193 protein-coding genes and 1 tRNA gene (2 of these 194 only partly in view) are annotated in these 230,686 nt (G+C 53.4%); 77 read left to right on the forward strand and 117 right to left on the reverse strand.

The annotated features are described in order from the left end of the window. Positions 1-858, forward strand: partial view of a deoxyribonuclease IV gene (gene nfo / locus EX31_RS19060; protein ID WP_013574665.1) — the 3' portion only. 9 nt of this gene lie to the left of the window's left edge; only the last 858 of its 867 coding nucleotides appear in the window; the start codon falls outside the window, past its left edge; it ends in the stop codon at positions 856-858. Between the two features lie 106 nt (positions 859-964). Here the strand turns inward: nfo and fruA are convergent, their stop codons facing one another. The 3 genes from fruA to fruB are packed head-to-tail and all read right to left on the reverse strand — an operon-like array spanning position 965 to position 4,743. Next, on the reverse strand, positions 965-2,665 hold the full coding sequence (gene fruA, locus EX31_RS19065; RefSeq protein WP_013574664.1) for a PTS fructose transporter subunit IIBC: 1,701 nt from the start codon (positions 2,663-2,665) through the stop codon (positions 965-967). 15 nt (positions 2,666-2,680) lie between these two features. After that, entirely contained in the window at positions 2,681-3,616 is a 936-nt protein-coding gene (gene fruK / locus EX31_RS19070) for a 1-phosphofructokinase (protein WP_013574663.1), read from the reverse strand. Beyond that, positions 3,613-4,743, reverse strand: a complete 1,131-nt coding sequence (gene fruB, locus EX31_RS19075) for a fused PTS fructose transporter subunit IIA/HPr protein (RefSeq protein ID WP_037036140.1) — start codon at positions 4,741-4,743, stop codon at positions 3,613-3,615. The genes fruK and fruB overlap by 4 nt, the downstream gene beginning before the upstream one ends. A 463-nt stretch (positions 4,744-5,206) precedes the next feature. Between fruB and EX31_RS19080 the strand changes: the two genes are divergently transcribed. Then, complete coding sequence (locus tag EX31_RS19080) at positions 5,207-6,421, forward strand: sugar efflux transporter (RefSeq protein ID WP_013574661.1); 1,215 nt, start codon at positions 5,207-5,209, stop codon at positions 6,419-6,421. Here the strand turns inward: EX31_RS19080 and EX31_RS19085 are convergent. Further along, positions 6,418-6,672, reverse strand: a complete 255-nt coding sequence (locus EX31_RS19085) for a YkgJ family cysteine cluster protein (protein WP_013574660.1) — start codon at positions 6,670-6,672, stop codon at positions 6,418-6,420. The genes EX31_RS19080 and EX31_RS19085 overlap by 4 nt on opposite strands. A gap of 244 nt (positions 6,673-6,916) precedes the next feature. Here EX31_RS19085 and yeiP point away from each other — a divergent pair, with 244 nt between their 5' ends. Together yeiP and EX31_RS19095 are read left to right on the forward strand one after the other, a co-directional pair. Then, entirely contained in the window at positions 6,917-7,489 is a 573-nt protein-coding gene (gene yeiP, locus EX31_RS19090; protein WP_015696520.1) for an elongation factor P-like protein YeiP, read from the forward strand. Positions 7,490-7,759: 270 nt separating this feature from the next. Then, positions 7,760-9,229, forward strand: a complete 1,470-nt coding sequence (locus tag EX31_RS19095; RefSeq protein ID WP_037036142.1) for a mannitol dehydrogenase family protein — start codon at positions 7,760-7,762, stop codon at positions 9,227-9,229. A 60-nt stretch (positions 9,230-9,289) separates the two neighbouring features. Here the strand turns inward: EX31_RS19095 and EX31_RS19100 are convergent, their stop codons facing one another. Then, on the reverse strand, positions 9,290-10,021 hold the full coding sequence (locus EX31_RS19100; protein WP_013574656.1) for an FCD domain-containing protein: 732 nt from the start codon (positions 10,019-10,021) through the stop codon (positions 9,290-9,292). A gap of 249 nt (positions 10,022-10,270) precedes the next feature. Next, positions 10,271-10,582, reverse strand: a complete 312-nt coding sequence (locus EX31_RS19105; RefSeq protein WP_013574655.1) for a hypothetical protein — start codon at positions 10,580-10,582, stop codon at positions 10,271-10,273. A 214-nt stretch (positions 10,583-10,796) separates the two neighbouring features. Between EX31_RS19105 and EX31_RS19110 the strand changes: the two genes are divergently transcribed. The 8 genes from EX31_RS19110 (at position 10,797) to yejF (ending at position 21,069) form a co-directional block, all read left to right on the forward strand. Further along, positions 10,797-11,771: a CobW family GTP-binding protein gene (locus tag EX31_RS19110; protein WP_037036145.1), complete on the forward strand. Its 975-nt coding sequence runs from the start codon at positions 10,797-10,799 to the stop codon at positions 11,769-11,771. Positions 11,772-11,831: 60 nt separating this feature from the next. Then, positions 11,832-12,545: a phosphatase PAP2 family protein gene (locus EX31_RS19115; RefSeq protein ID WP_013574653.1), complete on the forward strand. Its 714-nt coding sequence runs from the start codon at positions 11,832-11,834 to the stop codon at positions 12,543-12,545. A gap of 427 nt (positions 12,546-12,972) precedes the next feature. Beyond that, a complete protein-coding gene (gene mepS, locus EX31_RS19120) occupies positions 12,973-13,548 on the forward strand; it encodes a bifunctional murein DD-endopeptidase/murein LD-carboxypeptidase (RefSeq protein WP_013574652.1) in 576 nt (191 codons plus the stop codon). Positions 13,549-13,713: 165 nt separating this feature from the next. Next, positions 13,714-15,297 (forward strand): cyclic di-GMP phosphodiesterase, encoded by a 1,584-nt coding sequence (locus EX31_RS19125; protein ID WP_231576085.1) that lies wholly within the window; start codon positions 13,714-13,716, stop codon positions 15,295-15,297. Positions 15,298-15,491: 194 nt separating this feature from the next. Beyond that, positions 15,492-17,297, forward strand: a complete 1,806-nt coding sequence (locus EX31_RS19130) for an extracellular solute-binding protein (protein WP_037036150.1) — start codon at positions 15,492-15,494, stop codon at positions 17,295-17,297. 10 nt (positions 17,298-17,307) lie between these two features. After that, positions 17,308-18,402 (forward strand): microcin C ABC transporter permease YejB, encoded by a 1,095-nt coding sequence (yejB, locus tag EX31_RS19135; protein ID WP_013574649.1) that lies wholly within the window; start codon positions 17,308-17,310, stop codon positions 18,400-18,402. Further along, entirely contained in the window at positions 18,402-19,445 is a 1,044-nt protein-coding gene (locus EX31_RS19140) for an ABC transporter permease (RefSeq protein ID WP_013574648.1), read from the forward strand. The genes yejB and EX31_RS19140 overlap by 1 nt, the downstream gene beginning before the upstream one ends. Before the next feature lies 1 nt (position 19,446). Next, the gene (gene yejF, locus EX31_RS19145) at positions 19,447-21,069 is read left to right on the forward strand and encodes a microcin C ABC transporter ATP-binding protein YejF (protein WP_037036151.1); all 1,623 of its coding nucleotides are present in this window, start codon (positions 19,447-19,449) and stop codon (positions 21,067-21,069) included. 43 nt (positions 21,070-21,112) lie between these two features. Here the strand turns inward: yejF and EX31_RS19150 are convergent, their stop codons facing one another. Then, complete coding sequence (locus tag EX31_RS19150; protein WP_015689537.1) at positions 21,113-21,457, reverse strand: YejG family protein; 345 nt, start codon at positions 21,455-21,457, stop codon at positions 21,113-21,115. Positions 21,458-22,132: 675 nt separating this feature from the next. Between EX31_RS19150 and EX31_RS19155 the strand changes: the two genes are divergently transcribed. Genes EX31_RS19155 through EX31_RS19165 form a run of 3 tightly spaced genes read left to right on the forward strand, consistent with a single transcriptional unit; the run spans position 22,133 to position 25,805 of the window. Beyond that, positions 22,133-22,750: a sorbitol dehydrogenase family protein gene (locus EX31_RS19155; protein WP_037036152.1), complete on the forward strand. Its 618-nt coding sequence runs from the start codon at positions 22,133-22,135 to the stop codon at positions 22,748-22,750. Beyond that, complete coding sequence (locus EX31_RS19160; RefSeq protein WP_037036154.1) at positions 22,750-24,405, forward strand: GMC family oxidoreductase; 1,656 nt, start codon at positions 22,750-22,752, stop codon at positions 24,403-24,405. The genes EX31_RS19155 and EX31_RS19160 overlap by 1 nt, the downstream gene beginning before the upstream one ends. Beyond that, positions 24,402-25,805, forward strand: a complete 1,404-nt coding sequence (locus EX31_RS19165; protein ID WP_037036155.1) for a cytochrome c — start codon at positions 24,402-24,404, stop codon at positions 25,803-25,805. The genes EX31_RS19160 and EX31_RS19165 overlap by 4 nt, the downstream gene beginning before the upstream one ends. 61 nt (positions 25,806-25,866) lie before the next feature. Here EX31_RS19165 and EX31_RS19170 read toward each other — a convergent pair whose 3' ends face one another. Next, positions 25,867-26,610 carry an SDR family oxidoreductase gene (locus EX31_RS19170; RefSeq protein ID WP_037036157.1) on the reverse strand — a complete coding sequence of 248 codons (744 nt, stop codon included), beginning with the start codon at positions 26,608-26,610 and terminating at the stop codon, positions 25,867-25,869. 8 nt (positions 26,611-26,618) lie between these two features. Further along, positions 26,619-27,383: a gluconate 5-dehydrogenase gene (gene idnO, locus EX31_RS19175; protein ID WP_037036159.1), complete on the reverse strand. Its 765-nt coding sequence runs from the start codon at positions 27,381-27,383 to the stop codon at positions 26,619-26,621. A gap of 205 nt (positions 27,384-27,588) precedes the next feature. On the opposite strand from idnO, the gene EX31_RS19180 reads away from it, so the two are divergent. Together EX31_RS19180 and EX31_RS19185 are read left to right on the forward strand one after the other, a co-directional pair. Beyond that, a complete protein-coding gene (locus EX31_RS19180; RefSeq protein WP_013574640.1) occupies positions 27,589-28,572 on the forward strand; it encodes a LacI family DNA-binding transcriptional regulator in 984 nt (327 codons plus the stop codon). A 175-nt stretch (positions 28,573-28,747) separates the two neighbouring features. Then, complete coding sequence (locus tag EX31_RS19185; RefSeq protein ID WP_037036162.1) at positions 28,748-30,100, forward strand: MFS transporter; 1,353 nt, start codon at positions 28,748-28,750, stop codon at positions 30,098-30,100. Between the two features lie 45 nt (positions 30,101-30,145). On the opposite strand, the gene EX31_RS19190 is transcribed toward EX31_RS19185, so the two are convergent. Beyond that, positions 30,146-31,351 carry a Bcr/CflA family multidrug efflux MFS transporter gene (locus EX31_RS19190; RefSeq protein WP_013574638.1) on the reverse strand — a complete coding sequence of 402 codons (1,206 nt, stop codon included), beginning with the start codon at positions 31,349-31,351 and terminating at the stop codon, positions 30,146-30,148. A 27-nt stretch (positions 31,352-31,378) separates the two neighbouring features. After that, entirely contained in the window at positions 31,379-32,086 is a 708-nt protein-coding gene (gene rsuA / locus EX31_RS19195; protein WP_013574637.1) for a 16S rRNA pseudouridine(516) synthase RsuA, read from the reverse strand. Between the two features lie 332 nt (positions 32,087-32,418). Here rsuA and EX31_RS19200 point away from each other — a divergent pair, with 332 nt between their 5' ends. Both EX31_RS19200 and rplY read left to right on the forward strand, forming a co-directional pair. Then, entirely contained in the window at positions 32,419-34,182 is a 1,764-nt protein-coding gene (locus tag EX31_RS19200; RefSeq protein ID WP_037036163.1) for a DEAD/DEAH box helicase, read from the forward strand. A 160-nt stretch (positions 34,183-34,342) separates the two neighbouring features. Continuing rightward, on the forward strand, positions 34,343-34,633 hold the full coding sequence (gene rplY, locus EX31_RS19205) for a 50S ribosomal protein L25 (RefSeq protein WP_013574635.1): 291 nt from the start codon (positions 34,343-34,345) through the stop codon (positions 34,631-34,633). A 216-nt stretch (positions 34,634-34,849) separates the two neighbouring features. Here rplY and yejK read toward each other — a convergent pair whose 3' ends face one another. Continuing rightward, complete coding sequence (gene yejK / locus EX31_RS19210) at positions 34,850-35,854, reverse strand: nucleoid-associated protein YejK (protein ID WP_013574634.1); 1,005 nt, start codon at positions 35,852-35,854, stop codon at positions 34,850-34,852. 322 nt (positions 35,855-36,176) lie between these two features. Between yejK and EX31_RS19215 the strand changes: the two genes are divergently transcribed. The 6 genes from EX31_RS19215 to EX31_RS19240 all read left to right on the forward strand — a co-directional run bounded on the left by EX31_RS19215 (position 36,177) and on the right by EX31_RS19240 (position 42,594). Further along, positions 36,177-36,404 (forward strand): YejL family protein, encoded by a 228-nt coding sequence (locus EX31_RS19215; protein ID WP_015696497.1) that lies wholly within the window; start codon positions 36,177-36,179, stop codon positions 36,402-36,404. 24 nt (positions 36,405-36,428) lie between these two features. Continuing rightward, entirely contained in the window at positions 36,429-38,210 is a 1,782-nt protein-coding gene (gene yejM / locus EX31_RS19220; protein WP_037036165.1) for an LPS biosynthesis-modulating metalloenzyme YejM, read from the forward strand. 193 nt (positions 38,211-38,403) lie between these two features. Beyond that, positions 38,404-39,369: a glutathione S-transferase family protein gene (locus tag EX31_RS19225; protein WP_037036167.1), complete on the forward strand. Its 966-nt coding sequence runs from the start codon at positions 38,404-38,406 to the stop codon at positions 39,367-39,369. Positions 39,370-39,443: 74 nt separating this feature from the next. Beyond that, complete coding sequence (locus EX31_RS19230; RefSeq protein ID WP_013574630.1) at positions 39,444-39,686, forward strand: DinI family protein; 243 nt, start codon at positions 39,444-39,446, stop codon at positions 39,684-39,686. Positions 39,687-39,905: 219 nt separating this feature from the next. Continuing rightward, on the forward strand, positions 39,906-41,678 hold the full coding sequence (locus tag EX31_RS19235; protein ID WP_013574629.1) for a penicillin-binding transpeptidase domain-containing protein: 1,773 nt from the start codon (positions 39,906-39,908) through the stop codon (positions 41,676-41,678). Between the two features lie 529 nt (positions 41,679-42,207). Further along, entirely contained in the window at positions 42,208-42,594 is a 387-nt protein-coding gene (locus EX31_RS19240; protein ID WP_013574628.1) for a helix-turn-helix domain-containing protein, read from the forward strand. A gap of 101 nt (positions 42,595-42,695) precedes the next feature. On the opposite strand, the gene ompC is transcribed toward EX31_RS19240, so the two are convergent. Beyond that, positions 42,696-43,823, reverse strand: a complete 1,128-nt coding sequence (gene ompC, locus EX31_RS19245) for a porin OmpC (protein ID WP_013574627.1) — start codon at positions 43,821-43,823, stop codon at positions 42,696-42,698. 774 nt (positions 43,824-44,597) lie between these two features. Between ompC and EX31_RS19250 the strand changes: the two genes are divergently transcribed. After that, complete coding sequence (locus EX31_RS19250; RefSeq protein WP_037036169.1) at positions 44,598-46,586, forward strand: DUF4034 domain-containing protein; 1,989 nt, start codon at positions 44,598-44,600, stop codon at positions 46,584-46,586. 638 nt (positions 46,587-47,224) lie between these two features. Here the strand turns inward: EX31_RS19250 and EX31_RS19255 are convergent. The 4 genes from EX31_RS19255 to EX31_RS19270 all read right to left on the reverse strand — a co-directional run bounded on the left by EX31_RS19255 (position 47,225) and on the right by EX31_RS19270 (position 65,936). After that, positions 47,225-48,394: an HlyD family efflux transporter periplasmic adaptor subunit gene (locus tag EX31_RS19255; RefSeq protein ID WP_013574625.1), complete on the reverse strand. Its 1,170-nt coding sequence runs from the start codon at positions 48,392-48,394 to the stop codon at positions 47,225-47,227. A gap of 17 nt (positions 48,395-48,411) precedes the next feature. Then, complete coding sequence (locus tag EX31_RS19260; RefSeq protein WP_072012293.1) at positions 48,412-50,589, reverse strand: type I secretion system permease/ATPase; 2,178 nt, start codon at positions 50,587-50,589, stop codon at positions 48,412-48,414. A 50-nt stretch (positions 50,590-50,639) separates the two neighbouring features. After that, positions 50,640-52,016: a TolC family outer membrane protein gene (locus EX31_RS19265; protein WP_037036172.1), complete on the reverse strand. Its 1,377-nt coding sequence runs from the start codon at positions 52,014-52,016 to the stop codon at positions 50,640-50,642. A gap of 135 nt (positions 52,017-52,151) precedes the next feature. After that, complete coding sequence (locus EX31_RS19270; RefSeq protein WP_037036174.1) at positions 52,152-65,936, reverse strand: Ig-like domain-containing protein; 13,785 nt, start codon at positions 65,934-65,936, stop codon at positions 52,152-52,154. Between the two features lie 869 nt (positions 65,937-66,805). On the opposite strand from EX31_RS19270, the gene rcsD reads away from it, so the two are divergent. After that, positions 66,806-69,499 carry a phosphotransferase RcsD gene (gene rcsD, locus EX31_RS19275; protein WP_037036176.1) on the forward strand — a complete coding sequence of 898 codons (2,694 nt, stop codon included), beginning with the start codon at positions 66,806-66,808 and terminating at the stop codon, positions 69,497-69,499. A 4-nt stretch (positions 69,500-69,503) separates the two neighbouring features. Next, complete coding sequence (rcsB, locus tag EX31_RS19280) at positions 69,504-70,154, forward strand: response regulator transcription factor RcsB (RefSeq protein ID WP_013574620.1); 651 nt, start codon at positions 69,504-69,506, stop codon at positions 70,152-70,154. 76 nt (positions 70,155-70,230) lie between these two features. On the opposite strand, the gene rcsC is transcribed toward rcsB, so the two are convergent. Together rcsC and gyrA are read right to left on the reverse strand one after the other, a co-directional pair. Next, on the reverse strand, positions 70,231-73,092 hold the full coding sequence (rcsC, locus tag EX31_RS19285) for a two-component system sensor histidine kinase RcsC (RefSeq protein ID WP_037036178.1): 2,862 nt from the start codon (positions 73,090-73,092) through the stop codon (positions 70,231-70,233). Between the two features lie 176 nt (positions 73,093-73,268). Then, the gene (gyrA, locus tag EX31_RS19290) at positions 73,269-75,920 is read right to left on the reverse strand and encodes a DNA topoisomerase (ATP-hydrolyzing) subunit A (RefSeq protein ID WP_013574618.1); all 2,652 of its coding nucleotides are present in this window, start codon (positions 75,918-75,920) and stop codon (positions 73,269-73,271) included. Between the two features lie 259 nt (positions 75,921-76,179). Here gyrA and ubiG point away from each other — a divergent pair, with 259 nt between their 5' ends. Continuing rightward, positions 76,180-76,902, forward strand: a complete 723-nt coding sequence (gene ubiG / locus EX31_RS19295; protein ID WP_013574617.1) for a bifunctional 2-polyprenyl-6-hydroxyphenol methylase/3-demethylubiquinol 3-O-methyltransferase UbiG — start codon at positions 76,180-76,182, stop codon at positions 76,900-76,902. A 67-nt stretch (positions 76,903-76,969) separates the two neighbouring features. Here the strand turns inward: ubiG and yfaL are convergent, their stop codons facing one another. Next, positions 76,970-80,749 carry an AIDA-I family autotransporter adhesin YfaL/EhaC gene (yfaL, locus tag EX31_RS19300; RefSeq protein ID WP_231576086.1) on the reverse strand — a complete coding sequence of 1,260 codons (3,780 nt, stop codon included), beginning with the start codon at positions 80,747-80,749 and terminating at the stop codon, positions 76,970-76,972. 743 nt (positions 80,750-81,492) lie between these two features. On the opposite strand from yfaL, the gene nrdA reads away from it, so the two are divergent. The 3 genes from nrdA (at position 81,493) to yfaE (ending at position 85,239) form a co-directional block, all read left to right on the forward strand. After that, positions 81,493-83,775 (forward strand): class 1a ribonucleoside-diphosphate reductase subunit alpha, encoded by a 2,283-nt coding sequence (gene nrdA / locus EX31_RS19305; RefSeq protein WP_037036183.1) that lies wholly within the window; start codon positions 81,493-81,495, stop codon positions 83,773-83,775. A gap of 72 nt (positions 83,776-83,847) precedes the next feature. Then, positions 83,848-84,978: a class Ia ribonucleoside-diphosphate reductase subunit beta gene (nrdB, locus tag EX31_RS19310; RefSeq protein ID WP_013574613.1), complete on the forward strand. Its 1,131-nt coding sequence runs from the start codon at positions 83,848-83,850 to the stop codon at positions 84,976-84,978. Beyond that, a complete protein-coding gene (gene yfaE / locus EX31_RS19315; RefSeq protein ID WP_013574612.1) occupies positions 84,979-85,239 on the forward strand; it encodes a class I ribonucleotide reductase maintenance protein YfaE in 261 nt (86 codons plus the stop codon). A gap of 139 nt (positions 85,240-85,378) precedes the next feature. On the opposite strand, the gene EX31_RS19320 is transcribed toward yfaE, so the two are convergent. Next, positions 85,379-86,584 (reverse strand): nicotinamide mononucleotide deamidase-related protein YfaY, encoded by a 1,206-nt coding sequence (locus tag EX31_RS19320; RefSeq protein ID WP_037036185.1) that lies wholly within the window; start codon positions 86,582-86,584, stop codon positions 85,379-85,381. Positions 86,585-86,710: 126 nt separating this feature from the next. After that, positions 86,711-87,256, reverse strand: coding sequence for a YfaZ family outer membrane protein (locus EX31_RS19325; protein WP_013574610.1), 546 nt, complete (start codon positions 87,254-87,256; stop codon positions 86,711-86,713). Between the two features lie 303 nt (positions 87,257-87,559). Here EX31_RS19325 and EX31_RS19330 point away from each other — a divergent pair, with 303 nt between their 5' ends. Further along, on the forward strand, positions 87,560-88,993 hold the full coding sequence (locus EX31_RS19330) for a catalase (protein ID WP_013574609.1): 1,434 nt from the start codon (positions 87,560-87,562) through the stop codon (positions 88,991-88,993). Positions 88,994-89,060: 67 nt separating this feature from the next. On the opposite strand, the gene menE is transcribed toward EX31_RS19330, so the two are convergent. The 22 genes from menE to lrhA all read right to left on the reverse strand — a co-directional run bounded on the left by menE (position 89,061) and on the right by lrhA (position 114,243). Then, positions 89,061-90,422, reverse strand: a complete 1,362-nt coding sequence (menE, locus tag EX31_RS19335) for an o-succinylbenzoate--CoA ligase (RefSeq protein WP_197060748.1) — start codon at positions 90,420-90,422, stop codon at positions 89,061-89,063. Next, positions 90,419-91,420, reverse strand: a complete 1,002-nt coding sequence (menC, locus tag EX31_RS19340) for an o-succinylbenzoate synthase (RefSeq protein WP_013574607.1) — start codon at positions 91,418-91,420, stop codon at positions 90,419-90,421. Before menC ends, menE begins: the two co-directional genes overlap by 4 nt. Next, the gene (gene menB / locus EX31_RS19345) at positions 91,420-92,277 is read right to left on the reverse strand and encodes a 1,4-dihydroxy-2-naphthoyl-CoA synthase (RefSeq protein ID WP_037036189.1); all 858 of its coding nucleotides are present in this window, start codon (positions 92,275-92,277) and stop codon (positions 91,420-91,422) included. The genes menC and menB overlap by 1 nt, the downstream gene beginning before the upstream one ends. Next, positions 92,264-93,061: a 2-succinyl-6-hydroxy-2,4-cyclohexadiene-1-carboxylate synthase gene (menH, locus tag EX31_RS19350; RefSeq protein ID WP_013574605.1), complete on the reverse strand. Its 798-nt coding sequence runs from the start codon at positions 93,059-93,061 to the stop codon at positions 92,264-92,266. The genes menB and menH overlap by 14 nt, the downstream gene beginning before the upstream one ends. Then, a complete protein-coding gene (menD, locus tag EX31_RS19355) occupies positions 93,058-94,731 on the reverse strand; it encodes a 2-succinyl-5-enolpyruvyl-6-hydroxy-3-cyclohexene-1-carboxylic-acid synthase (RefSeq protein WP_037036192.1) in 1,674 nt (557 codons plus the stop codon). The genes menH and menD overlap by 4 nt, the downstream gene beginning before the upstream one ends. A 23-nt stretch (positions 94,732-94,754) precedes the next feature. Beyond that, the gene (menF, locus tag EX31_RS19360; RefSeq protein WP_037036193.1) at positions 94,755-96,092 is read right to left on the reverse strand and encodes an isochorismate synthase MenF; all 1,338 of its coding nucleotides are present in this window, start codon (positions 96,090-96,092) and stop codon (positions 94,755-94,757) included. A 235-nt stretch (positions 96,093-96,327) separates the two neighbouring features. After that, a complete protein-coding gene (gene elaB, locus EX31_RS19365) occupies positions 96,328-96,636 on the reverse strand; it encodes a stress response protein ElaB (RefSeq protein WP_013574602.1) in 309 nt (102 codons plus the stop codon). A 112-nt stretch (positions 96,637-96,748) separates the two neighbouring features. Then, positions 96,749-97,264 carry a DUF1097 domain-containing protein gene (locus EX31_RS19370; protein ID WP_037036195.1) on the reverse strand — a complete coding sequence of 172 codons (516 nt, stop codon included), beginning with the start codon at positions 97,262-97,264 and terminating at the stop codon, positions 96,749-96,751. A gap of 192 nt (positions 97,265-97,456) precedes the next feature. Continuing rightward, on the reverse strand, positions 97,457-98,917 hold the full coding sequence (nuoN, locus tag EX31_RS19375; protein ID WP_013574600.1) for an NADH-quinone oxidoreductase subunit NuoN: 1,461 nt from the start codon (positions 98,915-98,917) through the stop codon (positions 97,457-97,459). A 6-nt stretch (positions 98,918-98,923) separates the two neighbouring features. Next, on the reverse strand, positions 98,924-100,453 hold the full coding sequence (nuoM, locus tag EX31_RS19380) for an NADH-quinone oxidoreductase subunit M (protein ID WP_013574599.1): 1,530 nt from the start codon (positions 100,451-100,453) through the stop codon (positions 98,924-98,926). Positions 100,454-100,550: 97 nt separating this feature from the next. Further along, complete coding sequence (nuoL, locus tag EX31_RS19385) at positions 100,551-102,398, reverse strand: NADH-quinone oxidoreductase subunit L (protein ID WP_013574598.1); 1,848 nt, start codon at positions 102,396-102,398, stop codon at positions 100,551-100,553. Next, positions 102,395-102,697 (reverse strand): NADH-quinone oxidoreductase subunit NuoK, encoded by a 303-nt coding sequence (gene nuoK / locus EX31_RS19390; protein ID WP_004936014.1) that lies wholly within the window; start codon positions 102,695-102,697, stop codon positions 102,395-102,397. The genes nuoL and nuoK overlap by 4 nt, the downstream gene beginning before the upstream one ends. Then, positions 102,694-103,254, reverse strand: a complete 561-nt coding sequence (gene nuoJ / locus EX31_RS19395; RefSeq protein ID WP_013574597.1) for an NADH-quinone oxidoreductase subunit J — start codon at positions 103,252-103,254, stop codon at positions 102,694-102,696. Before nuoJ ends, nuoK begins: the two co-directional genes overlap by 4 nt. 12 nt (positions 103,255-103,266) lie before the next feature. Beyond that, entirely contained in the window at positions 103,267-103,809 is a 543-nt protein-coding gene (gene nuoI, locus EX31_RS19400; protein ID WP_013574596.1) for an NADH-quinone oxidoreductase subunit NuoI, read from the reverse strand. Between the two features lie 14 nt (positions 103,810-103,823). Beyond that, the gene (gene nuoH, locus EX31_RS19405; protein WP_013574595.1) at positions 103,824-104,801 is read right to left on the reverse strand and encodes an NADH-quinone oxidoreductase subunit NuoH; all 978 of its coding nucleotides are present in this window, start codon (positions 104,799-104,801) and stop codon (positions 103,824-103,826) included. Beyond that, on the reverse strand, positions 104,798-107,524 hold the full coding sequence (gene nuoG, locus EX31_RS19410; RefSeq protein WP_037036585.1) for an NADH-quinone oxidoreductase subunit NuoG: 2,727 nt from the start codon (positions 107,522-107,524) through the stop codon (positions 104,798-104,800). Before nuoG ends, nuoH begins: the two co-directional genes overlap by 4 nt. 143 nt (positions 107,525-107,667) lie before the next feature. After that, complete coding sequence (nuoF, locus tag EX31_RS19415) at positions 107,668-109,029, reverse strand: NADH-quinone oxidoreductase subunit NuoF (RefSeq protein WP_037036198.1); 1,362 nt, start codon at positions 109,027-109,029, stop codon at positions 107,668-107,670. Beyond that, positions 109,026-109,562 carry an NADH-quinone oxidoreductase subunit NuoE gene (gene nuoE / locus EX31_RS19420; protein WP_231576087.1) on the reverse strand — a complete coding sequence of 179 codons (537 nt, stop codon included), beginning with the start codon at positions 109,560-109,562 and terminating at the stop codon, positions 109,026-109,028. Before nuoE ends, nuoF begins: the two co-directional genes overlap by 4 nt. A 2-nt stretch (positions 109,563-109,564) precedes the next feature. Beyond that, a complete protein-coding gene (gene nuoC, locus EX31_RS19425; protein ID WP_037036199.1) occupies positions 109,565-111,364 on the reverse strand; it encodes an NADH-quinone oxidoreductase subunit C/D in 1,800 nt (599 codons plus the stop codon). An 89-nt stretch (positions 111,365-111,453) separates the two neighbouring features. Beyond that, positions 111,454-112,128, reverse strand: a complete 675-nt coding sequence (locus EX31_RS19430; RefSeq protein ID WP_013574590.1) for a NuoB/complex I 20 kDa subunit family protein — start codon at positions 112,126-112,128, stop codon at positions 111,454-111,456. Between the two features lie 22 nt (positions 112,129-112,150). Next, a complete protein-coding gene (locus tag EX31_RS19435; RefSeq protein WP_013574589.1) occupies positions 112,151-112,594 on the reverse strand; it encodes an NADH-quinone oxidoreductase subunit A in 444 nt (147 codons plus the stop codon). Between the two features lie 704 nt (positions 112,595-113,298). Continuing rightward, complete coding sequence (gene lrhA, locus EX31_RS19440; RefSeq protein ID WP_013574588.1) at positions 113,299-114,243, reverse strand: transcriptional regulator LrhA; 945 nt, start codon at positions 114,241-114,243, stop codon at positions 113,299-113,301. Between the two features lie 987 nt (positions 114,244-115,230). Here lrhA and EX31_RS19445 point away from each other — a divergent pair. Next, positions 115,231-116,445 carry a pyridoxal phosphate-dependent aminotransferase gene (locus EX31_RS19445; RefSeq protein ID WP_013574587.1) on the forward strand — a complete coding sequence of 405 codons (1,215 nt, stop codon included), beginning with the start codon at positions 115,231-115,233 and terminating at the stop codon, positions 116,443-116,445. 117 nt (positions 116,446-116,562) lie between these two features. Then, positions 116,563-117,162, forward strand: coding sequence for a 5'-deoxynucleotidase (yfbR, locus tag EX31_RS19450; RefSeq protein WP_013574586.1), 600 nt, complete (start codon positions 116,563-116,565; stop codon positions 117,160-117,162). A gap of 8 nt (positions 117,163-117,170) precedes the next feature. Here yfbR and EX31_RS19455 read toward each other — a convergent pair whose 3' ends face one another. From EX31_RS19455 to EX31_RS19475, 5 genes are all read right to left on the reverse strand, one after another. Continuing rightward, a complete protein-coding gene (locus EX31_RS19455) occupies positions 117,171-119,003 on the reverse strand; it encodes an SLC13 family permease (RefSeq protein WP_156106991.1) in 1,833 nt (610 codons plus the stop codon). A gap of 318 nt (positions 119,004-119,321) precedes the next feature. Continuing rightward, complete coding sequence (locus tag EX31_RS19460) at positions 119,322-119,975, reverse strand: sugar phosphatase (RefSeq protein WP_013574584.1); 654 nt, start codon at positions 119,973-119,975, stop codon at positions 119,322-119,324. Between the two features lie 24 nt (positions 119,976-119,999). After that, the gene (locus EX31_RS19465) at positions 120,000-120,494 is read right to left on the reverse strand and encodes a YfbU family protein (RefSeq protein WP_013574583.1); all 495 of its coding nucleotides are present in this window, start codon (positions 120,492-120,494) and stop codon (positions 120,000-120,002) included. 195 nt (positions 120,495-120,689) lie between these two features. Continuing rightward, the gene (gene yfbV / locus EX31_RS19470) at positions 120,690-121,145 is read right to left on the reverse strand and encodes a terminus macrodomain insulation protein YfbV (protein WP_013574582.1); all 456 of its coding nucleotides are present in this window, start codon (positions 121,143-121,145) and stop codon (positions 120,690-120,692) included. Between the two features lie 228 nt (positions 121,146-121,373). After that, positions 121,374-121,562 (reverse strand): hypothetical protein, encoded by a 189-nt coding sequence (locus EX31_RS19475; RefSeq protein WP_013574581.1) that lies wholly within the window; start codon positions 121,560-121,562, stop codon positions 121,374-121,376. A gap of 103 nt (positions 121,563-121,665) precedes the next feature. Between EX31_RS19475 and ackA the strand changes: the two genes are divergently transcribed. Continuing rightward, complete coding sequence (gene ackA / locus EX31_RS19480; protein ID WP_013574580.1) at positions 121,666-122,868, forward strand: acetate kinase; 1,203 nt, start codon at positions 121,666-121,668, stop codon at positions 122,866-122,868. Between the two features lie 181 nt (positions 122,869-123,049). Further along, the gene (gene pta, locus EX31_RS19485; protein ID WP_197060749.1) at positions 123,050-125,194 is read left to right on the forward strand and encodes a phosphate acetyltransferase; all 2,145 of its coding nucleotides are present in this window, start codon (positions 123,050-123,052) and stop codon (positions 125,192-125,194) included. A gap of 93 nt (positions 125,195-125,287) precedes the next feature. Here pta and EX31_RS19490 read toward each other — a convergent pair whose 3' ends face one another. The 5 genes from EX31_RS19490 to EX31_RS19510 all read right to left on the reverse strand — a co-directional run bounded on the left by EX31_RS19490 (position 125,288) and on the right by EX31_RS19510 (position 129,462). After that, positions 125,288-126,241: a transketolase family protein gene (locus tag EX31_RS19490; protein WP_037036212.1), complete on the reverse strand. Its 954-nt coding sequence runs from the start codon at positions 126,239-126,241 to the stop codon at positions 125,288-125,290. Continuing rightward, a complete protein-coding gene (locus EX31_RS19495) occupies positions 126,234-127,067 on the reverse strand; it encodes a transketolase (protein WP_037036213.1) in 834 nt (277 codons plus the stop codon). Before EX31_RS19495 ends, EX31_RS19490 begins: the two co-directional genes overlap by 8 nt. 104 nt (positions 127,068-127,171) lie before the next feature. After that, a complete protein-coding gene (locus EX31_RS19500; protein ID WP_013574576.1) occupies positions 127,172-128,548 on the reverse strand; it encodes a PTS ascorbate transporter subunit IIC in 1,377 nt (458 codons plus the stop codon). Positions 128,549-128,598: 50 nt separating this feature from the next. After that, the gene (locus EX31_RS19505; protein WP_013574575.1) at positions 128,599-128,880 is read right to left on the reverse strand and encodes a PTS sugar transporter subunit IIB; all 282 of its coding nucleotides are present in this window, start codon (positions 128,878-128,880) and stop codon (positions 128,599-128,601) included. Between the two features lie 138 nt (positions 128,881-129,018). Then, positions 129,019-129,462 carry a PTS sugar transporter subunit IIA gene (locus EX31_RS19510; protein WP_013574574.1) on the reverse strand — a complete coding sequence of 148 codons (444 nt, stop codon included), beginning with the start codon at positions 129,460-129,462 and terminating at the stop codon, positions 129,019-129,021. A 354-nt stretch (positions 129,463-129,816) separates the two neighbouring features. Here EX31_RS19510 and EX31_RS19515 point away from each other — a divergent pair, with 354 nt between their 5' ends. Next, entirely contained in the window at positions 129,817-130,833 is a 1,017-nt protein-coding gene (locus tag EX31_RS19515; RefSeq protein WP_037036215.1) for a LacI family DNA-binding transcriptional regulator, read from the forward strand. A 38-nt stretch (positions 130,834-130,871) separates the two neighbouring features. Here the strand turns inward: EX31_RS19515 and yfcD are convergent, their stop codons facing one another. Beyond that, positions 130,872-131,504: an NUDIX hydrolase YfcD gene (gene yfcD / locus EX31_RS19520; protein WP_081925227.1), complete on the reverse strand. Its 633-nt coding sequence runs from the start codon at positions 131,502-131,504 to the stop codon at positions 130,872-130,874. Between the two features lie 316 nt (positions 131,505-131,820). Between yfcD and yfcG the strand changes: the two genes are divergently transcribed. Both yfcG and EX31_RS19530 read left to right on the forward strand, forming a co-directional pair. Continuing rightward, a complete protein-coding gene (gene yfcG / locus EX31_RS19525) occupies positions 131,821-132,450 on the forward strand; it encodes a GSH-dependent disulfide bond oxidoreductase (protein WP_037036216.1) in 630 nt (209 codons plus the stop codon). A gap of 142 nt (positions 132,451-132,592) precedes the next feature. Beyond that, positions 132,593-133,489 (forward strand): TIGR01777 family oxidoreductase, encoded by an 897-nt coding sequence (locus EX31_RS19530; protein ID WP_037036217.1) that lies wholly within the window; start codon positions 132,593-132,595, stop codon positions 133,487-133,489. Positions 133,490-134,019: 530 nt separating this feature from the next. Here EX31_RS19530 and EX31_RS19535 read toward each other — a convergent pair. After that, positions 134,020-135,615: an ABC transporter substrate-binding protein gene (locus EX31_RS19535; protein WP_037036218.1), complete on the reverse strand. Its 1,596-nt coding sequence runs from the start codon at positions 135,613-135,615 to the stop codon at positions 134,020-134,022. Positions 135,616-135,774: 159 nt separating this feature from the next. On the opposite strand from EX31_RS19535, the gene pepT reads away from it, so the two are divergent. After that, positions 135,775-137,007, forward strand: a complete 1,233-nt coding sequence (gene pepT, locus EX31_RS19540) for a peptidase T (RefSeq protein ID WP_037036219.1) — start codon at positions 135,775-135,777, stop codon at positions 137,005-137,007. 54 nt (positions 137,008-137,061) lie between these two features. Here pepT and hisP read toward each other — a convergent pair whose 3' ends face one another. The 15 genes from hisP to EX31_RS19615 all read right to left on the reverse strand — a co-directional run bounded on the left by hisP (position 137,062) and on the right by EX31_RS19615 (position 151,684). Beyond that, positions 137,062-137,835, reverse strand: coding sequence for a histidine ABC transporter ATP-binding protein HisP (hisP, locus tag EX31_RS19545; RefSeq protein WP_013574567.1), 774 nt, complete (start codon positions 137,833-137,835; stop codon positions 137,062-137,064). A 27-nt stretch (positions 137,836-137,862) separates the two neighbouring features. Beyond that, positions 137,863-138,576, reverse strand: a complete 714-nt coding sequence (locus tag EX31_RS19550) for an ABC transporter permease (protein ID WP_013574566.1) — start codon at positions 138,574-138,576, stop codon at positions 137,863-137,865. Then, on the reverse strand, positions 138,573-139,259 hold the full coding sequence (locus tag EX31_RS19555) for a histidine ABC transporter permease HisQ (protein WP_037036220.1): 687 nt from the start codon (positions 139,257-139,259) through the stop codon (positions 138,573-138,575). Before EX31_RS19555 ends, EX31_RS19550 begins: the two co-directional genes overlap by 4 nt. Before the next feature lie 106 nt (positions 139,260-139,365). Further along, a complete protein-coding gene (gene argT, locus EX31_RS19560; RefSeq protein WP_013574564.1) occupies positions 139,366-140,148 on the reverse strand; it encodes a lysine/arginine/ornithine ABC transporter substrate-binding protein ArgT in 783 nt (260 codons plus the stop codon). Positions 140,149-140,470: 322 nt separating this feature from the next. After that, on the reverse strand, positions 140,471-141,043 hold the full coding sequence (locus EX31_RS19565; RefSeq protein WP_013574563.1) for a UbiX family flavin prenyltransferase: 573 nt from the start codon (positions 141,041-141,043) through the stop codon (positions 140,471-140,473). 130 nt (positions 141,044-141,173) lie between these two features. Next, a complete protein-coding gene (gene purF / locus EX31_RS19570) occupies positions 141,174-142,691 on the reverse strand; it encodes an amidophosphoribosyltransferase (RefSeq protein WP_013574562.1) in 1,518 nt (505 codons plus the stop codon). Between the two features lie 30 nt (positions 142,692-142,721). Beyond that, entirely contained in the window at positions 142,722-143,213 is a 492-nt protein-coding gene (gene cvpA / locus EX31_RS19575; protein WP_013574561.1) for a colicin V production protein, read from the reverse strand. Between the two features lie 347 nt (positions 143,214-143,560). Beyond that, the gene (gene dedD / locus EX31_RS19580; protein WP_037036222.1) at positions 143,561-144,334 is read right to left on the reverse strand and encodes a cell division protein DedD; all 774 of its coding nucleotides are present in this window, start codon (positions 144,332-144,334) and stop codon (positions 143,561-143,563) included. Then, entirely contained in the window at positions 144,324-145,610 is a 1,287-nt protein-coding gene (gene folC, locus EX31_RS19585) for a bifunctional tetrahydrofolate synthase/dihydrofolate synthase (protein ID WP_013574559.1), read from the reverse strand. The genes dedD and folC overlap by 11 nt, the downstream gene beginning before the upstream one ends. Before the next feature lie 188 nt (positions 145,611-145,798). Then, positions 145,799-146,713, reverse strand: a complete 915-nt coding sequence (gene accD / locus EX31_RS19590; protein WP_013574558.1) for an acetyl-CoA carboxylase, carboxyltransferase subunit beta — start codon at positions 146,711-146,713, stop codon at positions 145,799-145,801. Between the two features lie 262 nt (positions 146,714-146,975). Continuing rightward, a complete protein-coding gene (locus EX31_RS19595; protein ID WP_013574557.1) occupies positions 146,976-147,644 on the reverse strand; it encodes a DedA family protein in 669 nt (222 codons plus the stop codon). Positions 147,645-147,703: 59 nt separating this feature from the next. Then, entirely contained in the window at positions 147,704-148,534 is an 831-nt protein-coding gene (gene truA / locus EX31_RS19600; RefSeq protein ID WP_013574556.1) for a tRNA pseudouridine(38-40) synthase TruA, read from the reverse strand. A 2-nt stretch (positions 148,535-148,536) separates the two neighbouring features. Further along, positions 148,537-149,547, reverse strand: coding sequence for an aspartate-semialdehyde dehydrogenase (locus EX31_RS19605; protein ID WP_013574555.1), 1,011 nt, complete (start codon positions 149,545-149,547; stop codon positions 148,537-148,539). 111 nt (positions 149,548-149,658) lie between these two features. Next, positions 149,659-150,792 (reverse strand): 4-phosphoerythronate dehydrogenase PdxB, encoded by a 1,134-nt coding sequence (gene pdxB, locus EX31_RS19610; RefSeq protein ID WP_037036223.1) that lies wholly within the window; start codon positions 150,790-150,792, stop codon positions 149,659-149,661. 100 nt (positions 150,793-150,892) lie between these two features. Continuing rightward, a complete protein-coding gene (locus EX31_RS19615; protein ID WP_037036224.1) occupies positions 150,893-151,684 on the reverse strand; it encodes an AraC family transcriptional regulator in 792 nt (263 codons plus the stop codon). Positions 151,685-151,812: 128 nt separating this feature from the next. Here EX31_RS19615 and EX31_RS19620 point away from each other — a divergent pair, with 128 nt between their 5' ends. Both EX31_RS19620 and flk read left to right on the forward strand, forming a co-directional pair. Continuing rightward, positions 151,813-152,709 (forward strand): DMT family transporter, encoded by an 897-nt coding sequence (locus tag EX31_RS19620; RefSeq protein ID WP_037036226.1) that lies wholly within the window; start codon positions 151,813-151,815, stop codon positions 152,707-152,709. A gap of 254 nt (positions 152,710-152,963) precedes the next feature. Next, positions 152,964-154,013, forward strand: a complete 1,050-nt coding sequence (gene flk / locus EX31_RS19625; RefSeq protein WP_013574551.1) for a flagella biosynthesis regulator Flk — start codon at positions 152,964-152,966, stop codon at positions 154,011-154,013. An 18-nt stretch (positions 154,014-154,031) separates the two neighbouring features. Here the strand turns inward: flk and EX31_RS19630 are convergent, their stop codons facing one another. Further along, the gene (locus tag EX31_RS19630; protein ID WP_037036229.1) at positions 154,032-154,484 is read right to left on the reverse strand and encodes a rhodanese-like domain-containing protein; all 453 of its coding nucleotides are present in this window, start codon (positions 154,482-154,484) and stop codon (positions 154,032-154,034) included. A 100-nt stretch (positions 154,485-154,584) separates the two neighbouring features. On the opposite strand from EX31_RS19630, the gene EX31_RS19635 reads away from it, so the two are divergent. Continuing rightward, entirely contained in the window at positions 154,585-156,072 is a 1,488-nt protein-coding gene (locus EX31_RS19635; protein ID WP_231576088.1) for a MocR-like pyridoxine biosynthesis transcription factor PdxR, read from the forward strand. Here the strand turns inward: EX31_RS19635 and EX31_RS19640 are convergent. The 4 genes from EX31_RS19640 to fabB all read right to left on the reverse strand — a co-directional run bounded on the left by EX31_RS19640 (position 156,065) and on the right by fabB (position 160,705). Then, positions 156,065-157,192, reverse strand: a complete 1,128-nt coding sequence (locus EX31_RS19640; protein WP_037036231.1) for an SLC13 family permease — start codon at positions 157,190-157,192, stop codon at positions 156,065-156,067. The two genes, EX31_RS19635 and EX31_RS19640, sit on opposite strands and share 8 nt — an antisense overlap. Positions 157,193-157,209: 17 nt before the next feature. After that, a complete protein-coding gene (locus EX31_RS19645; RefSeq protein WP_037036232.1) occupies positions 157,210-158,682 on the reverse strand; it encodes a PepSY-associated TM helix domain-containing protein in 1,473 nt (490 codons plus the stop codon). Positions 158,683-158,767: 85 nt separating this feature from the next. Continuing rightward, the gene (locus EX31_RS19650; RefSeq protein WP_037036233.1) at positions 158,768-159,253 is read right to left on the reverse strand and encodes a DUF2946 domain-containing protein; all 486 of its coding nucleotides are present in this window, start codon (positions 159,251-159,253) and stop codon (positions 158,768-158,770) included. Positions 159,254-159,484: 231 nt separating this feature from the next. Continuing rightward, a complete protein-coding gene (gene fabB / locus EX31_RS19655) occupies positions 159,485-160,705 on the reverse strand; it encodes a beta-ketoacyl-ACP synthase I (protein WP_013574545.1) in 1,221 nt (406 codons plus the stop codon). A 169-nt stretch (positions 160,706-160,874) separates the two neighbouring features. Between fabB and mnmC the strand changes: the two genes are divergently transcribed. Beyond that, on the forward strand, positions 160,875-162,905 hold the full coding sequence (gene mnmC, locus EX31_RS19660; protein WP_037036235.1) for a bifunctional tRNA (5-methylaminomethyl-2-thiouridine)(34)-methyltransferase MnmC2/FAD-dependent 5-carboxymethylaminomethyl-2-thiouridine(34) oxidoreductase MnmC1: 2,031 nt from the start codon (positions 160,875-160,877) through the stop codon (positions 162,903-162,905). A 73-nt stretch (positions 162,906-162,978) separates the two neighbouring features. Here mnmC and EX31_RS19665 read toward each other — a convergent pair whose 3' ends face one another. The 6 genes from EX31_RS19665 to prmB form a co-directional block, all read right to left on the reverse strand. Then, complete coding sequence (locus tag EX31_RS19665; protein ID WP_013574543.1) at positions 162,979-163,257, reverse strand: YfcL family protein; 279 nt, start codon at positions 163,255-163,257, stop codon at positions 162,979-162,981. Positions 163,258-163,281: 24 nt separating this feature from the next. After that, on the reverse strand, positions 163,282-163,839 hold the full coding sequence (locus tag EX31_RS19670) for an elongation factor P hydroxylase (protein ID WP_013574542.1): 558 nt from the start codon (positions 163,837-163,839) through the stop codon (positions 163,282-163,284). 102 nt (positions 163,840-163,941) lie between these two features. After that, positions 163,942-164,742 (reverse strand): sulfite exporter TauE/SafE family protein, encoded by an 801-nt coding sequence (locus EX31_RS19675; protein ID WP_037036237.1) that lies wholly within the window; start codon positions 164,740-164,742, stop codon positions 163,942-163,944. 45 nt (positions 164,743-164,787) lie between these two features. Beyond that, positions 164,788-165,639 (reverse strand): penicillin-insensitive murein endopeptidase, encoded by an 852-nt coding sequence (mepA, locus tag EX31_RS19680; RefSeq protein WP_013574540.1) that lies wholly within the window; start codon positions 165,637-165,639, stop codon positions 164,788-164,790. Between the two features lie 8 nt (positions 165,640-165,647). After that, positions 165,648-166,733, reverse strand: coding sequence for a chorismate synthase (gene aroC, locus EX31_RS19685; RefSeq protein WP_037036238.1), 1,086 nt, complete (start codon positions 166,731-166,733; stop codon positions 165,648-165,650). A gap of 82 nt (positions 166,734-166,815) precedes the next feature. Beyond that, positions 166,816-167,748, reverse strand: a complete 933-nt coding sequence (gene prmB / locus EX31_RS19690) for a 50S ribosomal protein L3 N(5)-glutamine methyltransferase (RefSeq protein ID WP_013574538.1) — start codon at positions 167,746-167,748, stop codon at positions 166,816-166,818. Between the two features lie 203 nt (positions 167,749-167,951). On the opposite strand from prmB, the gene smrB reads away from it, so the two are divergent. Continuing rightward, on the forward strand, positions 167,952-168,491 hold the full coding sequence (gene smrB / locus EX31_RS19695) for an endonuclease SmrB (protein ID WP_013574537.1): 540 nt from the start codon (positions 167,952-167,954) through the stop codon (positions 168,489-168,491). An 85-nt stretch (positions 168,492-168,576) separates the two neighbouring features. Here the strand turns inward: smrB and sixA are convergent, their stop codons facing one another. The 4 genes from sixA to EX31_RS19715 form a co-directional block, all read right to left on the reverse strand. Further along, positions 168,577-169,065, reverse strand: a complete 489-nt coding sequence (gene sixA / locus EX31_RS19700; protein WP_013574536.1) for a phosphohistidine phosphatase SixA — start codon at positions 169,063-169,065, stop codon at positions 168,577-168,579. A 421-nt stretch (positions 169,066-169,486) separates the two neighbouring features. Next, on the reverse strand, positions 169,487-171,688 hold the full coding sequence (fadJ, locus tag EX31_RS19705) for a fatty acid oxidation complex subunit alpha FadJ (protein WP_037036240.1): 2,202 nt from the start codon (positions 171,686-171,688) through the stop codon (positions 169,487-169,489). Continuing rightward, complete coding sequence (fadI, locus tag EX31_RS19710; RefSeq protein ID WP_037036242.1) at positions 171,685-172,998, reverse strand: acetyl-CoA C-acyltransferase FadI; 1,314 nt, start codon at positions 172,996-172,998, stop codon at positions 171,685-171,687. Before fadI ends, fadJ begins: the two co-directional genes overlap by 4 nt. 207 nt (positions 172,999-173,205) lie before the next feature. Then, positions 173,206-173,538: a YfcZ/YiiS family protein gene (locus tag EX31_RS19715; protein ID WP_013574533.1), complete on the reverse strand. Its 333-nt coding sequence runs from the start codon at positions 173,536-173,538 to the stop codon at positions 173,206-173,208. Positions 173,539-173,954: 416 nt separating this feature from the next. On the opposite strand from EX31_RS19715, the gene fadL reads away from it, so the two are divergent. Beyond that, positions 173,955-175,232, forward strand: coding sequence for a long-chain fatty acid transporter FadL (fadL, locus tag EX31_RS19720; protein WP_037036244.1), 1,278 nt, complete (start codon positions 173,955-173,957; stop codon positions 175,230-175,232). Between the two features lie 67 nt (positions 175,233-175,299). On the opposite strand, the gene mlaA is transcribed toward fadL, so the two are convergent. The 10 genes from mlaA to ccmA form a co-directional block, all read right to left on the reverse strand. After that, positions 175,300-176,067, reverse strand: coding sequence for a phospholipid-binding lipoprotein MlaA (gene mlaA, locus EX31_RS19725; RefSeq protein ID WP_013574531.1), 768 nt, complete (start codon positions 176,065-176,067; stop codon positions 175,300-175,302). 34 nt (positions 176,068-176,101) lie between these two features. Beyond that, positions 176,102-177,316 carry a c-type cytochrome biogenesis protein CcmI gene (gene ccmI, locus EX31_RS19730; RefSeq protein WP_037036245.1) on the reverse strand — a complete coding sequence of 405 codons (1,215 nt, stop codon included), beginning with the start codon at positions 177,314-177,316 and terminating at the stop codon, positions 176,102-176,104. Further along, entirely contained in the window at positions 177,313-177,798 is a 486-nt protein-coding gene (locus EX31_RS19735; protein WP_037036247.1) for a cytochrome c-type biogenesis protein, read from the reverse strand. The genes ccmI and EX31_RS19735 overlap by 4 nt, the downstream gene beginning before the upstream one ends. Further along, a complete protein-coding gene (locus EX31_RS19740; protein WP_013574528.1) occupies positions 177,795-178,346 on the reverse strand; it encodes a DsbE family thiol:disulfide interchange protein in 552 nt (183 codons plus the stop codon). The genes EX31_RS19735 and EX31_RS19740 overlap by 4 nt, the downstream gene beginning before the upstream one ends. Beyond that, positions 178,343-180,316 (reverse strand): heme lyase CcmF/NrfE family subunit, encoded by a 1,974-nt coding sequence (locus EX31_RS19745; RefSeq protein WP_037036250.1) that lies wholly within the window; start codon positions 180,314-180,316, stop codon positions 178,343-178,345. The genes EX31_RS19740 and EX31_RS19745 overlap by 4 nt, the downstream gene beginning before the upstream one ends. Then, entirely contained in the window at positions 180,313-180,807 is a 495-nt protein-coding gene (ccmE, locus tag EX31_RS19750) for a cytochrome c maturation protein CcmE (protein WP_037036253.1), read from the reverse strand. The genes EX31_RS19745 and ccmE overlap by 4 nt, the downstream gene beginning before the upstream one ends. Further along, a complete protein-coding gene (gene ccmD, locus EX31_RS19755; RefSeq protein ID WP_037036255.1) occupies positions 180,804-181,064 on the reverse strand; it encodes a heme exporter protein CcmD in 261 nt (86 codons plus the stop codon). The genes ccmE and ccmD overlap by 4 nt, the downstream gene beginning before the upstream one ends. Continuing rightward, positions 181,061-181,798 (reverse strand): heme ABC transporter permease, encoded by a 738-nt coding sequence (locus EX31_RS19760; RefSeq protein ID WP_037036257.1) that lies wholly within the window; start codon positions 181,796-181,798, stop codon positions 181,061-181,063. Before EX31_RS19760 ends, ccmD begins: the two co-directional genes overlap by 4 nt. 217 nt (positions 181,799-182,015) lie before the next feature. Beyond that, positions 182,016-182,675: a heme exporter protein CcmB gene (gene ccmB / locus EX31_RS19765; RefSeq protein WP_037036259.1), complete on the reverse strand. Its 660-nt coding sequence runs from the start codon at positions 182,673-182,675 to the stop codon at positions 182,016-182,018. Between the two features lie 21 nt (positions 182,676-182,696). After that, positions 182,697-183,338: a cytochrome c biogenesis heme-transporting ATPase CcmA gene (gene ccmA, locus EX31_RS19770; protein WP_037036261.1), complete on the reverse strand. Its 642-nt coding sequence runs from the start codon at positions 183,336-183,338 to the stop codon at positions 182,697-182,699. A 248-nt stretch (positions 183,339-183,586) separates the two neighbouring features. Between ccmA and EX31_RS19775 the strand changes: the two genes are divergently transcribed. Both EX31_RS19775 and EX31_RS19780 read left to right on the forward strand, forming a co-directional pair. Continuing rightward, on the forward strand, positions 183,587-184,504 hold the full coding sequence (locus EX31_RS19775; protein WP_037036265.1) for a formate/nitrite transporter family protein: 918 nt from the start codon (positions 183,587-183,589) through the stop codon (positions 184,502-184,504). A gap of 90 nt (positions 184,505-184,594) precedes the next feature. Continuing rightward, positions 184,595-184,669: transfer RNA gene (locus EX31_RS19780), tRNA-Arg, on the forward strand. Positions 184,670-184,703: 34 nt separating this feature from the next. Here EX31_RS19780 and nlpA read toward each other — a convergent pair. Beyond that, on the reverse strand, positions 184,704-185,522 hold the full coding sequence (nlpA, locus tag EX31_RS19785; protein WP_037036274.1) for a lipoprotein NlpA: 819 nt from the start codon (positions 185,520-185,522) through the stop codon (positions 184,704-184,706). A 262-nt stretch (positions 185,523-185,784) separates the two neighbouring features. On the opposite strand from nlpA, the gene EX31_RS19790 reads away from it, so the two are divergent. Next, on the forward strand, positions 185,785-186,639 hold the full coding sequence (locus EX31_RS19790; RefSeq protein ID WP_037036277.1) for a DUF4225 domain-containing protein: 855 nt from the start codon (positions 185,785-185,787) through the stop codon (positions 186,637-186,639). 64 nt (positions 186,640-186,703) lie between these two features. On the opposite strand, the gene EX31_RS19795 is transcribed toward EX31_RS19790, so the two are convergent. Next, positions 186,704-187,036 (reverse strand): hypothetical protein, encoded by a 333-nt coding sequence (locus EX31_RS19795; protein ID WP_037036279.1) that lies wholly within the window; start codon positions 187,034-187,036, stop codon positions 186,704-186,706. 250 nt (positions 187,037-187,286) lie between these two features. Here EX31_RS19795 and EX31_RS19800 point away from each other — a divergent pair, with 250 nt between their 5' ends. Further along, positions 187,287-187,814, forward strand: coding sequence for a GNAT family N-acetyltransferase (locus EX31_RS19800; RefSeq protein ID WP_037036282.1), 528 nt, complete (start codon positions 187,287-187,289; stop codon positions 187,812-187,814). Positions 187,815-187,856: 42 nt separating this feature from the next. Here EX31_RS19800 and EX31_RS19805 read toward each other — a convergent pair whose 3' ends face one another. Genes EX31_RS19805 through EX31_RS19820 form a run of 4 tightly spaced genes read right to left on the reverse strand, consistent with a single transcriptional unit; the run spans position 187,857 to position 192,718 of the window. Continuing rightward, positions 187,857-189,395, reverse strand: a complete 1,539-nt coding sequence (locus EX31_RS19805) for an MFS transporter (protein ID WP_013574506.1) — start codon at positions 189,393-189,395, stop codon at positions 187,857-187,859. 41 nt (positions 189,396-189,436) lie between these two features. Then, a complete protein-coding gene (locus EX31_RS19810; RefSeq protein ID WP_013574505.1) occupies positions 189,437-190,459 on the reverse strand; it encodes a Gfo/Idh/MocA family protein in 1,023 nt (340 codons plus the stop codon). 13 nt (positions 190,460-190,472) lie between these two features. Then, positions 190,473-191,540 carry a Gfo/Idh/MocA family protein gene (locus EX31_RS19815; RefSeq protein ID WP_037036284.1) on the reverse strand — a complete coding sequence of 356 codons (1,068 nt, stop codon included), beginning with the start codon at positions 191,538-191,540 and terminating at the stop codon, positions 190,473-190,475. Positions 191,541-191,542: 2 nt separating this feature from the next. After that, positions 191,543-192,718 carry a Gfo/Idh/MocA family protein gene (locus EX31_RS19820; RefSeq protein ID WP_013574503.1) on the reverse strand — a complete coding sequence of 392 codons (1,176 nt, stop codon included), beginning with the start codon at positions 192,716-192,718 and terminating at the stop codon, positions 191,543-191,545. Positions 192,719-193,002: 284 nt separating this feature from the next. On the opposite strand from EX31_RS19820, the gene EX31_RS19825 reads away from it, so the two are divergent. Both EX31_RS19825 and yghU read left to right on the forward strand, forming a co-directional pair. Then, positions 193,003-194,064, forward strand: coding sequence for a LacI family DNA-binding transcriptional regulator (locus tag EX31_RS19825; protein WP_037036286.1), 1,062 nt, complete (start codon positions 193,003-193,005; stop codon positions 194,062-194,064). A gap of 92 nt (positions 194,065-194,156) precedes the next feature. Continuing rightward, positions 194,157-195,002, forward strand: a complete 846-nt coding sequence (gene yghU / locus EX31_RS19830; protein ID WP_037036288.1) for a glutathione-dependent disulfide-bond oxidoreductase — start codon at positions 194,157-194,159, stop codon at positions 195,000-195,002. A gap of 54 nt (positions 195,003-195,056) precedes the next feature. On the opposite strand, the gene yghX is transcribed toward yghU, so the two are convergent. Continuing rightward, complete coding sequence (yghX, locus tag EX31_RS19835; protein WP_037036291.1) at positions 195,057-195,962, reverse strand: YghX family hydrolase; 906 nt, start codon at positions 195,960-195,962, stop codon at positions 195,057-195,059. Positions 195,963-196,113: 151 nt separating this feature from the next. Here yghX and EX31_RS19840 point away from each other — a divergent pair, with 151 nt between their 5' ends. Beyond that, on the forward strand, positions 196,114-197,118 hold the full coding sequence (locus EX31_RS19840; RefSeq protein WP_037036293.1) for a WaaS/CpsH family glycosyltransferase: 1,005 nt from the start codon (positions 196,114-196,116) through the stop codon (positions 197,116-197,118). A gap of 44 nt (positions 197,119-197,162) precedes the next feature. Continuing rightward, positions 197,163-197,363, forward strand: a complete 201-nt coding sequence (locus EX31_RS19845) for a DNA polymerase III subunit theta (protein ID WP_013574498.1) — start codon at positions 197,163-197,165, stop codon at positions 197,361-197,363. A 10-nt stretch (positions 197,364-197,373) separates the two neighbouring features. On the opposite strand, the gene EX31_RS19850 is transcribed toward EX31_RS19845, so the two are convergent. Then, the gene (locus EX31_RS19850; protein ID WP_037036295.1) at positions 197,374-198,255 is read right to left on the reverse strand and encodes a LysR substrate-binding domain-containing protein; all 882 of its coding nucleotides are present in this window, start codon (positions 198,253-198,255) and stop codon (positions 197,374-197,376) included. A gap of 105 nt (positions 198,256-198,360) precedes the next feature. Here EX31_RS19850 and EX31_RS19855 point away from each other — a divergent pair, with 105 nt between their 5' ends. The 3 genes from EX31_RS19855 to EX31_RS19865 are packed head-to-tail and all read left to right on the forward strand — an operon-like array spanning position 198,361 to position 199,660. Next, entirely contained in the window at positions 198,361-198,684 is a 324-nt protein-coding gene (locus EX31_RS19855) for a carboxymuconolactone decarboxylase family protein (protein ID WP_037036297.1), read from the forward strand. 29 nt (positions 198,685-198,713) lie between these two features. Continuing rightward, the gene (locus tag EX31_RS19860) at positions 198,714-199,121 is read left to right on the forward strand and encodes a tautomerase family protein (RefSeq protein WP_013574495.1); all 408 of its coding nucleotides are present in this window, start codon (positions 198,714-198,716) and stop codon (positions 199,119-199,121) included. Next, positions 199,118-199,660 carry a DUF4865 family protein gene (locus tag EX31_RS19865; RefSeq protein WP_037036299.1) on the forward strand — a complete coding sequence of 181 codons (543 nt, stop codon included), beginning with the start codon at positions 199,118-199,120 and terminating at the stop codon, positions 199,658-199,660. The genes EX31_RS19860 and EX31_RS19865 overlap by 4 nt, the downstream gene beginning before the upstream one ends. A gap of 5 nt (positions 199,661-199,665) precedes the next feature. Here the strand turns inward: EX31_RS19865 and flhA are convergent, their stop codons facing one another. The 6 genes from flhA to hypA all read right to left on the reverse strand — a co-directional run bounded on the left by flhA (position 199,666) and on the right by hypA (position 205,469). Continuing rightward, entirely contained in the window at positions 199,666-201,753 is a 2,088-nt protein-coding gene (gene flhA / locus EX31_RS19870) for a formate hydrogenlyase transcriptional activator FlhA (protein ID WP_369794816.1), read from the reverse strand. Positions 201,754-201,858: 105 nt separating this feature from the next. After that, positions 201,859-202,881 carry a hydrogenase expression/formation protein HypE gene (gene hypE / locus EX31_RS19875; RefSeq protein WP_037036304.1) on the reverse strand — a complete coding sequence of 341 codons (1,023 nt, stop codon included), beginning with the start codon at positions 202,879-202,881 and terminating at the stop codon, positions 201,859-201,861. Further along, a complete protein-coding gene (gene hypD, locus EX31_RS19880) occupies positions 202,874-204,046 on the reverse strand; it encodes a hydrogenase formation protein HypD (RefSeq protein ID WP_037036306.1) in 1,173 nt (390 codons plus the stop codon). Before hypD ends, hypE begins: the two co-directional genes overlap by 8 nt. Beyond that, on the reverse strand, positions 204,046-204,324 hold the full coding sequence (gene hypC, locus EX31_RS19885; protein WP_013574490.1) for a HypC/HybG/HupF family hydrogenase formation chaperone: 279 nt from the start codon (positions 204,322-204,324) through the stop codon (positions 204,046-204,048). The genes hypD and hypC overlap by 1 nt, the downstream gene beginning before the upstream one ends. Next, complete coding sequence (hypB, locus tag EX31_RS19890) at positions 204,315-205,094, reverse strand: hydrogenase nickel incorporation protein HypB (protein ID WP_037036308.1); 780 nt, start codon at positions 205,092-205,094, stop codon at positions 204,315-204,317. The genes hypC and hypB overlap by 10 nt, the downstream gene beginning before the upstream one ends. 30 nt (positions 205,095-205,124) lie before the next feature. Then, positions 205,125-205,469: a hydrogenase maturation nickel metallochaperone HypA gene (gene hypA / locus EX31_RS19895; RefSeq protein ID WP_013574488.1), complete on the reverse strand. Its 345-nt coding sequence runs from the start codon at positions 205,467-205,469 to the stop codon at positions 205,125-205,127. Positions 205,470-205,830: 361 nt separating this feature from the next. Here hypA and hycA point away from each other — a divergent pair, with 361 nt between their 5' ends. The 13 genes from hycA (at position 205,831) to EX31_RS19960 (ending at position 220,528) form a co-directional block, all read left to right on the forward strand. Beyond that, a complete protein-coding gene (gene hycA / locus EX31_RS19900; protein ID WP_013574487.1) occupies positions 205,831-206,298 on the forward strand; it encodes a formate hydrogenlyase regulator HycA in 468 nt (155 codons plus the stop codon). 147 nt (positions 206,299-206,445) lie between these two features. After that, on the forward strand, positions 206,446-207,075 hold the full coding sequence (locus EX31_RS19905; RefSeq protein ID WP_037036310.1) for a 4Fe-4S dicluster domain-containing protein: 630 nt from the start codon (positions 206,446-206,448) through the stop codon (positions 207,073-207,075). Then, positions 207,072-208,976, forward strand: coding sequence for a proton-conducting transporter transmembrane domain-containing protein (locus EX31_RS19910; protein ID WP_037036311.1), 1,905 nt, complete (start codon positions 207,072-207,074; stop codon positions 208,974-208,976). The genes EX31_RS19905 and EX31_RS19910 overlap by 4 nt, the downstream gene beginning before the upstream one ends. A gap of 10 nt (positions 208,977-208,986) precedes the next feature. Then, entirely contained in the window at positions 208,987-209,940 is a 954-nt protein-coding gene (locus tag EX31_RS19915; RefSeq protein ID WP_037036313.1) for a respiratory chain complex I subunit 1 family protein, read from the forward strand. A 44-nt stretch (positions 209,941-209,984) separates the two neighbouring features. Beyond that, entirely contained in the window at positions 209,985-211,709 is a 1,725-nt protein-coding gene (locus tag EX31_RS19920) for a hydrogenase large subunit (protein ID WP_013574483.1), read from the forward strand. Between the two features lie 15 nt (positions 211,710-211,724). Beyond that, positions 211,725-212,282: a formate hydrogenlyase complex iron-sulfur subunit gene (locus EX31_RS19925; RefSeq protein WP_013574482.1), complete on the forward strand. Its 558-nt coding sequence runs from the start codon at positions 211,725-211,727 to the stop codon at positions 212,280-212,282. Then, a complete protein-coding gene (locus EX31_RS19930) occupies positions 212,279-213,076 on the forward strand; it encodes an NADH-quinone oxidoreductase subunit B family protein (protein WP_013574481.1) in 798 nt (265 codons plus the stop codon). Before EX31_RS19925 ends, EX31_RS19930 begins: the two co-directional genes overlap by 4 nt. Beyond that, positions 213,076-213,555, forward strand: a complete 480-nt coding sequence (gene hycH / locus EX31_RS19935) for a formate hydrogenlyase maturation protein HycH (protein ID WP_013574480.1) — start codon at positions 213,076-213,078, stop codon at positions 213,553-213,555. Before EX31_RS19930 ends, hycH begins: the two co-directional genes overlap by 1 nt. Next, positions 213,548-214,033, forward strand: coding sequence for a hydrogenase maturation peptidase HycI (gene hycI / locus EX31_RS19940; RefSeq protein WP_037036317.1), 486 nt, complete (start codon positions 213,548-213,550; stop codon positions 214,031-214,033). Before hycH ends, hycI begins: the two co-directional genes overlap by 8 nt. Before the next feature lie 329 nt (positions 214,034-214,362). Then, positions 214,363-214,908, forward strand: a complete 546-nt coding sequence (hydN, locus tag EX31_RS19945; protein ID WP_037036318.1) for an electron transport protein HydN — start codon at positions 214,363-214,365, stop codon at positions 214,906-214,908. Positions 214,909-214,931: 23 nt separating this feature from the next. Next, positions 214,932-217,103 (forward strand): formate dehydrogenase subunit alpha, encoded by a 2,172-nt coding sequence (gene fdhF / locus EX31_RS19950; RefSeq protein ID WP_037036320.1) that lies wholly within the window; start codon positions 214,932-214,934, stop codon positions 217,101-217,103. A 79-nt stretch (positions 217,104-217,182) separates the two neighbouring features. Then, the gene (gene hypF, locus EX31_RS19955) at positions 217,183-219,510 is read left to right on the forward strand and encodes a carbamoyltransferase HypF (RefSeq protein ID WP_037036321.1); all 2,328 of its coding nucleotides are present in this window, start codon (positions 217,183-217,185) and stop codon (positions 219,508-219,510) included. Next, on the forward strand, positions 219,503-220,528 hold the full coding sequence (locus EX31_RS19960; RefSeq protein ID WP_013574475.1) for a HoxN/HupN/NixA family nickel/cobalt transporter: 1,026 nt from the start codon (positions 219,503-219,505) through the stop codon (positions 220,526-220,528). Before hypF ends, EX31_RS19960 begins: the two co-directional genes overlap by 8 nt. Before the next feature lie 11 nt (positions 220,529-220,539). Here the strand turns inward: EX31_RS19960 and csgC are convergent, their stop codons facing one another. The 3 genes from csgC to EX31_RS19975 form a co-directional block, all read right to left on the reverse strand. Continuing rightward, on the reverse strand, positions 220,540-220,869 hold the full coding sequence (csgC, locus tag EX31_RS19965) for a curli assembly chaperone CsgC (protein ID WP_013574474.1): 330 nt from the start codon (positions 220,867-220,869) through the stop codon (positions 220,540-220,542). A 90-nt stretch (positions 220,870-220,959) separates the two neighbouring features. Next, complete coding sequence (gene csgA / locus EX31_RS19970) at positions 220,960-221,436, reverse strand: curli major subunit CsgA (protein ID WP_037036322.1); 477 nt, start codon at positions 221,434-221,436, stop codon at positions 220,960-220,962. A gap of 39 nt (positions 221,437-221,475) precedes the next feature. Next, the gene (locus EX31_RS19975; protein ID WP_013574472.1) at positions 221,476-221,964 is read right to left on the reverse strand and encodes a curlin; all 489 of its coding nucleotides are present in this window, start codon (positions 221,962-221,964) and stop codon (positions 221,476-221,478) included. Between the two features lie 871 nt (positions 221,965-222,835). On the opposite strand from EX31_RS19975, the gene csgD reads away from it, so the two are divergent. From csgD to csgG, 4 genes are read left to right on the forward strand one after another with little or no spacing between them, the layout of a single operon-like run. After that, positions 222,836-223,486, forward strand: a complete 651-nt coding sequence (gene csgD, locus EX31_RS19980; RefSeq protein WP_013574471.1) for a biofilm master transcriptional regulator CsgD — start codon at positions 222,836-222,838, stop codon at positions 223,484-223,486. Further along, positions 223,467-223,886 (forward strand): curli production assembly/transport protein CsgE, encoded by a 420-nt coding sequence (csgE, locus tag EX31_RS19985; RefSeq protein WP_013574470.1) that lies wholly within the window; start codon positions 223,467-223,469, stop codon positions 223,884-223,886. Before csgD ends, csgE begins: the two co-directional genes overlap by 20 nt. A gap of 58 nt (positions 223,887-223,944) precedes the next feature. Further along, on the forward strand, positions 223,945-224,337 hold the full coding sequence (csgF, locus tag EX31_RS19990; protein ID WP_369794818.1) for a curli production assembly/transport protein CsgF: 393 nt from the start codon (positions 223,945-223,947) through the stop codon (positions 224,335-224,337). Between the two features lie 32 nt (positions 224,338-224,369). Beyond that, a complete protein-coding gene (gene csgG, locus EX31_RS19995; protein WP_037036323.1) occupies positions 224,370-225,203 on the forward strand; it encodes a curli production assembly/transport protein CsgG in 834 nt (277 codons plus the stop codon). A 67-nt stretch (positions 225,204-225,270) separates the two neighbouring features. On the opposite strand, the gene EX31_RS20000 is transcribed toward csgG, so the two are convergent. Beyond that, positions 225,271-225,729 (reverse strand): nuclear transport factor 2 family protein, encoded by a 459-nt coding sequence (locus EX31_RS20000; RefSeq protein ID WP_013574467.1) that lies wholly within the window; start codon positions 225,727-225,729, stop codon positions 225,271-225,273. A gap of 188 nt (positions 225,730-225,917) precedes the next feature. Here EX31_RS20000 and EX31_RS20005 point away from each other — a divergent pair, with 188 nt between their 5' ends. Next, the gene (locus EX31_RS20005; RefSeq protein ID WP_037036324.1) at positions 225,918-227,723 is read left to right on the forward strand and encodes a DUF4153 domain-containing protein; all 1,806 of its coding nucleotides are present in this window, start codon (positions 225,918-225,920) and stop codon (positions 227,721-227,723) included. Positions 227,724-227,766: 43 nt separating this feature from the next. Here the strand turns inward: EX31_RS20005 and EX31_RS20010 are convergent, their stop codons facing one another. The 3 genes from EX31_RS20010 to EX31_RS20020 form a co-directional block, all read right to left on the reverse strand. Beyond that, positions 227,767-228,291, reverse strand: a complete 525-nt coding sequence (locus EX31_RS20010) for a cytochrome b (RefSeq protein ID WP_037036325.1) — start codon at positions 228,289-228,291, stop codon at positions 227,767-227,769. Positions 228,292-228,459: 168 nt separating this feature from the next. After that, positions 228,460-229,719 (reverse strand): alanine transaminase, encoded by a 1,260-nt coding sequence (gene alaC, locus EX31_RS20015; protein WP_037036327.1) that lies wholly within the window; start codon positions 229,717-229,719, stop codon positions 228,460-228,462. Between the two features lie 117 nt (positions 229,720-229,836). Further along, positions 229,837-230,376 (reverse strand): GNAT family N-acetyltransferase, encoded by a 540-nt coding sequence (locus EX31_RS20020; protein WP_037036329.1) that lies wholly within the window; start codon positions 230,374-230,376, stop codon positions 229,837-229,839. Between the two features lie 114 nt (positions 230,377-230,490). Between EX31_RS20020 and EX31_RS20025 the strand changes: the two genes are divergently transcribed. Further along, positions 230,491-230,686, forward strand: partial view of a sensor histidine kinase gene (locus EX31_RS20025; RefSeq protein ID WP_013574460.1) — the start only. The gene runs 1,538 nt beyond the window's last position; 196 of the gene's 1,734 nt are visible here — the first part of the coding sequence; its start codon is at positions 230,491-230,493; the stop codon falls past the right edge of the window.

Raw genomic sequence — 230,686 nt, forward strand, 5'->3', positions numbered from 1 at the left:
GTGGGAGCACACGTGAGTGCGGCCGGGGGTGTCGATCAGGCGGTTCTGAGGGCACACGAGCTGGAAGCCACGGCTTTTGCGCTTTTCACCAAGAATCAGCGTCAGTGGAAAGCCGCACCGTTGCCGGAAGACGTCATCGAAAAATTCAAAGTGGCCTGTGAAAAATACGGTTACCAAAGCAATCAGATTTTGCCGCACGACAGCTACCTGATTAACCTCGGGCACCCGGTGACTGAGGCGCTGGAGAAATCCCGCGAGGCGTTTCTTGATGAGTTGCAACGCTGCGAACAGCTGGGCCTTTCGCTGCTGAATTTCCATCCGGGCAGCCACCTGATGCAAATCGAAGAAGATAAATGCCTGGCGCTGATTTCTGAATCCCTGAACATTGCGCTGGATAAAACCAAAGGCGTGACTGCGGTTATCGAAAACACCGCCGGTCAGGGCAGCAATCTTGGCTTCCGCTTCGAGCATCTGGCCAAAATTATTGAAGGCGTGGAAGACAAAAGCCGCGTTGGCGTCTGTATCGATACCTGCCATGCCTTTGCTGCAGGTTATGACCTGCGCACGGCAGAAGAATGCGAGAAAACCTTTAAGCACTTTGAAGAGGTGGTTGGTTTTCAATATCTGCGTGGTATGCACCTCAACGACGCGAAAAGTGAGTTCAACAGCCGCGTCGACCGCCACCACAGCCTTGGCGAAGGCAATATCGGCAATACCGTATTTAGCTGGATCATGAAAGACGCGCGGTTCGACGGCATCCCGATGATCCTCGAAACTGTCAATCCGGATATCTGGAAAGATGAAATCGCCTGGCTGAAAGCGCAGCAGACTGCCGAGAATGACGAAGCCGCGGCGTAGTTTTTACCGTAAATTCCGGTCGGCTCCCTCCCCTGCGAAGGGAAGGCGCAATAAAAAAGGCGCGACATTCACATGTCGCGCCTTTTTGTTTTTTAACGATTTACTGTTATGCAGCAGCTTTCGCGGCTACCGCAGCATCTGAACGTTTCAGAATCGCGTATGCGCCACCCGCCAGAACCGTACCGGCGATAATCGCCACCAGATAACCGAGAACCGGCGTGATTGCACCTGGGATCAGCAGTACGAACAGACCGCCGTGTGGTGCCATCAGTTGTGCGTGGAATGCCATCGACAGCGCACCGGTCAGTGCACCACCTGCGATACAGCATGGCAGAACACGCATCGGGTCACGGGCTGCAAACGGAATCGCACCTTCAGAGATAAAGCACAAGCCCAATACCAGCGCCGCTTTACCGCCTTCACGTTCGCTTTGCTCGAACTTATGACGCGCCAGCAATGTCGCCAGCCCCATCGCCAGAGGTGGCACCATACCGGCAGCCATGATGGCGGCCATTGGTGCATAGACGGAAGAACTCAGCAGTGCCACACCGAACGCGTAAGCAGCTTTGTTCACCGGGCCACCCATGTCGGTACACATCATCGCACCGAGAATTGCGCCCAGCAGTACCGCATTGGCTGTACCCAAAGATTGCAGCCAGGCAGTCAGACCCGCCATGATTTTAGCAACCGGCGTACCGACCACGTAAATCATCACCAGGCCGGTAATCAGACTCGCCACCAGCGGAATAATCAGGATAGGTTTCAGCGCTTCCATACTTTGCGGTAATTTCAGCTTGCCGCTGATGGCTTTCGCCACATAACCCGCCAGGAAACCTGCGATGATACCACCGAGGAAACCAGCACCGGTGCTGACAGCCAGCATGCCGCCGATAAGACCCGGCGTCAGACCCGGACGGTCAGCGATAGAGAAGGCAATGAAACCGGCCAGAACCGGCACCATCAGCGCGAAGGCTGAAGCGCCACCGATTTGCATCAATGCCGCCGCCAGCGTGCCTTTCACTTCAAAGGCTTTGATACCGAAGACAAATGACAGTGCGATACACAGACCACCCGCAACCACCATTGGCAGCATGTAAGACACGCCGGTCAGCAGGTGACGGTATGGGCCTGCGCCGCCCGCTTCTTTCTTCCTGGTGCCCGTCGCTGCGCCCTGAGATTTCGGCTCAAACACTTCAGCTTCAACCAGCGCTTTGTCCAGCTCCTGTTTGGTCTTTTTCAGTGCCAGACCGGTAGACGTGCGGTACATCGGCTTACCGGCAAACTTCGCCAGATCCACTTCGATGTCAGCCGCGACAATCACCAGATCGGCCGCGGCAACTTCTTCCGGTGTAATAGCATTGCCTGCACCTACAGAACCGCGGGTTTCAACTTTTACCCACCAGCCACGTTTTTTGGCTTCAGTTTCAATCGCTTCTGCAGCCATAAAGGTGTGTGCAACACCGGTCGGGCAGGCAGTGATGGCGACGATACGTTTCGGGCCGCTGGCTGCCGGAGCGGCAACGGCTGCCGCAACAGGTGCGACATAAGGTTTAGCTTCAGCCACAGCGCGTTGCAGGAAAGCCTCCGGATCACGGACTGCATCAGCCACATTACCGGTATAAATATTTTTGCCAGCCAGCGCAGGTTCGTTTGGCACGGTTTCACCGGCCACAATCACTACATCAGCGTCAGCGGCCTGTTCGGTCAACGAGTGGCCTGCTTTCGCCGCAGCAGCAGCGAGCAAATTTTTTGCCAGTTGGCTGCGAGCCTGTCCCAGCGAACTGTCTATCATCAGCAGCATTTTCATTCTGACTCCTGCGGATTAAAAGGGTTTCAGATCAACACGGGCCATCATCGCCGCGAGTTGCGGACGATCGGTGACACCGACATTACTCTGGCTGACAGCCAGGGCAGCAACAGCAGTGGCCAGTCGTAGCGTATGTTCACTGGATTCACGCATCAGCAAACCGTAGATCAGACCACCGACCATGGAATCACCAGCACCCACGGTGCTGACGACTTCACAGGCTGGCGGTTTGGCGATCCACGCACCGGAGGCGTTAACCCACAATGCACCTTCAGCACCCAGAGAAATCACCACATGGGCGATCCCCTGATCACGCAGGGCATGCGCGGCTTCTACCACGTCGCTCAGTTCCGGCAATTTACGGCCAGCCCAGATTTCCAGTTCACGGCGGTTAGGTTTCACCAGCCAGGGCGCGGCTTTCAGACCGGCAACCAGCGCTTCACGGCTGCTGTCGAAGATGATGCACGGGCACTGTGCGCGCAGACGTTTCATCCAGTCGGTGAAGGCGTCAGGATCAACACCCGCTGGCAGACTGCCGCTGACGGCAACCATGTCGAACTGGCCCAGCCATGACAGGGAATCCGTTACGAAACGTTCCCAGTCAGCAGGCGTGACGTTGAAGCCGGAGAAATTGAAATCACTGACTTCACCATCTTTTTCAGTCAGTTTGACATTGATACGGGTGCGGCCATTAACCACCTGGAAGCGGTTCGCAATACCCAGATCGCTGAATAACAGCTGGAAGCCATCCTGATTTTCTTTACCGAGGAAACCGCCAACGGTGACATCGATGCCGAGATCTTTCAGCACTTTGGCAACGTTAATCCCTTTACCTGCCGCGTGCAGGCCGGTGGTTTGTACCAGGTTGACTTCACCCCGTTCGATTTCGGGGCAGTATCCGACCAGATCATAGGCCGGGTTTAAGGTAATAGTGGCGACCCGACGGCTCATGCGCCCTCCCCAAGACCTTCAGCAATCGCTTCACCGATGGTTTTTAATGCCAGCTCTGCATCCTCACCACTCGCGGTAAAACGCAGGTGGTGACCTTTTTTCACGCCCAGCGCCACGACTTTCATCAGGCTGCGGCCGTTGGCAGGTTTACCGCTGCCATCAAGATTCGTTACCGTGATTTCGCTGCTGAACTGCTTAATAACGTTCACCAGTGCGGTACCCGGACGGGCGTGCAAGCCGTGTTCGTTACGGATAACGTATTCAGCGGTCAGCACGTTGGCTTGTTCTTCGACTTCGCTGGTCAGCAATGCCAGCACACCGACGGAATCTGCCGTCAGCAAGCGTTCAGCTTTGTTGGCAATCAGCAAATCACTGAGGTAGTTCAGCACATCGAGCGGCTGATCGTCAGCAACAGAAATCGTCAGAAGCATGGAGACTTTTTCGCCATCCAGATCAAATGCCTGCTGTGCACGGCTTACCGTTGCAGCACTTTTCAGGTTGCCTTCGGTGCTGTCGCTCAGCCAGATGCCCTGCCCGAGGTTCAGCGGTTTACGGCTGATCACATCACTGACAAAAGCGGTATCGACAGCGCCAATCTCTTTCAGGCGGCCAGCGTTCAGCGCCTGTAACGTGATCAGGTTTTCTGCGGCCACATCGACTGCGATCAACTGGCTATCAAACAGGAATTCAGCCGCATTTTTTTCGCCCATCAGCAGGCTGCGTAATTCTTCAGCGGAATCTGTTTTTGCCAGGCGATCAGCCACGCTGTCGTCACTTAAGACGTGCGTCAGCTGACGCAGCAAACCGAGGTGTTCATCAGAACGAGCTGCGATGCCGATCACGACATATGCCGTCTGGCCTTCGCCCCAGGTAATCCCTTGCGGAAACTGGAAAACCTGCACACCGGTATCAAGCACCAGATCACGGGTATCTGTGGTGCCATGCGGGATTGCGATGCCGTTGCCAAGGTAAGTAGAGGTTTGCAACTCACGCGCCAGCATGCCGTCTACATAACCTGCGCTGACGCGACCGGCCTGAGTCAGTGCTGCTGCAACCTGGCGAATAGCGTCCTGCTTATCGCTGGCAGCCGCACCGAGATGAATATCTTGCTGTGACAGTTGGAACATAATTCTCCTCTCCTGCTGAAATTGAATCGTTTCAGCTTTACTGAGAAAAAAGGAGCGTCATCAGATTTCAGAAGAAAAACCGACAACGCTGAAACGTTTCAAGAAGTCTCAATCCGGCCTGTATTTAAATCAAGCTTTCCCTGATTTTGCGTAACGATTTTTTGATGTTACGCACAGTTTCCTTTCTGAGAGCTTTCCGAAACGGATAACTTAACGCAAATGCTGAAGTCAGGCTGACGAAAAATGCTGACGCAAGCTGTCCCCTTCTCTGCGGACAATATTGCGGTGAAGAAGCGACGCCTCACCCGGTCATTTTTGACACAAAGTGCGGTTTTATTATTCAGTATGGCAAATTCACTGTGGTTTACATTTTTGATGATCAAAACCTGTTTTTGTTTTTTTTAAACTGTCGTAACATTCGCGCAAATTTCGTCCCCTCCTCTACTTCTGGTTCACTTAGCTAATGCGAATTTCTACAACGTCAGCCCGCCGTTTACCCGACATGACGTCAACTGCTTTTCTGATCATCGCCTTCCTTACCGGCATTGCAGGCGCGTTACAGACCCCGACGCTCAGCCTGTTCCTCACTTCTCAGGTTCACGTCAGCCCGTTTATGGTGGGTATCTTCTTTACCGGCAGTGCCGTGATTGGCATCTTCGTCAGCCAGTTGCTGGCGACCTGGTCTGATCAACGCGGTGACCGCAAAACGCTGATTTTGTATTGCTGCATTCTGGGTGCGCTGGCTTGTGTGCTTTTCGCCTTTAACCGTAATTACTTTATCCTGCTGTTCATCGGCGTTTTGCTGTCGAGCTTTGGTTCCACAGCGAACCCGCAGATGTTCGCGTTAGCACGGGAGCATTCCGAAAAAACTGGTCGCGAAGCCGTGATGTTCAGCTCCATTTTGCGCGCACAGGTTTCGCTGGCATGGGTCGTCGGACCGCCGCTGGCCTTTGCCCTGTCGATGGGCTTTGGTTTTACCTTTATGTACTGCGCTGCCACGCTGGCTTTCTTGCTGTGCGGCGTGATGGTGTGGATGTTCCTGCCTTCGATGCCCAAGGCGCACATCAAGACCACTGCCACGCTGGAAGCACCACGCCGTAACCGCCGTGATACGCTGATGCTGTTCATCGCCTGTTCACTGATGTGGGCAGCAAACAGCATTTATCTGATCAATATGCCGCTGTATGTGGTGCGTGAACTGGGTCTGCCGGAAAAACTGGCAGGGGTACTGATGGGCAGTGCAGCCTGTCTGGAAATTCCGACCATGCTGATCGCCGGATATCTGGCTAAACAGTTGGGGAAACGCTTCCTGATGCGTTTCGCTGTGCTGGCGGGGGTGATTTTCTACGGCGGCATTCTGTTTACTACCGGTGCGGCAATGCTGATTGCTTTACAGTTGCTGAACGCAATTTTCATCGGCATTCTGGCCGGGATCGGCATGCTGTATTTCCAGGATCTGATGCCGGGTCAGGCAGGCGCGGCCACCACGTTATTTACCAATTCAACGCGGGCGGGCTGGATCCTGGCCGGTTCGCTGGCCGGGGTGATCGCCCAGTTCTGGACATACCATGCGGTATTTTATGCCGCACTGGCGATGGTGATTGGTTCGGTGTTATGTATCTGGAATGTGAAAAACGTCGATAAACCGGCGGAAGACGTGCCCGCAGCGGTGGTTTAAGGCGCGGTATCTGCCTCAAGCTGAATCAGATAAGTCAGCGCCTGGTCGCGATGTGTAAAGCACATTTCGCGGCTGGCCTGCAGGCTGGCGCAAACTTTCGGACGCAGTGGTGAGGTGAAAATCTTACACAGAAAGTTATCAGCCAGCTGAACACAGCGCGTATTGGCAGGCTTACCGTCTGGCATTCCCGGGATCGGGCTTGAAATTGAAGGCGCTATGCAACAGGCTCCGCAATCAGTACGACAGTCCATCAACAGCCTCCTCAGGCCTCATTTTGAGCCGCGACAATAGCAGGCAGCGTAATGCGCCACCAGCGAAATATTTACGACTCTTTAACACGATAACCCGAACATTTTTCATACCGGCAGGCGAAGCGCAAAATATGCGTCATAAAGCGGATTTTCGCGACTCTTTTTACGCTATCTGCTTGCCTGAAATCAGCGGCGCGGGTAACGTGTCGCAAATTATTTATCTCTCTCCTGACAGGTTATTTATATGGCACGTGCTAACGAAATTAAACGCGGCTTCGTTGTGAACTACGACGGCAAATTGCTGCTGGTAAAAGATATTGATGTTCAGAGCCCGAGCGCCCGTGGTGCCAGCACCTTGTACAAAATGCGTTTTGCTGACGTTCGTACTGGTGGCAAAGTGGAAGAGCGCTTCAAAGGCGACGATATCCTGGATACCGTTACCCTGACCCGTCGTAAAGTGAACTTCTCTTACGTTGATGGTGACGAATACATCTTTATGGATGACGAAGACTTCACGCCCTACACCTTTAATAAGGCGCAGATTGAAGACGAACTGCTGTTCATCCCTGAAGAAGGTTTGCAGGGTATGCAGGTTCTGACGCTGGACAGCCAGCTGCTGGCGCTTGAAATGCCGCAGACGGTGGATCTGGAAATCGTGGAAACGGCACCGGGCATCAAAGGCGCTTCCGCCAGTTCCCGCACCAAACCTGCGGTAATGAGCACCGGTCTGAACATTCAGGTTCCTGAATACCTGAGTTCTGGCGACAAAATCCGTATTCATATCGCAGAACGTCGTTATATGGGGCGCGCGGATTAATCAGCGCCCCGCTCTCTGCTGAAAGGAACGCTGCGGCGTTCCTTTTTTATTGTCTGCATTTTGCGATTAATCCTTCAGACAGTGGATCTGCATCACAAAATGAGTGGCTATCTGGACTTACCAATTCCCCTTTCTATCATATGACTTTACACTCTAAGCCCTGATTTCGGCTTAAATCGTCGCTTTATCCAGCATAAAATTCAACTGACGGGTAAATAGCCCCAATTTGGCCTGACCAATTATTTATTTCTGACTTGCCTGGAGTATTGCATGAAAACTATTGCCACAGCGTCCCTGCCTGCAGCAGTGTCATTGCCTGCTTATGATCGCGATGCGTTAAAAAGCCGTATTGTTCATCTCGGATTTGGTGCCTTCCATCGCGCTCACCAGGCGCTACTGACCAACCGCGTGCTGAACCTCCAGGGGGGCGACTGGGGCATTTGTGAAATTAGCCTGTTCGGCAATGAAACGCTGATCCAGAGTTTGCGTCAGCAAAATCATCTGTTTACCGTGCTGGAAAAAGGCGCGGACGGCAATCAGGCGATTATCATCGGCTCTGCACATGAATCTGTGCACGGCGGGATTGACGGGCTGGAAGCAGTACTTGAAAAACTCACTGAGCCACAGATCGCGATTGTTTCCCTGACCATCACTGAAAAAGGTTATTGCATTGAGCCGGGCACCGGCGAACTGGATCTGCAAAATCCAAAAATTCAGCAGGATCTGGCGGGCGGTCAGGCGCCGGGTACCGCTCCGGGCGTTTTAGTCGAAGCCCTGCGTTTACGTCATGAGCGCGGCTTACCTGGCTTCACCGTTTTATGCTGCGATAACATTCCTGAAAACGGTCTGGTGGTAAAAAACGCCGTACTGGGCATGGCGAAAGCACGTTCAGCAGAACTGGCGGAATGGATCGCCGGAAACGTCTCTTTCCCAAGCACCATGGTTGACCGTATTGTTCCTGCCGCGACGGAAAATACGCTGGAAGAAATCACCGAAGCCCTCGGAGGTGTGACCGATCCTTGCGGTATCGCCTGTGAACCCTTCATTCAGTGGGTCGTGGAAGACCATTTCGTGGCGGGCCGTCCGGACTGGGAAAAAGCTGGCGCACAGATGGTTGCCGACGTTTTACCTTTCGAACAGATGAAACTGCGCATGCTGAACGGCAGCCACTCTTTCCTCGCCTATCTCGGCTATCTGGCCGGTTATCAGCACATCAACGATTGTATGGAAGATGCCAACTATAAGGCCGCTGCCCATCATCTGATGCTGCATGAACAAGCTCCGACGCTGAGCGTCGAGGGTGTCGATCTCGGTGCGTATGCTGACAGCCTGATTGCACGTTACAGCAACCCGGCGCTGAAACACCGAACCTGGCAAATCGCGATGGACGGCACCCAGAAACTGCCACAACGTATGCTCGATTCCATCCGCTGGCATGTTAAAAATGGTGGTTCCTATGAATTACTGGCGCTGGGCGTGGCAGGCTGGATGCGTTATGTCGGTGGTACTGATGATGCCGGGCAGCCCATTGAGATTAAAGATCCGATGGCTGAAACCGTCGCTAAAATTGTGGCATCAACCGAAGATGGCGAACCGCGGGTGAAAGCCCTGCTGGCCCTGACGGGCGTATTCGGTGAGCAATTGCCTCATGAAGAGAAAGTCGTCGCGGCCATACTGAGCGCGTATGCCGATCTGCAAAGAATTGGCGCGAAGAAAACCGTGGCAAAATACGTAGGTTAAGCCCGGCAACTGAAGCTAAGAACGGCTGCTGCGGCAGCCGTTCTTATTTGTGCGGCGGTATCAGTCGTTCAGTTCTGAGGGGACTGAGGAAAAAAGGAATCCGTCAAAAGACGGATCATCGGCATCCGAAACCTGTAACAGCATATCTTTGACATTTTCCAGATGCTGCCACATCGCCTGCTTGGCGGCTTTCGGATCCCTGCGAAGTACTGCCTGCAAGATTGTCTGATGGTCCTGCAACCAAATCTGACTGTAGTTTTTATCGCCGACATGCTGATGGATCCCCTGCCACATGGAGCTGCGCTGGCGGATCAGCCACAGATCATCCACCAGTTTAACCAGCACACTGTTCTGGGAAGCCTGCGCCAGCAAGGCATGAAACCGCTGATCTTCAGCATCATCGGAGACACCACGTGCAATGCATTCTCGCTGTGCATCAATGGCATCGCGCATTTGCAGAATATCTGTCTTAGTGGCCTGCATCGCCGCAAAAGCTGCGACTTCGCTTTCCAGCAATTGCCGCGCCTGTAATAACTCGAACGGGCCATATCCGCTGTCAGCGCTTTCCGGCTGGCTATCTTCCGGTTGATGCAATACATAGACGCCGGAACCTTTACGCACTTCGACCACTTTTTCCAGCTCCAGCATGATCAGCGCTTCACGCACTACACTTCGGCTGACGGAATAAGACTCCGCAATGTCACGCTCCGGAGGGAGGCGATCGCCAGGGGCATATTTTCCGGCATGGATATCGCGACGTAAATGACCGCCTATCTCCTGATAAAGTCGCATGTTTTTGCCCCTTTCACTGACACAAGCTCAATTGGTCTGACATCTGATTAATCGTTCTGATGCCTGAAATAAGAGAGAAAATTATAACATGTCAGCAAAAAGGGAAAGGACAGGAATAGAAAACTGACGGCCCGATCAAGATTGGGCCAGCCAGTTCATAAAGTTGTCCGGCCACATAACGATACATTGCATTATCGCGCTCAATGACCGAAGCGAAACATATTAACGATACTAACTATTTACGGCTGCTTAGTTATAACTCACCGTCATCACCGCAAGGCGAGGATCATTATTAATATGCCGCGTGGTGACCTGCCCGAGAGACAAAGGCAAGGCGAAAGAAGAAGGATTTTGCGCATTCAGCGTATGAACTTGCCTCACCTGTTTTCCGCCACGATCACAGTCGCTGATCACCGCATTACGTGCGGCACTGACGTGACATCCTCCGTCAACAATTGACCCGGTAATATGAATAATTCCGCCTGTTGCAGCGGCACTGGCAAACTGAATCGTCCCTGAGGCCATGACTCCCAAAAACAGTACACAGGTAATTCTGTTCATGGTGACACCTCATCATAACTATTAATTTTAAAGTTCCCGTAACCACAATTTAACATTAATACATCTAATTGAATTTACACGTCTGGAGGAAAAATAAATCTTGCTTGCCTGCCGGCAAAAATAAGCAATCCATGTCTTACATCGGCGCAACGCTGGATTTTCTTAAGGCGTCGCTGCACATTGGCGGGGAATTTTTCAAAAAGGATGTGCAACCATGACCAAAACCAACCTGATCACCGGCTTTCTGGGAAGCGGAAAAACCACCACGCTGCGCCACCTTCTGGCTCAGAAGCCTGAAGGTGAAAAATGGGCCGTGCTGGTGAATGAATTCGGCGAAGTCGGCATTGATGGTGCATTACTGGCTGACAGTGGTGCGGTTCTGAAGGAAATCCCCGGTGGTTGCATGTGCTGTGTGAACGGATTGCCAATGCAGGTCGGCCTGAATATGTTATTGCAGCAGGCTAAACCTGACCGCTTGCTGATAGAACCCACCGGGCTGGGGCATCCGAAACAGATTCTTTCTTTACTGACGTCTGACGTTTACAGCAACTGGCTGACACTCAATGCCACGCTTTGCCTGCTGGATCCGCGTCAGTTAAGCGATCAGCGGGTGACTGATAATGAAAACTTTCGCGATCAGTTAGCCGCAGCAGACATTATCGTGGCAAATAAGTCTGATGTGACGCAGGCGCAGGACACGCAGAAGCTGGACGAATGGTATCAGCAGAATGGTCACGAGCGACTTCTGGTGACGGCTTCGCAAGGTGAGATCGACCTGACATTACTTGATTTTCCGCGCCAGAATCTGGTTGAGTTACCGCAAGGTAAACATCATCACGCTCACGCCGCTAAACAAGGACTGGCTGCACTGAGCCTGCCGGGAAAACAGCGCTGGCGTCGCGCGCTGAATCAGGCTGACGGTTATACCAGTTGCGGGTGGATATTTGATGGCGAAACGCAGTTTGAGACCGCGGGCATTCTCGACTGGGCGCGCGCGGTGCCGGTTGATCGCGTCAAAGGGGTTATACGCATTAAAGAAGGCACATTACTGATTAACCGTCAGGGCAATGACTTACACATTGAAACGAAACCGGTGGCGCCGTTAGACAGCAGAATTGAGCTTATTACGCAAAATGAAGTGCAGTGGAATGCAATACAATCCTCCTTGTTGAAGATTCGTTTAAGTTGATCAGATTAAGTTAACGCTAACTAAGTTATTCCTTACTTTGCTAAGAATAGGTCTTCCTTTATGTGGCGCCGCAATATTCCCGCAATCCTGATACTCAATGTATTAGGTGTTGCCTTATTTTTATCTTTCTATTTGCCAGCAAACCATGGTTTCTGGTTCCCGATTGATAAATCGATTTTCTTCTTTTTTAATCAACATCTGGCCACTGATGCGTGGTTTCTGCACCTGGTCGCCGTGACCAATAATCGTGCCTTTGATCTGATTTCATTGCTGGCGATGGGAATCCTGTATCTGAGCTATTTCCTGAAGCAGGATAGCGACGGGCGTCGCCGGTACATCATTATTGGTGTCGTGATGTTGCTGACTGCCGTTGTGCTCAACCAGCTCGGACATTTATTGCCTGTCAGCCATAAAAGCCCGTCACTCAGCTTCCCGGGTGTAAACCGCGTGAGCGAACTGACCGGCATTCCCACCAAAGATGCTTCCAGCGACAGCTTCCCCGGCGACCATGGCATGATGCTGATTATTTTTTCATGCTTTATGCTGCGCTACCTGAGTAAGTCAGCATTCGCTGTCGCTTTGATCATCACCCTCATCTTCTCACTCCCACGCGTGATGATTGGTGCACACTGGTTTACTGATATCGCGGTCGGCTCAATGTCCGTCGTGCTGGTCGGTGCCAGCTGGTGGCTGATGACACCAGCCAGCGATACGCTGATTAACTGGCTTGATCAAAAATTACCCGGTAAAAAAAATCCTAAGACACACGCATAATTTTGGATGCATACATAATATTTATGGCCTGGCAGATCTTTATGATTTGCCGGGCCTTTTTAAAGGATGTTTCTCAACGCCTCTGCGCTGTATTATGTCCCCTGAACGCGCTATTGATGCGGTTTTAACCCAAATTCGCGTAAAGATCACACAGCATTTTTAACATGTTTACTTACATCACCTTACATCACAATTTCTTATAAAAAATCTCATAATACCTCTCGCAATCACCTGTTCATTACGGTAATCTCCAATTCGCCTGTATAGAATTGTGTTAAAAACACCCCGGTTCAGGAAAAAAACGTGCTCCGACGCACATTTCCTCCCCCTGGTATTTGTCCCACAGATATATGGCAGGTAATCTCGCTTCGTTTGGCAATTTTAATAACGATTTCATCGTTAAGGACAGCAAGGGATAACAACAATAATGGTCAAGTCTCAACCGTTTCTGAGATATATCACGCGGATAATTCCCGCGATTGGTGCAGCAATTATTCTTTCTGCATGTAGTGGTACACATTCTTCGAACACAGAAAACGCGCAAACTGATATGCGTGCAGTAAATGGCAATGATGGCCTTCTACTGCAAGCCTCTCAGGATGAATTCGAAGCAATGGTTCGCAACGTCAACGTTAAATCCAAAATTATGGATCAGTACGCTGGCTGGAAAGGCGTTCGTTATCGGTTGGGCGGTGACAGCAAGCGTGGTATCGATTGCTCAGCATTCGTTCAGGTAACATTCCGCGAACAATTTGGTATGGATTTACCTCGTTCAACCTATGAACAGGAAGAGAAAGGCAAGAAAATCCAGCGCACGAAACTGCGTCCGGGTGATCTGGTTCTGTTCCGTGCGGGTTCAACAGGCCGTCACGTCGGCATTTATTTAGGTAACGATCAGTTTGTACATGCATCCACCAGCAACGGTGTGATGATTTCAAATCTGAAAGAGTCCTACTGGAATGCACGTTATCGTGAAGCAAGACGAGTTTTAGCTAACGGCTGATCCCGTTACCTTATGATTTAGTTCTTGTTGTCCTATGCCAAGCGAATAAAAAAACGTCATCTTTGGATGGCGTTTTTTTATGCCTGTAATAAAGTATATGAAGTGTCTGTTGATTTTTTGACGACGTTATTCTTTTATTTCCTCTGCGCGAAAAGGGCAAAACATATGGGTTTAAAAACGGCGTTAACACACACCGTATTGCCCAAACATCTGTATTTAAAGAGAAGCCTGCTTTTTTCAGTCCTGTTTTTCATTTTATTTATCGCAGTTACCCTCACCGTTATTAAAACCAACAATCTCCGCGAACAAAATGAAATCGCGCAACGAACGGCACAATTTACTGCTGATTATCTGCGCCAGTTAACCGACACGATGCACAGAATCGGACTGCTCACGACAGAACCCTGCCATTCCATTGCCGGGGAATTAAACCGTGACGTCGCATTCAGCATTGGTGTTCGTGATTTTCAGCTGGTGCGTAATGGCATCGTTTTTTGTTCCTCGGCTTCCGGTAATCAGCACATTCCTGTAAACAGTACCCTGCATGACCTCGAATTTGATAACAACATGAGTATCAGCCTGCAGATGGGCACCCCTGCCGTTCCGAACCGCGCGGTGATCCTTATATGGCAGCGTAACCCCGGAGCAACGGACGATGGCGTGATAGCAACGCTGGAACTGACGTTGTCGCCGTATATGCTTTTTGCGCAGCCAGGTTCCGGCTACCGGGGTTTTGCACTGCTGGTGGGAGAGAGCGCACTGATTTCTTCTCAGGCCGGTCTGATCAAGGTCAGTGATTTGCCCCGCAGCCATTTTACTCAAGTCAAAATAGATAATTATCCTTTCAGCATTCGTCTCTACTCTCCTTCCCTGACCCGCGATAACATACTCTTTACGTTCTCAGGCGGCCTGCTGCTTAGCATGCTGGTTTGCGCGCTGATTTACCACAGCCTGCTGAACCGCCATAACGTTGAGCGTGAGGTTCTGCGCGGGCTGAAAAATAAAGAATTCTTTGTTGAATATCAGCCGGTTATCGACTCAAAAAGCCTGAAGGTAACTGGCGTTGAAGCCCTGCTGCGCTGGCAGCACCCCATTGAGGGGCCCATTCCGCCCGATGTTTTTATCAGCTATGCTGAAAATCAGGGGCTTATCGTCGACCTGACTCAACATATGATGGCTCTGGTGGCGGCGGACGCCCATACCTTGCAGCACGCTTTTCCCGGTCCGGGCAAACTCAGTATCAACATTTCCCCTCACCACATGAACAAAATCAGCTTTCATGACGATGTGATGAATTTTATTGAAGCGTTACCTGAGAATGCTTTCCAGGTGGTATTCGAAATTACAGAACGTGGAATGATTGATACACAAGGCGCATTACGGGAATTTAACTGGCTGCGCCGCCATAAGATTGAAATAGCCATTGACGATTTTGGCACCGGCCATAGCGCGCTGATCTATCTTGAGAAGTTCACGCTGGATTATCTGAAAATTGACCGCGGCTTTGTCATGTCGATTGATCAGAACACCCTGATCGCCCCGGTGCTGGATACCGTCCTTAAACTCACGGAAGAACTGAAGATCAAAACCGTAGCCGAAGGCGTCGAAACCCAGATGCAGGCGGAGTATCTGCGCAATCACGGCGTGACCTATTTACAGGGATATCTGTACAGCAAATCGCTCGGTGTTCCTGAGCTGCTGGACTTTATACGTGATTTCAATGAGAAAGAAGCCACCTGGCAGATTTGACCTGCATCAGTCCCGCATCTTTTGTTCCGTTTTTCTTTTAGGCGTCTGCATCCGGTTGTGATAAAAAGGCCAAAATCAGGGACGAAACCGAAGAGTCGTGCGTGACAAAATCTTTGCTTTCAATTGATTAATATCGAAATAGCCCGCGGCAATGCCGCATTATGCTGTCGTCATCACAGGAGTGCAGATTCAGGATGTTTTCTCGCGTTTTTGCCGGTGTGCTGTGCCTGCTGAGTCTCAGCGCACAAGCTGAAGTCATACAGGACAGTTACGCGTTCGCCATATTAGGCGAGCCCAAGTATGTCTCAAACTTCACCAGTTTTGACTACGTCAATCCTGCCGCCCCGAAAGGCGGTCAGATCACACTGGCGGCCATTGGTACTTACGACAACTTCAACCGCTTCGCGTCTCGCGGCAATCCGGCTGCGCGCAGCGGCTCGCTTTACGACAGCCTGTTTACCACCTCCAGCGATGAGACTGGCAGTTATTATCCGCTGATCGCCGACTCTGCCCGTTATGACAGCCAGTACCGTTGGGTCGAAGTGGATATCAATCCGCGCGCCCGTTTCAACGACAATACCCCGATTACCGCCAGTGATGTGGCCTTCAGCTTCCGAAAATTCATGACCGAAGGCGTACCGCAATTTCGCGTGGTGTATAAAGGTGTGGAAGTAAAAGCCATTTCGCGCCTGACAGTACGCATGGTGTTGCCGAAAGCGGATAAAGACATGATGCTCGGCCTGCTCGGTTTGCCGATTTTGCCGCAGACATTCTGGGAAAAGCATAAATTCAATGAACCGCTGAGTACACCGCCGCCGGGCAGCGGGCCTTACCGCATCAGCGATTACAAACTCGGTCAGTACATCACCTATTCCCGCGTGCCGGATTACTGGGCGGCCAATTTGCCCGTCAACCGGGGCCGCTATAATTTTGACACCATCCGCTACGACTATTACCTCGACGACAATGTGGCGCTGGAGGCGTTTAAGTCCGGCGCGTTTGATTTCCGCATGGAAACCTCGCCGAAACATTGGGCGACGCAATATCAGGGCGGTAATTTCAGCAAAAACTTTATCGTTAAAGCTGATGTGGAAAATCAGGCAGCGCAGGATACCCGCTGGCTGGCATTCAATATCCATCGCCCGCAATTCGCCGACCGCAAGGTGCGCGAAGCCATCACTTTGGCTTTTGATTTTGACTGGATGAACAAGGCGCTGTATTTCGGTGCGTATCAGCGGGTGAACAGTTACTTCCAGAATACCGATTACGCGGCAAAAGATTATCCGAACTCCGCAGAACTGGCGTGGCTGGGGCCGCTGAAAGGCCAGGTGCCGCCTGAAGTCTTTAGCGCGCTGTATCAGCCACCTGGCTCTGACGGCACCGGTAATGACCGCGCAAATCTGCTGAAAGCCACCGCATTACTGAAAGAAGCGGGCTGGGAAGTGAAAAATCAGGTGCTGGTGAATGGCAAAACCGGTAAGCCGTTTACCTTCGAGCTGCTGTTACCCGGCGGCGGGAATTCACAGTACGTCTTGCCGTTCCAGCATAATTTACAGCGACTGGGCATTAAGATGTCGATCCGTGAAGTGGATAATTCGCAGTTCGTGCGCCGTATGCGCCAGCGAGATTACGATATGCTGCCGACGGTTTATCCCGCCACGTCGTATCCGAGCAGCGATTTGCAGATTTACTGGAACAGTAAATATCTCGATTCCACCTATAACAAATCAGGTGTCAGCGATCCGGCCATTGATAAGCTGACCGACGAAATCGCCGCCAATCAGGGCAAGCCTGACGCCCTGTTGTCGCTGGGGCATGCGCTCGACCGCGTGCTGACGTGGAATATGCTGATGATTCCGATGTGGTACACCCATCACGAGCGCTACGCTTACTGGGATAAATTCTCGATGCCAGCCGTCACCCCATCCAACGGAATGGAACTCGACACATGGTGGTACGACGTTAACCGCGCAGCCCGTTTACCTGCGCAACGCCGCTGAGGAGCATACTGTGGCCGCCTATCTTTTAAGACGACTGCTTCTGGTGATCCCCACGTTGTGGGCGATCATCACCATTAACTTTTTTATTGTGCAGATTGCTCCCGGCGGTCCTGTTGATCAGGCGATTGCCGCTATTGAAATGGGGCAGTCAGGCGGTTTACCGGGTGCCAGCGCGGGCAGCGGAAATGGCAAAGCGTCGCCGGGTTTAGCGCAGTTTGGTGAAGGTCAGTATCGCGGCGCACGGGGCCTGGATCCGGAAGTCATTGCCGAAATCACCCACCGCTTCGGCTTCGACAAACCGCTGCATGTGCGTTATTTCGAGATGTTATCCAACTATGTACGCTTTAATTTTGGCGACAGTCTGTTCCGCGGCTCATCCGTTATGGGACTGGTGAAAAGCGCGCTGCCGGTTTCCGTTACCATTGGCCTGTGGAGCACGCTGATTATCTATCTGGTGTCGATCCCGCTCGGGATCCGCAAAGCGGTGCGCAACGGCACGAAATTCGATACCTGGAGCAGCTCCGTCATCATTGTCGGTTATGCCGTTCCCTCTTTCCTGTTTGCCATCTTATTGATTGTGCTATTCACCGGCGGCAGTTATCTCGACTGGTTCCCGCTGCGCGGCCTGACGTCGCCGAATTTCGATACCCTGCCGTGGTACGGCAAAGTAACCGATTACCTCTGGCACATCACATTGCCGGTGCTGGCGACGGTGATTGGCGGGTTTGCGACCCTGACGATGCTGACCAAAAACTCGTTCATGGATGAAGTCGGTAAACAATATGTGGTGACTGCGCGCGCGAAAGGGCTGAACGAAAAACAAATTTTGTACCGGCACGTTTTTCGCAACGCGATGCTGCTGGTGATCGCCGGTTTCCCTGCCACTTTTATCAGCATGTTTTTCACCGGTTCATTACTGATTGAAGTCATGTTTTCATTACAGGGGTTGGGATTGCTGGGCTACGATGCCATTGTGCAGCGCGATTTCCCGGTGATTTTCGGCACGCTGTATGTTTTCACGCTGATTGGATTGCTGCTCAATATCGTCAGCGACATCACTTACACGCTGGTTGACCCGCGTATCGATTTTGAGGGCCGCCAGTAATGAGCCTTTTTAAACTGAACTCCGTCAGTCAGGCGCGCTGGGCGCGTTTTTGCCAGAACCGCCGTGGTTACTGGTCGCTGTGGATTTTCATGGTGATGCTGATTCTGGTGCTGTTATCCAACGTACTGGCAAATGATAAACCGCTGCTGGCACGTTATCAGGGACATCTCTATGTGCCGTTTCTGGTCAATTACAGCGAAACGACGTTTGGCGGAGAGCTGGAAACGCCGGCCGATTATCAGGATCCGTTTGTCCTGCGCCAGATTGAAGATCACGGCTGGGCGCTGTGGGCGCCCATTCGCAACAGTTACAGCTCCATTAATTTTTCCACCACACGTCCCTTCCCTTCTCCCCCGTCCACCCAAAACTGGCTGGGCACCGACAGTAACGGGCATGATGTGCTGGCGCAAATCCTTTACGGGTTGCGGATTTCGCTGTTCTTCGGCGTTCTGCTGACGGCGATGACCTCCGTGATTGGCATGATTGTCGGTGCCACGCAGGGCTATTACGGCGGATTAATCGATTTGCTCGGGCAGCGCTTTATCGAAGTGTGGTCGAGCATTCCGACGCTGTTCCTGATTATTATTCTGGCCAGCGTGGTGCAACCCAACTTCTGGTGGCTGCTGTTGATCACCGTACTTTCCGGCTGGATGATGCTGGTCAGCGTGGTGCGCGCGGAATTCCTGCGCACCCGCAACTTTGATTACATCCGTGCCGCACAGGCGATGGGCGTCAGCGACCGCGCTATCATGTGGCGTCATATGTTGCCCAATGCGATGGTCGCCACGCTGACCTATCTGCCGTTTATACTATGCGGCTCGATCACCACACTGACGTCACTGGATTTTCTCGGTTTCGGCCTGCCGCTGGGCTCGCCATCGCTGGGTACACTGCTGATGGAAGGGAAGAATAATTTGCAGGCGCCGTGGCTTGGGATCAGCGCTTTCGTGGTGCTGGCCGCGCTGCTGTCATTATTGATTTTCATTGGTGAAGCCGTTCGCGATGCCTTCAATCCGTCCGCACACCATAATGAGGTGCTCTGAAATGACAGACGCTGCGTTATCCGCCCCGTTACTGCAAATCAAAAATCTCAGCGTCGCATTCCGTCAGGGAAAACAGCAACGTGAAGTGGTCAGCAATGTGTCGCTCGATATCCGTGCCGGTGAAACCCTGGCGCTGGTGGGTGAATCCGGCTCCGGCAAAAGCGTCACGGCGCTGTCAGTGTTGCGCCTGCTGCCCTCTTCCGTGGTCTATCCGCAAGGCGACATTCTGTTTGCCGGACAATCCTTACTGAACGCAGATGCCAGCACATTGCGCCAGATCCGCGGCAACCAGATTTCGATGATATTTCAGGAACCGATGGTGTCGCTAAATCCGCTGCATACCATCGAAAAACAGCTGACTGAAGTGCTGACGCTGCACCGTAATCTTCACGGTGATGCGGCACGCACTGAAATTCTGCGCTGTCTGGATCGCGTGGGTATTCGTCAGGCCGCCTCACGCCTGCGGGATTTCCCACACCAGCTTTCCGGCGGTGAACGCCAGCGCGTGATGATTGCCATGGCGGTGCTAACCAGGCCAAAGCTGCTGATTGCCGATGAACCGACCACCGCGCTGGACGTCTCCGTGCAGGCACAGATTTTATCGCTGCTCGACGAGCTCAAGCAGGAAATGGGGATGGCGATGCTGTTTATCACCCATAACCTGCGCATAGTGCGCCGTCTGGCAGACACCGTAGCAGTCATGCAACACGGGCGCGTCGTGGAGCAGCAATCACGTACCGCACTTTTCAGCCAGCCTCAGCACCCTTATACCCGCCAGCTGTTACAAGCCGAGCCGCAGGGTCGCCCGCAGCCGCTGACCGGCAAACCGCCTGTTCTGCTGGATGTGAAAAATCTGGATGTCGGTTTTCCCGTCAAACGCGGCCTGCTGCGTCGCACGGTCGGCATCAAACACGCGGTGAACCAGGTCAGTTTCCAGCTTCGCCGGGGAGAAAGTCTCGGTGTGGTGGGCGAGTCCGGTTCAGGCAAAAGCACCACCGGGCTGGCATTGCTGCGTTTGCTCAAGTCGCAAGGGGAAATCTGGTTTGACGGCCAGCCACTGCATGCTTTCTCGCGTAAGAAAATGCTGCCGTTCCGCAGCCGGATTCAGGTGGTGTTTCAGGATCCTTTCTCTGCGTTAAATCCGCGCTTTACCGTCGGGCAAATCATCGCTGAAGGTCTGCTGGTGCATCGCAACGTCAGTGAACAGGCGCGCGATAAAGCAGTGATCCGCGCAATGCAGGAAGTGGGGTTGGATCCGCAATCCCGCCACCGCTACCCGACGGAGTTTTCTGGCGGCCAGCGCCAGCGTATCGCGATCGCCCGTGCGTTAATTTTACAACCGGAAATGCTGATCCTGGATGAACCTACGTCGTCGCTGGATAAATCGGTTCAGGCGCAGATTCTGACCATTTTAAGTGAGTTACAGCAACGTCACGGCCTGACATATCTGTTTATCAGTCACGATTTACACGTGGTGCGGGCTTTGTGCCATCAGCTGATGGTGTTGCGAAACGGAGAAGTGGTCGAACAGGGAGAGTGTGAGCAGATTTTTACTGCACCGCAGCAGGCTTATACCCGCGAATTACTGGCCGCGTCAGAGGCTTTCGACACCCACCAGCGCTGAGACGCAGGCAAAACACGCCGGAATGCCTCGGGATTGCGGCGTGTCAGAAAGGATAAAGTGCGGTTACAGATTCCGCGATCGCTGCACCGATATTTTTCAGGCAACAGAGCGTGGCACTTTCATCTTCACGATGAACGAATAAACACGGCTCACCGTCGATTTCAACAATCGCCGCTTTTACCTGAATATCTTCTAATGCATCAGTGAGCTGATGCATCACCTGCCAGGCGAATTCGCCCTCATGGCTGAGCAGTTTCAGGCCGATCAGATTGTTATCTTCATCATTACCAGGCAGCGGAATCGGTTCAACTTTGATACCCGCAAAACCTGACAACCAGCGATAACTTTGCGGCAAACGATGTACTACCGAAAGTTGGATATTATTCACGTCGTTCCCCAGACAATGATACATGCAAATTATTTACACGCTGTTTTTACAAAATAGCTACAACCACACTGCTTAAGTTATAGCCGACAGGCTGCTCTTTGCCTACTCTTCGCTCAAATTATTAACATTGAATTAACGTAATAGGATACAAATTGACAGCCTGTTGCTAATTTTATGTCTGCTCCCGACCATATTGAGAGGCAGATCTCATTTTGGCTTATTTGTAACCTTTTACGCCTTTATTAACAACCACTTTAATCAATTGTCGCTACCTTTCGATCCTTATTTTTTACATTTAATATACAAATCAAACTACGTAAACATGACTAATTCCGCACTAAAATGATTAATATCAACAGGATAGTTAAGTCAGAGGAGTTAAGAATGATGCGGTATCGGTTAATTTCATTTTGAAATGAACCTGTTGGTTACATTTTTTATCGTCGCGCATCATACGTTAAAATCTGGATCTAATGTTAATAAATCCGCACAATTTGTTTGCACAAATCCCTCTTCTCTGGCTTATCATCCGCATCGTTATAAGTGGTATACCCTATCGGGACAGACATCGGCAAAACTAACCCGCTGATAAATCTCGTATTACGCAAATTATAATAAGAATCAGACAGCGAACTCCCTGCCTTTTGGCAAAAACCCATTCCCAGAGAGAAAGAGATGGAAAACGATCCTTCAATCATTGGAAGCAACACACCCGAAAATGGAACCGGTTTCAGTCGTCGTGAACTCCTCAAAGGCCTGACGTCTGCGATGGTGGCAACTACCCTGCTCGGCTTCCCGTTCCTGAGCCAGGCGGAGAAAGAAACCGCCACGCAGGATCCGGTTATCTTCGGCCAGTTCTACCTGGTATCGCAGGCTATCACTGAACATAAAAATATCAGCGAAGGCTCTTCCGCACAGATTTTCAACGCATTCTATCGCTCACAACCCGACTTCCCTGCGCAGGTCAGCAAACTACACGCGCTGGTGAAACCCGGTCAGGCGGCGAAAGATTTGCAGGAAGTGGCAAAGCAAAACGGTTTGGGTGAACTGGTGACCCGCATCGTCACCGCCTGGTATACTGGCACGGTTGGACATGGAACCGATTCCATTTTAATTGCATACAAAGATGCGCTGATGTATCGCCCGGTCAGTGACGGCCTGATTGTGCCCACTTACTGCGGAAACGGTCCGCTGTACTTCACCGCCGCACCTCCCGCCGCTGCGATGCCTGAATCCATGAATGCTGATCGTTTTACTAATCCTTCTGAAACACATGTTGTGAGCAAAGCCTGATGAAAAAACCAGAATTTACGGCAGACGGCGATGCGTCTGCTGATGTGATTGTTGTCGGTTCCGGTATCGTGGGCGGCATGATTGCCGATCAGCTGGTCAGCCAGGGATATTCCGTTCTGGTGCTGGAAGCAGGTTTGCGCATTGAGCGCGCGCAGGCCGTTGAAAACTGGCGCAACATGCCTTTCGAAAACCGCGCTGGCTCTGACTTCCAGGGGCTTTACCCGCAGTCTGATAAAGCCCCCGCACCGCTGTACTTCCCGGAAAATAACTACGTCCATCTGACCGGGCCGAGCGCAAGCAGCTTCAAACAAGGTTATCTGCGCACCGTCGGCGGCACCACCTGGCACTGGGCAGCATCCTGCTGGCGTCACGTTCCCAACGATTTCAAAATGAAAACGTTGTACGGCGTGGGCCGCGACTGGCCAATTTCCTATGATGAACTCGAACCTTATTACTGCCGTGCTGAAGAAGAAATCGGCGTAGCCGGTCCGAATGACCCTGAGTTGCAGTCGCCTTCTGAGCGCAGCAAACCCTATCCGATGGAACAGGTGCCTTACGGTTACGGCGACACCCGTTTTGCTGAAATCGTTAACCCGCACGGTTACCGTTCCGTGCCAATTCCGCAGGGTCGCAGTACCCGTCCGTGGAATGGCCGCCCGACCTGTTGTGGCAACAACAACTGCCAGCCAATCTGCCCGATTGGTGCGATGTATAACGGAATTGCGCACGTCGAACGCGCTGAGAACAAAGGTGCCGTGGTACTGGCTGAAGCGGTGGTCTACAAAATTGACACGGATGAAAACAACAATGTGACCGCCGTTCACTGGCTGGATAATCAGAAGAAATCGCATAAAGCGACCGGTAAAGTGTTCGCGCTGGCCTGTAACGGCATCGAGACGCCACGTCTGTTGCTGATGGCCGCTAACGAAAAAAATCCAAACGGTATCGCCAACTCGTCTGATCATGTTGGTCGTAACATGATGGATCACTCCGGTTTCCACTGCACGTTTATCGCCAAAGAGCCGCTGTGGATCGGTCGTGGTCCCGCGCAGAGCAGTTGTCTGGTCGGCCCGCGCGATGGCGATTTCCGCAAAGACTATTCTGCCAACAAAATGATCCTCAACAACATCAGCCGCGTGATCCCTGCGACCTCTAAAGCGTTGCAGATGGGGCTGGTGGGCAAAGAGCTGGATGAAGAAATCCGCCGCCGTTCCATCTTTGGCGTGGATTTGTCCATCAGCCTGGAACCGCTGCCGGATCCGAATAACCGCCTGACACTCAGCACCACCCGTAAAGATCCACACGGTTTGCCGTGCCCGGATATTCACTACGATGTCGGGGATTACGTGCGCAAAGGCGCGGAAGCGGCTCACAAGCAGCTTGAGCATATCGGTTCCCTGTTCATGGCAGAAGAATTCAATATCACCACCAGCCTGAACGCCAATAACCACATCATGGGCGGCACCATCATGGGCAGTGATCCGAAAGATTCTGTAGTCAACGGCGAATGCCGCGCACACGACCACGCTAACCTGTGGTTGCCGGGCGGCGGCGCGATCCCGTCCTCCAGCGTGGTGAACAGTACGCTGACCATGGCCGCACTCGGCCTGAAAGCCGCCGATGATATGGCGAAAAAACTGGCAGGTGCCGCATGAAGAAACTTCTCACCGCCTGCCTGCTGAGCGCATCGCTAAGCGGCTTCGCCTTCGCTGCGGACAATCAGGCTGAACTGATCCGTCAGGGGCAAGAAGTGGCGACAGCCGCCGACTGTCAGGCCTGTCATACTGCCCCGGAAGGCGGTAAAGCGTTTGCCGGTGGCTATGAAATCCATTCACCCATGGGCACGATTTACACCACCAACATCACACCGTCGAAACAGTTCGGTATCGGTAATTACACCGAAGCACAGTTCACCCGCGCGGTGCGGGAAGGTGTTCGCCCTGACGGTGCCAATCTGTATCCGGCCATGCCTTACACTTCCTACAGTCATATGAGCGATGCCGACATGCATGCGCTGTATGTCTATTTCAAAGAGGGTGTGAAGCCGGTCGAACAACCGAATGTTGAAACTGCCCTGCCGTTCCCGTTCAACATGCGTATTGCGATGGCGGGCTGGAACATGATGTACCTCGACAGCACGCCGTTTAAGCCGGATCCGTCGAAAAGTGAACAATGGAACCGCGGTGCGTATCTGGTCAACGGTGCCGGCCACTGTGATACCTGTCATACGCCACGTAACCTGATGATGGGTTCTGTGACCGATAAACCGCTGGCAGGCGGCATGGTCGGCCCGTGGTATGCCCCGAATATCAGCTCGGATCCGGTCAGTGGTATTGGTAACTGGTCGCAACCTCAGCTGGTGGAATACCTGAAAACGGGCCGCACCACCGGGAAAAACCAGGCAGCGGGCGGTATGGCGGAAGCGGTTCAAAACAGTCTGCAATACATGTCTGACAGTGACCTGAACGCGATTGCTTTCTACCTGAAAAACAGCACGCCGGTGCGTGACCCGCGTGATACGCAGGCGGCGGACACCTTCGGTAAACCGGTGAACGTGGAAGAAGGTTTACGCGGCGCGCACCCGTTTAATGCGAACAAAACCATCGACAACGGTGCGGCACTGTTCAGCGGTTATTGCGCCAGTTGCCACCAGCCGGACGGTTCTGGCAGCGAAAATCAGGCATATCCGTCGCTGTTCAACAATACCGCCACCGGCATGGGTAATGCGTCTAATCTGATTTCCGCCATTCTTTACGGTGTGGATCGTCAGGTCGGCGACCATCACGTACTGATGCCGAAATTTGGCGTGGGCTCGTATGTCGGTCAGTTAGATGATCAGCAGATTGCTGACATCTCCAACTACGTGCTGAAAAACTACGGCAATGCGACCATTCAGGTCAGCGCACATGATGTCGCGGTGTTACGCGCAGGCGGTCCGGTGACATTACTGGCGAAACTGCAACCGTTTATGGCTCCGGCAATGGTGGCTGGCGTGATTGTTCTGCTGGTGCTGATTTTCTGGCTTGGCCGGAAACGCAAAACCAAAGCAGCGTAATCCGTACACTGAAATGCAAAACGGCCCTGTTTGGGCCGTTTTTTATATGCGGTTCTGAAAACTAACCGCGCCCGACCAGCGGCATGGCGCTCGCCATTACGGTCATGGTCAGCACGTTAGTGTCGAGCGGTAAACCGGCCATAAACGCCACCGCCTCACCGACGCGCTCCACCGGGATCACCGGTTCCTCAGCGATATGTCCGTCCGCCTGCATTCTGCCTGCCAGCGCTTTATTGCCCATATCCGTCGCCGCATTGCCGACATCAATTTGCCCGCAGGCAATGTTGAACGCGCGACCATCGAGCGCGGTGGATTTGGTCAGTCCGGTAATCGCGTGCTTGCTGGCGGTGTACGGCGCAGAATTCGGGCGCGGCGACTGCGCCGAAATCGAACCGTTGTTGATGATACGTCCGCCTTGCGGCGTTTGTTGTTTCATCAGTTTTACCGCCGCCTGCGTACACAAAAAAGCACCGGTCAGGTTGGTATTGATCACCGACAACCAGTCTTCCACCGGCAGTTGTTCGATCGGCACATCCTTCACGTTATTACCGGCGTTATTGAACAGCAAATCCAGCCTCCCGCAGGTTTCCTGAATATCCTGAAACAGCGCGGCCACCGATTGCGGGCTGGTCACATCCAGCTGACGTGCCACCGCCTGCCCCGGTGTAAACAACGCGACCGCCTGGTCGAGTTTTGCCTTATTACGCCCGGCCAGAATCACTTTAAATCCGATCGCTTCCAGCGCTTTCGCGGCGCTCAGGCCGATACCGCTGCCCCCGCCAGTGATTAATGCGATTTTGTTCATTGGGCCTCCTATACCGCAGCTAACATGCCGCCATCGATGAATAAAAGATGACCATTCACAAAATCTGACGCCTTTGAAGATAAGTACACTGCACCGCCCACCAGCTCTTCAGGATTGCCCCAGCGTGCAGCCGGCGTGCGTTTACACAGCCATTCGGAGAACTCTTTGTTATCGACCAGCGCCTGGGTCATGTCAGTTTTGAAATAGCCCGGCGCGATGCCGTTCACCTGAATATTGTAGCGTGCCAGTTCAACGCACATGCCACGGGTCAGCATTTTTACTGCACCCTTTGAGGCGGCATACGGCGTGATGGTGTCGCGGCCCAGCTCGCTTTGCATGGAACCGATATTGATAATTTTGCCGCGCTCGCGCTGGATCATGTAACGCGCCACCGCCTGCGATACCAGGAACACAGATTTCTGGTTTACGGCAATCACGTCGTCCCAGTCTTTTTCCGGAAACTCGGTGAATTTATGACGGCGCTGGATACCGGCGTTGTTTACCAGCACATCAATCGGCCCGATGGTGCTTTCGATATGATCAATCGCCTGATTCACCGCCTGACTGCTGGTGACATCAAACGGCACTGCATGGGCGATAAAGCCTTCAGCACGCAGGGCTTCGGCTGCTTTTTGCGTGGATTCCTGTTGTGTACCGTTAACGATAATTTCCGCGCCATGCTGCGCCAGCCCTTTCGCCAGCAGGAAACCCAGACCGCGCGTCGAGCCGGTAATCAGAATCTTTTTATTGTCCAGTGAGAAGAGATTTGTCATGACGTTGGCCTTATTGAACGCTGATTTAAAAAGTTAGCTTCACTACACCGGTTTACCCCGCGCTAAACTGTGATGCAGATCACCTGACTGAATGTTAAAAAACCCTGTTACTCCGGGTGTGATCATCATCATTTTGATAACAATCTCCGGCGCTTTCTGTTTCAATAACAAGGTATATTTGCAGGCCCAATCAGGAAAACTCCGCATGAGAAACCAGCGCGTGACACTACAGGACATCGCCCAACTGGCGGATGTCACGAAGATGACGGTGAGCCGTTTTCTGCGCACGCCGGAAAAGGTGTCTCCTGAAACCCGCGAACGCATCACGAAGGTGATGGAAGAAGTGGGATATCCGCTGGAAGAAGCCCGCGGACCGGCCAAAGCGCCGCGTATCGGCATTTTAGTGCCGTCATTTAACAACCAGATTTTCTCCGACTTACTGGCGGGCATTGAGTCGGTCACTTCCGCGCAGGGCTTTCAGACACTGGTAGTCAATTACGATTACAGCAAAGAGCGCGAGGAAGAACACATCATTAATCTGCTCGGTTACCAGCTTGCCGGGCTGATCCTCACGGATTCCGTGCATACCCTGAAAGCCGATAAGTATCTGAATGCCGCAGAAATTCCTGTTGCGCAGGTGATGGATCTCGACGATCCGCACGGGCGTATTGCCGTCGGTTTTGATAACCAGCAGGCCGGTTACGATATGGCGAATACGTTGCTCGCCAGCGGCAAAGAACATGTGGTGTATTTCGGTTCGATGTCAGATGCCCGCGACCAGAAGCGTTATCAGGGTTACAGCCGCGCAATGGATGAACGCGGGCTGACGCCGGTGCATATCACGCCTAATAAAGTGTCGTCGGTATCTATCGGTGCGGGCATGCTGGCCATGGCGCGTCAGTTATATCCGCAGACCAACGCTATTTTGTGTACCAATGACGATATTGCCGTCGGCGTGTTACAAGAATGTATCAAACAGGGGATCCGCGTCCCGCAGGATATGGCAATTTCCGGTTTCCACGGGCTGGATATCGGCCTCGCCACCACACCATTATTAGCCAGCGTGATCACTCCGCGCTTTGAGATGGGGAAAGTGGTGGCAGAGATATTGCTCAAAAAAATCAGGAACCTGCCGACGATCGAAAGGGTGGATTTGCATTACCGTATTTCCCTCGGCGGCACCATTTAATCCTCCTTTCCCGTCCATTTCTCCCCCTTCGTCCTGCACGCCAACTCCGGTGCAGGATCACGTAAGTGGTAACACCTTTTCTTAACATAATTCAACGTGACTCCTGTCACGAAATACTTTCCTCAAAATGCTTTTATTAAGCCATCACCGGTTACAGGCACACAGAGGAAAGAATATGGATAATAAGATTCCTAAGGCTCGCTGGCTTCGAGTAATAACGCCAATCCTTATCGCTTGCATTATTTCCTTCATGGACAGGGTCAATATTAGTTTCGCCATGCCCGGCGGGATGGACGCGGAATTAGGGATTACCGCTTCAATGGCCGGTCTGGCCGCCGGTATCTTCTTTATCGGCTATTTATTCCTGCAGGTGCCGGGCGGCAGCCTGGCGGTACACGGCAGCGGACGGAAATTCATTGCCTGCTCATTGATTGCCTGGGCGGTGATCTCCATCCTGACCGGCTTTATCACCAATCAGTATCAGCTGTTGTTCCTGCGCTTTGCACTGGGTGTGGCAGAAGGCGGGATGCTGCCGGTAGTGCTGACGATGGTCAGCAACTGGTTCCCTGATAAAGAACGTGGCCGCGCCAATGCTTACGTGCTGATGTTCGCGCCGCTCGGCGGGATGATCACCGCGCCGTTGTCCGGTTTGATTCTTGATACGCTCGACTGGCGCTGGTTGTTCATCATCGAAGGGGCATTATCTTTCGTGGTGATGATTTTCTGGTGGTTCACCATCAGCGACCGTCCGGAAGAAGCGAAATGGCTGTCAGAGCGTGAACGCGACTATCTGGTGACGGAACTGAACCGCGAACGCGAAGCCCTGAAAGCCCTGGCACCGGTGAATAACGCGCCGCTGAAAGAGGTGTTCCGTAACAAGTCTATCGTCAAACTGATCATCATTAACTTCTTCTATCAGACCGGGATTTACGGCTATACCTTGTGGCTGCCGACCATCCTGAAAAACCTGACCGGCGGTGACATGAGTTCGGTGGGTATGCTGGCGATTATCCCTTACGTCGGCACCATGCTGGGGATCCTGGCGATGTCGGTGCTGTCGGATAAAACCGGTAAGCGTCGTATGTTCATTGCCCTGCCGCTGTGTGGTTTCGCAGCTTGTCTGGCGGCCTCTGTCGCATTTGGCCATAACATCATGGCGGCCTACGGTTTCCTGGTCGGTGCCGGTTTCTTCCTGCAAGCCGCCACCAGCGCCTTCTGGACCATTCCGGGTAAAGTCACCACGCCGGAAGTGGCAGGCAGCGCACGGGGTGTGATCAACGGTCTGGGGAATCTGGGCGGTTTCTGCGGTCCGTATCTGGTCGGCGTGCTGGTCAGTCTGTACGGCCAGAGCACCGCGATTTATGCCCTGGTGGCCTCATTACTGATTGCCGCAGCAGTCACCACGTTGCTGCCAAAAGAGTGCGATATGGCGCTGGTACCGGGGGCGAAGGCCAAAGCCATGGCCGACGAATATGCCCGTGCCAAAGCGGCGCGCCGGGTTCAGGGAGTGAAAGCAGAAGTGATTTAATGCTTAAGCTCTTTCCCCTCTTACGAGGGGAAAGAGCAGTCTGAGTTATGCCGTTTCCGCAGACACTTTCACCGGACGGCTGGCGTAGAGATACAAAAGCGTCGCCGCCAGTATGCAAAACGCCATTGAACCGACCATCGGCCAGGCGCTTTTCGCCGTAAACAGTGACAGCACAGAACCAATCGCCGCACCGGTTCCGAAACGAATCGTCCCCGCCAGTGAAGCGGCTGTACCGGCCATGTGCGGGAAGTCATCCATAATGACGGCCATGGCGTTAGACGTCACCATCGCAATCACACCGACATACCCCGCCACACCGATCACCATCGCCCAGAATGGCAATCCGAAGGTACACACAATCACCAGCCACATCCCCATCGTCAGTTGCACAAACAACCCGAAGCGGAACATTTTCACCGCGCCCGTACGGCGCACGTTACGGCTGTTGATGAGTGTCAGAATGACCAGTGCAACGATGTTCAGCGCAAAGTAAAAGCCGAAGTTCTGCGGCGAAACGCCATTAAGTTCGATGTAAACAAACGGACCGGCGCTGAGGAAAGAGAACATCCCGGCAAATGAGAAACCACTCGCCAGCATATAACTGAGCACACGTTTGTGACGGAACAGGGACGCAAAGTTACCGACGCTGGTACGCAGATGAAATTTCTGCCGTCGTTCCTTGGGCAGTGTCTCTTTGATATAGACGCCCACCAGCGTCGCGGCAATCAGCGCGGCGATGGCCATTGCCCAGAAAATCGCGTGCCAGCTGAATATGGCCATCAGCAAACCACCGAGCATCGGTGCCAGCAGCGGCGCAACCGTCATCACCAGCACCACAAAAGACATCATTCGCGAGAATTCATCTTTGGTGAACATATCGCGCATCAGCGCGTTGATGACCACACTTGCGGCAGCGGCTGCCAGACCGTGCAGGAAACGCATCCAGACCAGTTGCTCGACCGACTGCGCCAGCGCACAGGCACCGGCCGCGACGGCAAAGATCATCACGCCCCAGAAGATAACCGGCTTACGCCCGAGGCTGTCCGCCATCGGTCCGTAAAACAGCTGCCCTATTGCAAAACCCAGCACGTAAGCGCTGAGCGTCATTTGCACGCTGCCCGCCGGAACGCCATATTCCTGTGCGATCACGGGCATACTTGGCAGATACATATCGATGGCCAGAGGCATCAGCATCGATATCAATCCCAGGATGAAAATCAGTCCGACGTGGGAGACCGGTTTTTCTTGCACTTTCAGCTGCTCCAGTTATCGAAAAAACTATCGCGAAGGAACGCCAACGCTGGCCACTTCCTGCTCAGTTAACGGACGGTACTGACCCGGTTCTAAATCTTCATCCATCACAATCTCGCCGATACGTTCACGGTGCAACGCAACCACACGGTTACCGACGGCGGCAAACATGCGTTTTACCTGATGGTAACGGCCTTCGCTGAGGGTGAGACGCACCAGACAGTCTTCGATTTTTTCGAGCTGTGCCGGTTTGGTCAGGGAATCTTCGTTATGCAACTGCACACCGGCCTCAAACTGCGCGGCGGTGTCATCAGCCAGCGGATGTTCGAGCGTCACCAGATAGGTTTTTTCGCAGTGGTGGCGCGGCGAGGTGATGCGGTGTGACCACTGACCGTCGTCGGTCATCAGCACCAGACCGGTGGTGTCGATATCCAGACGCCCCGCGGCATGCAGTTTGTAGGCAACGGGTTCTTCGAGGAAATACAGCACGGTCGGGTGATCCGGATCATCGGTAGAACACACGTATCCCTGCGGTTTGTTGAGCATGAAATAACGCGGGCCGGTAATTTGATCCAGCACATTGCCATCAAACTCGACGCGTTGTTCAGGGCTGATTTTCATTGAGCCGGTTTTGACGATTTCACCGTCTACGGTGACACGTTTGTTACGCAGTTCGCGCAAAACCAGCGCGCGGCTTACGCCTAATTGCTGAGAGAGAAACTTGTCCAGACGCATTGGATCGACTTGCCTTCATGGCGATCTGAGTGATCGCGTTACTGATAAAACACAAGACCCCGCCGTCGCAATACAGCAACTGACAGGGTTCAGGGTTGTTCGGTTCGTAATAATTGCAAAGAGTTATTATTACTTCGGGGGGGCAGAAATACTGCCGCATTGAGCGCATTAGTATAGCCGTGCATCCTGCAAGGAAGAAGGAAAATAAGCAGGCTAAACATTCACAGCGGGCGATTTCTTTGCTCATCGCCATCAGCCGGATTTCTTGGCATACTGCATTACTGTTTTTATAAACAGGTAAGTTAACTCAATAACGAACAGGTGATCATCGCGTGACTGTTTTTACCCTCCGCCCTTACCAGCAAGATGCCGTGGATGCCACGCTGCGTCATTTTCGCCAGCACGACGAACCGGCTGTGATTGTGCTGCCGACCGGCGCGGGAAAAAGTCTGGTGATTGCCGAACTGGCGCGCGTTGCCCGCGGGCGTGTGCTGGTGCTCGCCCACGTCAAAGAACTGGTGGCGCAAAACCACAGCAAATACCTTTCTTACGGGCTGGAAGCCGATATCTTCGCCGCAGGCCTGAATCTCAAGCAAAGCAGCGGCAAAGTGATATTTGGCAGCGTGCAGTCCGTCGCGCCTAACCTGGCGGAGTTCAGCGGTGAGTTTTCCCTGCTGATTGTCGATGAATGCCACCGTATATCCGACGATGACAACAGTCAGTATCAGCAAATCATCGGCCATCTCAAAGCACAAAACCCGCGCCTGCGGCTGCTCGGCCTGACCGCCACGCCCTACCGTTTGGGCAAGGGCTGGATTTATCAGTATCACCATCAGGGCATTGTACGCGGCGATGCCAACAGCCTGTTCCGCGACTGCATCTATGAACTGCCATTGCGTTACATGATTAAAAACGGCTTTCTGGTACCGCCGGAACGGCTCGATATGCCGGTAGTCAGTTACGATTTCAGCCGCCTGCAGGCCAGCAGTAATGGTCTGTTCAGTGAAGCCGATCTGAATGACGAATTGCGCCAGCAAAAGCGCATCACGCCGCACATCATCAGCCAGATTATTGAGTTCGCGCAGGATCGCAAAGGAGTGATGATTTTTGCCTCGACGGTGGAACATGCCGGTGAAATTTTCGGTCTGCTGCCGAAAGGCGAAGCGGCGCTGATCAGCGCACAAACGCACGCGGTGGAACGGGACAGGCTGATTACCGCGTTTAAAGCGCAGCAGTTACGCTATCTGGTGAATGTATCGGTGCTGACCACCGGCTTTGACGCACCGCATGTGGATCTTATCGCCATCCTGCGCCCGACCGAATCCGTCAGTCTGTATCAGCAAATTGTCGGACGCGGGCTGCGGCTCGCACCGGGCAAAACGGATTGCCTGATCCTCGATTACGCCGGAAACCCGCATGACCTGTTTACGCCGGAAGTCGGCAGCCATAAACCGGCAGGCGATAACAAACCGGTGCAGGTGTTCTGCCCGGCCTGCGGTTTCGCCAATATTTTCTGGGGAAAAACCACCGAAGACGGCACAGTCATCGAGCATTTTGGCCGTCGCTGTCAGGGCGTGCTGGAAGATGATGAAGGCAATCGCGAGCAATGTGATTTCCGCTTTCGCTTTAAAAGCTGTCCGCACTGTGGCGCCGAGAACGATATCGCCGCACGGCGTTGTCATCAGTGTCAGGAAATTCTGGTCGATCCCGATGATATGCTGAAAGCCGCGCTGCGCCTGAAAGATGCACTGGTGCTGCGCTGTGGTGGTATGAATCTGCAAAACGGGCGCGACGACAAAGGCGAATGGCTGAAGATTACTTATTACGATGAAGACGGTGCTGACGTTTCCGAGCGCTTTCGCCTGACGACGCCTGCCCAGCGCATGGCGTTTCTGCATAACTTCCTGCGCCCGCACCAGCGCGCGCCGGGCGTACCGCTGGAATGGAATACCGCCGCGGATATCGTCGCGCAGCAGATTTTATTGCGTCATCCGGATTTTGTGGTGGCGCGCATGAAAGGCCAGTTCTGGCAGGTGCGGGAAAAAATGTTTGATTATGAAGGCCGCTACCGGCGCGCTAACGAACTGCGCGGGTAACAGGGATGACCAAATCGGCAATTATTCGTTGTTGCTGCGCGCCGACTCCGGTATCATACCGCCCGCTTTCGCCTTGTGTGAAAGCCGCAGTACTCAACTCGTCACTCGGTCGCAGGTGGCGGGGCACATTTTAGAAGTAGTTCTAATCGAGAAACATACAATGATCACTATCAATGTAGAAGTACGTCCACAGGACGAGCAGGGCAAAGGTGCGAGCCGCCGCCTGCGTACAGCAAACAAATTCCCAGCTATCGTTTACGGTGGCTCAGCTGCTCCGGTTTCTATCAAACTGGACCACGATTCTGTCAAGAATCTGGAAGTTAAAGCGGAGTTCTACTCTGAAGCAATTACTCTGGTTATCGACGGTAAAGAAACCAAAGTTAAAGTTCAGGCTGTACAGCGTCACCCGTTCAAGCCAAAACTGGCTCACATCGACTTCGTTCGCGTTTAATCGCTGACTGAGTTGTTGCGCATCGGGACGCCGTGCGAGAACAAATAAAAAACGCCGCTTATGCGGCGTTTTTTATTGCCTAAAATCCGCTGATACCCTAAATAATTCAGGTTGCAGGAAGGCGGCAAGTTCGTGAATCCCCGGGAGCCTAGATAGCTAAGTGACCGGGGTGAGCGAACGCAGCCAACGCATCTGCAGCCTGAAGTATGACGGGTATTATTTATTACCCGCTTTACGCTGTAACTGATCCCGCAAATTCGGCGGTGTGCCTTTAATGGTCAGCGTATCGGTGGCAGGATCCCAGAAAATGCGTTCGCCCATCAGCATGGCATCAAAGTTGATGCTCAGACCGCCGCCGCTGCCGGCGAATTTGGTCAGCTGACGCAAGGTGCTGCGATCGGCCGGGAAGGTTTCTTCCAGCTGATAGCCCTGCTCCTGGGTAAATTCTTTAAATTTCTTGTCATTCCACGGCGGCAGTTCTTCGGACAGATCATCCAGCGCGATCTCCTCGCCCGCCTGCAGTTGCTCGTTGCAGTAGGTATAAACCTGCTGACGGTAGTTCTGACGCTCGTTTTTATCGAGCTGCGCTTCGGTACAGAAATCGTCAACCGCCTGCAGCAGGCCACGGTTCTGCGCCTTGGTATCCAGACCTTCGGATGCGCCGAGGAAATCCATAAAGAAGTCAGAGACTTTGCGCCCTACCCGGCCTTTCAGGAAGGTGAGGTAACGGGTCGATTCCGGATTGGTTTCCCATTCCGTCAGATCAATACGCGCCACAATATCCGCATGATTGATGTCGAGATAATGAATGCTGCTGACATCCAGCTGTTCATTGACGCGCATACTGCTGCGGCTGTTCAGCACGGCAACCAGTAAATATTCGACTGCCAGGAAGCGGTAATGACAGAAAAGCACCACGCCGCCTTCGGCAAACGGGTATTTCGCCAGTTCGTCACGCAGACGGCCAGTGGCAGCGCGGCTGAATGACAGGAAATCGTCGTCCCCTTTGCGGCAACTGCGTAATGCGACTGCCAGCTCGCTGTCTTCATTGAACAGACCGTACGCTTTGCTTTTTGCACTGTAGACGCGGTGCAGTTCTGCCATCATTTCATCAACGGCAGCATTGGGCGTCAGAAGCGTATCACGCAGCACAACATCCAGCGTTTGCTCATCACGTTTGTTCAACTGGTGCAGAGCGATCTGCTCGAGATCCAGACTCATGGGGATTTTCTCCTGTAAGAATTGCAGCCGTGTAAGAAGGGTTTGTCTGCGGGGCGTATTCAAACACCGAAGCGTCAAAGCCGCAACCGCTCATGCCTTAGAAATAAGAGTTTGATGCGAGAAAAAACCCAAAATAATTCGTGTTGCAGGAAGGCGGCAAACGAAGAAATCCCGATGAGCTTACGCCGGTAAGTGATTCGGGTGACTGAGTGCAGTCAACGCATCTGCAACCCGAAGTGTGAAGGGGTTATAAAAATGCGGAAAACAGAGGCGTGATACGCTAAGATATTGGACTTTGTCGGATCAAGAAGCACAATACTCTATGGCACAATCATCCCGTTACAGTGACGAACACGTTGAACAGCTCCTTTCCGAGCTGGCGACAGTTCTGGAAAAACACCGCGCCCCGACAGACCTGTCTCTGATGGTTCTGGGCAATATGGTGACAAACCTTATTAATACCAGCGTCGCTCCTGCACAGCGCAAAGCCTTGTCGCAGTCCTTTGCGAAAGCGTTGCAAGCGTCGATAAGAGAAGATAAAGCCCATTAATTCACAACTTGCCCAAACCCTCTCATGGTGACAAATCGTCAGCGCTATCGCGAAAAAGTATCCCAGATGATCAGCTGGGGCCACTGGTTCGCCCTGTTTAATATCCTGCTCATTCTTGGGATCGGCAGCCGCTACCTGTTTGTTTCTGACTGGCCTTCTTCATTGCAGGGGCGTATTTACGCGCTGGTCAGCTGGCTTGGGCATTTCAGTTTTATCGGTTTCTCGGCATATTTACTGATCATCTTCCCGCTCACCTTCGTGGTGATGTCGCAACGCCTGCTGCGGTTCTTATCCGCTATCCTGGCTACCGCCGGGCTGACCCTGCTCCTGGTCGATACCGAAGTCTTTACCCGTTTCCACCTGCATATTAATCCGGTTGTGTGGGAACTGGTGGTCAATCCCGTTCAGGGCGAGATGGCACGCGACTGGCAGCTGATGTTTATTGCTGTGCCGGTGATATTCCTGCTCGAAATGCTGTTTGGTACCTGGGCGTGGCAAAAGCTGCGCAGCCTGAACCGCCGTAATTTCGCCAAGCCGATTGTCGTGCTGTTCATTGCCAGCTTCTTTGCTTCGCATCTGATGTATATCTGGGCGGATGCCAACTTCTATCGCCCGATCACCATGCAGCGCGCGAATCTTCCGCTGTCGTATCCGATGACGGCGCGCAAATTCCTTGAAAAACACGGCTTGCTGAATGCCGGTGAATACCAGAAACGGCTGATCGAACAAGGCAACCCTGAAGCGCTGGCCGTGGAATATCCGCTGAATAGCCTCAGCTTCGCGAAAACCGGGTCGAAGTATAATTTGCTGATGGTGGTACTCGACGGTGTCCATACCGCCACGCTGGATAAAGACATGCCAGCACTGAGTGATTTTGCCAAACATAACATTCGTTTTGATCAGCATTTCAGTTCCGGAAACCGTAATGACACCGGGCAGTTCGGCCTGTTCTACGGGATTTCGCCAAGCTATATGCAGGGCATTCTGGCGGCGCGTAAACCTTCTGCGCTGGTGACATCGCTGGAGCAACAAGGTTACGAATTTGGTTTATTTGCCTCAGACGGTTTTAACAGCCCGCTGTACCGCCAGGCATTACTGACCGATTTCACCTTGCCGCCGCCAGTCAAACAGACTGACCAGCAAACCGTTTATCAATGGCAACAATGGCTGAATGGCATTGGCAACGGACCGTGGTTCTCCTACGTGAACCTGAACGGCATCAGCAGTGCATTGCGTCAGGACGGGGCCAGTGTGCCAACCGGTAACACCTTTATTCGTCGCTATCAGAACGGTGCACTGGGCGTGGATGATCAAATCAAGGCCATCCTGCAATCGTTAAAAGACCGCGGAGAGCTGGAGAAAACCGTGGTAGTCATTACCGCCTCACACGGTATTGAATTCAACGAGAATGGCACCTGGGGGTCAGGTAACTCGATGAACCGCCGCCAGTTGCAGGTTCCGCTGATCATTCACTGGCCGGGCACACCGGCGCAGAATATCGATAAGCTGACGGATCATGCCGATGTGATGACCACGCTGATGCAGCGCCTGTTGCACGTCACTACGGCCCCGGCGGATTACTCGCAGGGCGAAGATTTGTTCGCTGCGAAGCGTCGTCATAACTGGGTCACGACCAGCGACGACGGTACGCTGGTGATCACCACCCCGGACCAGACGCTGGAACTGGAAAATAACGGGGATTACCGCGCTTTTGACATTAACGGCAAGCGGATTAAAGATCAGAAACCCGAGCTTGGCTTGCTGCTTCAGGTGCTGACAGATGAAAAACGCTTCCTGGCAAACTGACATTCGCCGTTAGCGCAAAAATGAAAGCCAACCCTGACCGGTTGGCTTTTTTATTGGGGCCACGCCCATTTTCCCCTATCAAATTATTTGACCTTCTTCTTGAAAAGAATGTCGTTTATAGCGCAGCCTGAAACCGTTACGGTGGACCCTATATTCTGATAACTTTCTAAAAAATGAGCGGAGTGCAACCATCGTGGCGGGACTGGTCAACGGAAAATGGGTAAGCGGCGACGTCGCGAAAGAAGAAATAAAAAACGGGGCATTTCATCGTGAGGAAACTTCCTTTCGCCAGACACATCTTGAGCCGGAAGCCGGACGGTATCAGCTTTTCGTCTCTTATTTGTGTCCGTGGGCCTCGCGCACGTTAATTTTCCGCCATCTGAAAGGGCTGGAAAAATTCATTCAGGTATCCGTTGCTCAGCCGGTGATTGGTGAAAATGGCTGGACGTTCGACACGCCGCAGGATGCAGGCGAAAAGATTGAGCAGGTGCGTTACATCCATCAGCTCTATACCGCCAGCGATGCACACTATACCGGCAAAGTATCCGTGCCCGTACTGTGGGACCGTCGCGAAGGACGTATCATCAATAATGAATCGGCTGACATTATCCGCATTCTTAACCATACGTTTGATGCACTGACCGGAAATCGGGATAACTTTTACCCTGCTGCCCTGCGCGAAGACATCGACCGCTGGAATGAAGTGATTTATCACGACGTCAACAACGGTGTGTACAAGACGGGCTTTGCGAAGACTCAGGAAAGTTATAACGCCGCCGTGACCCAACTGTTCGGCACGCTCGATACCCTTGAGGCGCATTTAAACACCCACCGGTACATGGCCGGTGAATATATTACCGAAGCCGACTGGCGTCTGTTCGTCACTCTGGTGCGTTTCGACAGCGCGTATCACGGTGCCTTCAAATGTAATATTCGCCGTATTGAAGACTATCGAAATCTTTCAAATTATTTGCGTGAACTCTATCAGTGGCCGGGGATCAGCGACACGGTAAACCTGGCGCATATCAAACAAGGTTACTACGGTATTTTATGGCTGAACCCGACAGGTATCGTTCCGGCAGGTCCGCAGCTTGATCTGCGCCGCCCTCACGATCGTCAGCGTCTCATCGGGCGCGGCGTTATGCAGAGAACAGACTAAAAATCACTTGGACCCGCACAAATAAGACTGTATATTTCAACAGTTATTTCTCCCTGTCTTTTATGAGGAAAGTTATGCGGGTCGAACTGATTTTTGACAAACGGAATGTCTCCGGCATCCCCAATGCCAGTGAAAAGATTGAAGCGGAACTGGTTAAACGGGTACACCGTCTGTTTCCTGACGCGGAAGTAAAAGTAAAACCGATGCAGGCTAACGGGCTGAATACCCACGGTGCCAGCAAGCAGGAACGTTCGCAGTTAAATCAAATGTTAGAGGAAATGTTCGAAGAAGCCGACGAGTGGCTCGCTGTGGAGTAAAAATCCACCTTGCCGTTGCACTTACTTACAAAGAGCAATTGAAATAAACAATCCATCGCTATGGCTTAATATAAGATGTGCGGGTTATACGAAATTCATTATCAATCAGAGCGATGAGTTGCACATAATGAGGTACAGAACTGGGTGATTTCATCCGGTACATTGTTCCCGCACCTTCGCTTTTCGCTTCACACGCGCCAATGACTTTGCGAAACCGCCATGCCACCGAGCCTAAAAAAATCCAGCGCCCAACCTAATTTCTACACCAAGCGCTTTGCGCTGATTTGTCTCGGTATTGTCTGTTGCCTGGCGCTTCTGCTAGGCCGGGTGGGCTACCTGCAATTGCTCAACCAGCCAATGCTGGAAAAAGAAGCCGACTCCCGCTCGTTGCGTTCCACTGTCATCCCTGCCGGGCGCGGCACTATTGTTGATCGTAACGGCCATCCGCTGGCGCTGAGCGTCGCCTCAAAAGACATTATCGCCGATCCGTTCCGTGTGCTGGAATTGCACAGCGACCTGAACAGTCCGAAGTGGCAATATCTGGCTTCCGCGCTGAATATGCCACTTTCGCAGCTCCAGCAAACCATCACCAGTGATCCTCAACGCCGCTTCGTCTATCTCGGCCGCAAAATAGAAGAAGGCATCGCCGCAGATATCAGCCAGCTGCACCTCGGCGGCATCAGCAGTCAGCTCGATGACAGCCGTTATTACCCGATGAGTGAAGCCGCAGCAAATCTGGTCGGCGTCGTCGGGACAGATAATGAAGGCCTGACAGGCGTTGAAAAAGGCTTTAATGCTCTGCTGCAGGGCAAACCGGGCATGCGCGAATACCGTCAGGATCGCCATGGCAATGTGATCGGCATCCTGAAAGAAGTCGCGCCACAACAGCCGCCAACCATCAACCTGAGTATCGACAGTTTTATGCAGTACGTTTTGTACTCGCGGCTGCGCGATGGCGTCACGCTTAACCAGGCTGAATCCGGTGCTGCTGTTCTGGTGGATGTGAATACCGGTGAGATTTTAGGGATGGCGTCCTATCCGTCCTATAATCCCAATAACTATGCCGGTGTTCAGGCAAAAGACATGCGAAATGTGGCGATCAGCGACAGTTTCGAACCGGGTTCGACGGTCAAACCGCTGGTGGTGATGGCGGGTCTGAACCGCCATATGATCCGTCCGGATTCCGTTCTCGATACCCATCCGTATACCGTTAACGGCCACCTGATCCGCGACGTTGGTCATTGGCCAGCGCTGACCATCACCGGTATCTTGCAAAAATCCAGTGACATTGCGGTGTCGCACATTGCGCTGGCGATGCCTGCCAGTGTACTGGTTCAGCTTTATCAGTCCTTTGGGTTGGGCAAACCGACAGATCTGGGTATCGGTGGCGAAAGCAGTGGTTATTTCCCGCTCCACCGTGACCGCTGGGCTGATATCGAGCGCGCTACCTTCTCCTTTGGCTACGGCCTGCGCGTCACGCCACTGCAAATCGCCCGTGAATACGCCACGATTGGTGCCGAAGGTATTTACCGACCGCTGTCGATAACCAAAGTCACGCCGCCAGTGCTTGGCACCCGTGTGATGTCGGCTGACGTGGTCAGAACCGTGATTCATATGATGGAAAGTGACGCCCTGCCCGGCGGTTCCGGCCTCAGCGCTGCGGTGCCGGGATACCGTCTGGCGATTAAAACCGGTACGGCGGAAAAAATGGGAGCCAGTGGCAAATACGACGGCGGTTACATCAACTACACCGCCGGTGTTGCGCCTGCCAGTAATCCGCGTGTTGCACTGGTGGTGATGGTCAATAATCCGCAAGCGGGCAAGCACTTCGGTGGTTCGGTTGCAGGCCCGATTTTCGGGCAGATTATGGGCGAAATCCTTAACCATATGAACATTGCACCGGATGCGCTGGTGCCGGAAACGCCACCAACGACGGTGATTAATGGCGGGCAGAAAACCGATCTGGTACGTCGCCCGGCCACAGACGGTTAATCAAACGCGAGCAAAAAGATTAAAAATTTCTGACAGACTGGATCTCACAGAAATAAGCGGTTAACGTTCGCAGTGTTTGTGGCTAAAGAAATTGCTGGCTGACTCACTGTGGAGGAAGAGCGCAAGCTCTGTAAAAAAAAGAATGAAACGGCTTCTTATCGTATTTTTGATCTTTGTTGCGGTTTGTCTGGGTGTGATTGCACTGAATATGCAGGGCAGCAGCCCCTGGTAACTGAGTTCCGTTCCCTGAAAAGGGATAAAGGGAGACATCATTTTGCCAACCGGTAAGAACTTTGTGGTTTTGATTGTTCTTATTCTCGTCGGGATAGTCGTGGTGGACGATGGCATCGCCCGTTTGATCCACTGGATCCTGTTGCGTTAAAACATGGCCCGCGCGGCTGTCATTACAGTCCTGCCCACCGGGCCATTATTGTCTGCCCACCCCCTGAACATCTCTGAGCAACAGCTGCCACGCCAACCTGGCGAACTCGTGTATAATAGCGGTATTCAACCTTAATACAGACTGGTTATGGCTCAAGACATTCATATCGCTATCGTCTGCGCACTCAGCAAATGGATTGAAGGCCATCTTGGTCGTGTGATCCATCTTGAAGAACTGGCTGAGTATTCAGGCTATTCGCTCTGGCACATGCAAAAACTGTTCAAAGAATCGACAGGCATTTCTCTGGGGAAGTACATCAGGGAACGCCGTCTGGCGAGTGCTGTTTATCAGCTGAGCAGCAGTGAAACCCCGATTTTTGACATTGCTATGGATTTCGGTTTTGGTTCGCAATCGCATTTCACCTACATGTTCCGCAAGCGTTTCAACATAACACCACATGAATTCCGCCAGAACCCTGACATCAAGCTTGATGTCTCTCCCCCGCTGCATCTCATCCATCAGAAATCTGCCTGAAGCTGTCAGAAATCCACAAAAAACGCGGCCATCAGAGGCCGCGTTCTTTTACTGCTTATTCTTTACTGCTAAGCGCTATTCTGTGTCTGAGAAAGGCACGCTTAGAACTGATACACCAGACCTACCGCCGTCACGTCATCGGTATTGATGCCAGCGTTGTCGGTGAAGGTGCTGCTGTCGATCAGGTTAATTTTATAGTCAACGTAGGCTGACATGTTTTTGTTGAAGTAGTAAGTCGCACCGAGGTCAACAAATTTAACCAGATCCTGATCCTGGTAGTTATTACCCAGACGGTCTGAACCTAAATCTTTACCGCGGGTTTGGTTATAAGCTACGAACGGACGCAGACCGAAATCGAACTGATAACTTGCATAGGCTTCAAATGCCTGGGATTCGTTAGCATAACCGTAAGCTTCTGAATCGGTGGAACCGAAGCGGGAAGCGTTGTAAGCCTGGGTAAACATCGCAGCCAGATAGACGTTATTCGCGTCATATTTCAGACCCCCGGTGTAGCCTTCGGCTTTTTTACCGTCGCCCATGATACCCGGTGCAGAGTTCTGCTCGTCAGTACGGTCAGAGTTGAAGAATGCACCTGCTACGCTGACGCCCGCGCCAATATCGTAGCTCAACGACATACCGTAACCGTCGCCGTTCTGTGTCAGCACATCGCGGGTACCTGGTTCGCCGCCGCCGCTGTCGTTTTTACCCTGATATTGCAGGGCAAAGTGCAGGCCATCGACCAGACCAAAGAAGTTGTCGTTGCGGTAAGTTGCCACGCCGTTGGTACGCTGATAAAGGAACTGGTCAGCACCATAAGTGGAACCATCGAACTCAGGCTGCATGTCGGTCCAGGCGGCAACGTCATACATCACGCCGTTGTTACGACCGTAGTCGAATGAACCCATGTCGCCAAATTTCAGACCTGCAAAACCATAACGGGTAAATGCGCGGTCACCGTCATCAGAGCTTTCAGCCTGATTAGCCTGAACCTGATATTCCCATTGGCCGTAACCCGTCAGTTGATCAGTAATCTGGGTTTCGCCTTTGAAACCAAGGCGGATGTAGCTCTGATCGCCATCAGAACCTTTGTCGTTAGAGAAGTAGTGCAAGCCATCCACTAAACCGTACAGGTCCAGTTTATTACCATCTTTATTATAAACTTCTGCCGCACTTGCTGATCCCGCCACCACTAAAGCAGGGATCATGAGTGAAAGAACACGGATTTTCATTTTTTTGTCCTCGATAGGTGTCGGACCGTGCCACTAAATGTAAAGTACAGTTTTTTTTACCGCTTTAAATCTGCATAACGTTTTTTGTATCTGTATAAATGTTGGCCCGACATGGCAGTTCCATTCTCATGATATAGATTCTTTTAATCCAGAAAGAAAATGATACGAAATTAGTGAAGACATTACTTATATATTAGAATATGTAACAATATATTAATATTGCGTAAATTTACGTCTGTTTATTTTTGTTAAAATAAAGCACGCAAAGCTAATTTAATAAAAAAATGATATATATCAATTAATTAATTAAACCCGTTACCGCACTAAGTGATAAATCATACATTCAGCAATAATATATACTCTCTCTCGCTATCATCATTATTTGTTATTCAATTACCCTCATTCCCCGTTTTGTGGAAACAACAGCCGGCCCTTTGTGGCCGGTTTTTTTTGATTTACAAAGATATAATATCACTCTGTGACATTCATCATTGATTATATCGCGCCCGTTGACTGTATTTCTCCATAATTACTTCACATTATCTCCATCTTTTGAATTTCGATTTTCTTAATATTCGATATCTAATCCATTAAATTAATAAGGTATTTTCGGAAAATTATTAATCGATATTGTGGAGAGGCTTTGTTGGTCAGCGACACTTCAGATCCGTTACTATAGCCAAAGTCAGACCAATCCCGCTGATCACCGCCGGGAAGACCGATAAACTGCGGTGCCACGCAACAGCTTCTTTATTCAACCGTTCAGGGAACCTCATGCCACAACAGGATCAGCTCGACAACATATCCAAAGCCAGAATGCTTCTGGCAACCCGCCGTTTTCTAAAACTCGACGAGTGGCTGTTGTCACTGATGCGTGGCTGGCAGAATCAGGGCGAAGGCCAAAGCGATTACGGCCTGCTGATGCATCCGGCTACTCTGTTTACCGGTACGGAATCGCCTGCACTTAATCCGCTGGAAGTTCTCAGTGACTGGGCGCAGCAATGCCCGCAGAGCTACCACGCTCACGTATTGCTGGGCATGGTCTGGCATGAAAATGCCTGGTTGATCCGCCAGTCTCAGGGCGAAAATGAAATTGAAGATCACCAGTGGCTCGGTGCCCAGTTGTGTTGCGATTACGCCGTGCTGGCGTTTTTACGCGCCATCGAATTACACCCGCGCCCGACTCATGCGTTCCGCCATCTGATGAATCTCAGCGGGGGTTTCGGTGAGCCTTACTGGCTGAAATCTCTTTTCGCTGGCGAAATCCCCAAGCCCCTGCATGAGAAGTTTTCGATTCAGGACAGTGAAATCTGGCAAGCCGGGGTGGCGCATATCCACGCCCTCGGGTTCGAACCTGCCACACACTGGCCGCAAATGTTACCTGCCGCGTTACAGCAAACCCGAAAAACCGGTGAAGAAGCGCTGGATTACTGGTTGCGCATGGCGATGTCCGTGCGTCACGCCGACGTCGGCACGATGGAATCCTACCTGTTATTCCATTCCGCGTTCTGGGGCGGCAGCGACGAGCAACAGATGCTGATTATCGACAGCCCGCTGTGTGCGGAATTCAGCGATGAAGAACGTAACCAGTTTCGTGCGAACGCGCTGTGCGATGCGCTATCCGGCGATATTGCAGAACGGGAATCACCGCGGGCGCAGGAACTCCAGCAGCGTTTGGCGACTTTACTGGCTCAGCCCCTCACGCCTGAAACCCGCGTCCGCCTGCTGGATTTCGCCGGGATTTGTACCGCTTACTGGCAGGATGATGATCAGGCCGGCCTGACCGTTTATGACGCATTGTTCGCCGTTTCACCGCAGGCGATGCCGGGCCATTCTGCCCGCATGTTTATTTCCCGCGCCGTGCTGGCAAACGGTCATGAAGAAGGTTTGCCGGTACTCACTCAGTTACTGACCCGCGGCCTGAGCCAGGCCAATGATCCGGTGCTGGTCGCGTTTGCCGCGACGGCGCTGCAATTCGGATTGTACGGACTGCCAGCCCGGCCAGAGTTAAGTGAAGGGCTGATGGAACACGCGTGGTCGCTTATCCAGCAATCGGGGGATGAACAACCGGTCAGCGATCTGGTCACGCTGGCGCATGATATGGCAATCAATGACGACATCGATGCCGCTCATTTTCTGATGACCGGCATGGCGCGCCACGGCAGTGCCATTCACTGCTACGAGCTGTATTTCTTCTACCGCAACGGCTGGCACCATGATGTGCCTGAGCATTATCACAATGACAGTAATGCGATGGATTGCGTGCTCAGCGCCGCCCGCTCTGGCATGGTTCCGGCTATGTTTACCTGCGCTAACGCGCTGCGCGACGGGCTGAGCGGCGAACCGGATTATGAACAGGCGATGCAGTGGTATCAGCGCGCGATAGACGCCGGGCACCTGTCCGCCGCCTACTATCGCGCCAGTTGCGCGCTGGATAATGGCTCCGATGCCGAGAAACGTCAGGCAGCAGAAGTGTGGCTGCCGGAAATTCTGCATAACGCCGCGCACCCGGATCGCGCCGAAGCCGCTTATACCCTTGGCATGGCCTGGCTGACCGGTACCGGCGTGAAGAAAAACCGTTATATCGCGGATAAATTTATGGAATTCGTGCTCGAGCTGAACCCGGAATCCGAGGCGGCGAAGCAGGTTCACGATGAACTCAGCGGCTCGCTGCGGGCGAGGATGAATCTTTGGCAGGATAAGCGCAAGACTGAGATTGAAGATCCTATCGCCGGGTTTAGATTGCAGGAGCCGCTGCAATAGCGGCTTGAACCCCTTTTATAAAGGTGCAAATTTTGGGTTTTCATGGCCGTGAAGGCTTGAGCGGGAATATTTCGGTTTCTCAATAACTGTTATCGCAGAGCCTTTCGCGCCGAAACCGACCAAGAGGGAAAAGTGCTTTTTACCTCTTGGATCTCCCTTCGCTTTTTCAACAAGCGCTATCGCGTGCTGGCTATGTTTCAGGTACCACAGCGACAGGCTGGAAATCTTGCCGCTGCGCGGTTCCTTCTCTCGGTCTTCGAGCCACAGGTCTCGAAGCCGCTCCGTTCAGCAAGATTTCTGAATCGCCCGCACGATCTTAAATTCAACGACAGAATGTTTTATCTTTCCTCCTCCCCCTGCGAAGGGGGAGGTTGGGAGGGGGTTTTACGGGCTAACACTTAGTCAAAGCTTACTTTAACTCTCTGATTTTTCTTTAATACCCCACCCCAACCCTCCCCTTCGCAGGGGAGGGAGCTTTATGGCTATCACTGCGGCAGCTGAAACATAGTCAGCGAGCAGAGCGCGCAGTTAAAAAAGCGCCGGAGTCCAGAGGGCGCGCGCTTACGCGTCCTCTGGGCTAGTTTGGGCGGCGAGCCCAAGGTGTTGACCTTAAAGCCGCATCAGCAGCGGCCTCCTGCTTACCTCTCCCTCAGGGATTCTTTCACCTTATTCAACGGTTTAATCAGATAATCCAGCACGCTTTTCTGACCGGTTTTGATATCCACATTCGCCACCATCCCCGGCACGATCGGGAACTGGCGCCCGGCTTTGTTGGTCAGGAAAGCTTTATCGGTGCGGACATACACACGGTAATAATACTGGTCGCGCTTCACTTCATCCTGCAACGTATCCGGTGAGACACCTTCAACTTTACCGTCCAGATCGCCATAGATTGATGAATCATATGCAGAGATTTTTACCGTGGCAGGCAGTCCGGGGCGGATATAGGCGATGTCGCGCGGGTTAATGCGGGTTTCGATCAGCAGCTGATCTTCAATCGGCACGATTTCCATCAGCTTGCCACCCGGTTGCAGAACACCGCCGACAGTGGAAACCTGAATGTCTTTAACAATGCCGTGAACCGGCGAATACAGTTCAGAGCGCGTCACCTGATCTTCTTTACCGGCCAACACCTGCAATTCAGCGTCCAGATCGGCGTTATTTTTCACCTGCTCCTCACGCGCGCGCACCGCGTACTGGTTAGTGGCATCGTCGATTTTTCCGCGCAGTTCGCTGGCCTGACGTTTGAGACGAATGACTTCAACCTGCCCCGCCGCACCTTTGGCCACCAGGGGTTGCGTCATGTTGATTTCATCGTTCACCAGTCTGAGCGACTGTTGCAGGTTAGTCACCGTTTCATCACGATTCTGCTTACGCGATAAATATAACTGGCGTTCACGCGCCACCAGTTCCGGCGATTTCATGGTTTCGGGGCTGAATTTCAGCGGTGCGCCGGTCAGTTCGGCGCTCAGACGTTCAGAAGAAGCACGTAATGTCCGCACACGGGAGGCGGCCTCGCCGTAGTTTGACTGAGAACGTGTCGGGTCAAGTTGCGCCAGAAGCTGGCCGCGATTCACCACTGATCCTTCCTGCACCATCAGTTTTAAAATTACGCCACCATCGAGCGAGTCAATTTGCTGTGCTTTGCTCGATGGCGTCACTTTGCCGGTACCGACCGTTACTTCGTCCAGCACAGCAAAACGTGCCCAGACAAAAAACACCAGCAAACTGGCCAGCGTGCCCCAGATAATCCACGAGACTTTGCGGCTTTCGGCTTCCAGTTCATCATGCAATGTCAGATGTGCCATGCGGTGTCCTTAGCAGCTCAGGCTGCGCCTTGTTTTTTATCGTCCATGACCGCCGCTGCCGGAGCGGGCGTGGTGCTGGCTACTTTGGCGAGGATCTGATCCCGCGGTCCGTCAGCCACCACGCGCCCGTTATCCATCACGACGATCCTGTCCACCAGCCTGAGCAGCGCCGGACGGTGCGTCACCACAATCAGCGTCCGCCCCACCAGCCAGCTATGTAACTGACGGATGACGTATTCTTCCAGTTGTTCATCCATCGACGCGGTCGGTTCGTCCATCAGCACCACCTGCGGGTTACGCAGGATCATGCGGCTCAGCATCACCATCTGCCGCTGACCGCCGGACAACCCGCGCCCGCCTTCGTTAATGATTTTATCCAGGCTCGACGCGTCGGCCTGCACCATCGACAACGCGCCACTGATACGTAACGCCTGCAGCATTTCCTGGTCAGTCGCGTGCGGATAACCCAGCATCAGGTTCTGACGCAAGGTGCCGAAAAACAGCCGCGAATCCTGCGACAGATAACCGAGCTGGCGGCGGATATCCGCCGGTTCAACTTTAGTCATGTCGACGCCGTCGATGAGAATTTTCCCCTGCGACGGACTGGCCTGCCCCGCCAGCAGTTTGAGCAATGTGGATTTACCCGCACCGACCTTCCCGAGGATTGCCACGCGTTCGCCCGGCTTGATCTCCAGTTGCCCGATACCGAGCACATTCGGCGCATTTTCTTTGTCGTAGGTGTATTGCAGATTACGCACATTGAAATGACCGCTGAGCGTCGGGCAATGTGACAACTGCGCATCCGCTGGCCGGTCAACAGGTTTTTTCAGCAGTTCATCCAGCCCGCGCATGGCGCTTTTCGCATGCTGCCAGCGGGAAAACACCATCGTCAGTTGCATCAGCGGTGCGATGGTGCGCGATGACAACATGCTGCTGGCGACCAGCGTACCGGTGGTGATGTCGCCGCTGAGCACCAGATACACGCCGAAAACCAGCATGCCGCCGTAAGTCAGTTGCTGCACGGTGGAGGCCCAGCCTGTCAGGCGAGCGCCCCACACGCGTTGATTCATGCCCACCGCCGCGCTCACTTCGTGCGTCTGTTCCCACTGACGCTGGAAATAGGCTTCCGCCTGCAAGGCTTTGATGTCTTCGATGCCTTCGATGGTTTCCACCAACACGGCGTTGCGCAGTGCACTTTCGCGCATACCTTCTTTCGCCAGTTTGGCCATCGGCCACTGGATCAGAATGCCGGGAATGACAATCAGCGGGATCGCCAGCAGCGGGATAATCACCAGCGGGCCGCCGATGAAAAACATGATGCCAAGGAACAGCAACACGAAAGGCATATCCGCCGCCGCGCTGATGGTGGTCGAGGTCAGCAGTTCGCGCACCTGATCGATTTCACGCAACTGAGAGATAAAGGAACCGGTGGATTTCGGCCGGTCGTCGTTTTTGATATTCATCGCCCGCACGAAAAACAGCGAGGAGACTTTCAGATCGACTTTCTTGCCCATCAGATCCGACACCAGCGTACGCATCAGGCGGATGACATATTCCATCCCCGCCGCCAGCACCACGCCGAAAAACAGCACCCACAAGGTCGGGTAAGATTGCGCCGGAATAACGCGGTCATACACCTGCATTGAGAACAAAATTCCCGCCAGCGCCAGCACGTTACCGAGAATAGAGGCCAGCGAGATTTCCGCGATTTTGCGCCCGGAACCCCGGAAGTTATCCCAGAACCAGTGTTTTTTATGCGGCTGAACGAACGGGTCGATACGCTGATCGCGCCCGCGCGGTGCCACACCAACCAGAAAGACCGGGCCGGTGCTTTGCTCAAGCAACACCACCAGTTCAGCCGAACGCACTAAGTTGCCGCCGTCGCTCAGCCAGTAGTCCACCATGCCGTCGTCGTGCAGATTTTCCAGTACCGCAATGCCACCCTGTTGCAGCGTAATGACGGCAGGTAACACTTCCTGACGCCAGCGCACCTGATTCCAGCTGACCATACCCACCTGAAGCCCCATCAGACCGCTGAGCCGGTCGAGCTGACGCCGCAACGGCTGATGTTCGAACCAGCGCATTTGCTGGCGAAGATAAAGCGGATCTGCTGGTTTACCGAATGTTTCGGCCACGCGCCCCATGGCGCTTATCCAGACGTCGATCGACAAAGGTGTTGTTGCTTCATTACTCATTTCAACCTCGATATCGAATGCTTCTGGTTTATTCCCGTCCTGTCCGCGCCTTACAGCATCGGGATGGTGTCACCTGTTTGTTTGTGTCTGTCGATGCCTAACATATCGACCAGATTGTCCACGGCGGCGGCATAGCGCACCGTCGCATCCCAGCCGTCATACAGCGCGCCAATGCGCGACGTATCGGCCTGAAAAACGTCCTGCTCAACGCTGAGCAAATCGTTCAGGCTGCGCTTGCTGAGTTTGTATTCATCCTGATAAACGCTGCGGGTATGCGTCGCGCTGCCGAACTGTTCCTCACCCGCCAGTTGCCGCTGCTGACCGCCGATCATATCGGCATAAGCTGCCGACGCTTTCTGGTTGATGTCCAGCTTGGCTTTTTCGACTTCGGCCTGTGCCGCCTGCCGCTGGCCTTCTGCCGCGCGGACTTTGGCGCTGACCGCCCCGCCCTGATACACCGGCGCATCCACCGCCAGCTGTACCTGATCGTCCCAGTAAGAACCGCCACCGCCGCTGTTTTCATAGCGCGTACGTCCTGCCTGCACTTTCAGGGTCGGCCAGTGCTGAGCTTCGGTCTGATTAACTTCCTCAATCGCCGCCTGCTGTTTAGCCTGTGCGGCACGCACCAGCGTGCTGTTTTCATAAGGGATTTTGTCGAGGGTCACTTTCTGGTCCAGCAGGCTTTGCGGCAGATCCGGCAAATTATCGGACACCACGCCGGTCAGCACCGTCAGTTGTGCCTGCGCAGAACGTTGCTGCGCACGGTATTGCTCAACGGTGGCTCTCATTCCGGCGATACGCGTTTCTGCCTGCAACACGTCAGACTGTGAACTCAGTCCGGCGTCTGCCCGCAGTCTGGCGGTGTCCCGCACACGTTCGAGAGAAGCGATATTGTCGCGCGCCGCCAGGCTCAGCGCCTGATAGCGTTTGACCGAGAGATAGGCCTGCAGGGTACTGAGCGCCACATCAGTCATTGTGCTGTAAAGCGAATAACGATAGGCGTCAGACAGGTATTCCTGCTGACTGATGCTGCCGCCGGTACGACCAAAGTCATACAGCAGCTGGCTGAGCTGGACGCCCGCCGATGCGTTATTACTCAGGCTACCTGCCGAGTCAGTCTGATGTGATTTTCCGGCAGTTCCCTGTAAGGAAATCTGCGGATACCAGGCGCTTTTTGCCTCATCAAGGTTGCCTTTGCCGACGCGAATTTGCGCCGCTGCTTCTGAAATTTGCGGATTACGCGCAAATGCCCGCAGGATGGCATCCTGCAACGTCAGGCTGGCACGCATCTCCTCGGTCGGCGCAGCCTGCCAGTTAAATTCCGGCTGTTTAACCGCCGCCGTCACCCCCGAATTCCCTGTTAAACCGGTCAGGCACAAGGTGCCCAACATCACGGTCAGTGACCGCATCACTCTCTTATTTTTCATTACCGACACCACTTAATTACGCCGATTTATATTTTTGGTACTGCTCCCTCCCCTGCAAAGGGGAGGGTTGGGTGGGCGCAGTCGTTTGCAAAACCCCCTCCCCGCCTCCCCCTTCGCAGGGGGAGGCGCACTGCATCAACTTTGCTGAACGTGCAGACCGTGCTGCACCAGAACGTCTCCCAGCGTATTCGAGGCTTCTATTGAGGTATTGTGGTAAACGTCAAACGTCAGGCCATCCACCGTGCGTTGCCCGGTTTCGTTCCACGCACCGTCGGTGCCGATGTGCAGATTCACCAGACTGCCCTCGCCGCCTTTGATGAGCACTTCATCGGTCGGGTTATCCTTCACGCTCAGCGCCTCATGCAGGTTCAGCGAGATACTGTTGGTGCCGGAATTGCCCAAATCGAAGATGTCGATATGCTCAACTTTCAGCCCGAGCAGGGTCAGATCCAGATGCTGATTGGTGCCCGCCAGCAGCAAGGTATCGACACCGGTTCCGCCGTCGATCAGACCGAAGTCCAGCGTGTGAACTGCAATCACGTCATCGCCGGTGCCACCCAGTGCGACACCGTCCGTTGCCGTCAGATCGATAGTGACTCCGCCAATCGAGAAGGCAGTATCAGCATGCGCGGTGGTTTCTGATGTCGTGCTGGCATTAGACTCCGTAGTCGCCAGCGACGAGACCAGTGTGCTGGTGGCGTGCGTGGTGTCTGTGGGTTCCGATGTGGAAGTGGTCGTAGAATCGGCTACCACACTGGCGGCCAGCGTATGCGTGTCGGTATCTTCGGCAGACAGAGAGGTCGCCATCAGCGTGGCGGTTTCTGGCGGTAATGATGAACCGACGGTCAGCCCGACATGGGCATCAAATCCGTTACCGGCGGCATCAACGGCTTTCAGTTCAACCACCGATCCCAGTAATGCCGACAGCAGGCCCACCAGTCCGTAGCTGCTCAGCAGCGCACTGCTGAATTTCACCGTCCACGAACCGTCTGCCTGCACGGTACCCGCCAGCGTATTCCCCAGCAGGGTTACGCTGACCAGACCGCCCTGCGCGATATTGCGGCTGGTGCCGCTCAGCGTCAGCCCCTGACCCCCGAGGATATTGCTCACCAGGCCGAGCGTCAGCCCGAGAACCGGATTCAGCGCCACCAGCGGCAGATCATGCGTCAGGACGTTCAGCAGGTTGGAAGACGTCGCGGTGTTACCCACACTGTCTCTCACCACCACGGAGACCTGTGTGGAACCGTCCGCCAGTCCTTGCAATTCAGCAGAGGTGAACGGCACGCTCCAGACGCCATTAGTGACAGTACCGGTGTGTGTAACGGTGCCCACCGTGACAGATACCGTGCCGTTGAGCAGATTAGATGTACCGGTAATATTGGTATTCGCACCGGCTTCTGCGGCATTGAGATACTGGTCTCCGCCAAACAGGGTATTAACCAGCAGCGTCGGCAAGGTATGGATCCCCACCGTTGCTGTAGCACTGCCGCTGACGGCGTTACCGGCGGCGTTGGTCACCGAGGCACCGACGTTCAGCGTACCGTCAAGCAAGCCCGCCAGAGTGAGCTGCGGAATCGCCACACTGAAGGTGCCGTCGGCTTTCACCAGCGCCGTCAGGGTATTTCCGCCCACGTTCAGGGTCACCGTTGAGCCCTGCGCGTTAGTCGTGGTACCGCTGATGGTTTGGGTCAGCAACGCATCTGCCGCGTTCAGCAGACCATCGCCAAACAGCGGATTCAGCGTGATGGTTGGCAGTGACTGCGATACCACACTCAGCAAGCCGGTGACCGACGCCGCGTTACCGGATCCGTCCGTCAGGCTGGCGACCACCGACTGCGTGCCGTTGAGGATGGCGGTCAGATCGGTCACCGGCACGGTGACACTGAAGACACCGCCCGCACCGACCGTCGCCAGATAATTTTTGCCATTCAGGGAAACCTGCACCTGCGTGCCCTGCGCCACGTTGGTCGCGACACCGCTGATGGTTTGTCCGGTCAGCAGGTCAACCACATTCAGCACGCCATCGCCAAACAGCGGGTTAAGCACAATCGACGGCAGATTGTTAATACCGACATTCAGGCCCACGGTACTTGAGGTCGTGTTACCCACCGCATCGGTGACTGAGGCGACGAGGGTGAGGTTGCCGTCAAGCAGGCCGGATAATTGCAGCGGCGTCAGCGACGCTGAGAATTTGCCGTCGCTGTCTACGGTAGCGGTCAGGTTAATCAGACCGCCGCCGACATTGATATTGACGATTTGCCCGACCTGGCCGTTGGTGACCGTGCCGCTGATGGTTTGAGTCAGCAGCGCTTCAGCGGCGTTAAGAATACCGTCAGCACCAAAGACCGGATCCAGCACAATTTTCGGCACCGCATTGATAATAGCGTTCAGCGTTCCGCTGGTAGTGGCGGTATTGCCTACACTGTCGGTCACAGAAACCCCGACCGTGAAGGTGCCATCCCCCAGCGCGTTCAGGTCACCCGGTTGCAGGGTGATGCTGAATGCACCGCTGGCATCGGTCGCCCCGAGGAAGGTTTTCCCGCCCAGCGTGACCTGTACCTGCGTACCCGTCGCCACACCGGTGACCGTACCGCCAATCACCTGGGTAGTCAGCGCGTCAGCCGCGTTCAGCAAGCCGTCGCCCAGAACTGAGGTCAGGTTAATGACCGGCCTGACCAGATCCAGCACCGCGTTCACGGCCGCGCTGCCAACGTTACCCGCCGCATCCGTTACCGTCACGCTGACCGCAGCGGTCGTGCCGCTCAGCAAACCAAGAACAGACGGCGGGACGGTAACCAGGAAATGCCCCGTCGCATCGACCACGCCATCAATGGTTTGCGTTCCGACCTGCACTGCGATTGCTGTCCCCGCAGCCACGTTAGAGACCGTGCCGCTGATGGTCTGATTCACCAGCAGATCGGCGATATTCAGCACGCCGTCGCCAAACACGGTGTCGAGCACCACCTGCGGCAGATTGTGGATCGCAATCCCCACCGGAATATTCGTTGTAGATGAGTTGCCTGCCGGGTCAGTCAGGGTGATGCCCAGATTCAGGTTGCCATCCAGCAACGCGCCCAGATCACCCGGCTGGATCTGCAGATCCCAGGTACCCGCCGTCACGGTAGTGTTGTAGGTTTTACCGCCAAGCGTCACGGTCACCAGAGTGCCGTCAACCGCTGTCGCGACGCCGCCAATGGTTTGTGCAAGCAGGGATTCCGCCGCATTCAGCAGACCGTTGCCACCAAACAGAGGATCCAGATCGCCCAGAACCGGAAGCGTTTTAATGACGTCCAGATTCAGCACAGACGCTTTCACGTTCCCTGCCGCATCGGTGAGGTTCAGGTTGAGCACCTGCTGACCTTCACCCAGCGCACCGAGCAAGGCCGCCGGAATGTTCAGTGACCACGCACCGTTAGCCCCGACAATCGCCGAGAGCGGCGTGCCGTTGATAACCGTCGAGACCACTGAACCCACGCCCGCACCAATCGCCGTTCCGCTGAGGGTTTGCGCTACCTGCGATTCCGCCAGATTGAGGAAACCATCTGTCAGCCCCAGCCCGCTGGTGACATTCAGATTAAGCAGTTTGTTAAAGAAGATATCCAGACCGGTGCTGACGCTGGTGGTGTTACCCGCCGCATCGGTCACGGAGGCCGCCAGTGTCAGGGTGCCATCGTTGAGTAAAATCAGTTGTTCAGGTGTCAGGTTGAGCGACCATGCCCCGCCCGGCTGGATAACCGCCGTACCGATTGATGCACCGCCCAGCGTGACGTTGACGGTCTGACCGTCCGCGCCGCTGGAGGTCCCGCCCACCAGTACGTTGAGCAGTGATTCCGCCAGATTGATGACGTTATTACCGGCCACCGCATCCAGCGCCAGCAACGGCGCAGACGTATCGACGTTCACCGTATGCGGAACCGCCGTCCCCACGTTGCCTGCCGCATCCGTCAGGGTGGCGGAGATCACGTTGGTCGTACCATTACCTTGCGGTAATGCCTGCAAATCGGCGGCGGGCACGCTGACAGACCAGGTACCGCCTGCCTGCACGGTGCCGCTGTAAGTTTTGCCATTCAGCGTGACCGTAACCACCCGGCCCACCTCGCTGGTATCCGCCGTCCCTGAAATCAGTTGCGCGGATTTGGACTCGGTATTATTCAGAATATCGTCGCCGGTAAAGGCGCTGATAGTCAGGGTCGGTGCGGTGGTATCCACCAGCACGCTTTGTGTGGCATTGGTCAACGGAATAAGCGTTGATGCGGTCACCGTGGTGGTGGTGCCATTCACAAATTCAGTGGCAGAAACAGCCACAGACCAGGTTCCCGCAGTGACTGTCGCCAGGTGCGGAACGCCTCCCACGGTGATGTTGACCAATGTGCCATCCGGCACATTCACTGTTTTACCGGAAAGGGTAATGTTCGCCGGATTGCCATCCGCCACGTTAATGATGTTGTCACCGGTGACCGGATCAATGGTGATGGCGAATGTTGGCGGCGTCAGGTTGACCGTGATGGCCTGTGGCGCCAGCAGGTTTGCCGTGTTACCCGCCAGATCATTAACAGAAGCGGTGATGGTGTCCGCGCTGTTCAGCGTAGCCAGCTCAGCCGGTGTCAGCGTCACACTCCATGAGCCATCACCCAGCACCGTTGCCTGATGGCTGATGCTGCCGACAGTGACCGTCACCTGCTGTCCCGCCTGTACATTCACCGTTGTACCGGTGATGGTTTGCGTGCTCTGGCTCTCGGCGTAGGTCAGATCAAAACCGGCACCGGCAAAGGACGTTACTGCTACGGCTGGCAGTTGGGTCACAGCAATGCCAACGTCAGCCGAGGCCGAACCGGTGTTGCCGCCGCCGTCCGTGACCGTCACGGAGATTTGCTGTGTGCCCTGCGGCAGATCGGCGATTTCGCCCGCCGTCACAGGCACCGTCCAGTTACCGTCCGCATCCACCGTGACACCCGGAAGAGGTATTCCGGCAATAGTGACCACCACGGTTTGCCCCGCCCCTGTAATCCCCGTCGTCCCGCTCAGGGTTAGCGGTGTGGCGGCTTCCGCAGCGCTCAGATAGCCATCGCCAAACGGCGTGTTGATGGTGACATCCGGCGCGGTGAGATAGCTGGTGAATGGCAACGTCGCAGGCGTACTGTTGCCTGCGGCATCGGTCACGGTGACGTTAATGTCATGCAAACCACTGCCCAGAGAGTTCAGCACGCCTGCAGGGAGACTTACCGACCAGTCGCCGGTCAGCGGATCGACGGTGGCGTTATAGGTGGTGCCGTTCACATCAATGGTCAGTTTAACGTTCTGGTTGTTGCCGGTAATCCCGGTGTTACCCGTGATGACGTTCACACCTGCCGCTTCGGTAATATTCAGGCTACCGTCGCCAAATGGCGTGTCGATAACCGGCACCGGCCCGGACAGATGTGAAGTGAAGCTGATGGTCGTATCGTTATGGTTACTAACAGAATCGGTCGCCGTGACGGTAATGTCGTGGGACGCAGTCAATGGCCCCAGCGTTGCCAGCTGCGCTGGCGTCAAGTTCAGGGTCCAGTTTCCGGTATCCGGATCGACGGCTGCCGCAAACGGACTGCCGGTCATGCCCGCGATCGCCACGCTGACGGTTTGTCCTGCGCCAGTTACGCCGGTGGAACCGGTGAGCGTCTGGCCGCCAACAGCTGCGGATTCCGCAATGTTCAGCGTGCCGTCACCGAATGGCAAATCAATCGTCGGTTGCGGAATGTTATGGATCCGCACATCAACCGATGCCGTCAGCGGCGAGGTGTTGCCCGCACTGTCGGTCACGGTCACGACGACTGGCCATGTGCCATCCTGCAAGCCCAGCAACTGCGCTGGCGTCAGGGTAACCGTCCAGGTTCCGGCAGCAGAATCCACCACCACCGGCACGGCGTTACCATTAATGACCACAGTCACGGTCTGACCCGGCGAGGTGATACCGGTCGTGCCGGTAATGCTGCCGCCCGCGGTCGCTTCATCCAGATTCAGGATGCCATCACCAAACGGCGTATTGATTCCAGCCTGCGGCAGAACCTGCGTTACCGACGTGAAATCAAGGGTACCGGCTGCGCTGCTCGGGTTACCTGCACTGTCGGTTGCCGTCACCGAAATAGTGTGTGTGTCATCCGTCAGCCCCTGCAAGACAGAAGCAGGGACGGTGGCGGTCCAGTTGCCATCCGCGCCGACGGTCGCGGTGACCGCCGTGCCATCTATCGTCACCGTCACGGTCTGACCTGCGCCGGTAATGCCGGTGGTGCCGGTAATCAGCTGCGTTGCGCCCGCTTCAGCGGCATTCAGCACGCCATCGGTAAACGGCGTATTAATGGTTGGCACACCCGGTTGGGTCAGCACCACATTCAGACTGGCACTGGAAGACGCCGGGTTAAGCGCGGTATCCGTCGCGGAGACGCTGACCTGAACCGGCCCGTTGTCCAGCCCGCTGAGCAGACCCGGTGCCACGACGGCTGTCCAGCCTGTTCCGAGGCCGTTCACGGTACCGGTGATCGGATCCGCCAGCCCCGGAATAGTGACCAGCACCGTGGTGCCCGCAACCAGCCCGGTACTGGTACCGCTCAGGGTAAATCCTGCGGCGGCTTCAGCAATATTCAGCACGCCGTCGCCTGCAATAGCACCGACGGTCAGGGTTGGCAGCGAATGGGTTGCCAGCGTGAAACTGCCTGAAGCAGTCACAATGTTACCGGCCGCATCACTGACGCTCACGCCGAGGGTTTTGCTGCCATCGGTGGCGAGTGCCTGCACATCAACGCCCGGTAAGGTCAGCGACCAGACTCCCTGATCGTTGGCCGTGGTCAGGTAATCTTTACCATTGAAGGTCACTTTGACCGTCAGATTAGGATCCGTCGTCCCGCTCACCGGCACACCCAGTGCGGCTTCTGCCAGATTGATGATGCCGTCACCGCCGGTATCCACCACGACAGTCAGCAGCGGAGGAGTTGTATCAACCGTGACATCATGCGTGCTGGTTGCTACGTTTTGCGCCACATCATCCGCTGTTGCTGTGAAGGTATTGTTCCCGGCGGGCATCGCCTGAACCTGCGCAGCCGTCATTGGGAAGCTCCAGCTCCCGTCAGCCTGCACGGTAGCGGTATAGGTCGCCGTGTAGTTTTCGCCGGTAATGACCACGGTCACCGTACCGCCCACGGGCACATGCGTGGAGGTTCCGCTCACGATCATGCCCTGATTGTGTTCAGTGCTATTGATGTAATCATCGCCGGAAATGGCGTTGATGGTCAGGGTTGGCAGGTCGCCCGGCTGGGTGATAACAGTGGCGTTGTGCGATGCGGATGCCGGGTTACCCGCCACATCGCTGGCGGTCGCTGTAACGGTAACCGGTCCGTCAGACAAGGTGCCCAGATCAGCCAGCGGCACGGTTGCCGTCCAGTCGCCATTCGCACCGACGACGGCGTTGTAGGTTTTACCGTTAAAGCTCACCACCACCGTCTGCCCGACTTCAAGATTGGTGGATGTCCCGGTGATCGGAATATCCGCGCCTTTCTCCGCCGCATTAATGTAATCATCGCCGGACACGGCTGTAATCGTCAGCGTCGGCAAATTAGCGACATTCGCATCCACACTGAAGGTCTGCGTGGCTGTCGTGCTGTTGCCTGCCGCATCGGTGATTGTGGCGGTCAGCGTATAAGTGGTATCCGTCAGCGACTGCACGACGGTACTTGGCAGCGTGAAGCTCCAGGTGCCATCGGGCTGCACGGTTGCCGTGTAGCTGACGTTGTTGAAACTCAGCACTACAGACACCGTACGTCCGGTATCGTCCAGACCGGCAGTACCGCTGATCACCACCGGTTGCAGGGACTCAGCCGCGTTGATGATGTTGTCGGTCGCCACGTCATTAATACTGAGAACCGGCACCGTGCGATCAACCGTGATTTGCGAGCTGGTGGTGCCAGTGTTACCGGCGGCGTCCGTGACCGTCACGCTCAGCGGCAGACTGCCATTGTCCAGCGCCCCTAAATCAGCCGCCGGAATCGTGACACTCCAGGTGCCGTTCGGGTTCAGCGTCGCCGGATAGTCTTCACCGCCTAAGGAAACCACGACCGTCTGGCCGTCAGCCGTCGCACCAATGCTGCCGGTGATGGTTTGCGACTGGCCGGACTCGGTCAGGTTGAGATAGGTATCGCCAAACGGTGTATCAATGTCCGGCACAGGGACGTTATTGGTCGCGATCCCGATATTGACCGGTGGCAGCGTGGTGGTATTACCCGCTGCATCCGTCAGTGTGGTGGTCAGCGGATAGCTGCCATCCGCCAGACCGTTGAGGGTATTCGCCGGAATGGTGGTGCTCCAGCTACCGTCTGGCTGCACCTCTGCGGTATAGGTTTGTCCGTTAAAAGTCAGTGTCACTGACTGTCCTGCATCGGCCGGATCACTGATCCCGCTGAGGGTGATCGGTGCCCCAGCTTCGGCAGCGTTAATCACATTGTCCGTCGCCACGTTATCCAGCGTCAGCAGAGGCGGTGTGAAGTCTACATCCACGGAACCCGGTAAGGTTGCGGTGTTACCCGCCGCGTCTGTCACATCAACAGTGATGGTCTTCGTGCCTTCACCGAGGCCCTGCAAATCCGCGGCAGGAATGGTCACGGTCCAGCTACCGTCAGTGGCGACCGTGCCGGTATAAGGGACGCCGTCAAGGGTAACCGTCACCGTCTGACCGTCGCCGGTCAGTCCGGTTTTACCGGTCAGTGTCTGATCGGTGGCGGCTTCCGCGCTGCTCAGCAAACCATCGCCAAACGGGGTGTTGAGCGTTGGCTCCGGCAATGTGGCGTAGATGCCCAAATCCTGGGTGGTGGTCACCGGCCCCTGATCCGTGGTGACAGTCGAGGCAATTACGTGACTGGTGCCATCCGCCAGACTGGCAACGTCAGACGCCGGAACGTTGACTGTCCAGTTACCGTCAGCATCGGTCTGCGTGGTGTAGGTCACCGTACCCAGTTTAACGGTTACCGGCGTTCCTTCCGGCACGTTGGCGGTTTTACCGCTGATATCAAAACCCGCAGCCGCTTCCGTAGCGTCGATTTTGTTATCGCCGGTGATCGGATTGATGGTCACACCGCCCAGCGTGCTGTTAACGGTGAAGTCTTCGCTGTTGTTCGCCGGATTACCGGCTTTATCGGCGACAGAAACCTCAATGGTTGCCGCGCCATTTTGCAGGGTCTGCAAGGTGGCAGCCGGTACGCTGACGCTCCATGCACCGCTGGCCAGCACTGTAGCCTGATAATCAATGCCGCCGATGGTCACGGTGACGATTTGTCCGGCTTCCACATGGGTGGTCGTTCCGCTGACGGTTTGCGGGTTCATACGTTCCGCGCCGTCGAGGGTGCCGTCTCCGGCAAAGAGGTCAATGTCGATTGTCGGCAGCAATGCCGGATCCGCTGTCACAGTGACTGGTGCGGTTGCAGTGCCTGCGTTACCGGCGGCATCGGTCACCGTGGCGGTCAGGGTATAGGTGCCGTTCGCCACGTTTGCCAGCGCATCGGCCGGAATGTTGACTGTCCAGCCGCCGCCTGCTGCCACAGTGCCGGTATAAGTGTGTCCGCCAAGGCTGATGGTGACGGTATCGCCCGCCTCACCCGCTCCTGCCGTGCCGCTGACCGGAATAATCGCCCCGGCTTCTGCGGCATTGATGGTGCCGTCGCCCGCAACCGGCGTGGTGATGGTGACTACTGGCGCGACGGTATCAATAGTTACCGGCGTACTGAGATTGCTGGTATTGCCCGCCGCATCCGTGACAGCCACCAGCACCGCCCCGGGTCCCTGAGGAAGGGTTTGCAAATCTCCGGCAGGGACGGTGGCGCTCCAGTTCCCGCTGGCATCCACCGTGGCGGTGTAATCTGTCCCGCCGACGGTGACGATGACAGTCTGTCCGTCGCCGCTGACCCCGGTGCTGCCGGTCAGCGTCTGGCCTGCTGCCGCTTCACTGGCATTGAGCTGCGTATCGCCAAACGGCGTGTTGAGCGTCGCGTCAGGGAGGGAATGGATGATCACACCGAAGTCACTGCTGCCGGAGACCGGATTGCCTGCCGCATCAGTCGCGCTGACTTTCACGGTGTTAGTGCCGTCACTGAGCAGCGCCAGATCGGCGGCCGGGATCTGCGCACTCCAGGCACCGCCCGTGCCGACGGTTGCCGTATAAATTTTACCGTTCAGCGTGATGGTCACCACGCCATTTACCGGCACGTTGCTGGAGGTGCCGCTGAGGGTAATTCCTGCGGCAGCTTCACCGGCATTGAGCTGGTTATCGCCCGCCACCGGATTCACCGCCAGCCCGCTGAGCAGGTTGTTGACGATCAGGGTTTCGCTGCCTGTCGCCACATTTCCCGCTTTATCCGCCACTGACACGCTAATTTGTGTGGTGCCGTTGGCGATGGTCGCCAGATCCGCCGCCGGAACGCTGACGCTCCAGCTTCCGCTTGGCTGCACCACTGCCGTATAAGAATGGCCATTCAGCAGGATCAGGACTGTCTGACCCGCTTCAACACGGGAGGTTGAACCGCTGAGCTGCTGCGCGGTTTGTTGTTCTGCTCCATCCAGCACATTATTACCCGCAAAGGTATTAACGGTGATGGTCGGGCCGTTCGCCGCATCGGCTGCAAGCTGCACGCCGGAGTTAACCGTTGTGCTGTTGCCCGCCGCATCGGACAACTGGACGCTCACCGGATAGCTGCCGTCTGCCACACCATTGAATGCGGTGGCTGGCACGGCAACATTCCACTGGCCGTTTGGCTGCACAATGCCGGTATAGGTTTCACCGTTGAGGGTGACGGTGACGGTGCGTCCGGCTTCCGAAATCGAGGCAGTTCCGGTGATCGTCACCCCCTCAGCCGCTTCAGAGGCGTTGATGTATCCGTCGCCGGAAACCGGGTTAACAGTCAGAAGCGGCGCGGTGAAATCAGCCGTAGCGTTACTGCTTAACGTGGCGGTATTGCCAGCGCCGTCAGTGGCAGTGACGGCAATCGCCACATTGCCCTGTGGTAACGCCTGCAAATCTGCTGCCGGAACCTGAACTGACCAGTTGCCGTCTGCGGCCACAGTCGCGTTATAGGTTTTCCCGCCTAATGTGACGGTGACGGTTTGACCATCACCCGATTTTCCAGTGGTACCGCTGAGAGTCTGCCCGGCGGCGGCTTCAGTCGCATTGAGCAGACTATCGCCAAACGGGGTATTGAGAGTGGGAAGAGGATTGGTGTTATCGATACCGATATTGATACTGTTCGATAAAATTATTCCACCAGGCCCTTCGACAGTGGCAGAAATGCTGTTGAGATCTGGATTGCTTCCTTGAATGTCCTCGATCTCGCCCGTGCTTAACAGCATGAACCATCTGCCGTTCGCCCCTACCGTGGCTGTTTTAAACAGCGAGCCGAATTGCACGGTGACTATGGCGTTTTCCGCTACCCCCAGGGTGGTACCACTGATTTCAATGCCGTTTGCGGTTTCCACTGCGTTGATGACGTTATCACCCGTTACCGGGTCAATCGCAATACCGTTCTGAGAGGTATCAACCTCGAAAGTATCAGTGCCGGTCGCCGGATTACCGGCTTTATCAGACACGCTGACATTGATGGTTTTTGTGCCGTCGGTCAGCGTGACCATATCGGCTGCCGGAATGATCACACTCCAGCTGCCGCTGGCCTGCACCGTGGCTTCATAGGTATTGCCGTTGAACGTAATGGTGACGATCTGACCCGCTTCGACGCGGGTAGTGGTCCCGCTCAGCACCTGTGCCGTCTGCACTTCCGCGCCGTCAACGGCGTCATCGCCGCCAAATGCATTCACTGAAATGCCCGGCTGAAGAGTGGAATCGGCTGCAACATGCAGCGCACTGGTGCTGGTGGTGGTGTTGCCCGCCGCATCCGTCAGGGTGGCGCTGATCGGGAAATCACCGTTCAGACCAGTCAGCGTGCCAGCCGGGATTTGTGTACTCCATGCGCCGTCATCACCGACAACGGCGGTAAATGTCTGGCCGTCAATGGTGATGGTAACCGTTCTGCCTGCATCTGCTGCCGGGGCGGTACCTGACAGGGTCAGTGCGCCTGCAGCTTCGGCCAGACTGATTTGGCCGTCGCCCGCCAGCGGATTGATAGCAAGGGTTGGGGCGACAGTATCGATGCTGACTGGCGTGGTAATGGTGTTGTGGTTGCCCGCCGGGTCCGTCACGGTGACCACGATATTATTGCTGCCCTGCGGCAGGTTACCGAGTACTGAAGGCGGAACCGTCACGGTGAAGATACCGTCTGGCGTAACCGTGCCGGTAATTTGCTGACCACCAAGGGTGACAGTCACGGTCTGACCATCGCCGGTGAGACCCGTGTTCCCCGTCAATGTCTGGCTGGTGATGGATTCACTGCCATTGAGCGTATTGTCACCGCCGAAAGCCGGATCAAGCGTCGGCGGAACGCCATGGATGGCAACATTCAGATCTGTCGTCTGACTGATGGTATTGCCCTGACTATCGACCAGGCTGACGGTTACGGTCGTCGGGCCATCAGTCAGCGCCTGCAACTGGGCAGGAGAAAGACTCAGGTTCCAGCCCCCCTCCGCTGTTGTTGTGGTCTGATATGCCACGCCGCCGATTGTCACCGTGATCTGCGTGCCCGCAGGGACATTGGACGTCGTACCGGTGATCACCAGCGCGCTTTGCGCTTCACTGGCATTGAGCTGACCATCACCTGAGATCGGGTTGACCATCAAAATACCGGCTCTGTCGCTGATAACGAAACTTTCCGGCGTAGTGGTCGAGTTTCCTGCGGCATCAGTCAGTGACGCGGTCAGCGTATAATTGCCTTCAGCCAGCGCGGAAACCGTGCTGGCGGGTATTGTCACCGACCAGGTGCCATCTGCACTGACCGTCGTGTTGTATTGCGTGCCATTGAGGGTAACGACCAGTGTGCGCCCGGCTTCAGAGACAGAAGCTGTGCCGGTCACCGTCAGCGGTTGCTGATGCTCAACGGCGTCAAGAATGTTGTCACTGGCGACAGGATCGAGCGAGACCACTGGCGGGGTTTTATCGACGACAACGGTGATCCCCTGAGTGACCGATTTGCCATCAGTACCGGTGACAGTGACGGACACCACGTAAGTACCATCTGCCAGATTTTGTAAATCTACCGGCGGCAGATTGATGTTCCATTTGCCGTCAGCGCCTACGGTACTGGTGTAGGTTTTACCGTTGATGGTCAGGGTAATGGTCTCGCCTGCGGCCACGTTGCTTGCGGTGCCTGAAAAGATTTGTGCTAAACGCGATTCCGCGGCGTTAAGGGTGTTGTCACCGGCAAATGCGCCCAGCGATAACGTTGCGGTCTGGCCGGTGTTTCCGCCACCGGTGTTTCCGCCACCGGTATTCCCACCGTCAGTGTTTCCGCCGCCATCGCTGCCACCGTTATTACTGCTGCTGCCACCGCCACCACCACCGCCGCCACCTGCGGCAATGGCAATACCGGCACCCAGCGCAAGCACGCCCAGCACGGCACCTAAAACAGCGGGATCAAAATTAGAGGAGTCGAGTACCAGCGCCCCGGCATCAGGAATGGTTGCATACGCAGGAACGATCGGGGTTGCCCCCGCTGTTGCGCCGGTATCGACAAACGCGGCATGTTCGATCGGGTGTACACCGTCGTCAAAAATCAGTTCGCTGTGGTGCCCTTTGCCATCGGTATCAAAGAAGCTGTGGTAGCGGACTGTGCGGCCATCTTTCATGTGGATGACCAGATCGTTGCCGACACGCTCATAGCTGGTGACGGCGTCGCGCGTCGCGTGGACGCGTACTATGCTGATTTGATTAAGAGTTACGTCCTGACTGGCGTTTGAAACCTGGGAGATTACTGCACCATTAGTACGAGAAAGAATATCAATAACAACGCTACCGTTCTGAGCCATGTTGTACCCCTGTTACGCCAGTTGTTGTCCATACACGCTAAACACCGCTCTTCCTTTTCAGGTAAAAGCGGTTGAGCGGGTAATGAAGACCATTAAGAAAAATGGATAAACTTCCAACTGGTGTGAGGTATTGCCACAGGCTACAAAACAAACAAAAAGAGCTGTTATTAAATTTATATATTTTTTAAGGGCTTTGGTTAACCATCATTTCGGTATTTCTTCCCGAAACTCCATAAGTTATATGCATGATTTGAGTTAATCGCCATAAAAAAACATAATCATTAAGATTGAAATAATTCATTAAAAAAAGTCAAATCATCAGTTTGACAGATGTTAATTTTTGGTTTAACGCTATGCAGATAATTTTATTTTTATAAAAAACAACAAATTAATAAATTATCCACATAATATACATGGTGTTATTGTTAACAAAATTAAGCAACAGACAGTCAGATAATCGATCAAATTAACTTATCAATTGTGTGATCGCCTTGTAGATTTTATGGCAAAAGGGTATTTGGCAAACACATAATTAGGACTATGCGCAATCACAGCACTTATGCTTTCTGATAAAGTGTCCGCCCAGTGCGTCTGTGGGCGGATAAAGGCTTAATTTTTTAAACGCAAAGGGATTTTCACAACATGTCTCACGGCCCGATAACTGCACCGCCCTCGCAGGAAATGTTCGCTGAACATATTTCGCAACCTGGCTTTAGCGGGTCCTGCGCTGACCGGTTTATCGCGCAGGTCAGCAGTTTATCTGTTGCATCAGGTTGCATTGCGGCAACGATGTTGTGTGCCACTGTTTGTGCAAAAACCGTCGTCCGCTAAAAGCGTCATTACAAGAATGAAGGAAAAAACTCATCATCATGGCTGGTAAATATTTATCGCTGACATCAACCAATATCACGCGATTCTTTTGGTTGTTCATTTTGTTGCTGGCTATGGGGCTCGGCCTTTACGGGTATAACTACACCAATGCTTATCTGAACGACAAACTGCGCACGGTGCAAAATACCGCTGACTTGCTGCAAAATCGCATCGATAAGTATCGCTACATGACCTACCAGATTTACGACAATTTCACCGGCCAGCCGATGGCGGCGGATGCCGTCAGTGCGCAGGAAATCCGCCTGCGTCAGGATATGTATTTTGTCTCCAAGCCTCACAAGAAAACTGATGCGCTGATTTTCGGTGCACACGACAGTTCCACGCTGGATTTAACCCTGAAAATTTCATCCTTCCTGGATGACCAGTGGGGCTCAACAACTCACCCTTATTCGCTGTATTACCTGAACGGTCAGGATAACAGCATGTTGTTGATCACCACGGTGCCGCTGCAGTTGCAAGACTCCCGCCTGAAGGAAAACTATTTCACCAGCACGCTGCAATCACGCCGTGCCGAAATGTTGCAGCAGGCGAACACGCTGGACGAACGCGAAAGTTATTCTCCTCTGCGCAAATCGCGCCAGAGCAACGACTATTCCTTCTCCCTGCGCACCACCTTTAATAATCCGGGACATCTGGCGACCGTGATTGCCTTCGATTTACCGATGAGTGATCTCATCCCTTACAGTATGTCGAGAGATAATTTCCAGCTTAATGGCAACACCACGGCGGTCAATGAAGGTGATCCGGCCGATGATAATCCGGCGGCCAGCAGCATTGTGATGCAGGGATGGTCGCTGGTGTTTGATGTGCCGCTGAGAAATTCACCGCTGTCACTCACCTACCACGTTCCGCTGTTCAGCCTTGTGGTTGATCTTTCACGCAATAACTTCTGGCTGATCCTGATTAACCTGTTCCTGATCGGGCTGGCGATGACCAGCATCTATTTCATTCGCCATCAGTACATCCGCCCGAGCGAGAATATGGCGGCACAATTACAGATGCAGCAGGCGCTGAATCAGGAAATCATTTCGGGTCTGCCGCTCGGTTTACTGGTGTATAACTTCAGCAACCACAGCGTGATCCTCAGTAATAAAATTGCTGACCAGTTATTACCGCATCTGAGTCTGAACAAAATTGCCAATATGGCCGAGCAGCATCACGGCACGATACAGGCGACCGTCAATAACGAAGTTTATGAAATCCGCATGATCCGCAGCCAGATTTCGCCGGAAACTTACCTGTTTATGCTCCACGATCAGGATAAAGAAGTGATGGTGAACCGCACGCTGCAACAGGCCAAACGTGAGTTTGAGAAGAACCTGCAGGCACGCAAACTGATGCTGCATAATCTGGGCATTGAGCTGAATCAGCCATTGCAGGAACTGAACGGGCTGGCCGTGGCGTTAGTGGAAGAACAGAAACCGGAAGAACGTCAGGCGCTGGAAAGCAAACTCCTGAGTGAGTCGCGTAACGCGCTAACGCTGGTTGATAACATTACGCTGCTGACCCGTCTGGAAACTCAGGACTGGCAACCGGCGAACGATAAGTACGTGCTTTCAACCCTGGTAGATGAGCTGTTGCTTGAGGCCCTGCCCCGCCTGAATCAGAAAGGCCTCGGGTTGCTGAATCATTTCCAGATTGCCCCTGAAGCGGCCTTTGTCGGCGATATGCAGGCAGTGAAGAAAATTCTGTCCCTGCTGCTCGATTATGCCATTGTTACCACATCGCTGGGCAAGGTGACCCTGACCAGCGAACAGGACGAAGATCGCCCGGATCAGCTGATTTTCCACATAAACGATACGGGTAGCGGAATTTCCAAAGAAGAATTGAGTAATCTGAATTATCCTTTCCTTAGCCAGACGTTAGTCGATCGCTTTAACCACGGTTCCGGGCTGACATTCTTCCTGTGTAATCAGCTGTGCAAAAAACTGGGCGGTCAGCTGGAAATCCGCAGCAAGCTCAACATCGGCACACGCTATACTGTACGTGTTAAACAACGTCAGGAAGCGCAGGAAATCGAAGCGGAAGACGAGAAATTACTCAATGATGTGACGGTATTACTCGATATCACATCAGAGGAAGTTCGCGGTATTGTGACCCGGACCATGAACGCTTACGGCGCGGTGTGCATCGTGGCTGACGATCGTCAGGTCGCGCGGGAATATGATGTTTTACTGACAGATAACCCGCAAAACAGTGACAAATTTACCCTGCTGCTGACTGACGATGAGTCGGGATTCCAGCAGCTTGAAAAGCATTATATTCGCGTCAATTACAACATCAGCAATGCGCTGATAGACGCAACCTTACTGTTAATCGAACAGCAATTTTCTGTATCCGATGACAGTGTTTCACCCGAAGAGCCCGGCGAAGACTCTCTCGACCTTTATGAAAAGCAGCTAAAATCAAGCGATTACTATCAGCTTTTCGTCGAGACAGTACCGGAAGATCTTGAGAAACTGTATAATGAAAACCAACGTCGTGATTTCACATCACTTTCCCAAACAGCACATCGTCTCAAGGGAGTGTTCGCTATGCTGAACCTGACCCCAGGCAAGCAAATGTGTGAATCGTTAGAACAATACATCGCAGATGGCGATGCGTTACAGATTACTGAAACCATCAACCACATTGATTCTTTTGTCTCCAGACTGCTCCAGCAAGGTAGCTAATCACATGAATAATATGAACGTAATTATTGCTGATGACCATCCTATCGTCCTGTTTGGTATTCGTAAGTCCCTTGAACAAATTGAATGGGTGAATGTTGTAGGCGAGTTCGAAGACTCAACTGCACTGGTTAACAGCTTAAGCAAACTTGATGCTCATGTGCTGATCACTGACCTGTCCATGCCGGGCGATAAATTCGGCGATGGCATCACCCTGATCAAATATATCAAGCGCCACTACCCGCAGTTATCCATCATTGTTCTGACCATGAACAATAATCCGGCGATCCTGAGTTCTGTACTGGATCTGGATATCGAGGGGATTGTGCTCAAGCAAGGCGCGCCAACTGACCTGCCAAAAGCGCTGGCCGCATTGCAGAAAGGCAAAAAGTTCACGCCGGACAGCGTGGCAAAACTGCTGGAAAAAATCAGCGCCAACGGTTACGGCGACAAACGCCTGTCTCCGAAAGAAAGCGAAGTGCTGCGTCTGTTCGCAGAAGGTTTCCTGGTGACTGAGATTGCCAAAAAGCTGAACCGCAGCATTAAAACCATCAGCAGCCAGAAGAAATCTGCGATGCTGAAACTGGGCGTGGAAAACGATATCGCCCTGCTGAACTACCTGTCTTCCGTCAGCTCCCAGCCGGTGGATAAAGACTGACGTTTCAGGGTGTTATGTAGGTTAAGACGTGAAAAAGGCACCGGAAGGTGCCTTTTGTATTTTCCGACGTCGTCCGTCAGGATTGTCGCTTTCTGCGAACCAGCGCACTGTAATAACGCAGCGTATCGCGCAGGGTTTCCAGTGTGACTGGCTTGGATAAACAGTTATCCATTCCCGCTTCGAGACAGCGCTGCCGCTGTTCCGCCAGCGCGTTAGCGGTGACGCCGATCACCGGTAAGGTATGGCCGAGTTCGCGCAGTTTTGCCGTCAGCCCGTACCCGTCGAGGCGCGGCATGTTGACGTCGCTGAGCACAATATCAATTTCATGCGCACGCATGGCATCCAGTGCGTCAATCCCGTCGTTCGCCGTCACCACGATATAGCCCATCGTGCCCAGTTGATCCGCCAGGAGACGGCGGTTAATCGGATGATCATCCACCACCAGCAAGGTAATATCGCTGTAATCCTGCGCCACAGCCGCTTCCGGCGTCGCTGAGCCGCCCTCTTCCGCTGTCGTCTCGAGACGGTAAATCCGGTTGAGCAGCGCAGTGATTTCCAGTGGTGTGGACGTACTATGAATCCAGTAACCCGGACGCGTTTCGACTGGCGGCCCGATATGGCCGATGGAAAATTCAATCTGTGCGGCCAGTTCGCCCTTATGGATCAGCGGCGTGTCAGTAATCAGCACATCTTCCCGCTGGCTTTGCAGTTCCGGCTCGCAGCGCTGAACATTCGCGCCGTGATAACGCATCAGTTGCATCAGGTAACTTTCCAGATAAGCATTGCGTACATCCAGCCAGACCGTTTTGTCCTGCCAGTTGTCCAGCGGCTCACCCGACGGGAAAGTGGCGTTGTAGAGCGGAATACGCACCGTAAACGAGCTGCCCAGCCCCGGTTCCGATTCCACCTCAATATCGCCATCCATCAGGTTAATCAGCTTTTCACAGATAGCCAGCCCCAGACCGGTGCCCTGGAAATGGCGCTGCACGCCGGTTCCGACCTGGAAGAACGGATCAAACAGGCGGGTGATTTCGCGCTCAGGGATCCCGACGCCGGTATCGCGCACCTGAAACTCAAGATAGTTTCCGCAGGTTCTGACATTCAGAACAATGCAGCCGGTGTCGGTAAATTTAATCGCATTGTTGAGGATGTTAGAAATGACCTGCTGTAAACGCACCGGATCGCCATTGAATGACAACGGCACGTTGTGTTCGATAAAGCAGTAAAGTCCCAGATGTTTTTTCACCACCAGCGGCAAATAGTTACCGGCAATGTGAGTGATCACTTCGCGACAGGAGAATTCCTGCGGCTCGATTTTCAGCTGCTCGGATTCAATTTTGGAGAAGTCGAGAATGTCGCTGATGATTTTCAGCAGCAGTGCCGACGAGTTATTCATTGCCGTCACCAGACGGTCAACGCCCTGAGGCAACCCTTGCGTTTGCAGTAAATCCAGGTTGCCGATGATACCGTAAAGCGGCGTGCGCAATTCATGGCTGACGGTTGCCAGGAACATTGATTTCGACTGGCTGGCCTGCTCGGCCGCATTAGCCATTTCCTGCAAAGACTCTTCCATTTTCACGCGCGCACTGACGTCGATCAGCACACAAATCGCCACGTCTTCATTACGGTAGCGCGAATGCACGAAACTTAGCTGGATGTTGTTATTGTTCTTGGTGATGACATCGACGAAATTGGTCTGCTGATCGCAGATGATCCGCGTAATACGCTGCCGGTCTTCCTGCGTCAGCATGCTGATATAATTATGCGCCAGTTCATTACTCAGGATGTTAACGCCATCGCTGATACGCAAAATGGAAATGCCGACCGGCGCTGAGGCCACGATTTTATGGTTGAACTGTTCATGTTCTTCAAGCCGGAATGCGTTTTCCTCGGCCGGTAAAAACATTTTGCGCTCAAAAACCCAGGCCAGAATAAACAATAACAGGCCGGAGAATATATTCAGTAAAACCGCATTAAAAATCAGGATCTTAAATCGCTCGATCACCGTATTAAACGGCATGGAATACACCACACTCAGCGAGGACGGTGTCAGCGGCTTTTTGTAGACCAAATCTTTATAACCATTTACATACCCGAAGAATGAACTGGCCTGCGGATAATCGCCCGGCGCGGCGCTGTAGTGCCCGTCCTCGGAAATCCCCAGCAGCGGCTGATCGTCTTCATCCAGCAACGTCACGGCGGTGTGCTGTGAATTCGGATTCAACAAATCTTCGGCGCGCAGATTTTGCTGAATACCCATCAGCGCTTCGAGTTTATTGCCGACATAAATCGGGGTCAGCACATACAAATTTCCGGAGTCTTTACTGCCGGACTGCGACACCCAGTACAGGCTGTTTTCTTTATCTGTGCTCTTACTATTGCGATATTGCATAATTTTTTCATGCAATGATTTCAACTGTTCCTGGCTTTCGCGCTCGAACGGTTCGCTGCTGATACCAAAATCAACCAGACACAAACTCTCGCCACTGATGAGGAACACGCGATTGAGATCGTAGGCATCGGAAAAGTTGTCTTTCCAGTAATGGATCATGTTACCCAGCGAAGCCAGCGAATTACGGTAGCTATCATTAATCTGCGAACAGTCGGACTCAGGGAACAATGAGAGATAAGACGGCGCCGTGTTTTTAGTGCTGATTATGCCGTTGATGATATCCAGCCCGTTCACTGAAGCGCTCAGGCGATTCTCAGCCATAAACTTAATGCTGTGCATCACATCATTGGAATTTTTGATGTAACTCTGCGCCAGATCGTAATTGAGATTATCCTCGTCGCGGATCTCGGATTCTTTGTTATGGAAAATATTCAGCACATAAAAGGTGGTCAGCAGCACACCCAGTGTCCACAACATAAGCGCCAGCACCCGGAAAAGATAACGGGAGATTTTTAGCGTTGTGCGAAACGAAGCAAGATATTTCAAGGATTAACCATTAGCAAAACGGCTCAGCGAGCGGAATGGGGATCAGGATACACTATTGCCAGACTTTCTAAAAAGCGCCGCATAATGCAGTGTAGGTGAAAGATTTGTTTTAAGACGAATCCAATAAAAAAGGGCATAACTATTGTTATGCCCTTTTGTCTGCTGACTAAGAAAACTTATTCTTCTTCGTCATCAGCTGGCTGATCGTCTTCACTTTCCGCGTCGTCTGGCAGATCGGCTGCTTGTGCCGCTTCCAGTTCGCCCGCTTCGGTGGCTACGCCATCCAGTTCTTCGTCTTCAACCGGTTCTGCAACACGCTGCAAGCCAACCACATTCTCATCGTCTGCGGTACGGATAAGCGTCACACCCTGGGTGTTACGGCCAACAGTACTCACTTCGGAAACACGGGTACGCACCAGCGTACCGGCATCGGTGATCATCATGATTTGATCCGCTTCATCAACCTGAATCGCACCAATAACCGGTCCGTTACGCTCACTCACTTTGATTGAGATAACGCCCTGGGTTGCGCGAGATTTAGTTGGGTACTCGGTCGATTCAGTACGTTTACCGAAACCGTTCTGCGTCACAGTCAGGATACAACCGTCACCGCGTGGGATGATAAGCGATACAACGCTGTCGCCTTCGCCCAGACGGATACCGCGAACCCCCGTCGCCGTACGGCCCATTGAGCGGACGGCTTCTTCAGAGAAGCGCACGACTTTACCGGCTGCAGAGAACAGCATGACTTCGTCTTTACCGTCAGTCAGGTCAACACCAATCAGCTCATCACCCTCGTTGAGGTTGATGGCGATAATGCCGGCGCTGCGTGGACGGCTGAAATCGGTCAGCGCAGTTTTCTTCACGGTACCGCTGGCGGTTGCCATGAACACATGACGACCTTCTTCGTACTCGCGTACTGGCAGAATGGCGGTAATACGTTCGTTCGGCTCAAGCGGCAACAGGTTGACGATAGGACGGCCACGGGCACCGCGGCTGGCTTCCGGCAACTGATAGACTTTCATCCAGTACAGACGCCCGCGACTTGAGAACATCAGAATAGTGTCGTGGGTGTTGGCCACCAGCAGACGATCGATAAAGTCTTCTTCTTTAATGCGTGCTGCTGACTTCCCTTTACCGCCGCGACGCTGCGCTTCGTAATCAGTCAGAGGCTGATATTTCACGTAGCCCTGATGCGACAAGGTCACCACAACGTCTTCCTGATTGATCAGGTCTTCGATGTTGATGTCAGAGGTATTTGCCGTAATTTCGGTACGACGCGGATCGTTGTATTGATCACGGATCGCTTCCAGTTCTTCACGAATGACTTCCATCAGACGGTCAGGGTTGGACAGGATGAACAGCAGCTCAGCGATTTGCACCAGCAGCTCTTTGTATTCATCCAGCAGTTTTTCGTGCTCAAGACCGGTCAGTTTCTGCAGACGCAGATCCAGAATGGCCTGGGCTTGTTGCTCAGTCAGGAAGTATTTTCCATCATGAATACCAAACTGCGGCTCCAGCCATTCAGGACGGGCTGCATCGTCACCCGCACTTGCCAGCATTGCTGACACGTTGCCCAGATCCCATGAACGCGCGACCAGGCCAGCTTTCGCTTCAGCCGGCGTCGGTGCCGCACGGATCAGTTCAATGATTGGATCGATGTTCGCCAGCGCGATAGCCAGTGCTTCGAGGATATGAGCACGGTCGCGGGCTTTACGCAGTTCGAAAATGGTACGACGCGTCACCACTTCACGGCGGTGGCGGACGAACGCTGACAGAATTTCTTTCAGACCGAGAATCTTCGGCTGACCCTGGTGCAGTGCCACCATGTTGATGCCGAAAGACGTCTGCAGTTGCGTCAGGGAATACAGGTTGTTCAGAACCACTTCACCGACAGCATCGCGTTTAATTTCAATCACGATACGCATGCCGTCTTTATCAGACTCATCGCGCAGCGCACTGATACCTTCGACGCGTTTTTCTTTCACCAGCTCGGCGATCTTTTCGATCAGACGGGCTTTGTTCACCTGATACGGGATCTCGTGAACAATGATGGTTTCGCGACCAGTTTTCGCATCGGCTTCTACTTCAGCACGGGCACGGATATAAATTTTGCCACGGCCGGTACGGTAAGCTTCTTCGATACCACGGCGACCGTTGATGATCGCAGCCGTCGGGAAGTCTGGCCCCGGGATGTGTTCCATCAGCCCTTCAATGCTGATGTTTTCATCTTCAATATACGCCAGACAGCCGTTGATCACCTCGGTGAGGTTATGCGGCGGAATGTTGGTTGCCATACCGACAGCGATACCCGACGAGCCGTTAACCAGCAGGTTGGGAATGCGCGTTGGCATAACAGAAGGAATTTGTTCTGTGCCGTCATAGTTTGGCACGAAATCGACAGTTTCTTTTTCTAAATCTGCCAGCAATTCGTGTGCAATTTTTGACATGCGGATTTCGGTATAACGCATGGCTGCTGCGGAGTCGCCATCCACTGACCCGAAGTTACCCTGCCCGTCCACCAGCATATAGCGAAGTGAGAAAGGCTGAGCCATACGAACGATGGTGTCATAAACCGCGGTATCACCGTGTGGGTGATATTTACCGATAACGTCACCGACCACACGGGCCGATTTTTTATAGGCTTTATTCCAGTCGTTACCGAGGACATTCATTGCGAAAAGTACGCGGCGGTGCACCGGTTTCAAACCATCGCGCACATCTGGTAACGCACGTCCGACAATAACGGACATCGCATAATCCAAATAAGAGTTTTTAAGCTCTTCTTCGATGTTAATCGGTGTGATTTCTCTGGCAAGGTCGCTCATGGAGCTGCTATCCCTCTACTGATTATTCATGGCCGCTGCCCACGTAGGCATATATAGCGCAAAGGTGTAAAACTATACCACAAACCAGCCAAACGTGGAAAACAACCGCCCCCTTTTGCCGACTATTATCCAACGCGTTTCAAACCTTTGCACGCAGGGCTTCATTTCGTATAAACATTAACCAAAACGACAAAACTGAGCCAAAGCAGATGGAATATGTATAATCCGCTAATCAAGTTATAAGGAGTTCATCACGCTCATGACAACCACACCCTCCGCAACACCGCAAAACATCGACCATGAAGAAATCGCCAAGTTTGAGGCCGTCGCCTCGCGCTGGTGGGATCTGGAAGGCGAATTCAAACCGCTGCATCGCATCAATCCGCTGCGTCTGAACTACATTCTCGAACGCGCCGATGGCCTGTTTGGAAAAAATGTTCTCGATGTCGGCTGCGGTGGCGGCATTTTGAGTGAAAGCATGGCAGTGGCGGGGGCGACAGTCACCGGACTGGACATGGGCGGCGAACCCTTGCAGGTAGCACGTTTGCATGCGCTGGAAAGCGGCGTGAAGGTGGAGTACGTGCAGGAAACCGTGGAAGCGCACGCCGACGCGCATCCGCAGCAATATGACGTGGTGACTTGCATGGAAATGCTGGAACACGTACCGGATCCGGCTTCTGTCGTTGCCGCCTGCGCGCGTCTGGTGAAACCTGGCGGCCATGTGTTCTTTTCCACCATCAACCGCAACAATAAAGCCTGGCTGATGGCTATTTTCGGCGCTGAATATGTGCTGAAAATGGTGCCGAAAGGCACGCACGACATCAAAAAATTCATCAAACCGTCTGAACTGCTGGGCATGATTGACCGCACATCGCTGTTTGAGCGTCACATTATGGGACTGCACTACAACCCGCTGACCGACCATTTCAAACTCGGGCCAAATGTTGATGTGAACTACATGATCCACACCCAGGCGCTGTAATATTCTGACCGCAAAAAAGGGTACAGCCTGCGCTGCACCCTTTTAATTTCACGGCTAACCGACTGACTTACCAGCGAATACTCACCCCAACTGACGCTTCGGTTTGCGAAAAATCATCTGACCCTTCTTGCTGTCCAACCTTGCCCCAGAGCGTGGTATTTTCGCCCAAATTACCACTGATCCCGGTACTCAGTTCCGCACTGTCTTTGGCGGTGTTATCGGTGAAATTCACGCCATCCACATTCAGGGAAGTTTCCGCGCTGTTATGGCGGTAATTCGCCTCTACAAAAGGTCTGAGATGCAGCGTCGGCGACGGATGAATATCCCATTCACTGCGCAAACCTAAGCGCGTCTGAACGTTATTATCCCCCTGTTGTGCCACTTTCGACTGATTCGACGCGGTAAAATCTTTCTGCTTCACGCCCTGATAAATCACCTGCGCCTGGGGTTGCACAGTCCAGTTCCACTGGTTTCCCTGCATCAGGGTAAAACGGTAACCACCTTCCAGTGAGGCGGAAAGGCCGGAAGAGTGATAATTATCATCACCTGTACCGTCTTCACTGACGCTGTTATCAAACCAGGCATATTGCATCCAGCTGTCGAGATACGCGCCCTGATGATCCTGTGCGTTCTGATACCAGGAAGCGGTCAGTCCGACGGCGTATCCCTGACTGTCATTATCTGATTTGCGCCCGGTCAGTACGCTGGTGCTATCGCCGTGGCTGTTACTGTAACCGCCCACCACACCCGCCAGGATTTCCCCGTCACCTGCGTTATTGCGCAGGAAATTGCTGCTGATCTGAACCACTGACGTGTCATTGTGACTGTCAATCTGGCTGGCAAAGGTTGAGCTGTCGCGCGATGAATCCACCCGCAGCTTAATATTGTCATGACCGGCACCGGCATGATCCTGCGCCGTCATACTGAAAGCATTATTGGCGATGCGCAGGTTGCTCATATAGCCGCCCATTTTAGGGTTCAGCACCGGTGTAAAATCTTCCCCGCCAGAGGCTGGCACAGGTTGCGGCTGCGGTTGAACATCGGGATCCGGCTGAGGGGCAGGTTCGGGATCAGGTTGCGGCTGGACGTCAGGATCGGGCTGAGGTTCCGGTTGAGGCTCCGGCGTCACCACCTGCGAGCGCAGATACCAGTCCTGATTATCCTGCACCAGAGAATAGTCGTAGGCACCCATATTGATATATTGCTGACCACCGGCCAGATGGAAATCTGCCGCGTTCTGGAAGCTTTGCGGGTCGGCAACAAAATCGACAACTTTGATGCCGGTTTGCGTCGCCTGCCCGATGCCGCTGACCGGCACAACCGCCAGAGCGGTATCACCGGAAGTATTGCCGTTAAGAATCAGCTGGTCGGTCGCCGAGGTATCACCATTCATTTCAGTTTCCAGCACCAGCGTGCCGCCGCCGGTGTAATCACCGTTGACCGTCAGCGTATCCCCGGCCTTGCCATTCTCCAGACTGGCGGTTCCTGCGCTGTTATCAAGGCTGCCGTTGACCGTCACACCGGCTAAATAGGTCAATGCATCCAGGGAAAGGTTCGTGTTCAGCGTGCCTTTAAGCGCCATACCGGACGTAGCATTCACCAGCGTGCCGCCCGTGCCGGTAAACAGGCTGGCATCCAGCGCCGAGGAAGTGTCCTGATTTGTCAGGACCAGCTGAGTGTTGTCGGAAATCAACAGTGTACCGGTGGAATCCGCATCGATGCTGCGCACCTGCTGATCCATGCCGGTGGCAAACGTGGCATTTTCGCCGACGTACAATGAAGAGGCGTCTGCGATGATGTTTTCCGCGCCTCCCTGCAAAGTACCCTGTTCGACCCGGACAGCGGAATGGCTGTTGCCCGAATCTTTCAGAATCAACGTACCGTTACCGGTTTTGGTGAACGTGCTGTCAACGTCTGCCTGCCCGCCGGTACTGTCAGCGGTTAAGCCGCCCCATTGCGTGGTCACGCCGTCGTCCACCTGCATCGTCCCTGAGGCCCGCATTTCAATATCTCGTGCCTTACCGGTTTGTGCTGATGTGGTATCAACCTGCCCGCTGGTATCGCCCGGCGCAGAAATCTCCAGCGTACTGGCCTGTGCCGGATCAGTAAAAATGACCTGACGGTTATAGGCTTCATCGCCCAACTGAGAGTTACCGGTGACCTGCAATGTCCCGGAAGCGATCTGCGTCGTGCCCAGATAAGTATTGTTATCCGCCAGCGTGACACGTCCGGCACCGGCATCAATCACCGTATACACGCCGCCATCAACGTGATAGTCGCTGCCCGTCCCCAGCGTCACCAGATCAGCATTACCGATTACCGTACCGCCGGACCCTGTAATCGTCAGGCCGTCGTTAGTCTGATTCGCTTCACCGTTGAAGGTGGACATGTCCGACAAATCCAGCACACCGCCGTCGAGCACAACAGACTGCGGATCGGCCTGCAATATCGCTAAATCTTCAGCATCGCCCTGAACGCTGAGTACAGCGTTTTGTTCCACCACAATGTCGCCATCCAGCCCCATAGACTGCGCGCCGGTCAGGGTGAAACTGCCATTTTCTGCCACGGTCAGGTCGCCTGCTCCGGTGGTTGTCCCCGCCATGTAGCCGCTGTTAACAATGACATTACCGCCAGCATCAATATTCAATGTGCTGTTCTCATGCCCCATAAAGGCATTTTTAAAGGTTTGCTGCGTGCTGCCAACATTCAGTATTGCCGTGTCATTCACATAATTATCGTTACCTAACACAATACCGTGACAGGTATCTGCCGCAGCCTGACAGTTGGTGTCGCCGACATTGATCAGCGTGTCATCACGTCCCAGCGTGACCGTGCCCTCTAAAATGTCGAATACGCCGGTAAAACCGCTGTTATCAGCATTAAGTACCAGTTCACCAGCACCGCGTTTGAAAATCGCGCCATAACCGGCGATCGAGTCATAAGCGCCGTCGTTGGCGGTATTACCGATGATCAGCGTTTTATCTGCAGCAATATCAAAATCGGCTTCGCTGTGGCCGAGATACATGAACCCGCCGCCAGCGGCATCGGGAGCATCGCCATAATTGCCAGCGACGTTATCGTGGTAATAGGCAACACCATCATTTTCTTGATAGTTTTCATCAATGTTGATGTTGATCAGGAATGGCGTAGACGCGCTGCTGGTGTAGATTGCGCCTCCCTGTCCTTCGGCCTGATTGCCGGTGAATTCGCTGTTAGTGATAAACATGCTGCCGTGGGAGTCAGACGTATTGTCCGTGGCATCAATCGCACCACCGCTACCATTACCTGAACTGGCACTTTTGTTGGTTTTTGCCTGATTATCCTCAAATAAAACATTTGTCAGCTGGACTTTATTATTAAGAGAATAAATAGCGCCGCCTTTCCCCTCACTGGAAATATTCCCTGAAAACACGGCATTAGTAATGGCAAGATCAGTATCACCTTCATCATTGGTGCCATTCATATATATTGCGCCGCCGTAATCATGGGCGACGTTATCAATGAACAGGGTATTTTCTAAGTATACCGTCGAGTTTTCTTTCGCAAAGATCGCGCCACCGTTTCCCGAACTGCTGTTTCCGGTAAATACGCTGTAACCGGTGGTGCTCTCAGGAATAATCTCCAGTGTGGTGCTGTTTCCCAGGTGGAAAGCACCGCCCGAGGAGCCTGAACCGTTCAGGCCGGAGAACTGCATCTCAGCGCCATCAGCCACGGTATAGGTATTGAGGGTTTTATTTTCAAGCGTGGTGGCCGTGGCGTTGCAACTTTCAGTAATTTGCAATCCTGAACAGGCCGGGAGAGTTTCTGCGTAAACCATCGCTGAAAAAGGCAATAAATTAAATGCCAAAAACAAACACGCCGTGATTTTATTGAAGACCATTGAAATTCTAATCCCGCACCTGATGAAAGAGGAGCGAAAGTAATATGCACAGTGCCGGGAGACCACTTAATGATAAATTTAGAATATATAAACAACATCATTCATTCATCATATGTATTTATAATAAGGCTCATTTTTCTCAAAAACGCACTTTTCAGAAAGTGAACAAAAACCTGCTAGCAAGGTTGCCCCGGAGCGGCTTAACGGCTGTACGGCGACGCCAAATCGTCATCGGTTGCAAGTCATTTTTTCCGCTAATCCAGTAGAATTTACGTTAAGAGACGGGGTATGCCGGGGTTAAAACCTTAGTTTTTAGGACGTTGGTTGGCGTGAACACCGCAACATGATTTTTTAGAATAGTTATCCAGATCAATATAGCGTTTTTTTCTAACGTTTAATAAACCGGCAGTTGATCACCTTTCATAAAAATATAAGAAAATCGTATCTGAGATATTGACAGGTTTGTCGCGCCAGCAATGACGGACTTCTCAGGCTTGACGTCAAAATTTCTCCCCAACTTATCCACAAATCTGCCCGTTTTGTTCACTTGCAAAAGGGACATTCAATCACTATCTTGTCATCAGAAAATAACAAACCCACAATATATTGTGTTTATATCCTGACCAGCACACTAGGAACCTCTTGTGCTGCCGCGCATGTTTTACGCGGTCAGGTCAGACCCTTTATAAACCTTTAAGGTATCGCACCCAATGAACCAAAGTCTGCTTGTTACTAAACGTGATGGCCGCACAGAACGCATCAACCTTGATAAAATCCACCGTGTCATTGACTGGGCAGCGGAAGGTCTTCAAAACGTATCAGTTTCTCAAGTAGAACTCCGTTCACACATCCAGTTCTATGACGGCATCAAAACCGCTGATATTCACGAAACCATCATCAAAGCGGCGGCTGATCTGATCTCTAAAGATGCACCGGATTACCAATATCTGGCCGCGCGTCTGGCGATCTTCCACCTGCGTAAAAAAGCCTACGGCCAGTTTGAACCACCAAAACTGATCGACCAGGTGACCCGCATGGTTGAAATGGGTAAATACGACAAACATCTGCTGGAAGACTACACGGCTGAAGAGTTCGAGCAGATGGACAGTTTTATTGACCACTGGCGCGACATGAATTTCTCTTACGCTGCGGTTAAGCAACTGGAAGGGAAATATCTGGCACAGAACCGTGTGACCGGCGATATCTACGAAAGCGCTCAGTTCCTCTACATTCTGGTCGCGGCCTGCCTGTTCTCCGGCTACCCGCGCGAAACCCGTCTGGATTACATCAAACGTTTCTACGACGCGATTTCAACCTTCAAAATTTCCCTGCCTACGCCAATTATGTCCGGCGTGCGCACTCCGACCCGTCAGTTCAGCTCATGCGTGCTGATCGAATGTGGCGACAGTCTGGATTCCATTAACGCGACCTCCAGCGCCATCGTGAAATACGTTTCACAACGCGCCGGTATCGGCATCAACGCCGGTCGCATCCGTGCGCTGGGCAGCCCGATCCGTGGCGGCGAAGCGTTCCACACCGGTTGTATCCCGTTCTACAAACATTTCCAGACTGCGGTGAAATCCTGTTCTCAGGGCGGTGTTCGTGGCGGCGCAGCGACACTCTTCTACCCGATGTGGCATCTGGAAGTCGAAAGCCTGCTGGTACTGAAAAACAACCGTGGTGTTGAAGGCAACCGCGTCCGTCATATGGACTACGGCGTGCAGATCAACAAACTGATGTATCAGCGTCTGGTGAAAGGCGGTGACATTACCCTGTTCAGCCCGTCTGACGTACCTGGCCTGTACGATGCATTCTTTGCCGATCAGGACGAGTTCGAGCGTCTGTACGAGAAGTACGAGCAGGATGCCAGCATCCGTAAGCAGAAAGTGAAAGCGGTGGAACTGTTCTCCCTGATGATGCAGGAACGCGCCTCTACAGGCCGTATCTACATTCAGCATGTTGACCACTGCAACACCCACAGCCCGTTTGATCCGGCTATCGCGCCTGTTCGCCAGTCCAACCTGTGTCTGGAAATTGCGCTACCAACCAAACCGCTGGATGACGTTAATGACGAAAACGGCGAAATCGCGCTGTGTACGCTGTCTGCTTTCAACCTCGGTGCGATCGAAAGCCTCGACGATCTGGAAGAACTGGCTGTTCTGGCAGTTCGCGCTCTGGACGCCCTGCTCGATTATCAGGATTACCCGATCAAAGCCGCAAAACGCGGTGCGATGGGCCGACGTACGCTGGGTATCGGCGTGATTAACTACGCGTATTATCTGGCGAAAAACGGTGTGCGTTATTCCGACGGCAGCGCAAACAATCTTACGCACAAAACGTTCGAAGCCATTCAGTATTACCTGCTGAAAGCCTCCAACGAACTGGCGAAAGAACAAGGCGCGTGCCAGTGGTTCAACGAAACCACCTATTCACAAGGCATCATGCCGGTGGATACCTACAAGAAAGATCTGGATGCTATCTGCAACGAACCGCTGCATCTGGACTGGGATACGCTGCGTGAAAACATCAAAACATACGGCCTGCGTAACTCCACGCTGTCCGCGCTGATGCCGTCCGAGACCTCTTCGCAGATCTCCAACGCTACCAACGGTATCGAGCCACCTCGCGGCCACATCAGTATCAAAGCGTCGAAAGACGGGATTCTGCGTCAGGTTGTGCCGGAGTACGAGCGTCTGAAAGATCAGTACGAACTGCTGTGGGATATGCCGAACAACGACGGCTACCTGCAACTGGTTGGCGTAATGCAGAAATTCATCGACCAGGCGATTTCGTCAAACACCAACTACGACCCGTCGCGCTTCCCGAACAGCAAAGTGCCAATGAAACAGTTGTTGAAAGACTTGCTGACCGCCTACAAATTTGGCGTGAAAACGCTGTACTATCAGAACACCCGTGACGGTGCTGATGATGTACAGGAAGACATGAAAGCCGATGTGGCTGATGACTGTGAAAGCGGCGCCTGCAAAATCTAATCTTTTGTTTTAACTAAGAATATTATTCAAAACCCCCGTCAGGGGGTTTTTGCCGAGAATTTCGAGGAAGTTATGGCCTACAGTACTTTTTCCCAGAATAAAAACGATCAGCTTCTTGAGCCAATGTTCTTTGGTCAGTCGGTTAACGTTGCCCGTTTCGACCAGCAGAAGCATGAAATTTTTGAAAAACTGATCGAAAAGCAACTGTCCTTCTTCTGGCGTCCGGAAGAGATTGATGTTTCCCGCGACCGTATCGATTTTCAGGCGTTGCCGGATCACGAGAAACACATTTTCCTGAGCAACCTGAAATACCAGACGCTGCTGGATTCCATTCAGGGCCGCAGCCCGAACGTCGCGCTGTTACCGCTGATTTCTATTCCTGAGCTGGAAACCTGGGTCGAAACCTGGGCGTTTTCGGAAACTATTCACTCGCGCTCTTACACGCATATTATCCGTAACATCGTGAATGATCCGGCGATTGTGTTTGACGATATCGTGACCAATGAAGAAATCCTCAAGCGCGCGAAAGACATCTCCGGTTACTACGACACGCTGATTGAAATGACCAGCTACTACCATCTGCTGGGCGAGGGCACGCATCAGGTCAACGGCAAAACCGTTGTAGTTAACCTGCGTGAACTTAAGAAGAAACTCTACATCTGTCTGATGAGCGTCAACGCGCTGGAAGCCGTACGTTTCTACGTCAGCTTTGCCTGTTCATTTGCCTTCGCTGAACGTGAACTGATGGAAGGCAACGCGAAAATCATCAAGATGATCGCCCGTGACGAAGCGCTGCATCTGACCGGCACTCAGCACGCGCTGAACCTGCTGCGTTCAGGTCAGGACGACCCTGAAATGGCAGAAATCGCGCTGGAATGTCAGCAGGAGTGCCATGACCTGTTCGTGCTGGCGGCACAGCAGGAAAAGGACTGGGCAGAATACCTGTTCAAAGACGGTTCGATGATCGGCCTGAACAAAGACATTCTGTGTCAGTACGTCGAATACATCACCAATATCCGTATGCAGGCTGTCGGGCTGGACGCTCCGTTCAAAACCCGCTCGAACCCGATCCCGTGGATCAACGCCTGGCTGGTGTCTGATAACGTGCAGGTTGCGCCACAGGAAGTGGAAGTCAGCTCCTATCTGGTAGGTCAGATTGATTCTGAAGTTCACGCCGATGACCTGAGTGATTTCGAGCTTTAAATGGCCGACAGAACCATCACACTTTCAGCAAACGGACAGCAACTGGCGTGTAAGTCAGAGCACCGGAATTTGCTGGAGGTGTTTGAACATCATCAGGTTGAAGTGGAATACCAGTGTCGCGAAGGTTATTGCGGATCGTGCCGGATGCGGTTGATTAACGGTGAGGTCGCCTACAGCGAGAAACCCCTGGCCTTTATCTCAGACGGCGAGATTTTACCGTGTTGTTGCATGCCGGTTGGGGATATTGAGATCGCGTTTTAGACTTTACTCCTCCCCCTGCGAAGGGGGAGGACGGGAGGGGGTTTTAAGGGCTAACATCTCATCAAAGCCAACCTCAACTCTTTGATTTCGCTTTAATACCCCACCCCAGCCCTCCCCTTCGCAGGGGAGGGAGCTAAAGCTAAACCTTCTCAACCCGATCCAACCACGGGTAATCCGCCACCGGCTCCCAGCCATTCAGATAGCGCCGCAGCATATCCATCGCCACCATCGCCATGGTCTCCTGACGTAATGCCAGTCCGTGACGCGTGGCGGTATAGCGGATTGTCAGGCCGCTGGTGCCGGTTGGGGTATGCAGTGCCAGACTTAATTCTGCACCTGACAGCGCACCCACAGCCAGCGCCAGTTGTGCGCCGGTGGTTTCGGCCAACGTCTGCGCACGCGCCAGTAAGCCTTCGAGGGATTTTTCAGGTGAAGGTTCGTCGCCTTGCGGCAATAACTCGCCGTTGACCAGCGGAACGCCGGCGCTTTGCAGACGCCAGTTCAGCAGGCCGCCGGTGAAACTTTCACTGACCGCCAGACGTAAATCCTGCGCCAGCAGGCGTTCTGCCAGACGATCCGGCAGGCTACCCAGCCCTTCAAAAATCGTGCTCTCCCCTGCGACTTCACGCACGCGTTCAAACGCTTTGTGCATTGCAGCCTCCTGAGAGCGCGGGCCGGTGACTTTCAGCTCGATAATCGGCGATGACGAACGGTAACCCATCACCACGCCTTCCGGCAGCTCAAGTTGATCCAACTCGGTGGCAAGGTCACTTTCACCACGTCCGAACGTGGTCAGACGTAAACATAACGGGGCTTCCAGCGCCGGAAATTGTTTGTGCAGACGTGGAACGATTTGTTGTTCCACCATCACTTTAAATTCGGACGGTACACCGGGCGTGAAGAAAATCTGACAGCGGTTGAGCTTCACGCTGAAGCCGCAGGCGGTGCCCACCGGATTATCCAGCAGCTCGGCATTGGCCGGGATTTGTGCCTGTTTGCGGTTGGATTCGGCCATCGGACGGCCACGTTCATTGAAGAACGCCTGCATGGTTTCAATCCAGCCAGCATCTTCCACCAGTTCCACATCACAGGCTTTAGCCGCCGCCAGCGCACTTAAATCATCGGTCGTTGGCCCCAGGCCGCCGTTCACGATAAGCACATCAGCGATGTGGCTGCGTTCTTTGAGAACAGCCACCAGCGCGTCCAGACTGTCGCCCACGGTTTCACGACTGGTCATCGGTAAACCTTGCTCAAACAGATAATTCGCCAGCCATGCCGAATTGGTATCCACAATCTGGCCGTGCAGCACTTCATCACCCGTACTCAGCATCTCAACCCTAAGCATCCCGTTCTCCTTCTGTCTTTTTGTTACTCCACTGTAGAAAGGCTGGGACAGAAAAACAATCTCCGTTCGGCAGAAAACAAAAAGGCCCGCACGAATGCGAGCCTTCAGATTTTGCTTCAGACAAAATCAGAAATTAACAGCGCCACCTAAATACGCACCGTCTGCCACCACGTTATCGCGGTTGCCATCTTTGCCATCCATCGCCATGTAACGGTAACCCACGCTCACGGTAACCAGCGGGATGGCCGTCAGACGAATACCTGCGTTCGCTTCTTCATAGTTAGCAATGCCGCTGGACAGGGAATCCGGGGAATAATAATAGTCGCCGTACAGGGTGAACATTTTCGCGATTGGCAGTTGCAGACCACCGCCGACAGCCGCCGCGTAACCTTCGTCACCGTCTTTAGGATTGGTGTACAGGCCCTTACCGCCAACGGTCGCGATGAACGGACCCAACGGAATGTTGTATCCCAAACCCAAGCCTGCCACATCACCGTCGTCATCGTTATGGGTGTAATCACCGCTCAATGCCAGACCCGGAGATGTGGTGCCGAAGCCCACACCCAGATGCGTGTAATGCTCACCGACTTCACCATTGACACTGATTGCGCTGGCAGATGCCGCGACAAACATCAGACTGGCAGCGGCACCAGCGACAAGTAACTTTTTCATTATTTATCCTAAATAACAGTCAAACGACAATAAATCTTCCACGGGAAGTCTAAAGCAATTCACTCAGTCGTAACAACTTTTTGGAAAGTGAATGCATTCACCGGGGTTGTGAAAATTGTAAGAAACATCGTTTTCATTGATGAAATGAACGTTTCCCATCGAAATGATAACTCCCACCTATTTGCCTCTGATCAATATAGGGTTTATTTCTAATCGGTAGAGTTAATTTGACTTAAGTGAGGTTAAAGGACCCCCCCCAACGTTTTTACTTACATACACACGCAATTACCAGAAGGAATTTTTATGACCAAGAAAGGTTTAACCACCGCCGCTGGCGCGCCAGTCGTCGATAATAACAACGTGATTACCGCTGGCCGCCGTGGTCCGTTGCTTTTGCAGGATGTCTGGTTTCTTGAGAAATTAGCGCATTTCGACCGCGAAGTGATCCCGGAGCGTCGTATGCACGCTAAAGGCTCCGGCGCTTATGGTACTTTCACCGTGACGCACGATATTACCGCCTTCACCCGCGCGAAGATCTTCTCCGCAATCGGCAAACAAACTGACATGTTTATCCGTTTCTCGACGGTTGCCGGTGAACGCGGTGCAGCGGATGCCGAACGTGATATTCGCGGTTTCTCGATGAAGTTCTACACCGAAGAAGGAAACTGGGATTTAGTCGGCAATAATACGCCGGTGTTTTATCTGCGTGACCCGCTGAAATTCCCGGATCTGAACCACGTCGTCAAACGTGACCCGCGCACTAACCTGCGTAATCCGGCCTACAAATGGGACTTCTTCTCTCATCTTCCGGAAGCCCTGCATCAGCTGACCATTGATGTCAGCGACCGTGGTCTGCCAACGTCTTACCGTCATATCCACGGTTTCGGCAGCCATACCTTCAGCTTTATCAATACTGAAAATGAACGCTTCTGGGTGAAATTCCACTTCCGCTGCCAGCAGGGTATTGAAAACCTGATGGACGATGAAGCCGAAAAACTGGTGGGCACCGACCGCGAGAGTTCGCAGCGTGATTTGTATGAAGCGATTGAACGCGGCGATTTCCCGCGCTGGAAACTGTTTGTGCAAATCATGCCGGAAGCGGACGCGGCAAAACTGCCGTACAACCCGTTTGACCTGACCAAAGTCTGGCTGCACAGCGATTATCCGCTGATTGAAGTGGGTGAATTCGAACTGAACCGCAATCCGGAAAACTACTTTGCCGAAGTAGAACAAGTCGCCATGAGCCCGGCCAATGTAGTACCTGGCATCGGTTTCTCACCTGACCGTATGCTGCAGGGGCGTCTGTTCTCTTACGGCGATGCGCACCGTTACCGTCTGGGCGTAAATCATCATCAGATCCCGGTCAACGCGCCAAAATGCCCGTTCCATAATTATCACCGTGACGGCGCAATGCGTGTGGACGGTAACAGCGGCAACGGTGTGACTTACGAACCCAACAGCGCGGGCTTGTTCCAGCAACAGCCCGATTTCAGCGAACCGCCACTGAGTATTGAAGGCGCGGCAGACCACTGGAATCACCGGGAAGATGATGATTACTTCACTCAGCCACGATTGCTATTCAACCTGCTGTCTGAGGCTGAGCATCAGCGTATGTTTGCACGCATTGCCGGTGAGCTGAAACATGCTTCGCCGGAAACACAGGCACGCCAACTGGCACTGTTCTATAAAGTCGATCCGGCTTATGGCGCAGGGGTTGAGAAAGCACTGAAAGACTGACTTTTTACCATCAGAAATCATAAAGGCCGCATTATGCGGCCTTTATTGTTTATTCCGGGCTATTGTTTTACGAAAGCATTTCTACCCATTGCCGGACGCTCGCCCGCGAGATTTTAATCCCCCCCTGCGACAAAGCCCCGGGCAGCGGATGATAGGCCACCGGCAACTGGAAACGCGGGATCTTATCGCTCAGCCAGCGATTGAGTTCCTCATACACCAGCCCGGCTTGTGCTTCGAGCACGGCGACCGGACGCTGACCAAATTGCTCATCTTCCACCGGAACCACAAATGCCTGCGAAACCTGCGGGTGGCTGACCAGTACTCTCTCGATATCTTCAGGTTGGATCCCTTCTCCGCCGCTGAAAAACAAATTATCCATCCGCCCGGCCACCTGCAGTTCATCGTCAATCCACGTGCCACGGTCGCGGGTATGCAACCACCCTTGCGCATCAGTCACCGGTGATAGCTGACCGTTTTTCCAGTAACCACTGGCCATACTGTCGGTACGGATCAGGATCTCCTGGTCAACGATTTTGACTTCCTTCCCCGCCAATACCTGACCGACACCGGCGCTGCCATCGGCTCGTTTCGCCGTCACAGTGGACGCAGTTTCCGTCAGCCCATATCCGCACCAGCAGCGTATTCCTGCTCTTTCTGCCTGTTCAGTCAGCGCCAGAGGAATTTGCGCCCCACCAAGCAAAACGTCTGTCAGCTTTTCAGGCACCGGCGTGCCTTGCAGCAGACGCCAGAGTTGCGTCGGTACCAGCGAAGCGTGGCTGCATTCTGCCAGCGCTGCATCGAGCGGTTGGTCTTCGGACAGCATCAGCGTAGCGCCAGCCAGCAGCCAGCGCCAGACGATGCCTTGCCCGGAAACATGAAACAGTGGCAGAGAAAGTAACCAGCTATCATTACGGGTGAAAGGGATCAGGTTCAACACACCCGCAGCACTTGCAAGATGGGCGGCAACCGTATGTGCTGCGGCTTTCGGTAAACCGCTGGAACCCGATGTCAGCGTCAGTGTGGCAATACGCTGCGGTTGCCATCCGGCAGAACTGAGCCAACAGGCATTCTGCATGGTCAGTGCGGGAATATTCAGCGGCAGTTCCGGCTCCGCCAGATCCAGTACAAAAGCGATATCGAGTTGCGAAAGCAGTTCATCACATAATGCCCAAGGCAGTTGCGGATTAAGCGGTAACAGGCGCGCGCCGGTTTGTAATAACGCCAGATAGCTGAGTACGGCATCAAGGGTGTTTTTACTGCGCAAAACCACACCCGCGCCTTCGCCCACACCCTGCGCAATAAAACCGGCTGCCAGCGTGTCGATGCGGTGCTGTAAATCACGCCAGCACCAGGTGATATCTCCCGCTTTCAGCGCTACGGCAAAAGGTGAAAGGTTTGCCCTTTCGCGCCATGGCCAGTCGTTGATCATTTGCTCTGCCACACAATCTCCAGATCAGACACATCCGTTAGCGGTAATTCAGAGCCCGGCCAGCGACGGATCAGCTGCGTCCGCATGAGATCCAGCGTATCCAGCCCCGGAATGGCGTCCGGCGTCAGCCATTGGGCAATGCGCGCCAGTTGTGTCAGCCCGAGACTCGACTCGATGGAGGAACTGATCACAGCTTCCAGCCCTGCGGCATGTGCCTGCGCGATCAGCTGACGGCAACGCATCAGACTGCCGGTCAGCGTGGGTTTGATGATGATCGCCGCCAGCCCGGGCTCGGCCTTCACGGTAAAACCGGTTTCGCGCACGCTTTCATCCCAGGCGATCGCAATACCGGTCAGACGGGCGAAATCGCGGGACTGCTCGCGGGTCAGGCACGGTTCTTCGATAAACGCGATGCGTGAACGCAGTTCGGGCGCCACATGACGGGCAAACCCTTCGGCTTTGACCGGCGTCCAGCTGCGGTTGGCATCAAGGCGCAAATGCAGTTCCGGCAAGGCTTCCAGCAACATACTGACATTCAGACCATCGCCGACGGATTCGTACAATCCCACTTTCACCTTAGCCACTTTCCTGCCGCGAAAATCGCCCGGCAGCGCACCCAGACGCGCATAAAGCTCATTCGGATCGCCATGACACAGCGGCGCACAGCGCGTGCTCAGCACTTCGGGCAATTCGCCGCGTAATTCGGCGTCCGCACAACTCAGCCCGAAAGCCACCGAAGGTAAAGCACTGAACGCAGAGGCAACGGCAGCCAGCGAGGCTCCCTGCACCCACTGGCTCAGGCCATGCTGAACGGCATCCTGCGCCTGAGACACATCTTCCACACTAAAACCGGGCAGCGGCGCAACCTCGCCCCAACCCGTTGCTTCGTCCTGCCACAGTGACACCAAAAAACCGTCGCGGGTTTTCAGGCGCTGATTGCGCAGCACCACCCCAGCCTCCATCGGCACGCTGTACCGGTACACCGTGGCGCGACGCATTATGGATTACGCTTAAATTTGCTGAAGTCCGGCTGGCGTTTTTCATTAAACGCGTTGCGACCTTCCTGACCTTCATCGGTCATGTAGAACAACATTGTGGCGTTCCCCGCCAGTTCCTGAAGCCCTGCCTGACCGTCGCAATCGGCGTTCAGTGCGGCTTTCAGGCAACGCAGTGCCATCGGACTGTTTTCCAGCATTTCACGACACCAGCGCACGGTTTCTTTTTCCAGATCAGCCAGAGGAACTACGGTGTTGACCAGCCCCATATCCAGCGCCGCTTTGGCATCGTACTGACGGCACAGGAACCAGATTTCACGGGCCTTTTTCTGACCGACGATACGCGCCATATAGGATGCGCCCCAGCCGCCGTCGAAAGAACCAACTTTCGGGCCGGTCTGCCCGAAGATGGCGTTATCTGCCGCAATGGTCAGGTCACACATCATATGCAGAACATGACCGCCGCCAATGGAATAACCAGCAACCATCGCCACGACTGGTTTCGGACAGGTACGGATCTGGCGCTGGAAATCCAGCACGTTGAGATGATGCACACCGCTGTCATCCTGATAACCACCGTAATCGCCACGCACTTTCTGATCGCCGCCCGCACAGAAGGCTTTTTCGCCTTCACCGGTCAGCACGATCACGCCGATGCCTTCGTCGTTACGGGCATCGTCGAGTGCGCGGATCATTTCTTTGACGGTCAGCGGACGAAACGCATTGCGAACCTGCGGACGGTTGATGGTGATTTTAGCGATGCCGTCGGTAGATTTGTGGTAACGAATATCTTCAAACTCGCCGGTACAATCACGCCATTCGACTGGCGCGTACAGTTCTTTTTCATCAGGATAAATCATGTTCAACTTCCTTTAAGACAGGTGAAGTAATAAATGCCAGCGCCTGACGGGCAAACTCCGCCGGGTTATCACGGTGGGCGTTATGCCCGGCATTAGCGACAGTGCGTAGCCCGAAACCGGATTGCTGCGCAAGATGAATAAATTTGGCGTCCTGACTGCCACACAACCACACAACCGGCAGGGAAAGCCGCAGCAATTGTGCGCGTAAATCAGGCTGTACCGAAAGCGACGTGGCCGCCAGCATGGCAGAGACAGTGTGCGGGTTGTTGTTCTCACGCAGCACGATCATTTGCTGGCGTTGCGCATCGGTCAGGCTGGAAAACACCGGCTGGCGATACCAGCTTTCCAGCGCCTGTTTCCACGGTACTTGCAAAAAGCGAGCCGCCCATTGTTGATCATGATGGCGGCGTTGTGCGCGTTCAGCCTGACAGGTCAGCCCCGGATGTGCGCCTTCCACCAGCAGCCCCTGCAATCCACTACGATCACCCTGACAAGCGTGATACAGACTGATGCGCCCCCCCAGCGAGTAGCCGATCAGCCAGTACGCAGTGACGTTGTTTTCGTGCAAGGTATCGGTTAACAGCTGGCTGACATCCGCAAATCCGGCAGCGGTCAGCGACGCGGAACGACCATGTCCCGGTAAATCCACAAACAGACAAGGCCAGCCTTCAAGCGCAGGAAGTAAGGGTTGCCAGTCATCTGCACTGCCCAGCAGGCCGTGGAGAAACACCAGCCACGGACGATCTTTAACCTCTGGGTTGAGTGTGTGACAGGCCAGCGTCATGATGCGCTCATCTCCTTCACCAGCGAACGCAGGCATTCTGCCCCTTCTGTCTCACTGACTTTCAACTCGATCAGTTTCACGCCACCATGCTGCCAGCATTGTCTGACGGCATGATGAAGCTCAGACAACGATGCCGGACAGGCATAATCCAGACCAAACATCGCTGCCGCATGGCTGAAGCTGACGTTCTGCGGCATGCAGTAAAAACGCTGCCGCTCGGCTTCGGGCGTTGGCAACAACGAGAAAATTTGTCCACCATTGTTATTCACCACAATAATCACCGTCGGCGCGGAACACTGACGCATCAGCGCCAGCGCGTTTAAATCATAAAGTGCAGAGATATCACCCAGCAGCACCAGCGTCGGTTTGCAGGTCGCACGCTGCACACCTGCGGCGGTGGACAGCAGCCCGTCAATACCGCTTGCCCCGCGATTGGCGAAAACAGGATAACCGGCGGGGAGTTGGGCAAAGGCATCCACCAGACGAACAATCAGACTGTTGCCGAGAAATAACTGGCCGTGCTCAGGTAATAAAGCCGGAAGCTGCCACGCTGCGGCGGCCTCGCCAAATACACCGTCGAGACGGATTTCAACCGCATGTAACGCCCGCTGCGAGCAATGCTCAAGGGCTTCTGCCCAGTCAGGCTGAGGCTGTGCCGGGTGAGCCTGTAACCATTCACTGACGCGGGCCTGTAGACGACGACCGCGATGCTGCGCCGGATCCTGACGGCCTGACAGCGGGTCAACCAGCCAGTATTCATCGGGTTGACAGGTCGCCTGCCATTGCAGCAGGCGCTTACCGGTCAGACCGCCACCGAACTGGATAACCAACTGGACGTGCGCCAGTATCGCCTGCGCCTGCGGCGATGCCAGCCACAAATCTGCGCAGGGAAGCGGATTGCCGGTTGATGCCTGCACATCACTGATCAACGGCCAGCCCAGTTGCGCCGCCCACTGTGCCACCTGTTCACTTTCGCAGGCAGAAAGACGGCCAGCGATAATGACACCGCGCTTTTGCCGCCAGGAAAACCAGTCCGGCTGCGCGATTGCAGGCAAAACCTGAGAATAACTCAGCCACGGCTGATGCCCCTGCCACCAGTCGCCCAGCGCCAGCAACCAGTCCTGATGCTCGCCGTTGTCCTCGCCATACAACGGTTCGGCGAACGGACAGTTAATGTGCACGGCACCGTGCGTCTGCTGCGCCAGCGTATTATCCAGCGCAGAAACCAGCCAGCGCGCACTGATTTCAGGCGCCGGACGCGGTAAATCCAGCGTCCCGACGGGGTGACTGGCAAACATGCCGGTCTGGCGGATAGCCTGATTCGCACCGCAATCGATGAGTTCCGGCGGACGATCAGCCGTGAGCAACACCAGCTTTTCGCCGGTCAGCCCGGCTTCGATCAGCGCCGGATATAAATTTGCCACCGCCGTGCCGGAGGTGACGATGATCGCCACCCGCTGCCCGCTGGCTTTTGCCAGCCCGAGAGCCAGATGGCCAAGGCCGCGTTCATCAAAATGGGTGTGGCAGATAAGGTGCGGATGCGCGGCGGCGGCAAGGGTCAGCGGTGTAGAGCGGGAACCGGGCGCGATGCACACATGCTGCACCTGATGTCGGGTTAACGCTTCGAGGATAAGCGTCGCCCAGCGGCGGTTAAAGACGGCAACAGACATGTTCAATTCACTCCGGCAAGGGGTTATCCGGCCTGAACGGCAGGCGTGTAATGCTCTTCCAACAAAGTGCGTAAACCAGCGGCTTTGTTTTCGATTTCCTGCCATTCCTGTGCAGCGTCAGAACCGGCGACAATCCCCGCGCCTGCGTAGAGTTCAAGATGATGTCCTTTCACCGTCGCCGAACGTAACGCGACGGTAAATTCACTTTGTTCAGCGCTGAGATACCCGGCGGAACCGGCATACCACTCGCGGTCAAAAGGCTCAAATTCGGCGATAAATTCACGCGCGGCCTGACGGGGTAATCCGGCCACTGCCGCGGTCGGTTGCAGACGTTGCAGACAAGCAGCGTCATCGGGGTCGGTCAGCTCACCGTGAATATTGCGGCGTAAATGCTGCACCTTGCGCAGACGTAAAATCTCCGCTGGCGTCACATCCAGCGAATGCGCCCCGCCCTGTAAGCGCTGGCAGATATCGTCGACGACCAGTAAATTTTCGCGTTGGTTTTTGCCATCGCTGAGCAGCCAGTCCCCCAGCGCCCGCGCTTCCCGGTCATCGGGATGATTGGCCACGGTTCCCGCCAGCGCTTCGGTATAGAGTTCGGTGTGATCACGCAGGAATAAACGTTCCGGGCTGGAGCCCAGAAACGCCTGTTGCGGGGTAAAAGCCAGCATGAAATGGTAACAGTGATGATTAACGTCGCGGCTGGCGGCAAGAAATGCGCAGGCATTCAGCGGCTGGCTGAGCGTTAAGGTGGTTTTTCGCGCCAGCACCACTTTGTCGAACTGATGCTGCTCAATACCCGACAGCGCGCGGTCTATCAACTGTTTCCACTGAGGCTCGTCCGGTAAATGATGATGTTGCAATACACGGGAAGCGATCGACGGTAAGGCGCGGCTGACGACCAGTGAACGTAAAAATAAGCGGGTGCGGCGTGCCTCATCGCGTAAAGAATGTGGGCTGAAAACGGTACACCGCAGCCAGTAACTGTTTCCCTGACGGCAAAGTTCGATGCGCGGAAGAAACAGTGCGTTGGCAGCTATTGCAGCTCCGTCAGCCCCGTTAAACGCATTCAACCCCCAGATATGCAAATCGGGTTCATCCTGGTGCTCGCGGATGAACGCCTGTGCCCGGGCGGTATCGCAAAATGAGTAGGCATCACCACAAACAGCGGCTTCTTCATTGCCATCACGATGTTGCCAGTAGAATTTCGGGTAGCAGGGTTGCGCAGACAACCATTCCAGCAGGCCGGTGTCAGGCTGTTTTTGCAGGGAATAACTGAACTGCCGGATCCCCGCTGCATCAGGCCATTCGCCTGCCAGCGTCGTATCAAGCTGCTCAATGATTGCTGATATTTGTTTCACCGCTACCTCAGGCCATACCGGATGTTTAGTGACGGGCAGAAATACCCTTCTGGATCAAAAAACGGGTTGGATCAATTACGGATGAATTATGCGGCGATACGAAAAATGAAAATATGCGACAGATCAAGCTGAAGTGAGTGCCATTAGCTAAGAAGGAGTATAGGCAGGGAGAAAGGAGTAAGCAAACCGGGAGAAACAAAACAGGAGCAGCACACGCTGCCCCTGTTCAGTCAGATTAGCGACGCAGAAGCAGGCCGACAACCAGACCTACGGCAGCACCGACACCCACACCATGCCATGGGTTTTCATGCACATAGTCGTCAGTTCTTTCCGCTACCAGACGGGCTTTCTTGCAGTAAGAGCGTGCAGCCGGGTCAATACGTGATTTGATGTCTTTCAGCGCATTTTCTGCGCGTGCTTTGACCTGAATGTACTTCTCATCCGCTTTGTCACCAGAGGACTTCAGTACTTCTTCCAGCGTTTCAGTCAGCATGCGTAAATCGTCGTCCAGCGAATTTTGCTGTGTCTCAAATTGGTCAGCCATGGTTATCTCCTTATGATGTGTTCGTGTAAAAGCATAGACTGCTTTTAACCCTAGCGTATATCAGGAGTAATTGCCTGAAGGATCCGCCCTAAACTGCAGAAAAACCGAGGAATTAAGAACCTTCTGACCCTTTCGTTTCAGTGAAAACCGCCCCTTTCCTGGCGTCGCTTTGCTGCTTTTCACGCTGTTTTGCCAGCCATAATCCGCTGTTTTTCATTGCATAACCGAATACCAGCCCGACCATCAAAGATACCACCACCTGACGCCAGTCACCTTGTGCGGCGAAGGTCGCGCAGGCACCAATAAAGGTACCCGGTACAAAGGCCAGCCACTGCTGACGCGCCTGAATACACATCAGGAATGCGACGATGCCGGTCAGCAGATAACCAAGAATGCTCCATTCCGGACGCATTGCGCTTCCCGCGATGATCACGACAGCCCAGAATACACCGCTGAGACAGGTCAGCGTGCTGATCAGCAATCCGCGTAATCCGCCCTGCGGACACGCAAAATATGCCGTGCATCCAAGAAAACCCGCCCAGCTTATCAGGCCAAAGCTAATCGCAACCCAGCCCCAGATGCCGGAGAGGATACCGGTGGTAATGGCGATCATCACTAAAACATTCATGGTGTGAACCTGTACTAATCTGAACAAGCGCGCAGTGTACGCATTGGCAGGAATAATGAAATGGGAGAGATCACAAAACCAATGTAATAATTTATTGAACGTACATATAAATGTGATTCATATCACATAAAACAATCAATACGATTAAAAAAGCCGCTCATGTGAGCGGCTTCGTCATGACTTAATGTTTTCTTAAAGCAGCGGTTGCGCCATCTGTACCAGCGAAATCAGCGGTTGTGGGAAGATACCCAGCAACAGCACCAGAATCGCGGAAATCAGTACCACCACACCACCCGCCGTGAGTGCCCAGTTGTTTGGCGTATCACGAACCAGCGTTTCCGGTGCGCTCAGATACAGGCTCACGGTGACACGCAGATAGTAGTAGAGACCAATCGCAGAACCGACAACCACAGCACCGGTCAGCCACCACAAATGCGCGGTCACACCGGTCGCAATCACGTAGAACTTACCGATAAAGCCGAGCGTCATCGGAATACCGGCCAGTGACAGCATCATCACGGTCATCACCGCAGACAGAATTGGCTTATGCCAGAACAGACCACGATAAGAGAACAGTGATTCAGCATCCGGCCCTTTGTACGGGCTGGACATCAGACTGACCACACCGAAAGCGCCGAGGCTACTGAACAGATAACCCGCCAGATATACGCCCACAGTTTCCATCGACAACTGGTGCGTTTGTACCGCAATCAGTGCCACCAGCAGATAACCCAGGTGCGCGATGGAGGAATAACCGAGCAGACGTTTGATGTTGCTCTGACTGATGGCCATCAGGTTACCCACCAGAATCGAGCAGAAGGCAATAATGCCCAGCACGATGCGGATGGATTCGCTGTCAGCTACCGGCGCATACAGGAACAAACGCATGACCACAGCAAAGATCGCGATCTTGCTGGCGGTTGCCAGGAAAGTCGAGACCGGTGCAGGTGCGCCCTGATACACATCTGGCGTCCACAGGTGGAACGGAACCAGCGACAGCTTGAAGCCCAGCCCCACAATCATCATGCCCAGACCGGCCATCAGCAGCGGCTGGTGCAGCATCACGCCGTCGCCCAGGTTTTTGCCCAGTGACGCAAAGGACAAATCACCGGACTGTGCGTACAGCAGCGCCATACCAAACAGCAGGAAGGATGATGCGGCAGCCGACAGCAGCATGTATTTGATGGCAGCTTCCAGCGAGCGTTTCTGGCGGTAGGCGTAACCAATCAGGCCGAACAATGGCAGGGAAATCAGTTCGATCCCGAGGAACATTGACGCCAGATGGTTAGAGCATGCCAGCAGAATGCCGCCCATCGCCGCAATGAGAACTAACAGATAGAACTCTTCGCGGTTGTCCGGATAACCGGCCAGCCAAGGGTAAGCAAACGTGCTGGTAGCCAGGCTCGCCAGCAGCACCAGCCCGATGTAGAACATCGAGTAGCCGTCAACGCGCAGCAGCGGTGTGACGTCCTGCGGGCCGACCTGCCCGACGTAGTAAAGGGAAAGTAAGGCAACGTTCAGCCCGATGACTGTCAGTGTGGCATTAAGAAAATGGTCGCGTCGCCACGCAATGGACAGCATCACCACCACCACCGTCAATCCGACGATCATCAGCGGTAATAGTGCGATCAGATTTTGAAGTGTAAATGTCATGGCGAGTTACGGCCTTGTCGTTGAAATAGTGGAAACTGAAGACCCGAACCAGTGCTGAATGTTGCTCATCGCAGCACTTGAAGTATCCAGAATTGGCTGCGGGTAGAAGCCCAGCGCCACCAGCAATACAACAAGTAACAAGATGATCGACAGTTCGCGTGAGGTCATGCCCGGCAGCGGTTCGTCAGATTTTGCTTTGCCATAGTAAGCGCGCTGCATCATCACCAGTGAGTAAACCGAAGCGAACACCAGACCAAAGGTTGAGATGACAGTGATCACCGGCACAACCGGGTAGCTGCCGAACAGGATCTGGAATTCACCGACGAAGTTACCTGTACCCGGCATCCCCAAAGTAGCGACGGCGAAGAACAGCGACAACGCTGGCAGGTATTTAATCCGGCCCCACAATCCGCCCATCTGGCGCATATCACGGGTATGCAGACGTTCGTATAGCTGACCACAGATGATGAACATACCGGCTGCGGACAGACCGTGTGCAATCATCTGGATAACCGCGCCCTGGTACGCCAGCTGGCTGCCGGTGTAGATGGCAATCAGTACGAAGCCCATGTGCGAAACGGAGGTGTACGCAATCAGACGTTTAATATCGGTCTGGCAGAACGCCATCCACGCACCGTAGAAGATACCAATGACACCCAGCCACATGGCAATCGGTGCGAACTGGTGAGACGCTTCCGGGAACAGAGGCAGACAGAAACGCAACATCCCGTAGGCCGCGGTTTTCAGCAAGATACCGGCTAAGTCAACGGAACCTGCGGTCGGTGCCTGACTGTGTGCATCCGGCAACCAGCCGTGCAATGGCACAACCGGCATTTTCACCGCAAAGGCGATGAAGAAGCCAAGCATCAGCAGATATTCAACACCGTGCGACATTGGCGTTTTCAGCAGGTCGGCATAGTTGAATGTCCATACGCCAGTGGCATTGTAGTGCACAAACACCAGGCCGAGGATAGCAATCAACATCACCAGTCCGCTGGACTGTGTATAGATGAAGAATTTGGTTGCTGCGCTGATACGCGTTTTACCGTCTGACGCTTTGTGACCCCACAAGGCAATCAGGAAGTACATCGGCACCAGCATCATTTCCCAGAAGAAGAAGAACAGGAACATGTCGATGGCAAGGAACACACCGATGACGCCGCCGAGGATCCACAGCAAGTTCAGGTGGAAGAATCCCTGATACTTCTGGATTTCACGCCAGGAACAGAGGATCGCCAGAACACCCAGCAGACCGGTCAGCACCACCATCAGCAGGGACAAACCGTCCAGTGCCAGATGGAAGCTGATGCCAAAACGTGGGATCCATGGCAATGAAAACTCGGATTGCCACTGTGGAATACCCGCAGGCGTCGTTAATGAATATCCTCCCTGCAACCACAATTGCACGGAAAGAGCCAGCGTCAGCCCCATCGCAATCAACGCGATCCAGCGCGGTACTTTGCTCCCAAAGCGCTCAGTCTGCCAGCACAGCAGCCCGCCGATAAAGGGGATAAATATTAGCCAAGGTAATAGCATGGCGTGTCGTTCCCTTCTTTTATGCCCGAAGGCTATTTCACTTGCTGGCCAGTTACGGGAACAAGCCAGCATTGATAACTACACGTGTAATGCAGGCTTAAATCACCAGCAGCAGCGTCAGAACAACGACTGCACCGAGCCCCATTGACGCGACGTACCAACGTACCTGACCGTTTTCGCTGAGAGTCAGACCACGGTTACCCAGACGGGCAAACAGCGCAGGCAGATTCATCATTGAGTTCAGCGGATCACGTTGCAGGAGTTTCGCAACCAGCAGATAAGGTTTGACGAAAATCATGTCGTACAGCCAGTCGAAGCCCCAGGCATGGAACCACCAGGTCGTGAAGAAACGTCCCGGTGCGCTTTTCGCAATACTGTTGACCAGCGAGCGTTTACCCAGATACAGGGCCGCCGCCAGCAGAATGCCAGCAATTGCAATCACGCCTGATGTGATTTCCAGCGTCAGCACGCTGCCGTGCGCCAGCTCAGTGGTATCCGGCAGTACGCCTTTCAGTGGCGGAACAATCATTGCGCCAATGAAGGTGGACAGAACCAGTAACACCAGCAGCGGCAGGTGGTGAGTGATGCCTTTACCCGCATGGGCTTTAATTTTTTCTTCGCCGTGGAAGACGATGAAGATCATGCGGAAGGTGTACAGCGAGGTCATAAACGCACCGACCAGACCGGCAACCATCAGATTCAGGTGGCCGTTAGCCAGCGCACCCGCGAGGATTTCGTCTTTACTGAAGAAGCCCGCAGTGATGATTGGCAAGGCGGACAGCGCCGCGCCACCGACCAGGAAGCAGAGATAGACAAGAGGAATGGATTTACGTAATCCACCCATTTTGAAGATGTTCTGCTCGTGGTGGCAGGCCAAAATGACCGAACCGGAAGAAAGGAACAACAGTGCTTTGAAGAACGCATGCGTCATCAGGTGGAAGATAGCGGCATCCCACGCCTGAACACCCAGCGCCAGGAACATGTAACCAATCTGGCTCATGGTCGAGTACGCGAGAACACGTTTGATATCAGTTTGCACCAGCGCGGCAAAGCCCGCCAGCACCAGCGTGACCGCACCAATAATACCCACCAGATGCAGAATTTCCGGCGCCATCAGGAACAGGCCGTGCGTGCGGGCAATCAGATAAACACCGGCAGTCACCATGGTCGCGGCGTGGATTAGCGCGGAAACCGGCGTCGGACCGGCCATGGCGTCTGCCAGCCAGGTCTGAAGCGGAAGCTGTGCGGATTTACCCACTGCGCCACCCAGTAACATCAGGGTCGCCCAGGTGATCGCCGTATCGCCTACTGCCAGTTTCTGCGGTGCCAGGATCATCAGTTCACGGAAGTTCAGCGTACCCAGCTCGCGGTACAAGATGAACAGCGCGAAAGCCAGGAACACATCACCCACACGGGTCACGATGAACGCTTTCATCGCAGCCGCACCGTTCGCCGGATGGGTGTAGTAGAAACCGATCAACAGGTAACTGCACAGGCCCACACCTTCCCAACCGAGGTACATCAGCAACAGGTTGTCTGCCAGTACCAGAATCACCATGCTGGCGATAAACAGGTTGGTGTACGCGAAGAAGCGTGAATAGCCTTCTTCACCGCGCATGTACCAGGAAGCGAACATGTGGATGAAGAAACCGACACCGGTGACCACAGACAACATGGTCATCGACAAACCGTCGAGCGTGAGTGTGACGGGAATATTGAAATCCCCGACCTGCATCCAGTTCCACAAATGCTGGTTAAAGACTTCAACACCCGCCGCTTTCTGGCTAAGGAAATTGATACCCACATAAATAGTGGTCAGCGCTGCCAGACCAATCGACCCGACACCAATGGTAGCGGAGGTATTTTCAGACCAGCGACCGCGTGAAAAGGCCAGTAACAGGAAGCCAATCAGTGGGAACAGAATTGTTAAATAGAGTAAGTTCATCCGCGCATCTCACTGACAGTATCAATATTGAGAGTGTGGCGACGGCGATACAGTTGCAGCAACAACGCCAGACCAATACTGGCCTCCGCCGCAGCCAGGCTGATAGCCAGAATATACATCACCTGACCGTCCGCCTGACCCCAGTAGCTTCCCGCCACGATGAACGCCAGCGCTGCCGCGTTGATCATCACTTCGAGGCTGATCAGCATAAACAACAGGTTACGACGAACCAGCAGCCCGGTAAGCCCCAACACAAAGAGGATCGCGGCCAGAATAAGACCATGTTGTAGAGGGATCATGCTCTCTCCTCCGTTTTTCTTTTTGTTGCCATTTCGGTCGTCACCGGTGCGTCACCAAAGACTTCACCGGGTTTGTGCTCACGACCAATATGGAATGCCACGACCAGACCGGCCAGCAGCAACATTGATGCCAGTTCAACCGCCAGAACGTAAGGTCCGAACAGTGCGATACCGACGGCTTTCGCATCAACCATGTCACCTTTGATGCCGTGATCGTGTAACCCGAGGATTGACATGATCATCACCACCAGCAGGATGACAGACAGAACCGAAGGCCCGATCCAGGTGGCAGGTTTGAGCCATGCGCGTTCCTGCTCCTGGACGTTGCCAAGGTTGAGCATCATCACTACGAACACGAACAGCACCATAATGGCGCCGGCGTATACGATGATCTCCAGGGCACCGGCGAAATACGCACCGAGCGAGAAGAAGACCGCAGCGATCGCCAGTAAAGAGACGATCAAATACAGCAGTGCGTGTACCGGGTTGGTATGCGTGATCACACGCAATGTCGCCAACACGGCCACCAGGGCTGCAATATAAAATGCAAATTCCATGCTTGCGGCTCCTTAAGGCATCAGACCTTTGACGTTGATCGGTTTGGCTTCGTTTTCAGCTTCGCCTTTCGACTTGCCGTCAATCGCCATACCGGCCATCCGGTAGAAATTGTATTCCGGATATTTACCCGGCCCCGAAATCAACAGATCTTCTTTTTCATACACCAGATCCTGGCGTTTAAATTCGCCCAGCTCAAAGTCCGGCGTCAGCTGAATGGCTGTTGTCGGGCAAGCTTCTTCACACAGACCGCAGAAAATGCAGCGTGAGAAGTTGATGCGGAAGAATTCCGGATACCAGCGGCCATCTTTCATTTCTGCTTTTTGCAGAGAAATACAGCCTACCGGACAAGCTACTGCACACAGGTTACAAGCAACGCAGCGCTCTTCACCATCCGGATCGCGCGTCAGCACGATACGGCCACGGTAACGCGGAGGTGGATTGACCGGAACTTCAGGGTACATCTGGGTTTCGCGCTTGGCGAAGGCGTGCATGCCTATCATCCACAAGCTGCGAACCTGGGTACCGAACCCGACCACTATGTCTTTCAATGTCATGGTTACATCACCCCTTATTGCGCGTTGTACAAAATGACCGCAGCGGTCGCCAGCAGATTAAGTAATGTCAGTGGCAGGCAAACTTTCCAGCCAAATGACATCACCTGGTCGTAGCGGGGACGCGGCAAAGCAGCACGGATCAAAATGAACATCACCATGAAGAAAGCAGTTTTCAACGCAAACCAGATAAACGGCGGCAGGAACGGCCCCTGCCAGCCACCGAAGAACAAGGTGACGATCAGCGCAGAGACCGTCACGATACCGATGTATTCCCCCACGAAGAACAGACCGAATTTCATACCGGAATATTCAATGTGGTAACCATCGGCCAGTTCCTGCTCGGCTTCCGGCTGGTCAAACGGGTGACGGTGGCAAACAGCAACGCCGGCAATCGCAAAGGTCACGAAGCCAAAGAACTGCGGAATGATGTTCCACACATGCGCCTGAGAATTGACGATGTCTTGCAGATTGAAAGATCCCGCCTGCGCCACAACACCCATCAGCGATAAACCGAGGAATACTTCGTAGCTCAGCGTCTGAGCGGATGCACGCATCGCCCCCAACAGCGAGTATTTGTTGTTACTGGACCAGCCAGCGAACAACACCGCATAGACGGTCAGACCGGCCATCATCAGGAAGAACAAAATACCGATGTTCAGATCGGCGGCGAACCAGGTCGGGCTGACCGGAACAATCGCAAAGGAAATCAGCAGGGACGTAAACGCAATCATCGGTGCCAGCGTAAAGATGGCTTTGTCGGTGAATTTAGGTACCCAGTCTTCCTTAAAGAACATCTTGATCATGTCAGCGACCAGTTGCAGGGAACCGCCCCAGCCGACACGGTTTGGCCCGTAACGGTTCTGGAACAGGCCCAGCAAACGGCGCTCGCCGAAGCTCATGAAGGCCCCACAGGTCACCACAACCAGCAGGATCACCACCGCTTTCAGAATGGCGATCAACGAATCGATGACTACAGGTGTAAACCAGCTCATTGTGCTGCCTCCCGCAGATTTTCAACCGTTGCGCCAACCAGCACCGGAGGAATACCCGGTAAGCCCAGCGGCAGGCCAACCTGGCCCTGACTCAATGTTTCGCTCAGACGAACCGGCAATCTGAGGGTCTGACCGGCACAGATGAATTCCACCTGAGAACCTGCGTTCACCCCTAACTGCGCGGCATCTGCCGGGTTAACCATCACGTAGGCTTCTGGCATACGTTGCTGGATAACCTTCGAGCGCTGTGTCATTTCTTCGCTGCCGAACAGGTGATAGTAAGGCGCGACACGCCAGTTATCGCGCTGTGCAGTAAAGGCAGCCGGAATAGTGGTGAAGTAATCGAGTGTCCCCTCACCGGCTTCAATCAGACGCACACCCGGATCACCGTGGCGCAGACTGCCGCCAACTTCGCTCTGGAATTTGTTCCAGGCTTGCGGTGAGTTCCAGCCCGGCGCCCAGGCGAATGGCACCTGATTGCGGTTAGCTGTCGGGCTGTTGTTCCCTTCCATCGAGAAGGCAAACATGGTGTCTTTATCTTGTGGCTGACGCGGTTCATGCACGCTGATGTTCGCGCGCATGGCAGTACGACCACTTGAACGTGCCGGAGAACGAGCCAGTTTCTGACCCCGAATACGGAAGCTGGCGTTTGGCGCAGCTTCTACCATGCCTTTCAGCTGTGGCAGTGCTTCAACACAGGCTTCGATCACGTGATCCAACTGAGTCCAGTCAACATGACGGCTGTTGATGGTGGAATGCAGCGAGTGCATCCAGCGCCAGCTTTCCAGCATGGCAACCGTTGTGTCGTAGTAAGCCGGGTCGTAAACCTGGAAGAAGCGCTGTGCGCGACCTTCCTGATTCACCAGCGTACCGTCGCTTTCAGCAAAACTTGCTGCAGGCAGGATCAGGCTGGCTCTATCCATAATGCGCGTACGCTGATGGTCAACAACCAGCAGATTCTGCACCTTGGCTAATGCCGCATCCACTTTGGCTTCCGGCGCCTGACGGTAAAGGTCATTTTCCATCACGATGGCGCTGTCAGCATCACCACGGGTTAGCAACTCAAGCGCTTCATCCAGCGAACCGCCGCCAATCATCGAAAGACCGATGCTGTTGGCCGCAGAGGCCACGAACGTAATGCCGACATCGCTGCCTGCTACTTTCAGCGCTTTGGCGATATTGGCGGCCGCTTCGATGATGGCGTCAGAACCGGCGCTGGTGCCGGTAATGATCAGCGGCTTGCGCGCACCGCTCAGTGCCTGCACGATCACGTCGATTTTCTTGTTCAGGCCATCAGCCAGATCGCTGACCGCGGGCGCAGAATTATCCAGCGCATGGGCGATAGCAAAGCCGAAACGCGCCTGCTCATCGACCGGTGCACGGTAATTGTATGCCGCAATATCGTCGAGTTTGGTGTTATCCACGTTGGTGATAAACAACGGATGTTTGGCATGCTGACCGATATTCTGGACTGCCGCGATCTGCCAGTCGGCCACACGCTGTGCCGCCGCCATCGCGCGGGCTTTGCCTTTAACGGCCTGACGCACAGACAGTGCGATACGCGCGCCGGTCTGGGTTAAGTCTTCACCCAGCACAAGAACCGCATCGTACTCTTCGATTTCACGCAGCGCCGGTGTGTGAACACCGCTGTTGCGCAGAATGTTCAGCATCAGTTGCAGACGGCCCTGCTCTGCTGCGTTGATACCGGTATAGAAGTTTTCGGCACCGACCAGTTCACGCAAAGCAAAGTTGCTTTCAAGGCTGGCACGTGGAGAACCGATACCGATGGTTTTCTTCGCCTGACGGATAATATCTGCTGCGCCCTGCATCGCCTGTTCAGCGTTAAGTTCGATCCAGTCGTTACCACGCAGCTGCAATGGTTTCTTCGGACGATCTTTCAGGTTCACGTAGCCATAACCGAAACGACCGCGGTCGCACAGGAAGTAATGGTTTACGGTACCGTTATAACGGTTTTCGATACGACGCAATTCGCCGTAACGCTCACCCGGGCTGGTGTTACAACCAACAGAACATTGCTGACAGATGCTTGGCGCAAACTGCATGTCCCATTTACGGTTATAACGTTCAGAGTGCGTTTTATCGGTGAATACGCCGGTCGGACACACTTCGACCAGGTTACCGGAGAACTCGCTTTCCAGCGGACCATCTTCCGGACGGCCGAAATAGACGTTGTCGTGTGCGCCATAAACACCCAGATCGGTGCCGTCCGCGTAATCCTTGTAGTAACGGACACAGCGATAACAGGCGATACAGCGGTTCATTTCGTGTGAGATGAACGGGCCGAGATCCTGGTTGTTGTGGGTACGTTTGGTGAAGCGGTAACGGCGCATACTGTGGCCGGTCATGACTGTCATATCCTGCAGGTGACAGTTACCGCCTTCCTCACATACCGGACAATCGTGCGGGTGGTTGGTCATCAGCCATTCCACGACGCTTTCACGGAATTCTTTCGCTTCTCCGTCGTCGATGGAAATGAAGGTGCCATCAGACGCTGGTGTCATACATGACATCACCAGACGACCGCGCGTGTCTTCCGCATTTTGGTATTGCTTAACCGCACATTGGCGGCAAGCGCCGACGCTTCCCAGCGCCGGATGCCAGCAAAAATAAGGAATATCGAGGCCGAGAGAGAGGCAAGCCTGTAACAGGTTGTCCGCTCCGTCTACATCGTATTCTTTGCCGTCTACATGAATCGTAGCCATAGTCAGCATGCTTCCACGTGGCCCGCCTGACGGCGGGCGTTAATCAAAAATTCTTGCCGGGTTGGCGTATATCACTCGACAGCGCGTCCCTTGTTCCGGGAATTCGCGCACAGCGGGCTCACGTCCGCTGCCTGTTGCCCTCACTACCAACGCTCTTTCAGCAGATTGTTTGGCTGAATGCCTGCAATCGCACGCGCGTTGTTGTAATGCTGTTTGGCGATACCCGCCTCAAACTCTTCCCGGAAATATTTAATCGCACTCTGCAATGGCTCCACAGCACCCGGCGCGTGTGCGCAGAAGGTTTTGCCCGGGCCAAGCTGGCGGCAAAGCTGTTCGAGAGTTTCGATATCCCCTGGCTGGCCTTCACCACGTTCCAGCGCACGCAGGATCTTCACACTCCACGGCAAACCATCGCGGCACGGTGTACACCAGCCACAAGACTCACGGGCGAAGAATTCTTCCAGGTTACGCACCAGCGGAACCATGCCAATTTCATTGTCAACGGCCATCGCCAGTGCAGTCCCCAGACGACTACCAGCTTTACCAATACTGGCAAAGTCCATCGGCAAATCCAGATGTTCGGCGGTCAGGAAGTCTGTCCCCGCCCCGCCCGGCTGCCAGGCTTTGAATTTCAGGCCATCGCGCATGCCACCGGCATACTCTTCAAGAATTTCACGTGCGGTAGTCCCAAACGGCAGTTCCCAGACGCCCGGATTTTTTACCCGGCCGGAGAAACCCATCAGTTTGGTGCCAGCATCTTCGCTTTTGCCCGCAGAAATACCTTTGTACCAGTCCACACCGTGCTCAAGAATCGCTGGCACGTTGCACAGGGTTTCGACGTTGTTGACACACGTCGGTTTACCCCATGCACCGGCAGATGCCGGGAACGGTGGCTTGGAACGCGGGTTAGCACGGCGGCCTTCAAGGGAGTTGATCAGCGCGGTTTCTTCACCACAGATGTAACGCCCTGCCCCGGTGTGAACAATCAGTTCGAAATCAAACCCGGTGCCGAGGATATTTTTACCCAACAGACCTGCTTCAGTCGCTTCAGCAATCGCACGGCGCAGGTTCACCGCAGCTTCGATATATTCGCCACGCAGGAAAATGTAACCACGGTAAGATTTCAGCGCGAATGCGGAGATCAACATGCCTTCCACCAGCAGGTGCGGCATTTGTTCCATCAGCAATCGGTCTTTATACGTACCGGGTTCCATCTCATCGGCGTTACACAGCAGATAGCGGATATTCATGCTTTCGTCTTTCGGCATCAGGCTCCACTTCAGACCCGTGGAGAAACCTGCGCCACCGCGCCCTTTCAGGCCAGCGTCTTTTACCAGATTGACGATTTCTTCCTGGGCCATGCCTTTAAGGGCTTTTTCCGCACCGACGTAACCGTTTTTGCTGCGGTATTCGTCGATCCAGACAGGTTGTTTGTCGTCACGCATACGCCAGGTCAGCGGATGCATCTCCGGTGTGCGTTCAATGTGTCTTGGGGTATATGTCATGCGTAGCGCTCCAGTAGCGAGCCGATCGCTTCCGGCGTCAGATGGCTGTGCGTGTCCTCATCAATCATCATTGACGGGCCTTTGTCACAGTTACCGAGGCAGCAGGTCGGCAGCAGGGTGAAGCGCCCGTCTTCGGTCGTCTCACCCGGCTTGATGTGCAACTGTTGTTCCAGCGCGGCCTGGATCCCCTGATAACCGGTGATGTGGCACACCACGCTGTCACAGTAACGGATCACATGGCGGCCGACCGGCTGACGGAAGATCTGGCTGTAGAATGTCGCCACACCTTCGACGTCGCTGGCAGGAATGCCCAGAACATCGGAGATCGCGTAGATAGCACCGTCCGGCACCCAACCACGCGCTTTCTGCACGATTTTCAACGCTTCGATAGAAGCCGCGCGGGCATCCTCGTAGTGATGTTTTTCGTGCTCAATCGCTTCACGTTCAGCGTCACTCAGCACAAACACCGGCGGCGCAACAGGCTCGCTGATATTGATGTACTGAACTTCAGAGTCTTTATTGATATCTGTCATCGTTAGCGGTCCACATCTGACATTACAAAGTCGATACTGCCCAGATACACGATCAGGTCGGATACCAGGCTGCCACGGATTACGGACGGGATCTGCTGCAAATGCGGGAAGCTTGGTGTACGGACACGGGTACGGTAGCTCATGGTGCTGCCGTCACTGGTCAGGTAGTAGCTGTTGATCCCTTTCGTTGCTTCAACCATCTGGAAAGATTCTTGCGCAGGCATGACCGGCCCCCACGACACTTGCAGGAAGTGCGTGATCAGGGTCTCGATGTGTTGCAATGTGCGCTCTTTCGGTGGCGGCGTGGTCAGTGGGTGATCCGCCTTGAACGGGCCTTCCGGCATATTTTTGTAACACTGTTCCAGAATACGCAGGCTCTGACGCAGTTCTTCTACTTTGAGCATGACGCGGGAATAACAGTCACTGACGCCATCACCGGTCGGCACTTCAAAGTCAAAGTTTTCGTAGCCAGAGTATGGACGCCATTTACGCACATCGAACGGGATCCCCGTGGCACGCAGGCCAGCACCGGTGGTGCCCCAGGCCAGAGCGTCGTCTGCGTTGTAAGCAGCCACGCCTTTGGAACGGCCAATCAGAATGGTGTTTTTCAGCGCCGCTTTGACATAGGAGTCCAGACGAGCTGGCATCCAGTCAAGGAACTCACGCAGGAGACGCTCCCAGCCTTTCGGCAGATCATGCGCTACGCCACCAATACGGAACCAGGCCGGGTGCATACGGAAACCGGTAATCGCTTCCACCAGATCGTAGATTTTCTGACGATCGGTAAAGGCGAAGAACACCGGAGTCATCGCGCCCACGTCCTGAATAAACGTAGAGATGTACAGCAGATGGCTGTTGATACGGAACAATTCGGACAGCATGACGCGAATGGTGTTAACGCGATCCGGCGTTACGATACCGGCGAGTTTTTCAACAGCCAGCACGTATGGCATTTCGTTTACACAACCGCCGAGGTATTCGATACGGTCGGTGTAAGGAATGTAGCTGTGCCAGGACTGGCGCTCGCCCATTTTCTCAGCACCACGGTGGTGGTAACCGACGTCAGGCACGCAGTCGACAATCTCTTCGCCATCAAGCTGCAGAATGATACGGAATGCACCGTGGGCAGACGGATGGTTAGGACCGAGGTTGAGGAACATAAAGTCCTCATTTTCGGTGCCACGCTTCATGCCCCAGTCTTCAGGCTTGAAGGTCAGCGATTCCATCTCGAGTTCTTCTTTCTGCTTAGTCAGCTCGTAAGGATCGAACTCGGTGGCGCGCGCCGGATAGTCTTTACGCAGCGGATGTCCTTCCCAGGTCTGCGGCATCATAATGCGCGTCAGGTGCGGGTGACCGTCGAAGGTAATACCGAACATTTCCCATGTTTCGCGCTCGTACCAGTTAGCATTCGGGAACACTTTGGTGATCGTCGGAACATGAAGATCGTTTTCTGCCAATGCCACTTTGATCATGATGTCGCGGTTACGCTCGACGGAGATCAGGTGGTAGAAAACGGAAAAATCCGCGGCCGGTAAACCGTCGCGGTGTGTACGTAAACGCTCATCAAAGCCATGCAAATCGAAAAGCATGACATAAGGTTTTGGCTGTTTTCGTAAAAAGGTAATCGCTTCCAGTAACTGTTCACGCTTGAACCACACCACGGGAATTCCGGTGCGGGTTGCCTGAACAGTAAAGGCCTCTGGCCCAAAACGGTTACGCAATTCGCCAATAACCGGGTCATCGAGATGATCACGGGTATGCCATGCTGGCAGGGCGGAATCTTGCGTCGTCAAATCTGTCATATTTTTTTCACCACACTAAATGGTCATTTATGCCGTAAGGGGGATATTCATACACACCGCCCCTCAGGGTTGACTCTCAGACCGCAGTGTTAAATCTCGTCCGGCGAACGCAGATTTGTCACGGCAATACGCTCAGCACGTTTACGCTCTTTTTCAGACTGCATATTCGCGCGGTAAACACCCTGGTCGCCAACAACCCATGACAATGGGCGACGTTCTTTACCAATGGACTCCTGCAACAGCAGCAGAGCCTGCATATAGGCTTCCGGACGCGGCGGACATCCCGGGATGTACACGTCGACAGGCAGGAATTTATCCACGCCCTGCACCACAGAATAAATATCGTACATGCCGCCGGAGTTCGCACAGGCGCCCATCGAAATCACCCATTTCGGTTCCAGCATCTGATCGTATAAACGCTGAATAACCGGAGCCATTTTGGTGAAGCAGGTTCCCGCCACCACCATAAAGTCAGCCTGGCGTGGTGAAGCACGCAGAACTTCTGCACCAAAACGCGCAACGTCATGCACCGCAGTGAATGACGTCACCATTTCGACATAACAGCAGGAAAGGCCGAAGTTGTAGGGCCAAAGGGAGTTTTTACGACCCCAGTTCACCATTCCGTGAAGCGACTCCTGGAGATTTCCCATGAAGACGCTGCGTTTAACCTGTTCCTGAAGAGGATCGCCGACGACCTCCTGAGACTGCAGGGGGTAACGGTCGTTCTCACCGTCCGGGTCTATGCGGGTGAGCGTATAGTCCATCTTAATGCCTCGCTTTGACTGCTTACTGAGGGTGACTGTTGGTATTAATCGCCGGGCTTGGTTTAACAGGTCCTTTCGAACGTGTTGGTGTCCAGTCGAGTGCGCCAATTCGCACCAGATAGAACAAACCTGCCAGCAGTACCAAAATGAAAATGGTAGCTTCCACGAATCCGGTCCAGCCGCTTTCGCGAATAGACGTTGACCATGCATAGAGATACAGGGCTTCAACGTCGAAGATGACGAAGAACATGGCGACCAGATAGAACTTGGCGGAAAGACGTAGCCGGGCAGTGCCGACAGAGGCGATACCTGACTCAAAAGGCGTGTTTTTGTAGCGTGCTCTGGCTCTCCCGCCAAGGAACGCGGCGCCCAGTAACATCAGGCAGCAGAGGCCTACTGCAACGACAAGAAAAACGGCGAACGCCCAGTGTTGAGCGATGACTTCAGTGGCTGTTGACATACTCATTGCTTACTCATCAAAAGTGGCACTTTGGCATCTGCTCTGTAAGGTCGGCAGTTTGCGCACCACATCGATTCAAGGGAAGGATTAAAAACCACACAGTTCACGGCTCAACAAGGGATTAAGCCAGTGATTTGTTGTGGGCTTTTTACCCTTTTCTATAACCTTTTGTCAACTTTGACAAAAGTATCTCCACATTAGTTTACATGCTTATCATTTAATTAACATATCATGCGCCGGGACTTAAGCTAAATCGTGTCAGTTAAATTCTGTGATAAAGCATGGGCCTGTGACGGGAGTTATGACATCTTTCGAACTTTACTATTGTCGCAGGAATAGACAGCGCTTCCACTCTCTTAATGGGGTTATTTTTTTGATCCATGTCAGAGTTCTGTCAATTTTGATAGAAAAAAAGGCACACATTTAACAAGTTTTATTGATTTTCAAAAAACGACAAGCGATTTACGGAAAAATTTGATGCTTTTTTTTAACCTGAAAAAAGTCAGCATTTTACGCCATTTACTGTAGTCATTGGTGATAAGGATGGCAGTCATTACTGGGAAGAAGAAAGGCTAACGAACAAAAACAGAGGCTTTAGGAAGGATATTAAACAAAATCACTAAAAGAATGACTTTCCCGCCCCTTAATAGGTAGAAGCCTTTACCCCCGCCTCGTTAGACAGAGGCGGAAGGTAAAGCCGGGGGATTACCTTAACTTTCAGAGTCTGCCAGTAACTCATGATCGTCATCCACTACCGGACGAGGACCATAGGCACTGAGAGAATAGGGATCATTCCCTTGCTCAACTGCATTGAAGATCGCCATTGCAAGTTCATTTTCACAACGGGCATTTTTGTACAACACATACTGCGTATCCGGCAAACGTGGTAAACCGTCCTGTTCACCCAGAACACGCAGCTCCGGACTCATCATTTCGATGGGACGTGCCGTCACACCCAGCCCCGCACGCACTGCCGCACGAATTGCCGATAATGTCGACGCGACATAAGCAATACGCCACGGAATACCTGCCTGACTGAGGTGCTCTATCGCCATCATCCGGTAAGGGCTTGGCTCATCGAGCACTACCAGCGGAACACTGTCGCCGGAGGGATATGCAAAATCAGCCGAGCAATACCAGAGTGTTGGCGACGTGCGCAATACGATGTGCGGGTGATCAGTGTTTGTCATCGTGGTGATGGCCAAATCCACTTCTTCACTTTCGAGCATCGACAACATGAAAGGACTGCGCTTGACGCGGACATCAATAGACAACTTTGGATATACGGATGTCACGCGGCTGAGCAGGAAAGGTAAAATGGTGTCAGCAGTATCATCTGATGCACCAATTGTTATCCCACCTTGAACATTGCTGTACATCAAAGAGGTACAGGCTTCATCATTAAAACGAAGGATTTTGCGTGCGTATCCCAATAACTGAATACCGTGTTCAGTTAATAATTTATTGCGTCCATGTCTGGCAAACAGTTCTTTTCCAACGAGTTGTTCTAGACGTTGCATTTGTTGGCTTACCGCCGACTGAGTACGACACACCGCAGCAGCAGCCGCAGCGAACGTATTAAGATCAGCAACAGCTACAAATGTCCTCAACAGATCAAGATCGAGATTGAGGATTGGACGATTTGCAATTGTCATAGTTTTTCTTCACTTTATAGAATCTAATAACAAGCTACCCTGATGGTGCGTCAAAGTACCCGCAAAAAGCAGAATACCAGATATGTCGGATACTCACTCATTTGATAACCTAAATTGAGAAATATTTGTGCATGAAAGTTTTCATCATTGTGAGCGTTCAGTCATTAAACCTGTGCACAATAATTCCTCACAAAGGCTGAATGATTAGAACCTCTTATTTAATATAGCCTTTCCCCGCAAACCATTCCATATCCCTTACAGTACCGCCTGCCGCAACCATAAAGCTAAGTTTCGGCAATATCATCGTCAGAAAAACATAAGCTAAATTAACTAATAAAGGTGATTATTAAAAATATAATTCAATAAATTCATTGAGTCACCCTAATAACCATTTTATGCCCAAGGTGTTTTGTTTAAGTAACATTAAGATTTTTCTTGTTTCATCAAATTTTGTTTACGCACGCCTGTTGCAATATATCCTTTGAAAGCATTTATCTAATCCTGGAAAATACGTTTAAGACTTTACTTAGAACATGATCATTCATCCAGCATTCGCTATTAATCATTAGATAAATAAAACTAATTCCTGTTAAAATTTTTCAGCGGTAAAACAAAGCCTCCTGAACTTTTTTCAGAATTTGTCGAGCTTTGGTAAGATTTCATGATGTTCACCCCATTAAAGACAACAAACTGGCATCGCCGGGAATAGATGTGACGCAGCAAAAACAGTGAATTTATTGTTCACAAAGCACTCATTTGCAAAATATAAAATCACAAAATGACAATAACGCAGCATAATAAACCATTAAGCTTCTCATCCTTTGAGGTAATAACCCACCATAACCCGCTTTACTGCTGTTTTTCACCAAAACGGTGCGCAGCCCTTCTCATGCCCTCTGCGGGAGAGTAAATTGAGCCCTTCGCACTGTTCTACGGTCGCTCCGCACCAGGGAAGAACAGGCTTTATTGCAAAAGGCTCTCATTTACATGTCCCCGATTGAAAAATCCCGCAAACTGGACAACGTCTGTTATGACATTCGCGGCCCGGTGCTCAAAGAAGCAAAACGTCTTGAAGAAGAAGGTAATAAAGTCCTCAAGCTGAATATCGGCAACCCTGCGCCATTCGGTTTTGATGCACCTGATGAAATCCTGGTCGACGTTATCCGCAACCTTCCTACCGCACAGGGTTATTGTGATTCGAAAGGTCTGTTTTCTGCACGTAAAGCGATCATGCAGCACTATCAGGCACGCGACATGCGCGACATCACGGTCGAAGATATTTATATCGGCAACGGTGTTTCCGAACTGATTGTTCAGTCAATGCAGGCATTACTTAACACCGGCGATGAAATGTTAGTCCCGGCACCTGATTACCCCTTGTGGACAGCGGCGGTTTCGTTATCAGGCGGTAATGCGGTGCATTACCTGTGTGATGAAGGGGCTGACTGGTTCCCGGACATTGCCGATATTCGTGACAAAATCACCCCACGCACCCGCGGCATTGTGATCATCAACCCGAACAACCCGACCGGTGCGGTATACAGCAAAGAATTGCTGATGCAGATTGTGGACATCGCCCGGGAACATAATCTGATTATTTTTGCCGACGAAATTTACGACAAAATCCTGTATGACGAAGCCCAGCACATTTCCATCGCTTCACTGGCGCCGGATTTACTGACCGTCACTTTTAACGGTCTGTCAAAAACCTACCGCGTGGCCGGTTTCCGTCAAGGCTGGATGGTTCTGAACGGACCGAAGAAACATGCGAAAGGTTATATCGAAGGTCTGGAAATGCTGGCCTCGATGCGCCTTTGTGCCAACGTGCCGATGCAACATGCCATTCAGACCGCGCTGGGCGGCTATCAAAGTATCAGCGAGTTTATTCAGCCGGGCGGACGTCTGGTCGAACAGCGTGATCGTGCATGGGAACTGATCAATGAAATCCCGGGCGTTTCCTGCGTGAAACCTAAAGGGGCGCTGTATATGTTCCCGCGCATTGACGCCAAACGTTTCAACATCCATGACGATCAGAAAATGGTGCTCGATTTGCTGTTACAGCAAAAAGTCTTGCTGGTTCAGGGTTCTGCATTCAACTGGCCGTATCCGGACCATGTGCGTATCGTGACGCTGCCACGCGTTGATGAGTTGGAAATGGCCGTTAACAAACTGGGACGTTTCCTCGAAACCTATCGCCAGTAATGCAGTAAGGGCGCTGATAATGGCGCCCTTTTCTTTCTTCCGCCAGTTTCCGCATTTGCATAACTGTTTCGCACTGCTCACAATAGTCACTCATTCACCGTAGTTATTGAGAGTGCTATGAACCAGAGCCATTTTTTCGCCCATCTTTCCCGCCTCAAACTGATCAGCCGCTGGCCGCTGATGCGCAATGTCCGCACCGAAAACGTGTCGGAACACAGTCTGCAAGTCGCTTTTGTCGCCCATGCTTTAGCCGTGATCAAGAACCGCAAATTTAACGGCAATCTGAGCGCAGAACGCGTTGCCCTGCTCGCCATGTATCACGATGCCAGCGAAGTGATTACCGGTGATATGCCAACGCCAATCAAGTATTACAATCCGCAAATCGCGCATGAGTACAAAAAGATTGAGAAAATTGCTCAGCAGAAACTGATTGAAATGCTGCCAAAGGAATTACAGGAAGATTTCCGACCGCTGATTGACGAGCATTATTACACTGAAGAAGAAAAACTGACCGTCAAACAGGCTGATGCGCTGTGTGCTTACCTGAAATGTCTGGAGGAATTGTCGGCAGGCAATAACGAATTCACACTGGCGAAAGCCCGTCTGGAGAAAACGCTGGCAGACAGAAAAAGCCCGGAAATGGACTACTTTATGGAAGTGTTCATTCCGAGCTTCAGTCTGTCATTGGATGAAATCAGCCTGGATTCCCCGCTCTGATCTTAAGGTCAAAACGGGAACAGCACCGGCACCAGAAAAACGCTGACCAGCATCACCAGCAGAGTGAACGGCACACCGATGCGGAGAAAATCGCCAAATTTATAGTTACCCGGTACCATAACCAGCGTGTTTACCGGTGAAGACACCGGTGTCATAAAGGCGGCAGAAGCCGCAATAGCGATAATCATGGTGAACGGGTATGGCGATACCCCCATCTGGTGTGCTGCTGCGATAGCAATCGGTGCCATCAAAACCGCAGTCGCCGTATTGGAAATAAACAGCCCGATACCTGCACAGAGAATGAATAAACTCAGCAGCATCATATATGGCCCATAGCCGCCGCTTACCTCCATTAACCCCTTCACAATCAGCGTCACACCGCCGGTTTTTTGCAGCGCCAGCGCAAAAGGCATCATCCCGACTATCAGCAGCAAACTGGGCCAGTGAATGGCTTTGTAGGCCCCTTCCATCGTGATACAGCGGAATTTACCCATCAGCATGCAGGCGATAATGGCGGCGATAGCATTAGGCACATCATCGGTGAGCATCAGCGCAACCATCAGCGCCAGACAAAACAATGCATGCGGTGCCTGACTCAGGGCTGGCGCGACTTCGTCCACTTCGGCAGGAAGATTAAGCACAATGAAATCATGCATTTGTTGCTGAAGCTGGCGGATCAGCTTCCAGTCGCCAATGACCAGTAGCATATCGCCGAGCTGTAATTCTTCATCCACCAGTTTTCCATCCAGCGCTTCACCCTGACGGCGGATCCCGACGACATTCAGCCCATAGGTCGAACGGAAGGCGACGGCACGCAACGTTTTCCCCAGGAGCTCCGAATCCGGGATCAGCGAGACTTCGGCCATCCCGACATCCCGCGATTGCTCAGAGAAATACTCGCCGCGTAGCACCATAGGCTCGAGCATTTCGTCAGTGCAAAATTGCCTGATGGAAATGTCTGGATCTGACATATCAAGCAGTAACACATCGCGCGCAAACAGTTCGGTATTCCCCGTTGCGCTGACCATCACGCGGCGAAATTTACGCCAGCGTTCAATGCCCACCACGTTCGCGCCGTAGCGGGAACGCAGATGCACATCATCAAGTGTACGCCCGACCAGAGGCGAACCCGGACGGATAGTGACGCGACGCGCCCGGCCGGTCAGGTGATAATCGCGGATCAAATCCCGGAACGTTCGCCGCTTCCAGCGCTGCTGGCCTCGTGACGCATCTTCTGATGACAGCCAGCGACGGGCGATCAACATGTATCCGATACCCATTATCAGCACCACCAGCCCGACAGGGGTGACGCCGAAGAAACCAAAACCGTCGAATCCTTCACGCAACAGTTCGCTGTTGACCACCATGTTCGGCGGTGTGGCGACCAGCGTCATCATGCCACTAATAAGCCCGGCGAAACTTAGTGGCATCATCAGTCGTGCGGGAGAGGTTTTCATTCGCGCCGAAACGCTGATCACGACAGGAATGAAGATCGCGACTACGCCGGTGGAACTCATAAAAGCACCGAGACCGGCAACCGTGAGCATCAGCAAAACCAGCATCCGCGTTTCACTGTTGCCCGCCACCTTCATCAGCCAGTCGCCGACCTGATACGCCACACCGGTTCTGACCAGCCCGTGCCCGACGACAAATAGCGCCGCGATCAAAATGACGTTCGGGTCACTGAATCCGGCCAGCGCTTCATTGATGGTCAGCGTGCCGCTCAGGACGAAAGAAATAATCACCAGCAATGCCACAATATCCATTCGCAGCGTATTGCGCGCGAACAGCACCATAGCAATAACCAGTAACGTGACTACCCAAAGCAATTCACCGGTCAAAACACACTCCATTTGCGTTGAGAGAGGAGGATAAATAGCTATATACCCTAAATAATTCAAATTGTATCAAGGCGGCAACTGCGTGAATCTCCGGGGCTTACATGAGTAAGTGACCGGGGTTCGGGACCAATCTGCCGGGAGCAGACTGGTACGCTGCTTGCAGCGACTCCTTCAGGGGCGAGGCCCATGGATGAGCCGGGTAACGCAGCCAACGCAGAGACAATTTGAAATATGACTGGGTATGAGAATGGCATAAAAAAACCCCGCACAGGCGAGGTTTATATCAATTTATACAGGGAAATTGTATTTTTTCTGTCCTTAACGCAGGCTGACTTTCACACCTTCGTCGGAACTGCTGACCAGCAGAATTTCGAGCGTAGTCAGATCGAAATCAACATTTTCAATCCCGGGTGTATCGTCTGGCGCATTGACTGCAATGACTTTGCAGCCCGCAGCCAGCCCGGCCATCACGCCGGCTGCAGCATCTTCAACCACCACACAATCTTCCGGGGCCAGACCTAAACGTTCTGCCCCCAGCAAATAGGCATCGGGTTGTGGCTTGCCGTGTTTGACCTGTTCAGCAGTGATAAACACTTCGGGTTCAGGCAAATGCGCCGCTTTATGGCGCGCACTGGCAACAGGCATTGATCCGGAAGTCACAATCGCCCAGGGAATATTCTGGCGATTGAGTTCGCTCAACAACAAATGTGCGCCCGGGAGAGCGGCGACACCCTCGGTGTCCGTGGCTTCAATTTGTTCCAGCTTGAGAAACTCTTTTTGAATCGTTTCTTCACTTTCACCCGCCATAAAATGACGCAAAGAAGTGATCGCCTGCTTACCGTGAATAAACGCCAGTACATCCTGCGGGCTGACACCCCAGCTAAGCGCCCAGCTCACCCAGGCACGCTCAACGGCAGGTAATGAATCAACTAACGTTCCATCAAGGTCGAACAAAAAACCCTTACAAAGCACAGGCGACTCCTTTAAGTGTTTACATCAGGCATTGATAATTTGCGCGATCTCTACCGCGCTCAGGTGATACTGACGCGGGCACGACTGCCAGACCGCCAACATACGCTGGTATTTATCCCACATTTTGGTCTGCGAGTTAAACCCATGAGTGCCTGCATCAAAATCAGTGTAACGTCCTTCGGTGTTCACCATAAAGCGGACATAGCTTAAATAACGGGATTCCGTTGCGGCATCAAAACCCAGGAAATCAATTCGGCGGCGATCCAAGTCTTGCGTGTCTTTCAAATTGGTCCACGAAACCTGCATCGCATGATGCATTTCCATAATGTTAATGACTGTGCGACAGGTTTCTTCCGGCAATTCGCCGAAATCTCTGTCCAGCTCGCGCATTTGCAAACCAAAACCCCGTTCGATCACTGTTTGTAACCGGCGATAGCGTTCTGCGTTATCGGGATCCAGCATGGTCATCATCTTGTATTGATTGGACAAAATCAGGCGTTGAGCGTTCGTCATTTCCATCGTGAAAATCCTCATGTCTGCATAATGAGCAAAGCATGGCATAGCGCAAAGTTCTGCGAAATCGCAAGCACACCATTCTTTGATTTGGGTCGGGATCTCATCTGAAATAATAACCGGGGGAGACTTTCCCCCGGTGAAATGCGACTTATGAAAGACTATAGATGATGACAGACGCAGTAAGCGGGGAAATCAGGCTTACAGATCGTCTAAAAAGGTTTTGTCCAGCTGTTTGAACGCGCGCTTAAGGACGTCAGCCAGTGACTGATACGTCGGCGTGCCTTCAACTGGCGCCAGCGCCAGTCCGGATTCAGTGAGTTTATTGCGTACATCGTGGAACCAGCCGAGTAATCCCGGCGGCAGTGGCGTCAGAGAACGGCGACCCAGCCACCACAGTCCCTGCATCGGCAAGCTACAGGCAAAAATTGCCGTGGCGACGGCCAGCCCGAGTTGTCCGCCGAGCGCGATTTGCCACGTCAGGGTAAAGACCGCAACCGGTGGCATGATGCGTACCGCGAAGCGTGTAGCAGTAGAAATCCGGTTCTCCGGAAACATCGGAGCCAGGCGCTTATCTGACGGCCATGTCTTCATATAGTGCTGCCCGCGCTGGAATACCTGGAACCAGCCTACCGAGCCTGTTGGCTTACTCGTCATCTTTGCACCTCAACTTCACGTGTAAAATTTAAAAAATAGTTGTAAAACACAAACTGGAGTTTATCACGATAAAATATATTTTGTTTTTGCTGGCACCTGTCGGTATTCTATCGCAGCCTCGCAACCCTCTCAGGCAACGAGATCAATATAAAATTGGGGCAAACGCGGTGAATTGCAATCTTTCGCCCCCATAATAACCATAGTGCCTCGGTCTGAGAGGATTTGTAATTAATTATTGTATTTTTTGTTAGTGTTTTTGCTGATTAGTAACACCCTGAAGATACGTAAACCGAAATATGCGGCGCAGTAAACCGCTTTATTTCTGTCATCCGGACGCTTAAAAAAACCAAAGCCCGGCAATTCTTCAGCTTTTTCATCGTCATGCCTGTTTTGGCTCTCTGGCATGATGTTAATCATAATTGTCGCCGCCATTATGCGCTACGCTTGATGTCAGACTGACGATTTATTAACCACGTGTATTGTTTTTTTTAAACAGCACCAACAATAAATAGGTACTTCCATGTCGAGTAAGCTTGTACTGGTTCTTAACTGTGGTAGTTCTTCCCTAAAGTTTGCCATCATTGATGCTGCAAATGGCGAAGAACACATTTCAGGTTTAGCCGAATGTTTCCATCTGCCAGAAGCGCGCATTAAATGGAAAATGGACGGTGGCAAAGAAGAAGCCGCTTTAGGTGCGGGCGCCGCACACAGTGAAGCGTTGAAATTCATCGTTAATAACATTCTGAGCAAAAAACCTGAGCTGTCCGCAGAACTGGTTGCAATCGGCCACCGCATCGTTCATGGCGGCGAGAAGCTGACCAAATCCATGCTGATCAACGACGCTGTCATCGAGGGTATCAAAGAGTCTATCCCGTTTGCGCCGCTGCATAACCCGGCTCACCTGATCGGTATTGATGAAGCACTGAAATCTTTCCCTAAACTGGCTGATAAAAACGTTGCCGTTTTCGACACCGCTTTCCATCAGACAATGCCAGAAGAATCATACCTCTACGCCCTGCCGTACAGCCTGTATAAAGATCACCATGTCCGTCGTTATGGCGCACACGGCACCAGTCACTTCTACGTGACTCAGGAAGCCGCAAAAATGCTGAACAAACCCGTGGAAGAAGTGAATCTGATCACTTGCCACCTGGGTAACGGCGGTTCTGTCAGTGCCATCCGTAACGGTAAATGTGTGGATACTTCCATGGGGCTGACCCCGCTGGAAGGTCTGGTGATGGGTACCCGCAGCGGTGACATCGACCCGGCAATTATCTTCCACCTGCACGATTCTCTGGGCATGAGCGTTGATCAAATCAACAAAATGCTGACTAAAGAATCGGGTCTGCTGGGCCTGACTGAAGTCACCAGCGACTGCCGTTATGTTGAAGACAACTACACCACTAAAGCTGATGCCAGACGTGCCATGGACGTCTTCTGCCACCGCCTGGCGAAATACATCGGTGCGTACACTTCACTGATGGAAGGCCGCCTGGACGCCGTCGTATTCACCGGCGGTATCGGTGAAAACGCCGCAATGGTTCGCGAATTGTCTCTGGCTAAATTAGGTCTGCTGGGCTTTGAAGTGGATCACGAACGTAACCTGGCTGCCCGTTTCGGTAAATCCGGGGCGATCAACAAAGAAGGCACTCGCGCCGCTCTGGTTATCCCAACCAACGAAGAGCTGGTGATTGCACAAGACGCCGCGCGTCTGACTGCATAATTCGATTCAAGACTGCCCGCGTAATGCGGGCAATTTTTCACTTATAGGCAAACGCCGCCCGTTTGGACGCACCGCGCAGGATAATCATCGCGCTTATGCTGATCATTATCCCCTCTGCACAAACCTGCGAATGTCCCTGCCTGGCAACCGTTAAAGAGGTTTAGCCGTGTCCCGTACAATTATGTTGATCCCTACAGGCACCAGTGTCGGTCTGACCAGTGTCAGCCTGGGTGTGATCCGTGCCATGGAACAAAAAGGCGTCAGCCTGAGTATCTTCAAACCTATCGCCCAGCCGCGTACTGGCGGAGATGCTCCTGACCAAACCACGACCATTATTCGCGCTAACTCCACTGTGACCGCAGCCGAACCGCTGAAAATGAGCCACGTTGAAACCTTGCTGAGCTCAAACCAGCAAGACGTGCTGATGGAAGAAATCATCGCGCGTTATCACGAAAACACCAAAGATGCAGAAGTGGTGCTGGTTGAAGGTTTAGTGCCTACCCGCAAACACCAGTTCGCCAATGCGCTGAACTACGAAATTGCCAAAACCCTGAACGCAGAAATCGTCTTCGTTCTGGCGCTGGGTAATGATTCTCCTGCGCAGCTCAAAGAACGTATCGAACTGGCCCGTTCCAGCTTCGGTGGCAGCAAAAACAAAAATATCACCGGCGTGATCATTAACAAACTGAATGCACCGGTTGACGAGCAGGGGCGTACACGTCCTGACCTGTCTGAAATCTTTGATGATTCCACCAAAGCCAGCGTGGCAAATATCGACCCGACTCAGCTTTTCGCTAACAGCCCGCTGCCGGTTCTGGGCTGCATTCCGTGGAGCTTCGAGCTGATTGCCACCCGCGCAATCGACATGGCTAAGCACCTGAACGCACGTATCATCAACGAAGGCGACGTCAAAACCCGCCGCGTGAAATCCGTCACTTTCTGCGCACGCAGCATTCCGCATATGCTGGAGCATTTCCGTCCTGGCTCCCTGCTGGTGACTTCTGCTGACCGTCCTGACGTGCTGGTTTCAGCCTGTCTGGCAGCCATGAATGGCGTGGAAATCGGCGCTATCCTGCTGACCGGTGGCTACGAAATCGACGCCCGCATCAACAGCCTGTGCGAACGTGCATTCCAGACAGGCCTGCCAGTGTTCATGGTAGAAACCAACACCTGGCAGACTTCCCTGAGCCTGCAAAGCTTCAATCTGGAAGTGCCTGCAGATGACCATCAGCGCGTAGAGAAACTGCAACAGTACGTGGCTTCTCACATCAATGCTGACTGGATCAACTCCCTGAGCGCACATTCTGAACGCTCACGCCGTCTGTCACCTCCGGCATTCCGCTATCAGCTGACCGAACTGGCCCGTAAAGCCGGTAAACGTATCGTTCTGCCGGAAGGCGACGAGCCACGTACCGTGAAAGCGGCAGCGCTTTGTGCGGAACGTGGTATCGCGGAATGTGTTCTGCTGGGTAACCCTGACGAGATCAAACGCGTTGCAGCAGCTCAGGGCGTGACGCTGGGTAAAGGCATCGAAATCGTTGATCCGGTTGTTGTGCGCGAAGAATACGTGGCACGTCTGGTTGAATTGCGTAAAAGCAAAGGTATGACCGAAGTGGTTGCGCGCGAACAACTGGAAGACAACGTGGTTCTGGGCACGCTGATGCTGGAACAAGGTAACGTTGATGGTCTGGTTTCCGGTGCTGTTCACACCACCGCAAACACCATCCGCCCGCCGTTACAGTTGATCAAAACTGCGCCGGGCAGCTCACTGGTTTCCTCTGTGTTCTTCATGCTGCTGCCTGATCAGGTTCTGGTGTATGGCGACTGTGCGATCAACCCGGATCCTACTGCTGAACAGCTGTCTGAAATCGCGATCCAGTCTGCGGACTCCGCTGCGGCCTTCGGTATCGAACCCCGCGTTGCCATGATCTCCTACTCAACCGGTAACTCCGGCGCCGGTAGCGACGTTGAGAAAGTGCGTGAAGCGACCCGTCTGGCCCAGGAAAAACGTCCGGATCTCATCATCGATGGCCCGCTGCAATATGATGCTGCGATCATGGCTGATGTTGCACAATCTAAAGCGCCAAACTCGCCGGTTGCGGGTAAAGCGACCGTGTTCATCTTCCCTGACCTGAATACCGGTAACACCACGTACAAAGCGGTACAACGTTCTGCGGATCTGGTCTCTATCGGGCCGATGCTGCAGGGTATGCGTAAACCGGTTAATGACCTGTCGCGTGGCGCACTGGTTGACGATATCGTCTACACCGTTGCACTGACTGCGATTCAGTCTGCTCAGGCAGAAGCAGCGGTTGCGGCCAAATAAGCCAAACCCTCTGAACGCAAGACGCCGGGCTTTTTGAGTCCGGCGTTTTTTTGGTCTTTTTTGCGGATCGCTTCATGGCTGATCGATAAAGATTCAGAGCAGTGTTTTTGCTGCTTCCAGAATATGTTCAGCCGTCAGGCCATATTCCTGCTGTAAAAACTCCTGGGTGCCCACCTGTCCGTAACGCTCTTTGACACCAACCCGGCGCATCGGCACCGGCTGGTTTTCCACCAGCACTTCCGCCACCGCTGATCCCAGTCCGTTATGAATACTGTGGTTTTCACAGGTCACAATTTTGCCGGTTTTCGTGGCGTATTTGATGATGACATCTTTATCAATTGGCTTGAGGGTAAACATGTCGATGACTGCCGCACTGACCCCTTCGCGTTCCAGCATTTGCGCCGCTCTCAGCGCTTCCGCCACCATAATCCCGTTCGCAATCAGCGTCACGTCTGTGCCATCGCGCAGCACATTGGCCTTGCCGATGGTAAATGTCGAGCCTTCCTTGTAAACCTGCGTAGCCTGTTTGCGAATGGTACGCACCCAGTAGAAACCTTTTAAATCCATCAGTTGCAGCAAAATATTGCGGAACATCACGGCGTCGGTGACTTCCATCACCACCGAACTCGCCAGCCCGCGCACAATGCCCATATCTTCGAACGACATATGCGTGCCGCCGTTATGACAGGCGCTGACGCCCGCATCTGACGCAATGATTTTGACGTTATTCTTCTGGTAATCCAGAGACATAAACAGCTGATCGAAACAGCGGCGGCTGGCAAAGGCGGTAAAGGTATGCACAAACGGCACGCGACCGGTCAGCGAAAGCCCGGCGGCAACACCGATGACATTCGCTTCCATGATGCCGCAGTTAATCACGTGATCTGGATGATCTTTGTGTACGCCGTCCATCGCCATCGAGCTCATCAGATCGGCTTCCAGCGCGATAATCGGCGTGTTCTCTACAATTTTTTCACGCACGGTATTGGCGTAAACTTTGCGCATTTCCACTGCGTCTTTTTGCAATTCAAGAGAAACTTCAAACATGAGTGGCCTCCAGCTCAGCGATAGCATTTTCGATTTCCAGTTTCACATCCGGCGTTAAACGCAGGTGATGTGAGTTCGCCAGTTGCTCGAGATACTTCACGCCCTGCCCTTTGATGCTGTCGAGGATCACCACCAGAGGACGCTGCTCGGCGTGACGAACCGGTGTGACCGCCTCGCTGATAGCCACAATGTCATCGCCTTTAATGGTCTCTACATCAAACCCGAACGCACTGAATTTTCCGGCCAGATCGAATGGCTTAATCACTTCATCCAGCGTGCCATCGAGTTGCTGTTTGTTGTAATCGATGAACAGTGTCAGGTTATGCAGATTGTGGTGCGCAATAAACTGGAAGGCTTCCCAGCACTGGCCCTCGTTCAACTCACCGTCGCCAAGAATGCAGAAGACGCGGTTGCTGCGACCAGCCAGCTTATGCGAAAGTGCCATGCCCGCCGCAATGGAAACGCCTTGTCCCAGCGAGCCGGTGGTGGCATCCACGCCGGTGGTCCGCAGCCGGTCCGGATGGCTCGGCAGCTTTGTGCCATTCTGGTTGAGTGTGTGTAATTCGCTGACCGGGAAATAACCTTTCAGTGCCAGCGTGGCATACAACGCCGGACCAGCATGGCCTTTGGACAGCACGAAATAATCACGTTCCTGCCAGTCTGGTTTTTTCGGGTCGATGCGCATCACATCGCCATACAACACGGCTAGCGTTTCCACCACGGACATGCTGCCGCCATAGTGCCCGAATCCTAAACCGGTCAGCATTTTTAGCGTCTCGATACGGATATGGTGGGCCAGATCACGAACCTCCTGGACATCTTTCATCTTCATTAGTCCTTATTTTAATGAGCACTTATCCTGGCCTGTTATTTCTAACAGGCAGGACAGTGTTTCCCGGATGGAGTTAAAAAACGTAGTGGTGCAGGGAATTACTTTTCAGTGATTTCTTTCTCAGCCGCCGGTTTTTTGCCGAGATAGTTCCAGGCAACCAGTACCGCGAAGATACCGACAATCAGCGCCATGATGCCTTCCTTCGACATAAAGCGAGCCAGGTTACCCAGCAGGATGCCGATAACGCCGAAGTCCGCATCAGAGAAGGTGGCATTAGCAAAGCCCAGTGCGCCCAGTACTGGCAACAGCAGAACAGGCAGGAAGGTAATCAGCACGCCGTTGGCAAACGCACCGATCATTGCCCCGCGACGCCCGCCGGTCGCATTACCGAATACACCTGCCGTCGCACCAGTGAAGAAGTGTGGCACCACGCCCGGCAGGATCAGCACCAGATGCATTTGCCCTAACAGGAACAGTCCCACCAGACCGCCAAGGAAGCTGAACAGGAAACCGATCAGCACCGCATTCGGCGCGTACGGATACACCACCGGACAATCCAGCGCCGGACGGGCATTAGGCACCAGTTTCTCGGAGAAGCCGACGAATGCCGGAACGATTTCCGCCAGGATCAGACGCACACCCTGCAAAATGATGAACACGCCTGCCGCAAAGGTAATCGCCATGATGATGGCGTACACCAGGTAGTTCTGGCCTGCACTGTAGGTCGCCTCAACAAAGACCTGACCCGCGAACACCGCCATAATCAGATAAATAATAATCATGGTGAGCGAGATAGAAATGGAACTGTCACGCAGGAAACTGAGGTTTTTCGGCAGATTCATTTCTTCCGTAGAACGTGAACCTTTACCGACCTTGCTGCCTATCCAGCCCGATAAGACGTAACCAATGGTGCCGAAATGACCAAATGCCACGTCGTCGCTGCCGGTAATTTTACGCATGTAACGTTGCGCCAGCGCCGGGAAGAACGCCATGATAAGGCCCAGCGTCAGGGAACCGGTGAACACCAGTGAAACACCTTCAAAACCGGCCACCGTCAGAATAACGCTGATCATACAGGCCATATAAAACGTGTGATGACCGGTCAGAAACACATATTTAAGACGGGTGAAACGGGCCACGATCAGGTTTGCCACCATACCAAACGCCATAATTAACGCTGTCGGTGCACCGAATTTCTCCAGCGCGATGGAAACAATCGCTTCGTTATTAGGAATAATACCCTGGATATTAAAGGCGTGTTCAAACATACCGCCTAAAGGATTTAATGAGCCAACTAATACTGTTGCACCACCGCCCAATACTAAAAAGCCAAGTATTGTTTTAACCGTGCCTTTCACCACATCAGAAAAGTTTTTCTTTTGTGCCACCAGACCGATTAATGCGATGAGCCCCACCAGTATGGAAGGCACTTTTAATATATCGACCACAAACTTGAGCGTTTCCTGGATAAACATATCCACCTCGTTTGTCTATTTGTTTTATTTGTAGGGTTATTCAGTGCCGGTCAGGACACTGGATGTTTTTCAAAGTGAGCAATCAGTTTTGTTTCAAGTTCATTAATATCAATGATGTTAGTAATCACCACTAACTGGTTTTCAGGAATGCTGGCACTGGCAGCGATGTCCTTTGCCATCACGAACAGGTCGGCTTCACCCGGAATGGCTGAGGACAAATCGGAGTGCTGAACATCTGCCTGAATATTGAGTTTCTTCAGGACTTTCTTGATGTTCATTTCAACCATAAAGCTGCTGCCTAAACCGGAACCACAAATCGCCATGATTTTCATATTATTCACTTGTCCTTTATCTGTTTTTTAAACGATTAAAATATGTAGAACCGTACTCCATCTGCACATGTTAATGCATCTGAATGGTCAGAATATCCTTAGATTTAAGTCGCACTCCCTTTACAATATTAAGTCAAATTAATAGCGGGATATAACGTCCTGAATTTCTCTGATGGTTTTTGCCTGATGTATTTTCTGCATATCTTCTTCACTGGAAAATAATTCTGCCAGTTCAGAAATCAGTTCAATATGGCTGTGCTTATCTGCTGCCGATAACATCACCACGGTATACACCGGATCGTTATCCTCTGAATTAAACGCCACGCCGTGCGGCAACGTCAGCAACGAGAGTCCCAACCCGTTCGCCCCTTCTTCTGGTCTGGCGTGTGGCATCGCAATGCCCGGCGCCAGAACAAAATACGGCCCCAGTTTTTCCCGTTGAGCAAAAATAGCCGTCAGGTAATCCGGGGTAATTGTCCCTTCTTTCAGCAGTGGCTCAGCGCTCACTTCCACTGCCTGCCGCCAGTCCGTGATATCCGTTCTGATCTGAATTCGTTCAGATGTCAGCCAATCATTCAGCATAGTGATGCTCCGTTTTTATTTTTAAAGATGGCAGGTCAAATTTCCCCCAGACCGCACCAACGATCCAGACTCTACTTCAGCGGTAGCGTTAACATCTGTGATACAGATCTCAAAGATAGCGCTACCAAATTTCTATCATTGAGATCTGTGATAGCGCTATCAAAAATAATCACACAGCGGTATCGCCGTCCCGTGGATCGCATAAATAACGGTATACTTTGTCGGGAAATTGCCGATAATTTACCGAATTCTGCCGTGGTTCCCGATTTACCGGTCCTGCTGCGGCCCGCTTTTTTCGCTATACCTGTGGGTATACATTTTGCGCAAGATGCGCAGTTAAGGTCAGGATCGTGAATGTCCATTAACAAGAAAAGACGCAGTACCGGAAGAGTGACGCTGGCTGATGTCGCGCAACTGGCGGGCGTGGGCAGCATGACTGTTTCCCGTGCGCTGCGCACACCCGAACAGGTCTCCGATAAGCTACGGGAGAAGATCGAAGAAGCGGTCAGTCAGCTGGGATATCTGCCCAACCAGGCCGCCAGTTCCCTGGCTTCCGCCTCCTCAAATACCATTGCGATGATTGTGCCGAGCCTTTCCGAAGCGGGCTGCGCCGAGATGTTTGCCGGGCTACAGAAAGTGCTGCAACCGGCCGGTTATCAGATCATGCTGGCGGAATCTCAACATCGTATTGAGCGGGAAGAAAAACTGCTGGAAACGCTGCTTTCCTACAATCTGGCGGCGGCGATTTTACTGTCCGTTGAACACTCCGCCAATGTACGTCAATGGCTGGATAACCTGACCATCCCGGTGCTGGAAATCGGTGCGCTGACCACTTCGCCAATCGACATGAATATCGGCATTGATTATGTCGAGGCGATGTTTCAGTTGACCCAGACGGTGGTGGCGAAGGGATATCAGAATATCGGCATGCTGTGTGCCAATCAGGAACAGTGGATTTTCCAGCAGCACCTTCAGGGTTGGCGTAAGGCCATGTTGAAAGCACATATGTCCCCGCACCGGGTGATAAACGCCGCCGAGCCTGCCAGCTTTTCCACCGGCGCTCAGCAACTGCCGGAGTTCCTGCTTGCCTGGCCGGAAATTGACGCGCTGGTGTGTGTTTCCGACGATCTCGCCTGTGGCGCACTGTATGAATGCCAGCGCAGACGCATCAAAGTGCCAGATGAACTTGCCGTGGTCGGCTTTGGCAATGCCGATGTCAGTAAAGTATGCCAGCCGCCGCTGACCACTATTGCTATTCCGCATAAAGAAATCGGGGTGCGCGCCGCCCAGGCATTGCTGGCGAGGATTAATGACGAGGAATGGGAAGAAGTGACGATCGCTTCGTCGTTGTGCAAGCGGGAGAGTTGCTAAAAAGAGAACGGGCGATATGAGTTCGCCCGTGATGTGATTCAGATATCATCTTTCGCTGACGATTCTTCTTCATCGTTTTCTTTATTACCCGGGACAGACGCATCCGCCACAGGGGCTGCGGCTTCACGGGTCAGCGGCTTACCGTGTTCTTTCTCATTGTTTCGCGTCATCCACAGAGAAAGTGCTTTCAGGGAGTCCGGCGTAAATTCATCACAACGCGCAGTGATTTCTTCCGGTGTCATCCAGCGGACGGCATCAATTTCTTCTTCCTGCAGGGCAAACGGGCCATGGGATACACAGCTAAACAATGCTCCCCATACGCGACATTTGTTCTCTTCTTCAAAGTAGAACTGACCGTGCTCTGCAAACGGCACACCGGCAATACCCAGCTCTTCCTCGGCTTCACGGCGAGCTGAATCAAGTATATTTTCACCGCTTTGCACCACACCACCGGCCGTTGCATCGAGCCAGCCCGGATAGAAATCTTTGGTTTCAGTCCGACGCTGAACCAAAATATTCCCCATTCCATCATGAACCACAATATAGCTGGCACGATGACGCAGGACCTGAGCACGCATTTGTTGTCGGCTGGCCTGGGCAATGACCTCGTTGTCTTCGTTGACGATATCAACCCACTCATCCGTACTGATGTTTTGCTCTTGTTCTGACATCCGCTGGAACCTTCTCTTTTAAGCGCTGGTCTGTGCGCAATAAGTCTGTGCGCTGTGATTTTGCAACACGTCGATAATGTCCGGAGATTCTATCTGGGTCTGCTGGGTGGCTTCAATAGCTATGGATGCGTTGATGCAACCTAAAAGCTATGTTACCCCGCAAAGTTCGCCATCAGACAAGTCCGACATAGACTTCTAAACATCTGCATTATGATACCCTACTCAATCGGATAAGAAGCTTGTGATTACCCGTTCCAAATTAGCGCATCCCGCCCCGCCATTCGCGGAGAGTGATTAAAACAACGCAGGAGGCAATATGATTGATCTTTATTACGCACCAACACCGAATGGCCATAAAGTTTCTCTTTTTCTTGAAGAGAGTGGCCTGCAATACCGGCTCCACCGTATTGATATCAGCGCAGGGGAGCAATTCAAACCTGAATTCCTCGCCATTTCACCCAACAACAAAATCCCGGCCATTGTCGACAGTCAGCCCGTTGACGGCGGCACACCGGTCAGTATTTTTGAGTCTGGCGCAATTTTGCAATATCTGGCAGAAAAAACCGGAAAATTTCTCAGCAAAGAGTTGCGTGAGCGCACCGTGACACTGGAATGGCTGACCTGGCAGGTTGCCGGATTTGGCCCGATGCTGGGTCAGAACCACCATTTTACGCATTATGCGCCGCAGCCGGTGCCTTACGCCATTGAGCGTTATTTACAGGAAACTCAGCGTCTGTATGGCGTGCTGAACCGCCAGTTAGAGAAAAATGCCTATATCGCCGGGGAGAATTACAGTATCGCCGACATGGCCACTTATCCGTGGGTCGTGGCTCATGAACGCCAGCGTATTGATCTGGCTGGATACCCTGCCGTACGCAACTGGTTCGAACGGGTTAAAAGCCGCCCGGCAACACAAAGAGCCTACGCGCTGGCGCAGGTTCAGTAAGCCCCTTCAGCCTGCCGGAGGCGTTCTGGATATCTCAGAATAAAAAACCCTTAACTGTGCTCCATATCGCGAGTTAATTGCGATGACTCATCTATGATTAAAGACAGTTCATCCGCGTATTCAGACAGTTAAGGATCCCGATATGAAGATCTTGATTACCGGCGCCACCGGCCTCATCGGAAGAAAATTGACCGAACGGCTTCTTGAGCAATCTCATCAGATCACCGCCCTGAGCCGTGCCCCTGAACGCGCGGGGAAAATACTCGGGTCGCAGGTTTCCGTCTGGGAAACGCTGGAAGGAAAAACCTCGCTCGACGGTTTCGATGCCGTAATTAACCTTGCCGGTGAACCCATTGCCGACAAACGCTGGACCAAAGAACACAAAGCATTGTTATGCGAGAGCCGCTGGAAGCTGACAGAAAAGCTGGCAACGCTGATTAACGCCAGTGAAAAGCCCCCTGCCGTGTTTATCTCCGGTTCGGCGGTCGGCTATTACGGCGATCAGGGCCAGGCTCTGGTGCCTGAAGATGAGCCGCCTAACAAGCAGTTTACCTGGCAATTGTGTGCCCGCTGGGAAGCACTGGCGATGTCAGCACAAAGCGCGGCGACGCGTGTTTGTTTGCTGCGCACCGGCATCGTACTGGCTGAAAAAGGCGGTGCGCTGGCCAAAATAGTTCTGCCCTACCGCGCCGGTCTCGGTGGCCCGCTCGGTGATGGTCAGCAATACATGCCGTGGATCCACATCAACGACATGATTGACGGGATTCTGTTCTTGCTGGAACACGAAACACTTTCCGGCCCGTTCAATATGGTGTCGCCGTATCCGGCGCGCAACGAGCAATTCAGTGCCCTGCTCGGCGAAGTATTGCACCGCCCGGCGTTTATGCGGGCACCCGCGCCTGTGGTGCGCTTGCTGATGGGCGAATCAGCTGTATTAGTGCTGGGTGGTCAGCGTGCAGTGCCGCGCCGGCTGGAAGCAGCAGGGTTTATTTTTAAGCATCAGGAGTTAAAGGAAACGCTGGAGGATTTGCTGGGATGAAGGGTCTTGCAGCCCTTCACCCTGCTCAACCAGATTGGGGATGTTTCGGTTTCTCAATAACTGCGCTCACATGGGCTATTTCGCCGAAACCGAGCAGAGGGGAAAAGCTTTTCCCCTCTGCACTCCCCTCGCTTTTTCACTGCGCGCTGTCGCTGGAATGAAGGACATGTTCCGGCGCATTAGTGTGTGGCGCAAAATGCCAATCAACTTATCTAAAAGATAAAAAACGGTCAGCCGTTGAATTTAAGATCTCACGGGCGAATCAGAAATCTTGCTGAACGGAGCGGCTTCGAGACCCGGGGCTCGAAGACCGAGAGAAGGAACCGCAAAGCGGCAAGATTTCCAGCCTGTCACTGTGGTTGCTGAAACATAGCCAGCGAGCGAAGCACTTGTTGAAAAAGCGAGGAGGAATCCAAAGGAGGAAAAGCACTTTCCTCCTTTGGGCGGTTTCGGCGCAGAAAATTATGTGAGCACAATTATTGAGAAACCGAAACTTTCACAGTTTTCATTTTATCCGTTCAAACCCGCTCTTACTCCTTCACATCCACCTGATAAAACACATGTTTCCCAAACGGATCCACTTCATAACCGGTCACTTCTTTGCGTACCGGTTCGAAAATGGTCGAGTGGGCGATCATCACCGCCGGTGCCTGATCGTGCATCATCTGCTGGGCCTGCTCGTAAAGCGCCACGCGTTTCGCATGATCGGTGGTTTCTTTCGCTTCGGTGATCAACTGGTCAAACGGCGCGTAACACCATTTCGCTGAGTTCGAACCGCCCTTCGCGGCATTACAGGTAAACAGCGGACCAAAGAAATTATCCGGGTCACCGTTCGCCGTTGTCCAGCCCATCAGCGCTGCCATATGTTCGCCGTTACGGATACGGGTCTGGTATTCACCCCATTCGTAACTGACGATATGCGCTTTCACGCCAATTTTTGCCCAGTCCGCCTGGATCATTTCCGCCATACGCCGGGCGTTCGGGTTATACGGACGCTGTACCGGCATCGCCCATAAATCGATATCAAAACCGTTCGGCATCCCGGCTTCGGCCAGAAGAGCTTTGGCTTTCTCCGGTGAGTAATCGTAATCCACCAGTTTGTCGTTGTAACTCCAGACACCCGTCGGCAGCAGCGTTTTTGCGACGGTTCCCGTACCGTGGAACACCGCTTCAATGATCTGTGGTTTGTTAATGGCCATGGTCAGCGCCTGACGCACTTTCACATTATCCAGCGGCGCTTTCTGCGTATTGAAAGACAGGAAACCGGTGTTCAGGCCAGCCTTGCTCATCAGGTTGATGTCTTTATTGGCGCGCATACGATCCAGATCAGCCGGATTCGGGAACGGCATCACCTGGCATTCGTTTTTCTCAAGTTTGGCGAGGCGCATTGAGGCGTCAGGCGTAATGGTATACACCAGACGGTCAATTTTGGATTTGCCCTGCCAGTAATCCGGGAACGCCTTGTACAGCAGACGCGTATCTTTCTGGTACTGCACCAGCTCAAACGGCCCGGTCCCAATCGGATCCTGATCCAATTTTTCCGGTGTACCGGCTTTAAGCATCTGATCGGCATATTCTGCCGAGAGGATGGAAGCAAAATACCACGCCAGATCGGCCACGAACGGCGCTTCGGGACGCGTCAGGTTAAAGCGCACCGTGTAATCATCCACCTTATCAATGCTGCCGATAAGATCGCCCATTTTCAGGCTGTCGAAGTTAAGGTAAGTGCCGCCGGAAATTTTATGATAAGGGTTATTCTCGTCTTTCTGGCGCATGAACGAGAAGATCACGTCGTCAGCGTTGAAGTCGCGGGTCGGTTTGAACAACTTGCTGCTCTGGAATTTCACGCCTTTACGCAGGTGGAAGGTATAGGTTTTACCGTCTGCGCTGACCTCCCAGCTTTCCGCCAGACTTGGCACCAGTTCTGTGGTACCGATTTTGAAATCCACCAGACGGTTATAAATTGGCGCAGCGCTGGCATCCACGGAAGTGCCCGATGTATAAAGTTGCGGGTTGAATTGCTCAGGCGAGCCTTCGGAGCAGTAAACCAGCGTTTTAGCACAAACGCCGCTGGTGATGGTTAACGCCAGTAAACCTGTGCTTATTTTTAAGATGTTGTGTTTCATTCTTTTCCCTATTTTCCCTGTCCGGAGAGTGTTTAGATCTTCTTCATCGTGGAACCTAAAGCAAAAACAGATTAACATCTGGATAACACGTAGTAATACTTTGTTATATATGAAAATCTTATAACAGGGAACAATATTTGCGCACATTCAGAGGTTAAGATGTCGACAACAATCGCAACACAGCTTACCGAACGCTTCTACCGCTATCTCTCCGTGACATCACAAAGTGATGCCAGCGCGACGACCTTACCCAGCACGCCGGGCCAGCACGACATGGCGCGGTTGCTGGCTGAAGAACTGCATCAGCTGGGTCTGGAAAATATTCAGATCGATGAACATGCCACCGTGACGGCAGTCAAATCCGGCACCAAAAAAGGCGGCCCGCGTATCGGTTTTATCACGCATATCGATACCGTGGATGTCGGCCTGCGCCCGGATATTCATCCGCAGACATTGCGTTTTACCGGTGAGGATGTGTGTCTGAACAAGGCGCTGGATATCTGGCTGCGCCCTGCGGAACGCCCGGAAATCTTACCTTACAAAGGTGAGGATATTATTTTCAGCGACGGTACCAGCGTGCTGGGCGCGGATAACAAAGCGGCGGTCACTGTCGTGATGACGTTGCTGGAAAACCTGACGGCTGAGCAGGAATACGGCGATATCGTGGTGGCGTTTGTGCCTGACGAAGAAATTGGTCTGCGTGGTGCCAAGGCGTTGGATCTCGCCCGCTTTGATGTCGATTTTGCTTACACCATCGACTGTTGCGAACTCGGCGAAGTGGTATATGAAAACTTCAATGCGGCAGCGGCAGAAATTACCTTCACCGGCGTGACAGCACATCCGATGTCGGCCAAAGGCGTGCTGGTGAATCCGCTGCTGATGGCGCAGGATTTCATCAGTCATTTTGACCGCGCTGAAACCCCTGAAAACACTGAAGGCCGGGAAGGTTATATCTGGTTCAACGGCATGAGCGCTTCGCAGCAAGGCGCGGAACTGAAAGCTTCTATTCGCGATTTCGACAGCGCCAGTTTTGCCGCCCGTAAGCAGAAAATTCAGGATGTGGCGAAAGAGATAGCCGCGCAGTATCCGACCGCAAAAGTCTCAGTTGAGATCAGCGATACCTACAGCAATATCAGCCGCGCCATCGGCGAAGATCGGCGGGCGATCGACCTGATCTTTGCAGGCCTGAAAGAAATTGGCGTGGAGCCGAAAGTGATCCCGATGCGTGGCGGCACCGACGGCGCAGCATTATCGGCCAAAGGATTACTGACGCCGAACTACTTTACCGGCGCGCACAATTTCCACTCGAAGTTTGAGTTCCTGCCGGTGAATTCGTTTGTGAAGTCCTATGAACTGACTGTTCAGCTGTGCCTGCTGGCTGCGAAAGATTAATTCGACTCGCTTTTTATCTTGCTCCTCCCCCTGCGAAGGGGGAGGGAGTTTTTGTTACTTCAATGCACCTGACAGGAACTGTTGCAGACGGGCGCTTTTCGGATTGCCAAAGACTTCAGCAGGATCGCCCTGCTCTTCAATCACACCCTGATGCAGGAAGATGACATGGCTGGAGACATGACGGGCAAACTCCATCTCATGCGTTACCACCACCATGGTTTTCCCCTCTTCCGCCAGCTTTTGCATGATACGCAGCACCTCGCCGACCAGTTCAGGATCCAGCGCGGAAGTCGGCTCATCAAACAGCAGCACTTCCGGTTCCATCGCCAGCGCGCGGGCAATAGACACACGCTGTTGCTGACCGCCTGACAAGTTCACCGGATATTTACCTTGCGCGCGGGCATCAATACCCACTTTATCGAGGTATTTCACCGCACGTTCACGCGCTTCGGCTTTGCTCAACCCCAGCACCTGCACCGGCGCTTCCATGACGTTTTCCAGCACCGTCATGTGGCTCCACAGGTTGAAATGCTGGAACACCATCGTCAGTTTGGTACGCAGCAGTTGCAGTTGCTTCTTATCAAACACTTTCAGCTGACCGTCGGTGTCGCGCACCATGCGGATATCCTGATTATTAACGCTGATCGAGCCTTCGCTTGGTTTCTCGAGGAAGTTAATGCAGCGCAGGAAGGTACTTTTCCCGGAACCTGATGAACCGATAATACTGATCACATCACCCGCATTGGCCGACAACGAAACACCTTTCAGCACTTCGTGGTCGCCATAGCGCTTGTGGAGATCGAGAACCGCTAATTTGTTTTCTGGCATAAAGTTATTCCGCAAAAATAATTCTTATTAATGAGCTTGGGGCTTTACGTGAGCCAGCCAGCGTTTTTCCGCCTTGCGGAACAGCCCGATCAGGACAAAAGAAACACAAAGATAAATCACTGCTGCAATCCCGAAAGCATAAAACGGCTGATACGTCGCCGAGTTGATGTCGCGGGCGATTTTCAGCACGTCCGGTACCGTGGCGGTAAATGCCAGCGCGGTGGAGTGCAACATCAGAATGACTTCATTACTGTAAGCAGGCAGCGCCGTACGTAATGCCGACGGCAAAATAATGCAGGTGTACAGTTTAAAGCGTGAGAAACCGTAGGCATTGGCCGCTTCGATTTCGCCGTGCGGTACTGCGCGGATGGCACCGGCAAAAATCTCGGTGGTGTAGGCACAGGTGTTGAGCGTCAGCGCCAGAATCGTACAGTTAAGCCCGCTGCGGAAGAAGGCATTGAGGAAGTCGGTACCACGCACGATTTCCAGGCTGTACATCCCCGAATAAAACACCAGCAACTGAACATACAGCGGCGTTCCGCGGAAAATATAGGTGTACAGCCAGATCGGATAACGCAGGAATTTGTTAGAAGACACGCGCCCCACCGCCATCGGCACCGCCAGTAATCCGCCTATCACCACAGAGCTGATCAGTAACCACAGGGTGATCGCCAGACCGGTAAAACGGTAGCCATCGCTGTAGAGCAAAGACATACCGTACTGTTGTAAAATTTCGATCATAGATCAGCCCTCTTCACACCCAGCGAATAACGGCGATCAAGCCATACCAGCACGCCGTTCGACAGCGTGGTGAAAACCAGATAAACCACTCCCGCCACAATCGCAAAATAGAACGGCTGATAAGTGCCTTTCCCGGCCAGTTGCGTGGCTTTCACCACATCATTCAGGCCCAGCAATGACACCAGCGCGGTGGCTTTGAGGATAACCTGCCAGTTGTTGGCAATGCCCGGCAGCGCGAAACGCATCATGGCCGGAAATAAAATTCGTCGGAAAATCTGTGAACCGCTGAACCCGAAAGCCGTCGCAGCTTCGATTTGTCCACGCGGGACCGCCATAAACGCACCACGGAACGTCTCAGTGAAATAAGCCCCGTAGATAAAGCCCAGCGTGATAATACCGGCGCTCATCGGATCGATATCAATTTGCGTCAACCCCAGTGATTCGGTGACGCTGTTAAGCGCAATCTGCAACCCGTAGAAAATCAATAACATTAATACCAGATCAGGTACGCCGCGAATAAGCGTGGTGTAGCAACCAAAAAAACCAGACACGATCCGGTTCTTTGACAGTTTCCCGCCCGCGCCGATTAACCCTATCACCAGCGCCAGAATGACTGACGAAATCGCCAGCTCCAGTGTCACTAACGTGCCCTGGATAATTACCTGGGAATACCCATACAGCATGGTTTTTTCCTGTCTTTAGTGGATCCCTGCGCAGACAAAAAGACGGCCAGCGTCAGAACCGCAGGGAGCGGCACACCGCCCCCTTTGGCACATCTCACGACGCGTATCAGCCGCCGTAAACATCAAAGTCGAAGTATTTTTTCGCCAGTTTGTCGTAAGTCCCGTCTTTACGCATGCTGTCAAATGCCTTATTCAGTGCGTCTTTCAGGTCAGTATCCGTCTTACGCAGCCCCATGCCGGTGCCCACGCCGAAGAATTTATCGTCTTTAACTGACGGGCCAGCAAACGCGTAATCTTTACCTGCAGCTTGTTTCAGGAAGCCTTCGCTGCCTGCTACTTCATCCTGGAATGCCGCGTCAAGACGACCGGAAGCCAGATCCGCATAAATCAGATCCTGGTTCTGGTAAGCGACTACGTTGATGCCTTTTGGCTGCCACATCGCGTTGGCATAAGCTTCCTGAGTGGAACCCTGCAGAACGCCGACATTTTTACCTTTCAGCGCATCCAGAGTAGGCAGAACTTTAGAACCTTTAGGCGCGATCAGACGGGCGTTAGCGGCGTAAAGTTTCTCTGTGAAATCAATTTCCTGCTGGCGTTTTTCAGTGATGGATAATGAGGAAATAATCGCATCAATCTTTTTCGCTTTCAGGGACGGGATCAGCGCATCAAAATCACTTTCAACGTAAGTGCATTTAATGGCTGCACGTTTGCACATCTCGTTGGCCAGGTCGATATCAAAACCAACCAGCTTGCCGCTGGAGTCTTTTGATTCAAATGGGGCGTAAGTCGGATCAGTACCGATATTAATTGCTTTAGGCACGGCAGCAAATGCACTACCTGCACTGGCTAAGACCAGAACCAGCGGGAGAACCTTGAACAACTTTTTCATACATTAGCCTCAGTGATTATTCATCTGTTGTGGTTGTGTGTGCGTGAATGAACGTCTTTTTATAGTTTGCTGAACGATGCAAATGGCTTTTTGCCAGATTTTCTCATGCACTTTTCGTGCCGTTTCTCCGCATCGCGACTTTCCGCAGCGAGAGAGTGAAAACCGGTCAAAAAAGCATCGGGATAATGAAAGTTTTCAAAGGTCTGAGGGAAGGATAGCTGAAGGGAGGTTTAACACTGCACCCCAATGAATCAAATTGTGATCATTGTTGGTGCAATGTAACTAAAGTGCGCGAAATGAGTGCGTATTGGGACGTGAAAGTTTAACGACTGCCCTGCCATCGAACAAATAAGTCTTCCGGCAGTTCGATATCAAACTGATCAATCACCCGGTTTACCGTCTGATCGATGATATCTTCCACCGAGGCCGGGCGATGATAAAACGCCGGAACCGGCGGCATAATGACAGCACCCAGTTCAGCGGCCTGGGTCATCAGCCGTAAATGGCCGAGATGCAGCGGCGTTTCACGCACACACAACACCAGACGGCGGCGCTCTTTCAACACCACGTCGGCTGCACGGGTCAGCAGACCGTCGGTGTAACTGTTTACGATGCCGGAAAGCGTTTTGATCGAGCAGGGCAAAATCACCATTCCGGCAGTTTTAAAAGAACCGGAAGAAATGCTGGCCGCGATATCGCGGGAATCATGCACCACATCGGCCAGCGCCTGAACGTCGCGTAGTGTGAGATCGGTTTCCAGTGTCATCGTCTGGCGGGCCGCATTGCTCATCACCAGATGTGTTTCGATATCAGGTACGCTCTGCAATACCTGCAAGAGCCTGACACCATAGATTGCGCCGCTGGCGCCGGAAATACCGACGATAAGTCGTTTCATGAACACTGCCTTAGAAAAATGAACCCGGACCCGATGGTGCCAATACTGACATAAATTCAGGCATAAAAAAACGCGCCCGCCCGGTGTTCACCGGAGGGGCGCGTTTATGCGGATGTCAGCAACCGGCTAATCAGCCTTCGTTGTGCATCTCAAGGTTTTCAGCTTCCTGCTGGCCACGCAACGCCTGAGCGTCGTCATTGCGCAGGGCTTCGAGGTATTCCAGATAGTTCTGGTCAACGTCTTTGGTGACGTAAACACCATCGAAAACTGAACATTCGAATTTCTCGATATCCATATTGTCTTCTTTCACTGCGGCGATCAGGTCGCTCAGATCCTGGAAGATCAAGGCATCAGCACCAATTATCTGGTTGATTTCACTGACTTCACGGCCATGGGCAATCAGCTCGTTCGCGCTTGGCATATCGATACCGTACACGTTCGGGAAACGAATTTCCGGTGCCGCAGAGGCCAGATAAACACGTCGCGCTCCGGCTTCACGCGCCATCTCAACAATCTGTTGAGAGGTGGTGCCACGCACGATGGAGTCATCCACCAGCAACACGTTTTTATCACGGAATTCAGCGCGGTTAGCATTCAGTTTACGGCGTACAGATTTACGGCGTTCCTGCTGGCCCGGCATGATAAAGGTACGGCCGACATAGCGGTTTTTCACAAATCCCTGACGGTACGGTTTATCCAGGATGCGGGCGATTTCCAGCGCGATATCGCAGGAGGTTTCCGGGATCGGGATCACCACGTCAATATCCAGGTCTTCCCATTCACGGGCAATTTTCGCGCCCAGCTTTTCACCCATACGAACTCGGGCGCTGTAGACGGAAATTTTATCGATGAAGGAATCCGGACGCGCGAAATACACGTATTCGAACAGGCACGGATTGTACTGCGGGTTCTCGGCACACATACGGGTGAACAACTGACCTTTTTCGGTGATATACACCGCTTCACCCGGCGCAACGTCGCGCAGGAACTCAAAGCCCAGCGTATCGAGTGCCACACTCTCAGAAGCCACCATGTACTCATTACGGCCATCTTCCAGCGTACGTTTACCAATAACCAGCGGACGGATACCGTGCGGGTCACGGAACGCCAGCATGCCATGACCGATAATCATCGCCACACACGCGTAGGCACCACGGATTTTCAGATTCACTGCGGCAACCGCAGCAAAAATGTTGTCAGCTTCCAGCGGGTAATGCTGGAAACGATCCAGTTCACTCGCCAGGATATTGAGCAGAATCTCAGAATCGGACGTGGTGTTCACATGACGGCGCTGACCTTCAAACAGGTTGCTGCGCAATTCGTGAGCATTGGTCAGGTTGCCGTTATGGGCAAGGGTAATGCCGAACGGAGAGTTGACGTAAAAGGGTTGAGCTTCTGAAGCGCTGGAACTGCCAGCCGTTGGGTAGCGCACATGGCCGATACCCATGTTGCCCTGTAAGCGTTGCATATGGCGGGCTTCGAAAACATCCTTCACCAGGCCATTCGCTTTACGTAAACGGAAGTTATTATTCGCGTCGATGGTGGTGATGCCTGCGGCATCCTGACCACGGTGTTGTAACACCGTTAACGCGTCATAAATCGACTGGTTTACCGGCATGAAACCGGCGATACCGACAATACCGCACATGTTGTCTTTTCCTCTTCAGCGCTGCCAAAACTAAATATGTTTTGGCAAGAAACTCGACGTGCTCTGCAGGTAGTCAAAGAACCACCTGATGATATAACTGAACTGTGGGATCAACTGGGATTGTTTCCAGTCTTCACTTTGCGAAAAACCGGTAAAAGTATCGAGGAAGAACAGCATCGCGGAGACAATTAACACCCCGCGCAGTGCGCCGAAGCACACACCTAACACCCTGTCAGTGCCGGACAACCCGGTTCTTTCAACCAGTGAACCAATCACATAGTTGACAATTGCACCTACGATCAACGTCGCGATGAACAAGATGGCAATTGCGATCCCGTTTCGAACTAACTCATCTTCGAAACGTGTGAAGTAGATGGCGAGGTAAGGGTAATAATGGCTGGCAACAAAAAAGGCGCAAGCCCAGGTTACCAGCGATAAAGCCTCACGAACAAAGCCACGGATCAAACTGACTAAAGCAGAAAATCCGATAACCGCAATAATGACGTAATCAATCCAGACCATTAACTATTCCAGTGTCTAATCCAGTCACATCTGCCCCGGCATCCAGTTCGCGGCGAATTCTAACAGAAAAAGAAAACGTTTGCGTAGGGGAAATCAGCCGGTCAGACAAATTAATAATAGCGATTAAAAAAACCTCAATCGCAGCATAAACCTATAAAAATCCAACCAGAGGATCTTATAGAAAAAGGGCACAAATCGCTTGTGCCCTCCGTGGTATTTTTTATGTTTTAACGACTCCCTCCCCTGCGAAGGGGAGGGTTGGGGTGGGGTATTAATGGCAACGTTGAATCTGGCGTTGCCCGCTAAACCCCCTCCCCGCCTCCCCCTTCGCAGGGGGAGGAGCAAAGTCAGTGTGCGGAGTATGCGCGAACCTGCCCACCCAATCCGCTCAGCTGTTGCAGTTGCGGAAGTGACGCTTCGAGTTTTTGCTTCGAGGCATCCGGGCCGACGTACAGGCGCGTGATCTGCCCCTGTACCGGTGTTGCAGGCACTGTGTAAGCACGGAAACCAGACAACCGCAAATTCGCCACAATCTCATTGGCTTTGGCGGCATTTTTCAATGCGCCAAGCTGCACCACATAAGACTGCCCTGTCGGCGCTTTTTCTGCCGGCGCAGCCTTCGGCTGTTCAACCGGTTTTGGCTGTTCAGCAACGGCCTTCGGTTGCTCAACCGGTTTTGGCTGTTCGACCGGCTTCGGTTTCACCGTTGGCTTCGCTTCCACCATCGGTTTCGGTTCGATCACTTTGGGTTTTTGAGGAGCAGGCTGCACCGTTTTTTTCTGCTCAGGCAGTGTGGTGACCGGCGGCGCTTCTATCGTGGTATTACCCGGCGCCACATTGCCATGATTGGCGGCGTTGGTGTTATTGGCAGGACTTGTATCGTCCTGTTCACCATTCATCATCTGATCGGCACCTTCCGGCGGCTGAGCAGGCAAAGATTGCGTGACCGGTGGCACCGAGTCCTGTTCCTCAACATCACCCGGTTTTGGCACCAATGGAATAGACGCAAATTCGTCTTCGTAATGCTTTTTCTTGCCGTCGAGTAAACCAGGCAAAATGATGACACCCAGTGCCACCAGAATGACCGTCCCGACCAGACGATTTTGAAACTTACTTGCCACTGGTTTTCCCCGTGTCTATAGCATCCATTACGTGAGCTACGGTATGGAACGAGCCGCAGACAATCACAATATCCTGAGGAGCCGCCTCCTGCATAGCCTGTTTCCAGGCAGACTCCACATCATCAAACTGGCGCGCCTGCGGCAGATGGACGGTCAGTTCTTCGACACTGGCCCCGCGCGGGCCTTCCAGCGGCGCGCAATACCATTCATCCACCTGCGGCGACAGGCAAGCCAGCGTACCGGCAATATCTTTGTCTTTCAACATTCCGACGACGGCACGCACTTTGCCACCCTTTCGCGGCTGTTCCGCCAGACGTCCGGCCAGATACGCTGCCGCATGCGGATTGTGCGCGACATCCAGGATCAGCCGCGGCGATTCACTCACCGTCTGGAAACGTCCCGGCAAAGCAGCGCGCTGTAAACCGCTGCGCAACGCGGCTTCAGGAATATCCAGTGTTGAATAATGCAGTGCAGCCAGCGCGGTCGCGGCGTTAGCCAGCGGTACATTCGGCAACGGTAAACCTTCCAGCACGTTAACCTCATTACCTTCTTCCCGCGCTGCCCAGCGCCACTGTCCGGCATCCGCAGAAAAATGCCAGTTCACATCGCGGCGGTGTAAATCCGCATGTTTTTCCTGCGCAACCGCAGCAATGGATTGTGGCATATCCGGCTCACCAACCACGGCCGGTTTACCGGCGCGGAAAATACCGGCTTTTTCGCGGCCAATGCTTTCGCGGTCAGATCCCAGCCAGTCGGTATGATCCAGCGCAATACTGGTGACGACAGCCACGCTGGCATCGACAATATTAGTCGCATCCAGACGACCGCCCAGCCCGACTTCAAGTATCACCACATCCAGCTTAGCCTGTTTAAACAGCTGCAACGCCGACAATGTGCCGTATTCAAAGTAGGTCAGCGAGATATCGCCACGGCCAGCTTCCAGCCCCGCAAAAGATTCGCAATGCGCAGATTCCGCTAATTCTTCCCCCTGAATACGGACACGTTCAGTGTAGCGCACCAGATGCGGGGAGCTGTAAACGCCCACACGGTAACCCGCCGCCATCAGGATGGATTCCAGCGTCGCGCAGGTGGTGCCTTTACCATTGGTTCCGGCCACGGTGAAAACCAGCGGCGCTGGCGTCAGTAAGTCGAGTTTGGCGGCAACCGCTTTGACCCGGTCAAGGCCAAGCTCAATAGCCTGAGAGTGGAGATGTTCAAGATAATAAAGCCACGTGGCCAAAGGCGACGTGGCTTGGGGAATAAGTTGATTTTGCATGAGTCCCGTTCAACCTTGTCAGGTTCACTTCGACACTACATCACCAGACTGTGACAGCAGGCAATGCCCTCTTTGTCAGATCACACCAACAGAGTAAAAGCACGGCTGTCTGTTTTGCAGAAAAACAGTGTGGGCGGCACAACACGCGGTGGCCGCCCGAATAACTGACCGGCGTTTACCCTGTTCGATCAGGCATCCTGGTTGTCAGCGGCAGAACCGTTGACAGCAACATGGACGTCAGCCACTTTCGGCTCCGGTTGCCCGGTCAGTTTCGCCAGAACGCTGCCCAGTTTGGCGCGCATTTCCGGACGACGTACGATCATATCAATCGCACCTTTTTCGATCAGGAATTCACTGCGCTGGAAGCCCGGCGGCAGTTTTTCACGAACGGTTTGCTCGATAACACGTGGACCGGCAAAACCGATCAGCGCCTTCGGCTCCGCGACGTTAATGTCACCCAGCATTGCCAGACTGGCAGAAACACCGCCCATCGTAGGGTCAGTCAGTACAGAAATGTATGGCAGGCCACGTTCCTGTAACTTCGCCAGTGCTGCACTGGTTTTCGCCATCTGCATCAGCGACATCAGCGCTTCCTGCATACGGGCGCCGCCACTGGCAGAGAAACAGACCAGCGGGCAGTTATCTTCCAGTGCCTGCTCAACGGCACGCACAAAACGTGCGCCCACGACGGACGCCATTGAACCGCCCATGAAAGCAAATTCAAACGATGCGACCACGATTGGCATGCCAAACAGCGTACCTTTCATGACGACCATGGCGTCTTTTTCGTTGGTTTCTTTTTGTGCTGCAACCAGACGATCTTTGTATTTCTTGGAATCTTTAAACTTCAGAACATCTTTAGGCTCAAGCTCACTGCCTAACTCAATCTCACTGCCCTCGTCCATGAAAGTGGACAGACGCATACGCGCGGTAAGGCGCATATGGTGGTCGCACTTAGGGCACACCATGAGATTGCGCTCAAGCTCGGCGCGGTAAAGGACCTGCCCGCAGCTGTCACATTTAGTCCAGACGCCCTCAGGAATACTTGCCTTACGGGTTTGCGAGTCAGTGCTCTTACTAAGAATTCGTTCAATCCAGCTCATCGATAACCTTTCTGTTTGAACCCGGCCGAAGCCAGTCCGCTGTTCATGCTGTAACAAGTCCCCTGAAACCTACCCAAAATCGCCTGTGTACGGGGTGATAAAAAACCTCACACACCGCGCCACAGAAGGGTTGTTCGCAGGAACAGACCATAAATTGTCGCTCATTAAACCATAACGGCCAGACACTGTGGATAAAAAACTGGTCCTACCCTCAGGTTTAATGCCTTAAATTTTAAAGCGCTTGCGTAAAAAACGTACGGAATTAATCCTGTTGACGCTTTTCTTTGGCCGCTGCGCGTTTGTGCCGCCAGATTTCAATCACACCCGGCAGGATGGAAACCACAATGATTGCCACGATCAGTAATTTCAGATTTTCCTGAACAATCGGCAGATCGCCGAAAAGGTAGCCAGCATAGGTAAATAACAGCACCCAAACCAGTGCACCAATCACGTTATACGCAGCGAAATGGCGGTAAGACATATGCCCCATACCGGCCACAAACGGTGCAAACGTGCGGACGATCGGCACGAAGCGCGCAAGAATAATCGTTTTGCCGCCATGTTTCTCGTAAAACTTATGCGTCTTGTCCAAATAACTGCGACGGAAAATCTTTGAATCAGGATTACTGAACAGACGTTCACCAAATACCCGTCCGATAGTGTAGTTCACCGCATCGCCGAGTATCGCCGCAATCGCCATCAGGAACGCCATCAGATGAACGTTCATGTCGTTGCCCGGCAACGCCGCCAGCGCACCTGCTACGAACAATAATGAGTCACCCGGCAGGAAAGGTGTCACCACCAGACCGGTTTCGCAGAACAAAATCAGGAATAAAATGCCGTAAACCCAGATGCCATACTGCGCAACCAGCTCCGCTAAATGCACATCAATATGCAAAATGAAATCAATGACAAAGTGAATAAAACCCATTTGATTTTCCACCTCTTTCCGGTTTAACAGCCCATTTAAACAATCGCTTGATCCGTTCCTTAATCTTCGAGGAACAGGGGTCCCATATTCACCTGAGGCAGCGCAAATTTCTCAGGGTAATCCACGCAGACCAGATATAACCCTTCAGGCTTGCCCGTAGCTGCCGCAAGATTGCGATCTTTCGCTGCCAGTAGTTCTCCCATCCAGCCAACAGGCTGATTACCGGCACCGATTTCCACCAGGCTCCCCACGATATTGCGCACCATGTGATGAACAAACGCATTAGCCTTGATATCGACCACCACATAGCTGCCGTGACGGCTCACATTCACATGCATCACATAACGCCACGGCGTACGCGACTGGCACTGTGATGCACGAAAAGACGTGAAATCGTTCTCACCCAGCAACGCCTGACCGGCAAGCTGCATTTTTTCGACGTCGAGCGGCATGTGAACATGGGTCACGCCGGCATGCAAAATCGCTGAACGGTAACGGTTGTTATAAATAACGTATCGATACCGGCGGGCGGTGGCGCTGAAACGGGCATGAAAATCCTCGCCCACATTCGCACACCAGCGCACAGCGATATCTTTGGGCAAATGGGTATTCACCCCCATCGTCCACGCCGCGTCTTTGCGCAGCACCGGCGTGTCAAAATGCACTACCTGCCCCGTTGCGCTGACGCCTGCGTCAGTACGCCCGGCGCAAAACACGACGATCGGGGCATTGGCCACACGGCTCAGTGCTTTTTCCAGACACTCCTGCACGCTGGCGACGCCCTGCTGACGCTGCCAGCCAAAATAGGCACTGCCGTCATATTCAATGCCTAACGCCACACGTCCGGCAACCGGTGCGGTGCTGACGTCAGCGATCACTTCATCGGACATAATCAGTACCAGTACTCGTTAATCAGCTTCTCGGCAGTTTCCACCGCCATCAGTGCGCCGCCAAAACGGACGTTGTCAGCCACTGACCAGAATTGCAGTAACTCAGGAATGCCGTAGTCATTACGGATACAACCGATGCTCAGATTGGCATTACCGGACGCATCGCTGACCTGCGTCGGGAAATCATCTTCATCGCTCAGATTAATATCATCAATGCGTTCGAGTTCAGCGCGCGCTTCTTCCGCTGACAGCGGACGCAAACCTTCCATATGAACCACCTGCGCGTGACCGTAAAACACCGGCGACTGCACACAACTGACAGAAATCGGCAGCCCATCGTCCTGCAACACTTTGCGAACCTGATCCACCAGGCGGCGTTCCTGACGCACACTGCCCTCTTCATCACTGACCAGCGGTAACAGGTTAAACGCCAGTTGTTTGCTGAAAATGCCCTCTTCTGCCGGAATGCCGTTCAGCAGACGGGCGCTTTGCCCGGCCAGATCGTCAACCGCGGCTTTGCCCAGCGCAGAAACGGAAAGCAACGAAGTGACATGCAGACGCGACAAACCGGCCTGTTCGGTCAGTGGTTTGATGGCGGTCAGCAGTTGGCTGGTCAGGCTGTCGGCCACGGCCACGATATTGCGGTTGCGGTAATGAGACAGTGCGTCAGGGTTCACGCCCGGCACCACCAGAGGAATATCGTGTTCAAGAGAGAACAGGCCGCTGCTGTCGATGACCAGACAGCCCTGATTTGCCGCTTCTTCGGCATACAAGGCAGAAGCCTCAGAACCCGCAACAAAGAACGCCAGTTGAACCTGCGACCAGTCGAACTCAGATGCCTGTTGTACGCGCAGACTTTTGCCGTTAAAACGCACGGTCTTACCGGCGCTGCGTTCACTTGCCAGCGGGAAGAGCTCACCAACCGGGAACTGACGATCAGCCAATAATTCCAGTAACGCATCACCGACTGCGCCCGTTGCGCCAAGCAGCGCAATATTCCAGCCATCAGACATGTTGGTATTCTCCAGAAAATAAAAGTACAAAATACAAGGGGCGATGATGATCACCGCCCTGTTTGCAAACGTGTTATCACACCACTCGCGGCGAAAAAACTTAAGGCCGTTTTAAGCAGTGGCTAACTGGCTGTTAAAGCCCAGTTTTTTCAACACACCGGCGGTCGCCGCATCGTCGCAAATCACCCGTAAAGATGACCACTCACGACGTTCTTCATAGAACTTACGCAGCTTGTCGAATTCGCCCGGTTTTCCGGCGACACGGCGCAAAGGCCGGTCATCGCGGCGCACATCATACACTAAGTGAATAAGACGCAGCAGTTTGGCTTCGCTCAGCGCGCCACTCAGCGTCACTTCGGCAAATTCAGGCGCAGGGAGTAATGATTCCGGCGGCACCGTTTGTGGCTGACCGATAAACTGACTGAATGCTTCGAACACCTGTGTGGTGCCGCGTGCTTTCCCTTCCAGGCTGTAACCGGCGATATGTGCCGTGCCGATAGCAACTTTATCCAGCAACGCTAACGACAAATCAGGTTCCGGTTCCCAGACATCCAGCACAGCCGTCAGTTTTTTGCTGCCACTCAGTGCGTCGAGCAGCGCGGCGTTATCCACTACCTCACCACGACAGGCGTTAATGAGGATCCGGTCAGCGGGCAGACGCGCCAGTAAATCCGCATCCACCAGATGATGTGTGGCATAAGGGCCGGACATATTCAGCGGCGTATGGAACGTCAGGATATCGGCTTCAGCGACCAGCTTCTCAAGCGGCCAGAATTCACCGGCATCACCCCGATCGGCTCGCGGCGGATCGCACAATAACGTGCGTACACCCAGCGCTTCAAGGCGGGTATTCAGACGTGAACCGACGTTACCGACACCAATGATCCCGACCGTTTTATCGCGCAGATGGAAACCGTCGCGCTGAGCAAGGATCAGCAAGGATGAGAAAACATATTCCACCACGGCAATGGCATTACAGCCGGGCGCGGCCGAGAAACCAATCCCTGCGCTGGCAAGCCATGCATCATCAACGTGATCGGTGCCCGCCGTGGCGGTACCCACAAATTTCACCGGTTTTCCCGCCAGCAAACTTTCGTTCACTTTGGTCACAGACCGCACCATCAACGCATCGGCATCATTCAGGGCATCTTGCGGGATAGGACGGCCAGGTACGGCCTGCACGTTCCCCAACCGGCTAAAAAGCTCGACGGCATACGGCATATTTTCATCAACCAGGATTTTCACGTTTGTCTCCGGCAGCATGGCCTAAAGAAAGAATAGAAAATAAAGAGGGCATTGATTTTGCCACGATACCGGGCCAGATCCCAACTTTCAGGGCACAGGTTTACCTGTCGTTACGAAAACGCTGCGGCGTGGTGCCGGAAACCTGCTGGAACATGGCGATAAATGCCGAAGACGAGCTGTAGCCCAGATCAAGCGCGACTTCCTGCACCGTTTTCCCCTGCTCCAGCAATGAGACCGAATGCAGGAAACGCAACCGCTGACGCCATTGGGCAAAACTCATCCCCAGTTCCTGCTGGCAACGCCGCGACAACGTTCGTTCGGTGGTATACACCTGCTTCGCCCATTGCGCCAGCGACGTATTATCCGCCGGGTTTTTCTCCAGTGCGCTCAGAACGGGGGCCAGTAATTTATTTTCCGATGTGGGTAAATAAGTGTTCTGACGGGGTGCCAGACTGATTTGATCCAGTAAAACGCGGCACATACGCAGATCCGTTTCACTCTGCGGCTCGGTCATATTCCGTGAGAAACAGTCATCAGCAATGGCGTTAAAAATGGCCGTCGGCGTCAGCAGACAAGGCCCGGCGGGCAGATGGGTATCCAGCTCAGGCGCGATATCAATGACGCAAAAACGCGTGGTTTTACGGTTATAGCTTGAATGCTCAACCCCTGCGGGCACCCAGATAGCGAATTCACGCGGGGCCAGATAACGCTGTCCGGCCACGCGCATGGCAAGAACGCCGGATTTCACGCAGATAATCTGGCTCCACGGATGTGAATGCTCAACATACTCAGAATTCCCCTCCACAATTTCCCCGCGAAAAAGCAGGGTCACCGGCATCTTTTCCGGTAACGGCGGGTAATATCGGGGCAAAGAACTACGGGGCGCGGGCATAAATACCTTTTGTCTGTGAGCAACACGAGGATTGTCTGAATTACGCGATCAGTTGTCTGATTATCGTTATATATAACAAATAAGACAACCGTACACTGACGTGACGATTTACTCAGGAATAATATTCAATGAATGTGCTCTTTCCCCTGCTCGCCGTCCTGATCTGGTCGCTGAATGCTGTTGTCAGCAAAGCCTCGGCCAGCGCGATTGATCCTGCCGCCATTTCGTTCTACCGCTGGCTTCTGGCATTGCTGACGCTGACGCCTTTCGTTCTGCCCGGCATGCTGCGCAACCTTCAGGTGGTGAAACAATACGGGTGGAAACTGCTGATCCTCGGCCTGTTGGGCATGGTGCTGTATCAAAGTCTGGCTTACTACGCCGCACACAGCGTCAGCGCACTGTTTATGGGCATCCTGAATTCACTCATCCCGCTGCTGACCGTGCTGATTGGCCTGTTTGTGCTCAGTGTGGTCCCGACACTAGGTGTGGCGCTGGGCAGTATTATTTCCCTCGGCGGTTTAGTCTGGCTGGTCAGTGCCGGGGATCCGGCGCAGTTGCTGCAACACGGCATCGGCACGGGCGAACTGATGATGTTTGCGGCTTCGGCCTCCTACGCGCTGTATGGCGTGCTCACCAAACGCTGGGCGATCCCGCTGCCGAACTGGCAGTCGTTGTATGTGCAGATCATTTTCGGCGTTTTATTGCTGCTGCCCAACTTCCTGCTCGCGAAGGATGTCAGCCTGACGGCACATAATATTCCGCTGGTGCTTTTCGCCGGGATCCCGGCGTCAATTATTGCGCCATTTTTGTGGATCCAGGGCGTGATCCGTTTGGGTGCCAATAAAGCGTCGATTTTCATGAATCTGTCGCCGATTTTCACTGCGGTCATCGCCGTACTGTTTCTGCACGAACAGTTGCACAGCTACCATCTGATTGGCGGAGGTATCACGCTTGCCGGGGTCATTCTGGCACAGCGTTTGCGAAAGCCGCTGTTCACCCGTAGCGCGTCCGCGAAACAAAAATAAATTATCTCAATCGTATGCCATCTTCACTGAAGAGGGCGGAGCCTTCCCTCCACTTTCTGCTTTCGCGCCCCGCCAGACGTTTTTAGCGGCTGTTTTAGGAAACAATATCCTGAAGAATCTTTCTCAGCCTGCTATTCACTGTGTCGATTAAAACACTTTGCAGGTATGATGAGGCGCTTCCGCGCTCTGCGCCGTGCTTTTTACTTATCATTGAGTTTAAGCGACGTTTTAAATTTCCAGCGAAGGACGGTGATATGCAACCTTTGAGCGGCCCGGGCATGCCGGTTGGCGACAACAGAACACAACCCCAGGGTCAGACCGTTCCGGCTAAAGCAGGTACTGAGCTGCCATTAACGCCGGTACAGCGCACCACGCTGGAAAAACTGATCGTCAAACTGATGGCACTGACGCCAATCAAATCTGCTGAGATCTGGGCCAATTTGCGCCACGATCTTGCGTTGCCTCACGGTGCAGAAATCACCTCGCAGCAGTTCCCGCAGGCCGAAGCGCTGTTGCAGGGAAAACTCTCGCAGGCGCAGGACAGCCATGCCTCGCGCCAGCTGATGCTGCAACTGACTGAGCTGCTGCCGCAGGGTAATAACCGGCAGGCGGTGAGCGACTTTATCCGCCAGAATTTCGGTCATACCGTGCTGAGTCAGCTGACGCATCCGCAGTTGCAACAGGTGCTGGATCTGATCCAGACCCGTCAGATGAATATCCCGCAGCCCCAGCAGACGCCGGTCACCGATCGTCCGTTGCTGCCTGCCGAACACAACAGCCTGCAACAGCTTGTCACCCGCCTCAGTGCAGCCACTGGCGAAGCCCCGGTGAAAGTCTGGCAGGAACTGTTTACGCTGGTTGGCGTGAAAGTGGGCGAACCTATACCGGCGAAGCATTTTCAGGTGCTCAGCCAGTTTATGCAGGTGAAAGCGTCACTGAGCCAGCAGACCACCGCACCAACGCTGACCACATTGCTGAGCGTGCTCAAGCAACCGGCCAGCACCCATGAAATTCATCAGCTAACGGAATACGCCGAAAACCGTTTCAGTGCGACGCTTTCCACGCCGCTGACGCAGGTTCAGGTCAGTGATCTGATTGGTGTGCTGTTCAGCCAGCGGGTTGACCGTTCTCCACGCGCCGATGATACAGACGATACATTCACCACCGTGACACGGACCGATCCTCAACCGATCATGAATCCGTTTATCGCGATGTTGCCGCCGTCCATGCAGGCGATGGGCGGCAAGCCGCTGTTGTTTATCGCGTTCGTGGTGGTCGTACTGCTGTTGTGGTTGCTGTTTTAATCCTGCAATAACGCCTTATCAACAACCGCAATCTGACGGCATTTGTTCCCGTGAATACTGTCCGCGTTCTTCACCTGGCGTAACCGGGTGCTGATCGCGGATCCAGAAATCCAGCCCGCCAATCATTTCCTTTACCCTGAATCCGAGTTTCGCCAGTTTATACGCGCCCTGCGTCGAACCGTTGCAGCCAATTCCGTCGCAATACGTCACGTACACCACGTCTTTGCGAAGTTCGCGGGTGCTTTCTGCTGTCATCAGTTTATGCGGAAAACTGACCGCGCCCGGCACATGGCCGCGTGCATAATGTTCAGCAGAACGGGTATCAATAACCACAATTGCGCTCACACCGTTCTGTAAATCCGCCGCGACATCGGCGGCATCAGTATAAAAACTCAGTTTCGACAACAAATACGCAGCACTGATTTCAGGTGACGGTGGTGCGAATCCCAAAACAAAAGACTCTTGTTGCATAAACGCTTCCTCGTTAAGTGATATGGCTGAAAACAGTTCCATCATCGCTGTTTTTGGTCTTATGATTAATGCCAATTTCAAGCCGATGATAAGACCCATTATGCCAGCACTGTCTCAGCCCTCTGCACTGATTACGCTTTTCGAAAACACAGCGACCAACGGTTCAGGCGCTGCGGCAGGTTTGCGTGACCGGCTGTGTGCTGCGTTGCGGCAGGCCATCAATTCCGGCGCGCTGGCTGGCGGAGAACGCTTGCCCTCTTCCCGCATCCTGGCCTGTGATCTGAAACTCTCACGGGTGACCGTGGAAGCCGCCTACGCGCAGGCAGAAGCGGAGGGCTATCTTCAGCGCCATACCGGCAAAGGCACCTTTGTCAGCCAGTCACTGCCCCGCGCTCCGTCCTCCCGAAACAGTAAAGTCATCCCACCGGGATTGGCGGGATTGTCAGCGCGCGGAGAGAAAATTGTCGCCACCGGCGGTTGTCGTGATCCGCAATCGCCCGTCGCCTTTGCAGCCGGCTCGCCTGATCTGCGCGCCTTCCCGCTGAAAATCTGGAAGCAAATCACCGCCAGACAACTGCGGACTCAGGGCGAACGTCTGCTGGGATATGGCGACCCGCAAGGGTATTTGCCGTTGCGCGAGGCGCTGGCCAGCTATCTTCAGCAGTCACGCGGGGTCATTTGCAGCGCTGAACACATCCTGATCACCACCAGTTCTCAGCAGGCATTACAACTGCTGGCGATGCTGCTGATTGATCCGGCGGATAGGGTTTGGGTTGAGCAGCCGGGATATCCGGGCGCCCGCAACGCGTTTGCCAGTGCCGGAGCCGACATTTGCGCCAATGCGGTGGATGAACAGGGAATGGCACCGGAAGCTGATTCACCCGTGCCACGCCTTATGTACCTGACACCATCACACCATTACCCGACCGGTGTCAGCCTGAGTTTGTCACGCCGTTTACACCTGCTCGAATACGCGAAACGTCACAACAGCTGGATCATCGAAGATGATTATGACAGCGAACTGCATTACGACGGGCGACCGCTTCCGGCCATGCAGGGGCTGGATAAACATCAGCGGGTTATTTATGTGGGGACGTTCTCGAAAGTTTTATTTCCGTCTTTGCGGCTGGCCTATGCCGTATTACCGCCTGCGCTGGTGGCGCCAATGGTGATGATGCGCACCGTGAATGACGGCCATTCTTCGCAACTGATGCAGGCCGTCACGGCGGAATTTATGCAGGCCGGGCATTTCGCTTCACATCTGCGCTTGTCACGTCAGCTTTACCATAGCCGCCGTGATCATCTGCTGGCGCAAATTAAGCAAAAGATTGAATGGCTGACACCTCAGGTGGCAGCCGGAGGGTTACAGCTCGCTGCCCGTCTGCCTGCCGGGCAGGAACCGCATTTCAGCGCCCTTGCCGCACAGGCTGGCGTTGAGACGCCACGGCTTTCACCTTTGTTTACCGCCAGCGCCGGTGTAGTGACACAACATCAGGACGGCTGGCTGCTCGGGTTCTCAGCATTAACCCCCGCTGAAATCACCGCCGCCGTGAACCGTCTGGCTTCGCTGCAGGTGCCTGTCATTTAACAAACAGCGTCAGCAATAGCCAGCCCGTGATGCCGCTGAACAGCAGGAACGGGAAAGAGTAATAGTGAAACCGCAGCCAGATCTTTTTGTCATTCGCCATGCGTAACGAGATGAGATTGGCCAGTGAGCCTATCGCCAGCCCGAAACCGCCGGCATTGACGGCATAAGCCAGCAGCGGCCCGGAAGGTAAATAGTTGATCATCAGGATCGTCGCAGGCACATTGCTGATCACCTGAGAAAGCCCGATGCTCAGCAGATAATGTCCGTAATCTGGCAAGCTATGAATGTGGGTAAACGCAGGCTGCAGGGCATTCAACCCGACCAGTAAACGCACATCGATAAACATCACGATAAACACCAGGATCAGCGGCCAGTCGATACGCAGCAGAACATTCCGCGCCAGCAATAAAAAGCACAGGATCACCGCCAGCAACCCATACAACGCCAGCCCCAGATCGACACAGGCAATAAACACCACGTAAAGGACGACGCAGCTTACCAGCAGACGCTTGCGGAAAGGGTATCCCTGATTGTTTTCAATCTTTTTCAGACTATGCGACGGAAAACAAAACCAGGTCACCAGCAATAATGCAGCCAGGGTTATCAGCGCCAGCGGTGCCATCTGCCCGATAAAATGCAGGAACGACTGACCGGATTTATTCCATAGCAGGATATTTTGCGGATTACCGATCGGCGTAAGCAGCGAACCGGCATTCACCGCCAGCGCTTCAAATATAATCAGCCGCGTCACCGGTAACGACGTCAGTTTCTTCAGCGTGATCGTCAGCGGAATCACGATGAACAGTGCGACGTCATTGGTCATAAACGTGGACAGCAGCGCCGCCGCAGTGACCAGAAACAGCGCCAGCCGCCGCTCATTGTCGATGGCGTTAATCATCTTACGGCCAACAAAATCAAAATAACCGCTGACCTCAACGCCCTTGGTCAGCATCAGCAAACCCAGCAAAGTTACGATCGTGTCCCAGTCCACAAACTGCGGGAACCGGCTGATTTTCTCCGGCTGGAACAGGGTCAGAATGACGCCAAGCAGGATTAACAGATGCAAAAATCTGTCACGTAAAAAAGGCTTCAATACAGAGCCAGATGCCGCCATCAACATGTTTTTTTCTTCTCTGATCAGAATGCGCTGACGTTACCCGAAGAATTTCGCCGCTGCCAGCGGATAACATCGATCAGCATAAAAATAAGTAAACTCGCGCCCATTACTGGCAATGAAATTGCCAGACCGAGCGTGATCACCAAAATCGGGCATTGCAGGCTGAACGGCACCGACTTCCAGGTTTGCAGCAGAGTAACAACCGGATGACTACCGTCATTGCTGACCGTTCTGCGCAGCCACCACAGGCGATATCCCCAGGCAATCATCACGCAAAGTCCGACACCAAAAATCACCAGGATGGCCTGATTCCAGACGCCGAACAGAATCCCCATATGTGCATCCACGCCCCAGCGGGTGAGTTTGGCGAGCAACGGGAAATCAGCAAACCGCACGTGATCGACAATCTGCATGGAGCGGGGATCGACGGACACCGCATCCACCTGCGTCGGCCAGCGGCGATCAACTTCCGTCACCGTCCAGGCTTTCTCCGCATTATACGTCGGACGGATTTCAATCTTGTTCGCCGTAATGCCAGACTCACGCGCCGCCTGTACCACTGCATCAAAAGTCTGTGCAGAAACAGCGACGGCTTGCGGCACAGCAGGCATTTTATGCGCAGACATGTCCATTCCCGGCATATCAGGCATGTCTGCCATCTGCGCATGATGTTCCGCATGTTCATCCGCAGGTGCGGCGACCGCCTGCGGATCCAGACTGGTTTTCACGGCAGGCGTCATCCAGCCCATATACGCGCGCAGCACACCGATATTGTCACCCGCCCATTGCGACCACGTCAGGCCGGTAGCGGAGAAGAACAGTAAGCCAGCCAGTAAACACAGGCCGAGCGTGCTGTGCCAGCGGCGACTGTGCTGCTGTTTTTCCGCTTTCCCGCTGACCTTACGCAACTGGCGGGGTTGACGGCGGCCAGTGAACCAGAGCACCACGCCACCCAATGCCGCTACCCACAACCAGGAGGCGGCGAGTTCGCTGTAAATACGCCCCGCATCACCGAGTAGTAAGCCGCGATGTAAATCATCCAGCCAGGTGCGGAACGGCAAAATGCCACTGGTGCCGTACACCGTCATGTCCCCTTTCACCGCCAGCGTCACCGGATCGATGAAAATCGCCCGGCTTTTGGAGGCGCCCAGTTGCGGATCAGAAAACATGACCCGTGTGGTCTCACCGGCAGACGGAGCCGGCCTGACCGCATAAATCTGTCTATCCTGACCGGTTACGTTTAGCGCCGCATCAATCTGTCGGGAAAGCGGCTGCGGTTCGCCGTGTGAGGAGGTGAAGAGCGCATCAGAATAGAGATAATTTTCGAACTGAGGGGTCAGCACATACAACGTACCGGTGAGTGCCGCGACAAAAATAAACGGTCCGACGAACAGGCCAATGTAAAAATGCACACGGCGCAGCAACGCCAGAAAGGCCGCTTGTGCAGGCATTTTTTTACCCGCGCTGGCAGGCAGGTTTGCAGGTTGATTCATAAATCTGATTTCCTGAATTTCAAATAGCACGCCGTCAACAGCGATAACAATCGCAGTTAACTTGAAAAAATTGATTCAGAGGCAGTTACAGAAAAACAGGCGGTGCGCGGGGTTGGGAATCCGTGAAAAACAGCGAAGGGATAAGACGTTGTATAACAGCACGCGGAGGGGCACGGCTGGAAAAATCCAGCGACCACAGCATCGGCATGGCCTGCAAATCGAGCATCGGTAAATGCACCAGCAGCACGCAATAACCGCAGGCAGCATCGCTCATTTCACCGGAAAGCATAGCTTTCACCGCATCCTGCGGCGCTGATTTACAGGCTTGCTTCTGACAATGTTCCATCGATGATGCGTGATGACCTGACATATTCATGTCAGCCATATCTGCATCCGGCATATCCATGTCCATATCGGACATCATCATGCCGGGCATCATCATATGCTGCGCACCCTCAGCCACCAGCGATTTAGAAATCACCGGCGCAATAAACAACATCAGGATCGCCACTATCCCGAGCCAGGCCGGAACATGCAGATGTCGATGATGGATGTGTCTGAGTGAGAGCATTATGTCAACAAGGTGAAAATAAGAAGCGGAGAAATTGTACCTGAATTGTTGAGAAACATATCCAAAATCATTCGAGTTGCATCAAGGCGGCGAGAGAATGAATCCTCAGGAGCTTACAAAAGTAAGTGACTGAGGTGAATGAACGAAGCCAGCGCAGAGGCGGCCCGAAGGATGATGGATGTAAAAAAGCCCGCTCGGAAGCAGGCTTTTATTGACTGACTCAGCGACAGATTATTTGTCGTTTTTCAGCTTACGCATGACCAGCGTGGCGTTGGTGCCACCGAAGCCGAAGCTGTTGGACATCACAGTCGTCAGCTCGCGCTGAGTGGGTTTAGTGATGATGTCCATGCCTTCTGCCTGCTCATCGAGGTTCTCGATGTTGATGCTTGGCGCGATGAAGCCGTATTCAGCCATCAGCAAGGTATAGATCGCTTCCTGAACGCCTGCGGCACCCAGCGAGTGACCGGTCATGGCTTTGGTAGAAGACAGTGCCGGGGTTTTATCGCCGAACACTTCACGGATAGCACCCAGTTCTTTCACGTCGCCGACCGGGGTAGAAGTCCCATGCACGTTCACGTAATCGATTGGGGTATCCACGCCGTTCATTGCCATTTTCATGCAACGCACTGCGCCTTCACCAGATGGAGCCACCATGTCTGCGCCGTCAGACGTTGCGCCGTAGCCAACGATTTCTGCGTAAATGTGCGCGCCACGTGCCAGAGCGTGTTCCAGCTCTTCGACAACAACCATACCGCCGCCGCCTGCGATAACGAAACCGTCACGCGCTTTGTCGTAGGTACGGGAAGCTTTGTCTGGTGTTTCGTTGTAGCTGGTGGACAGTGCGCCCATCGCGTCGAATTCGCACGCCATTTCCCAGCACAGCTCTTCACCGCCACCGGCAAACACCACGTCCTGTTTGCCCAGCTGAATCATTTCTACCGCGTTACCGATGCAGTGTGCAGAGGTGGCACAGGCAGAACTGATGGAATAGTTAACACCACGAATTTTGAATGGGGTCGCAAGGCAGGCTGAAACGCCGGAAGCCATCGCTTTGGTCACCATGTAAGGGCCAACGCCGCGCAGGCCTTTGGCACGCATACCGTCGGAGCCCGCAACCTGATTGCGCGGAGAACCGCCGCCGGAACCTGCAATCAGGCCGGTACGTTCGTTGGAAACCATTTCAGGGGTCAGACCAGAGTCTTCAATCGCCTGTTGCATGGAAAGGTAAGCGTAGATCGAGGCATCACTCATGAAACGCACAATCTTACGATCGATGAGGCCTGCGGTGTCTAATTTGACATCACCCCAGACGTGACTACGCATCCCGGCATCTTTCAGCTCTTGCGAGAAGGTGATCCCAGAGCGACCTTCCTGCAGAGATGCAAGAACTTCCTGCTTGTTGTTACCGATGCTCGAGATGATACCCAGGCCAGTAATCACTGCACGTTTCATTTAATACCTCTTGTACTATTCACCATTTGGGATTTCGTCACGCACTCTAGCGTACAGTTGTACGCCGAACAAGTCCGATCAGCAATTCCTTGTGTAAATCGTGGTAAATTTGCGCGGGTGCAAACGCAGCGTTAAACTCCGGCATCGCCTTGAACTGAGAGAGTTTCACGTGAGCCATAACCCGATCACGCCCGCTGAATTAAGCTGGAACGAACAGGGTACACCTGTTTCCCGACATTTTGATGACGTCTATTTTTCCAATCAGAACGGCCTGCTGGAAACGCGTCATGTTTTTCTCAATGGCAATCATTTTCCGGCGCGTTTTGCCGCTCACCCCCGCCAGTTGTGCATCATCGCCGAGACCGGTTTTGGCACCGGCCTGAACTTTCTGTCGCTGTGGCAAGCCTTCGATGCGTTCCGCGAGGCGCACCCCGACGCTGTGCTGCAACGCCTGCATTTCATCAGCTACGAGAAATTCCCGCTGTCTGCCCATGATCTGGCGACAGCGCACACACAATGGCCCGAACTCGCCGCGTATTCCGCGCAGCTTTGCGAACAATGGCCGATGGCCTTTTCCGGCTGTCACCGGCTGCTGCTGGCGGACGGGCGCATCACGCTTGATCTGTGGTTCGGCGATGTGACTACCCTGCTTCCGGCATGTGACACCAGTATGAATCAGCAGGTCGACGCCTGGTTTCTCGACGGATTTGCACCTTCCAAAAACCCGGACATGTGGACGGAGGCGTTATTCCGTTCTATGGCGAAAATGACCCGCCCGCAGGGTACATTCGCCACTTTCACCGTGGCCGGTTTTGTCCGCCGCGGATTGCAGGACGCAGGTTTTGACATCAGCAAGGTGCCGGGATTCGGCGAAAAGCGGCATATGTTAGCCGGTGTGCTGCCGGCAAAAATTGATGTACCTCATCCCGCACCATGGTATGTGCGCCCGGCGGCGAAAAATGCCACTGAATTCGCGCTTCTCGGCGGCGGCGTCGCCAGCGCCGTATTGTCGCTGGCGTTACTTCGCCGTGGCTTTGCGGTCACGCTGTATTGCGCCGATGAAAAACCGGCGCTCGGCGCTTCCGGTAACCGCCAGGGCGCGGTTTATCCGTTGCTCAATGGCCGCGGCGACACACTGGAAAACTTCTTTGCCCATGCCTTCACCTTCGCCCGCCGCCAGTATGCACAGCTTGAAAAGCGGGATGTGCCTTTCGATCACGGCTGGAGTGGCGTCACGCAACTGGGTTATGACGAAAAAAGTCAGGGCAAAATTGACGGCATTCTCACAGGCGGCTGGCCGGAAGCACTGGCGAAAGGGCTGAGTGAAGAAGATGTGGAAGCGTTGTGCGGATTGCCATGCGGCAGCGGCGGCGTGACGTATCCGCTCGGCGCGTGGCTGTGTCCGGCAGAACTGACGGCTTCGCTGATTGCGCTGGCCGAAACGCAGGGCTTGACGGTGCATTATCGCCAGCGCGCGACCGCATTAAATTTTGACACAGATTCGCAGTGGGCGCTGACCTTTGCCGATGGCCATGTTGCCCGTCATCAGGCGGTAGTCCTGGCGAACGGTGCGGACATTACAGATTTCAGCCAGACCGAAAAACTGCCGGTTTACGCGGTCAGCGGCCAGGTTTCGCATATTCCGACCACACCGGCGCTGAGCAAGCTTAAACAGGTGCTGTGTTACGACGGCTATATGACGCCGGTCAGCCCGCAGAATCAGCATCATTGTATTGGCGCAAGCTATCACCGCGCCGACAAATGCACGGATTACCGTGAAGACGATCAGCAGGAAAACCGCCAGCGTTTACTCAACTGTTTGCCGGATCAGCAATGGCCGCATGACGTGGATATGAGTGAAGGCGAAGCGCGAAACGGCGTGCGTTGCGCGACACGGGATCATCTGCCGATGATCGGCTCGGTGTCAGATTACGACGCATTGCTGGAAAGCTATAAAAAACTGGATCTGGATATTCAGCGTCATCGCCCGGTTGCAGAAGCGCCGGTGTATGAAAATCTGTTTCTGTTTGGCGCGCTCGGCTCACGCGGTCTGAGTTCAGCGCCGCTGGGTGCGGAAATTCTGGCGGCGCAGATTGCCGGTGAACCGCTGCCGCTCGACAGTGACACGCTGGCGGCACTGAATCCGAACCGGATGTGGGTCAGAAAACTGCTGAAAGGCCGCCCGGTCGAATCGCATTAACCAGCCCCTTCTCAGGCAATAAAAAAGCGCAGCCGGTTAATCCGTCGCTGCGCTTTTTTTTACTGAAAAGAGATTACTGAGGGAGAGATGCCTGATACAGATTTTCCCACATCCCCTGCACCAGAAGCTGATCGCGCGGCGACAGTTCACCGGCTTTGATGGCTTTGTCCAGACCGTCCTGAACACGGAGTTTCAGCGCTTCGGCGGTGTGTTCACCGTTTTCTTCCGCTTCTGCCACGGCAACGGTCAGGTGGCCTCGCAGATAGCCACTGGCAAATAACTCATCGTCGCTGGCGCTTTCGACCATATCGTCGATTAGCGTTAAAATTCGCGTTTCAAATTCTGCGATCATTACTCTTCCTCTCGTGTTCAGTTCTTATTCGATCGGCTGCAATGCAGGGAAATCTGCAGGCGTCAACGGGGCCGTATTGTAAAACGATTGTAACGCTTTAATAAAGCGCGCCGGTCTTTCAGGGATACCCTGCTCCAGCATACGCAGCACTTCTTCGCGTACTTTGTTCTGGAAACCCACGCGGTCCGGCTCGCAATCGCCGCTGAGATTGTCACAGCTAACGTTGAAACGGAAACCTGCCGCCGCACAGAACAACCATTCGTAAGATTGTGGTTTGACTTCCACTTTCTCGAATTCACTTTGTGTTTGCGCATCGCGGCCATCCGGGCAATACCAGTAGCCGAAATCAACCCGTTTACGGCGTTCGGCCCCGGCCACGCACCAGTGGGAAATTTCATGCATGCCACTGGCGTAATAACCGTGTGCGAACACAATGCGGTTAAACGGTTCTTGTTCATCAGCAGGCAGATAGATCGGTTCGTCGTCGCCTTTCACTAAGCGAACATTAAATTCCTCAAAAAAGCAGGAATCAAAAATGTCGATCAGTTGATGATAGTTATGTGTTGCAGTCGAATCAGACATAATTGCAGTGAAACTCGTTAAAGTAAGATCAGGGGCGACAATATACCCCTGTTTAAACGCGTGTTTTCATGACTTCAGGCAAGCATTCTGCTGCTCCGGACATTATAAATGCAGGCTTAACCACTGATGAATTTCGGCACCATGATTGTCGTAAATCAGCTTGCAGCTCATCACCACGGAAACGATAACCACCATCGGGCGGATCATCCTCTGCCCCTTACTGAGCACCATACGTGCGCCCAGTCGTGCGCCGATAAACTGTCCGGCGGCCATGACAAATCCCAGCACCCAGATCACTTTTCCGCCCAGTATAAAGAAGATCAGCCCGCCCAGGTTTGAGGTAAAATTCAGGACTTTCGCATGTGCCGTGGCTTTTGCCAGGTTAAACCCGCATAACGTCACGAAGGCCAGCGCGTAGAAAGACCCTGCACCGGGACCAAAAAATCCATCATAGAAACCCACGCAACCGCCGCCCACCAGCGCATACGGCAGAGCATTTAAGCGCCTTGCCCGGTCACTTTCACCCAGCCGTGGCGTCAGTAAAAAATATAAACCGATGCAGATGATCAGCAGCGGTAGCACCTGGCGCAACATGTCGGCGCGCAGATGCTGGATAAGGATCGCGCCGATCACCGAACCGGTAAAGGTACAGGCGATATTCAGCTTCTGATCGTTAAGGTCCACCACGCCACGCCGCACAAAGTAAAGACTGGCAGAGAAAGATCCGCCGATCGATGACAGCTTATTGGTGGCAATTGCCTGCGCCGGTGACACACCCGCCGCCAGCAGCGCTGGCAGGCTGATCAATCCGCCGCCACCTGCAATGGAATCAATGAAACCGGCAAACAGTGCAACGAAAAATAAAACAACCAAAACCCACGGGGCAACAATCAACCAGTCCATTTTTCTGTCAGCTCGCTATGCGTGGCGAAGGGTGAGTAAAACGTATTAAAGAACGTGTTTATCCAGCAGCGCCTGACACGAAGGCGGCAACGGAGGCGGCTCTTTTTTCACAGGGATTCCGCTGCCCGGCTTGGGTGGCAGGAACCAGCTTTGCAGCTCAGCGCCACAGCCATCACCCGGAGGCGGCGGTGCCTGATTTTCACATTCGAGGTTACCGACCGGACAACGCAGACGAACGTGCATGTGCGCGCGATGACCAAACCACGGACGCACCTTATGCAGCCATTCACGATCCGTTCCGGCATCCAGACAAAGCTGTTGTTTGATGGCCGGATTGACGAAGATCCGTACTACGTCTTTATCTTGCGCTGCCATTTTGATCAGCGTTTCGATCCGTGGCTGCCACTGAGCTGGCACAATGGATTTACCGTTAGCGCTGACCAGATCGATAGGCTGCGGCTTGAGCAACATCTGTTCGCTCCAGCGCTGACGCGGCAGTTGCAGCCAGATGTCCACATCCAGCCCGGACTGATGACTGGCGTGACCACTGCTAAAGCGCCCGCCAGCCGGCATCGCCATATCCCCGACCAGCATGGTGCCCAGCCCTTTTTGCTGAGCCTGTGTGCCCAGACGGGTGATGAACGCCAGTAAATCCGGCTGGCCGAAATAGCGACGCTGATCGGTACGCATTACCTGATAGGCCGGAGAGTTCAGCGGCAGCGGCTGTGCGCCAACCTGACAACCATTGGCATAACTGCCAATCGCTTGCGGCGTGCCGGAAATGGGCTGGGTGATTTTCTGCCACGGCGTCACGGCTATGGCAGGTGCGCAAAGTGCAAGCGCCAGAAAACTGACGCAAACAGCACGAAACGCAGGAAGCGTGCGTAAAGGATTCATCAGATAAATTACCAGCGTGGCACGGTGGAGTGGACGTCGCCGTTCTGAGCACGCTGACGCAGTAAATGATCCATCAGCACAATCGCCATCATTGCTTCGGCAATCGGCACAGCGCGGATACCAACACACGGGTCATGGCGACCTTTGGTAATCATCTCGACCTGCTCGCCTTCGCGGTTAATCGTGCGGCCGGGAACGGTAATGCTGGAAGTCGGTTTCAGCGCCAGATGCGCTACGACCGGCTGGCCGCTGCTGATCCCGCCAAGAATGCCGCCAGCGTGATTGCTTTCGAAACCCTTCGGTGTGATTTCGTCACGATTTTCGCTGCCGCGTTTTGCGACAACCGCAAAACCGTCACCAATTTCCACGCCTTTCACCGCATTAATGCTCATCAGCGCGTGCGCCAGATCGGCATCCAGACGGTCAAACACCGGTTCACCAAGACCGACCGGCACGTGATCCGCCACGACGGTGATTTTGGCACCAATCGAATCGCCTTCTTTTTTCAGCGCACGCATCAGTTCATCCAGCGCTTCCAGCTTGCTTTCATCCGGGCAGAAGAACGGGTTGGTTTCCACCAGTTCCCAGTCTTTCAGTTCGCAGGTGATATCGCCCATTTGCGACATATATCCGCGCACTTTAACGCCGAATTTTTCCAGCAGATATTTCTTGGCAACCGCACCTGCGGCCACGCGCATCGCGGTTTCACGGGCAGACGAACGACCGCCGCCACGGTAATCGCGCACGCCGTATTTTTGCTCGTAGGTGTAATCGGCATGTCCCGGACGGAACACGTCTTTGATCGCGCTGTAATCCTGCGAACGCTGATCGGTATTCTGGATAATCAGACCGATGCTGGTGCCGGTGGTCACGCCTTCAAACACGCCCGAAAGAATTTTCACTTCGTCGGCTTCGCGGCGCTGCGTGGTATAACGCGAGGTGCCCGGACGACGACGGTCGAGATCGTGTTGCAGGTCTGCTTCGGTCAGCGAAATGCCCGGCGGCACGCCGTCAATAATACAGCCCAGTGCCACACCGTGGGATTCGCCAAAAGTAGTGACGCGGAAAAACTGCCCAATACTGTTCCCTGCCATCACGGCTCCTTAACCATTATGTTGATTGTTTTCTGAATGACCGGCACAACACCGGTCATGATTGTCAGCGATGACGGGTATATCAGTCGCGGTATGCGCGGAACTCTTCGGCACAATCGACGAGCTGCTGTTTAGTCAGCATAAAGACACCGTCGCCGCCGTTTTCAAATTCCAGCCAGGTGAACGGGATCTGAGGATACTGTTCCATCAGATGCACCATGCTGTTGCCCACTTCGCAAATCAGTACGCCGTTATCGGTCAGGTAATCCGGCGCGCAGGCCAGAATGCGGCGGGTCAGTTTCAGACCGTCGCTGCCGGAAGCCAGACCCAGAACCGGCTCGTGGCGGTATTCCTGCGGCAAATCTGACATGTCTTCTTCGTCCACATACGGCGGATTGGTGACAATCAGGTCGTATTGCAGCGGCGGCAATTCGCGGAACAGGTCAGAGCGGATTGGCGTGACCCAGTTCTCGATACCGTGCGTGTCGATATTGCGCTCCGCCACGGCCAGCGCGTCGGCAGAAATGTCGACGGCATCGACTTCGGTTTCAGGAAACGCGTAAGCGCAGGCAATGGCAATGCAGCCGCTGCCGGTACACATATCCAGAATGTGTTGAGGCTGTTCGCTCAGAATGCCGGAAAACCGGTTGCTGATCAGCTCACCAATTGGCGAACGGGGTACCAGTACGCGTTCATCGACATAGAATTCCATGTCACAGAACCAGGCTTTGTTAGTCAGATAGGCAACCGGAACACGCTCATTAACGCGGCGGATGACTCGTTCAACAATGCGGTGGCGCTCGCTGGATGTCAGGCGCGCGGTGTGCATATCTTCAGGAATGTCCAGCGGCAAAAACACGCTTGGCAAGACCAGTTGCACTGCTTCGTCCCACGGATTATCGGTGCCGTGACCGTAATAGACATTGGCCGCGTTCAGGCGGCTGACGGTCCAGCGCAGCATATCCTGAATGGTATGCAGTTCACTGACAGCTTCGTCGACGAAAATTTTGTCCAATTTTATTCTCCAGGCAGTACACGGGTTTTTAACAGACGTTTAACCCATTATTTGCCGCATAGTTTGCCACGAAGCCTGCCACAAATCAGCAGCTAGTCAACGCACTTGCGCGATGTCTCGAAGAATTTAACCCTGAGTTTTCTTTAAACCGCAGGGGGACGGAAGGTACACTGTCTGTATTGAACGAAAATGACGATAAAAAAATGAAGAAAAAACACCTGCTCAGCCCCGAGGAAGCGGCGTTATTCCGCGAGGCTGTTCCGGGCATCAAGCGCCTGAAAAACGATACGATTACTCACCGCCCGCTACGGAAAAAGGTATCAGAACTGTCGCCTAAAAAGCTGATTCAGGAACAGGTGGACGCGAGTTATTATTTTTCCGATGAATTCCAGCCGATGTTGCAGGAAGAAGGTCCGGTTCGCCATATCCGGCCTGACGTCAGTCATTTCGAATTGAAAAAATTGCGCCGCGGGGATTATTCGCCCGAACTGTTTCTGGATTTACATGGTTTAACACAGAAAGAAGCTAAGCAGGAACTGGGCGCGCTGATCGCCGCCTGCCGCCGCGAACATGTGCATTGCGCCTGCGTAATGCACGGTCACGGCAAACATATTCTCAAGCAGCAAACTCCGCTGTGGCTGGCACAGCATCCTGATGTCGAAGCCTTCCATCAGGCCCCAAAAGAGTTCGGCGGCAACGCTGCTTTGCTGGTGCTGGTGGAGCTGGACGACAAAATCAGCTAACCGCGAACTCAACACCGATATCCAGAAACGAGAAAGGCACAGCAGAAGCTGTGCCTTTCTTTGTTTAGTTTTCCATCCCGGAAAACTAAACCTTAGCCATCACCTGGCATGGGCTGAACTGCCAGTCGAAAGTCCCCTGCCCGGTTTCACCGTTCAGTTCAACACTTGCCATCGCGGAAGTGGCGAACATCGGGGGGCAAACACCCGGACACAGCTCTGCCACCAGATAACCGACCAGCGGCAGGTGAGATACCACCAGTACCGCGCTGACGCCGGTCAGCGCCAGATGCTGCAGTTCACTGGCGACCACAGCAGGATCTCCGCCCGGTGTCAGTTCTTTCAGAATATCAATCTCAACGTTTTCAGGCAGCGCCAGACACTGGCGCACTTTTTCAAGCGTCTGCTGCGCACGCAGGTACGGACTGACCAGAACGCGGTCAATTTTGACGCCACGGCCATTCAGCCAGGCAGCCATATGTACTGATTCGTCACATCCGCATTCGCTTAAGGGGCGAACTGAATCGCTTGCAGCTTCGAGAACTGCATCACCGTGACGCATGATTACAACTTGCATATTGCACCGCTTTTGTTAACAAAAATAGCGCCATACAGAAACGCCTTGCGTGCTGTATTACCCATTGCCCAGCATTTCAATCACTGTCTGATTGATGTCTCTCATTACAAGATAGCTGTCAGGCAGTACATCCACTTAACGCGCTGTGCCCACATGCTTTGCATGGTAAGCATCAGCGGTCGGGCATTTTGCCTGAAACTTCACGTAAAGAAAACGCTGTTTTTTACACCAACCCTTACCGCTTGTAAACTATTCAGGCGATTTTTTAACCACTCAGGTTATAGATCAATCGCTTGGGATTGTTTCTGTACAAAGTCATTCCCACCATAAAAAAGATCCCGCGGGCATTTGTCTGACTGCAAGCATGAAGCATGATCCGTTCCAGATTCTCGCGAAACTCAGCAATAAGCAGTGACCACAATCACACTTTACTGACCTTATCGCCTGTCCCGCTATCTGAACAGAACCGTTCCCCCTGATGCGCCCGACGTAATAGCCCTTCGCATGGGGTGAAGCGCTCACCATACTGATGTGCCAGTCGCTCCAGTGTTTTCACCACACTGGCGATGCCCAACTGGTCCATGTAACGGAACGGTCCCCCAAGGAATGGCGGGAAGCCAATTCCGAACACGGCACCAAGATCGCCATCCCGCGCACTGCGGATCACGTTTTCATCCAGACAACGTACGGCTTCGTTGAGCATCAGCATCACACAACGCTGGGCGATCTCATCTTCTGATTGCTGCACTTTTGGCGTGACATTCAGCAGACGGTAAATCGCCGGATCGACCTGCTTCTTCTTCGCCGCCCGCCCTTTCTGCCCGTAAAGGTAAAAACCTTTACCGTTCTTACGCCCTTTTCGGTCGTCTTTCAGCACTGCATCAAAACCGGAGGGTGCGGCAAAACGCTCACCAAAAGCGTCCACCAAAATCGGACCAATTTTTGTGCCGACATCAATGCCCACTTCATCCAGCAACTGGATGGGCCCGACCGGGAAACCAAAATTCACCAGCGCTTTGTCGATGTGATCGACCGGTTCACCAGCCAGTAAGCAACGCGCCGCTTCATTGATGTAAGGCGCAAGAATGCGGTTTACGTAGAATCCGGCACTGTCGCCCACCACAATCGCTGTTTTCCCCTGTTTCCTGGCCAGCGAGACCATTGTCGAAATCGTCTGCGCACTGGTGCCCGCATGCGGGATCACTTCCACCAGCGGCATTTTATCCACCGGGCTGAAATAGTGCAGTCCGATCACCTGTTCCGGCCTGTCAGCCTGCTCTGCAATCTTATGAATGGGCAGAGAAGAGGTGTTTGAGGCAAAAATCGTATGGGGGGCAGCATTTTGCTCGATTTCTGCCACCATGGCTTGCTTGAGCGATAAATCCTCAAACACCGCTTCCACCACGATATCAATCTGCGCAAAACCGCTGTAATCCGTGGTGCCGGAAATCAGCATCATCTGCCGTTGCTGCTCGTTGCGGGTCAGCCTGCGGCCTCGCACCTTTTTCTCCAGCAAATCCCAGCTGTATTTCAGCGCATGACGGATGCCTTCGTGATTAATGTCTTTAATACGCACCGGCAAACCGGCTTTGGTGGCAGTCACATTCGCGATACCGCCGCCCATCAGGCCACCACCGAGAATACCTGCACGGCGAACCGGCAAGGGTTCGGCATCGCCACCCTTTTCTTTTTTCAGCGCGGTGGAGGCGAAAAACAGGCCGCGCAATGCCGCAGATTCCGGCGTCATCACCAGCTCGCCAAAGGCTTTAGCTTCCGCCTGATAGCCGCTACCACTGCCCTGATCCAGCCCGGTTTTCACCACATCTATGATTTTTTCGGTGGCAGGATAATTGCCGTGCGTTTTTGCCCGCGTCTGTTTGCGCACAAAATGGAACAGCAAACTTTTGCCCAACGGGCCACCGGCCAGACGCGCCTGCCACGGCAATGGCGGACGTGATTTACGTCCTTTTGCCACACGTTCCAGCGCCGTTTGCAGCAAAATAGAATACGGTACTGCGTCATCCACCAGCCCCATTCTCAGCGCCTGCTTCGCGCGAACACTGCGACCGGTTAACATCAACTCCAGCGCTTTAGGCGCGCCGATAAGCCGCGGAAGCCGCTGCGTCCCCCCGGAACCCGGCAGTAAACCCAGTTGTACTTCCGGCAGGCCGAGTTGCGTTTTTTCATCCAGCGAACACACGCGGGCATGGCACGCCAGCGCCAGTTCCAGACCACCGCCGAGACAGCTACCATGAATGGCCGCCACCACCGGCACGGAAAAGGACGCAATCTGCGACATCACCGTCTGGCCTTTTTGCGCCAGTTCACTGGCTTCGGCAGCGGTCCGGCAACCGGAAATCATCGTGATATCCGCACCGGCAATGAACGAGTCCGGTTTGCCGGAAATCAGCACCAGACCTTTCAGATTGGGATACTGCTGCGCTTTTTGCAAAATGGCACAGATTTGCTGAGCAAATTCAGCCCTTAAGGTATTCACTTTTTCACCGGGAACATCGATGGTGATAATCCCCACGTGTTCAGCAGTAAACATCAGAGAAAAAGCAGAAGCCGGTTCGGCAGCTTCCGTATCTGCCGGATTCAGATTTTCCATATTATCTCTCATTGCGCAGCCTCCAGAATCATTGCCGCACCCAGGCCGCCCGCTGCGCAAGCCGTCGTCAGTCCGTAACGGCCTCCCCGACGGCGTAATTCGTGCAGCGTTTGCGTAATCATGCGTGCGCCAGTGGCCGCAAAAGGATGTCCGTAGGCCAGTGAACCGCCCAGAACATTGAATTTATCCCAGTCTATTTCGCCAACTGCCTGACTGCGGCCGAGTTTTTCGCGGGCGAATTCATCACTGGCTAACATTTTGATATTCGCCAGCGTCTGCGCGGCAAACGCTTCGTGCATATCGATAAGATCCAAATCACCCAGCGTCAGCCCTGCGCGGTCCAGCGCCAGCGGCGTGGCATAAGCAGGCCCGAGAAGCATATCTTCCCAGACGTCGATGGCAGCAAATGCGAAACTTTTCAGGTAGCCGAGAGGTTCAAGGCCCAGTTCACGCGCACGGGATTCGCTCATCATTAATACCGCCGCCGCACCGTCAGTCAGCGGCGTGCTGGTGGCAGCGGTAACGGTGCCATGTTTGCGGTCAAACGCCGGACGTAATTTGGCGTACTGGCTGATTTCAGAATTCAGGCGGATGTTGTTGTCTTTTTGCAGCACTTCGCGGTAAGGCGGAATCTGCGCTGCCATCACCTGCGAGCTTAAATAATCTTGCTCCCACGCCTGCGCAGCCAGCGTATGAGAACGGTGCGCCAGCTCATCCTGCTGCGCACGGCTGATATTGTGGCTTTTCGCCATCTGCTCAGCGGTATCCCCCATGCGCAGACCGGTAGAATATTCGGCTACTGCCGGCGGCACCGGCAATAAATCACGCAGTTTCAGTTTGCTGAAAATGGAAAGGCGCTGCGACAGAGTGCGCGCTTTATTAACATCCACCAGGGCGCGGGCGAGACGTTTGCTGACGCCAATCGGCAGTACTGAAGAAGAATCCGCTCCGCCTGCGATCCCGACCTGCACCATGCCGCTCATAATGCTTTCAGCCACGTTGGCGACCGCCTGAAAACTGGTGGCGCAGGCACGTGAAACGCTGTACGCATCGGTCGACACATTCATGCCGGTGCCGAGCACAATTTCGCGGGCGATATTCGGCGCTTCCGGCATCTGGACTACCTGGCCGAAAACCAGCTGGTCGATGTGCTTCGGGTCTATCCCACTTTTTGCCAGCAGCTCACTGACCACAATTTTGCCGAGATCAACAGCAGGAATGCCGTGATAAGCGGTGGCCTGTTTGGCAAACGGCGTGCGCAAGCCGTCGACAATCGCAATGCGATCGCCCTCACGCGTTACCAGTGGAATAACGTTATTCATACGAGCTCCTGAGAAAAATAGGGTCCTAAGAGGTCAGACCTGATAACTCAGTTTTAACCATGTATTTACATTTGGCAAAGTGAAAGGCAATGAAGTGCGAGCAACAGCAAATTTTTCTGAAATAAGAATGAGAAGAAAGGCGGCAGGCAGAAATAGCAGACAAAAAAATACCGCTTATTTAAGCGGTATTTATTATCCAGACGGGGATTAACGCAGCCCGAGCTGGAAGATCATGGTTTCAGCCTGACAGCTGAAAGTGAAATCGATATTCAGTTCAACACCGCCTGCCACTTTTTCGATACGGCTGGTGATTTCGCACGGCTCAGATTCTACGCCGCGGGCACGTTCGGTCAGGGCTTGCAGGGTTTCTTTCGCCTGGGCTTCGGTTTCGAAAACGCGGCTGTAAGAAGCAGTGCAATCAGTGTTGTCCATGATGGTACCCACATCTACACAACAGCAGGCTGCGGTTTCTTCCGCACCACATTTGTTGATGGAATGCAGAGGTTGAGTGGATTTAGAGGACATGGTTACGTCAGACATAATTTCTCCCCGGCACCAACGGCAACATCCACCGTCTGGCCTGTTTGCGAATAAAGTTTTATTTCCAGCCTGTATTTTACGCCACCTCTCTGACAACACACTAGCACTTACTTATTATGTGCCTTTCAGGTGATCCAGATCACGTATATGTAAGTAATCGATGATTACAGCGTTATTGTTCTCACTTTAACGTTTCTTAATTGAACTTTTATTGTTTGTTTTTTGTTAAGCAGATCCAATTTCTTGCATCAAATAAGAAATATCAACGAAACATTATTGCAACTTCACCACAGGTCAGACCTATACTTCGCTCACTGGTCTGATTTGTCAGACTGATAACGGACCCTACAATCCCGCGCTCATTGTTACTCCATGTAACATTGTTTGATAAAAAACATAAAATTGAGGTTTTGGTCATGAACCAGAAAAACCTGTTTAAAAGATCAGCTCTGGCAGCTGCAGTGGCAATTGTTTCCTCCAACGTATATGCAGCAGGTTTTCAGTTAAATGAATACACCGCTGCGGGTTTAGGTCGCTCTTTCTCCGGTGAAGGTGCCATCGCTGACACCGCGGCATCCGGGAGCCGTAACCCGGCAACCATGACCATGTTTGATCGTCCTTCCTTCTCCGCGGGCGCGATTTATATCGACCCGGATGTCAAAGTGACGGGCAACTCGCCGGTTACAGGTCAGAGCACTGATGCGGATAACATTGCACCGAATCAGTGGGTACCGAACCTGCACTTTATTATGCCGCTCAATGATCAATGGGCCGTCGGTGCATCGGCTACGTCAAACTACGGTCTGGCGACAGAATTCAGCGATAATTATCCGGCAGGCCCGATCGGCGGCGAAACTGACCTCACTACCGTCAACACTAACTTAAGCGTTGCTTACCGTTTGAACCAGCATTTCAGCTTCGGCCTGGGCTTTGATGCCGTTTACGCGAAAGCAAAAATCCGTCGTACTGCCGGTGAACTGGTGCCGATTAAAACCGGCGGCCTGCTGCCAGCCGATACTGAAGCCGCCAAGCTGAAAGGCAACGAGTGGGGCTACGGCTGGAACGCCGGTATCCTTTATGAAGTCGATGACAATAACCGTTACGGCTTTACTTATCGCTCAGAAGTTAAAATCGACTTCGACGGCGAATACCGCAACGGCATTCCAAAAGCCTTAGGCGGGACTGGCGGTCAAACTGTTCCGGGTTCCCTGACCCTGAACCTGCCAGAAATGTGGGAAGTGTCTGGTTATAACCGTGTGGCACCGAAATGGGCGATTCACTACAGCCTGGCTTACACCAGCTGGAGCCAGTTCCAGGAGCTGAAAGCCACCGGTTCTAACGGCCAGACGCTGTTCCAGAAAGATGAAGGCTTTCATGATGCTTACCGCATCGCGTTGGGTACCACCTACTACTACGACGATAACTGGACGTTCCGTACCGGTATCGCCTTTGATGACAGCCCGGTTCCGGCAGATAACCGCACCATTTCTATCCCGGATCAGGATCGCTTCTGGATTTCAGCCGGTACCACTTACGCCTTCAATAAAGACGCATCTGTGGACGTCGGTGTCTCCTATATGCATGGCCAGACGGTGAACATCAGTGAGAAAGTCGCTGATGGTGTACCGAATTACGAATACCAGGCCAAAGGGACCGCCATGCTGTACGGCGCGAACTTTAACTACAGCTTCTGATGAACTGAGTGATACGCCTGATATAAAAAAAGCGCCGGAAGGCGCTTTTTTTGTGTGTCCGGAAAGGTTATTCCGAGTCGATATCTTTCAGGTCGCCCTGAATCAGTGCGGCGTTCGGGTTTTCCTGCGGCATCAGCTGACCGCCTCTTGCCAGGAAATCATGACGCTGGAAGTAAGCCTCACGTATAAACAGATACGGATCAGAAGAGTTACGGATCAGGCCATCAGAATCGAGCAGTTCTGCACGGGTTTCCACCCCTTCCAGTACCCATTTACCGGCTGACATCCAGAATGTCAGATAGCTGAGCATCGGATACAAATCATCAACCAGATCACCACCTTCATCACGAATTGTCGCGCTGCCGTAACCTGGCAGAACCACATACGGGCCGTAACCCACGCCGTAATGGCCAAGCGTGCTGCCAAAGCCCTGCGCCTCTTCACGCGCCAGTTTCGGGTTCGCCATCCCGGCGACGTCGATCAGTCCCCCCATCCCTAAAATGGTGTTCAGGAAGAAGCGGTTAAAGTGGATCGCTGCACGGTACGGATCGCCTTTCAGCAAGGAGTTAACCATGCTGGCCGGTTCATCCAGGTTGCTCAGGAAGTTGCTGGTACCGTTACGCGCCGGTTGCGGCACGTAATCACGCCACGCCACCGCGACAGGGCGCACAAGATACGGATCCATATAGTTATAGTTGAAGTCGAACATCACCCGGTTGAAACCTTCGAGCGGATCAGAACGTCCCTGCTGTTCGCTGTCCGATGATCCGGATGTGCCGGCACAACCGACCAGTAAAACTGTCGCAAACGCCAGCCCAGTCAGGCGTAAGTTCATGGATATCTCCCTGTTTTTGATCGTCGGTTCCTGATTAAGGAACCTGCTGATTAATCTCAATGCTGACCTGACCGTTGCCGGAAAAATCAGTCAGCGGACTGTCGCCGTACCAGTCACCTGAGGCTGGCGTTGCCAGACCATTTTGTGAAATACGAACGCGTACTTTTAATTGATGCAGCGAAGAAAGCAAGCGTTCCGGCATCATTGCGTTGCTGTCATCGACAGTGATCGCCAGCGGGAAGCGGCTCAGCGGCAGCTTTTTCACCGCAACCGGCACCGGACTGCTGCCATCTGTCACCGAAATAAAGACCGTGCCATTCTGCGGAAGTTTCACCTGAGCCTCAGCAGAAAGCGTGACATTGACCGCCAGTTTAACCTGATCCAGCCCCGCTTTTTGTTTTGCCTGCGCAATGCTGGCATTGACCATTTCCAGGCGTTTGTCACCGGCTGGCAGGATTTTCTGCATAACTTCCCACGCGCCAATGGCTTGCGGGTAGTGTCCCTGTTCATATTCATTATAGGCCAGCAGACTTAATACACGCAGATCACCCTGAGATTTTTCCAGCATACTGCGCAAAAGGTTGCCGCCGGTAAGGTTATCCTGCGGATCGGACGAACGGGTTAACACTTCGGCATAACCGAGTTTGACTGACATATCATCCGGCGCGAGCTGATAAGCGTGGGCATAAGCCTGCGTGGCGGTGGCGGCATTATTGAGCGCCATCCCTACACGGCCAAGCATCACCCAGTCCTGGATATTATGCGGATTTGCCTGCAAATCGGTACGCAATCCGAGCCCTAAATCCTGTACGTCGGTGGCGGTCAGCGGCGCGCCGTGATCATCAGCAATGCGATGGCGTAAATCGGGCATACGCTGCATGACCTGATTCCACGCACTCACCTGCCCCAGACCACCGGCGTAGAGATACAAACCCAGCGTGATCATCACCAGCAAAATAGCACCGGGCACCAGCGTCCAGCGACCAATCGGCTGAATGGCGGCGGACACCTGACCCGCCGGAATATCCGTCAGTAAGTTTTCCTGCAATTCCTGAATATGCGCCGGACGTTCGTCCACCACGCCCTGCGCTTCGTCTTCTTCCAGCTCAGTCAAACGGTGATGATAAAACGCTTTATTCAGCGCATCGCGGGACGTGTATTCCGCGCGGTCGCCACGGATAACCGGCACGATAAACAGCGCCAGTGCGATAACCAGCATCGCCAAAATGCACAGCCAAAAAATGCTCATGATCCTTTCCTGTCGCTGTCTTTAAGTAACTGCGCCAGGCGCTGTCTCTCTTGTTCTGACATTGGTGTGGCCGTGTTTTCAGTGCGCGCAGCACCCCGGCGGGAACGCATAAAAATCATGCCTGCGCCGATAACAATGACCAGCACCGGCCCGAGCCACAAAATAAAGGTAGAGGGCGTGACCGGCGGTTCGTAAGTCACGAAATTGCCATAACGCGCCACCATATACGCGACGATTTGCTGTCTGTCATGCCCTTCATTAAGCAACTGAAACACCTTGGTGCGCATATCGGCGGCGATAATCGAATCCGACGCGGCAATATTGGTGTTCTGACATTTCGGGCAACGCAACTGCGCCGTGATGTCCCGGTAAGCCTGTTCCTGTTCCGGCGATTTGAACTGATAGGTGTCGATGGAGGCGAACGCGCTGACACTCAGCAGCATGCCCAGCAACAACGCAGGCAGCGATGAAATCAGTCTCATACATTGCCTCCGTATTTTTTGTACAGCGGCAGAACTTCGGTCTGCCAGACTTTTTCATTTAAGTCACCGGCATGGCGATAGCGGATAATGCCCTGCCCGTCGATCAGGAAGGTTTCCGGCGCGCCATAAACACCCAGATCTAACCCCAGCATGCCGTCGCCGTCGTAAAGACTCAGCATGTAAGGATTGCCCAGCGTGTTCAGCCAGTTGACCGCTTTCTGCCGGTCGTCTTTGTAGTTCAGGCCGACCACACGGACACCTTTTGCCGCCAGCGTATTGAGATAATCATGTTCGGCGCGGCAGGTCGGACACCACGTTGCCCAGACGTTGAGCAGCATCGGTTTGCCATCGCGCAGTACCGACTGATCGTAGGTTTTGCCCGCCTGCGCCAGCGATTCCAGTTTGAACACCGGCACCGGTTTGCCAATCAGGGCTGATTCCAGCAGCGTCGGATCATCGCCGTTGGCATTACGGGTCAGTTGCACCAGAAAAGCCGCGGCCAGCGCCAGGAACAAAATCAGCGGAATAAAGAGGAGTTTACGGTTCATGCTTCTTCAGCCTCCGCCAGACCTTGCTTCTTAAGCTTTTTGCTCATGCGATAACGCGGGTCGAGAATACACAGCACGCCACCGGCCGCCATAAACAGGCCACCGAGCCAGATCCAGCGGACGAACGGTTTGTAGTACAAACGCACTGCCCACGAGCCATCGTCCATCTCTTCGCCGAGCGCCGCATACAGGTCACGCGCCAGATTGCCGTCGATGGCCGCTTCGGTCATCATGCTGCGCGCCACGCTGTAGAAGCGTTTTTCGGCGTGCAGCGTGGTGACTTGCTTGCCGTTCTGCGTCACATCAATATTCGCCTCACCGCCGGTATAGTTCGGGCCGGTGATGTCGCGAACGTCGCGGAAGATAAAGTGATAATCATGAATATCCACGGTATCGCCGGACTTCATGCGCACATCACGTTCAACGCTATAATTCTGGCTAAACGCGATGCCGATCACCGTCACCGCAACACCCAGATGGCCGAGCACCATGCCCCAGTGACTGCGGGAAAGTTTGGTCAGACCGCGCCAGAATGAATGACGATGGGTGGCGCGTTCGTGCAGTTCCATCAACGTCAGCACAATCACCCACACCGACATCAGCATTCCCACCACGGTCATACCGACGATTTTATCCTGCAACAACCACGGCAGAAGAATCGACAGTACCAGCGTGACGACCAGCGCCACGCCCAGACGACGCCACAGTTTACTGGGCTCATCACGACGCCAGCGCACCAGCGGTCCGATGCCTAACAACAGCGCCAGCGGCGCCATCAGCCAGGTAAACATCGTATTAAAGAAGGGTTCACCGATAGAAATACTGCCCAGCCCGAGCTGTTTGTGGATAAGCGGCAGCAGCGTACCGAGCAGCACCACCAGCATCGCCGCCACCAGCAATACGTTATTGCCCAGCAAATAACTTTCGCGGGAATGCAGTTCATGACGGCTTGGTGCGCGCACCGAGTTACCTTTAAAGGCGTACAGCAGCAGCGAACCGCCGATCACAATGACCAGATACGCGAGAATAAACATGCCGCGTGCCGGATCTGAGGCAAACGAGTGAACCGAAACCAGCACGCCGGAGCGCACCAGGAAAGTCCCGAGCAGACACAGCGAAAATGCAGTGATGGCCAGCAGCACCGTCCAGGCTTTGAACGTCCCGCGTTTTTCGGTGACGGCGAGCGAGTGGATCAGCGCCGTACCCGCCAGCCACGGCATAAAGGAGGCGTTTTCAACCGGATCCCAGAACCACCAGCCGCCCCAGCCTAATTCGTAATACGCCCACGCCGATCCAAGCACGATACCGATGGTCAGAAACACCCAGGCGGCTTGTGTCCACGGACGCGACCAGCGCGCCCACGCGGTATCCAGACGCCCTGCCATCAGCGAAGCAATCGCGAAAGCAAAGGCCACAGAGAAACCGACATACCCCATGTACAGCAATGGCGGATGGAATATCAGGCCGATGTCCTGTAACACCGGATTCAGGTCGCTGCCGTCCACCGGGAAATTCGGCAACGAGCGGATGAACGGGTTGGATGTTAGCAGAATAAACAGCAGGAATCCGCCGGTGATCATGCCCATCACCGCCAGCACGCGCGACACCGCATCCTGCGGCATACGGCGGCTGAACAGCGCCACGGCAAGCGTCCAGCAACTGAGTAATAACACCCACAGCAGCAGCGAACCTTCGTGCGCTCCCCACGTCGCCGCCACGCGGTAATACACCGGCAGGTGGGTGTTGGAATTATTAGCAACATAGGCGACGGTGAAATCATTCACCACAAACGCATGCACCAGAATAATGAACGCCAGCGCGATGCAGGCAAACATGCCGTAAGACAACGGGCGCGCCATCGCCATCATCCGCCCGTCCTGACGTGCGGCGCCCCACTGCGGATAAATACTCAGCAATACCGCCAGCCCTAATGCCAGACAGAGTGCAAATGTTCCCAGTTCCGGCATCATGAGCGGTCGTTTCCTTTATCGTTACCCACGTAGGCCGAAGCTGGTCCTTTGTGGTTTTCTTTCATGGCGTCGGCAACTTCCGGCGGCACATATTTTTCGTCGTGTTTTGCCAGAACCTGAATGGCATTCACCACATTCCCCGGTTCCATCACACCCTGCGCCACCACGCCCTGCCCTTCACGGAACAGGTCGGGAAGGATGCCGTTGTAGGTCACGGCAATCGCGCCACGCGCATCATAAATTTTAAAGCTCACCTGCAAACTTTTCGGGTCACGTTTCACGGAGCCGGGCATCACCATGCCGCCGATACGCAGGCGCTGGCCCACCGTCGGCAGTTCGTGGTTTTCGCCTTTACCTTGCAGAATCTCACTGGGTGTATAAAACAAATCAATGTTGGAGCGCAGCGCGTACATCACCAGTGAAATGCTCAGACCAAGACCGATCAGCACCACCAGCGCCAGCGACAGCCGCTTTTTACGACGTGGATTCACAATAACTTCTCCGGGGATGCGTCCGGTTCCAGCGGTGACGTCTGTGCGCCTGGCTGTTTTTTAGACTGAGACTGACTGATGCGTTTTTCGCGTGCCTGACGACGACGGACGTCGCCGAGGATTTGCCGGTGCTGAATCAGGGTATGCGCCACCAGCACAACCAGCGAGAGCAGCGTGGCAGCGACCGACAGCCAGACATAAAAGGCGTAGCCGCCCATCGCAAAGAAATCATGCCAGCTTGAGAATGCAGGACTCATCCGCGACGCTCCTTATTCACAAGACCGGCCACCCACGGACGCAGACGTTCCTGCACCAAAATCAGGTTTCGTAACCGCATCAGCGTCAGGGTAATAAAGAAGAACAGGTAACCGAAAATCGCCCAGCGCAGCGGATAACGCATGCTCGGGTCGATGGTCTGCTGCATATTGGTGGAACCCTGATGCAGCGTATTCCACCACTGCACGGAGTAATGGATGATAGGAATATTCACCACGCCGACCAGCACCAGAATACCGGCGGCACGCCCGGCCAGACGCCGGTCGTCAAAGGCGTTATACAGCGCTATCACACCGAGATACAGAAACAGTAACACCAGTTCGGAGGTCAGACGCGCGTCCCACACCCACCAGGTGCCCCACATCGGTTTGCCCCATGCCGAGCCGGTGACCAGCGCGATAAAGGTGAAAACAGCGCCAACCGGTGCCATTGCCGCTACCGCCAGATCGGACATTTTCATCTGCCACACCAGGCCGATAAATGCCGCAATCGCCATCCCGCTGTAAATCCCCATCGACCAGATGGCCGCCGGGACATGAATATACATAATCCGGTAACTGTTACCTTGCTGGTAATCCGGCGGCGCATAGCCAAAACCCCATACCCAGCCAATCAGCAGGCAGGCAAGCCCCACAATCCCGAGCCAGGGAATGAACCGGTCACAGACGTGGTAAAGCCGTTCAGGCCTGGCGAGTTGATGTAACCATTTCCACATTGTTATCGTTGCTCACTCTAAAATGTCACTGTGTGATATGCCGTGAAACCTCGGTGGGTTCTTGCGCGGTCAGTGTTAAATCACCCGCACTTATTATTGGCAGCTCTATTGTTCACTATAGAGAAGTGTGATGTTAGTCAAAGGTTGCGTTTTTTCTTCTCTATTGTAACGACACGTAAAATAATTCTGTGCTATCGCCTTTTACCGGCAAAAAGTGTCAGTGGATACTCACTCTCAAAGCGGCGGCTGTCGCGAAAGGCGCTAACGTTGCACTGCCTGCCAGCATCGCGCCAAGAATGGCGAGATAACCGCCGATCGGCATCGACATCGATGCGGCATCAATCGCGCCGGTGGCAAAAATCAGCACCGGAATATACAGCGGCAATACCAGCAGACTGAGCAGAACGCCACCTTTGCGCAGCCCGACGGTCAGCGCCACACCAATCGCACCGATAAAACTCAGCGTCGGCGTGCCCAGTAAAATCGTCACTGCGACGGCTTTCCAGGTCTCAAAATCCAGCGAAAGCAGCAGCGCAATCAGCGGTGAAAGGATCAGTAACGGCAACCCCGTCACCACCCAGTGAGCACATACTTTCCCCAGAACCGTGAGTGCCAGCGGCGAAGGCAATAACAGAAGCTGCTCGAGCGTGCCATCGAGATAGTCATCACGGAACAATCTTTCCAGCGCCAGCAGGGAAGATAACAGCGCGGCGACCCAGACAATGCCGGGCGCAATGCGCGCCAGCAGTTCAGGCTCAGGGCCGATCCCTAACGGGAACAGCGTAATCACAATCAGGAAAAACCACAGCGGATTGATAATTTCAGCGCTTTTGCGAAAGGCAATTTTCAGCTCGCGGCGCAGGACTTTCGTAAACATTCCTTTTATATCCCCTTCGCGTCACACCGGCTCTGCGCTGGTCAGACGAAGTTTTCGCACGTCGCGGTTAACACCCTGCAAATCCTGATGCGTTGTCAGCAACACCATTCCACCCCGCTGCGCATGCTGTTCGAACAGCGCAATCAGTGTGGCAACGCCTTGTTTATCAATGGCGGTCAGCGGTTCATCGAGGATCCATAGCGGCGCATCGCTCAGCCACAGACGCGCCAGTGCGACGCGGCGTTGCTGCCCGGCGGACATCTGCGCCACCGTCACATCTTCATAACCCAGCAATCCGACGTTTTCCAGCGCCTGATAAATCGCTTCCGCGCTGGCATTACCTCTGACCATCGGGCCATTCACAGACAGATAAAAGGCAAGGTTTTCAAACGCAGTAAGCACTGACTTTACGCCGGGCTGATGGCCGAGGTACAGAAGCTGCTGATGGAAAATATCGCGCTGACGGCGGGTACTCACGCCCTGCCAGCGGACTTCACCGGCGTCCGGAGAGGACAGCCCGGCAAGAATACGCAGTAAACTGGTTTTACCGGCACCGTTACGGCCTTCGATCTGCACCATTTCGCCCGGTTCGATAGTGAAACTTAAGCCGCTAAACAGGGTTCGTTCATCACGAACACAGCTCAGATCAAGGGCTTCAAACATGGTGATGTCTCTTATTTTTCACAAGTGTGCATCATATCACAGGCGTCAGGCGCGACGCAGCTCAGGGAGGCACAGTTTACCCGGCTGAAAAGCCTGAAATCCGGCAAACATCTTCTGAAATGTTCCATCAGGTTCATGGGTTAACGGTTTGTAACTTTTTTGTATACCTGCTCATAATTCACCTGCCTCGCCTATGCTTACTCATGAACATATCTGCAATCACTTTGCTTTACTTTTGGGGAACAACGATGGCCGGAGAAAAACAGCATCACAATGACAAGGATGTTGACAGTGACGAACATACGCAGGGAAAGGAAATCGAGACCGGTGAAGAGAACTTGCCGTCGAAAGCGGCCGCCGTTCACGAAGTTATCCGCATGGAAGGTGAAAAAGAGCTTGAGCGCGACGGACAGGCGTTGCTGTGGTCGGCAATTGCAGCCGGATTGTCGATCAGCGCCTCGCTGATGGCAAAAGGCATTCTTCACGCCCGCCTGCCCGATACACCGGAACGTTTCTTCATTGAAAATATCGGTTATACCGTCGGGTTCATTATTGTGATCATGGCGCGCCAGCAGTTATTTACCGAAAACACCGTTACTGCCGTGTTACCCATCATGCAAAAACCGACCGGCAGAAACATTCTGTTGTTGCTGCGTTTATGGGGCATCGTGCTGGCGGGTAACGTCATCGGCGGCGGACTGGCGGCGCTGGTGTTTCATCTGGTGCCCTTCTTCGACACGGCAACCGACGAGGCGTTTCGCACCATCAGCATGGATATCATGAAAAAAGACCCCGAAGGTATGTTTGTCGGCGGTATGGTTTCCGGCTGGCTGATTGCCACCATGGTCTGGATGATCCCTTCTGCCGGGACCGCCAAACTGTGGGTGATCATGCTGATGACGTATATGGTGGCGATTGGCGACCTGACGCACATCGTGGTCGGATCGGTAGAAGTGCTGTATCTGGTGTTCTCGGGCGCCATTCCCTGGTACGAATTTATCTGGCCGTTCGCCCTGCCGACACTGGCCGGCAACATCTTCGGCGGCACCTTTATCTTCGCGCTGATCAGCCACGCGCAGATCCGCAACGATATGAGTAATCAGAAGAAAGCTGAAGCGAAGAAAGAGGAGCAGGAAGCAGCGAAAAAAGAGGCCGCGAAGCCCTGAGTGGCGAGGAAACGACCAAACGGCAGCCTGATGCCTTATTATTACGAGAAAAATGGGTATACTACGCGGGCGCTTTCCACAGGCGCCCGTGTCTCCTTAGTTAAACGGATATAACAAGCCCCTCCTAAGGGCTAGTTACAGGTTCGATTCCTGTAGGGGACACCATTTTTAGTGCTCATAATATTCCCCACAAACCCCCTCACCAGCCCGGCACCGCGCCGCCGTTAAAGATTTTTTCTGCCGCTTTCGCCACTTCTGGCGACTGATAGGATTTCAGAAACTCTTGCACATTTTCCGCATCTTTATTGTCCGGGCGCGAAACCAGAATATTCACGTACGGCGAATTTTTATCTTCGATAAACACGCTGTCATGCACCGGTGATAATCCGGTTTGCTGGATATAGGTCGTGCTGATGATCGCCACATCGACTTTCGGGTCGTCCAGTACGCGGGGGAGTTGCGCGCCTTCCAGTTGCATAATATTCAGATGATGCGGGTTTTCGGTGATATCCAGCGCCGTTGGTAGCAGGCCCTTGCCTTCTTTCAGCGTGATCAGTTTCTCTTTTTGCAGCAGCAGAAGCGCACGGCCTAAGTTGGTCGGATCATTTGGGATCGCCACGGTTGCGCCGTCTTTCAGTTGATCCACGGTTTTGATTTTTTTCGAGTAGCCCGCCATCGGGAACACAAAGGTGTTGCCGACCACCACCAGATGGTAGCCGTGGGCTTTGTTATCCTGATCAAGGAACGGACGGTGCTGGAAAACATTCGCATCCAGATCGCCATGTTCGGTCGCGTCATTCGGTAATAATGAGCCGCTGAAACCAACCAGTTCGACGTCCAGACCGTATTTATCCTTCGCGACCTTTTTCGCCACTTCCGCCACATCCTGCTCTGCGCCATTAATCACGCCGACTTTGATATGTTTTGCATCACCACTTTTTTGATCACAACCCGCCAGCAGTAATCCTGCCAGCAAAAATACAACACCCGTGCGTAAATGAGCTATCGTCAGTTTCACTTTTTTTCCTTAAAAAATAACCGCTAATGCGTAATGAAAATGACTATAGCAGGAGGATGGTCGCTGTTTAAAAAACCAATAAAGCATCGCTTATAATATAAAATTATATAGACAATACCATCGATTTCCTCATAACTCATGTGGCGCGCACGTCCTTTGCTTTATTTATGAGATTTGTGACTCAAAGATGTTTCATTCATTTGCAAAAAGATGGGGGTAAACTGTATTTTAATATCAACTTCATAGGAAGTGGAAATATAAAATGGATGAATATATACTACATAGAGATAATGCTCGGGCAAATGATTACTATCAAATAATGGGTAATCTTGAAATCAGAGCATTATTACAAGAAATGCTAATCGCATCGAATTACTTAAAAAATGTCAAAGTTAAACAAGATTTCATCAATAACCTCTCCCTTTTCATTGAGCACCAGAAAGAAATAATCAACAATGAATCAACACCTGACAAAAAACTTCAAGCTATCCGGGTTTTAAAACAGGAAAGAAGATATCTTTCCGATCAGGTTTTTAAGCTAAAATATAAACAAGTCAGACTCATGATTTTACTGTCACTTGATATCATTGACCGTGCTCTGGAAACACCACTTTATTATTTCGTAAAAGGCATCGGCATTGTTTCAGGCGCTCTTCAGATACATACTGGTATTGGATTAATTGGAGGCGGTTATGTTACCGGGCCAGGCGCGGTCATTGGTAATATTGCGGGCATTACATTAGTCATCCATGGACTTGGAGCGATTCAGGAAAACTTTACCGCCATTATTACTGGAAATAGAACCTATAAAGGATATTTAAGGAAAGGTTATGAAAGCGCAGCGCAACACGTTGGCCTAACAAGCGAACAAGGGGATATCATCTATGGCGGCGTTGACTTACTATTATCGACATATACCCTCTCACGATCCGTTCTTAAACCGGAAAAAAACAGGCTCTATTATTATATGTATGATGATACCGTATTTGGATTCAGAAACATGACAAACAGAGCATTGAAAATAGAAATAGGGATAGACGGATTAACAATCAAAGCGATGAGTGATTCGCTGCAACCTGTCACTACAATTATACCCTTCCCATTCCCAACGAAATGAAATAAATAACTCGATCATTAAAAACCCCTACTAATAATAATTACAGGCCACGAATTTTATGATTTCAAAGTTTTTCTTTTCTTAACATTCTAAACGATTTAAAAGATATAATTAAAGGACCAAACATTGTAATGATTAAACAAGCGACAGCATAGGTGAATATCAGAGAGATCAACTCTGGCTCTTCCATATCCTGATAATTCAACACGATTGTGAGCACAAAAATAATAACAATCAGACTATGAGACAGTATCAATTTAAGAAAAACTGCTGATAACTCCGACAGAAGTGCTGAGGGTGTTATGCTTAATTTCTTCGCCCGGTTGCTTACCCACTCGATTTCACTATTGCGAAACCCGGATGTTTTCATTGATACCAACAACGCTTTGTTTTTCATTATTTTCATCCTTAAAAATAACAACCACAGAAAGAGTAAAAGCATAACATAATCAATTTTTAGAAAATGCTTAACTCTATAAATCTGCTACGTTTGTCTCAAAATTGTTTGCTAAAAAGACGACCTTCGTTGTTCAAATTCCGTACTATATCCAGATCTTTTACTTATATCAGTCATAAACAGTTTGCCCTCCCCGCCCCTTTTCGGAAAGAGTAGGCTTATCAGAAATAACCAATGAGAACCTGCAAGAATGGAAATTATTGAAGCCGGAGAGCAGCATATTCCCGCGATACAGAAAATTTATGCCTGGCACGTTCTCCATGGAACCGCCTCGTTCGAGACACAGCCCCCGGATGAACGCGAGATGGCGGGCCGACTGAAGAAGATTAAAGAGGCAGGTTTGCTCTGGCTGGTGGTTTTGCATGAGGATGAAGTGAAGGGATATTGCTATCTGGGTCATTATCGCGAACGCTATGCGTATCGCCACACGCTGGAGGATTCTATCTATATTGATCCTGCTTTTCAGAAACGCGGTGCGGGTAAAGCGCTGCTGCGACGGGCGATAGACTGGGCAGAAACCCACGGCTATCGTCAGTTGATCGGTAACGTCGGTGACAGCGAAAATAAAGCCTCAATTGGCTTACATCTCGCCGCCGGGTTTCAGATGAAAGGCACCCTGCATAGCGTTGGATTTAAGCATGGCCGCTGGCTGGACACCGTGTTTATGCAGCTCGCGCTGGGTGACGGAAACCAGACCCTGCCCGCGCAGGATCACTGACAGAAAATACCTGCGGGCCGGTTGCGGCCCGCAGGTTACGGGTTACTCAATCGCTAACTTTTCCCTCGCGGTTTTACGTGTCGCGCTCCCGCCCCAGACTTCGTTGTATTCGTAACCGGTCAGATCTTTAATCACCTTACGTGACACTTCATCGCAGTCTTCCTGCGCGCCACCCAGTTTCAGACGGGCGGTTTCCTTGATCAGGATTTTATGTGTGTCCCGCGTCAGCTTGAATTTGAAGGTCATGTAGAAGCTGATCGCCAGTAACGCACCGGTGGCGAAGATCATCAGGCCGATGATCGCGTGTAACGCACTGAGCGGCTGAGCACCCTGCCCTTTCACAAATCCACTTTCTTCCAGTACCAGGCCAATCACCATGATGGCAATCGCAACGGTACTTTTACGGGTAAACACCATCACACCGGCAAAAATTCCTTCACGACGTTTTTTGGTGACTATTTCATCGACGTCCGGGATAAAGCTGTAAATATTCCACGGAATATAATAAAGCCCTGAACGTCCAAAGCCTAAAATAACGAAGATGGAAGTAAAGAGAATTAACGGCACCGTTGCATTGGTGATATAAATATAAAACAGAGCAGCCAGCACAAAGAATATACAACCATAGGCGATTCGCAGCGCGGCAGAAGGCGAAAGATTCATTCGTTCCATCACCATCATATAAACAATCGTCGATGGTACAGAAACAAAGGCCGCCACACTTAAATATCCGGAAACCGATCCCACATCCTGATTCAGACCATAAACCACATAGTAGGTAAAGACGGCACCGAATACGTCCATGGCGGTGAAGGAAGCAATATAAATAATAATATGCTGGCGGAACATGCGGATATTAAAGGATGAGATAAAATCTAAAACCAGACTCTTCAGATGATGCCAGAGACTGCCGCCGGTTTCCATTTCCGGTTCCGGCTCATTCGGATCCCGCACGTCTTTGGCTTCCCAGGTACACAGCCATGTGGTGAATACCGCGATACAAAATACCGTGGCGAAGAATATGCCGGTATAGGTATACGTCATCGGATTATCTTTACCGGTAAACATCATGATGACGCCCGGCACAGACACAGCCAGGAAACCGCCGAGCTGCGAGCAAATCATACGTACACCGGCGAGACGGGTACGTTCGCCGAAGCGGTTGGTCATCTCGGCGGCCAGCGTTTCCCACGGCACCAGCACCATCGCCGAAAGTAATTCAATCGACAGATATGTGCCAAGATAATACCAGTAGCCCATGTCCTTTACCCAGACCAGCGCATACAGGAACATCAGTGGCGAACTGATCAGCAGGAAAAACCGGCGGCGACCAAACCGTTTTCCGAGCCAGGTATTTCCGAAGTGATCGGTGATATAACCCATGATCGGACTTAATACGGCATCAATGACACGGGCAATAGCAAAAATAGATCCCGCTTCTAAAACGGTTAATCCGCAATACATGGTATAGAAGAATAAAAGCCAGGTACCGATAACGGCGAATGCACCACCGCCAAATAAATCAGTTACGCCATAGCCTATAGCCGTGCCGTAACCTACTCTGCGTTCAGTAGGTTTCATTATTATTATCCTGTGAATGTAGGGTTATTATTAATAGAGATTTAATCAGCCAACGTGATCCATTTCCCTGATTGTGAGGAGCGGTAAATCGCACCGACAATATTCAGGGAAACTTCGGCTTGTGAAACAGAGATATAATTTTGTTCTTCCGGATGACGTACAGAATGATAGAAATTCGAGACTGCCTGACGATGACTGTCGCCCCAGTAGCTTTTGGCTGTTCCTGACGGGCTGTCATCACTTATCAGCAGCGTTTTATTTTCTCCTTCAATCAGCCACAACACGTTGTGATACAACTGCAACAGTCCTTTTTCACAATGAATTTCCAGCAGCAACGGTGAATCGGTGCTGTGGCAGTTCGTTGCGTAAAACAATCCATGCGCACCGTTGCCCATTTTCAGGCTGACCATCGCTGTGTCTTCATTTTCAGTCAGCTCACTGAGAAAGGTTCTTTCCACCACGCCTTTCAGCGCGTGAACACCGCCGCCAAACCACTGCATTAAATCCAGCGTATGTATCGCCTGATTGATCAGCAGGCTGCCGCCTTCAGTGGCAAAACGCCCGCGCCACAGGCTTTCGCTGTAATAGGCACCACTGCGCGACCAGGTCAGAATAGCTTTGATGCTCAGCATGTTGCCCAGTTGCCCGCTTTCCAGCAGCGTTTTAATTTTCTGACTGGAAGGATTCAGACGGTTCTGGTAACACACGCCTGTCAGCCCCGCAGCCTGTGACGCCGCGAGTTTAATGGCGCTGACTTCTCCGATATTCAGCGCCACCGGTTTCTCGGTAAAAACATGCTTTCCCGCCGCCAGCGCGGCGAGAATAGCCTCCTTGTGCAGATGATGCGGCAGGCAGATATGCACCACGTCAATCTGCGGATCGCACAACATTTCGTGATAATCCGTGTAAAAATCACAGCCATATTCCTGCGCCAGCGCCCGGCCTTTGCCAATATCGCACTCCGCAATCGCCCTTAACTGGCAATCCGGTTCGTGCCGGATCGCTGCCACATGGCAGGTATGGATAGACCCGCAACCGATCACCGCAGCCTGGAGAGTTTTCATCATCTGGTCCCGTTTAGTGGGTTCCGTTTGCCAGCATCTGTGCCCGGATGCACAGCTCGGCAGCTTTAAACGCATGCTCCTGGGTCATGGCGTACTCGGTGCGGTTCAGGCAATCGAGGATCAACTGACCAAAGAACGGGAAGCCGACGTTGCCGGAAACCGGGTAACGGAACTCGCCGTGTTGATTCACCAGATACACCACGTCCTGCTCGCCGAGCGTGAGATCAACATATTTGCGGATCTCGATATAACCTTCGGTGCCGAGCAGCGTCAGACGGCCGTCGCCCCAGGTGCTCAGCCCTTCTGGTGTGAACCAGTCGCAGCGGAAATAACCCCGTGCGCCGTTATCGCCTTTCAGCATCGTGTCGCCAAAGTCTTCGAAACGCGGATACTGCGGGTGATTGAAATTAAGGGCCTGGGCTGCCACAACCTGCGCGTCACTGTTGCCGGTATAAAACAGAAATTGTTCAATCTGATGGCTGCCGATATCACACAGGATGCCGCCAAAACGCGCTCTCTCGTAGAACCAGTCAGGACGCCCTTCACCCTCACGATGCGGGCCGGTACCCAGCGTCTGGATCACGCGTCCGATTGCCCCTTCATGCACCAGCTGGCCCGCGAAGACCGCACTTTCTACGTGCAGGCGTTCGCTGTAATACACGGCATATTTGCGCCCGGTTTCGGCCACTTTGGCCTTCGCTTGCGCCAGTTGTTCCAGCGTGGTCAGCGGCGCTTTGTCGCTGAAATAGTCTTTCCCGGCTGCCATGACTTTCAGCCCCAGCGCGCAGCGTTCAGACGGAATGCCCGCCCCCGCGATCATCTGCACTTCACGGTCATCAAGGAGTATCTGCAATGACTCCGCGACCTTAACCTGCGGATACTGGGCGACAAATTTCTCCACTTTTACCGGATCCGGATCGTAAACCCATTTCAGGCTGGCGCCCGCCTCGATCAGCCCGTTACACATACCGTAGATATGCCCGTGATCCAGGGCCGCAGCAGCAAACACGAATTCACCGGGCTTTACCACAGGTTGCGGTTTCCCTACCGGCGCATAATTCATACCGTCTTTATTGCTCATGTTCAGGCTCCTTTATCCATATTTTTGCCGAGAGGGATCGCATCTTCATTGGCGAAGTTTTCCACCGATGCTGATTTTTCATAAAAGTGCGGCGCCAGCGAAACCAGCCCGCCGGTTTGATAAAACGGATCTTCCGGCGACAACGGCAGTGACACAATGCTGCGGGTAATGGCGGATTTATAAATCGCGGCAATCAGTTCCAGTGAACGCTTGCCCTGAATGCCGTCAATCAGCGGCGCGGTACCGGTTTCCAGTGCGGTCAGGAAATTGTCGATCTGGCCGGTGTGCAGGGTATAAGTGAGTTTGGGAATCGACTGGTAAATGTCTTCAAGCTGGTTTTCACGATCCGTGTCACGCGCATCAATCGGGAAACCGTTCGGCGCAGAAATGCTGGCGTATTTGTCCCACGGGGCTGAAATTCGCGCTTTCTCGCCCTGAATAACAATCTTCTGATCTTCGCCGTGATGCACCACGGAAGCCGTCAGTTGGGTCAGTGCGCCGGAGTCATATTTGAAAATGGCCGCCGAGAGATCTTCCACTTCGGCATTATCATGCGCAGCGTTGGTAATCATCGAGACCACTTCAGAAGGAAAACCGAGCATCCACTGAATCGCGTCAATATGGTGAACGGCGTGATTGAGCGTGCAACCGCCCGCTTCTTTTTCCCAGGTGCCGCGCCACCACAAATCGTAATAGGAATGACCGCGCCACCAGAAAGAATCCACCTGTGCATGACACACTTTGCCGGTCTCACCGGAATCGAGCACTTTTTTCAGCCGCCAGAACGCGTCGGTAAAACGGTTTTGCGCGATGATTGACAGCGTTTTCCCGCTCGCCTGCGCCGCGCTGATCATCGCGTCGCATTCCTGTAATGACGCCGCCATCGGCTTTTCACACAACACGTGTTTGCCTGCGTTCAGCGCATTAATCGAGATTTCGGCGTGGACATACGGCGGCGTGCAGACGTCAAAAATGTCGATATCTGCATCATTGAGGATTTCCTCATGGCTGGCATAGACCCTGGCGTTCGTCAGGCCATAATGCCGTTTTTTCTCTTCCGCTTTTTCAGGATAAATATCTACCAGCGCAACAATCTGGCAACGATCAGCAAACTCTAAATATCCCTGAATATGGTTATGTGAAATATTACCCGTACCAATAATTGCTATTTTCAGCATTCTCTTACTCCTTATATTTAATCGAACAGCTGGCGGATTTAAGCCGCATAAAGGGCGTCACCGTGTTGAATTCTTTATAGATTCAGCACAGATAAATACCTTATTTTTTGTTTATGAGGTTTATATTCTGGAGAGTAATAATGGTTTTTTTTTCCAACAACTGTTATTTGTGACAGGAATTGCAGTGCCGTTTGCGGGATTTGCTATCATGCTGAATAGCCCATGAATTACAACCAGTTAACCATGGCAATAAGTCCATCTCCATTTGAGGCATTGATCACAAAATGACGGGAAAATTAAAAATCAGGCAAATAGCGGAGTTAACCGGGCTTTCTCCGAGTACCGTTTCCCGTGTGCTGGCAGGGAAAGCCAATGTCAGTCTCCAGGCAAAAGAGAAAGTATTTGCCCATGCCAGAACAATGGGTATTTTGCGTGACATTCCGGCCAGCCGTTTGTTAATGAATTGCCTGTTGCTCTGTGCGCCACCCGCCGCCTTCTCTCCCCATGAAGATCGTTATTATTATGAAGTGATTCAGGAAATAACGGCGGAAGTTGCGCGTTTTGATATTCACATACGTAAATGCGCGCTGGCGGTCAATGAACCGGATATCGCTGTTTTTATGCAGGCACTTCATCAGCCGGATGTCGACGGCATTGTCATTATCGGTATTGATGACGTGATGCTGTATCGGCTGGCAGCAGAATCTAACAAACCGGTGATAATGATCAACGCCAAGGACAGCGAGATGCGTCTGGACTGTGTTTCTGCCGATCATTATTCCATCGGTTACAGTGCCGCCAACTATCTGTTTACCAGAGGTCACCGCCCCGTTTTATTGTTCACCGACCTGCGTCGTGAAACCATGATGCAGCGCCTCGATGGCTTTAAACGCGCCTGCCTTGAACACCATGTGGTATTCGACGAAGCCCTGCATTTGCTGGTCAATCATGGCAGCGGAGGGGAACAGGCGAGAGAAAATATTGAGAAGTATCTCCGGAGGCATAAACGGGAAACCATGCCGTCAGCCATCTTATGCGGAGGCGATCAGATTGCACAGGCCACCATTGATGCCCTGAACGAATACGGATTTAAAGTCCCGGAAGATATTTCGGTGATGAGTATCGATTTTGCGCACGACATGAAAACATCAGCGGCACAAAGTTTCACTGCCGTGCATTTGCCGTGCCGCGAGCTGGGTACCGAGGCGGTGTATATTCTGCAAAGCCGCCTGATGCGCGCTACCGGCGCGAAATTCAATTTGCTGTTACAGGGGAGAATTCACAACGGCCAGTCAGTGGCCGATGTGAAATGGAAGCGCAAAGGGTTGTATCCTGCCGCCAGTTAGCCGCGCCCCGAAGGCACATTCTCAGCGTCGCCATTGATTATCTCCTGCTAGACTTTTGAGTCTTAACCTCAAAAAAAGATGCGGAGAATGCAATGTCAGAACAGTATCAGCCCCCTGAAGTCTGGACCTGGAATAAAGATGAAGTCAGCAAGTTCTCGAACATCAACCGCCCGATAGCGGGCCCGACGCACGAAAAAACGCTGCCGGTGGGTAAACACCCGCTTCAGCTCTATTCCCTTGGCACGCCGAACGGCCAGAAAGTGACGATCCTGCTGGAAGAGTTACTGGCGCTGGGTATCAGCGGTGCGGAATACGATGCATTTATTATCCGCATCAATGAAGGCGATCAGTTCTCCAGCGGCTTTGTTAACGTCAATCCAAACTCAAAAATTCCGGCGCTGCTGGATAACTCAACCACACCGCCAATCCGCGTGTTTGAATCCGGCAACATCCTGCTGTATCTGGCGGAAAAATTTGGCCAATTCCTGCCAAAAGATCTCGCCGGTCGCACTGAAACCCTGAACTGGTTGTTCTGGCTGCAAGGTTCCGCGCCGTATCTTGGCGGCGGTTTCGGTCATTTCTACCATTACGCGCCGGTCAAAATCGAATACGCCATTAACCGTTTTACGATGGAAGCCAAACGCCAGCTCGACGTATTAGACCGTCAGCTTGCTGAACACCGTTTTATTGCCGGGGAAGAATACACGATTGCTGATATCGCCATTTTCACCTGGTATGGCAGCCTGGCGCAGGGCGGTCTGTATGAATCAGCTAAATTCCTCGACATCGAATCTTATAAGCACTTCCAGCGCTGGGCGGCTGAAGTGGCGGGCCGTCCGGCGGTGAAACGCGGACGCATTGTGAACCGCACCTGGGGTGATGAACAACTGGAAGAGCGCCATGATGCCTCGGATTTCGATGGCATCCTGAAATCGTAACGGACATCTGAAACGTAAAAAAAGGGCGGGATTTTGCGATCCCGCCCTTTTCTTTTATGCGCTTTCTGTCTGCGGTTCGAGGTACTTTTTAAACCAGGCAATGGTTCTTTCCCACGCTAAATCCGCTGCCGCTTTGTCATAACGCGGCGTCGAATCATTGTGGAAACCGTGGTTCACGCCGGGATAAATATGCGCTTCATAAACTTTGTTATTGGCCTTCAGCGCCGCTTCATACGCCGGCCAGCCTTCGGTAATGGGTTTATCCAGTTCAGCATAATGCAGCAATAACGGCGCTTTGATACGCGGCACATCTTCCGCTTTCGGCTGACGCCCGTAGAACGGCACGGCGGCCGCCAGTTCAGGGTAAGCCACCGCCGCCGCATTCGCCACGCCACCGCCGTAACAGAAACCGGTGATGCCGACTTTGCCGGTGCCAGTCTCGTGGTGCATCAGAAATTCTACTGCCGCAAAAAAGTCGTTCATCAGTTTGGCCGGATCAACGTGTTTTTGCAGTTCGCGCCCTTTCTCATCATTGCCCGGATAACCGCCGACCGAACTCAGCCCGTCCGGCGCCAGCGCGACAAATCCGGCTTTCGCCACCCGCCGCGCGACATCTTCGATATACGGATTCAGCCCGCGATTTTCATGCACCACCACCACACCAGGCACTTTACCGGTCACTTTGGCCGGACGCACCAGATAGCCTTTCACGCTGCCGTGTCCCTGCGGCGACGGATACTGAATGTATTCCGCCACAATATCCGGATCGGTGAATTGCACCTGTTCGGCGTAGGCATAGTTCGGCGTCATCAGCGTCGTCAGCGCAGCCAGCGACAATCCGCCTGCCACAAACTTCGCCGAGAGATCAAGAAACTCACGTTTGGTCATTTTGCCGTGCACGTAAAAATCAAAATATTCGAGGAGTTCAGGCGGGAAATCTTTCGCTGTCATTCGGGTCATTTTTCAGGCTCCGTTCCGGTCAGGGGAAGGATAAATAATGGCCTGTTTTTGGCGATTTTGTAAACCCGTTGTGAGATGGGATGGCTTTCCAGGCCGCATCAACACTTTTATGCACTGAAAATGCTAAACTTTGGTCATAAAGGGAGAAACAATGAAAAACCATCTTTCGCAACCACCGAAAATACATTTCATCGAATGGAACTCAGAGTACGAACGGATGATGACCTCTGCACTGAAAAAAGAATTTAATGTGCATACGATTTATCACGTCAAAAAACACTTTAAATCCGTCCACTCTTTGCTGCCGGGAAAGCGGCTCAAACACTGGCACCGGAAATTTCAGATTGCTATCAAGTTCCGCCACGTGTGTGAAAGCGACATCATCATTTGTAACGGCTACAGCGCATTTCTGATGCTGGATTTACTTTCCCTGCTCAAATGCAAAAAAATATTGGTATTGCGCGACTCAGTGGCCGCGCTTACGTCTAAAAGACGTCGGCTGAAATTACTTTCCCATGACGAAAATTATCTCGACCGGGTCACCGCTGTTTTTGATGTTATTTACAGTTTTGATCCCGAAGATTGCCGGAAATACGGACTTTCTTATGTTGACCAGTTTTTGCCGTTCAGCCGCCATAACATGGCTGCGTGGCAACCGGAACCGGCAAATATGCCGTCATCCTGCTCATGCTTTTATGTCGGCGGGTTTGATGATTATCGGGCAAAACTCATTAACGACCTGACACCGGTATTGCGCCAGAATCACTGCCAGACCGACTTTTATCTGGTGGGCGATTGCAACGGCAACCCGGATTACCCGGACTGTTGTATCAATCAGAAAATCAGTTATCAGCAAAATATTGAAAAGCTGAAACGCGCTTCTGTCGTTCTTGAGATCAACAAGCCTGATCAATGCGGATTAACGCTGCGTGCTCTCGAAGCCATGGCTTTTAATAAGAAACTGATCACCAATAATGCCTCAATAAAAAAACATGCTTTTTATCATCCCGATAAAATCTTTATTTGGGGAGAAGATGATCGCAACGCTATTGCCAAATTTCTTTCATCGGAACATCAGAAAACCGACCCGGCGTTGCTGGAGACGTATTTCGCTGACGGCATGTTAAAGACACTGGCCGGAACCGCAGTAGAATAGAGGCTTTGCCCGACAACCTAACAGAACAATCAAAAGGAGAAACCATGAACAAAGCACTCGCAGGGCTGAGTAAAGAGGAAATGGATAAAGTCAGCGCCGGGCTGGCAGCCGGGACTGTCGTGGTGCGTGAGCGCAACCATCTGCCGGTCAACGCAGAAGAAGTGGAGATGGAGCAGCCGGAACATCTGCGCGCTTATTTTCGCGAACGTCTGGAACATTATCGTCAGCAACCGGCTAAAAAATAGTCACAGCGGCTCAGTGCTGCTGCGTAAAGAAGCCGACAATCGACTCTCTCAGGCTGACGGCCGCCTCGCCCGGTGGCGTCAGGCTCTGATGAAGGCTGATCCCCACCTCACCCGGCGCGGGCAATTCCTGCAAAATCCGTACGGTTGATGGCATACCGAAATCCGTACGAACAGTCACCCCCAGCCCCGCCGACATCGCCGCCCAAATCCCGCTCAGGCTGCGGCTGGTAAAGGCTATCCGCCACGCAATACCGGCGTTATCCAGCGCCGTCGTTGCGGCATTCCGCATCAGGCACGGCGCTTCGAACACCAGCAAGGGCACCGGTTCGCCGGTTTCCTGATAGTGCTTCAGGTCGAAACTTTCAGGGCCAATCCAGCGCAGCGGTATCCGTCCGAGCGAGCGGCTTGACGGGAAAAGTGGCGTTTCATCAGCCTGCCAGCACACCGCCAGATCAAACTCGTTATGCCGGATCCCGTCCAGCAATTGCTGATTACGGGTAATACTGGCGGAAACCTGCACCTGCGGATGTGCGCGGGTGAATGTGCCGAGAATGGCCGGTAACAGGGTTTCGCCGAAATCCTCCTGCATGCCCAGATTCAGGCTGCCACTCAGCGTACTGGCGAGCAGCACAGCGCTGGCCTCATCATTCAGGCTGAGGATCCGCCGCGCATAACTCAGCATCACTTCGCCGCGTCCGGTCAGGATCAGGTGCCGTCCGGATTTCTGTACCAGCTCCGTGCCCGCCTGTTGCTCCAGCTTTTTCAGCTGCGCGCTGACGGCAGATGTGGAGCGTCCCAGCCGGTCGGCGGCCAGCACAAAACTGCCCAGTTCAATGCCGGTAACAAAACTGCGCAAGGCTTCTGAATCAAAAGTGACCGGTCTTTTCGCCATGCTTAATCATCCCGTTTTTATGGACTAATGCTGCTGTTATTTTCGATATTCAGGATAATCATAACGCCTTATGCTCCTTTTCACACCGACAAAAAGGAGCCTGATATGAGCACGACCTCGTCCCAAACACAGACGCTGGATACCATGTCGCGTCTGACGCCCAAATTTGCAGAACTGACGGAACAGGTGCTGTTCGGCGATCTGTGGAAAAGAAATGAATTGTCTGCGCGTGATCGCAGCCTGATCACCGTTGCCGCACTGATTGCCCTCAATCGCGTTGAACAACTGCCTTTTCATCTGAGCCTGGCGGTAAAAAACGGGGTCTCACAGGCCGAACTTTCAGAAGTGATCACCCATCTGGCATTTTATGCCGGCTGGCCCGCAGCGGCATCCGCCCTGAGCCGCTTCGCCGCTCTCAATGACCAGTAACCCGCGCCCCGTAACCGGAGGAACAACCGATGCCTTTTAGCCGAATTTCTTTACCAGCCCACCGCGCGGATGCCTGGCAGGATGCCATTTCAGCCATATTACAGGAAGCGCTGGTTGATCACTTTTCCGTGCCCAAAGATGATTGTTTTCAGTTGTTCGAACCGGTCAGCCGCCACCAGCGGGTAATCAACCCGACCTATTTAGCCGGTGAAAATGACCGGCGTTCAGACGATTTTCTGCTGTTTCACATCACCGCAGGCAAACCGCGTAACGGTTATCAGAAACAGCAACTGTTCCACCATCTGGCCGAAAAATTACACCTCACACTGGGAATTTCTCAGGCTGATGTGATGGTGGTGGTGAGTTTTACTCAGCCGGAAGACTGGTCGTTCAGTCATGGTGAAATGTTCAGAATTGCGCAAGGAGCCCGGTCATGATTGCCATGCAATACAGTTTTACCCTGCCAGCGGACTACGACATGGGCATTATTGAAAAGCGCATTGCGGATAACGGATATCGGACGGACGGTTTTGCAGGGCTTATTTTCAAAACCTATCTCTATGCCCGCCGTAACTGCCTGCAAACCGGCAGCGCAGAAAATATCTACGCGCCGTTTTACCTGTGGCAGGACGCATCAGATATGAACCGTTTTATTTCAGGTGCAGGTTTTCAGGGCGTCGCCGGCGCCTTCGGCTGGCCGCAGATCCGGGTTTATCCGGTGCTGACGGCACATGTCAGCGGAAACGTCGCGGAGGCGGTATATGCGAAAAGAGAGATAACGGATATCGCACCGTTCAGTGACCTTGCGCCATTCAGTGAGCAAACGGTGAGCGACAGACTTATCGACGTCACCGCCTGGGACACGACAAACTGGAAGAAAATCCATTTTACGGCCGGGAGAAATCCGCTGACAGGCGGTGGGCAGCATTACCGCATCGGCCATATTTCATTGTCCGGTGCGGTAAAAGCAGTCTGACCCGGTTAATGCGCGGCAATCCCCAATTTTTTCATTCTCGACAACAACGTCGTACGTTTTAACCCCAGACGTTGTGCCGCACCACGCGGACCGGCGACCACGCCGTTGGTCTCCTTAAGTACCTGAAGAATACGTTCGCGCTCGTCTTCCTCACTCAAATGCGGGACGGGCGCTGTATCAGGCGCGGGCATCACCCTCTCCGGCTGAGATACCGGCAACGGATAATTCAGCTCAGGAAGTTGTAAATCCAGCACCGTTCCGCGGGTCAGCAGCACAGCGCGTTCAATAACATTTTCCAGTTCGCGCACATTGCCCGGCCAGGGCATCCGGCTTAATAAACGCAAGGTCTCGGCGGGAATACTGTCGATGGTGCGTTTCATGCGCTTGGCGATTTTATAGGTCAGGAATTTCACCAGTTGCGGAATGTCTTCAGGGCGCTCACGCAACGGCGGGATGACAATCGGGAACACATTCAGCCGGTAATACAGATCACTGCGGAATTCTTTATCGGCAACCATCTGGCACAGGTCGCGGTTGGTCGCTGCGATCATCCGCACATCCACCGAAATCAGTTTATTGCCGCCGACACGCTCGAACTCCTGCTCCTGCAAAATACGCAGCAACTTCGGTTGCAGTTCAATCGGAATTTCACCCACTTCATCGAGAAATAAGGTGCCTTTATCGGCCAGTTCAAAACGCCCCATCCGCTGAGCGGTAGCCCCGGTAAACGAGCCTTTTTCATGGCCGAATAAATCGCTTTCCATTAATCCGGCAGGCATGGCCGCGCAGTTCATTTTCACCATGCGCTGATCACGACGATCGCCGAGATTATGGATCGCACGGGCGATCAGCTCTTTACCGGTGCCGGTTTCGCCGAGGATCAGCACAGAACAGTCGCTTTTCGCCACGATCTCAACCTGTTTCAGCACCGCCGACATGCTGGAACTGCGTCCGACAATGTCGCTGAAATCCGGGTTATTGCTGTTTATCTGCTCGGTGAGATACAGGTTTTCGTGTTGCAGTTTTTCCTTCAGGCTTTTAATTTCCTGATAGGCCAGTGCGTTATCCACGGCAATCGCAATACGTTCGGCGATCTGCTGCAACACGCGCAGATTAGCGGAATTAAAGTTATCCGGCTGGCACTGTGCCAGTTTCAACACACCCAGCGTTTTATGACCAAAACGTAACGGCAGAATGCACAGGGTTTTGGTCTGATCCCGCCATAACAGCTGGAACAACGTGCTTTCATCGTTGTCCGGTTCTTCGGCGGACCGCACGTTAGTCAGCAGCATTTCGCCATTTTTCATCACCTGCTGTTCCAGCGAACCCTCCAGCGTCATGCGCGACTGTTCACGCTCCGCGACGTGCGTCTGCACATAATGTGTCGCGTAAACACTGGCCTGTTCGCTGTCTTTATCGGCATCACACAACACAATGCTGATGGCATTAATGTGAAAGAAATGGTGAATAGTCTTGGCGATTTCGCCGGTCAGTTCGTCGAGATCCAGCTTGGACAGGACGGCGTTGGTGATATCCACCAGAATGCGGAAATCGTCACGTTCATGGCGCAGCAGGGATTGCTGGAGCGAGGCGTTTTCGCGCAACTGGATTTGTTCGACCGCAATGGCCGCCAGCGTACAAAGCTCATAAAGACCGTTCTTGTCTTCCTCACTGAACGGGGTCGCGTGCTGACGGGTAAACTCACAGCCCCCCAGTAAGCCGGAAGAGGCCAGCAGAGGCACCAGACAATAATCGGTAAACGCCGGATACAGGTTCAGCGCCGCCAGTTGCGGATAGCGCAGATGCAACGCTTCGCTGCGCCAGACCTGCGTTTTAGGATTGCTCAGTAAGGCATGTACCGGCCCGGTCGCCAGCAGCGTTTCATCTTCATAACTGACCGGCTGATGATGCGGATCGATGCCATAAAAACTGACGCGTTCGCTGTTATTGTCGAACAACACCAGCGTCACAGCCTCCGCAATACCGGCGCTCTGAACCACTTGCGTCAGGGTTTCCAGCAGCGATGTCATGTTCTGTTGCAGCAGCAATGTGCGCGTCAGTTCCAGTAATCCTTTGTGTTTTGTGGTGCTCATTGTTGCACTCTGCATACCGTGGGCTCTGGCTTTTGATGTAAAGCGTTTTTGAAGAAACGATTAAGAAAGTTTACGCCTTCGCGGCGGCGCGCTCCCCTGACGAGATCAACAAATGCGGGGTAATGGCTCCGCATGGGGCAACATTAACTGGCGGGAAACACCCAGCGCGCCGCGCAGACACACCTGCGGACTTATCGTCACCTCGCCGATAGTTGCCGCATCAGCGCCCAGCGGATGGCTGCGTAACAGGTTCAGCACCTGCTCTTCAGCCCGGTCGGACACGACGATCACCAGTTTGCCTTCATTGGCAAAATTCAGCGGTTCCAGCCCCAGTAATTCACAGATGCCACGCACAGCCGGTTTCACCGGCAACGCGGTTTCGTCGATACATATCCCAAAACCACTGGTGGCGCTGAACTCATGCAAAATCGCATTCACCCCGCCGCGCGTGGCATCACGTAAGGCATGCACGCCAGCCAGCGGTCGCAGTGGTGCAATCATCGGCGCAAGCACCGCGCAGTCACTTTCCACGCCCAGATCCATCCCCAGCTTTTCACGCAGATTGAGGATCGCCGCACCATGATCGCCGAGCGTCCCGCTGACGATCACTTTATCGCCTGCTTTTATCGTACCGGCGGCCCAGTTAACGGCCGTTGGGATCACGCCGATCCCGGCGGTATTAATAAAGATTTTGTCGGCGGCGCCTCGCTGCACGACCTTGGTGTCGCCGGTCACAATGGCAATGCCCGCAGCGTGTGCGGTCTGCGCCATCGCGCTGACTATTTTTTGTAAGTCATCCAGCGCTAACCCTTCTTCCAGAATAAAACCGCAGGAAAGATAGGCGGGTGTCGCCCCGCAGACCGCCAGATCGTTTGCCGTGCCGCACACCGCCAGCTTGCCGATATTGCCGCCGGGGAAAAAGATGGGATCAATCACGTAACTGTCCGTGGTAAACGCCAGCCGGTCGCCCTGTGCACTCAGGCTGGCAAGTGACAATCGTGCGCCATCTTCCCGTTCGTTAAGCCAGGGATTATCAAATGCGCTGATGAACATCTGTTCGATCATCTGTTGCATGGCGCGGCCGCCGCTGCCATGCGCCATTGTGACGACTTCTTTGCGATCACTCATCCTGACTTACCTTCTGCTGTTGATGCTTTTGCTGCGGTTTATCCGCCATTGCCGTTTCCTGATGCCGGTACTGATACCACGCCGCGCACGCACCTTCAGAAGACACCATCAGCGCACCAAATGCATTATGTGGCGTACAAGCGGTGCCAAACAGCGGGCACTCATGCGGCTTGCAGCGCCCGGTCAGCACTTCACCGCAACGGGAGCGGGGATCGTCCGCTACCGGTTGTGCCTGCGGGTTAAAGCGCCGCTCGGCATCAAACGAGGCATAGGCGGGGGCCAGGGAAATCCCTGAGGCTTCAATCACGCCCAGACCGCGCCACTCGCTGCTACCGGCAAGCGTAAACACTTCGCGCATCGCTTCCTGTGCCAGCAGGTTACCCTCTTCCGGCACCACGCGGCGATACTGGTTTTCCGTTTTACACGATGCCTCGCAAACTTGTTCCACCAGCATCAGCACGCTTTGCAGCATATCGAGTGGCTCAAAGCCGCTGATCACCAGTGGCTTGCCGAATTCTTCATTGATGAAATGATAAGGTGCGGTGCCCGTCACCATGCTGACGTGACCGGGAGCCAGAAAAGCATCAATCCGCACATCATCCTGCGAGAGCAGGCTGCGTAAGGTCGGCATCAGACTGATGTGCTGACAGAACACGCTGAAATTGGGCAGACGTTCGCGCCGTGCCTGTTGCAGCGTGACAGCGGTAACCGGCAGCGTGGTTTCAAAACCGAGGGCGAAAAACACCACCTGATGCGCCGGGTTTGCACGGGCCAGTTTCAGCGTATCCAGCGGGGAATAAACCACACGCACATCGGCACCCCGTTCGCGCGCCTGCAACAGCGAACCTTGCTTGCCGGGCACGCGCAGCGCGTCGCCAAAGGTGCAGAAAATCACGTCGGGATGTGCGGCAATTTCACAGCAGGCATCGATACGCCCCATCGGTAACACGCACACCGGACACCCCGGCCCGTGGATAAATTCCAGTTGCGGGGGCAGCAGTTTATCCAGCCCGAATTTGAAAATGGCATGGGTATGGCCGCCGCACACTTCCATAATCTGCATGGGTTTTTCAGCGGTGTAAGGCAGTAATGCCGCCCGCTGATGCAGCCGTTCAATCAGCGTTTTCGCCAGTTTCGGATCACGGAATTCATCAACAAAACGCATTATCGGGCCTCTCCCGCACCGAGAAACAGGGCGACATCGGCTTCCACTTCTTCCATCGCGTGCAGCGCAGCCAGCGTCTCTTGTGCTTCCTGTTCATCAAGTTTGCTCAATGCAAAACCGACGTGGATTAACACCCAGCCGCCGATCAGTGTTTGTGGCTGGCCGTCGCACACCAGCGCAATATTCACTTCGCGGCGCAGACCGCAGACTTCTGCCCAGGCGTGATCAGGCTGCTGGTCATGCAGCGCGACGATTTGTCCCGGAATGCCTATGCACATCGTTGCTGCTCCAGCCAGGCCAGCCACTGCTCCATACCTTCGCCGGTAGTGGCAGAAAGCCGGATCACTTCAATCTGCGGATTGACCTGGCGCGCATTGGCAATACAGGCTTCGACGTCAAAACTGACATACGGCAACAGGTCGATTTTATTGAGGACCATCAGGCGCGATGCGGCAAACATATGCGGATATTTCAGCGGCTTGTCCTCGCCTTCCGTGACGGACAGCACCGCCACTTTGTGCAATTCACCGAGATCAAAACTGGCCGGACACACCAGATTGCCGACATTTTCGATAAACAACAGGCTGTTATTGTTTGGCGATAGCTGATGCAGCGCATCATGAACCATTTGCGCGTCCAGATGGCAGCCTTTACCGGTATTCACCTGGATCGCCGGGACGCCGGTGGCGCGGATACGATCGGCATCGTGAGTGGTTTGCTGATCGCCTTCTATCACCGCGCAGTCGAAATACGGTGCCAGCCGGGTCAGGGTGCTGGTCAGCAGGGTCGTTTTACCGGAGCCGGGGCTGGACACCAGATTCAGTGCCAGAATGCCCGCCGCCGCAAAATGCTCGCGGTTATGGGCAGCGATATGGTTATTCTTCGCCAGCACGTCCATTTCGATGTCCACCAGGCGTCGCGGTGCAAACGGCAGACCGTGGTGATGATCATGTGAATCATCATGATCATGGGAATGGTGATGAGTGTGTTCAGGGCTGACGCCTTCGATACGAAGTTCGCCGCTGGCACAACCGCAGGTACTGCACATAGCTTTCTCCCCGGGCACATCGGGTGCCCGTTATTCGATTTCGATTCGTTTAATTTTCATGCCGTCATCGGCCACCACCCGCACATCACGTCCGCCACAGTGCGGACACAGCAGCACGCCGGGGCTGAGTAAAGTGATGTCCTGCTGGCACGTGTAGCACCAGCTTTCTGCCGCCGGTGTGTGGAGATGCAATTCACAACCTTCAGCGAGCGTTTCGCGGCACGCCAGTTCGAAGCAAAATTGCACCGCTTCAGGTTCGACGCAGGAAAACGCGCCAATTTCCATCCATACCGCCGTAATTCTCCGGGCATTATTTTGCCGTCCAAACTGTTGCATTATTTCCACGGCGTTCTGGCACAACGTAATCTCGTGCATTATTTCCCTCTCCGTCAGGAGATTAATAAACAGCGCATGGGAAGGTAAGTAGCAATATTGATGCCACAATTTTTCGACACGGAGACACGGAGAAGAAAACCGGATAGCGAAATAATCCCGGCGCAGTCCGTCATATATGTCGAAATACAGTGTCATCGACATGTCATTATGTTTTTCATGCGACCGGACACACAGGCTTTAAATATCTTAACCTTTTAATAATAAAGCAGTTATTAAACAAAACCGGAAACTGGCACGTTTTATGCCAGCAGGGATGTATGCGCCGTATTTTCGTCGTCACTTTCTGCATAAAGACGGACCGGAAAGGCACCTACGCACACCTCAATAACGGGTAATGACAATGAGCACTCTCAGCGAACTGACCAGTAAAGCGGATTATATAGCCAGCAAAAACAGCCATCTGAAATCACAATGGCGCCTGTATCAGAACAGCCTGACACAGGCCATAACCCATTCAAATAAAAAGATAAACCATGAATTCAGTTGCGGCGAAGATCAGGATATCCGCTTCACCCTGTTTAACCATTTTTCCGTCAGTATTCATCTCAGCGACGACTTCTACAGTCAGGATATCGTTTACAGCCTGAACATGGCGCACAGCGGTGAAGAACCCGACTTCAGAGCGTTTGCACACGCCACGCTGAGTGAAGAAGGCCGGGTTGATGGCACCGTGGATATTAAAGATAAGAACGCCGTGCTGGAACATTATCTCAATAAAATATCGGCTATTTATCAGTGTATTTTTGACTCACTGAAAACTAATCAGCCCATTCATTCGCAACTCGATAAATTACTCGACCACGCCTGAGTTACATTCAGAAATACATTATCGCACCGGCATAACAGGAATGTTTTTCATTGCCGTTTTTTTACTGGGATCTATTCCGACATAAATGTCGAAATGTCAATTTAAGTGCCGATTTCGTCACCTTTGACGAAATACCAAGGAGACTTCATGAGCTTTAAAAATGCCATGAATCAATATGTGATAGCTGATCCGAAACTTTGTATTGGCTGCAATACCTGTATGGCCAGTTGTTCGCAGGAACACCAGCGTCACGGTTTACAATCTGCCCCCCGTTTGCAGGTGATGCGAAACCGTCTGGATTCCGCGCCGGTGATGTGTCACCAGTGTGAAGATGCCCCCTGCGCGCAGGTGTGTCCGGTTAATGCTATCACCCGTGAAAACGACGCGATTCATCTCAATGAAAGCCTCTGCGTCAGTTGCAAACTGTGCGGGCTTGCCTGCCCGTTCGGTGCCATCACCTTTTCCGGCAGCACGCCGCTGGACATGCCCGTCGACTGTAACACCTCAAAAGCGCTGCCCGCGCCGCGCCCGCCACGTGCGATCAGCCCTTTCCTGGATTGTGTGCCGGGGGTTCGCGCGGTGGCAGTGAAATGCGATTTATGCAGCTTCAGCCCTGAGGGTCCGGCGTGCATCAAGACCTGTCCCACACAGGCCATCCGGCTTATCACGGCCAGTCTGTCTGACAATGCCAGCCAGCAAAAACGCCTGAATGCGATGAATGTATTCCCGGCCGGGCTGACATCCTTTAGTGCGCCTGACACGGAGGCCAAACAATGACGGCACTATTAGCGTTGGATCCGGCATCACTGTTGACGCTGGCGCTGCTGGTCTGGGTTTTCAGCGGCATTATCTGCGGGTTACTGGCAGGAGCCGCGAAATTAAGCAGCCTGATTTCAGGCGCTGGCAGCATGGTGGCATCCGTCGCGGTTATTATTGCGGCGGTTCAGATGGTAAACAGTGGCGCTCCGGTGACCCTTACACTGCCGGTTCTGCCTTACCGCGCCAGCTTCAGCCCGCTGAATGCATTGTTGTTACTGGCGATGTCGGTAACGGCCTTGTTCAGCAGCCTGTATGCCTGCGCATGGCTGGCGAATGCCCGTCCGCGCCAGCGCGCCCGTACCGGGTTGTTATGCAATCTGCTGCTGGCGGCGCTGACTGCCGCGGCGATTTCCGCCAATGCGGCTGAACTGATCCTGATGATGGAAATGGCCGCGCTGTGTGCGTATTTCATGATCGTACAAGCCGACGATGTGAAAAGCCGCCGTGCCGGTCTGAATCAGTTTTTATCCGGACGCCTCGGCACGCTGTGTCTGATCCTGGCGTTTGCGCTGCTGCATCACGCCAGCGGCAGTCTGGATTTTGAGGTTCTTCGCCACACCACGTTTACGCCAGGCATTAAATCGCTGGCTTTCCTGCTGGCACTGGCCGGTTTCGGACTCTACGCCGGGATTATCCCGCTGCACGCCTGGGTGCCGCAGTCGCATTCCAGCGCCCCCGCCCACGCCGCTGCCCTGTTCTCTTCGGCGCTGATGAAAATCGGCATTATTGGCATCGTAAAAGTCGGTCTGGACTTGCTCGGCGCACCGCCACTCTGGTGGGGCCTGATGGTAGTGCTTCTGGCAATCCTGACCGCATTTATCGGCGGCCTGTACGCGCTGATGGAGCACGATATCCGCCGTCTGCTGGCCTATCACACGCTGGAAAACGTCGGAATTATTTTGCTCGGCATCGGCGGCGCCATGGTGGGCGTGGCGCTGAATCTGCCGCTGCTGGCTTCGCTCGCCCTGCTGGCCGGATTGTTTCACCTGTTCAATCACGGGTTGTTTAAAACCGCGCTGTTCCTCGGTGCCGGTGAAATCGAAATGCAGACCGGCATTAAGGACATGGAAAAACTCGGCGGGATCGCCCGTCTGATGCCGTGGACCGCCGTGTCGATGCTGATTGCCCTGATATCGATGGCTGCCCTGCCGCCGCTGAACGGCTTTGTCAGCGAATGGCTGCTGTATCAGTCGCTGTTCCAGCTGAGTGCGGGTCACGTGTTTATCGCACGTCTGCTCGGGCCGCTGCTGGCGGTCGGTCTGGCCCTGACCGGTGCGCTGGCGCTGATGTGTATTGCCAAAGTTTTCGGCGTCACTTTCTTAGGCACACCACGCAGTCCGGCGGCGGCAGACGCCACGCCTGCCCCGCGACTGATGACACTCAGCAGCGTATTGCTGGCGCTGTTGTGTGTGGTTTTCGGTGTCGCCTCGCCGTGGTTGATTCCGCACTTCTCCGCCGTTGCCGCTTCAGTGCTGAACGTGCCTGTTTTACAGGCCGCCGGACATGGCGCGGCGTTTTCCGCCACGTCTGCGGTATCGGCGCCGATGGTCGCCATTCTGCTGCTGGGCATGCCGCTGCTGCCGTGGATTGCCGCCACGGTATTGCGCGGTTCCCGTCTGCCAAACCGTTCACGCGGCGATGCCTGGGCCTGTGGCTACGGCCATTCCGCTGACATGGTGGTGACAGCGACGGGTTTTGCCCAACCGCTGCGCGTGATGTTTGCCCCGCTTTATCGCCTGCGTCAGCACATGACACCGGCTCCGCTGGTGGCCGCGCTGCACCGTGGCTGGCTGGGTGCCTTCTGCCGTCGTCTGGCTTTCATCGAACTGGCCGTGTTGCTGGTCGTGGCTTTTGCCTGAGGAACTGACTATGAACACTTCATTCTTACTCGCGGGTTCGTTGTGGCCGCTGGCGCTGATTCAGGCGATTGCGTTGCTGGCGCTCGCGCCGCTGTTTGCCGGATTCAGCCGTGTAATGCGCGCACGGATGCACAACCGTCAGGGACCCGGCGTGTTACAGGAATACCGTGATATCACCAAACTGCTGACCCGCCAGAGTGTCGCACCCGCTGCGGCCGGTGCGGCGTTTCGCAGCATGCCGTACCTGCTGACCGGCGGCTTACTGGTGATCGCCACCGCCCTGCCGGTGGTGACGCTGGCGTCGCCAATGGGCGCGGCGGGCGATCTGATCACGGTCATCTATCTGTTTGCCATAGTGCGTTTTGTGTTTGCCATCGCCGGGCTGGATACCGGCAGCACCTTCACCGGCATCGGCGCCAGCCGTGAAGCGGTGCTTGGCGTGCTGGTCGAGCCCATTCTGCTGCTCGGGCTGTGGATTGCGGCGCTGGTCGCCGGTTCCACCTCGCTTGGTGCCATTGCCGCCCGTGTTCTGCACTGGCCGCTGTCGTCTTCCTTAACCCTCGTTCTGGCCGGTCTGGCCTGTGCATTCGCGACCTATATCGAAATGGGCAAGCTGCCGTTCGACATGGCGGAAGCCGAGCAGGAATTACAGGAAGGCCCGCTGACCGAATATTCCGGCGCGGCGCTGGGCGTGCTGAAAATCGGCATCAGCCTGAAACAACTGGTGGTGTTGCAGCTATTCCTTGGTCTGTTTTTCCCGTTCGGACTGGCGGAGCAACTCACGCCGCTGACGTTGCTGACCGCCGTGGTGCTGTGTCTGGTGAAACTGCTGATCGCGGTATTTGTGGTGGCGCTCATCGAGAACAGCGTCGCCCGTCTGCGCTTTCTTAAAACTTCCCGCACCACCTGGGCGGGTTTCGGGCTGGCGTTTCTGGCGCTGGTTTCCTGGCTGGTCGCAGGCTGACCTGACATTTTTCTTGTCCCGCTGCGGCGGGAAGAGGCTTTGTAATGAGTGAGTTCAATACCGCATTAAATCAAAACCCGGTCGGTAAAGAGTATCTGGCCGCGCTGGCGAAGCAGTTTCCGTCGGCGATCTTAGGCAGTGAATGGCAGACCGACACGCAGGCGACCGTCACCATCAGGCTGAACTGGCTGCCGGAAGTGGTCGAATGGCTGTATTACCAGCAGGGTGGCTGGCTTTCCGTGTTATTCGGCAATGACGAACGTACGTTGTGCGGCAACTACGCGCTGTATTACGTGCTGTCGATGGAAAAAGGCGTGAAGTGCTGGATCACCGTGCGCGCCGAAGTGGATCCTGTGTCGCTGGAATTCCCTTCCGTGACACCGCGCGTACCGGCAGCAGTCTGGGGCGAACGTGAAGTGCGTGATATGTACGGGTTGCGCCCGGTCGGGTTGCCGGACGAACGCCGTCTGGTGCTGCCGGATGACTGGCCGGACGATTTATACCCGCTGCGCAAAGATGCGATGGATTACCGCCAGCGCCCGGCACCCACCACGGACGAAGAAACCTATCCGTTTATTTCCGAAGCCAAAGAAGGCAGCAAAATTGTGCCGATTGGTCCGCTGCACGTCACTTCTGACGAACCGGGACACTTTCGTCTGTTCGTTGACGGTGAAGACATTATCGATGCCGATTACCGGCTGTTTTACGTGCACCGTGGCATGGAGAAACTGGCCGAAACCCGCATGGGCTACAACGAAGTCACCTTCCTCTCAGATCGCGTTTGCGGCATCTGCGGCTTCACGCACAGCGTGGCGTACACCTCTTCGGTCGAAAACGCGATGGGTATCGTGGTGCCGGAACGCGCCCAGATGATCCGTTCTATTCTGCTGGAAGTCGAACGTCTGCACAGCCATCTGCTGAACCTCGGGCTTGCCTGTCATTTTGTCGGTTTTGATTCCGGTTTCATGCAGTTTTTCCGCGTCCGTGAACAGTCGATGAAGATGGCAGAAATCCTGACCGGCGCGCGTAAAACCTACGGCATGAACCTGATCGGCGGCATCCGCCGTGACATCCTCAAAGACGACATGATCGCCACCATTGCGCTGGCGGGCAGCATGCGCCGGGATCTTAACGAGCTGGTGGATATCCTGCTCAGTACGCCGAATACCCGGCAGCGCAGCGTCGGCGTCGGTATTCTGGATCCGCAGGTGGCGCGGGATTTCAGTAATGTTGGCCCGATGGTGCGCGGCAGCGGTCACCGCCGCGATATGCGTCAGGATCACCCTTATGCCGGTTACGCCAAACTGCCATTTGAACTGTGCAGCGAAACCGGTAACGACGTTTATTCCCGCCTGAAAGTGCGCATCCACGAAGTGTTTAACGCCCTGAATATGATCGAGTTCGGTCTGCAAAGCCTGCCGGGTGGCCCGCTGGCGGTAGAAGGTTTCAATTATATTCCGCACCGTTTTGCCCTCGGCTTTGCTGAAGCGCCACGCGGTGACGACATTCACTGGAGCATGACCGGCGACAACCAAAAGCTGTTCCGCTGGCGTTGCCGTGCGGCGACTTACGCCAACTGGCCGACGCTGCGTTACATGTTGCGCGGCAATACGGTCTCCGATGCGCCGCTGATTATCGGCAGTCTCGATCCTTGTTATTCCTGCACCGACCGCATGACGGTTGTCGATGTGCGTAAGAAAACGTCCATCGTCGTGCCTTACAAAGAGATCGAACGCTACGGCATCGAACGCAAAAATTCGCCGCTTTGAGGAGCTGCTCCCATCATGCTGAAACTGATTAAAAAAGTGCTTAAAACCGGCACCGCAACCGTGGCTTATCCGTTTAAGCCGCTGGATCTGGCAGCGAATTTTCGCGGCAAACCGCAATACACCGCACAGCAGTGTATTGCCTGCGGTGCGTGTGCCAACGCCTGTCCGTCTAACGCGCTGACCATGACCACGGCAGAAGATGGCGAAACCCTCCGCTGGCAACTGTTCTTAGGCCGCTGCATTTTCTGCGCCCGCTGCGAGGAAGTCTGCCCGACGGCGGCCATCAGACTGTCGCAGGAATTTGAACTGGCAGTCTGGCGTAAAGAAGACCTGTTTGAGACCGCGGATTTCCCTATCTGTCACTGCCGTGCCTGCGGCAAACCTTACGCGGTACAAAAGGAAATCGACTTCGCACTCAGCCTGTTGCAGGAAAGCGCCGCCCTGAGCGACCGGCAAGTTGCTGACCGCCGGGAGCAGTATGAAACCTGCCCCGAATGCAAAAAACTGCACAGCCTTTCTTCCTCCGACCGTATTGATATTGGCCGGCACATGACCACGGAGGCTCATTCATGAGTCATAACCTGATTGCTCCGCGTGACGAAAATGGCCTGCCGGTACCCGTCACGCTGGATGAAAGCATTGCCAAACTGAAATCCACACTGCTTCACAGCATCCGCCGCTCAGCTTACGTTTACCGCGTGGACTGCGGCGGCTGTAACGGCTGTGAAATTGAGATTTTCGCCGCCATTTCTCCGCTGTTCGACGCCGAACGCTTTGGGATTAAAGTGGTCCCGTCGCCGCGCCACGCAGACATTTTGCTGTTCACCGGTGCCGTGACCCGCGCCATGCGTATTCCGGCGCTGCGCGCCTGGGATTCTGCACCGGATCCGAAAATCTGCATTTCCTACGGCGCCTGCGGCAACAGCGGCGGCATCTTCCACGATCTGTATTGCGTGTGGGGCGGCACCGACAAAATCGTGCCGGTGGATGTGTATATTCCGGGTTGCCCGCCGACACCGGCCGCCACCATTTATGGTTTTGCGATGGCGCTGGGTTTGCTGGATCAGAAGATCAAAGGCCAGCAACACGATGAGGCGGCCACCGAACCGGCTCTGCTGCTGCACCCGGATTTACCGCAGCCGCTGCGCGTGTTGCTGGACCGCGAAGCGCGCCGGATGGCCGGTTACCGTTATGGCCGCCAGATTGCCGACACCTTTATGGATATCGTGGCCGCGCCCGGCTTACAACCCGTGGAACAGCGCGTTTCTGCATATCTTGAAGAACAAGGCGATCTGCGTCTCAACGAAATTGTCGGCAACCTGCAGCACATTTATCAGCAGGTTCTGCGTGGCGAGGTACACCTGTGATGACCTCCGTTAACGACCAGCGCTACGCGCGACATCAACCCTACGCCGGTCATCAGCCGGACAAGAACAAAGTGATTTTCTATTCGCTGAGCAGCAAGTTTGTCGATGAGAAAAGCGCCCTGAAACGCAGTTCGCAAAAAGTGCAGGAAGTGGTGTATTACAGCCTGGCGATCGGCCATCACCTCGGGGTGATCGACTGCCTGAAATCCCGTCTCGAATGCCCTCTCGACGGGTATATGCACTGGATTGACTGCCTGCCCGAAAACAGCGAAGCATATCGAAAACTGGCCGGTGTGCAGCGTTTCGGGGAGATCATTATCGACAGCAGCCATACCCACCTGCTGGCGCTGGCGCTGAGCGCTGCCCGCCCGTACATGAGTGATACGCAACAGGGCTGGAGCGATGCGCTGATCACCCTGCTTGCCCAGATTGAAAACGACCCCGCCATGTACCTGATGGTCAGGAGATACGATGCCTGATTTATCCTCCCGCTACGCATTGCTGTGCGTGGGCAACAGCATGATGGGCGACGACGGTGCCGGCCCGCGGCTGGCCGAACTGTGCGCTGAAAAACCGCTGTCCGGCTGGACTGTGGTTGACGGCGGTGCGGCACCAGAAAACGACATCGGTTATTTACGCGAACTGCGGCCTGCGCATCTGGTGATTGTTGATGCCACCGACATGGGGCTGGCGCCCGGTGAAATGCGCATTATCGATGAAGATGACATCGCTGAGATGTTCATGATGACCACCCACAATCTGCCGCTGACGTTCCTTATTCAGCAATTGCGTGAAGACATCCCGCAAATCACCTTTGTCGGCATTCAGCCGGACGTGGTGGCTTTTTACTTCCCGATGAGTGCCGCCGTTGAACAGGCCGTGAACCGCCTGTATCAGCTATTGCCTGCGCTGGAGCAGGGGCTGGGAATCGCCCCTTTCCGGCCCGAAAGCCTCTGACAGCGGCTGTCGACATAACTGTCGATGCGGTGACGAAACAGACATGACATCAGCCCGACATTTCGTCATCGTTACGTCATTTTTATATAACCAACTGAAATACATAGATAAAAACAAGCATCCGAAACTGGCACGTTTTATGTATAGAAGTAGATGAAAACTTTTAACCCCCTGAATTAAAAGCACACTGAAATCCCCTAAGGCATTGGTATGGCAGGAAGGCGGCAAGCGAAGGAGTCCCGATGAGCTGACATGAGTCAGTGATTCGGGCGAGTGAACGCAGCCAACGCACCTGCGATGTCAAGGACGACGGGGATTTGGAGAGAAAAATGAACCGGTTTATCATCGCCGACCCTAAAAAATGCATCGGCTGTCGTACCTGTGAAATTGCCTGCGTGATGGCTCACAGTGAATCGCAGGATATTTCGCTGCTCAACGCCGCGACATTCGCACCGCGTCTGCACGTTATTAAAGGTGTCAATCTCAGTACACCGGTGATGTGTCGCCAGTGTGAAGATGCGCCCTGTGCCAACGTCTGTCCGAACGGCGCCATTCTTCGCACCGGAGATCATGTACAGGTGATGCAGGAACGCTGCATCGGCTGTAAGACCTGCGTTGTCGCCTGCCCGTACGGCGCCATGGAAGTCGTCACCAAACCCGTTTTCCGCCAGAACGGCGCGGCGATGGTCACCACCTCGGATAAAGCCGAGGCGCACAAATGCGACCTGTGCCACAGCCGCGCTGAAGGCCCGGCCTGTATGGAAATCTGCCCGACCAAGGCACTTTTCGCTATCGACCGTAACCACTTACAGGAAATGAACGCAGAAAAACGCCGCCGCGCTGCGCTCGACAGCACCTCCCCGTTGCTGTTTTAACCCCGGATTAAGGAAGCAAGACCATGAAAAAAGTCACCACTGTCTGCCCGTATTGCGGCGCCGGATGTAAATTGAATCTGGTTGTAGATAACGGAAAAATCATCCGTGCGGAAGCCGCGAACGGCGTCACCAATCAGGGCGAACTGTGCCTGAAAGGCTATTACGGCTGGGATTTTCTCAATGACACCAAACTGCTGACCCCGCGCCTGACCCAGCCGCTCATCCGCCGCCAGAAAGGCGGAAAATTCGAAGCCGTCAGCTGGGATGAAGCCATCCGTTACACCGCACAGCGCCTGAAAGACATTAAACAAAAACACGGCCCGCGTTCCATTATGACCACCGGTTCTTCCCGCGGGACCGGCAATGAAACCAACTATGTGATGCAGAAATTTGCCCGTGCAGTGATCGGCACCAATAACGTCGACTGCTGCGCCCGCGTGTGTCACGGCCCGTCGGTGGCCGGTTTGCAGGCCACGCTCGGTAACGGCGCGATGAGTAATTCCATCGGCGATATCGAAAACTCAAAATGTCTGCTGGTGTTCGGCTATAACTGCGCGGATTCCCATCCCATCGTCGCGCGCCGTGTGATCAAAGCGAAAGAAAAAGGCGCGCAGATCATCGTCTGCGACCCGCGCCGCATCGAAACCGCACGTATTGCCGATCAGCATCTGCAAATCAAAAACGGCTGCAACATGGCGCTGGTGAATGCCTTTGCCCACGTGCTGATCGAAGAAGATCTGTATGACCATGACTATGTCGCGAAATACACCGAAGGCTTTGAGGAATACCGCAAAAATGTGGCGGATTACTCACCGGAAGCCGTGGCAGAACAGACCGGTGTTTCCGCGCAGCAAATCCGTCAGGCGATGCGCACTTACGCCGCTGCACCTTCAGCCACCATCATGTGGGGCATGGGCGTCACCCAGTTTGGTCAGGCGGTTGACGTGGTAAAAGGTCTGGCAGGGCTGGCTTTGCTGACCGGTAATCTTGGCCGCGCCAACGTCGGCGTCGGACCGGTACGCGGTCAGAATAATGTGCAGGGTGCCTGTGATATGGGCGTGCTGCCGAATGAATTCCCGGGCTATCAGTCCGTCACCGATCCGAAAGTTCGCGCGAAATTCGCCGATGCCTGGGGCATTGACGTGAATCAGATGGACACCGAAGTCGGTCACCGTATCACGGAAATCCCGCATCTGGCCCTTGAAGGCAAAGTTAAAGCCTATTACATCATGGGTGAAGATCCGTTGCAGACCGAAGCCGATTTAGGTCTGGTGCGCAAAGGTTTTGAAGCACTGGAATTCGTGGTGGTTCAGGACATCTTCATGACCAAAACCGCCGAGCAGGCCGACGTGATTTTACCGGCCACTTCCTGGGGCGAACACGGCGGTGTCTTCTCCTGCGCAGACCGTGGCTTCCAGCGCTTCGAGAAAGCCATCGAACCAAAATATAACGTCAAGCGCGACTGGGACATTATCAGCCTGCTGGCGACCGAAATGGGTTATCCGATGCATTACAACGATAACCAGGAAATCTGGGACGAAATGCGCAGCCTGTGTCCGCTGTTTTACGGCGCCACCTACGAAAAAATGGGCGACCTGGGACACGTGCAGTGGCCTTGTACCACGCTTGAAAGCCCGGGGACGCCATATCTGTATGCCGACAATCACTTCGACACCCCGACCGGTAAAGGCCAGTTGTTTGCCGCACCGTGGCGCGCACCGGCTGAAGTGCCGGACGGCGATTATCCGCTGGTGTTGTGTACCGTGCGTGAAGTCGGTCACTACTCCTGCCGTTCAATGACCGGTAACTGTGCGGCATTGCAGACGCTGGCTGATGAACCGGGCTTCGTGCAGATGCACCCGGTGGACGCCCAGGCGCTGGGTATCCGTGATCAGCAACTGGTCTGGGTGGCATCGCGCCGTGGCAAAGTCATTTCCCGCGCCAACTACAACGAACGTATCAACCCGGGTGCGGTGTACATGACGTATCAGTGGTGGATCGGTGCCTGTAATGAACTGACCCAGGACAATCTCGACCCGATTTCCAAAACGCCGGAAACCAAATACTGCGCGGTGAAAGTCGAGCAGATCGCCGATCAACGCTGGGCAGAGAACTACGCTCATCAGACTTACAGCGACATGAAAGCGCGCCTGCGCAGCGCCGTGGAAGATGTGATCCCGGTGGTTGAGGTTTAGTTTTTAAGCTCCTCCCCCTTCGCAGGAGGAGGAGCTTTAAACCCATTCTTCTCCCTCCCCTGAGATTTAAGAGGTATTTATGTCTGATTCCGGTCTGCTCATTCGCGTCTGCGGCAAAGTCCAGGGCGTCGGTTTCCGACCTTTTATCTGGCAACTGGCCGACCGTCTGCAGCTCCGGGGGGAAGTGTGTAATGACAGCGCGGGTGTGGAAATCAGGCTGCTTCAGCCGGTCAATCTCGAACTTTTTATTGAACAATTACAGCGCGACTGCCCGCCGCTGGCGCGCATCGACAGCATCAGCTTCAATCCTTTCGACTGGCAGACGCTTCCGCAAAATTTCACTATCGCTGACAGCCGTCACAGCCGGATGGATACGCAGGTGGTGCCCGACGCGGCGACCTGCCCGGAATGCCTGAAAGACATCACCCGCCCGGGTGATCGTCGTTTCGGCTACGCCTTCACCAACTGCACACATTGCGGCCCGCGTTTTACGCTGATCCGCGCCATGCCTTATGACCGCCCTTCCACCAGCATGGCGGAATTTACATTGTGTCCGCACTGTCGGCAGGAATATCAGAACCCCGCCGACCGGCGGTTTCACGCGCAGCCGGTCGCCTGCCCGCAGTGCGGGCCGCAGGTCAGCGCGACGTTGCAAAATGGCGACATGCTGGCGCAAGGAGATGCGGCGCTGGAATACGCGGTTGCAGCATTACGCGCGGGTAAAATCGTCGCTATTAAAGGGCTGGGAGGCTTTCATCTGGCCTGCGATGCCACGCAGCAAAATGCGGTGATGCGGCTGCGCGAACGTAAACAGCGTCCGTCAAAACCGCTGGCGGTGATGCTGCCGGACATCGGCTGGCTGGCAGAATGCAGCGATGAAAGCCCGCAATTTGCGCTGCGCGAAATGCTGGAGTCACCGGCCGCGCCCATCGTACTGGCAACGAAAAGCGCGATGTCGCCACTGTGCGCGGCAATCGCGCCGGAACTGGACGAAGTCGGACTGATGCTGCCGTTTACCCCGCTGCATCATTTGCTGATGCAGGCAGCGGATACCCCGCTGGTGATGACCTCCGGAAATGCGAACGGTTGTGCCCCCGTGCTGACTAATGCGGCTGCGCTGTTGCAACTCGATGGCATTGCAGACATGTGGCTGTTGCATAACCGCGATATCGTCCAGCGCGCCGATGATTCGCTGCTGCGTGTGACGCCGCACGGTACTGAAATGCTGCGCCGCGCACGCGGCTATGTGCCCGATGCTTTTACGTTGCCTGACGGATTCGATGCCCAGCCGTCGCTGCTGGCACTGGGCGGTGACCTCAAAAATACCTTCTGTCTGGTGCGCGGTGATCAGGCGATTCTCAGCGCACATTTCGGGTCACTCACCCGCAGCGATATTGCCGGACAGCAGCAGCAGGCGATTGAACATTTTCAGCACCTTTATGACTGTATGCCGCTGGCGGTGGCCCGTGATGCACATCCGGCGTATATCAGTCATGTGCAGGCGGAAAGTCACGGTGTACGCATGATTGATGTTCTTCATCATCACGCTCATATCACCGCGTGTCTGGCGGAACATCACTGGCCGCTGGATGGCAGCAAGGTCATCGGGCTGGCGCTTGACGGGCTGGGTTATGGTATTGCTGACGATAAAACCGGTGCCCTGTGGGGCGGTGAGTGTTTACAGGTGGATTATCTGCACTGTGAACATTTAGGCGGATTGCCTGCCGTTGCGCTGCCGGGTGGCGACCGGGCCGCGCGGGAACCGTGGCGGAATTTGCTGGCGCAGTGGCAGGCGTTTGTGCCGGACTGGCAGACACGCCCGGAGGCAAAGGTGTTGCAGGCATATCCGTGGTTGCCGCTCTCCAGAGCCATCACCGCCGGGATTAATGCCCCGCTGGCGTCTTCCTGCGGGCGCTTGTTTGATGCCGTCGCCGCCGCACTCGGCTGTACGCCTGCGCAACTGAGCTGGGAAGGCGAAGCGGCATGCCGTCTGGAAGCGCTGGCACAACGTGCACAGGGTATTTCGCATCCGGTCACGATGCCACTGCGGCATACGCCGTCGGGCACTTTTCTGGATTTAGCGACGTTCTGGCAGCAATGGCTCGGCTGGAATGCCACGCCTGCCGCACGGGCTTTCGCTTTTCACGACGCGCTGGCGCAAGGCTTTGCCGCCCTCGCCTGCTACCACGCGGTGAGAACCGGCACCCGCACTGTCGCACTGGGTGGTGGCGTGCTGCATAACCGCCTGCTGCGCCAGCTTTTACATCATTATTTAGCACCCCTTCGCGTGCTGATGCCGCAAAACGTGCCCGCCGGAGACGGCGGACTGGCTTTGGGTCAGGCCGTTGTCGCCTGCGCCCGTCTGCAATTTTCTTCTGGTTTTAACAACAAGGACTCCCATGATTAACCGTGATTTTTTTCACACGCACCGTCGTGCTTTCTGGCTGCTGATCGGGCTGCTGGCAATCAATTTACTGGCCTGGGGCTGGGCACTGGTGGTGTTTCGCCACAATGCGGCGCTGGTGGCGGCGGCCTTGCTGGCTTACGGTTACGGGCTGCGTCATGCCGTCGATGCCGATCATATTGCAGCTATCGATAACGTTACCCGCAAGCTGATGCAACAGGGTCAGCGTCCGGTGGCCGTCGGGGCATTTTTCTCCCTCGGACATTCCAGCATTGTGGTACTGGCCTGCGTGGCGATCGCCGCAACGTCACTGATGTTTGGCAACAAAATTGGCTGGTTGCACGATTATGGCAGCACCATCGGCACGATGGTTTCCGCACTGTTTTTACTGATGATGGCCCTGCTGAATGCGCTGATTCTGCGCGATGTTTACCGCCGTTTTCAGAAGATCAAACAGGGCAAAAGCTTTCCCGACGCCGGAGAAACCCACGCGATGCAGGGAGGTGTGATGAGCCGGTTATTCAGCTTTGCATTTAATCTGGTGAATAAAAGCTGGCAGATGTATCTGGTGGGATTTTTGTTCGGGCTGGGTTTTGATACCGCCACGGAAATTGGCCTGTTGGGGATTTCCGCTGCGGGGGCCTCTTCCGGCATGTCCGTATGGAGCATTCTGGTATTTCCGGCGTTGTTCGCCAGCGGCATGGCACTGGTCGATTCGCTGGATAACTTTGTCATGGTCGGCGCTTACGGCTGGGCGTTCGATAAACCGGTGCGAAAACTCTATTACAACATGACGATTACAGCCACCAGCGTGATGATCGCTCTGTTGATCGGCGGCCTGGAAGCACTCGGACTGATGGCCGATAAACTGGATTTACACGGCGGAATATGGGCGGTTGTCGAACGCCTGAATGAGAATATGGGCAGCGTCGGCTATGCGGCTGTGGCGATTTTCGTCGTGTTCTGGGGCATCTCTGTCCTTAATTATCGCCGCAAAGGCTATGACAATCTGGCGGTGTGATCCGCCCGGTATCAGGCGTCATTCGGCAAGGTAAGCTGCTTTTCCAGACGCAGTTTGTCGCCGTCTGTAATGGTTATCATAATTTGTGTTTTCCCGCCGGGCTGGACGGCAAAACGCATCTGTCCCAGAGGCTGCGGCTGATTGGCGGAAAGATTCACATTGTGGCTCTGGCGGCTGGTGCTGGTGCCTGCGGTGCTTTCCTGCAAAACAGAAACCGCCACCTGACAGGAACAGGCTTTGGTGAGACTGACCATCGGGGTAATAACATAATTCTGCGCCTCGTTGTGCGTATCAAACCAAAGCTGGTTGGACATCACGGCGGCGATCAGCAGTAAGTGCATAGCGTTTATCCTCAGGGTTCCGTCGAAAAAAAACAGGGCTAGTGCCCTGTTCTGCTTTACTCCTCCCCTTCGCAGGGGAGGGAACACTAATCAGTTTTGTGACGCGTAGGCCAGGTTCGCGGTACCGACCTGAGTAATGCTGGTCAGAGAGCCATTCGCACCTTGTGAAGCCTGAGCATAGTTACCTGAACCGTTCTGGGACACGAGCACTTTGCTGCCGTTAGCGCTCTGAGAAACGTTAGCGCCGTTGTATTCACCTTTTTGTACCACACTGATCAGGCTGCCATCACCGGTCTGAGTCGTCCCGGCGCTATTTCTGTAGCCATCCTGACTGATTGCGGTCAGCGATTTTTGTGCGCCAGATTGAGTGGCATTCGCCAGGTTTGCCGTGCCCTGCTGGTAAATCTGAATTTCAGAATTCCACTGAGTGGCAGTGAATGTCGGCACAGTTGATGAAGGTGGATTATTACCGTGGTCAGAGCCACCCCCGCCATGACCAGGACTGGTTGCAAATGCACTGCCACTGACGACTAAAGCGGAGACTGCCACAATTTTCCAAAGTTTCATGATGCTACCCCATTGGTTTAATATCGGATGTTTGGTGTGTTAATGCTGTGTCACTCTAATCGCCATTCCTGACGAATTTTGCACGACGCCGCTGCTCTGGTTCGTACCATTCTGGCGAATTTCCGTCACACTCCGGCCTTTTTGCAGAATGTATGCGGTATTGCCAAAATTCTGTTGCGTAATGGATGCATCCCCGCCACCGGTTTGCGATACGTAGGCGAAATTATCGCTGCCGCTCTGGGATATATCCGCGTTATTTCCATTACCTCGCTGATTCACCAGCGCAGTATTCTCTGACCCGGACTGACGGATAACGCCGGAATTTCCAGAACCCGTCTGATAAGTGGTGGCCAGATTGTTATTACCGTTCTGATAAATCACTGACGAATTCCCCGATGAATTCCTTGCGCCAGCAAAGATCTGATCCGGCACCTCAGAATTCATTTCCGGATAGGCCATATCAAATTGCTGTGCATGAATGCCCCAGGAGGCTGAAAGTAACGCCAGGGTCAATAAAGTCTTTTTCATTTCGTCACCCTGTATATACCGGCACCACACTTTGCTTACCGGCTAATTGCTGCTGACGAATTGATTATGGTGTTTGCTCAAAATAAGGAACTCACCCGCTCGTCGTATTTTAATCTCAGACTTCATCAAAAAGCATGAGGCGGTATTTATCATACGGATTGACCAGCGCGTCTCAGTAAAAGGTCAGCACAGCTAATCAACCCATGGCATTAATCCTAAAGTTACAGAGCAAACCGTTTTAAATAATCACACAAATGCAACTATTCTTAATTCCCTCTGAAACTAAAACAGTCCTAAAAGAGATCCCCCGCACATTTCCACCCCTTAACAGTCGCTTAAAAATGCCTTCCCGCTGCCTTGCGGCGCGGTTTAACAGGGTATAAAGAAGCCTGCAGATGTGCTCACCTAAGTAAAATCAATACGAAAAGATAAACCAGTTTGAGTTATTTAAGGCGAAGTATGCAGCCGGCTGGTGTTTGAGCCCCCTTAATCCGCAGCGTTATCTGACAAATATGCTGTCTTAACAAGGCCAAACGTTAAGATAGTGTAAATTTATTACTTAAGCCCTCTTTAATAGGGCGGAATTTAATTTCCCGGAATACATAAGGAAAGCTTTATACATTTTCAGTTACATTTTGAAACATAAATAAGCCTTGCGTAAGGTAAACCAAAAGCTAAATTGAGTCAGTACCGCACATAAACCACCTGAAAATATTATGTGCCTCAGGTTGTGAATATTTGCTACTTTCAGATATGCACAGCAAACATACAGCTATAGATTTAGCAAAATAAAATCTCAGTCTATTCCGTGCCTTTTCAATATTCAGGCAGTGGCAGACTGTGGCTATAAAAATCAGGGCAGGGTTTCATTATGAGTAATGAAGCAGCAATCAATAATAATATTCTTTTATTAGTGACCAAACCATCATTACAAGCCAGTGCTTTATTGCAGCAATTAAAACAGCAACTTTGTGTCAATACCCGGCTGCATAATATCCATAAATCACTTGAGGATCAGGCGCTTCAACAGGCATTAATTCTCTTCGATATGATGGAAGCCGATCGCCGGACAATTGAACTGTGGCAAACGGCTATTAACCGCTATCACGACAACGTGAAGTTATTATTATTAAACACACCTGATAATTATCATTTTCGGGAAATTGAAACCTGGCCGGGGATCAGCGCCGTTTTTTATCTCTCCACTGACGAAGAGCATCTGGTGGAAGGGATCAGAAGCGTGATCCGCGGAGAATGTTACTTCTCTCAGGGCTTCGCCAGTTACCTGATCAATCAGTCCGGTGCTTTCCGTCATCTTCACTCAGAAGAAACCGGCCTGACCCATCGTGAAAAAGAGATCCTCAATAAGTTACGTGTGGGCGCCTCGAACACGGAAATCGCGCGTTTGCTGTTTATCAGCGAGAACACCGTCAAGACGCATCTCTATAATTTATTTAGAAAAATCTCGGTTAAAAACCGTACCCAGGCGGCGTCCTGGGCGAATGACAATCTCAAGCGCTGACATCATGACTATTTGCATAAAGGGCTTCTGGCTCTGGCTGGCGCTGTTATGCGCCACCTGCCTGCATGTTCAGGCTGCGGATATAAAAGACCCGGGGCTTATCACCGACAGAACCGTGACATCGGTCGGCCACGATTTTTACCGTGGCTTTACCGGCAAATGGGAACAGAACTACCCGGAAACCATCACCATTTCAGAAAGGCCCAGCGCCCGCTGGGGGAGCTGGATCACCATAAAAATAGGTCAGGACACCCTGTATCAGACTTTGCTGTTTCCCAACCGTCGCAATTTTAATAAGGACGTCGATACCGCCATTGCCGGTGTAACCGAAGCGTTATCACGGCGGCAATTAGACAAAGCGTTACTGGGCACCGGGGATCTCGCCCATGACGAATTTTAATGCACAGCCTCTTAAGGAGAGCATCGTGAATATTCCAGTCTCAGCTTCGCGTTCAGTCATGCTGCTGGCATTGCTGACGGCGTCCCCGGTTTCCTGGGGCGGCAATATGGTTTTCCAGTTCATCAACCCGAATTTCGGCGGCAACCCGAATAATGGTGCGTTCCTGCTCAACGAAGCTCAGGCGCAAAACTCCTATAAAGACCCCGATGCGTATGACTTCGGGTCCACCTCGACGTCTGCACTGGACAATTTCACCGCCTCAATTCAGTCACAATTGCTGGGCAGCCTGATGGGCAACGTCAATCAGGGAAAACCGGGGCGACTGGTAACACAGGACTTTATCGTGGATATCCAGAATACCGACGGACAGCTGGTGATGAATGTCACTGACCGCAAGACCGGTAAAATTTCCACTATTCAGGTTCAGGGTTTGTCCGCCACCACCAACTGATTCCGACGACCAATAAAAACAGGAACGACATCATGCGCAGCTATTTATTACTCATCGCAGTTTTTGTGTTGAGCGGGTGCCTCACAGCAGCACCGAAAGAAGCCGCAAGACCGACATTATTGCCCCGGGCGCCAAGCTATACCGATCTGACGCATTTGCCTTCGCCGCAGGGCCGGATTTTTGTGTCGGTCTATAACATTCAGGATGAAACGGGCCAGTTCAAACCGTATCCGGCCAGTAACTTCTCCACCGCCGTGCCACAAAGCGCCACGGCGATGCTGGTATCGGCACTCAAAGATTCAAAATGGTTTATCCCGCTGGAACATCAGGGGCTGCAAAACCTGCTGAACGAACGCAAAATTATCCGTGCCGCGCAGGAAAATGGCAGTGTCGCGATCAATAATCAGCGGCCACTTTCCTCGCTGGTAGCAGCGAATATTCTGATTGAAGGCTCGATAATCGGTTACGAAAGTAATGTGAAATCAGGCGGCGTGGGGGCGCGGTATTTCGGTATCGGTGCCAGTACGCAATACCAGCTGGATCAGATAGCCGTGAACCTGCGTGCTGTCGACGTCAATACCGGCGAGGTTTTATCTTCCGTAAATACCAGCAAAACGATTTTGTCGTATGAAGTGCAGGCCGGGGTGTTCCGCTTTATCGATTATCAGCGGTTGCTGGAAGGCGAACTGGGCTACACCACCAATGAGCCTGTGATGTTATGCCTGATGTCGGCGATTGAATCCGGCGTGATTTATCTGGTGAATGACGGTATCGAACGTAACCTGTGGCAGTTGCAGAACCCGTCGGAGATCAACTCACCCATTCTGCAACGCTATAAGAACAACATTGTCCCTGCCGAATCCTGATGAGAGGCAGTTGGCGAAGGGGAACCGTGGGTTGAAACGGTTTCCCTTCTTTTTTTATCCGACAATCTCAGGTTTTGCTTTCCTCGCTTTTCATCACCTGCCGGTAATTATTCACCCGCTTTTTATCCTCAAGATTAAAGTCCGGATCGAGATAAATGCTCAGCCGTTTGATCAGCAAATCTTCAAAGACAAAGACAGTGCAGAAATGATGGCTGCCGACTTCGGACGTCGGCCAGCGGTCACCGTTTTGCATCACGCCGCGCATCTGCCCTTCCAGCACAATGGCATCTCCGTCACTCAGAAAGCGGAAAGCGTTCTGAATATGTTGGATCTTGTCGATTTCAAGCGCAAAGCGTTTACCCAGTTCCCCCAGTGAAGACTTTCCCTGCGCGGTGCCAAATTTTGGAAAAAACAGCACCACATCTTCAGCAAAGAGATCCAGTAATGAGGCATCTGCCTGATCCAGTTTGGCGTAGAAATTCTTAACAATTTCAATACGCTTTTCTTTCAGTTCGTGTTCTGCCATTTTCACCTCGAAATTCTCCATCCAGTCCATAAGCCTAGTGACTGCCGCTGATTTTGCCAGTTATGAAGGGTCGCTCACAAAACGCTGAGGCCGCTCAGGTGAAGAGTTTTCTGCACCGGAAGCCGGAACCCTCTACACTGGCATGCGTTTTTAACAACATGTCCTCTTACACTTTCGGAGAGTCACGGATGTCTCAGTTCAACAGAGCAGGTCGCGCGATGCCGCCTCTGCCCGTTCCCACCCGCTGGTTAATCCTTGCGATTTGCCTGTTGCAGGGGTTCCTGCTGTATTACTTCTTTTCAGATCACGCGGCCATCAGATATGCCGGGTTCTCTCATAATATTTACGGCCAGACTATGGCATTAACATTACCGGTGCTGATTTCTCTGTCAGTAGTACAGCCTGGTGATCGCCGGTTCTGGGGCGGAACGGGGTTGCTCATCCTGTTACTGGCGGGCATGGCAGCCTGGGCGAAAAGCAATATCGCGGCAACGTCCGGGGACAGCGTGATGGCGCCGTTTAACCTGTCGCTGACGCTGCTGGTCTTTTTTGTTTTGCCGTGGCTACAGGTGCAGGCGTTCCCGGCAGACAACCGTTACCGTTACGCCAACCTTTCCGCCTGCTACAGCCAGAATACGCTGTGCGCCATGCTGACGTTGCTGATGATGCTGCTGGCCGTTGGCGTGATGGCATTATGTGCCGGGCTGTTCCGGGTGATCGGCATTGAATATTTCCATGAGCTGTTTTTCGATACGCCGCTGTTTATGCACCTGGTGTTCGGCCTGCTGCTGGGCATCAGTATCGTCACCTGCCGCACGCAACCGGCGCTGATGAATACCACCCGCAATATCATCCGTTTTATTCTCAAAGGCCTGCTGCCGCTGGTGGCGTTCGTTGCGCTGATTTTCCTGTTCGCCCTGCCGTTCACCGGCCTGACGGTGTTATCGCAAGCCTGGTCCGCAGCCAGTTTGCTGACCACCATGGCGCTCGGCATTCTGCTGCTGGTTAACGTGGTACGCGAAACCGATCACGCTGAAAAACCGTATCCGCGGGCGGTCCGTTTGCTGGTGAATGCGGCGATTTTATTGCTGCCGGTGTATGCCGCGCTGGCGCTGTATTCCACCGGCCTGCGCGTTTCGCAATACGGCTGGACGCCGCAACGTCTGTGGGCGGTGCTGGTGATCAGCGTCACGCTGATCGCCGCCCTTTGCTACAGTTTTTCGGTGATCGATAAACGCCCGGACTGGCTGCCGCGTATTACTCAATTCAATAAGCCGTTGTCGCTGCTGGTGGTCATTCTGGTGATGGCGGTCAACAGCCCGCTGCTCGATCCTTACCGTATCAGCGTCAACAATCAGATTGCGCGACTCGACAGCGGCAAAACGCAGGCGAAGGATTTCGATCTGAAGATGCTGCGTTTTGATACCGGTCGCCGTGGCAACGAGGCGCTGACAGCGCTGCAACAACACCCCGCGTTTACTGCCGATCCGCGCCTGCAGGCCACACTGAAAAATATGATCGCGCAGACATCACGCTGGGGCGCTTACGATGATAAAGAGCGTGCTGCACTGGCGGAAAATTATCGCGTGGAAGACGCTAAGAAGATGATTCAGCTTGCGAAAGGCGCGGTATCCCCCGACGACACCTGGTGGAAAAACCTGCCGCAGCTGGATGAATACCGCAACACGCTGCGCGACTGTCACAGCCTGCAGGGCGCGTGTATCGTCAATACGCTGGATTTAAACAACGACCGGCAGAAAGAAGTTTTCCTCTGTAATACGCTGGATACGCCTTCCGTCAACTGCCGTATTTACGCCAGAGAGGCCGGGAAATGGGCGCAAACGGGAGAACTTTATCTGTATGAAGAAAAGGATAACCCTGCACTGATCACTGCCCTGCGCAACGGCGAGGTCAAACCGGTAACGCGTAAATGGGCTGACGTACAGATTGACGGTAAACGCCGGGTCATTCATTACAAACACGACGAAGAATAATCGCCTCCCCTTCACCGGCAGATTTCTGCCGGTGAATCCCGCTTTATTTTCCCGGCATCATGCGCAGTAAGGTGTCATCTTTACGCAAGTAATGATGATAAATCGCTGCCAGCGCGTGCAGGCCAATCAGGTAATAACCGCAGTTTGCCAGGAATTCATGCGCCGTTTTCACCGTGCGGCGTACATCGGGATCCGGCGTCACAAACTGTGGCACCGGCCAGCCGAATAAAAACCACTCCCGCCCGCCAAACTCCAGCGTCAAAATCCCCAGCACCGGCAACGACAGAAACAGCAGATATAACACCCCATGCACTGCATGGGACGCGGCTTTTTGCCAGCGCGGCACGGGCGGCGTGATCGCCGGTGTCGCATGGCGGGTCCGCAGGAAAATGCGCACAAACATCAGCAACCAGACACAAATCCCGAAATTAAAATGCAGCAAACGCACCAGCGGCTGATTATCTTCAGGGAAATAATCACGGGTCAGCATCGCCGTGTAGGTCAGAATAATCATCAGTAACGTCGCCCAGTGCAGGCTGATCTGCGACAACGAATAACGGGTTTTCATGAGTAATTTCCTCGCCGGAGGATAACGTGTGGAAAACAGGAATATTGCCCTGAGTATAGAAAGGAATTGCGCAGACTTTGTGGATAAATGCGGCCACGAAAGTAAAGAAGTTAAATTAATGTTATAAAAAAACCGGGCATGTGCCCGGTCTGGTTGTCTGACGGCGTATTACGCGAGGCTGGCCGGATCCTGTTCCACAGGGGGTTCACCCGCCGTTTTTTTCGGTGGCAGCAAACCGTCTGCCCGGAACATCGCTTTGATGCCGCGCACCGCCTGGCGGATCCTGTCCTGATTCTCGATCAGGGCGAAACGCACATGGGTATCGCCGTAATCACCAAAACCAATGCCCGGCGACACACAAACTTTAGCATCGGCCAGCAGACGTTTGGCGAATTCCAGTGACCCTAAATGCGCATATGCAGGCGGAATTTTTGCCCAGACATACATCGACGCTTTCGGATTTTCCACCATCCAGCCCGCTTCATGCAGCCCGCGGACCAGCACGTTACGGCGCTGGCGATATTGCTCGGCAATGTCTTTCACGCATTGCTGATCCCCTTCCAGCGCCGCGATGGCCGCCACCTGCAACGGCGTGAAGGTGCCGTAATCGTGATAACTTTTGATACGCGCCAGCGCGCTGACCAGTTCAGGATTACCGACCATAAAACCGATGCGCCAGCCCGCCATGTTGTAACTTTTTGACAGCGTGAAGAATTCCACCGCAATGTCTTTTGCACCCGGCACCTGCATGATTGACGGCGCTTTCCAGCCGTCGTATACGATGTCGGCATACGCCAGATCGTGGATCACCAGCACGTTGTATTGCTTAGCCAGTGCCACCACGCGCTCGAAGAAATCCAGCTCCACGCACTGCGCCGTCGGGTTGGACGGGAAGCCGAGGATCATCATTTTCGGCCGCGGAATGGTTTCGCGAATGGCTTTTTCCAGCTCGGCAAAGAAATCCACCCCTTCAGCCAGCGGCACAGAACGCACCTGCGCACCGGCAATCACGGCACCATAAATGTGGATCGGATAACTTGGGTTGGGCACCAGAACGGTGTCGCCGTGATCGAGCGTCGCCAGCATCAGATGTGCCAGCCCTTCTTTCGAACCGATAGTGACGATAGCTTCACTTTCAGGGTCGATCTCTACCTGATAACGATCGGCATACCAGCGGGAAATCGCACGGCGCAGACGCGGAATGCCGCGTGAGGTCGAGTAACCGTGCGTGTCTTCACGCTGCGCAACCTGCACCAGTTTTTCCACAATGTGCGGCGGTGTCGGGCCGTCAGGGTTACCCATACTGAAATCGATAATGTCTTCGCCACGATGGCGTGCGGCCATTTTCAGTTCAGCAGTAATGTTGAAAACATAAGGGGGAAGACGATCAATACGTGAAAAACGACGGGGTGAACTGGAATCAGCCATAATTTCCTCTGGGATACGTAAGCGCCCGGACCGTCCGAGCGACGCTGGCCGCGTAACGGCCTTCTACGAACATAACGCAGAGGAAAATGGCTGTCGAGATACTGCGCATTCTTTTTTTTACTGCGGACGCGGATCGGTCGCCAGCAGCCCCAGCAGCCAGTCGTTTTTCCACTCGTCGCCGATCCGGTAGCTGTCCCGTAAACGGCCTTCCATTTGAAAACCGCATTTTTCCAGCACACGGCGCGAAGCGTCGTTGCCTTCCAGCACGTTGGCCTGCAGACGGTGAAAACCACACTGGTCAAACGCAAAGTTCAGCACTTCGCGCAGGGATTCCACTGCATAACCTTTGCGCTGATGTTCAGGCGCCAGAATGAATCCGACTTCGCCCTGTTTATAGGGCCGCCAGTCCGGGAAAAATCCGGTCAGCCCCACCGCCGCGCCGGTGTCTTTTTCGCGGATCAGCAGGCACAGCCAGAAATCACTGTAGCGATCCCAGTGACCAAGACGTTGTTCAAAACGGCTATGAACCTGTGCATGGGTTTCGATATCGCCGATAAAACGCATGACGTCCGGGGTCTGATACAGCCGCAAGAAAAATGCCCAGTCGTCAGCCTGGATGGGCTGCATGATCAGCCGCGGCGTGGATAACAAAATCATGTCGGAATGTGCTCCTGTGTCTGGCGATGGTGAAAGTCTGACCTTTTACATATAATAACCGCTGAATCCATTTGGCACGCTTATCTTTCAATCGTGCAAAGAGCCTAATCTGCCATGCCTCACATGTTCGATATGCTGCTGGCGGTCTTCGACCGTGCGGCGCTGATGCTCATCTGTCTGTTCTTCCTCACGCGAACCCCGCTGTTCCGCAAACTGCTGCACAAAGAAAATGAAACCCATACGCCGCTGGAACTGACTGCGGTCACCGCCATTTTCTCGCTGTTCGCCATTTTCGGTACGCTCTCAGGGA

The organism is Rahnella sp. WP5 (assembly GCF_000745615.1).
In the GTDB taxonomy this organism is placed as follows: Bacteria; Pseudomonadota; Gammaproteobacteria; order Enterobacterales; family Enterobacteriaceae; genus Rahnella; species Rahnella aceris.

Coding starts and splice junctions, on each gene's coding strand:
- EX31_RS19510 (WP_013574574.1), bottom strand. CDS start 129,462: ATGCTGAATGATTGGCTGACATCTGAACGAATTCAGATCAGAACGGAT.
- EX31_RS19645 (WP_037036232.1), bottom strand. CDS start 158,682: ATGAATCAACCTGCAAACCTGCCTGCCAGCGCGGGTAAAAAAATGCCT.
- EX31_RS19465 (WP_013574583.1), bottom strand. CDS start 120,494: ATGGAAATGACGAACGCTCAACGCCTGATTTTGTCCAATCAATACAAG.
- EX31_RS19530 (WP_037036217.1), top strand. CDS start 132,593: ATGAAGATCTTGATTACCGGCGCCACCGGCCTCATCGGAAGAAAATTG.
- EX31_RS19330 (WP_013574609.1), top strand. CDS start 87,560: ATGACCAAGAAAGGTTTAACCACCGCCGCTGGCGCGCCAGTCGTCGAT.
- hypA (WP_013574488.1), bottom strand. CDS start 205,469: ATGCACGAGATTACGTTGTGCCAGAACGCCGTGGAAATAATGCAACAG.
- EX31_RS19850 (WP_037036295.1), bottom strand. CDS start 198,255: ATGGCGAAAAGACCGGTCACTTTTGATTCAGAAGCCTTGCGCAGTTTT.
- EX31_RS19435 (WP_013574589.1), bottom strand. CDS start 112,594: ATGAGTATGTCAACAGCCACTGAAGTCATCGCTCAACACTGGGCGTTC.
- EX31_RS19925 (WP_013574482.1), top strand. CDS start 211,725: ATGCTGAAACTGATTAAAAAAGTGCTTAAAACCGGCACCGCAACCGTG.
- EX31_RS19265 (WP_037036172.1), bottom strand. CDS start 52,016: ATGAAAAATAAGAGAGTGATGCGGTCACTGACCGTGATGTTGGGCACC.
- fruB (WP_037036140.1), bottom strand. CDS start 4,743: ATGTTCCAACTGTCACAGCAAGATATTCATCTCGGTGCGGCTGCCAGC.
- EX31_RS19975 (WP_013574472.1), bottom strand. CDS start 221,964: ATGAAAAAGACTTTATTGACCCTGGCGTTACTTTCAGCCTCCTGGGGC.
- EX31_RS19430 (WP_013574590.1), bottom strand. CDS start 112,128: ATGGACTATACGCTCACCCGCATAGACCCGGACGGTGAGAACGACCGT.
- EX31_RS19500 (WP_013574576.1), bottom strand. CDS start 128,548: ATGTTTATCCAGGAAACGCTCAAGTTTGTGGTCGATATATTAAAAGTG.
- nuoF (WP_037036198.1), bottom strand. CDS start 109,029: ATGACATATACCCCAAGACACATTGAACGCACACCGGAGATGCATCCG.
- EX31_RS19760 (WP_037036257.1), bottom strand. CDS start 181,798: ATGTGGAAATGGTTACATCAACTCGCCAGGCCTGAACGGCTTTACCAC.
- EX31_RS19495 (WP_037036213.1), bottom strand. CDS start 127,067: ATGAAAGATGTCCAGGAGGTTCGTGATCTGGCCCACCATATCCGTATC.
- elaB (WP_013574602.1), bottom strand. CDS start 96,636: ATGGCTGACCAATTTGAGACACAGCAAAATTCGCTGGACGACGATTTA.
- hycA (WP_013574487.1), top strand. CDS start 205,831: ATGAGCACTCTCAGCGAACTGACCAGTAAAGCGGATTATATAGCCAGC.
- EX31_RS19505 (WP_013574575.1), bottom strand. CDS start 128,880: ATGAAAATCATGGCGATTTGTGGTTCCGGTTTAGGCAGCAGCTTTATG.
- menD (WP_037036192.1), bottom strand. CDS start 94,731: ATGTCTGTTGCCGTCTTTAACCGCCGCTGGGCGACGCTTATCCTCGAA.
- nuoM (WP_013574599.1), bottom strand. CDS start 100,453: ATGCTATTACCTTGGCTAATATTTATCCCCTTTATCGGCGGGCTGCTG.
- yfbV (WP_013574582.1), bottom strand. CDS start 121,145: ATGACGAGTAAGCCAACAGGCTCGGTAGGCTGGTTCCAGGTATTCCAG.
- ccmA (WP_037036261.1), bottom strand. CDS start 183,338: ATGTTTGAAGCCCTTGATCTGAGCTGTGTTCGTGATGAACGAACCCTG.
- rcsB (WP_013574620.1), top strand. CDS start 69,504: ATGAATAATATGAACGTAATTATTGCTGATGACCATCCTATCGTCCTG.
- EX31_RS19800 (WP_037036282.1), top strand. CDS start 187,287: ATGGAAATTATTGAAGCCGGAGAGCAGCATATTCCCGCGATACAGAAA.
- EX31_RS19805 (WP_013574506.1), bottom strand. CDS start 189,395: ATGAAACCTACTGAACGCAGAGTAGGTTACGGCACGGCTATAGGCTAT.
- nuoI (WP_013574596.1), bottom strand. CDS start 103,809: ATGACATTGAAAGACATAGTGGTCGGGTTCGGTACCCAGGTTCGCAGC.
- EX31_RS19960 (WP_013574475.1), top strand. CDS start 219,503: ATGATTAACCGTGATTTTTTTCACACGCACCGTCGTGCTTTCTGGCTG.
- fdhF (WP_037036320.1), top strand. CDS start 214,932: ATGAAAAAAGTCACCACTGTCTGCCCGTATTGCGGCGCCGGATGTAAA.
- EX31_RS19715 (WP_013574533.1), bottom strand. CDS start 173,538: ATGTCTGACGTAACCATGTCCTCTAAATCCACTCAACCTCTGCATTCC.
- lrhA (WP_013574588.1), bottom strand. CDS start 114,243: ATGACAATTGCAAATCGTCCAATCCTCAATCTCGATCTTGATCTGTTG.
- yghU (WP_037036288.1), top strand. CDS start 194,157: ATGTCAGAACAGTATCAGCCCCCTGAAGTCTGGACCTGGAATAAAGAT.
- yfcG (WP_037036216.1), top strand. CDS start 131,821: ATGATTGATCTTTATTACGCACCAACACCGAATGGCCATAAAGTTTCT.
- hypD (WP_037036306.1), bottom strand. CDS start 204,046: ATGCGTTTTGTTGATGAATTCCGTGATCCGAAACTGGCGAAAACGCTG.
- EX31_RS19125 (WP_231576085.1), top strand. CDS start 13,714: ATGGGTTTAAAAACGGCGTTAACACACACCGTATTGCCCAAACATCTG.
- csgG (WP_037036323.1), top strand. CDS start 224,370: ATGCGCAGCTATTTATTACTCATCGCAGTTTTTGTGTTGAGCGGGTGC.
- fadL (WP_037036244.1), top strand. CDS start 173,955: ATGAACCAGAAAAACCTGTTTAAAAGATCAGCTCTGGCAGCTGCAGTG.
- EX31_RS19325 (WP_013574610.1), bottom strand. CDS start 87,256: ATGAAAAAGTTACTTGTCGCTGGTGCCGCTGCCAGTCTGATGTTTGTC.
- EX31_RS19270 (WP_037036174.1), bottom strand. CDS start 65,936: ATGGCTCAGAACGGTAGCGTTGTTATTGATATTCTTTCTCGTACTAAT.
- EX31_RS19490 (WP_037036212.1), bottom strand. CDS start 126,241: ATGTTTGAAGTTTCTCTTGAATTGCAAAAAGACGCAGTGGAAATGCGC.
- EX31_RS19615 (WP_037036224.1), bottom strand. CDS start 151,684: ATGCCCGCGCCCCGTAGTTCTTTGCCCCGATATTACCCGCCGTTACCG.
- EX31_RS19855 (WP_037036297.1), top strand. CDS start 198,361: ATGAGCACGACCTCGTCCCAAACACAGACGCTGGATACCATGTCGCGT.
- accD (WP_013574558.1), bottom strand. CDS start 146,713: ATGAGCTGGATTGAACGAATTCTTAGTAAGAGCACTGACTCGCAAACC.
- nrdA (WP_037036183.1), top strand. CDS start 81,493: ATGAACCAAAGTCTGCTTGTTACTAAACGTGATGGCCGCACAGAACGC.
- EX31_RS19550 (WP_013574566.1), bottom strand. CDS start 138,576: ATGATCGAAATTTTACAACAGTACGGTATGTCTTTGCTCTACAGCGAT.
- EX31_RS19775 (WP_037036265.1), top strand. CDS start 183,587: ATGGCCGGAGAAAAACAGCATCACAATGACAAGGATGTTGACAGTGAC.
- EX31_RS19230 (WP_013574630.1), top strand. CDS start 39,444: ATGCGGGTCGAACTGATTTTTGACAAACGGAATGTCTCCGGCATCCCC.
- ackA (WP_013574580.1), top strand. CDS start 121,666: ATGTCGAGTAAGCTTGTACTGGTTCTTAACTGTGGTAGTTCTTCCCTA.
- menH (WP_013574605.1), bottom strand. CDS start 93,061: ATGACGCTGGCCTGTCACACACTCAACCCAGAGGTTAAAGATCGTCCG.
- menE (WP_197060748.1), bottom strand. CDS start 90,422: ATGATCAACGACTGGCCATGGCGCGAAAGGGCAAACCTTTCACCTTTT.
- EX31_RS19535 (WP_037036218.1), bottom strand. CDS start 135,615: ATGAAACACAACATCTTAAAAATAAGCACAGGTTTACTGGCGTTAACC.
- aroC (WP_037036238.1), bottom strand. CDS start 166,733: ATGGCAGGGAACAGTATTGGGCAGTTTTTCCGCGTCACTACTTTTGGC.
- EX31_RS19565 (WP_013574563.1), bottom strand. CDS start 141,043: ATGAAACGACTTATCGTCGGTATTTCCGGCGCCAGCGGCGCAATCTAT.
- csgC (WP_013574474.1), bottom strand. CDS start 220,869: ATGCACTTACTGCTGATCGCCGCCGTGATGTCCAACCAGCTTTGGTTT.
- nuoH (WP_013574595.1), bottom strand. CDS start 104,801: ATGAGCTGGTTTACACCTGTAGTCATCGATTCGTTGATCGCCATTCTG.
- EX31_RS19825 (WP_037036286.1), top strand. CDS start 193,003: ATGACGGGAAAATTAAAAATCAGGCAAATAGCGGAGTTAACCGGGCTT.
- EX31_RS19140 (WP_013574648.1), top strand. CDS start 18,402: ATGAGCCTTTTTAAACTGAACTCCGTCAGTCAGGCGCGCTGGGCGCGT.
- EX31_RS19650 (WP_037036233.1), bottom strand. CDS start 159,253: ATGCTCTCACTCAGACACATCCATCATCGACATCTGCATGTTCCGGCC.
- nuoN (WP_013574600.1), bottom strand. CDS start 98,917: ATGACATTTACACTTCAAAATCTGATCGCACTATTACCGCTGATGATC.
- hisP (WP_013574567.1), bottom strand. CDS start 137,835: ATGCCAGAAAACAAATTAGCGGTTCTCGATCTCCACAAGCGCTATGGC.
- EX31_RS19095 (WP_037036142.1), top strand. CDS start 7,760: ATGAAAACTATTGCCACAGCGTCCCTGCCTGCAGCAGTGTCATTGCCT.
- EX31_RS19630 (WP_037036229.1), bottom strand. CDS start 154,484: ATGCAACAAGAGTCTTTTGTTTTGGGATTCGCACCACCGTCACCTGAA.
- nuoG (WP_037036585.1), bottom strand. CDS start 107,524: ATGGCTACGATTCATGTAGACGGCAAAGAATACGATGTAGACGGAGCG.
- EX31_RS20010 (WP_037036325.1), bottom strand. CDS start 228,291: ATGAAAACCCGTTATTCGTTGTCGCAGATCAGCCTGCACTGGGCGACG.
- EX31_RS19820 (WP_013574503.1), bottom strand. CDS start 192,718: ATGCTGAAAATAGCAATTATTGGTACGGGTAATATTTCACATAACCAT.
- yfaE (WP_013574612.1), top strand. CDS start 84,979: ATGGCCGACAGAACCATCACACTTTCAGCAAACGGACAGCAACTGGCG.
- fadJ (WP_037036240.1), bottom strand. CDS start 171,688: ATGAGAGATAATATGGAAAATCTGAATCCGGCAGATACGGAAGCTGCC.
- EX31_RS19370 (WP_037036195.1), bottom strand. CDS start 97,264: ATGAATGTTTTAGTGATGATCGCCATTACCACCGGTATCCTCTCCGGC.
- EX31_RS19640 (WP_037036231.1), bottom strand. CDS start 157,192: ATGTTGATGGCGGCATCTGGCTCTGTATTGAAGCCTTTTTTACGTGAC.
- yfbR (WP_013574586.1), top strand. CDS start 116,563: ATGAACCAGAGCCATTTTTTCGCCCATCTTTCCCGCCTCAAACTGATC.
- EX31_RS19445 (WP_013574587.1), top strand. CDS start 115,231: ATGTCCCCGATTGAAAAATCCCGCAAACTGGACAACGTCTGTTATGAC.
- rcsD (WP_037036176.1), top strand. CDS start 66,806: ATGGCTGGTAAATATTTATCGCTGACATCAACCAATATCACGCGATTC.
- EX31_RS19255 (WP_013574625.1), bottom strand. CDS start 48,394: ATGGCACATCTGACATTGCATGATGAACTGGAAGCCGAAAGCCGCAAA.
- EX31_RS19605 (WP_013574555.1), bottom strand. CDS start 149,547: ATGTCTGATGGCTGGAATATTGCGCTGCTTGGCGCAACGGGCGCAGTC.
- nuoK (WP_004936014.1), bottom strand. CDS start 102,697: ATGATCCCTCTACAACATGGTCTTATTCTGGCCGCGATCCTCTTTGTG.
- hypF (WP_037036321.1), top strand. CDS start 217,183: ATGTCTGATTCCGGTCTGCTCATTCGCGTCTGCGGCAAAGTCCAGGGC.
- EX31_RS19860 (WP_013574495.1), top strand. CDS start 198,714: ATGCCTTTTAGCCGAATTTCTTTACCAGCCCACCGCGCGGATGCCTGG.
- hypE (WP_037036304.1), bottom strand. CDS start 202,881: ATGAGTGATCGCAAAGAAGTCGTCACAATGGCGCATGGCAGCGGCGGC.
- EX31_RS19595 (WP_013574557.1), bottom strand. CDS start 147,644: ATGGGTTTTATTCACTTTGTCATTGATTTCATTTTGCATATTGATGTG.
- rsuA (WP_013574637.1), bottom strand. CDS start 32,086: ATGCGTCTGGACAAGTTTCTCTCTCAGCAATTAGGCGTAAGCCGCGCG.
- EX31_RS19915 (WP_037036313.1), top strand. CDS start 208,987: ATGAACACTTCATTCTTACTCGCGGGTTCGTTGTGGCCGCTGGCGCTG.
- EX31_RS19165 (WP_037036155.1), top strand. CDS start 24,402: ATGAAGAAACTTCTCACCGCCTGCCTGCTGAGCGCATCGCTAAGCGGC.
- EX31_RS19320 (WP_037036185.1), bottom strand. CDS start 86,584: ATGCTTAGGGTTGAGATGCTGAGTACGGGTGATGAAGTGCTGCACGGC.
- nrdB (WP_013574613.1), top strand. CDS start 83,848: ATGGCCTACAGTACTTTTTCCCAGAATAAAAACGATCAGCTTCTTGAG.
- EX31_RS19740 (WP_013574528.1), bottom strand. CDS start 178,346: ATGAACCGTAAACTCCTCTTTATTCCGCTGATTTTGTTCCTGGCGCTG.
- EX31_RS19160 (WP_037036154.1), top strand. CDS start 22,750: ATGAAAAAACCAGAATTTACGGCAGACGGCGATGCGTCTGCTGATGTG.
- idnO (WP_037036159.1), bottom strand. CDS start 27,383: ATGACAAATCTCTTCTCACTGGACAATAAAAAGATTCTGATTACCGGC.
- purF (WP_013574562.1), bottom strand. CDS start 142,691: ATGTGCGGTATTGTCGGTATCGCCGGTTTCATGCCGGTAAACCAGTCG.
- EX31_RS19235 (WP_013574629.1), top strand. CDS start 39,906: ATGCCACCGAGCCTAAAAAAATCCAGCGCCCAACCTAATTTCTACACC.
- hypC (WP_013574490.1), bottom strand. CDS start 204,324: ATGTGCATAGGCATTCCGGGACAAATCGTCGCGCTGCATGACCAGCAG.
- EX31_RS19105 (WP_013574655.1), bottom strand. CDS start 10,582: ATGAACAGAATTACCTGTGTACTGTTTTTGGGAGTCATGGCCTCAGGG.
- EX31_RS19865 (WP_037036299.1), top strand. CDS start 199,118: ATGATTGCCATGCAATACAGTTTTACCCTGCCAGCGGACTACGACATG.
- nuoJ (WP_013574597.1), bottom strand. CDS start 103,254: ATGGAATTTGCATTTTATATTGCAGCCCTGGTGGCCGTGTTGGCGACA.
- folC (WP_013574559.1), bottom strand. CDS start 145,610: ATGCAAAATCAACTTATTCCCCAAGCCACGTCGCCTTTGGCCACGTGG.
- EX31_RS19115 (WP_013574653.1), top strand. CDS start 11,832: ATGTGGCGCCGCAATATTCCCGCAATCCTGATACTCAATGTATTAGGT.
- menB (WP_037036189.1), bottom strand. CDS start 92,277: ATGATTTATCCTGATGAAAAAGAACTGTACGCGCCAGTCGAATGGCGT.
- EX31_RS19815 (WP_037036284.1), bottom strand. CDS start 191,540: ATGAGCAATAAAGACGGTATGAATTATGCGCCGGTAGGGAAACCGCAA.
- argT (WP_013574564.1), bottom strand. CDS start 140,148: ATGAAAAAGTTGTTCAAGGTTCTCCCGCTGGTTCTGGTCTTAGCCAGT.
- EX31_RS19675 (WP_037036237.1), bottom strand. CDS start 164,742: ATGGACTGGTTGATTGTTGCCCCGTGGGTTTTGGTTGTTTTATTTTTC.
- fabB (WP_013574545.1), bottom strand. CDS start 160,705: ATGAAACGTGCAGTGATTACTGGCCTGGGTATCATCTCGAGCATCGGT.
- EX31_RS19250 (WP_037036169.1), top strand. CDS start 44,598: ATGCCACAACAGGATCAGCTCGACAACATATCCAAAGCCAGAATGCTT.
- mepS (WP_013574652.1), top strand. CDS start 12,973: ATGGTCAAGTCTCAACCGTTTCTGAGATATATCACGCGGATAATTCCC.
- yfcD (WP_081925227.1), bottom strand. CDS start 131,504: ATGTCAGAACAAGAGCAAAACATCAGTACGGATGAGTGGGTTGATATC.
- EX31_RS19215 (WP_015696497.1), top strand. CDS start 36,177: ATGGCACAATCATCCCGTTACAGTGACGAACACGTTGAACAGCTCCTT.
- flhA (WP_369794816.1), bottom strand. CDS start 201,753: ATGAGCACCACAAAACACAAAGGATTACTGGAACTGACGCGCACATTG.
- flk (WP_013574551.1), top strand. CDS start 152,964: ATGCAACCTTTGAGCGGCCCGGGCATGCCGGTTGGCGACAACAGAACA.
- hydN (WP_037036318.1), top strand. CDS start 214,363: ATGAACCGGTTTATCATCGCCGACCCTAAAAAATGCATCGGCTGTCGT.
- EX31_RS19745 (WP_037036250.1), bottom strand. CDS start 180,316: ATGATGCCGGAACTGGGAACATTTGCACTCTGTCTGGCATTAGGGCTG.
- fadI (WP_037036242.1), bottom strand. CDS start 172,998: ATGAATAACGTTATTCCACTGGTAACGCGTGAGGGCGATCGCATTGCG.
- EX31_RS19735 (WP_037036247.1), bottom strand. CDS start 177,798: ATGAGACTGATTTCATCGCTGCCTGCGTTGTTGCTGGGCATGCTGCTG.
- smrB (WP_013574537.1), top strand. CDS start 167,952: ATGAAGAAAAAACACCTGCTCAGCCCCGAGGAAGCGGCGTTATTCCGC.
- pta (WP_197060749.1), top strand. CDS start 123,050: ATGTTGATCCCTACAGGCACCAGTGTCGGTCTGACCAGTGTCAGCCTG.
- truA (WP_013574556.1), bottom strand. CDS start 148,534: ATGTCCGATGAAGTGATCGCTGACGTCAGCACCGCACCGGTTGCCGGA.
- ccmI (WP_037036245.1), bottom strand. CDS start 177,316: ATGAGCATTTTTTGGCTGTGCATTTTGGCGATGCTGGTTATCGCACTG.
- EX31_RS19100 (WP_013574656.1), bottom strand. CDS start 10,021: ATGCGACTTTATCAGGAGATAGGCGGTCATTTACGTCGCGATATCCAT.
- EX31_RS19080 (WP_013574661.1), top strand. CDS start 5,207: ATGCGAATTTCTACAACGTCAGCCCGCCGTTTACCCGACATGACGTCA.
- EX31_RS19665 (WP_013574543.1), bottom strand. CDS start 163,257: ATGATCGCAGAATTTGAAACGCGAATTTTAACGCTAATCGACGATATG.
- ubiG (WP_013574617.1), top strand. CDS start 76,180: ATGACAACCACACCCTCCGCAACACCGCAAAACATCGACCATGAAGAA.
- EX31_RS19905 (WP_037036310.1), top strand. CDS start 206,446: ATGAGCTTTAAAAATGCCATGAATCAATATGTGATAGCTGATCCGAAA.
- EX31_RS19845 (WP_013574498.1), top strand. CDS start 197,163: ATGAACAAAGCACTCGCAGGGCTGAGTAAAGAGGAAATGGATAAAGTC.
- nuoE (WP_231576087.1), bottom strand. CDS start 109,562: ATGACAGATATCAATAAAGACTCTGAAGTTCAGTACATCAATATCAGC.
- hycI (WP_037036317.1), top strand. CDS start 213,548: ATGCCTGATTTATCCTCCCGCTACGCATTGCTGTGCGTGGGCAACAGC.
- csgD (WP_013574471.1), top strand. CDS start 222,836: ATGAGTAATGAAGCAGCAATCAATAATAATATTCTTTTATTAGTGACC.
- EX31_RS19475 (WP_013574581.1), bottom strand. CDS start 121,562: ATGATTAACATCATGCCAGAGAGCCAAAACAGGCATGACGATGAAAAA.
- alaC (WP_037036327.1), bottom strand. CDS start 229,719: ATGGCTGATTCCAGTTCACCCCGTCGTTTTTCACGTATTGATCGTCTT.
- EX31_RS19620 (WP_037036226.1), top strand. CDS start 151,813: ATGAATGTGCTCTTTCCCCTGCTCGCCGTCCTGATCTGGTCGCTGAAT.
- EX31_RS19635 (WP_231576088.1), top strand. CDS start 154,585: ATGCCAGCACTGTCTCAGCCCTCTGCACTGATTACGCTTTTCGAAAAC.
- mlaA (WP_013574531.1), bottom strand. CDS start 176,067: ATGAACTTACGCCTGACTGGGCTGGCGTTTGCGACAGTTTTACTGGTC.
- sixA (WP_013574536.1), bottom strand. CDS start 169,065: ATGCAAGTTGTAATCATGCGTCACGGTGATGCAGTTCTCGAAGCTGCA.
- hypB (WP_037036308.1), bottom strand. CDS start 205,094: ATGTGCAGTACCTGCGGTTGTGCCAGCGGCGAACTTCGTATCGAAGGC.
- EX31_RS19155 (WP_037036152.1), top strand. CDS start 22,133: ATGGAAAACGATCCTTCAATCATTGGAAGCAACACACCCGAAAATGGA.
- csgF (WP_369794818.1), top strand. CDS start 223,945: ATGCTGCTGGCATTGCTGACGGCGTCCCCGGTTTCCTGGGGCGGCAAT.
- EX31_RS19110 (WP_037036145.1), top strand. CDS start 10,797: ATGACCAAAACCAACCTGATCACCGGCTTTCTGGGAAGCGGAAAAACC.
- EX31_RS19180 (WP_013574640.1), top strand. CDS start 27,589: ATGAGAAACCAGCGCGTGACACTACAGGACATCGCCCAACTGGCGGAT.
- ccmD (WP_037036255.1), bottom strand. CDS start 181,064: ATGAGTCCTGCATTCTCAAGCTGGCATGATTTCTTTGCGATGGGCGGC.
- yejM (WP_037036165.1), top strand. CDS start 36,429: ATGGTGACAAATCGTCAGCGCTATCGCGAAAAAGTATCCCAGATGATC.
- yejK (WP_013574634.1), bottom strand. CDS start 35,854: ATGAGTCTGGATCTCGAGCAGATCGCTCTGCACCAGTTGAACAAACGT.
- gyrA (WP_013574618.1), bottom strand. CDS start 75,920: ATGAGCGACCTTGCCAGAGAAATCACACCGATTAACATCGAAGAAGAG.
- EX31_RS20000 (WP_013574467.1), bottom strand. CDS start 225,729: ATGGCAGAACACGAACTGAAAGAAAAGCGTATTGAAATTGTTAAGAAT.
- EX31_RS19240 (WP_013574628.1), top strand. CDS start 42,208: ATGGCTCAAGACATTCATATCGCTATCGTCTGCGCACTCAGCAAATGG.
- cvpA (WP_013574561.1), bottom strand. CDS start 143,213: ATGGTCTGGATTGATTACGTCATTATTGCGGTTATCGGATTTTCTGCT.
- EX31_RS19555 (WP_037036220.1), bottom strand. CDS start 139,259: ATGCTGTATGGGTATTCCCAGGTAATTATCCAGGGCACGTTAGTGACA.
- EX31_RS20005 (WP_037036324.1), top strand. CDS start 225,918: ATGTCTCAGTTCAACAGAGCAGGTCGCGCGATGCCGCCTCTGCCCGTT.
- EX31_RS20020 (WP_037036329.1), bottom strand. CDS start 230,376: ATGATTTTGTTATCCACGCCGCGGCTGATCATGCAGCCCATCCAGGCT.
- EX31_RS19810 (WP_013574505.1), bottom strand. CDS start 190,459: ATGAAAACTCTCCAGGCTGCGGTGATCGGTTGCGGGTCTATCCATACC.
- EX31_RS19790 (WP_037036277.1), top strand. CDS start 185,785: ATGGATGAATATATACTACATAGAGATAATGCTCGGGCAAATGATTAC.
- EX31_RS19515 (WP_037036215.1), top strand. CDS start 129,817: ATGTCCATTAACAAGAAAAGACGCAGTACCGGAAGAGTGACGCTGGCT.
- EX31_RS19185 (WP_037036162.1), top strand. CDS start 28,748: ATGGATAATAAGATTCCTAAGGCTCGCTGGCTTCGAGTAATAACGCCA.
- rplY (WP_013574635.1), top strand. CDS start 34,343: ATGATCACTATCAATGTAGAAGTACGTCCACAGGACGAGCAGGGCAAA.
- nuoL (WP_013574598.1), bottom strand. CDS start 102,398: ATGAACTTACTCTATTTAACAATTCTGTTCCCACTGATTGGCTTCCTG.
- csgA (WP_037036322.1), bottom strand. CDS start 221,436: ATGAAACTTTGGAAAATTGTGGCAGTCTCCGCTTTAGTCGTCAGTGGC.
- nuoC (WP_037036199.1), bottom strand. CDS start 111,364: ATGACAGATTTGACGACGCAAGATTCCGCCCTGCCAGCATGGCATACC.
- hycH (WP_013574480.1), top strand. CDS start 213,076: ATGACCTCCGTTAACGACCAGCGCTACGCGCGACATCAACCCTACGCC.
- yghX (WP_037036291.1), bottom strand. CDS start 195,962: ATGACCCGAATGACAGCGAAAGATTTCCCGCCTGAACTCCTCGAATAT.
- ompC (WP_013574627.1), bottom strand. CDS start 43,823: ATGAAAATCCGTGTTCTTTCACTCATGATCCCTGCTTTAGTGGTGGCG.
- EX31_RS19170 (WP_037036157.1), bottom strand. CDS start 26,610: ATGAACAAAATCGCATTAATCACTGGCGGGGGCAGCGGTATCGGCCTG.
- fruK (WP_013574663.1), bottom strand. CDS start 3,616: ATGAGCCGTCGGGTCGCCACTATTACCTTAAACCCGGCCTATGATCTG.
- EX31_RS19260 (WP_072012293.1), bottom strand. CDS start 50,589: ATGAGTAATGAAGCAACAACACCTTTGTCGATCGACGTCTGGATAAGC.
- yeiP (WP_015696520.1), top strand. CDS start 6,917: ATGGCACGTGCTAACGAAATTAAACGCGGCTTCGTTGTGAACTACGAC.
- pepT (WP_037036219.1), top strand. CDS start 135,775: ATGTCGACAACAATCGCAACACAGCTTACCGAACGCTTCTACCGCTAT.
- EX31_RS19920 (WP_013574483.1), top strand. CDS start 209,985: ATGAGTGAGTTCAATACCGCATTAAATCAAAACCCGGTCGGTAAAGAG.
- EX31_RS19085 (WP_013574660.1), bottom strand. CDS start 6,672: ATGGACTGTCGTACTGATTGCGGAGCCTGTTGCATAGCGCCTTCAATT.
- EX31_RS19130 (WP_037036150.1), top strand. CDS start 15,492: ATGTTTTCTCGCGTTTTTGCCGGTGTGCTGTGCCTGCTGAGTCTCAGC.
- fruA (WP_013574664.1), bottom strand. CDS start 2,665: ATGAAAATGCTGCTGATGATAGACAGTTCGCTGGGACAGGCTCGCAGC.
- EX31_RS19795 (WP_037036279.1), bottom strand. CDS start 187,036: ATGAAAAACAAAGCGTTGTTGGTATCAATGAAAACATCCGGGTTTCGC.
- ccmB (WP_037036259.1), bottom strand. CDS start 182,675: ATGTTTACGAAAGTCCTGCGCCGCGAGCTGAAAATTGCCTTTCGCAAA.
- yejF (WP_037036151.1), top strand. CDS start 19,447: ATGACAGACGCTGCGTTATCCGCCCCGTTACTGCAAATCAAAAATCTC.
- mepA (WP_013574540.1), bottom strand. CDS start 165,639: ATGAATCCTTTACGCACGCTTCCTGCGTTTCGTGCTGTTTGCGTCAGT.
- EX31_RS19670 (WP_013574542.1), bottom strand. CDS start 163,839: ATGTCTGATTCGACTGCAACACATAACTATCATCAACTGATCGACATT.
- EX31_RS19840 (WP_037036293.1), top strand. CDS start 196,114: ATGAAAAACCATCTTTCGCAACCACCGAAAATACATTTCATCGAATGG.
- menC (WP_013574607.1), bottom strand. CDS start 91,420: ATGCGTCGCGCCACGGTGTACCGGTACAGCGTGCCGATGGAGGCTGGG.
- EX31_RS19910 (WP_037036311.1), top strand. CDS start 207,072: ATGACGGCACTATTAGCGTTGGATCCGGCATCACTGTTGACGCTGGCG.
- EX31_RS19930 (WP_013574481.1), top strand. CDS start 212,279: ATGAGTCATAACCTGATTGCTCCGCGTGACGAAAATGGCCTGCCGGTA.
- csgE (WP_013574470.1), top strand. CDS start 223,467: ATGACAATCTCAAGCGCTGACATCATGACTATTTGCATAAAGGGCTTC.